This window comes from Halobacillus sp. ABH2_015, from assembly GCF_056158945.1.
This window is the reverse complement of the sequence record NZ_JBSWUG010000002.1, coordinates 471,028-700,099: the sequence shown is the minus strand read 5'-3', so window position 1 is coordinate 700,099 and position 229,072 is coordinate 471,028. Positions and strand designations below refer to the sequence as shown.

The 229,072-nt window shown below is 47.6% G+C and carries 236 protein-coding genes, 1 tRNA gene, 3 pseudogenes, 3 riboswitches and 2 other annotated features (2 of these 245 running past the window's edge); of the genes and pseudogenes, 92 read left to right on the top strand and 148 right to left on the bottom strand.

Annotation, left to right across the window (positions count from 1 at the left end; translation table 11 throughout):
- A protein-coding gene (glcT, locus tag ACXAD6_RS03515) for a glucose PTS transporter transcription antiterminator GlcT (protein WP_474967671.1) crosses the window boundary here: on the bottom strand, positions 1-552 show its 5' portion. The gene continues 291 nt to the left of window position 1, outside the view; 552 of the gene's 843 nt are visible here — the first part of the coding sequence; the start codon lies at positions 550-552; the stop codon falls past the left edge of the window.
- 184 nt (positions 553-736) lie between these two features.
- Here glcT and ACXAD6_RS03510 point away from each other — a divergent pair, with 184 nt between their 5' ends.
- Positions 737-1,555 carry an HAD family hydrolase gene (locus ACXAD6_RS03510; RefSeq protein WP_474967670.1) on the top strand — a complete coding sequence of 273 codons (819 nt, stop codon included), beginning with the start codon at positions 737-739 and terminating at the stop codon, positions 1,553-1,555.
- Positions 1,556-1,580: 25 nt separating this feature from the next.
- On the opposite strand, the gene recX is transcribed toward ACXAD6_RS03510, so the two are convergent.
- Positions 1,581-2,396: a recombination regulator RecX gene (gene recX, locus ACXAD6_RS03505; RefSeq protein ID WP_474967669.1), complete on the bottom strand. Its 816-nt coding sequence runs from the start codon at positions 2,394-2,396 to the stop codon at positions 1,581-1,583.
- A 96-nt stretch (positions 2,397-2,492) separates the two neighbouring features.
- Between recX and ACXAD6_RS03500 the strand changes: the two genes are divergently transcribed.
- Positions 2,493-3,398, top strand: coding sequence for a TIGR01777 family oxidoreductase (locus ACXAD6_RS03500; protein WP_474967668.1), 906 nt, complete (start codon positions 2,493-2,495; stop codon positions 3,396-3,398).
- A gap of 102 nt (positions 3,399-3,500) precedes the next feature.
- Positions 3,501-4,622 carry an amidohydrolase gene (locus ACXAD6_RS03495; RefSeq protein ID WP_474967667.1) on the top strand — a complete coding sequence of 374 codons (1,122 nt, stop codon included), beginning with the start codon at positions 3,501-3,503 and terminating at the stop codon, positions 4,620-4,622.
- A 43-nt stretch (positions 4,623-4,665) separates the two neighbouring features.
- Here ACXAD6_RS03495 and hxlB read toward each other — a convergent pair whose 3' ends face one another.
- On the bottom strand, positions 4,666-5,223 hold the full coding sequence (hxlB, locus tag ACXAD6_RS03490) for a 6-phospho-3-hexuloisomerase (RefSeq protein WP_474967666.1): 558 nt from the start codon (positions 5,221-5,223) through the stop codon (positions 4,666-4,668).
- A gap of 8 nt (positions 5,224-5,231) precedes the next feature.
- Positions 5,232-5,864 carry a 3-hexulose-6-phosphate synthase gene (gene hxlA, locus ACXAD6_RS03485; protein WP_474967665.1) on the bottom strand — a complete coding sequence of 211 codons (633 nt, stop codon included), beginning with the start codon at positions 5,862-5,864 and terminating at the stop codon, positions 5,232-5,234.
- Between the two features lie 176 nt (positions 5,865-6,040).
- Here hxlA and ACXAD6_RS03480 point away from each other — a divergent pair, with 176 nt between their 5' ends.
- The 4 genes from ACXAD6_RS03480 (at position 6,041) to ACXAD6_RS03465 (ending at position 9,006) form a co-directional block, all read left to right on the top strand.
- On the top strand, positions 6,041-6,415 hold the full coding sequence (locus ACXAD6_RS03480) for a winged helix-turn-helix transcriptional regulator (RefSeq protein WP_027956076.1): 375 nt from the start codon (positions 6,041-6,043) through the stop codon (positions 6,413-6,415).
- Positions 6,416-6,631: 216 nt separating this feature from the next.
- Positions 6,632-7,426, top strand: coding sequence for a DUF4397 domain-containing protein (locus ACXAD6_RS03475; protein ID WP_474967664.1), 795 nt, complete (start codon positions 6,632-6,634; stop codon positions 7,424-7,426).
- A 7-nt stretch (positions 7,427-7,433) separates the two neighbouring features.
- Positions 7,434-8,120, top strand: coding sequence for a class F sortase (locus ACXAD6_RS03470; RefSeq protein WP_474967663.1), 687 nt, complete (start codon positions 7,434-7,436; stop codon positions 8,118-8,120).
- 337 nt (positions 8,121-8,457) lie between these two features.
- The gene (locus ACXAD6_RS03465; protein WP_206934279.1) at positions 8,458-9,006 is read left to right on the top strand and encodes a GNAT family N-acetyltransferase; all 549 of its coding nucleotides are present in this window, start codon (positions 8,458-8,460) and stop codon (positions 9,004-9,006) included.
- A gap of 153 nt (positions 9,007-9,159) precedes the next feature.
- On the opposite strand, the gene ACXAD6_RS03460 is transcribed toward ACXAD6_RS03465, so the two are convergent.
- On the bottom strand, positions 9,160-9,825 hold the full coding sequence (locus ACXAD6_RS03460; RefSeq protein ID WP_474967662.1) for an RsiV family protein: 666 nt from the start codon (positions 9,823-9,825) through the stop codon (positions 9,160-9,162).
- 148 nt (positions 9,826-9,973) lie between these two features.
- Here ACXAD6_RS03460 and ACXAD6_RS03455 point away from each other — a divergent pair, with 148 nt between their 5' ends.
- Positions 9,974-10,333 (top strand): Lin0512 family protein, encoded by a 360-nt coding sequence (locus ACXAD6_RS03455; protein ID WP_474967661.1) that lies wholly within the window; start codon positions 9,974-9,976, stop codon positions 10,331-10,333.
- A 433-nt stretch (positions 10,334-10,766) separates the two neighbouring features.
- Here ACXAD6_RS03455 and ACXAD6_RS03450 read toward each other — a convergent pair whose 3' ends face one another.
- The 6 genes from ACXAD6_RS03450 to ACXAD6_RS03425 form a co-directional block, all read right to left on the bottom strand.
- Positions 10,767-11,441 carry a TraR/DksA C4-type zinc finger protein gene (locus ACXAD6_RS03450; RefSeq protein WP_474967660.1) on the bottom strand — a complete coding sequence of 225 codons (675 nt, stop codon included), beginning with the start codon at positions 11,439-11,441 and terminating at the stop codon, positions 10,767-10,769.
- Positions 11,442-11,844: 403 nt separating this feature from the next.
- Entirely contained in the window at positions 11,845-12,981 is a 1,137-nt protein-coding gene (locus ACXAD6_RS03445) for a bifunctional cystathionine gamma-lyase/homocysteine desulfhydrase (protein WP_474967659.1), read from the bottom strand.
- A 4-nt stretch (positions 12,982-12,985) separates the two neighbouring features.
- Positions 12,986-13,903, bottom strand: a complete 918-nt coding sequence (locus ACXAD6_RS03440; RefSeq protein ID WP_474967658.1) for a PLP-dependent cysteine synthase family protein — start codon at positions 13,901-13,903, stop codon at positions 12,986-12,988.
- A gap of 21 nt (positions 13,904-13,924) precedes the next feature.
- Positions 13,925-14,380: an S-ribosylhomocysteine lyase gene (locus ACXAD6_RS03435; protein ID WP_474967657.1), complete on the bottom strand. Its 456-nt coding sequence runs from the start codon at positions 14,378-14,380 to the stop codon at positions 13,925-13,927.
- Positions 14,381-14,384: 4 nt separating this feature from the next.
- Positions 14,385-15,044, bottom strand: coding sequence for a class I SAM-dependent DNA methyltransferase (locus ACXAD6_RS03430; protein WP_474967656.1), 660 nt, complete (start codon positions 15,042-15,044; stop codon positions 14,385-14,387).
- Positions 15,045-15,255: 211 nt separating this feature from the next.
- The gene (locus tag ACXAD6_RS03425) at positions 15,256-16,368 is read right to left on the bottom strand and encodes a DEAD/DEAH box helicase (protein ID WP_474970357.1); all 1,113 of its coding nucleotides are present in this window, start codon (positions 16,366-16,368) and stop codon (positions 15,256-15,258) included.
- A 250-nt stretch (positions 16,369-16,618) separates the two neighbouring features.
- Between ACXAD6_RS03425 and ACXAD6_RS03420 the strand changes: the two genes are divergently transcribed.
- Positions 16,619-17,281, top strand: a complete 663-nt coding sequence (locus ACXAD6_RS03420; protein ID WP_474967655.1) for a peroxiredoxin — start codon at positions 16,619-16,621, stop codon at positions 17,279-17,281.
- 112 nt (positions 17,282-17,393) lie between these two features.
- On the top strand, positions 17,394-18,581 hold the full coding sequence (locus ACXAD6_RS03415; RefSeq protein ID WP_474967654.1) for a M14 family metallopeptidase: 1,188 nt from the start codon (positions 17,394-17,396) through the stop codon (positions 18,579-18,581).
- Positions 18,582-18,613: 32 nt separating this feature from the next.
- Here the strand turns inward: ACXAD6_RS03415 and ACXAD6_RS03410 are convergent, their stop codons facing one another.
- From ACXAD6_RS03410 to ACXAD6_RS03395, 4 genes are all read right to left on the bottom strand, one after another.
- Complete coding sequence (locus ACXAD6_RS03410) at positions 18,614-18,961, bottom strand: hypothetical protein (protein ID WP_474967653.1); 348 nt, start codon at positions 18,959-18,961, stop codon at positions 18,614-18,616.
- Positions 18,962-19,403: 442 nt separating this feature from the next.
- Positions 19,404-20,780, bottom strand: a complete 1,377-nt coding sequence (gene argH / locus ACXAD6_RS03405) for an argininosuccinate lyase (protein ID WP_474967652.1) — start codon at positions 20,778-20,780, stop codon at positions 19,404-19,406.
- A complete protein-coding gene (locus tag ACXAD6_RS03400; RefSeq protein WP_474967651.1) occupies positions 20,773-22,005 on the bottom strand; it encodes an argininosuccinate synthase in 1,233 nt (410 codons plus the stop codon). The genes argH and ACXAD6_RS03400 overlap by 8 nt, the downstream gene beginning before the upstream one ends.
- A 55-nt stretch (positions 22,006-22,060) precedes the next feature.
- Positions 22,061-22,281: a binding site (T-box leader), on the bottom strand.
- Between the two features lie 130 nt (positions 22,282-22,411).
- Positions 22,412-24,064: an L-lactate permease gene (locus ACXAD6_RS03395; RefSeq protein WP_474970356.1), complete on the bottom strand. Its 1,653-nt coding sequence runs from the start codon at positions 24,062-24,064 to the stop codon at positions 22,412-22,414.
- A 173-nt stretch (positions 24,065-24,237) separates the two neighbouring features.
- Positions 24,238-24,282: riboswitch (PreQ1 riboswitch) on the top strand.
- An 85-nt stretch (positions 24,283-24,367) separates the two neighbouring features.
- Here ACXAD6_RS03395 and queC point away from each other — a divergent pair.
- The 3 genes from queC to queE are packed head-to-tail and all read left to right on the top strand — an operon-like array spanning position 24,368 to position 26,221.
- Positions 24,368-25,030: a 7-cyano-7-deazaguanine synthase QueC gene (gene queC, locus ACXAD6_RS03390; protein ID WP_474967650.1), complete on the top strand. Its 663-nt coding sequence runs from the start codon at positions 24,368-24,370 to the stop codon at positions 25,028-25,030.
- 2 nt (positions 25,031-25,032) lie between these two features.
- Positions 25,033-25,500, top strand: a complete 468-nt coding sequence (gene queD / locus ACXAD6_RS03385) for a 6-carboxytetrahydropterin synthase QueD (RefSeq protein WP_474967649.1) — start codon at positions 25,033-25,035, stop codon at positions 25,498-25,500.
- Positions 25,493-26,221, top strand: a complete 729-nt coding sequence (queE, locus tag ACXAD6_RS03380; protein WP_474967648.1) for a 7-carboxy-7-deazaguanine synthase QueE — start codon at positions 25,493-25,495, stop codon at positions 26,219-26,221. The genes queD and queE overlap by 8 nt, the downstream gene beginning before the upstream one ends.
- A 513-nt stretch (positions 26,222-26,734) precedes the next feature.
- Here the strand turns inward: queE and ACXAD6_RS03375 are convergent.
- The 11 genes from ACXAD6_RS03375 to trpE all read right to left on the bottom strand — a co-directional run bounded on the left by ACXAD6_RS03375 (position 26,735) and on the right by trpE (position 37,865).
- On the bottom strand, positions 26,735-27,688 hold the full coding sequence (locus ACXAD6_RS03375) for a bile acid:sodium symporter family protein (RefSeq protein ID WP_474967647.1): 954 nt from the start codon (positions 27,686-27,688) through the stop codon (positions 26,735-26,737).
- A gap of 98 nt (positions 27,689-27,786) precedes the next feature.
- Positions 27,787-29,031, bottom strand: coding sequence for an L-lactate MFS transporter (locus tag ACXAD6_RS03370; protein WP_474967646.1), 1,245 nt, complete (start codon positions 29,029-29,031; stop codon positions 27,787-27,789).
- Between the two features lie 124 nt (positions 29,032-29,155).
- Positions 29,156-29,228: transfer RNA gene (locus ACXAD6_RS03365), tRNA-Ala, on the bottom strand.
- Positions 29,229-29,569: 341 nt separating this feature from the next.
- A complete protein-coding gene (locus tag ACXAD6_RS03360; protein WP_474967645.1) occupies positions 29,570-30,982 on the bottom strand; it encodes a sodium:solute symporter family protein in 1,413 nt (470 codons plus the stop codon).
- A gap of 360 nt (positions 30,983-31,342) precedes the next feature.
- A complete protein-coding gene (locus ACXAD6_RS03355) occupies positions 31,343-31,924 on the bottom strand; it encodes an anthranilate synthase component II (protein ID WP_474967644.1) in 582 nt (193 codons plus the stop codon).
- 30 nt (positions 31,925-31,954) lie between these two features.
- Positions 31,955-32,758, bottom strand: a complete 804-nt coding sequence (trpA, locus tag ACXAD6_RS03350) for a tryptophan synthase subunit alpha (RefSeq protein WP_474967643.1) — start codon at positions 32,756-32,758, stop codon at positions 31,955-31,957.
- 1 nt (position 32,759) lies between these two features.
- The gene (gene trpB, locus ACXAD6_RS03345; protein WP_474967642.1) at positions 32,760-33,953 is read right to left on the bottom strand and encodes a tryptophan synthase subunit beta; all 1,194 of its coding nucleotides are present in this window, start codon (positions 33,951-33,953) and stop codon (positions 32,760-32,762) included.
- Entirely contained in the window at positions 33,934-34,590 is a 657-nt protein-coding gene (locus tag ACXAD6_RS03340; RefSeq protein ID WP_474967641.1) for a phosphoribosylanthranilate isomerase, read from the bottom strand. Before ACXAD6_RS03340 ends, trpB begins: the two co-directional genes overlap by 20 nt.
- Positions 34,587-35,348 carry an indole-3-glycerol phosphate synthase TrpC gene (trpC, locus tag ACXAD6_RS03335; protein WP_474967640.1) on the bottom strand — a complete coding sequence of 254 codons (762 nt, stop codon included), beginning with the start codon at positions 35,346-35,348 and terminating at the stop codon, positions 34,587-34,589. The genes ACXAD6_RS03340 and trpC overlap by 4 nt, the downstream gene beginning before the upstream one ends.
- Complete coding sequence (gene trpD, locus ACXAD6_RS03330; protein ID WP_474967639.1) at positions 35,341-36,363, bottom strand: anthranilate phosphoribosyltransferase; 1,023 nt, start codon at positions 36,361-36,363, stop codon at positions 35,341-35,343. Before trpD ends, trpC begins: the two co-directional genes overlap by 8 nt.
- The gene (trpE, locus tag ACXAD6_RS03325) at positions 36,360-37,865 is read right to left on the bottom strand and encodes an anthranilate synthase component I (protein WP_474967638.1); all 1,506 of its coding nucleotides are present in this window, start codon (positions 37,863-37,865) and stop codon (positions 36,360-36,362) included. The genes trpD and trpE overlap by 4 nt, the downstream gene beginning before the upstream one ends.
- 432 nt (positions 37,866-38,297) lie before the next feature.
- Here trpE and sigY point away from each other — a divergent pair, with 432 nt between their 5' ends.
- From sigY to ACXAD6_RS03275, 10 genes are all read left to right on the top strand, one after another.
- Positions 38,298-38,816: an RNA polymerase sigma factor SigY gene (sigY, locus tag ACXAD6_RS03320; RefSeq protein ID WP_474967637.1), complete on the top strand. Its 519-nt coding sequence runs from the start codon at positions 38,298-38,300 to the stop codon at positions 38,814-38,816.
- Positions 38,809-39,126 (top strand): YxlC family protein, encoded by a 318-nt coding sequence (locus tag ACXAD6_RS03315; protein ID WP_474967636.1) that lies wholly within the window; start codon positions 38,809-38,811, stop codon positions 39,124-39,126. The genes sigY and ACXAD6_RS03315 overlap by 8 nt, the downstream gene beginning before the upstream one ends.
- Positions 39,123-39,335 (top strand): sigma-Y antisigma factor component, encoded by a 213-nt coding sequence (locus ACXAD6_RS03310; protein ID WP_474967635.1) that lies wholly within the window; start codon positions 39,123-39,125, stop codon positions 39,333-39,335. The genes ACXAD6_RS03315 and ACXAD6_RS03310 overlap by 4 nt, the downstream gene beginning before the upstream one ends.
- Positions 39,332-39,529 (top strand): hypothetical protein, encoded by a 198-nt coding sequence (locus tag ACXAD6_RS03305; protein WP_474967634.1) that lies wholly within the window; start codon positions 39,332-39,334, stop codon positions 39,527-39,529. The genes ACXAD6_RS03310 and ACXAD6_RS03305 overlap by 4 nt, the downstream gene beginning before the upstream one ends.
- Positions 39,510-39,839 (top strand): YbjQ family protein, encoded by a 330-nt coding sequence (locus ACXAD6_RS03300; protein ID WP_474967633.1) that lies wholly within the window; start codon positions 39,510-39,512, stop codon positions 39,837-39,839. Before ACXAD6_RS03305 ends, ACXAD6_RS03300 begins: the two co-directional genes overlap by 20 nt.
- Positions 39,836-40,051, top strand: coding sequence for a PLD nuclease N-terminal domain-containing protein (locus ACXAD6_RS03295; RefSeq protein WP_474967632.1), 216 nt, complete (start codon positions 39,836-39,838; stop codon positions 40,049-40,051). Before ACXAD6_RS03300 ends, ACXAD6_RS03295 begins: the two co-directional genes overlap by 4 nt.
- Positions 40,048-40,965, top strand: coding sequence for an ABC transporter ATP-binding protein (locus ACXAD6_RS03290; protein WP_474967631.1), 918 nt, complete (start codon positions 40,048-40,050; stop codon positions 40,963-40,965). Before ACXAD6_RS03295 ends, ACXAD6_RS03290 begins: the two co-directional genes overlap by 4 nt.
- On the top strand, positions 40,943-41,719 hold the full coding sequence (locus tag ACXAD6_RS03285) for an ABC transporter permease (RefSeq protein ID WP_474967630.1): 777 nt from the start codon (positions 40,943-40,945) through the stop codon (positions 41,717-41,719). The genes ACXAD6_RS03290 and ACXAD6_RS03285 overlap by 23 nt, the downstream gene beginning before the upstream one ends.
- A gap of 104 nt (positions 41,720-41,823) precedes the next feature.
- Positions 41,824-42,594, top strand: a complete 771-nt coding sequence (locus tag ACXAD6_RS03280) for an SDR family NAD(P)-dependent oxidoreductase (protein WP_474967629.1) — start codon at positions 41,824-41,826, stop codon at positions 42,592-42,594.
- 86 nt (positions 42,595-42,680) lie between these two features.
- Entirely contained in the window at positions 42,681-43,199 is a 519-nt protein-coding gene (locus ACXAD6_RS03275; protein ID WP_474967628.1) for a DUF6241 domain-containing protein, read from the top strand.
- Positions 43,200-43,222: 23 nt separating this feature from the next.
- Here ACXAD6_RS03275 and ACXAD6_RS03270 read toward each other — a convergent pair whose 3' ends face one another.
- On the bottom strand, positions 43,223-43,624 hold the full coding sequence (locus ACXAD6_RS03270; protein WP_474967627.1) for a GNAT family N-acetyltransferase: 402 nt from the start codon (positions 43,622-43,624) through the stop codon (positions 43,223-43,225).
- Between the two features lie 201 nt (positions 43,625-43,825).
- Between ACXAD6_RS03270 and ACXAD6_RS03265 the strand changes: the two genes are divergently transcribed.
- Positions 43,826-44,290 carry a hypothetical protein gene (locus ACXAD6_RS03265; RefSeq protein ID WP_474967626.1) on the top strand — a complete coding sequence of 155 codons (465 nt, stop codon included), beginning with the start codon at positions 43,826-43,828 and terminating at the stop codon, positions 44,288-44,290.
- Between the two features lie 55 nt (positions 44,291-44,345).
- On the opposite strand, the gene ACXAD6_RS03260 is transcribed toward ACXAD6_RS03265, so the two are convergent.
- Complete coding sequence (locus tag ACXAD6_RS03260) at positions 44,346-46,502, bottom strand: ATP-dependent helicase (RefSeq protein ID WP_474967625.1); 2,157 nt, start codon at positions 46,500-46,502, stop codon at positions 44,346-44,348.
- Positions 46,503-46,554: 52 nt separating this feature from the next.
- Between ACXAD6_RS03260 and ACXAD6_RS03255 the strand changes: the two genes are divergently transcribed.
- Complete coding sequence (locus ACXAD6_RS03255; protein ID WP_474967624.1) at positions 46,555-47,718, top strand: NADH:flavin oxidoreductase; 1,164 nt, start codon at positions 46,555-46,557, stop codon at positions 47,716-47,718.
- Positions 47,719-47,865: 147 nt separating this feature from the next.
- Here the strand turns inward: ACXAD6_RS03255 and ACXAD6_RS03250 are convergent, their stop codons facing one another.
- Both ACXAD6_RS03250 and ACXAD6_RS03245 read right to left on the bottom strand, forming a co-directional pair.
- A complete protein-coding gene (locus ACXAD6_RS03250) occupies positions 47,866-48,594 on the bottom strand; it encodes a PAS domain-containing protein (protein ID WP_474967623.1) in 729 nt (242 codons plus the stop codon).
- Between the two features lie 98 nt (positions 48,595-48,692).
- Positions 48,693-48,899 (bottom strand): hypothetical protein, encoded by a 207-nt coding sequence (locus tag ACXAD6_RS03245; protein WP_027956119.1) that lies wholly within the window; start codon positions 48,897-48,899, stop codon positions 48,693-48,695.
- Positions 48,900-49,091: 192 nt separating this feature from the next.
- Here ACXAD6_RS03245 and ACXAD6_RS03240 point away from each other — a divergent pair, with 192 nt between their 5' ends.
- The 4 genes from ACXAD6_RS03240 to ACXAD6_RS03225 all read left to right on the top strand — a co-directional run bounded on the left by ACXAD6_RS03240 (position 49,092) and on the right by ACXAD6_RS03225 (position 50,575).
- Positions 49,092-49,685: a TetR/AcrR family transcriptional regulator gene (locus tag ACXAD6_RS03240; RefSeq protein WP_474967622.1), complete on the top strand. Its 594-nt coding sequence runs from the start codon at positions 49,092-49,094 to the stop codon at positions 49,683-49,685.
- 1 nt (position 49,686) lies between these two features.
- A complete protein-coding gene (locus tag ACXAD6_RS03235) occupies positions 49,687-50,031 on the top strand; it encodes a DMT family transporter (protein ID WP_027956121.1) in 345 nt (114 codons plus the stop codon).
- 1 nt (position 50,032) lies between these two features.
- Positions 50,033-50,347 (top strand): DMT family transporter, encoded by a 315-nt coding sequence (locus tag ACXAD6_RS03230; RefSeq protein WP_474967621.1) that lies wholly within the window; start codon positions 50,033-50,035, stop codon positions 50,345-50,347.
- A 102-nt stretch (positions 50,348-50,449) separates the two neighbouring features.
- Complete coding sequence (locus ACXAD6_RS03225) at positions 50,450-50,575, top strand: hypothetical protein (RefSeq protein WP_474967620.1); 126 nt, start codon at positions 50,450-50,452, stop codon at positions 50,573-50,575.
- A 37-nt stretch (positions 50,576-50,612) separates the two neighbouring features.
- On the opposite strand, the gene msrA (ACXAD6_RS03220) is transcribed toward ACXAD6_RS03225, so the two are convergent.
- The 4 genes from msrA (ACXAD6_RS03220) to nadE form a co-directional block, all read right to left on the bottom strand.
- Positions 50,613-51,299 carry a peptide-methionine (S)-S-oxide reductase MsrA gene (gene msrA, locus ACXAD6_RS03220; protein ID WP_474967619.1) on the bottom strand — a complete coding sequence of 229 codons (687 nt, stop codon included), beginning with the start codon at positions 51,297-51,299 and terminating at the stop codon, positions 50,613-50,615.
- 77 nt (positions 51,300-51,376) lie between these two features.
- Complete coding sequence (locus tag ACXAD6_RS03215; RefSeq protein WP_474967618.1) at positions 51,377-53,287, bottom strand: endonuclease MutS2; 1,911 nt, start codon at positions 53,285-53,287, stop codon at positions 51,377-51,379.
- A gap of 360 nt (positions 53,288-53,647) precedes the next feature.
- Complete coding sequence (locus ACXAD6_RS03210) at positions 53,648-54,211, bottom strand: cysteine hydrolase family protein (RefSeq protein ID WP_474967617.1); 564 nt, start codon at positions 54,209-54,211, stop codon at positions 53,648-53,650.
- Positions 54,212-54,213: 2 nt separating this feature from the next.
- A complete protein-coding gene (gene nadE / locus ACXAD6_RS03205) occupies positions 54,214-54,963 on the bottom strand; it encodes an NAD(+) synthase (protein WP_474967616.1) in 750 nt (249 codons plus the stop codon).
- A gap of 146 nt (positions 54,964-55,109) precedes the next feature.
- On the opposite strand from nadE, the gene bshB2 reads away from it, so the two are divergent.
- Positions 55,110-55,796, top strand: coding sequence for a bacillithiol biosynthesis deacetylase BshB2 (gene bshB2 / locus ACXAD6_RS03200; protein WP_211225375.1), 687 nt, complete (start codon positions 55,110-55,112; stop codon positions 55,794-55,796).
- Positions 55,797-55,960: 164 nt separating this feature from the next.
- Positions 55,961-56,695, top strand: coding sequence for a FixH family protein (locus tag ACXAD6_RS03195; RefSeq protein ID WP_474967615.1), 735 nt, complete (start codon positions 55,961-55,963; stop codon positions 56,693-56,695).
- Positions 56,696-56,733: 38 nt separating this feature from the next.
- Here the strand turns inward: ACXAD6_RS03195 and typA are convergent, their stop codons facing one another.
- Positions 56,734-58,575: a translational GTPase TypA gene (typA, locus tag ACXAD6_RS03190; RefSeq protein WP_027956129.1), complete on the bottom strand. Its 1,842-nt coding sequence runs from the start codon at positions 58,573-58,575 to the stop codon at positions 56,734-56,736.
- A 248-nt stretch (positions 58,576-58,823) separates the two neighbouring features.
- Here typA and ACXAD6_RS03185 point away from each other — a divergent pair, with 248 nt between their 5' ends.
- The gene (locus ACXAD6_RS03185; RefSeq protein WP_474967614.1) at positions 58,824-59,768 is read left to right on the top strand and encodes an RluA family pseudouridine synthase; all 945 of its coding nucleotides are present in this window, start codon (positions 58,824-58,826) and stop codon (positions 59,766-59,768) included.
- Positions 59,769-60,583: 815 nt separating this feature from the next.
- On the opposite strand, the gene ACXAD6_RS03180 is transcribed toward ACXAD6_RS03185, so the two are convergent.
- Together ACXAD6_RS03180 and ACXAD6_RS03175 are read right to left on the bottom strand one after the other, a co-directional pair.
- Positions 60,584-60,889: a 4a-hydroxytetrahydrobiopterin dehydratase gene (locus tag ACXAD6_RS03180; protein WP_474967613.1), complete on the bottom strand. Its 306-nt coding sequence runs from the start codon at positions 60,887-60,889 to the stop codon at positions 60,584-60,586.
- 2 nt (positions 60,890-60,891) lie between these two features.
- The gene (locus ACXAD6_RS03175; protein ID WP_474967612.1) at positions 60,892-62,682 is read right to left on the bottom strand and encodes a M3 family oligoendopeptidase; all 1,791 of its coding nucleotides are present in this window, start codon (positions 62,680-62,682) and stop codon (positions 60,892-60,894) included.
- Between the two features lie 461 nt (positions 62,683-63,143).
- Between ACXAD6_RS03175 and ACXAD6_RS03170 the strand changes: the two genes are divergently transcribed.
- Together ACXAD6_RS03170 and ACXAD6_RS03165 are read left to right on the top strand one after the other, a co-directional pair.
- A complete protein-coding gene (locus tag ACXAD6_RS03170; protein ID WP_474970355.1) occupies positions 63,144-64,055 on the top strand; it encodes a TIGR03571 family LLM class oxidoreductase in 912 nt (303 codons plus the stop codon).
- 19 nt (positions 64,056-64,074) lie between these two features.
- Positions 64,075-64,785 carry a DUF5694 domain-containing protein gene (locus ACXAD6_RS03165; protein ID WP_474967611.1) on the top strand — a complete coding sequence of 237 codons (711 nt, stop codon included), beginning with the start codon at positions 64,075-64,077 and terminating at the stop codon, positions 64,783-64,785.
- 64 nt (positions 64,786-64,849) lie between these two features.
- On the opposite strand, the gene ACXAD6_RS03160 is transcribed toward ACXAD6_RS03165, so the two are convergent.
- The gene (locus tag ACXAD6_RS03160; RefSeq protein WP_474967610.1) at positions 64,850-66,472 is read right to left on the bottom strand and encodes a BCCT family transporter; all 1,623 of its coding nucleotides are present in this window, start codon (positions 66,470-66,472) and stop codon (positions 64,850-64,852) included.
- Between the two features lie 249 nt (positions 66,473-66,721).
- Here ACXAD6_RS03160 and ACXAD6_RS03155 point away from each other — a divergent pair, with 249 nt between their 5' ends.
- Complete coding sequence (locus ACXAD6_RS03155) at positions 66,722-66,994, top strand: hypothetical protein (protein ID WP_474967609.1); 273 nt, start codon at positions 66,722-66,724, stop codon at positions 66,992-66,994.
- Between the two features lies 1 nt (position 66,995).
- Here the strand turns inward: ACXAD6_RS03155 and ACXAD6_RS03150 are convergent, their stop codons facing one another.
- The gene (locus tag ACXAD6_RS03150; protein WP_474967608.1) at positions 66,996-67,250 is read right to left on the bottom strand and encodes a hypothetical protein; all 255 of its coding nucleotides are present in this window, start codon (positions 67,248-67,250) and stop codon (positions 66,996-66,998) included.
- A gap of 112 nt (positions 67,251-67,362) precedes the next feature.
- A complete protein-coding gene (locus ACXAD6_RS03145; RefSeq protein WP_474967607.1) occupies positions 67,363-67,785 on the bottom strand; it encodes a hypothetical protein in 423 nt (140 codons plus the stop codon).
- A 242-nt stretch (positions 67,786-68,027) separates the two neighbouring features.
- On the opposite strand from ACXAD6_RS03145, the gene purU reads away from it, so the two are divergent.
- Complete coding sequence (gene purU / locus ACXAD6_RS03140; RefSeq protein WP_474967606.1) at positions 68,028-68,924, top strand: formyltetrahydrofolate deformylase; 897 nt, start codon at positions 68,028-68,030, stop codon at positions 68,922-68,924.
- A 100-nt stretch (positions 68,925-69,024) separates the two neighbouring features.
- The gene (locus ACXAD6_RS03135; protein WP_474967605.1) at positions 69,025-69,519 is read left to right on the top strand and encodes a L,D-transpeptidase family protein; all 495 of its coding nucleotides are present in this window, start codon (positions 69,025-69,027) and stop codon (positions 69,517-69,519) included.
- Between the two features lies 1 nt (position 69,520).
- Here ACXAD6_RS03135 and ACXAD6_RS03130 read toward each other — a convergent pair whose 3' ends face one another.
- Both ACXAD6_RS03130 and mbcS read right to left on the bottom strand, forming a co-directional pair.
- Positions 69,521-70,180, bottom strand: coding sequence for a reverse transcriptase-like protein (locus ACXAD6_RS03130; RefSeq protein ID WP_474967604.1), 660 nt, complete (start codon positions 70,178-70,180; stop codon positions 69,521-69,523).
- Positions 70,181-70,306: 126 nt separating this feature from the next.
- Entirely contained in the window at positions 70,307-71,884 is a 1,578-nt protein-coding gene (gene mbcS / locus ACXAD6_RS03125; protein WP_474967603.1) for an acyl-CoA synthetase MbcS, read from the bottom strand.
- A 157-nt stretch (positions 71,885-72,041) separates the two neighbouring features.
- Between mbcS and ACXAD6_RS03120 the strand changes: the two genes are divergently transcribed.
- Positions 72,042-72,251: a hypothetical protein gene (locus tag ACXAD6_RS03120; protein WP_474967602.1), complete on the top strand. Its 210-nt coding sequence runs from the start codon at positions 72,042-72,044 to the stop codon at positions 72,249-72,251.
- 149 nt (positions 72,252-72,400) lie between these two features.
- Here the strand turns inward: ACXAD6_RS03120 and ACXAD6_RS03115 are convergent, their stop codons facing one another.
- From ACXAD6_RS03115 to ACXAD6_RS03075, 9 genes are all read right to left on the bottom strand, one after another.
- Positions 72,401-73,249 carry a YitT family protein gene (locus ACXAD6_RS03115; RefSeq protein WP_474967601.1) on the bottom strand — a complete coding sequence of 283 codons (849 nt, stop codon included), beginning with the start codon at positions 73,247-73,249 and terminating at the stop codon, positions 72,401-72,403.
- Between the two features lie 224 nt (positions 73,250-73,473).
- Positions 73,474-75,270 carry an ATP-binding protein gene (locus tag ACXAD6_RS03110; RefSeq protein ID WP_474967600.1) on the bottom strand — a complete coding sequence of 599 codons (1,797 nt, stop codon included), beginning with the start codon at positions 75,268-75,270 and terminating at the stop codon, positions 73,474-73,476.
- Positions 75,271-75,490: 220 nt separating this feature from the next.
- Positions 75,491-76,360 carry a DNA-3-methyladenine glycosylase family protein gene (locus ACXAD6_RS03105; protein WP_474967599.1) on the bottom strand — a complete coding sequence of 290 codons (870 nt, stop codon included), beginning with the start codon at positions 76,358-76,360 and terminating at the stop codon, positions 75,491-75,493.
- A 198-nt stretch (positions 76,361-76,558) separates the two neighbouring features.
- A complete protein-coding gene (pdaA, locus tag ACXAD6_RS03100; protein WP_474967598.1) occupies positions 76,559-77,338 on the bottom strand; it encodes a delta-lactam-biosynthetic de-N-acetylase in 780 nt (259 codons plus the stop codon).
- Positions 77,339-77,424: 86 nt separating this feature from the next.
- Positions 77,425-78,732 carry a Na+/H+ antiporter family protein gene (locus ACXAD6_RS03095; protein ID WP_474967597.1) on the bottom strand — a complete coding sequence of 436 codons (1,308 nt, stop codon included), beginning with the start codon at positions 78,730-78,732 and terminating at the stop codon, positions 77,425-77,427.
- Positions 78,733-78,841: 109 nt separating this feature from the next.
- Complete coding sequence (locus ACXAD6_RS03090) at positions 78,842-78,994, bottom strand: SE1561 family protein (protein WP_474970354.1); 153 nt, start codon at positions 78,992-78,994, stop codon at positions 78,842-78,844.
- Positions 78,995-79,142: 148 nt separating this feature from the next.
- Complete coding sequence (locus ACXAD6_RS03085; protein WP_027956150.1) at positions 79,143-79,940, bottom strand: YfkD famly protein; 798 nt, start codon at positions 79,938-79,940, stop codon at positions 79,143-79,145.
- Between the two features lie 57 nt (positions 79,941-79,997).
- Complete coding sequence (locus ACXAD6_RS03080) at positions 79,998-80,615, bottom strand: YczE/YyaS/YitT family protein (RefSeq protein WP_027956151.1); 618 nt, start codon at positions 80,613-80,615, stop codon at positions 79,998-80,000.
- 109 nt (positions 80,616-80,724) lie between these two features.
- Positions 80,725-81,114 (bottom strand): OsmC family protein, encoded by a 390-nt coding sequence (locus tag ACXAD6_RS03075; protein WP_474967596.1) that lies wholly within the window; start codon positions 81,112-81,114, stop codon positions 80,725-80,727.
- Positions 81,115-81,261: 147 nt separating this feature from the next.
- Here ACXAD6_RS03075 and ACXAD6_RS03070 point away from each other — a divergent pair, with 147 nt between their 5' ends.
- A complete protein-coding gene (locus tag ACXAD6_RS03070) occupies positions 81,262-82,440 on the top strand; it encodes an MFS transporter (RefSeq protein ID WP_474967595.1) in 1,179 nt (392 codons plus the stop codon).
- 15 nt (positions 82,441-82,455) lie between these two features.
- On the opposite strand, the gene ACXAD6_RS03065 is transcribed toward ACXAD6_RS03070, so the two are convergent.
- The 6 genes from ACXAD6_RS03065 to ACXAD6_RS03040 form a co-directional block, all read right to left on the bottom strand.
- Positions 82,456-83,547: a metal ABC transporter solute-binding protein, Zn/Mn family gene (locus ACXAD6_RS03065; protein WP_474967594.1), complete on the bottom strand. Its 1,092-nt coding sequence runs from the start codon at positions 83,545-83,547 to the stop codon at positions 82,456-82,458.
- Between the two features lie 127 nt (positions 83,548-83,674).
- Positions 83,675-84,085: a Fur family transcriptional regulator gene (locus ACXAD6_RS03060; protein ID WP_474967593.1), complete on the bottom strand. Its 411-nt coding sequence runs from the start codon at positions 84,083-84,085 to the stop codon at positions 83,675-83,677.
- Positions 84,082-84,939, bottom strand: a complete 858-nt coding sequence (locus ACXAD6_RS03055; protein ID WP_027956156.1) for a metal ABC transporter permease — start codon at positions 84,937-84,939, stop codon at positions 84,082-84,084. Before ACXAD6_RS03055 ends, ACXAD6_RS03060 begins: the two co-directional genes overlap by 4 nt.
- A gap of 14 nt (positions 84,940-84,953) precedes the next feature.
- On the bottom strand, positions 84,954-85,718 hold the full coding sequence (locus tag ACXAD6_RS03050) for a metal ABC transporter ATP-binding protein (RefSeq protein WP_027956157.1): 765 nt from the start codon (positions 85,716-85,718) through the stop codon (positions 84,954-84,956).
- 152 nt (positions 85,719-85,870) lie between these two features.
- The gene (locus tag ACXAD6_RS03045) at positions 85,871-86,563 is read right to left on the bottom strand and encodes an amino acid ABC transporter permease (RefSeq protein WP_474967592.1); all 693 of its coding nucleotides are present in this window, start codon (positions 86,561-86,563) and stop codon (positions 85,871-85,873) included.
- Positions 86,564-86,573: 10 nt separating this feature from the next.
- A complete protein-coding gene (locus ACXAD6_RS03040) occupies positions 86,574-87,455 on the bottom strand; it encodes a transporter substrate-binding domain-containing protein (RefSeq protein WP_474967591.1) in 882 nt (293 codons plus the stop codon).
- 297 nt (positions 87,456-87,752) lie between these two features.
- Between ACXAD6_RS03040 and ACXAD6_RS03035 the strand changes: the two genes are divergently transcribed.
- The gene (locus ACXAD6_RS03035) at positions 87,753-89,606 is read left to right on the top strand and encodes a heavy metal translocating P-type ATPase (RefSeq protein ID WP_474970353.1); all 1,854 of its coding nucleotides are present in this window, start codon (positions 87,753-87,755) and stop codon (positions 89,604-89,606) included.
- A 202-nt stretch (positions 89,607-89,808) separates the two neighbouring features.
- Here ACXAD6_RS03035 and ACXAD6_RS03030 read toward each other — a convergent pair whose 3' ends face one another.
- The 3 genes from ACXAD6_RS03030 to ACXAD6_RS03020 are packed head-to-tail and all read right to left on the bottom strand — an operon-like array spanning position 89,809 to position 91,467.
- A complete protein-coding gene (locus ACXAD6_RS03030) occupies positions 89,809-90,639 on the bottom strand; it encodes a YihY/virulence factor BrkB family protein (RefSeq protein WP_474967590.1) in 831 nt (276 codons plus the stop codon).
- Between the two features lie 21 nt (positions 90,640-90,660).
- Positions 90,661-90,987: a hypothetical protein gene (locus ACXAD6_RS03025; protein WP_027956162.1), complete on the bottom strand. Its 327-nt coding sequence runs from the start codon at positions 90,985-90,987 to the stop codon at positions 90,661-90,663.
- Positions 90,988-90,999: 12 nt separating this feature from the next.
- Entirely contained in the window at positions 91,000-91,467 is a 468-nt protein-coding gene (locus ACXAD6_RS03020) for a low molecular weight protein-tyrosine-phosphatase (protein WP_474967589.1), read from the bottom strand.
- Positions 91,468-91,687: 220 nt separating this feature from the next.
- On the opposite strand from ACXAD6_RS03020, the gene ACXAD6_RS03015 reads away from it, so the two are divergent.
- A complete protein-coding gene (locus ACXAD6_RS03015; protein WP_474967588.1) occupies positions 91,688-93,079 on the top strand; it encodes an alanine/glycine:cation symporter family protein in 1,392 nt (463 codons plus the stop codon).
- 68 nt (positions 93,080-93,147) lie between these two features.
- Here ACXAD6_RS03015 and ACXAD6_RS03010 read toward each other — a convergent pair whose 3' ends face one another.
- The 5 genes from ACXAD6_RS03010 to ACXAD6_RS02990 all read right to left on the bottom strand — a co-directional run bounded on the left by ACXAD6_RS03010 (position 93,148) and on the right by ACXAD6_RS02990 (position 96,120).
- Entirely contained in the window at positions 93,148-93,813 is a 666-nt protein-coding gene (locus ACXAD6_RS03010; protein WP_474967587.1) for an SOS response-associated peptidase, read from the bottom strand.
- Positions 93,814-93,899: 86 nt separating this feature from the next.
- Positions 93,900-94,271 (bottom strand): DnaJ family domain-containing protein, encoded by a 372-nt coding sequence (locus ACXAD6_RS03005; protein WP_474967586.1) that lies wholly within the window; start codon positions 94,269-94,271, stop codon positions 93,900-93,902.
- Positions 94,272-94,273: 2 nt separating this feature from the next.
- Positions 94,274-94,741: a nucleoside deaminase gene (locus ACXAD6_RS03000; RefSeq protein WP_474967585.1), complete on the bottom strand. Its 468-nt coding sequence runs from the start codon at positions 94,739-94,741 to the stop codon at positions 94,274-94,276.
- Between the two features lie 10 nt (positions 94,742-94,751).
- On the bottom strand, positions 94,752-95,387 hold the full coding sequence (locus tag ACXAD6_RS02995) for an MOSC domain-containing protein (protein ID WP_474967584.1): 636 nt from the start codon (positions 95,385-95,387) through the stop codon (positions 94,752-94,754).
- The gene (locus ACXAD6_RS02990; protein WP_474967583.1) at positions 95,377-96,120 is read right to left on the bottom strand and encodes a YkgJ family cysteine cluster protein; all 744 of its coding nucleotides are present in this window, start codon (positions 96,118-96,120) and stop codon (positions 95,377-95,379) included. The genes ACXAD6_RS02995 and ACXAD6_RS02990 overlap by 11 nt, the downstream gene beginning before the upstream one ends.
- Before the next feature lie 160 nt (positions 96,121-96,280).
- On the opposite strand from ACXAD6_RS02990, the gene mreBH reads away from it, so the two are divergent.
- The 4 genes from mreBH (at position 96,281) to ACXAD6_RS02970 (ending at position 99,411) form a co-directional block, all read left to right on the top strand.
- Entirely contained in the window at positions 96,281-97,288 is a 1,008-nt protein-coding gene (gene mreBH, locus ACXAD6_RS02985; RefSeq protein WP_027956173.1) for a rod-share determining protein MreBH, read from the top strand.
- A gap of 493 nt (positions 97,289-97,781) precedes the next feature.
- Complete coding sequence (locus tag ACXAD6_RS02980) at positions 97,782-98,087, top strand: hypothetical protein (protein ID WP_474967582.1); 306 nt, start codon at positions 97,782-97,784, stop codon at positions 98,085-98,087.
- 16 nt (positions 98,088-98,103) lie between these two features.
- On the top strand, positions 98,104-98,472 hold the full coding sequence (locus ACXAD6_RS02975; RefSeq protein ID WP_206934166.1) for a DUF1428 family protein: 369 nt from the start codon (positions 98,104-98,106) through the stop codon (positions 98,470-98,472).
- A gap of 18 nt (positions 98,473-98,490) precedes the next feature.
- Positions 98,491-99,411 (top strand): ketopantoate reductase family protein, encoded by a 921-nt coding sequence (locus ACXAD6_RS02970; protein WP_474967581.1) that lies wholly within the window; start codon positions 98,491-98,493, stop codon positions 99,409-99,411.
- Positions 99,412-99,454: 43 nt separating this feature from the next.
- On the opposite strand, the gene ACXAD6_RS02965 is transcribed toward ACXAD6_RS02970, so the two are convergent.
- Positions 99,455-100,030: a M15 family metallopeptidase gene (locus ACXAD6_RS02965; RefSeq protein WP_474967580.1), complete on the bottom strand. Its 576-nt coding sequence runs from the start codon at positions 100,028-100,030 to the stop codon at positions 99,455-99,457.
- A gap of 184 nt (positions 100,031-100,214) precedes the next feature.
- Between ACXAD6_RS02965 and ACXAD6_RS02960 the strand changes: the two genes are divergently transcribed.
- The 3 genes from ACXAD6_RS02960 (at position 100,215) to ACXAD6_RS02950 (ending at position 102,231) form a co-directional block, all read left to right on the top strand.
- Positions 100,215-100,850, top strand: coding sequence for a hypothetical protein (locus ACXAD6_RS02960; protein ID WP_474967579.1), 636 nt, complete (start codon positions 100,215-100,217; stop codon positions 100,848-100,850).
- 266 nt (positions 100,851-101,116) lie between these two features.
- Positions 101,117-101,332, top strand: a complete 216-nt coding sequence (locus ACXAD6_RS02955) for a hypothetical protein (RefSeq protein WP_474967578.1) — start codon at positions 101,117-101,119, stop codon at positions 101,330-101,332.
- 503 nt (positions 101,333-101,835) lie between these two features.
- A complete protein-coding gene (locus ACXAD6_RS02950; RefSeq protein ID WP_474967577.1) occupies positions 101,836-102,231 on the top strand; it encodes a hypothetical protein in 396 nt (131 codons plus the stop codon).
- A gap of 216 nt (positions 102,232-102,447) precedes the next feature.
- On the opposite strand, the gene ACXAD6_RS02945 is transcribed toward ACXAD6_RS02950, so the two are convergent.
- Positions 102,448-102,618 (bottom strand): hypothetical protein, encoded by a 171-nt coding sequence (locus ACXAD6_RS02945; RefSeq protein ID WP_474967576.1) that lies wholly within the window; start codon positions 102,616-102,618, stop codon positions 102,448-102,450.
- Between the two features lie 22 nt (positions 102,619-102,640).
- On the opposite strand from ACXAD6_RS02945, the gene ACXAD6_RS02940 reads away from it, so the two are divergent.
- Positions 102,641-102,766 carry a hypothetical protein gene (locus ACXAD6_RS02940; protein WP_474967575.1) on the top strand — a complete coding sequence of 42 codons (126 nt, stop codon included), beginning with the start codon at positions 102,641-102,643 and terminating at the stop codon, positions 102,764-102,766.
- Between the two features lie 112 nt (positions 102,767-102,878).
- On the opposite strand, the gene ACXAD6_RS02935 is transcribed toward ACXAD6_RS02940, so the two are convergent.
- The 3 genes from ACXAD6_RS02935 to ACXAD6_RS02925 form a co-directional block, all read right to left on the bottom strand.
- Positions 102,879-103,073 carry a YwbE family protein gene (locus ACXAD6_RS02935; RefSeq protein WP_474967574.1) on the bottom strand — a complete coding sequence of 65 codons (195 nt, stop codon included), beginning with the start codon at positions 103,071-103,073 and terminating at the stop codon, positions 102,879-102,881.
- Between the two features lie 100 nt (positions 103,074-103,173).
- Positions 103,174-103,386: a DUF2188 domain-containing protein gene (locus tag ACXAD6_RS02930; RefSeq protein ID WP_474967573.1), complete on the bottom strand. Its 213-nt coding sequence runs from the start codon at positions 103,384-103,386 to the stop codon at positions 103,174-103,176.
- Positions 103,387-103,459: 73 nt separating this feature from the next.
- Positions 103,460-103,918, bottom strand: a complete 459-nt coding sequence (locus ACXAD6_RS02925) for a DUF2188 domain-containing protein (protein WP_474967572.1) — start codon at positions 103,916-103,918, stop codon at positions 103,460-103,462.
- Positions 103,919-104,089: 171 nt separating this feature from the next.
- On the opposite strand from ACXAD6_RS02925, the gene pxpB reads away from it, so the two are divergent.
- The 5 genes from pxpB to ACXAD6_RS02900 all read left to right on the top strand — a co-directional run bounded on the left by pxpB (position 104,090) and on the right by ACXAD6_RS02900 (position 108,561).
- On the top strand, positions 104,090-104,809 hold the full coding sequence (gene pxpB / locus ACXAD6_RS02920; protein WP_474967571.1) for a 5-oxoprolinase subunit PxpB: 720 nt from the start codon (positions 104,090-104,092) through the stop codon (positions 104,807-104,809).
- Positions 104,806-105,807, top strand: a complete 1,002-nt coding sequence (locus ACXAD6_RS02915; protein ID WP_474967570.1) for a 5-oxoprolinase subunit C family protein — start codon at positions 104,806-104,808, stop codon at positions 105,805-105,807. Before pxpB ends, ACXAD6_RS02915 begins: the two co-directional genes overlap by 4 nt.
- A 12-nt stretch (positions 105,808-105,819) precedes the next feature.
- Positions 105,820-106,593, top strand: a complete 774-nt coding sequence (locus ACXAD6_RS02910) for a LamB/YcsF family protein (protein ID WP_474967569.1) — start codon at positions 105,820-105,822, stop codon at positions 106,591-106,593.
- Positions 106,594-106,610: 17 nt separating this feature from the next.
- On the top strand, positions 106,611-107,801 hold the full coding sequence (locus ACXAD6_RS02905) for an NRAMP family divalent metal transporter (RefSeq protein WP_474967568.1): 1,191 nt from the start codon (positions 106,611-106,613) through the stop codon (positions 107,799-107,801).
- 94 nt (positions 107,802-107,895) lie between these two features.
- Entirely contained in the window at positions 107,896-108,561 is a 666-nt protein-coding gene (locus ACXAD6_RS02900; protein ID WP_474967567.1) for an O-methyltransferase, read from the top strand.
- Positions 108,562-108,648: 87 nt separating this feature from the next.
- Here ACXAD6_RS02900 and ACXAD6_RS02895 read toward each other — a convergent pair whose 3' ends face one another.
- The 10 genes from ACXAD6_RS02895 to ACXAD6_RS02850 form a co-directional block, all read right to left on the bottom strand.
- Positions 108,649-109,461 (bottom strand): protein phosphatase 2C domain-containing protein, encoded by an 813-nt coding sequence (locus tag ACXAD6_RS02895; RefSeq protein ID WP_474967566.1) that lies wholly within the window; start codon positions 109,459-109,461, stop codon positions 108,649-108,651.
- A complete protein-coding gene (locus tag ACXAD6_RS02890; protein ID WP_474967565.1) occupies positions 109,458-110,015 on the bottom strand; it encodes a GNAT family N-acetyltransferase in 558 nt (185 codons plus the stop codon). The genes ACXAD6_RS02895 and ACXAD6_RS02890 overlap by 4 nt, the downstream gene beginning before the upstream one ends.
- A gap of 170 nt (positions 110,016-110,185) precedes the next feature.
- Positions 110,186-111,160 (bottom strand): quinone oxidoreductase family protein, encoded by a 975-nt coding sequence (locus ACXAD6_RS02885; RefSeq protein ID WP_474967564.1) that lies wholly within the window; start codon positions 111,158-111,160, stop codon positions 110,186-110,188.
- A 10-nt stretch (positions 111,161-111,170) separates the two neighbouring features.
- Positions 111,171-111,956, bottom strand: a complete 786-nt coding sequence (locus ACXAD6_RS02880; RefSeq protein WP_474967563.1) for an enoyl-CoA hydratase/isomerase family protein — start codon at positions 111,954-111,956, stop codon at positions 111,171-111,173.
- Between the two features lie 14 nt (positions 111,957-111,970).
- On the bottom strand, positions 111,971-113,731 hold the full coding sequence (locus tag ACXAD6_RS02875) for an acyl-CoA dehydrogenase family protein (protein ID WP_474967562.1): 1,761 nt from the start codon (positions 113,729-113,731) through the stop codon (positions 111,971-111,973).
- Positions 113,718-114,455 carry a 2-phosphosulfolactate phosphatase gene (locus tag ACXAD6_RS02870; protein ID WP_474967561.1) on the bottom strand — a complete coding sequence of 246 codons (738 nt, stop codon included), beginning with the start codon at positions 114,453-114,455 and terminating at the stop codon, positions 113,718-113,720. Before ACXAD6_RS02870 ends, ACXAD6_RS02875 begins: the two co-directional genes overlap by 14 nt.
- A gap of 2 nt (positions 114,456-114,457) precedes the next feature.
- Positions 114,458-115,519 carry a phosphotransferase family protein gene (locus ACXAD6_RS02865; RefSeq protein WP_474967560.1) on the bottom strand — a complete coding sequence of 354 codons (1,062 nt, stop codon included), beginning with the start codon at positions 115,517-115,519 and terminating at the stop codon, positions 114,458-114,460.
- A 10-nt stretch (positions 115,520-115,529) separates the two neighbouring features.
- On the bottom strand, positions 115,530-115,928 hold the full coding sequence (locus tag ACXAD6_RS02860) for an acyl-CoA thioesterase (RefSeq protein ID WP_474967559.1): 399 nt from the start codon (positions 115,926-115,928) through the stop codon (positions 115,530-115,532).
- A 12-nt stretch (positions 115,929-115,940) separates the two neighbouring features.
- Positions 115,941-116,813, bottom strand: coding sequence for a 3-hydroxyacyl-CoA dehydrogenase family protein (locus tag ACXAD6_RS02855; protein WP_474967558.1), 873 nt, complete (start codon positions 116,811-116,813; stop codon positions 115,941-115,943).
- 75 nt (positions 116,814-116,888) lie between these two features.
- Complete coding sequence (locus tag ACXAD6_RS02850) at positions 116,889-117,668, bottom strand: SDR family oxidoreductase (protein ID WP_474967557.1); 780 nt, start codon at positions 117,666-117,668, stop codon at positions 116,889-116,891.
- A gap of 416 nt (positions 117,669-118,084) precedes the next feature.
- Between ACXAD6_RS02850 and ACXAD6_RS02845 the strand changes: the two genes are divergently transcribed.
- Entirely contained in the window at positions 118,085-118,498 is a 414-nt protein-coding gene (locus tag ACXAD6_RS02845; protein ID WP_474970352.1) for a CotY/CotZ family spore coat protein, read from the top strand.
- Positions 118,499-118,656: 158 nt separating this feature from the next.
- Positions 118,657-119,493: an STAS domain-containing protein gene (locus ACXAD6_RS02840; RefSeq protein WP_474967556.1), complete on the top strand. Its 837-nt coding sequence runs from the start codon at positions 118,657-118,659 to the stop codon at positions 119,491-119,493.
- 16 nt (positions 119,494-119,509) lie between these two features.
- Here ACXAD6_RS02840 and ACXAD6_RS02835 read toward each other — a convergent pair whose 3' ends face one another.
- The 15 genes from ACXAD6_RS02835 to ACXAD6_RS02765 form a co-directional block, all read right to left on the bottom strand.
- Entirely contained in the window at positions 119,510-120,289 is a 780-nt protein-coding gene (locus ACXAD6_RS02835) for a nucleotidyltransferase domain-containing protein (RefSeq protein ID WP_474967555.1), read from the bottom strand.
- A 281-nt stretch (positions 120,290-120,570) separates the two neighbouring features.
- The gene (locus tag ACXAD6_RS02830) at positions 120,571-121,830 is read right to left on the bottom strand and encodes a glutamate-5-semialdehyde dehydrogenase (protein WP_474967554.1); all 1,260 of its coding nucleotides are present in this window, start codon (positions 121,828-121,830) and stop codon (positions 120,571-120,573) included.
- Positions 121,831-121,850: 20 nt separating this feature from the next.
- Positions 121,851-122,981, bottom strand: a complete 1,131-nt coding sequence (proB, locus tag ACXAD6_RS02825) for a glutamate 5-kinase (protein WP_027956205.1) — start codon at positions 122,979-122,981, stop codon at positions 121,851-121,853.
- A gap of 39 nt (positions 122,982-123,020) precedes the next feature.
- Positions 123,021-123,863, bottom strand: a complete 843-nt coding sequence (gene proC, locus ACXAD6_RS02820; protein ID WP_474967553.1) for a pyrroline-5-carboxylate reductase — start codon at positions 123,861-123,863, stop codon at positions 123,021-123,023.
- Between the two features lie 349 nt (positions 123,864-124,212).
- Positions 124,213-124,542, bottom strand: a complete 330-nt coding sequence (locus tag ACXAD6_RS02815) for a thioredoxin family protein (RefSeq protein WP_474967552.1) — start codon at positions 124,540-124,542, stop codon at positions 124,213-124,215.
- 62 nt (positions 124,543-124,604) lie between these two features.
- Positions 124,605-125,219 (bottom strand): DUF421 domain-containing protein, encoded by a 615-nt coding sequence (locus tag ACXAD6_RS02810; RefSeq protein ID WP_474967551.1) that lies wholly within the window; start codon positions 125,217-125,219, stop codon positions 124,605-124,607.
- Positions 125,220-125,431: 212 nt separating this feature from the next.
- Complete coding sequence (locus ACXAD6_RS02805; protein WP_474967550.1) at positions 125,432-126,253, bottom strand: hypothetical protein; 822 nt, start codon at positions 126,251-126,253, stop codon at positions 125,432-125,434.
- Between the two features lie 121 nt (positions 126,254-126,374).
- On the bottom strand, positions 126,375-127,355 hold the full coding sequence (glmU, locus tag ACXAD6_RS02800) for a bifunctional UDP-N-acetylglucosamine diphosphorylase/glucosamine-1-phosphate N-acetyltransferase GlmU (protein ID WP_474967549.1): 981 nt from the start codon (positions 127,353-127,355) through the stop codon (positions 126,375-126,377).
- Between the two features lie 20 nt (positions 127,356-127,375).
- On the bottom strand, positions 127,376-127,546 hold the full coding sequence (locus ACXAD6_RS02795; RefSeq protein WP_474967548.1) for a hypothetical protein: 171 nt from the start codon (positions 127,544-127,546) through the stop codon (positions 127,376-127,378).
- A gap of 8 nt (positions 127,547-127,554) precedes the next feature.
- Positions 127,555-129,387 (bottom strand): glutamine--fructose-6-phosphate transaminase (isomerizing), encoded by a 1,833-nt coding sequence (gene glmS, locus ACXAD6_RS02790; RefSeq protein WP_474967547.1) that lies wholly within the window; start codon positions 129,385-129,387, stop codon positions 127,555-127,557.
- Positions 129,388-129,437: 50 nt separating this feature from the next.
- The gene (locus ACXAD6_RS02785) at positions 129,438-130,796 is read right to left on the bottom strand and encodes a nucleotide sugar dehydrogenase (protein WP_474967546.1); all 1,359 of its coding nucleotides are present in this window, start codon (positions 130,794-130,796) and stop codon (positions 129,438-129,440) included.
- A gap of 25 nt (positions 130,797-130,821) precedes the next feature.
- Entirely contained in the window at positions 130,822-131,640 is an 819-nt protein-coding gene (locus tag ACXAD6_RS02780) for a response regulator transcription factor (protein WP_474967545.1), read from the bottom strand.
- Positions 131,641-131,665: 25 nt separating this feature from the next.
- Complete coding sequence (locus ACXAD6_RS02775) at positions 131,666-133,099, bottom strand: glycosyltransferase family 2 protein (RefSeq protein WP_474967544.1); 1,434 nt, start codon at positions 133,097-133,099, stop codon at positions 131,666-131,668.
- Positions 133,100-133,115: 16 nt separating this feature from the next.
- The gene (locus ACXAD6_RS02770) at positions 133,116-134,282 is read right to left on the bottom strand and encodes a HEAT repeat domain-containing protein (protein WP_474967543.1); all 1,167 of its coding nucleotides are present in this window, start codon (positions 134,280-134,282) and stop codon (positions 133,116-133,118) included.
- A gap of 15 nt (positions 134,283-134,297) precedes the next feature.
- Positions 134,298-136,439, bottom strand: a complete 2,142-nt coding sequence (locus ACXAD6_RS02765; RefSeq protein ID WP_474967542.1) for a hypothetical protein — start codon at positions 136,437-136,439, stop codon at positions 134,298-134,300.
- A gap of 374 nt (positions 136,440-136,813) precedes the next feature.
- On the opposite strand from ACXAD6_RS02765, the gene ACXAD6_RS02760 reads away from it, so the two are divergent.
- Complete coding sequence (locus tag ACXAD6_RS02760; protein ID WP_474967541.1) at positions 136,814-138,496, top strand: hypothetical protein; 1,683 nt, start codon at positions 136,814-136,816, stop codon at positions 138,494-138,496.
- A 301-nt stretch (positions 138,497-138,797) separates the two neighbouring features.
- Here the strand turns inward: ACXAD6_RS02760 and ACXAD6_RS02755 are convergent.
- From ACXAD6_RS02755 to ACXAD6_RS02735, 5 genes and pseudogenes are all read right to left on the bottom strand, one after another.
- Positions 138,798-138,934: pseudogene (locus tag ACXAD6_RS02755) on the bottom strand (transposase); the annotation flags it as partial.
- 307 nt (positions 138,935-139,241) lie between these two features.
- Positions 139,242-139,901 carry a response regulator transcription factor gene (locus ACXAD6_RS02750; RefSeq protein ID WP_474967540.1) on the bottom strand — a complete coding sequence of 220 codons (660 nt, stop codon included), beginning with the start codon at positions 139,899-139,901 and terminating at the stop codon, positions 139,242-139,244.
- Between the two features lie 41 nt (positions 139,902-139,942).
- Positions 139,943-142,168: a sensor histidine kinase gene (locus tag ACXAD6_RS02745; protein ID WP_474967539.1), complete on the bottom strand. Its 2,226-nt coding sequence runs from the start codon at positions 142,166-142,168 to the stop codon at positions 139,943-139,945.
- Positions 142,169-142,319: 151 nt separating this feature from the next.
- A complete protein-coding gene (comX, locus tag ACXAD6_RS02740; RefSeq protein WP_474967538.1) occupies positions 142,320-142,493 on the bottom strand; it encodes a competence pheromone ComX in 174 nt (57 codons plus the stop codon).
- 31 nt (positions 142,494-142,524) lie between these two features.
- Positions 142,525-143,463 carry a polyprenyl synthetase family protein gene (locus ACXAD6_RS02735; RefSeq protein WP_474967537.1) on the bottom strand — a complete coding sequence of 313 codons (939 nt, stop codon included), beginning with the start codon at positions 143,461-143,463 and terminating at the stop codon, positions 142,525-142,527.
- Between the two features lie 699 nt (positions 143,464-144,162).
- Positions 144,163-144,377: a binding site (T-box leader), on the top strand.
- Positions 144,378-144,418: 41 nt separating this feature from the next.
- On the opposite strand from ACXAD6_RS02735, the gene argS reads away from it, so the two are divergent.
- The 4 genes from argS to ACXAD6_RS02715 all read left to right on the top strand — a co-directional run bounded on the left by argS (position 144,419) and on the right by ACXAD6_RS02715 (position 147,553).
- Entirely contained in the window at positions 144,419-146,098 is a 1,680-nt protein-coding gene (gene argS, locus ACXAD6_RS02730) for an arginine--tRNA ligase (RefSeq protein WP_474967536.1), read from the top strand.
- Between the two features lie 76 nt (positions 146,099-146,174).
- Positions 146,175-146,405, top strand: a complete 231-nt coding sequence (locus tag ACXAD6_RS02725; protein WP_474967535.1) for a hypothetical protein — start codon at positions 146,175-146,177, stop codon at positions 146,403-146,405.
- Positions 146,406-146,780: 375 nt separating this feature from the next.
- The gene (locus ACXAD6_RS02720; protein ID WP_474970351.1) at positions 146,781-147,263 is read left to right on the top strand and encodes a ribonuclease H-like YkuK family protein; all 483 of its coding nucleotides are present in this window, start codon (positions 146,781-146,783) and stop codon (positions 147,261-147,263) included.
- Positions 147,264-147,298: 35 nt separating this feature from the next.
- Positions 147,299-147,553 carry a DUF4190 domain-containing protein gene (locus ACXAD6_RS02715; RefSeq protein ID WP_474967534.1) on the top strand — a complete coding sequence of 85 codons (255 nt, stop codon included), beginning with the start codon at positions 147,299-147,301 and terminating at the stop codon, positions 147,551-147,553.
- Positions 147,554-147,593: 40 nt separating this feature from the next.
- On the opposite strand, the gene ACXAD6_RS02710 is transcribed toward ACXAD6_RS02715, so the two are convergent.
- From ACXAD6_RS02710 to ACXAD6_RS02695, 4 genes are all read right to left on the bottom strand, one after another.
- A complete protein-coding gene (locus tag ACXAD6_RS02710; protein WP_474967533.1) occupies positions 147,594-148,247 on the bottom strand; it encodes a peroxiredoxin-like family protein in 654 nt (217 codons plus the stop codon).
- Positions 148,248-148,272: 25 nt separating this feature from the next.
- Positions 148,273-149,388 carry an ethanolamine utilization protein EutH gene (gene eutH, locus ACXAD6_RS02705; protein WP_474967532.1) on the bottom strand — a complete coding sequence of 372 codons (1,116 nt, stop codon included), beginning with the start codon at positions 149,386-149,388 and terminating at the stop codon, positions 148,273-148,275.
- Positions 149,389-149,933: 545 nt separating this feature from the next.
- Entirely contained in the window at positions 149,934-150,407 is a 474-nt protein-coding gene (msrA, locus tag ACXAD6_RS02700) for a peptide-methionine (S)-S-oxide reductase MsrA (RefSeq protein ID WP_474967531.1), read from the bottom strand.
- 122 nt (positions 150,408-150,529) lie between these two features.
- A riboswitch (SAM riboswitch) is annotated at positions 150,530-150,650 on the bottom strand.
- A gap of 139 nt (positions 150,651-150,789) precedes the next feature.
- On the bottom strand, positions 150,790-151,482 hold the full coding sequence (locus tag ACXAD6_RS02695) for an AIM24 family protein (protein WP_474967530.1): 693 nt from the start codon (positions 151,480-151,482) through the stop codon (positions 150,790-150,792).
- A 132-nt stretch (positions 151,483-151,614) separates the two neighbouring features.
- On the opposite strand from ACXAD6_RS02695, the gene ACXAD6_RS02690 reads away from it, so the two are divergent.
- On the top strand, positions 151,615-152,151 hold the full coding sequence (locus ACXAD6_RS02690) for a DinB family protein (protein WP_474967529.1): 537 nt from the start codon (positions 151,615-151,617) through the stop codon (positions 152,149-152,151).
- A gap of 136 nt (positions 152,152-152,287) precedes the next feature.
- Here the strand turns inward: ACXAD6_RS02690 and ACXAD6_RS02685 are convergent, their stop codons facing one another.
- On the bottom strand, positions 152,288-153,769 hold the full coding sequence (locus ACXAD6_RS02685) for a Na+/H+ antiporter NhaC family protein (protein ID WP_474967528.1): 1,482 nt from the start codon (positions 153,767-153,769) through the stop codon (positions 152,288-152,290).
- A 176-nt stretch (positions 153,770-153,945) separates the two neighbouring features.
- On the opposite strand from ACXAD6_RS02685, the gene ACXAD6_RS02680 reads away from it, so the two are divergent.
- The 3 genes from ACXAD6_RS02680 (at position 153,946) to ACXAD6_RS02670 (ending at position 158,853) form a co-directional block, all read left to right on the top strand.
- Positions 153,946-154,461: a GNAT family N-acetyltransferase gene (locus ACXAD6_RS02680; RefSeq protein WP_474967527.1), complete on the top strand. Its 516-nt coding sequence runs from the start codon at positions 153,946-153,948 to the stop codon at positions 154,459-154,461.
- A 236-nt stretch (positions 154,462-154,697) separates the two neighbouring features.
- Positions 154,698-157,457, top strand: a complete 2,760-nt coding sequence (gene ppc, locus ACXAD6_RS02675) for a phosphoenolpyruvate carboxylase (protein WP_474967526.1) — start codon at positions 154,698-154,700, stop codon at positions 157,455-157,457.
- Positions 157,458-157,566: 109 nt separating this feature from the next.
- On the top strand, positions 157,567-158,853 hold the full coding sequence (locus ACXAD6_RS02670; protein ID WP_474967525.1) for a GntP family permease: 1,287 nt from the start codon (positions 157,567-157,569) through the stop codon (positions 158,851-158,853).
- A 137-nt stretch (positions 158,854-158,990) separates the two neighbouring features.
- Here ACXAD6_RS02670 and ACXAD6_RS02665 read toward each other — a convergent pair whose 3' ends face one another.
- From ACXAD6_RS02665 to ACXAD6_RS02655, 3 genes are all read right to left on the bottom strand, one after another.
- The gene (locus tag ACXAD6_RS02665) at positions 158,991-159,791 is read right to left on the bottom strand and encodes a 3-hydroxybutyrate dehydrogenase (protein ID WP_474970350.1); all 801 of its coding nucleotides are present in this window, start codon (positions 159,789-159,791) and stop codon (positions 158,991-158,993) included.
- Between the two features lie 189 nt (positions 159,792-159,980).
- Positions 159,981-160,172 (bottom strand): hypothetical protein, encoded by a 192-nt coding sequence (locus ACXAD6_RS02660; RefSeq protein WP_474967524.1) that lies wholly within the window; start codon positions 160,170-160,172, stop codon positions 159,981-159,983.
- Positions 160,173-160,213: 41 nt separating this feature from the next.
- On the bottom strand, positions 160,214-161,590 hold the full coding sequence (locus ACXAD6_RS02655) for a Glu/Leu/Phe/Val family dehydrogenase (protein ID WP_474967523.1): 1,377 nt from the start codon (positions 161,588-161,590) through the stop codon (positions 160,214-160,216).
- A 175-nt stretch (positions 161,591-161,765) separates the two neighbouring features.
- Between ACXAD6_RS02655 and ACXAD6_RS02650 the strand changes: the two genes are divergently transcribed.
- Positions 161,766-161,999, top strand: a complete 234-nt coding sequence (locus tag ACXAD6_RS02650; RefSeq protein WP_474967522.1) for a hypothetical protein — start codon at positions 161,766-161,768, stop codon at positions 161,997-161,999.
- Positions 162,000-162,206: 207 nt separating this feature from the next.
- Here the strand turns inward: ACXAD6_RS02650 and fabI are convergent, their stop codons facing one another.
- From fabI to ACXAD6_RS02635, 3 genes are read right to left on the bottom strand one after another with little or no spacing between them, the layout of a single operon-like run.
- Positions 162,207-162,986 (bottom strand): enoyl-ACP reductase FabI, encoded by a 780-nt coding sequence (gene fabI / locus ACXAD6_RS02645; protein ID WP_474967521.1) that lies wholly within the window; start codon positions 162,984-162,986, stop codon positions 162,207-162,209.
- A 45-nt stretch (positions 162,987-163,031) separates the two neighbouring features.
- Positions 163,032-163,709 (bottom strand): Dph6-related ATP pyrophosphatase, encoded by a 678-nt coding sequence (locus ACXAD6_RS02640; RefSeq protein WP_474967520.1) that lies wholly within the window; start codon positions 163,707-163,709, stop codon positions 163,032-163,034.
- A 31-nt stretch (positions 163,710-163,740) separates the two neighbouring features.
- On the bottom strand, positions 163,741-164,793 hold the full coding sequence (locus ACXAD6_RS02635; RefSeq protein ID WP_474970349.1) for a C45 family autoproteolytic acyltransferase/hydolase: 1,053 nt from the start codon (positions 164,791-164,793) through the stop codon (positions 163,741-163,743).
- A gap of 215 nt (positions 164,794-165,008) precedes the next feature.
- Here ACXAD6_RS02635 and ACXAD6_RS02630 point away from each other — a divergent pair, with 215 nt between their 5' ends.
- Complete coding sequence (locus tag ACXAD6_RS02630) at positions 165,009-166,067, top strand: NAD(P)/FAD-dependent oxidoreductase (RefSeq protein ID WP_474967519.1); 1,059 nt, start codon at positions 165,009-165,011, stop codon at positions 166,065-166,067.
- A gap of 37 nt (positions 166,068-166,104) precedes the next feature.
- Here the strand turns inward: ACXAD6_RS02630 and ACXAD6_RS02625 are convergent, their stop codons facing one another.
- The 3 genes from ACXAD6_RS02625 to ACXAD6_RS02615 all read right to left on the bottom strand — a co-directional run bounded on the left by ACXAD6_RS02625 (position 166,105) and on the right by ACXAD6_RS02615 (position 169,132).
- Positions 166,105-167,049 (bottom strand): ATP-grasp domain-containing protein, encoded by a 945-nt coding sequence (locus ACXAD6_RS02625; protein ID WP_474967518.1) that lies wholly within the window; start codon positions 167,047-167,049, stop codon positions 166,105-166,107.
- Between the two features lie 156 nt (positions 167,050-167,205).
- On the bottom strand, positions 167,206-168,651 hold the full coding sequence (locus ACXAD6_RS02620; RefSeq protein WP_474967517.1) for a carbon starvation CstA family protein: 1,446 nt from the start codon (positions 168,649-168,651) through the stop codon (positions 167,206-167,208).
- A 310-nt stretch (positions 168,652-168,961) separates the two neighbouring features.
- Complete coding sequence (locus ACXAD6_RS02615) at positions 168,962-169,132, bottom strand: Spo0E family sporulation regulatory protein-aspartic acid phosphatase (RefSeq protein WP_474967516.1); 171 nt, start codon at positions 169,130-169,132, stop codon at positions 168,962-168,964.
- Positions 169,133-169,307: 175 nt separating this feature from the next.
- On the opposite strand from ACXAD6_RS02615, the gene ACXAD6_RS02610 reads away from it, so the two are divergent.
- Positions 169,308-169,688 (top strand): RidA family protein, encoded by a 381-nt coding sequence (locus tag ACXAD6_RS02610; RefSeq protein WP_474967515.1) that lies wholly within the window; start codon positions 169,308-169,310, stop codon positions 169,686-169,688.
- Positions 169,689-169,720: 32 nt separating this feature from the next.
- Here ACXAD6_RS02610 and ACXAD6_RS02605 read toward each other — a convergent pair whose 3' ends face one another.
- The gene (locus tag ACXAD6_RS02605; RefSeq protein ID WP_474967514.1) at positions 169,721-169,951 is read right to left on the bottom strand and encodes an excisionase family DNA-binding protein; all 231 of its coding nucleotides are present in this window, start codon (positions 169,949-169,951) and stop codon (positions 169,721-169,723) included.
- Between the two features lie 125 nt (positions 169,952-170,076).
- Between ACXAD6_RS02605 and ACXAD6_RS02600 the strand changes: the two genes are divergently transcribed.
- The 4 genes from ACXAD6_RS02600 (at position 170,077) to ACXAD6_RS02585 (ending at position 173,196) form a co-directional block, all read left to right on the top strand.
- On the top strand, positions 170,077-170,931 hold the full coding sequence (locus ACXAD6_RS02600; RefSeq protein ID WP_474967513.1) for a DUF1206 domain-containing protein: 855 nt from the start codon (positions 170,077-170,079) through the stop codon (positions 170,929-170,931).
- Positions 170,932-171,003: 72 nt separating this feature from the next.
- Positions 171,004-171,459: a hypothetical protein gene (locus ACXAD6_RS02595; RefSeq protein WP_474967512.1), complete on the top strand. Its 456-nt coding sequence runs from the start codon at positions 171,004-171,006 to the stop codon at positions 171,457-171,459.
- An 81-nt stretch (positions 171,460-171,540) separates the two neighbouring features.
- A complete protein-coding gene (locus tag ACXAD6_RS02590; protein ID WP_474967511.1) occupies positions 171,541-172,272 on the top strand; it encodes a VCBS repeat-containing protein in 732 nt (243 codons plus the stop codon).
- Positions 172,273-172,374: 102 nt separating this feature from the next.
- Entirely contained in the window at positions 172,375-173,196 is an 822-nt protein-coding gene (locus ACXAD6_RS02585) for an STAS domain-containing protein (RefSeq protein ID WP_474967510.1), read from the top strand.
- A 114-nt stretch (positions 173,197-173,310) separates the two neighbouring features.
- Here the strand turns inward: ACXAD6_RS02585 and ACXAD6_RS02580 are convergent, their stop codons facing one another.
- The 3 genes from ACXAD6_RS02580 to ACXAD6_RS02570 all read right to left on the bottom strand — a co-directional run bounded on the left by ACXAD6_RS02580 (position 173,311) and on the right by ACXAD6_RS02570 (position 177,474).
- On the bottom strand, positions 173,311-174,615 hold the full coding sequence (locus ACXAD6_RS02580) for a Na+/H+ antiporter NhaC family protein (RefSeq protein ID WP_474967509.1): 1,305 nt from the start codon (positions 174,613-174,615) through the stop codon (positions 173,311-173,313).
- Positions 174,616-174,867: 252 nt separating this feature from the next.
- Positions 174,868-176,253, bottom strand: coding sequence for a YjiH family protein (locus ACXAD6_RS02575; protein WP_474967508.1), 1,386 nt, complete (start codon positions 176,251-176,253; stop codon positions 174,868-174,870).
- 186 nt (positions 176,254-176,439) lie between these two features.
- The gene (locus ACXAD6_RS02570) at positions 176,440-177,474 is read right to left on the bottom strand and encodes an AI-2E family transporter (RefSeq protein WP_474967507.1); all 1,035 of its coding nucleotides are present in this window, start codon (positions 177,472-177,474) and stop codon (positions 176,440-176,442) included.
- Between the two features lie 367 nt (positions 177,475-177,841).
- Between ACXAD6_RS02570 and fbpA the strand changes: the two genes are divergently transcribed.
- Together fbpA and ACXAD6_RS02560 are read left to right on the top strand one after the other, a co-directional pair.
- Entirely contained in the window at positions 177,842-177,997 is a 156-nt protein-coding gene (fbpA, locus tag ACXAD6_RS02565; RefSeq protein WP_474967506.1) for a Fur-regulated basic protein FbpA, read from the top strand.
- A gap of 19 nt (positions 177,998-178,016) precedes the next feature.
- The gene (locus ACXAD6_RS02560) at positions 178,017-178,316 is read left to right on the top strand and encodes a MerR family transcriptional regulator (RefSeq protein ID WP_027956249.1); all 300 of its coding nucleotides are present in this window, start codon (positions 178,017-178,019) and stop codon (positions 178,314-178,316) included.
- Positions 178,317-178,384: 68 nt separating this feature from the next.
- Here ACXAD6_RS02560 and ACXAD6_RS02555 read toward each other — a convergent pair whose 3' ends face one another.
- The 8 genes from ACXAD6_RS02555 to ACXAD6_RS02520 form a co-directional block, all read right to left on the bottom strand.
- Positions 178,385-178,711, bottom strand: a complete 327-nt coding sequence (locus ACXAD6_RS02555) for a CHY zinc finger protein (RefSeq protein WP_474967505.1) — start codon at positions 178,709-178,711, stop codon at positions 178,385-178,387.
- Between the two features lie 44 nt (positions 178,712-178,755).
- A complete protein-coding gene (locus ACXAD6_RS02550; RefSeq protein ID WP_474967504.1) occupies positions 178,756-179,949 on the bottom strand; it encodes an MFS transporter in 1,194 nt (397 codons plus the stop codon).
- Positions 179,950-179,964: 15 nt separating this feature from the next.
- A complete protein-coding gene (locus tag ACXAD6_RS02545; RefSeq protein WP_474967503.1) occupies positions 179,965-181,605 on the bottom strand; it encodes an SLC13 family permease in 1,641 nt (546 codons plus the stop codon).
- Between the two features lie 147 nt (positions 181,606-181,752).
- Positions 181,753-183,030, bottom strand: coding sequence for an exo-beta-N-acetylmuramidase NamZ family protein (locus ACXAD6_RS02540; protein WP_474967502.1), 1,278 nt, complete (start codon positions 183,028-183,030; stop codon positions 181,753-181,755).
- 26 nt (positions 183,031-183,056) lie between these two features.
- The gene (locus ACXAD6_RS02535) at positions 183,057-185,135 is read right to left on the bottom strand and encodes a glycoside hydrolase family 3 protein (RefSeq protein WP_474967501.1); all 2,079 of its coding nucleotides are present in this window, start codon (positions 185,133-185,135) and stop codon (positions 183,057-183,059) included.
- 317 nt (positions 185,136-185,452) lie between these two features.
- On the bottom strand, positions 185,453-186,526 hold the full coding sequence (locus ACXAD6_RS02530; protein ID WP_474970348.1) for an ABC transporter substrate-binding protein: 1,074 nt from the start codon (positions 186,524-186,526) through the stop codon (positions 185,453-185,455).
- 16 nt (positions 186,527-186,542) lie between these two features.
- Positions 186,543-187,322: an ABC transporter ATP-binding protein gene (locus ACXAD6_RS02525; protein ID WP_474967500.1), complete on the bottom strand. Its 780-nt coding sequence runs from the start codon at positions 187,320-187,322 to the stop codon at positions 186,543-186,545.
- Between the two features lie 4 nt (positions 187,323-187,326).
- The gene (locus tag ACXAD6_RS02520; RefSeq protein WP_474967499.1) at positions 187,327-188,148 is read right to left on the bottom strand and encodes an ABC transporter permease; all 822 of its coding nucleotides are present in this window, start codon (positions 188,146-188,148) and stop codon (positions 187,327-187,329) included.
- Positions 188,149-188,276: 128 nt separating this feature from the next.
- On the opposite strand from ACXAD6_RS02520, the gene ACXAD6_RS02515 reads away from it, so the two are divergent.
- Genes ACXAD6_RS02515 through ACXAD6_RS02500 form a run of 4 tightly spaced genes read left to right on the top strand, consistent with a single transcriptional unit; the run spans position 188,277 to position 190,740 of the window.
- Positions 188,277-188,600, top strand: coding sequence for a PadR family transcriptional regulator (locus ACXAD6_RS02515; RefSeq protein WP_474967498.1), 324 nt, complete (start codon positions 188,277-188,279; stop codon positions 188,598-188,600).
- On the top strand, positions 188,597-189,460 hold the full coding sequence (locus ACXAD6_RS02510) for a permease prefix domain 1-containing protein (RefSeq protein WP_474967497.1): 864 nt from the start codon (positions 188,597-188,599) through the stop codon (positions 189,458-189,460). The genes ACXAD6_RS02515 and ACXAD6_RS02510 overlap by 4 nt, the downstream gene beginning before the upstream one ends.
- A 12-nt stretch (positions 189,461-189,472) precedes the next feature.
- Positions 189,473-189,721 (top strand): hypothetical protein, encoded by a 249-nt coding sequence (locus tag ACXAD6_RS02505; protein ID WP_474967496.1) that lies wholly within the window; start codon positions 189,473-189,475, stop codon positions 189,719-189,721.
- Between the two features lie 5 nt (positions 189,722-189,726).
- The gene (locus tag ACXAD6_RS02500; RefSeq protein WP_474967495.1) at positions 189,727-190,740 is read left to right on the top strand and encodes a hypothetical protein; all 1,014 of its coding nucleotides are present in this window, start codon (positions 189,727-189,729) and stop codon (positions 190,738-190,740) included.
- 399 nt (positions 190,741-191,139) lie between these two features.
- On the opposite strand, the gene ACXAD6_RS02495 is transcribed toward ACXAD6_RS02500, so the two are convergent.
- From ACXAD6_RS02495 to ACXAD6_RS02470, 6 genes are all read right to left on the bottom strand, one after another.
- Positions 191,140-192,063, bottom strand: a complete 924-nt coding sequence (locus ACXAD6_RS02495; RefSeq protein ID WP_474967494.1) for a hypothetical protein — start codon at positions 192,061-192,063, stop codon at positions 191,140-191,142.
- Between the two features lie 341 nt (positions 192,064-192,404).
- Positions 192,405-193,100, bottom strand: a complete 696-nt coding sequence (locus ACXAD6_RS02490; protein WP_474967493.1) for a hypothetical protein — start codon at positions 193,098-193,100, stop codon at positions 192,405-192,407.
- Positions 193,097-193,843 (bottom strand): hypothetical protein, encoded by a 747-nt coding sequence (locus tag ACXAD6_RS02485; RefSeq protein ID WP_474967492.1) that lies wholly within the window; start codon positions 193,841-193,843, stop codon positions 193,097-193,099. Before ACXAD6_RS02485 ends, ACXAD6_RS02490 begins: the two co-directional genes overlap by 4 nt.
- Positions 193,785-194,729, bottom strand: coding sequence for an ATP-binding cassette domain-containing protein (locus tag ACXAD6_RS02480; RefSeq protein ID WP_474967491.1), 945 nt, complete (start codon positions 194,727-194,729; stop codon positions 193,785-193,787). Before ACXAD6_RS02480 ends, ACXAD6_RS02485 begins: the two co-directional genes overlap by 59 nt.
- Positions 194,726-195,133: a GntR family transcriptional regulator gene (locus ACXAD6_RS02475; protein WP_474967490.1), complete on the bottom strand. Its 408-nt coding sequence runs from the start codon at positions 195,131-195,133 to the stop codon at positions 194,726-194,728. Before ACXAD6_RS02475 ends, ACXAD6_RS02480 begins: the two co-directional genes overlap by 4 nt.
- 109 nt (positions 195,134-195,242) lie before the next feature.
- Positions 195,243-196,592, bottom strand: coding sequence for a hypothetical protein (locus ACXAD6_RS02470; protein WP_474967489.1), 1,350 nt, complete (start codon positions 196,590-196,592; stop codon positions 195,243-195,245).
- A 438-nt stretch (positions 196,593-197,030) separates the two neighbouring features.
- Between ACXAD6_RS02470 and ACXAD6_RS02465 the strand changes: the two genes are divergently transcribed.
- Positions 197,031-197,813, top strand: coding sequence for a CAP domain-containing protein (locus ACXAD6_RS02465; protein WP_474967488.1), 783 nt, complete (start codon positions 197,031-197,033; stop codon positions 197,811-197,813).
- A 402-nt stretch (positions 197,814-198,215) separates the two neighbouring features.
- Positions 198,216-198,551 carry a hypothetical protein gene (locus ACXAD6_RS02460; RefSeq protein ID WP_474967487.1) on the top strand — a complete coding sequence of 112 codons (336 nt, stop codon included), beginning with the start codon at positions 198,216-198,218 and terminating at the stop codon, positions 198,549-198,551.
- A 37-nt stretch (positions 198,552-198,588) separates the two neighbouring features.
- Here the strand turns inward: ACXAD6_RS02460 and ACXAD6_RS02455 are convergent, their stop codons facing one another.
- Together ACXAD6_RS02455 and ACXAD6_RS02450 are read right to left on the bottom strand one after the other, a co-directional pair.
- Positions 198,589-200,067, bottom strand: coding sequence for a methyl-accepting chemotaxis protein (locus tag ACXAD6_RS02455; protein ID WP_474967486.1), 1,479 nt, complete (start codon positions 200,065-200,067; stop codon positions 198,589-198,591).
- Positions 200,068-200,079: 12 nt separating this feature from the next.
- A complete protein-coding gene (locus ACXAD6_RS02450) occupies positions 200,080-200,847 on the bottom strand; it encodes an SDR family NAD(P)-dependent oxidoreductase (RefSeq protein ID WP_474967485.1) in 768 nt (255 codons plus the stop codon).
- Between the two features lie 191 nt (positions 200,848-201,038).
- On the opposite strand from ACXAD6_RS02450, the gene ACXAD6_RS02445 reads away from it, so the two are divergent.
- Positions 201,039-202,142, top strand: a complete 1,104-nt coding sequence (locus ACXAD6_RS02445; protein ID WP_474967484.1) for an oxidoreductase — start codon at positions 201,039-201,041, stop codon at positions 202,140-202,142.
- A 118-nt stretch (positions 202,143-202,260) separates the two neighbouring features.
- Here ACXAD6_RS02445 and ACXAD6_RS02440 read toward each other — a convergent pair.
- Positions 202,261-202,431, bottom strand: a pseudogene (locus ACXAD6_RS02440) (IS5/IS1182 family transposase); the annotation flags it as partial.
- A gap of 251 nt (positions 202,432-202,682) precedes the next feature.
- A complete protein-coding gene (locus tag ACXAD6_RS02435) occupies positions 202,683-203,420 on the bottom strand; it encodes a DUF3784 domain-containing protein (RefSeq protein ID WP_474967483.1) in 738 nt (245 codons plus the stop codon).
- A gap of 120 nt (positions 203,421-203,540) precedes the next feature.
- Between ACXAD6_RS02435 and ACXAD6_RS02430 the strand changes: the two genes are divergently transcribed.
- Entirely contained in the window at positions 203,541-205,181 is a 1,641-nt protein-coding gene (locus tag ACXAD6_RS02430; protein WP_474967482.1) for a DUF2207 domain-containing protein, read from the top strand.
- On the opposite strand, the gene ACXAD6_RS02425 is transcribed toward ACXAD6_RS02430, so the two are convergent.
- Positions 205,119-206,090, bottom strand: a complete 972-nt coding sequence (locus tag ACXAD6_RS02425) for a LysR family transcriptional regulator (protein WP_474967481.1) — start codon at positions 206,088-206,090, stop codon at positions 205,119-205,121. The two genes, ACXAD6_RS02430 and ACXAD6_RS02425, sit on opposite strands and share 63 nt — an antisense overlap.
- A 112-nt stretch (positions 206,091-206,202) precedes the next feature.
- On the opposite strand from ACXAD6_RS02425, the gene ACXAD6_RS02420 reads away from it, so the two are divergent.
- Complete coding sequence (locus tag ACXAD6_RS02420; RefSeq protein WP_474967480.1) at positions 206,203-206,757, top strand: flavodoxin family protein; 555 nt, start codon at positions 206,203-206,205, stop codon at positions 206,755-206,757.
- Positions 206,758-206,796: 39 nt separating this feature from the next.
- Here the strand turns inward: ACXAD6_RS02420 and ACXAD6_RS02415 are convergent, their stop codons facing one another.
- Positions 206,797-208,089 (bottom strand): NCS2 family permease, encoded by a 1,293-nt coding sequence (locus tag ACXAD6_RS02415; protein WP_474967479.1) that lies wholly within the window; start codon positions 208,087-208,089, stop codon positions 206,797-206,799.
- A 59-nt stretch (positions 208,090-208,148) separates the two neighbouring features.
- Positions 208,149-208,249: riboswitch (purine riboswitch) on the bottom strand.
- Positions 208,250-208,473: 224 nt separating this feature from the next.
- Between ACXAD6_RS02415 and ACXAD6_RS02410 the strand changes: the two genes are divergently transcribed.
- Complete coding sequence (locus ACXAD6_RS02410) at positions 208,474-209,268, top strand: helix-turn-helix domain-containing protein (protein ID WP_474967478.1); 795 nt, start codon at positions 208,474-208,476, stop codon at positions 209,266-209,268.
- Between the two features lie 38 nt (positions 209,269-209,306).
- On the opposite strand, the gene ACXAD6_RS02405 is transcribed toward ACXAD6_RS02410, so the two are convergent.
- A complete protein-coding gene (locus tag ACXAD6_RS02405; protein WP_474970347.1) occupies positions 209,307-210,074 on the bottom strand; it encodes a SurA N-terminal domain-containing protein in 768 nt (255 codons plus the stop codon).
- A gap of 397 nt (positions 210,075-210,471) precedes the next feature.
- Here ACXAD6_RS02405 and ACXAD6_RS02400 point away from each other — a divergent pair, with 397 nt between their 5' ends.
- Entirely contained in the window at positions 210,472-210,729 is a 258-nt protein-coding gene (locus ACXAD6_RS02400; protein ID WP_027955811.1) for a hypothetical protein, read from the top strand.
- Between the two features lie 39 nt (positions 210,730-210,768).
- On the opposite strand, the gene ACXAD6_RS02395 is transcribed toward ACXAD6_RS02400, so the two are convergent.
- Together ACXAD6_RS02395 and ACXAD6_RS02390 are read right to left on the bottom strand one after the other, a co-directional pair.
- Complete coding sequence (locus ACXAD6_RS02395; protein ID WP_474967477.1) at positions 210,769-212,970, bottom strand: Z1 domain-containing protein; 2,202 nt, start codon at positions 212,968-212,970, stop codon at positions 210,769-210,771.
- Positions 212,971-213,041: 71 nt separating this feature from the next.
- Positions 213,042-213,476, bottom strand: coding sequence for a YkvA family protein (locus tag ACXAD6_RS02390; RefSeq protein WP_474967476.1), 435 nt, complete (start codon positions 213,474-213,476; stop codon positions 213,042-213,044).
- Positions 213,477-213,701: 225 nt separating this feature from the next.
- On the opposite strand from ACXAD6_RS02390, the gene ACXAD6_RS02385 reads away from it, so the two are divergent.
- Positions 213,702-214,961 carry an ATP-grasp domain-containing protein gene (locus tag ACXAD6_RS02385; RefSeq protein WP_474967475.1) on the top strand — a complete coding sequence of 420 codons (1,260 nt, stop codon included), beginning with the start codon at positions 213,702-213,704 and terminating at the stop codon, positions 214,959-214,961.
- Between the two features lie 30 nt (positions 214,962-214,991).
- Complete coding sequence (locus tag ACXAD6_RS02380; RefSeq protein WP_474967474.1) at positions 214,992-216,953, top strand: hypothetical protein; 1,962 nt, start codon at positions 214,992-214,994, stop codon at positions 216,951-216,953.
- A gap of 44 nt (positions 216,954-216,997) precedes the next feature.
- On the opposite strand, the gene ACXAD6_RS02375 is transcribed toward ACXAD6_RS02380, so the two are convergent.
- A complete protein-coding gene (locus tag ACXAD6_RS02375) occupies positions 216,998-217,309 on the bottom strand; it encodes a hypothetical protein (RefSeq protein ID WP_474967473.1) in 312 nt (103 codons plus the stop codon).
- Between the two features lie 85 nt (positions 217,310-217,394).
- Entirely contained in the window at positions 217,395-218,603 is a 1,209-nt protein-coding gene (locus ACXAD6_RS02370) for a GNAT family N-acetyltransferase (RefSeq protein ID WP_474967472.1), read from the bottom strand.
- A gap of 119 nt (positions 218,604-218,722) precedes the next feature.
- Between ACXAD6_RS02370 and ACXAD6_RS02365 the strand changes: the two genes are divergently transcribed.
- Together ACXAD6_RS02365 and ACXAD6_RS02360 are read left to right on the top strand one after the other, a co-directional pair.
- Positions 218,723-219,592 carry a dimethylarginine dimethylaminohydrolase family protein gene (locus ACXAD6_RS02365; RefSeq protein WP_474967471.1) on the top strand — a complete coding sequence of 290 codons (870 nt, stop codon included), beginning with the start codon at positions 218,723-218,725 and terminating at the stop codon, positions 219,590-219,592.
- A 26-nt stretch (positions 219,593-219,618) separates the two neighbouring features.
- The gene (locus ACXAD6_RS02360) at positions 219,619-220,773 is read left to right on the top strand and encodes a M14 family metallopeptidase (RefSeq protein WP_474967470.1); all 1,155 of its coding nucleotides are present in this window, start codon (positions 219,619-219,621) and stop codon (positions 220,771-220,773) included.
- 33 nt (positions 220,774-220,806) lie between these two features.
- Here the strand turns inward: ACXAD6_RS02360 and ACXAD6_RS02355 are convergent, their stop codons facing one another.
- Entirely contained in the window at positions 220,807-221,658 is an 852-nt protein-coding gene (locus ACXAD6_RS02355; protein ID WP_474967469.1) for a pirin family protein, read from the bottom strand.
- 61 nt (positions 221,659-221,719) lie between these two features.
- Positions 221,720-222,148, bottom strand: coding sequence for a MarR family winged helix-turn-helix transcriptional regulator (locus ACXAD6_RS02350; RefSeq protein WP_474967468.1), 429 nt, complete (start codon positions 222,146-222,148; stop codon positions 221,720-221,722).
- Between the two features lie 240 nt (positions 222,149-222,388).
- On the opposite strand from ACXAD6_RS02350, the gene ACXAD6_RS02345 reads away from it, so the two are divergent.
- From ACXAD6_RS02345 to ACXAD6_RS02335, 3 genes are read left to right on the top strand one after another with little or no spacing between them, the layout of a single operon-like run.
- A complete protein-coding gene (locus ACXAD6_RS02345; RefSeq protein WP_474967467.1) occupies positions 222,389-222,934 on the top strand; it encodes a DUF4247 domain-containing protein in 546 nt (181 codons plus the stop codon).
- A 23-nt stretch (positions 222,935-222,957) separates the two neighbouring features.
- Complete coding sequence (locus ACXAD6_RS02340; protein WP_474967466.1) at positions 222,958-223,380, top strand: DUF350 domain-containing protein; 423 nt, start codon at positions 222,958-222,960, stop codon at positions 223,378-223,380.
- 18 nt (positions 223,381-223,398) lie between these two features.
- On the top strand, positions 223,399-224,934 hold the full coding sequence (locus tag ACXAD6_RS02335; RefSeq protein ID WP_474967465.1) for a polyamine aminopropyltransferase: 1,536 nt from the start codon (positions 223,399-223,401) through the stop codon (positions 224,932-224,934).
- Positions 224,935-225,035: 101 nt separating this feature from the next.
- Here the strand turns inward: ACXAD6_RS02335 and ACXAD6_RS02330 are convergent, their stop codons facing one another.
- From ACXAD6_RS02330 to ACXAD6_RS02320, 3 genes and pseudogenes are all read right to left on the bottom strand, one after another.
- Positions 225,036-225,443 carry a nuclear transport factor 2 family protein gene (locus ACXAD6_RS02330; protein ID WP_474967464.1) on the bottom strand — a complete coding sequence of 136 codons (408 nt, stop codon included), beginning with the start codon at positions 225,441-225,443 and terminating at the stop codon, positions 225,036-225,038.
- Positions 225,444-225,580: 137 nt separating this feature from the next.
- A pseudogene (locus tag ACXAD6_RS02325) lies at positions 225,581-226,450 on the bottom strand (amidohydrolase family protein).
- Positions 226,447-229,072, bottom strand: the 3' portion of a protein-coding gene (locus tag ACXAD6_RS02320; RefSeq protein WP_474967463.1) for an N-acetyltransferase family protein. Its footprint extends 470 nt past the window's final position; only the last 2,626 of its 3,096 coding nucleotides appear in the window; the start codon falls outside the window, past its right edge; it ends in the stop codon at positions 226,447-226,449. The pseudogene ACXAD6_RS02325 and the gene ACXAD6_RS02320 overlap by 4 nt, the downstream one beginning before the upstream one ends.

The window sequence follows — 229,072 nt, the reverse complement described above, 5'->3', positions numbered from 1 at the left end:
GGTGATCAACTGGTTATGCCGGTTGATTTCCCGGAGCGTCTTATCCGTGACTGCACTATGAATATGCAGCGCAATAAAACCGGTTTCCCCTTCCGGAAAATGAATGCCCATCTGGTCGTAGATCATTGTCACCACTTCTGTCGCCACCTGGTATTCCTTCGGGTAAAGCGATTCGATTTCGAACAGGAAAGGATTGGTGAACTGCATTTCCTTTTTCGCCCTGTTGATGGCGAAAGCGATGTGGTCAGTCAGAGCCACGTGGATATGCTGGTTCAGCTCCTGCCCCATCCTCGCTTCAATATGATGCAGAATATCATTCATAAAATCGATCAGCGCTTCATCAATGTAAGGCAGCAGATTGACATACTGTTCCTTTTCCTGTTCATTGCTCAATAGAAAGGTTTTGTCGGCTTTATCGAAGGAGACGTCCTCCCCTGTGGACTTGTTAAAACCGATCCCTTTTCCGATCAGCACCACTTCCTCGTAGGACGGGTGGGCAGCAATGATGACGTTATTATTCAATACTTTTTTTATTGTTAATTGCTGTTCCATAACGGTCCCCCACTAACATCACACTAAAAGCGTTTTCAGTCATCTCATAACTTCTATCCTATAGTTGATTTGTATTTTTTACAAGAGGTTAAACTACGGGCAGGTATTCTCCTTTGTGTGTAAGCGATTACGTCGTGTACAATCATGAAGGTACTTGATAAATGCCAAAGGAAGGAGCATTTCCATGATCAAATTGTTTGTGACAGACCTTGATGGCACCCTGCTCGGTCAGGACCATTATATAAAGAATGAAGATGTAGATGCCTTAAAAAAAATGATCGACTACGGGACTCCGCTTGCCGTAGCATCCGGACGGATGGACCATGAAATCAGCGAGGTGCTGAAACGTGTAGGCGTCAACGGCCACCGCGTCAGCCAGAACGGCGCTTTCGTGTTTGACGATCAGAACAAGCCGGTCCTCGCAAAGACGTTCGACCCTGAGCTTGCCCGCCGGATTGTCAGTGAAATTGACGCCGAACCGATGGTTAAAACCGTATCGACAGCTGATGAAACCTTTACGAAGGAGCACAGCCACTGGATCGACCTCATTTCCGAGCAGATGTTCCATGACATCATCGTTAAGCCGGAGCTGAATGAGCTGATCGGTACAAAAGTGACCCCGTCCAAGATTACCCTGCACGGACAGGAAGCCGATGTCATCAAGGCTGCTGATAAAGTCGCAGGCGCCTTCGGCGAAGAAATCGACAGCTTCATCTCCCATGAAACCTGCGTGGATATGATGCCTAAAAACATCAATAAGCAGAGTGGTTTGAAAAAGTTGATCGAAGGACTCGGGCTCGCGCCTGAAGAAATCGCCTGTGTCGGGGATTCCTTTAATGATGTAAGCATGTTTGAAATGACACCACACAGCTACGTCATGTCGACAGCACGTGATGAAGTGAAAGCGAAAGCCGGTACGGTTGTCGATCATGTTCACGAAGCCATTGAAGACCTTGATAAAAAAGGCCTGCTCAGAAAACAAGAACAAGTAGTTGACGTTTAAGTCACCTGCTTGTTCTTTTTTCATGCTAGCTTTCTTCGATATATTCCTCCATGAACCTGTCAATGGAATCGAATGCAAACCCTTTTCGGTACAGGCCTGCTTTCACCTTCTGCTTCAGTTCATAGCCTTCTGCCTTGGAAGAATACTTCCGGAGCAGTTTCTCCCCCTGGTGAACGACCGCCTGCCACTCGGCATCCTCATTTTCCTCATCAGGGAGCTGTGTAAGCACCTCTTTTATGACATCTCCTGTAAAGCCTTTCTGCATCAGCGTCTGCTGCACCTGTTGAACCTGCTGTTTATGAGACTTCCTGCCATCGTTCCTCATTTTCTTTTCCGCAAATTTCAAGGCTTTTTCAATCTGCTCGTCGAAAGAATAATGATGAAGCGCATCCGCTGCGGTCTGCGCATGGACCCCTTTTTCAATCAGTTCCTTTTTCACCATGAGCGGCCCTTTACTGGAAGTCGTCACCCTCGTCCGGACAAGGGAACGGGCGAATTCCTGATCATTCAGCAGCCGCTCGTTTTGTAACCGCTGGATGATTTCATCAATCTGCTCCTGATCGGTTTCCTTGTCCGTCAAATAATCACGGATTTCCTTTTCCGACCGCATTCGATAGCTTAAATAATTGATGGCAAGGGTATAGGATTTATGCAGGTTATCACTCTGAATCAGTGCCTGGACCGCGGCATCATCAAGCTCCATATTTTTCTGGAGGTTGTGCTTGATGAGGACATCTTCATCAACACTGAATCCGTATTCTTCTCCCTGGCCTTTATCCAGAAAAATATTGTACCGTGCCTTATTTTTTTTCTGCGTTGTAATTTTTGTCAGTTTAGCCATTCGCTTCACCCCAATGCGTTTATTTTACCACGACTCCACCTTATATACATGATAAAGGACCGGGGACAGCCTATCCATAGAACAGGAGGAATAGAAATGAAAATTGCCGTAACTGGTGGAACAGGATTTGTAGGACAGAAACTCGTACAATCGTTACAAGAGGAAGGTCATGACATCTACATACTGACCCGGAGTCCCGAAAAGCACCAAAACACAGATCAGGTCACTTATGTTGGATGGTTGAAGGAATCCTTCAACCCGGAAAAGAAACTGCCTGTGCTGGACGCCATTGTAAACCTGGCCGGTGAATCGTTGAACAGCGGACGGTGGACAGAGGAAAAGAAACAGTCCATCCTTAAGAGCCGGATCGAAGCCACTGAGGGCGTGCTTGACTTGATTGATGCCCTTCCTGAAAAGCCGGATGTACTCGTCAACGCATCAGCTGTCGGATTTTATGGACAATCCAAAACGAAAACGTTTACGGAAGAAACGACAAAAGCAGGGAACGATTTTCTTGCGAGTGTCGTCGTGGAATGGGAGGAAAGAGCGGCTAAAGCCAGGGAAAAAGGGGTGCGGACCGTTTATGTGCGCTTCGGAATTATCTTAGGTGAGGAAGGCGCCCTTCCTAAAATGGTCCTGCCTTACAAAATGATGGTCGGTGGAAACCTTGGCTCCGGCGAGCAGTGGATGTCCTGGATCCACGTCCAGGACGTTGTCGGCCTCATTCAATTTGCCCTCATTCACCCTGACCTGGAGGGGCCGTTGAATGGAACAGCTCCCAATCCGAAGCGAAACAAAGATTTCGGACAGACATTGGGGGATGTTCTCAACCGGCCGCACTGGCTCCCGGCTCCGGCCTTCGCATTGAAGGCGGCGCTTGGAGATATGAGCACCCTCTTGCTCGATGGTCAGGCCGTCATTCCGAAAAAAGCGCTCCGCGAAGGGTACAGATTCAAGTATCCCGAACTAGAGCCGGCTCTTGCCTCTATTCTGGAAAACTAGCAAAAAAAGGAACAAAGTCCCGGACTTTGTTCCTTTTTTTAGAGCCAACAGGACAGAATAACCGTATAATAAAAGTATAACTATTGGAAAGGCTGTATGTTTATGATGACTGTCATTAAGAATGTCCATATTCACCCGATCACCTCCCCTTCTATTCCGAATGGCTCTGTCCACGTTGTCGACGGAAAAATTCAGGATTATGGAGCGGACCTTCAAATTCCTGAACAAGCGGAATGCATTGATGGAAAAGGCATGGACTTGTATCCCGGCTTTATTGACGTCCACACCCACCTCGGATTATATGATGAAGGTACAGGCTGGGCAGGCAGTGATGCCAACGAAACGATCGAAGCCATTACTCCACACTTAAGAGCTATCGACGGCGCTCATCCGCTGGATCCTGCCTTCTTCAATGCGCGCAAAGCGGGTGTCACGACTGCCCACATTATGCCGGGGAGCGCCAACATGATCGGCGGAATGACGTCGGTTATCAAGACCGTTGGCCATACGATCAACCAAATGATTCTACGGCAGACGGCCGGACTGAAGCTGGCTCTCGGTGAAAACCCGAAACGCATTCACTCCCAGTCCAAAAATGCGTCCATTACGCGTCTTGGAATTATGGGGACGCTTCGGGAAACGTTCTATGCTGCCATGAAAGATCCCGACCCCGGCCTCCGTGTCCAGCCGATACTCAAAGCGCTCAATAAGGAAATCCCTGTCCGGATCCACGCACACAGAGCGGATGACATTGTTACAGCGCTCCGGTTTGCAGATGAGTTCGATCTCGATTTAAGAATCGAACACTGTACAGAAGGGCACCTGATTGCAGACGAGCTGGCCGGCCGTGATCTTCAGGTATCTGTCGGCCCCACCTTTACAAGGGCGTCTAAAATTGAACTGCGCAATAAAACGTGGCAGACGTATAAAATTCTGCATGACTACGGCATTAAAGTATCGATTACGACCGATCATCCCTACACCCCTATCCAATACTTAAACATCTGTGCAGCCCTGGCGGCCAGAGAAGGAATGGAAATTGAGGATGCCCTCCGCGGCATTACCATTACTCCAGCGAAAAACCTTGGCGTGGATGACCGTGTCGGATCTATCGAAAAAGGCAAAGATGCCGACCTTGTCCTATGGAGCGGCCACCCTTTCGAGTATCTCTCCAAACCGATATGGACAATGATTGATGGGAAAATGGTTTACTATCAGGAATAACAAAACAAGCCTCCACCATAAGCGGGTGGAGGCTTGTTTTCATTCATTCAAGATTGGCATGCTTTCCGTACATCGTCTCTGAATCCAGTCCTTTTTTCTCCATCAGACCTAAAATCAAAGCATCATATAAGACAAGCATGGTTTGTTCAAATAAAGATCCCATCGGCTGTATCGTGCGGAACTCTTCCTGACCACGGTCTTTGGGTGCCCCCGGCATTTGAACCGTTAGATCCGCTGTTTTTCCGATTGTAGAATCAGGCTTGATCGTAACAGCCGCCACTTTTCCACCTAAACGCTTTGCCTTTTCTGCAACAGCCGCAAGCGAAACGGTTTCTCCAGAGCCTGTCCCGATAATCAAAAGGTCCCCTTCTTCCAATCCAGCTGTGACGGTCTCACCTACCGCATAAGCGTCCAGTCCTATATGCATGAGACGCATGACAAAAGATTTTCCCATTAACCCGGACCGGCCGGCGCCCGCAACGAAAATTCTCCTGGACTGAAGCATCTGGGTAATCAGTGCTTCTGTTTCTTCTTTAGAAATGTAAGAAACACTTTCTTCGAGTTCAGCGACAATCTTTTTCATATACGCTTGTGCATTCATAAGATGACTCAGCCCTGGGTGATCAGCTCTTTGATTTGCTTGGCAGCTGATGCTTGATCTTCCTGACCAGTAATTCCTCCGCCGACAATGATTAAATCAGGCTTGTGGCTGATCACTTCTGGAAGGGTTTCGAGCTTGATGCCGCCCGCAATAGCCGTCTTCGCGTTCTTGACTACTTTCTTAATTGCGGCAAGGTCTGCAAAAGAATCTTTTCCAACGGCTTGGAGATCATAACCCGTGTGCACACAAATGTAATCCACACCGAGCTGGTCCAGTTCTCCGGCACGTGTTTCAATATCCTGAACAGCGATCATGTCGGCAAGAATCTCTTTGCCCTGATTCTTCGCTTCCTCGACGGCACCTTTGATGGATTCATCTTCAGCAGCTCCCAGAATGGTAACGATGTCTGCTCCTGAAGCAGACGCTTGGCTGACTTCGTAACCGGCAGCATCCATAATTTTAAGATCAGCAAGAACCGTCATATCCGGGAAGGCTTTCTTCACTTCTCTAACCGCCTTCAATCCTTCATTGATGACGACCGGCGTTCCGATTTCCACCACATCGACATGGTTCTCCACTTCCTTCACCACTTCAATGGCACCGTTAATATCTACAAGGTCTAAAGCAAGTTGTAATTTCATTTATCTTCGACTCCTTCTTCTTTGAGTTTGGATAAGCCCCAGGTTAAAAACTTTACGCTGTGGCACAGGGATTAGTATACTCAGCCTAGTGAAATAAAAAAAGTACGCATTTTTTTCTCACGTAGTGAAAAAAAGTATACTGCCCCCTCGACTTTTATATAGAAAGGAAGAGCACGATGCCGAATTTGGGAGAACGATCATTCAACTGTGAAAAAGAATTAACTTTAGCCATTATAGGTGGAAAGTGGAAAATGCTGATTCTCTGGCATTTAGGAAAAGAAGGAACGAAACGCTTCGGAGAACTGAAGACCCTTATGCCGGGGATTACCCAGCGGATGCTCGTGAACCAGCTGCGTGAACTTGAAGCCCACGATATCATTCACCGGGAAGTGTACCCGGTTGTTCCCCCCAAAGTGGAATATTCGCTGACCAAACACGGGGAAAGCCTGCTTCCGATCTTAGAAGCGATGTACGCCTGGGGAAGAAATTATGTCGATGAGGTGCTCGATGGTAAAGATGACTTCACTATCGCCGGGGATCACAGCGGATAACGCATAACATCCATCCATAGCAAGGCAGTAAAAATGGCACCGATTCATCCCGGTGCTTTTTTTGCACATTCATTACAAATATAATGTTTCGAATTCAAACTTTACGGCAATAGGTAGACTGTAACAAAACTTGTACAAGTGTTACACAACGTTGTATGAATTCGATATTTTTTGCCTCTCCGGCAATCAATATAAAAAATCAAGGGAGTGGAATGAATGAAAAAGTTGTTATCAAGTCTTGCTGCTGTTGTTTTGATTTTTGGAATGTTCGCCCCGGCTGTTTTCGCAGATCATCACGAGGAAGCTATGCTCCGTGTCGTCCATGCTTCACCTGATGCGCCTGCGGTTGACGTATACTTAAATGATGAAGCCGCTGTGGAAGGTGCTGAGTTCAAAGCAGCTACCGACTATATGAAAGTTCCTGCAGGAGAACATACCGTTGAAATTTATGCAGCCGGTACAAAAGGTGAACAGGATCCTGTCATTTCTACAAATGTTACGGTAGAAGCTGGTAAAGCTTATACCGCAGCAGCTGTTGATAACCTGGAGAATCTGCAGTTGAAAGCTCTTGAAGATTCCATGGAAGCAAGCGAAGATATGGCTAAAATCCGTGTTGGACACTTCATTCCAGAAGCACCAGCTGTTGATGTAGGACCTATTGATGGAGACGCTGTCTTCTCTGGTGCCGAATTCCCGATGGTAACCGATTATAAGGAACTTGAAGCAGGAACGTATGATCTTGAAGTACGCACAACAGATGGGACACAGCTGATTGACCTTTCCGGAACAGCTCTGGAAGCAGGGAACGTCTATAGTGCATTCGCTGTAGGGACCGCTGATAATCCTGAAGTAATCCTTCTTCAAGATTCATCCGCGATGCCTTCTGATATGCCTGAAACTGGTTTTGGTGGAACAAGTCAAACTTCCAATGCCCTTCTATATGCCGGTATCCTGGGTCTGGCAGCAGCAGGTGCTGGTGTATTCCTTACACGCAGAAAATCTGAAGCGTAAGTAAAATATGAAAAGAATCTTCACCCCTGTGATCCTCGGTCTCTTCGTTTTCTTCGCAAGCTATTCCCTGCTTAGCGAAGAACCATTGAAAGAGGCCGGGGTTCTTTTTACCTCCAGCCAGGATGAGTTTATGAAAGAAACACATGCAGGAGAAAAAGAAACCAGAGACGCCCTTGAAAACGAGCCGATCCAGCAGAATTACACACCTGCCGCCACCGTATCTCCTGACAAACAGGAGGGCATCGTACCGAATCGGTTGGAAATCCCCGCCATCGACGTCGACGCCCCTATCCAGTCTCTCGGGTATACCGATGAAGGTGGAATGGCGGTCCCTGCTAACTTGACGGACACCGGATGGTTTGAGCCTGGGACAAAACCAGGGAATCAGGGGAATTCCGTCATTGCCGGTCATGTAGACGGGAGAAGCGGCCCCGCGGTATTTTATGATTTAAAAGAACTGTCAGAGGGCGATGAGATTTATCTTTACGATGATGAAGGAACCCGCCTAACGTTCACAGTGGAAAAAACAGCGTCCTATCCTTTTCAAGATTCACCCATCCGTGAACTTTTCGGTCCTTCCAGCGAACAGAGGTTAAACTTAATTACCTGTACAGGATCGTACAACCAGGAAGCCTCTACCTACTCCGAGCGTCTCGTTGTCTTTACTGTACTGACAGAAGTAGAGGACGTTTAAAAGGCACCCAGCCTTCACGATAAGGGTGCCTTTTTTATGTTTTACATAACGGCGGGAAGGTGACGGAACAAGGAAAAAATTTCATCGCAACTTTACAATTATTTTATTCACTTTTTTACGGTTTTGGATTATTATAAGTTTAGATGATTCTTTATAAGTTTCTGTTTTAGGGAAGGCAAATGGTGCGCCACCAGTAGCTGTACTGGTTCTAGTGGGTTCGATTCCCACCCCGGATTTTTGTGAGCAATTGATAAAAATTCGAGGGGGGTTCGAACCAGCCAGGAATGGTTCTTTCCTATGCATACGAACCCCCCCCTCATCCAAGGAGGGATTTTTTATGCTGAAAAAGCGTGAGCTGCATGACGCCCCGGTTTTGTTTGATTTGATGAGTCACCCTGAAGTTTTTCCATATGTCCGCCATAAAGCTTCATCAAGTGATGAGTTTTACTTTTTGACAAAGCAGACCATAGAAGCAGAAGATCGGGGTGAATTGGTTTCACGTACGATCCTGGATGAGTGGGCCCAGCCAATCGGAACGATCAATCTTTTTGATATACAAGAAGGAAGAGGATTTTTGGCCACTTGGATCGGCCGCCCGTATTTCGGTATGGGATACAACAAGCCTGCCAAGGAAGCGTTTTTTGAAGAGTTGTTCTTCCAGCTGGATGTTCAGGCGGTCTTTATGAAAATCCGCCGTACCAATGTCCGTTCCATGAAAGCCGCACTCAAAATTCCGTATGTATCCTCTGCCAACGAGGATTACCCGGACGTCTACGAATGGATCAACCGTAACGAGGACGTGTATGACCTGTACGTCATTACGAAAGACCAGTATTTATTCCACTATTATGGTGAGCAGAATAATGAGGAAATGATGGAAGCATAAGCAGAGCGCTTATGCTTCTTTTTTGTGGAGAAAACAATCCACAGTGTTGTGCACAATGTGAATAACTTTCTGAATAATCAGCGAAAACGCAACTTTCTCACAGTAATTCCTGTGTACAAAAACCACATCACCGCTGTGGATGATGTGCACAAATCATGTAACCGATGGGATGGGAACCTGCGGGGCATTGATTTCTGTTTTCAGAAGACCTTTCATTGGAACGGGCACTTCTGGTGTGCCGTGAACCCCCGCCGCTACTTCAAATTTATTGAATACAAGCACCAGGTGATCATCCTTCATGTAAAAAGCTGTGTTCTCGCGGACACCCGCAAATGGCTGTTCAGCACGAAGATCCGGATCAGCATCCAATATTTTTTTCACTTCCTTATTCAATTTGGCCATATCAAAGAGATCCTGCAGCTTCTTCACTTCCCCGCCTGTCCTGTCTTCAAAATTCACCGATGTGACCGTTGAATTGTAACGGTCCCCCCTTGATATGTGGGAAATCATGACAACAGAATAGAAATGCTTTTCCTGGTAAACGGCGGACTCCTCATAATACAAATAGGGAACTCCGCTGAAATCGGCTGCCCCCTTCTGCACCCGCCCGGCCGTATGCTCCAGCTTTTGAACAATCCTGTGATTGACGATGTTCTGCAGTTCTTCATTTTCCAAATTCGTAAACAAAGGATAGTCGGCATGTACCTCCCAATCCTCCGCCACTTTATCTTTGTGCATGATTTTATATATACTTTCCGCTGAAACAGCTTCTGATGTGATCAGGGTCATCATCAAAGCCATTACCCATAATCGCTTCACTGTCCATCCCTCCTGTACCATTAGTTTGACCTAAATAGGCGAAACTAATGGACAGGACAGAAATTTTTATCCGCTGGTCTTTATCCATATCCTTTCCAGAGCGTCTGGAACCTGTGATACCATACAAGAAGAAAGGTGGGAAATAAGAATGGATCAACTTATGTTTATACAAACTGGAATGGGAACAGATGTACATGGACAGAACGTGACAAAGGCAGCCGTCCGAGCAATCAAGAATGCCATCCACACCAATTCCATGCCCGGCATACGGACCGTTCTTCCAGAACAATCTCTGGACAATATGAAAATCAACGTCAAACTGGCCGTTCCCTGCGATTTCGATCAGCTGGATCATGAGGAAGTAAAAAAAGCCATTCCTTTCGGCGAAGTGACCATCACCGTCATGGAAGGTGGAATGCTTACAACCAGCGGCATTTTCCTTGAAGAAAAAGAAGACAAAAATGATTTGATGTACATCGTAAACGCAGCCGTTGAAGTCGGTTATTAATCAACAGAAGGCCCGGGATACTCCCGGGCCTAAGCTTGTAGAGAAACCTTTTTTCTAATAACTGCAAAGGGCGGGCATCAATTCTTGGTCACGGGTAGAATTTTTCCAACGCAGGCGGCCGTAACGCAGCCTGTACTGTTCTTTTGAAACGGCGAAGGAGCTATGCTCAACGTTCTCTTTTATCATAGGGTAAAACTGTTTCCACACAGGCATCGGCACGAGGAGCGTTCGGTGGTGACGCCTGCGGGAACAGTGCGTGCCGAAGATCCACTTGGTCCAATGGTTTTCTTGACCAAGTTAGCTGAGGCCGTGCCCGCGGCAAGCATCCACCAATAAGCGGAACGTGCCCCCTCATCACGACAGGACAACTCTAACTGGATAACACGGATTTTTCTACAGCCTTAGGCCCGGGATACTCCCGGGCCTTTAGAGTTTACTGCTCCTCTTCTCTTTCATCCATTTCATCCATATATTTATCATAATGCTCATTTCTTTGGAAGGAGACACCCTCCGCTCCTGTATAGCCATTCATATCCGTGGAAACAAACGACTCGAATTCTTCTGCATAGCCGACACCGTCCTGATTGTCCATAAGGGATGAATCATCATAGGTCATGCTGCTTTGATTGAAGGAAGCCACCTGCTCATAAGCATTCTGTTCATTATATTCAGGATCATCCGAGTCTCTTCCATAGGCATTCTCAAGATGAGTCAACACATCCTGTTCGACCGGAGGGTCAGAGGGAACCTCCTCATTCGGTGATGCATTTGCAATCGTCCGCGCTGTCGGGAGAGCTTCCAATCGCTCCGCAGGAATCTGCCGGCCCGTCACTTCACAAATGCCGTACGTGCCGTCTTTTATCTGCTGAAGCGAATATTCAATGTCCTGTAATTCTTCTTTAACATGAGCAAGCAGGGCCATATCCTTTTCCCTTTCATACAGCTCTGTCCCTGAATCCGCGGGATGATTGTCGTACTGCGACAATTCACCCGAGGCCATATCACTCGCAAATCCCCGCTTCAGGCCATACTGGTCATCGTCCATCGTCTGTTGTTCCAATTCCCTCTTTCGATCTTCCAACTGCTTTTTATATTGAATATAATCCATGTCATTCCACTCCTGATTGGTAGTCCCTGTTAGTTTGACACTCCCTTCTTTTCCTATACAAAAAGGGAGTGCTCTAACAAGAGCACTCCCTCAGCTTTGAGTAAAACCTTCTGTCCAGCGACTCTAAAGGAGCGGACATCCATCCTAGCGTAAAGCTGTTTTCCCACAGGCATCGACTCGTGGAGCGTTCGGTGGGGACGCCTGCGGGAACAGCGCGAGCCGAAGATCCACTTGGTCCAATGTTTTCTTGACCAAGTTAGCTGAGGCCGTGCCCGCGGCAAGCATCCGCCGATAAGCGGAACGTACCCTCTCAACACGACATGCGGACAACTCTAACTGGATAGGACGAACTTTTTCTACAGACTGAGGGAGTGCTCTAACAAGAGCACTCCCCTTTTTCTGGTTATTTTCTTAAGGCTTGGAGGAAATCTTCCTTCAAATCTTCAATATCTTCCAACCCGATGGACACGCGGACAAGCCCCTCCGTAATGCCAAGCTCTGTCCGTCGGTCTTCAGGGATGGACGCGTGAGTCATTTGGGCAGGTACAGAAATGAGACTTTCCACAGCTCCTAGACTTTCCGCCAGCGTAAAATAGTTCACATGGCGGAGCACCTTGTCGGCTTTTTCAGCGGTGCCGACGTCAAAACTGATCATACCACCGTTTCCGCCTGCCTGTTTCGTGTGTACATCATGACCATTATGCGAAGAAAGGCCTGGGTAGTAAATGTCCGTGACTTCCGGAAGTTCCTGAAGAAACTCGACGAACTGCCGGGTGTTCTCTTCAATTTCTTCCATGCGGATACCGAGCGTCTTGATTCCTCTCATTAACAGCCACGAATCTTGAGGTCCGAGGATTCCACCTGAAGAATTCAACACAAAATGAACATCTTCCGCGAGCTGTTCTGAATTCACAACGACAAGCCCGGCGACAACATCACTATGTCCGCCTAAATATTTCGTCGCACTGTGCAGGACGATGTCCGCACCGTGCTCCAGTGGATTCTGCCAGTATGGTGTACTGAAGGTGTTATCCACGATAAACGTTAAGTCATGCTTTTTCGCCAGCTCTGCCGTTTGATCAAGGTCGGTAATTTTCAGCAGTGGATTGGTCGGCGTTTCGACGTAGACCGCTTTCGTACGATCCGTGACTGCCGCTTCGATATTCGCCGTATCACTCGTGTCTACAAAACTCGCTTCCAGGCCGAAACGGTTGATCACTTTGGACACGAGACGGTACGTACCGCCGTACACATCGTCGGTAAAAATGATGTGATCTCCGTGGTTGAAAGTCATCAGGACCGCCGTAATGGCGGCCATCCCAGAACCGAAGGCAAACCCGCGGTGCCCGCCTTCCAGATCTTTAATCAGTTCTTCCAGGGCAAAACGGGTCGGGTTGCCTGTCCGCGAATATTCATATCCGCGGTGCTGACCCACGCCATCCTGAGCATACGTGCTGACCTGATAAATCGGCACACTGACCGCTCCTGTTTTTTCATCTCCTGTAATACCACCGTGAATCAACTGCGTTTTTTTCCTCATGCTTTCACTCCTCGTATATTCCTTGGCTTAAATACCGTTCACTGCTGTCGGGAAAAATAGTTACAATCCGGGCCCCGGGTTCTGCCTGCTCCGCTTCCCGGAGGGCGGCTTCAAACACTGCTCCGGAAGAACTCGCCACAAGCAGCCCCTCCTTGAGTGCCAGTTCTCTCACACGGGCAAAGGCATCTTCATCGGCAATCGTGTGAATGGCATCAAAATAATCTGTATCCATATAAAAAGGTAGAAATTCCATACCGATGCCTTCCGTACGATGCGATCCGGCTTCTCCACCATTCAGAATCGATCCCTCCGGTTCAACGATGACCGTCTTGACAGCAGGATTCTGTTCTTTCAAGTACCGTGCTGTCCCCATAAAGGTCCCTCCTGTACCAGCTCCTGCTACGAAAACATCGATGTCTCCCTCAAGATCAGCATAAATTTCCGGACCAATGGATTCATAATAAGTATCCGGGTTAGCCTGATTGTTAAACTGTTGAGGGCTGAAGGCGTCCGGAATCTGTTTACACAGCTCCTCCGCTTTATCAATCGCGCCTCTCATTCCCTGGTCCGTCGGCGTGTTGATCACTTCTGCTCCAAGGGCTCTCATCAGCGTCTGTTTTTCAACACTGAATTTCTCAGGTGTCACAAAAATCACCCGGAACCCTTTTCCAATAGCAGCAAGAGCGACGCCGATCCCTGTATTGCCCGCGGTCGGTTCCACAATTGTCCCGCCAGGCTTCAGCAGGTCACGTGCTAAAGCATCCTCAATCAGTTTTAAACCCAGGCGGTCTTTGATACTACCGCCTGGGTTCATGAATTCAAGCTTGGCAAATATACGGGCTTGATTCGGGATCGCTGAATGAGTGAGTTCAATCATAGGTGTCTGCCCAATCAAAGATTGGATATTCTTCACGTACCCCATCGCATTCTCATCTCCCGTTTTTTAAAAAACTTCCGTCCATTCGTCACGCTTATTCAGAAGCTCGCGGGCAAGCTCCTGTGCACCTTCCAGGCTGTGGCTGGCTGCAAAACCGCACTGCACTTCGTTGCAGGCCGGCACTTCTTCCGCTTCCAATACATCCTGAAGCGTTTTTTCGATCACATTCAGGATATTTTCGTAGCTGTCATCATTCAGTACTGCAATATAAAAACCTGTCTGGCATCCCATCGGTCCGATATCGACGATACGGTCATGGTGGTTCCGGCTGTTCTCTGCCATCAGATGTTCAAGAGAATGAAGTGCAGGCATATTCATGTGTTCCTGGTTCGGCTGCTTGATACGCAGATCATATTTATAGATCTTATCTCCCTTTTCCCCTTCGGTCACACCAACAAGGCGTACATAAGGCGCTTTGACTTTCGTATGGTCAAGGTTAAAGCTCTCTACGTTCATAGGCATAAGATCATACTCCTTTTCCCGCCTGGATAAGCCAGGCATATTTGTTAATTTGTTCAAACGATACCTCAAATCCAGCTTCTACAAACATCTCTTTTATCTCTTCTAGATAAGGGTAGTATTCTTCCTGCAAATCCTGTGCTAAATTCAAGAATCCCGCCTGCTCGGCTTCCTTGATCAACGTGTTCTTATGACCTTTATCCTTAAACAGGGTATCAATAAAAATCACCTGGCCATCTTCTTCGAGACGCTGATGAAAGTCGACAATGGCTGCTTTCTTCTCTGAACTAGTCAGGTGATGAAAAGCAAACGAGCTGACAATGGAACGGATTGGTGACTGAAGCATAGGGTATTCAAGGAAATTCCCTTCGTATATTGCTGCTTCAGGACATTTCACTTTGGCAATTCTCCGCATTTCCGAAGAAGGCTCAACGCCCAGCACCACTTTGTTCTGATCGACCATTTTTCTTGTAAGGTTGGCCGTTCCTACTCCGAACTCCAATACGGGAGATAATGAGAGCTTGGCTAAGCGCTCCAGCATTTCCTCATAACCGTCGAAGACTTCTCTATATTCTGGATCTTTTCCTGCTACTGTATCATCATATGAACTCGCCCATTGGTTGAATAGGTCGACGAATTCCATTCCCATCGCTTCATCTCTCCCCATAATTTATAATCCCAATGCGTTTACTCGGAATTACATTATTAATGTATCATATTTCTGAAGATTCTACAACGGTATAGGTCTATGACCCATTTTTCAGCATCTGCTTATCCATCCACCGGTTTACTTCATTCACTGCCGTGCCAACCTTCCTGAAAAAATGGGGTGGCACGGTATGAAAAAAAGCGAAGGATGCCTTTCAGCATCCTTCGCTTTATTCTTTCTCTCTTTTGCCCGGGGATAGTGTATCGAGTGTACGACGTTCGAGTTTTTGTTTGGTTTGTTTTTCTATAATATTCAGCATCTGCTTATCCTTCGGCGAAGCGAAGGTGATGGCGAGGCCTTTGCCGCCCGCTCTTCCTGTACGGCCGATGCGGTGGATGTAGCTGTCCGCATCCTGGGGAATGTCGTAGTTGAAGACATGAGTGACTCCTTCTACATCCAATCCCCGGGCTGCTACATCGGTAGCCACTAAATATTGGATATCCGCTTCACGGAACCTTTTCATGACTTTCTGCCGTTTGGCCTGGGTAAGATCACCATGAAGTTCATCGCTGAGGAATCCTTTGGCAAGCAGCGCATCATTCAACTTCTTCGCCCGGCGTTTGGTCCGGCAGAAAATGACAGCAAGAAATGGCCGGTGCTCGTGCATAATTGTCATCAGGGCATCCTGTTTGGCTCTGTCTGTCGTTTGATACAGCAGCTGTTTAATGTGGCCGATCGTCTCTTTCTCGGGCTTTACGTGAATGGTTCTAGGCTCCCGGAGCATTTCCCGTCCGAGTTTCTTCACCGAGGACGGCAGGGTGGCAGAAAACAGCATGGACTGTCTATCCGGATTCGTTTGATCGAGGATGTCCATCACATCTGGATAAAACCCGGCTTCCAGCATTTGATCCGCTTCATCAATGACAAGGTACTCCACCTGGGTAAGATCGACGGTTTCCCGGCGCAGATGATCAAGCAGCCGGCCGGGAGTCGCTACAATTATATGAACCGTCCCTTCCAGCTTATGCAGCTGTTTGATCGTATCCTGCCCGCCATAAACCGGCAGAACATGGATCCCCTCCGGGGCAAGGCGCTTCGTCTCCTCCGTAATCTGCAGCGCCAATTCCCTTGTCGGTGATATGATCAGCGCCTGCACGTGAGGCTTGGAAGGATCAATCCTTTCTAATATCGGAACAGTAAAAGCAAACGTTTTTCCCGTGCCTGTCTGCGCCTGTCCCATGACATCCTGTCCGTCCATGATTACAGGGACCGCCTGCTCCTGAATAGGAGTGGGTACGGTAATTCCCTGTTTCTTCAATCGATCAATCATTTCCCGGGACATACCCAGTTGTTCAAAAGTTTTTTTCACTACTTATCCTTCTTCCTTCAATAAAATCTTCCTGTATACATACCTTCCCGTAGTATACCTGAAAAAACACCGTTCCACCTCCTTCTCTCAAGAAAAACTATAAAAATTCTGTGCTCCTTCGACAGGGCGGACTTTTGATTCATTCTTTCCACAGAAAGATTAAGCGCTCTCATTTGTGGAATGAGACATACAGAAAAGAAATTCCTACCAAGGAGGAAAAATAATGGCTCAGTTTGATACAGAAGTTTCTCAAGTCACGATGCCGAGAATCGGGGACCGTGCTCCTTATTTTGAAGCACCCACCAACCACGGAAATATCAGTTTGAAGGATTACAAAGGAAAATGGCTCGTGCTGTTTTCCCACCCTTCCGATTTCACGCCGGTCTGTACGACAGAGTTTGTCGGCTTTCAAGAGATTTATCCTGAACTGCATCAGCTTAACACCGAGCTGCTTGGCTTAAGCGTCGATTCTGTAAACTCCCACATCGCCTGGATCCGCAGCATCGAAGAAAATTTCAACACGTCCATCGAGTTCCCTGTCATTGCCGATCTGGATAAGGAAGTCTCAATGAAGTACGGCATGATTATGCCTGGGGAGAGTCAGGTAGAGACGAGCCGGGCTGTCTTTGTTATTGATGACCAGCAGAAGATCCGCTCGATCATCTATTATCCACTTACGACAGGACGGAATATGCAGGAAATTCTACGCCTTGTTAAAGCTCTGAAGACGACCGATGAATACGGCGTTTCTACGCCCGCGAACTGGCAGGAAGGAGACAAGGCCGTCGTTTCTCCACCAAAATCCCAGGAGGAAGCCGCCAAACGTTCTGAACAGGAGGATATTGATTATATCGATTGGTACATTTCCAAAAAAGACATTACGTAAGAAAAAAGCTGCCCACGCCGGGCAGCTTTTTTCTTGAGAGCGTCCTTGTTCATGCCGGACGGGGACAATCCATATACATAGAATAAAGATATATCGGTAAGGGGGAATTGTATTGGACGTACAAGTAAGAAAAGGGGATTCGCTCTGGTACTATGCCGGACTTTTCAATATTCCTCTCCCACTGCTCATGGATTCCAATCCCGGGCTCACGCCTGAAGCTCTTCAAATTGGTCAGACCATTAAAATCCCCGGCTGGCGTACTACTGCGTATACCATTGCGCAGGGGGACACGTTATGGAAGCTGGCCGGTGAAAATCGTCTCTCATTAGATGCGCTGTTTCTATTAAACCCGGACGCCGATCCCGACGCGCTTCCGCTCGGCGGATTCCTTCTCCTCCCGGAACGTGTATCGACCCGGATTGTTAACGGAAACCGCCCCTACACGTCTGCTGTATTATCAGAGGACCTTCGTGCCCTGTTTGACCTTTATCCGTTCATCCGGCGGTCCAGCATCGGACAGTCGGTCATGGGAAAAGAGCTTCAGGAACTGCGGATCGGCCGAGGGAACGAGTACGTGCACTGGAATGGATCCTTTCATGCCAATGAGTGGATTACAACCGGAGTCATCATGCAGTTTCTGAATGATTATTTACTTGCACTCACCAACAAAGAATCGATCCGCGGCATGGATGTCCAGCCATTGTACAACCGGATTACCTTGTCGATTGTACCGATGGTGGACCCGGATGGCGTAGATCTTGTCCTGAACGGTCCGCCTGAAGGTGAGGTCGGAGAAGCCGCGCTTGCTATTAATGAAGGAAGCCGGGACTTTTCCGGATGGAAAGCGAATATCCGCGGTGTGGATCTCAATAATCAATTCCCTGCCAAATGGGAAGTCGAAGCAGAGCGTAAACCTGAAGAACCTGCGTTCAGGGATTTTCCCGGCTATGAACCTTTGAGTGAACCGGAAGCTGTGGCAATGGCGGAGCTTGCCAGGAAGAGAAAGTTTTCGAAGATGCTCGCTTTTCATACGCAGGGAGAGGTCATTTACTGGGGATATGAAGGGCTTGAACCTCCCCGGGCCATGACCATAGTAAAAGAATTCAGCCGGGTGAGCGGCTATGAACCGATTCGTTTCGTGGACAGTTATGCCGGCTACAAAGACTGGTTCATCCAGGATTTCCGCCAGCCGGGATTCACCGTGGAGCTCGGGCAGGGCGTCAATCCTCTTCCACTTGAACAGTTTGATGAAATTTATCAGGAATCCATCGGCATCTTCCTTGCCAGTCTCTATATGTGAAAATCCCGGCGGGGAACGTCCCCGCACGGGATTTACTCATCATCAAAATCGTTTCGATTCATATGTCCATTATGATCTTTAATGACCACAACGGCCCGTTCATATTCTTCTTCCTTCACGGAGAAGTGGAGCACATGGGTCAAATGCCTTTTGTCGGATAAGGCTTCCTCACGATCGTGCTTTGGAGTGATGACCTCTGTGAAATTGAATGTCCCGCCGCCTGTATTGGCAGAGCCTGCTACAGGGACAACCGGGGTCAGGTCCGCATCTTCCGGGATGGCCTCCACCATTTCCTGTTGAACGGACAACGACTGCAGATCGGCTTTAGCGCTTTCGGCATCATTTTCTGTCTGGAAATAAGCTTGAACGGTTTTAGACATCGTTTTCTTCCTCTCTTAATATAGTTAGTATGGATATAGTATCCTTAAGCAAACCCTTTCAAACCTCCATACAAAAAGAGCACCTGTCATCTCGACAAGCGGCCCTATGTCGTTGTGAATGGTCACGAGCCGTTTATCGGTGGATGCTTGCCGCGGGCACGGCTTCAGCTAACTTGGTCAAAAAGATCACTTGACCAAGTGGATCTTCAGCCCGTGCTGTTCCCGCAGGCGTCACCACCGAACACTCTTCGTAACCTGATCGAATGATGAACAGAAAACCCTCTATGCATCATGCATCATCACAGGAGAAAAAACTGGAGCCCTGAAGTCCATCAAAAAAGGCTGCCGAAAAAGTCTTCGACAGCTTTTTTCAATAGGATTCAAAATGTGCACAAGTACAACACTTTGAAAACAAAAATGTTCTCTACAGGCTGAGCACCTCTTATTCGTAGAGGTGCTCTTTTGCCGTTTTAATTTGAACGTGAACCTGTTCAAAGCCGGTGCCGCCTTCACTGTTCCTTGCAGCAACCACGTGTTCCGGAGCGAGCTTGTCATAAATATCCGCTTCGAACAACTCAGAAAACTGCTGGTACTCCTCCATGGAAAGATCCAGGAGATAGCGTCCTTCCTGAATGGCGTACAACACAATCTTTCCAATCACTTCATGAGCCTGACGGAAAGGCAGGCCTTTCACAGCCAGATAATCGGCAATGTCAGTGGCGTTGGAGTAATCCTCTTTCACTGCTTTTTTCATTTCGCCTGCCTTCACTTCCATGGAATCAAGCATCGGAGCAAGCAGCGCCAGTGCCCCTTCCAAAGTGTCGACCGTGTCGAACATGCCTTCCTTATCTTCCTGCATATCCTTGTTGTAGGCGAGCGGCAGCCCTTTCAAAAGGGTCAGCAGCCCCATCAGGTTTCCATAAATACGTCCCGTTTTTCCACGGAGAAGCTCGGGCACGTCCGGGTTTTTCTTCTGAGGCATAATGCTTGAACCGGTACAGAATTCATCATCAAGCTCAACAAAGTTGAACTCTTCGCTGCTCCATAAAATCAATTCCTCAGAAAGGCGGGAAATGTGCGTAATCATAATTGATGAAATCGACAGAAATTCGAGAATAAAGTCACGATCGCTCACCGCATCCAGAGAGTTTGGATATACCTTTTCAAACCCGAGGAGATCCGCACTCATCTGCCGGTCGATCGGGTAAGGCGTTCCGGCAAGTGCTGCAGCCCCAAGCGGAGACCAATTGATCCGCTTCAAGCTGTCCTGCAGCCGGTCTTTGTCACGTTCAAACATCCAAAAGTAGGCGAGCACATGGTGGGCAAACGAAATGGGCTGCGCCCGCTGCAGATGGGTATACCCTGGAAGAATCGTTTCCACGTTTCCCTCGGCCTGCTTCAGCAGCGCTGTCTGGACATTTTCCACAAGCTCAATGATGGCCTCCGTTTTCTCACGGAGGTACAGGTGCATATCCGTGGCGACCTGATCATTCCGGCTTCTTCCGGTGTGGAGCTTGCCCCCGACAGGACCGATTTCTTCTATTAATAGCTTTTCGATGTTCATATGAATGTCTTCATCCGCTACGGAATATTCCACATCCTCGTTTTCGATTTTCCCCTGGATCGTGTGAAGCCCGCGGATGATCTGGTTTTTCTCTTCATTGGAAATGATGTCACAGTGGGCGATCATCTCCACGTGAGCGAGGCTTCCTTTGATATCCTGGAGGGCCAGCTTTTGATCAAAGCCGATCGAAGAGGTATACTCTTCGACCAGCTGATTGGTTGGTTTTGTAAAGCGTCCGCCCCACAGTTTACTCATTGACCTTCACCGCTGCCTGATCGATCAGCTTCTTTTTATGCACATCCGCGTGGACTTTTGTCGGCAGTCCCCACAGCTTGATGAAACCGACGGCTGCGTTGTGATCAAAAGCATCTTCCTTGGAATACGTGGACAACTCTTCATTGTAAAGGCTGACCGGTGACTTCTTCCCGATGACAATCGCATGGCCTTTAAACAATTTCACCTTCACCGTTCCTGTGACAACCTGCTGGGTTGTTTCCACAAAGGCGGACAAGGCCGGCTGAAGCGGAGAATACCAGAGACCATCATAAATCATTTTGGACAGCTGCTGATCCACATTCGTTTTATACTGGGATACTTCACGGGTCAGGGTAAGGAATTCCAGTTCTTTATGGGCATTGATCAAAATCATGGCGGCCGGGTTTTCATACACTTCTCTTGATTTGATCCCGACTAAGCGGTTTTCGGTATGATCGATTCTTCCGACCCCATGCAGACCTCCGAGCTCATTCAGCTTTTCAATCAATGGCACAATGTCCATCGCTTCCCCGTTCAAAGCGACCGGCTTACCTTCTTTGAAATCGATATCAAGGATTTCCGGTGTATCCGGTGTTTTTTCAAGCGGGTTGGTCCAGGCGTAAGCCGCTTCCGGCGCTTCCTGCCATGGATCCTCCAGGACGCCGGCTTCGCAGGCACGGCCCCAGATGTTGGCATCGATGGAAAACGGATTTTCCAGATTCACAGGAATCGGAATCCCTTTTTCCTCTGCGTAAACGATCTGCTCATCACGAGTCATTCCCCACTCTCTGACAGGAGCAATGACTTCAAGCTCCGGATTCAGCGCCTGGATGGAAACTTCAAAACGAACCTGGTCGTTCCCTTTTCCTGTACAACCGTGAGCGACTGCCACTGCTCCTTCCTGTTCTGCAACCTCTACAAGAAGTTTGGAAATAAGTGGACGGGACAAGGCAGAAGATAACGGATATTTACCTTCATACAAGGCGTTGGCTTTCAAGGCAGGCATCAAATATTCCTCAGCAAGGATTTCTTTGGCATTGACCATGATGGCCTTGATTGCTCCGACATCCAGCGCTTTCTGACGGATGGCCTCAAGGTCCTTCCCTTCTCCAACATCAAGCCCGAGTGCAATCACATCATAGCCGTACTTCTCCTGGATCCATTTCACAGAAATCGAAGTATCCAATCCACCAGAATATGCTAATACAACCTTTGGTTTTGTCATTATAACGTCCTCCTTCATATTTTTGTCCATTAAAAAAACCCGTCTCCTACTAATCGTAAGAGACGGATTTTATCGTTCACATCCGCGGTGCCACTCTCATTGTCTATGAAACATAGACCAGCTCAATACTGATAACGGGGGATCCCGGTTCCGGCTACTCGCGTTCACCAAACTTCTCGGAAGTGCGTTTCCCTATGAATGGCCATCAGGCTTCCACCAACCCCGACTCGCTGTAAGACCAGCATCCATACGTACTTTCTTCGTCTTCGAATGTATTTTTATTATTTATTGTTTATAATTATACAAAATATACAGAGGAAGTCAACAAGCAAATCTGAAAAACTTTACTTTTATTCTTTGAAAACGGCCCGCCTTCTGGTGGACCGTTTTCAAATCCAAATGAGGATTAAAGTAGATAGACAGCCGCCATACCGATTACACCCGCCATGACTACATAGAGGAGCATCGGAATCATCGTCAAACGGATGATTGTTCCTTCTTCACCGACGAGGTTTACGACAGAGGCAGCGGCCACAACATTGAGGATGCACACCATGTTACCCGCATTGGAACCGAGCACTTGCAGAGCCGTTACCTGCTGCGGAGCGACCTGGATCTGATCCGCTACGCTGAATTGGAATAAAGAAAACATCATATTGCTGAATGTCGCACTGCCGGATATGAAAGAACCGAGCGCACCGATTACAGGAGCGGCCAGCGGCCAGGCTTCTCCAACAGAAGCAGAAACAATCTCGGCAAGCTCCATCGGCATACTGGCAAGGCCTGCGTCGTTCACGCCGGAATTGATGAAGATCCGCACCATCGGAACCGCTGTGCCCAGGGCTACAGCACTCCCCACCATGGTATGCGCGGACGTTTTCAATGTTTCCAGCACTTCTTTCCTTCTCATCCTGTGATAAAAAATAGTGAACAAGACAGCAACGGCAAAAATCGTTCCAGGAAGATAGAAGGGCTGAAAAGAAGTTGTGATGCCTGTTCCTAAAATATCGTTCCATGTTACAGACACAGAGGTCAGCCAGCTTTTCAGAGGAAGAACATTCACCCGGGTCAGAACGAGCAGGACAGCAACAACGATATAAGGAACCCATGCTTTGTATAAAGGCATGGTGACAGCGTTGGCGCTGATTTCCTCCACCGCTTCATCTTCCTCCCTTTTTCCGAAATCCCAGGGTTCATCCGGAAGAAGGAACCCTTTTTTAGCTGCCGGAACGACGAGTGCCAAGCCGACAAGGCCGCCGATGATGGACGGAAATTCCGGTCCAAGCAGATGAACGACAAGTAAAGCGGGAAGCGTAAAGCTTACCCCGGCAAAAAGGGCAAATTTCCAGATTTCAAGACCTTCTCTTAAGGAGCGGTTTTCACCGAAGAGCTTCGTAAGAATCAATACGAGCACAAGGGGGATAAAACTGCCGATAAACAAGTCCATCAGAACGGCAGATTGAGCGACCTCATATACAAATTGTGTTAATGTCTGACTGCCAAGGGCCTGCCGGACGGGTTCGGCCACCGCTTCCCCCTGTCTCAATCCCTGGTCCACTCCTACAATTAACGGTGTCCCCACAGCTCCAAAGGATACTGCACTGCTGTCCGCGATCAAAGCAAGAGAGACGGCAGCGAGCGCCGGAAATCCGAGTGTCAGGAGCAAAGGCGCAGCAATCGCGGCAGGCGTTCCAAATCCGGCCGCCCCTTCAATGAAGGACCCGAACAGCCAGGCGATGATAATCAGCTGGACCCTGCGGTCACTCGTAATCCCGGAAAAACCGGTACGAATCACTCCGAGTGCGCCACTGTTTTTCAAAGTATTCAAAAGAAGCACCGCGCCAAATACAATCCATAATATAGACACGGCAATCATGATGCCTTCAAGGGAGGCCGCAGCCGCCCTGATCAAAGGCACCTTCCAAATGAAGACGGCGGATAAAGCAACGACAAGGAGACTGACCGGCATGGCACGTACCGCCGGAAAACGGCATAAGACCAATAGAATAAAGACGGCAGCCACCGGCATCAGTGCCGTGATTAATTGAAGAAATGTCATCCTACCCACACCCTTACCTCTTGATACTTTCATTATATCGGAAAAGAATGGAAAAGAGAGTGACCACTTTGTGAAATATTTCACAATATCTCATTAGGAATCTCAGAAATTTCTGTTTCCCTTCGTAGAGATGTGATACAATGGCAGATAGTTTCATAAAATCTGCTGAATAAGCAGGAGAGGTTCTAGCGACACCCTCTATAAAAAACTAAGGATGGAACTGTACCTTGCCTTAGGTGCGGTTTTTTTATGGTTTTGGGTGTGTAGAATTCTCTTTTTCATGATTGAAAGGAGAATTTTTTTATGGAAAAAAACAAGAAAGCCGTCGTCGTGTTCAGCGGCGGACAAGACAGCACGACCTGCCTTTTCTGGGCTTTAGAACAGTTTGATCACGTGGAAGTGGTCACTTTTGACTATAATCAGCGTCATAAACAGGAAATCGAAGTGGCAGAGGAGATCGCCGGAGACCTGGGTGTCCGTCAGCACGTCCTCGACATGTCGCTGTTGAATCAGCTTGCCCCAAACGCGCTGACCCGGGACGATATCGACGTTAAAGACGGAGAAGACGGAGAGCTTCCTTCCACATTCGTCCCAGGAAGAAACCTTCTATTCCTATCTTTCGCTACGATTCTCGCCCGTCAGATTGGTGCCAAGCACATTATTACTGGTGTATGCGAAACGGACTTCAGCGGGTATCCCGACTGCCGCGATGTGTTCGTTAAATCACTGAACGTTTCCCTGAACCTGTCGATGGACGATGAATTCGTCATCCATACCCCGCTCATGTGGCTGGATAAAGCGCAGACGTGGAAAATGGCCGATGACCTGAACGCCTTTTCCTACGTACGCGAAAAAACCCTCACCTGCTATAACGGTGTACGCGGAGACGGTTGTGGAGAATGTCCCGCCTGCGACCTGCGCAGACAGGGTTTGGAAAACTATTTATCTGAGCGGAAGGAGGCGTAACGATGTACGGATTTACGATCGTGGAAAACCTGCAGAAAATCGATGAAGATATTAAGCGTCATGAGTTGAAATACCACCAGAAACGGGTGATGGTGAGCAAGGAATTCACCTTTGACGCCGCCCACCACCTCCACTGTTATGAAGGCAAGTGCAAAAACCTGCATGGACATACGTACAAAGTTATCTTCGGCATCAGTGGCTATACCGATGAGATCGGCCTTGTGATCGACTTCGGTGATATCAAGAAAATCTGGAAGGACGAAATTGAAGTCCACCTCGATCACAGGTACTTGAACGATACGCTTCCGCAGATGAATACAACGGCAGAGAACATGGTCGTCTGGATTTATGAACAAATGCAGGAGTCGCTTCGTTCCTACCCCAATGATTACCGCGTTGAATTTGTAAAGCTGTATGAAACACCGACAAGCTACGCGGAAGCCCGACGGGAGTGGATGAACGATGCATAAGTTCCCTGTACTCGAAATATTCGGACCGACCATACAAGGCGAAGGAATGGTCGTCGGCCGGAAAACGATGTTCGTCCGGACAGCCGGCTGTGATTACAGCTGCGCCTGGTGCGACTCCGCCTTCACGTGGGATGGCAGTGCCAAAGAGGATATCGAACGCCTGACAGCCGATAACATCATCGACCGACTGGTAGAAGAAGGCGGCGACCGATTCGATCACGTCACCATCTCCGGTGGAAACCCCGCCCTTTTGAAAAACCTGCATGAGCTTATTCAGCCGCTGCATGAACGCGGCATTGAAGTGGCCCTAGAAACGCAGGGAAGCCGGTGGCAGGACTGGTTTGTGGACATTGATGATTTAACGATTTCACCAAAACCGCCGAGCTCGCTGATGACGACAAACTGGGACGTGCTCGATGACATCATCCAGAGGCTTCAGGAGCAGGGGCGCTCCTCGCATGTTAGTCTGAAGGTCGTTATTTTTAACGATGAGGATCTGACGTATGCGGAAACCGTGCATCAGCGTTACCCGGACGTTCCTTTCTTTTTACAAGTCGGCAATGATGACCTTGTAGAAGAGAAACCAGGCAGCCTTGCCTCTCACCTGCTTGACCAGTATGAATGGCTGATTGACAAGGTGACGGCCTCGAAAAACTTGAATCATGTACGCGTGCTGCCACAGGTGCACGCCCTCGTCTGGGGAAACAAACGTGGTGTATAAAACAAGCGTCCGCTAACGAAGAAGGCCACTGAAAAACTGAGGATTTGTGAAAGGTATGGATGATTGACGATCTAACATGGAATCCCTCACTTTCATGTATTCTTTTCATCGTATAAGAAAAAAGAGTGATTTTCTTTGATTTATAAATTAAAGAAAATCACTCTTTTTAGGTGGGACACCGTTGATTCCACGATGAGCGTTCGATGGTGACGCCTGCGGAAACAGCGCGAGCCGAAGATCCACTTGGTCCAATGATCTTCTTGACCAAGTCAGCTGAGGCCGTGCCCGCGGCAAACATCCATCGACAAGCGATTCGTGAGAAGCAATAACCACCTTTACCCCCTTCTCTTGATAGGAAGGAGTTTTTCAGTAGTCTCCTGACGAAGCGGTAGCTTTTTTCGTGTTCCCAGGTCAATCAGATCGATATATCGGTCGTTTCTTGAATAGATCGATCCATATTGGTGAGATATCAACATTTTTCCGGATATATCAGCCAAATCTGCATGATATCGATTAACCGGCCTCTTTCACCCGTACCGCCCGCTTTTCGAAAAATTTCCCGGCAAACGAAGCGAGCACCTGCTGAAACAGCATTCCGACGATGACTGGCACAGCGGCCGCTGCGGGAAAATAGGTAATCGCGATAACGGCTCCTCCACTTATGTTGCGCATACCGCTGTTGAACGTGAGCGATAGGATACTCTCGTTCTCAAGCTTCGCAAGCTTTGCTGACCAGAAGCCGAGCGTGTAAGCCAGGACAGCCAGAAGGAACACCGTCAGCGCTGTCGCTGCCAGCTTCCCGTTCATTTCCTTCAAGTAAGGAGCGACCGCTGAACTGTTGATCATCACGACAGAAGCAATGCCAAGTTTGGTTGTGGGAGCCAGGCTCCTCTCCAAACGCTCCGTCCATTCCCTTTTTCCCCACTGGTTCACACACATCCCGAGGAGCGATGGAATCACAATCATCCAGAGCAGACCCATCATAATCGACAGCGCATCCATTTCCACCGCATTTCCGACGAGGAGCTTCATAACGACCGGAACGATAAACGGAGCAAGCATCGTGTCCACCAGAATAATTGACAGCGTCAGCACGACGTTTCCTTTATAGATCGATACCCAGATCAGCGACGTTATCCCGGTTGGAATGACAAAGGATAAAACAAGCCCGATGGTTGTGTTCACATCCCCGCTGAAAAATAGCGCTCCTGTTCCAAGGGCGATGACCGGCATGAGTATATGTAAAACGAGAAGACAGATGATTAACCCGAACGGATGACGCAGCACGTTTTTCAAATCAGTAAAATTGGAACCAAGGCTGCCGGCAAAGGTCATAACAGCAAAGATCCATGGTACAAGAAAAACAAGCGGTTCAAGCCACCTGGCGAAGATCACACCGAAAACGACAGCTGCAGGTGTGATGTAGGGCATCAGCTTCTGCAGCAGCCGGTTCAACCTTTGAATCATCCCGCTCTCCTCCCCTTATCTATCTATATATGAATCCCATTCTACGCCTCCCACTAAAAAAAGGAAACCCAGAGAATGAGACCCGGGTTTCCTCTCTATTACGCTGTGCGCGATTCTTCCTTCAGCGCTTGGCGTTTCTGTTTTTCGTCACGCTTCGTTAGGATGGAAACGACGAGGGCGATCACAAACAACCCGGCAAAGTAGATCAAGCTGTTCTCATAACTGCCTGTCGTATCTTTCATCCATGCTGCAAACACAGGACCGGCAAGTCCCGCAGCTGCCCATGCGGTCAAAATGTACCCGTGAATGGCACCAAGCTCCTTCGTTCCGAACAAGTCGCCGATAAAGGCCGGCATCGCTGCAAATCCTCCACCGTAGCAAGTGTAAATGACCGAAAACGCCACGACGAACACCCATGTAATGGATGTATAAGGCACAATCAGGAAAAGACCAATCTGCAGAACGAAAAATGCTAAATACGTATTTCCACGGCCGATATAGTCCGACGCACTCGCCCACCCAATCCGGCCGAGACCGTTAAAGATCCCCATCACGCCCACAAGTGTCGCCGCTGTCCCAGCTGCTACACCGACACTTTCCTCAAGCAGCGGCTTGGCGGCGGAGATGACGGCGATCCCGCACGTCACATTGATGAAGAGCATTACCCATAAGTAATAAAAACGCTTCGTCTTGACCGCTTCCTTCGCCCGCATATTAGCGAGGTCCTGTTTATCCGAAGACTCCTGTTCCTTGGGGTCGTAGCCCTCCGGAACCCAGTCCTCCGGCGGACGGGACAGATACAGGGAAGAACCAATCATAACGACAAAATAAGAGATACCGAGAATGTAGAAGGTTGCGGCAATGCCTGTCTGATTGATAAAAAAGTTCATCAGCGGACTGGCAATTGCAGCGGCGAAGCCAAAGCCCATAATCGCCATGCCGGTCGCCAGTCCACGACGGTCCGGGAACCATTTAACAAGCGTGGATACCGGTGCGATATAGCCCACTCCAAGACCGATCCCACCAAGAACCCCATAAAAAAAGTACAGCAGCCAGAGCGATCCGGCCTGTACCGCAATCCCTGATCCCGCGACACCGATTCCGAAGAAAATCGCTGCCGTTATACCGGCCACCCGCGGACCGTATTTTTCTACAAACCAGCCAAGAAAAGCAGCAGATAAACCTAAAAATAAAATTGCGACACTGAACGTAAACTGCACCTGGCTGGCCGACCAGCCGAATTCCTCACTCAACGGCCCCGTAAAGTTACTCCACGCATACACCGATCCGATGGAAATATGGATGCCGACGGCACATAAAGCGATGAGCCATCTGTTTTTCACTTTCCTTTTCCCCATGCTGTCACCCCAATTTGTTAGATTAAAGGTCTTTTTCCTAAATTCTACATATTCAAACAAAAAACCCCTCTTACTTTGAGTAAGAAGGGTTTTAATCGTACCTTATAAGTGGAGCATAGCGGGCTCGAACCGCTGACCTCTACACTGCCAGTGTAGCGCTCTCCCAGCTGAGCTAATGCCCCGTATTTATTGAAGACAAGTATGATAATAGCATGTCCGTATTTCTTTATCAATACTTTTTGACAAAAAAATTCAAAAAAGACCTTCTGATTAAGATCAGAAGGTCTTTCCGTTCGCATATGGCCTATAGTTGGTTTGAGGAGCGTTCGGTGGTGACGCCTGCGGGAACAGCGCGAGCCGAAGATCCACTTGGGCAGGTGATCTTCCTGCCCACGTTAGCTGAGGCCGTGCCCGCGGCAGGCATCCACCGATAAGCGGAACGTGACGACGTGACCTACGAAAAGCTATACTTTTTTTCTACAACAAGAAGACCTTCTGATTACAATCAGAAGGTCTTCTTGAATTAGGATGCACGCACGTCTGCGGCAGCCTCTCCTTTTTTCGATGTTAAAAGGGTAACGATAATGAGGACGAGAACGGCTACAGGGACCGCGATGACGACACTATTGACGTCAAACGGCTTCTGCAGGACGATCTCCCATACAAGCGTTGTGACAACACCAGCAACCATGGAAGATACACCACCTGCTGCGTTTACGCGTTTCCAGAAGAAAACGGCGAGAACGGCCGGCGTCAATCCGGCACCGTAGACGGTATAAGCGTACATCTGCACACTCAACACGGTTGGGAAATAGCTGATAATGATAAAAGCAAACAATCCAAGGGCTACGATAAAGATCCGCGTCATCGTGAGCAGCTTCTTATCGGAAGCGTCTTTATTCACATACTTGCCGTACAAGTCGTAGGTTAAGTTGGTCGCTGCCGACAAAAGATACGAGTTTCCGGTCGTAATGATAAAGGACGCGGCAGCTGCCAGAAGAACGCCACCAATGGCCATAGGCATAGCTACGGTTGTAGCCATAAGGGCCATTCCGGGATCAATGTCCGGGAATAAGGAACGGGAGGCAAAGGCGATGATAGAAATAGATGGTGAAATGATCAGCATCGCGATCAACCAGCCGATTTGAGCTCGTTTGGCTGACTTGTCCCCTTTGGATGAGGCCAGTCGCTGGTACATGTTCTGGTCACCAAGCAGAAGGAACAAGGAAGGCAGCAGATAACCGATCATCTGTACGGTTGTCAGTCCGCCTGTAGAGGTCATATGACTTTCCGGCACATTGGCGACGATCTCACTCCATCCGCCTGCGACCATGATAATCGTAGGAACTGTGACGATTAAACCACCTACCATCAAAAAGCCGCTGATGGCGTCTGTCTGGGAAACCGAACGAAGTCCGCCGATCATCGCAAGGAAAATGATCATTCCTGCACCGATGATTGTTCCTGCCTGAACGGTCATCCCTGTCGTCAAATTCAAGATAAAGCCGAAGCCTTTCATCTGATAGGATACAATCCCTACATAGGCCAGGATGATAATAACACTCGCAAGGTTTCGGGACGTTCGTCCATATTTCGCTTCCAAAATTCCTGAGACGGTAAATTTCCCGTAGGCCCGGATTTTAGGAGCGACGACATAAAGAATAATAATTCCGACCAACGTTGGGAGCATCATCATCAAGGAAGGCAGAATACCGTAAGAGAACGCCATCGACGTCTCCCCACCGGAAATACTTCCACTTCCTGTCCACGTAGCAAGCAGGGTCCCCATAAGCACAAAAGGTCCGAGACTTTTACCGGCAAGGACAAAGTCCTCACTTCCAGATACTTTCTTCGACATGACTACACCGATGCCGATCATTACAATCCCGTAGATAGCAATAAACCATAGTAAAGTTGGATCTTGTTGCAATTCCATACTGACTGAATCATCTCCTGATGTTTTTTTACTGCTGGATTTCCTAGAGCACATGAATATCTATCCACCGGCCGGTGACTGCCCGTCTAACACAACACTTTATAACCTAACACAGTTTCAGCATTTGTGAAAACGCATTACACCTTGGGAAAAAAGCGTTAGTTCCAGGCGTTTTGGGGCTTGTTTCATCTTTCACAATCTTCGATAAGCAGGTTAAGGGCACCATCTCAAAAAGTTGTCTTTTTGTTATGAAAGTTCAGTTAAAAAAGGAAAAGAGCGACAGAATTTTGTAGTAAAATTAGTTCTATAGTCCTAAAAAAAGAAGACCGGTATGAATGGGCATACCGGTCTTCTTCTTTATTATAATAAAGCTTTCATCCGTTGTTCGATGACATTTTTAAGAAGCTGCATACCATCATTTGTACCGATGGATTCGGGATGGAACTGCACGCCTTCCACAGGATATTCCAGATGGCGTATCCCCATGATTTCTCCTTCAACGGTGGTGGAGCTGATTTCGAAACAATCAGGAAGGGAATCCAGTTCGACAATCAGGGAGTGATAACGCATCGCTTCCATTGGATTATTCAAGCCCTCATAAATACCGCGGCCATCATGAAAGACGCGGGAGGACTTGCCGTGCATCAGGCGTTCCGCCCGGATGACGTTGCCACCAAATACCTGGGCAATCGACTGATGGCCCAGGCAGACGCCGAAAATCGGTGTCTTCGTTTTAAAATGATCGATGACTTCAAGCGTGACCCCCGTCTCATCCGGAGAGCACGGTCCGGGTGACAGGAATATCAGCTCCGGATCCAGCTGTTCAATTTCTTCAACTGATGCTTCGTCGTTTCTGCGGACGACGACCTCTTTACCTAGCTCGCCCAGGTACTGGACGAGGTTATACGTGAATGAATCATAGTGGTCAATCATATAAATCACTCTGCTCATCTCCTCTCTGCTCAATCTATCTCAATCTCTGACGAGTTCCTGAATGCCTTTCGTAAAGCTGTCCAGGGCTTCTTCCTTCTGCCCTTTTTCTATAACTTCAAGCTCCGCTTCGATAAGCCGGATGATCTTACTGCCGATAATGACACCGTCGGCATGTTCACGAACAAGCTTCACATCCTCATTCGTAGAAATTCCAAATCCGACTGCCACAGGGACCTGGCTGTGCTCCTTCACTTTTTTAATGAAGGTTAACGCTTCTGCGGACATTCCGCTGCTTCCGCCGGTCACACCAAGGGAGGATACACAATACAGGAACCCGCGGGCATGTTCTGCGATCTGCTGGATACGTGTATCTGAATTCGGCGCGACGAGGGAGATGAATTCGACATCCTTCTCAACAGCCATGCTCCGCACTTCTTCACTCTCTTCAAAAGGAAGGTCTGGAATCAAAACGCCTTCCACGCCGTTTTCTTCAAGCAGGTTGAAGAAGTCCTGATGGCCGATCTGCAGCACAGGGTTGTAGTAAGTGAAGATCACAACAGGAATCTCCACTCCGTGCCTGCGGAGTTCCGGAACAAGCTGGATCGCTTTTCTCAGAGACATGCCGGCGTTCAACGCCCGTTTGGCCGCGCGCTGGATCGTCGGTCCATCAGCAAGCGGGTCGGAGTAGGGAACACCGAGTTCCAGAACGTCCGCTCCCTGCTCCTGCAGCCTCAGCGCAAATTCAATTGTATATTCCGGAGAAGGATCTCCTGCTACGACGAACGGGATGAACAGATTCTCGGTTTTGTTAAGCTTCCCTTGAAACGATGTTTTCGTCAGCATGTTAAACCTCCTCCTGGAAATGTTCCATCAGTGTTGCCATATCCTTATCCCCGCGTCCGGACAGGTTGATGAGAATCGTCTCATCCGCTTCCATGCTTCCGGCTTCCTTGAAAGCCTGAGCAAGAGCGTGGGCACTTTCAATGGCCGGGATAATGCCTTCTGTCTGCGTAAGAAGCTTCAGCGCGTCCAGGGCCTCCTGATCCGTCACAGCTTCATAGCGGACCTGCTTTGTCTGGAAAAGGTGTGCATGTTCAGGGCCGATGCCCGGATAATCAAGGCCTGCCGAGATGGAATACGGCTCGGTAATTTGTCCGTTATCATCCTGCATCAAGTATGTCAGCGATCCGTGAATGACACCCGGCGTTCCTTTAGACAGCGTGGCGGCATGTTCCGGTGTATCAATGCCTTTTCCTGCTGCCTCCACCCCGACAAGGGCACTGTCGTCCTGTAGGAATGGGTAGAACATACCCATTGCATTACTTCCGCCGCCGACACAGGCATATATGCGGTCCGGAAGAGTTTCTTCAACCGCAAGGAACTGACGTCTTGATTCGTCTCCGATGATACGTTGGAAATCGCGGACCATCCGAGGGTACGGGTGCGGTCCGACGACAGAACCGATCAGGTAGAAGTGATCTTCACAATTCGCGACCCAGTAGCGGATCGCTTCGTTCGTTGCATCCTTCAATGTGCCGTTCCCACTGGAAACAGATACGACTTCAGCACCGAGCAGCTTCATACGGAAAACGTTCAGCTCCTGCCTGCGGATATCCTCCTCACCCATAAATACGATACATTCCAGACCGAATTTGGCAGCGACCGTGGCAGAAGCGACACCGTGCTGACCGGCTCCGGTTTCAGCGATGATCTTTTCCTTGCCCATCCGCTTAGCCAGAAGAGCCTGTCCAATCGCATTGTTCAGTTTGTGGGCGCCGGTATGGTTCAAATCCTCACGCTTCAAATAGATTTTCGCTCCGCCGAGGTGCTCGGAGATTTTATCGGCATACGTCAAAGAAGTCGGACGCCCCGCGTATTCTTTGAGCACATGATGGTATTCATTTTGGAATTCAGGATCCGCCATAGCTTCATCCAGAGCTTCTTCAAGCTCTTGAAGCGGGCCCATCAACGTTTCCGGTACGTATTTGCCCCCGAAGTCACCGAATCGGCCTTTAATATCAGGAAATGCTTGCAACATTTGCTTCCACCTCTTTCATAATCGCTTGTATTTTACCAATATCTTTTTTATTTTCTCGTTCAATCCCGCTGGAAATATCGATACCCTCCGGCTGGTAACTCAACAGTTTACCAACGTTTTCAGGCTTGATTCCACCAGCGATCAGGCAGGGCACTCCTTGATCAAAAGCGGCATCCCTGTAGGCAGGGACCGCTTCCCAGTCAAACCGGACCCCTGTACCTCCGGATGCCCCCTCGACTTTGCTGTCCACGATAAAACCGTCCGCGACGCCTTTAAATACGTCCATCTGGTCGAGACCACCATCCTGATGATGAACAACCTTCCAGACCGGAAGACCAAAAGCTTCTTTGATCTGCAGCAGCTGGGAAACGGTCTCGTTCCCGTGCAGCTGAATGACATCCAACGGCACGAAATGGAGAATTTCCTCCAGTTCATCTATTGTAGGGTCAATGAACACCCCGACAAGCTTCTGTCGCGGACGGATTTTCTTAATCCAGCGACCTACACGCTCAGGGCGCACATAGCGCTTCGTCCGCTTCACAAAAATGAAGCCGAGATGAGAGGCTTTGGAGGAGGCCGTTTTCGCTGTGTCAGAAAGCGACTGGTTGCCGCACAATTTCACAATAGGCTCCCTCACTGGACCTCCACTCCTTCAAGCAGGGTACGTACTGCTTTTTTGATATCATCCTGCCTCATCAGCGATTCTCCAACAAGAACCCCCTTCGCCCCATACCCGGCGGCTTGTTGAACATCTTCATTTGTGAAAATGCCGCTTTCCGAAACGAGCAGCGATTCCTCCGGTGCAAGAACCGCCATCCGTTCGGTCTGCTTCAAGGATGTCTCGAACGTATGCAGGTTGCGGTTGTTGATGCCCAGGATTTTCGGTGTGAACTGGTCCAGCACTTTTTCAAGGGTCTCTTCACTGTGCACTTCCACAAGCACTTCCATTCCCAGCTCATAGGCCTGGTTGTAAAGCTCGTGAAGCTTCTCCGCTTCCAGCGCCTCACCGATCAGAAGAATCGCATCGGCACCGATATACGCACTTTCAACGACCTGGGCGGAATCGATGATAAAATCTTTTCTCATGACAGGAATGTCCACGACCTGCTTGATCTGTGTCAAATAATCGCGATGCCCCTGGAAAAAGTGCTGATCGGTCAAAACAGATATGGCATGGGCGCCTGCTTCGGCGTAATCATGCGCAATGCGGACAGGGTTGAAGTCTTCACGGATGATACCCTTGGAAGGGGAAGCCTTCTTCACTTCGGCGATCAGTCCGGATGGATCTGCCCCGTTCAACGCTTCATATAAGGAATGCCTCGGGAAGGACTGTTCCTCAGGCAGGTACATTTTTTCAATTTCCTGATGTTTCACAGCTAAGATGGTTTCAAGCATACTGGCGATTCTCCCTTTCTGACGCGATAGATTCATAGTACTCTTTGGTCCTGCCGGATTGAATGGCCTCGCGGACCTGCATGACACCGTCTTCCAGCGTTTCTGCTCTACCAGCCACATACAGCCCGGCTGCTGCATTCAAGGTAACGATCGATGCCGCTGTTTCCCCTGCCCGGTTATAAAGGACGGCTTTAATGATGGCGGCACTTTCCTCAGTTTCTGTTATTTGAATGTCTTCAATGTTTCCTCTGGCCATCCCGAAGTCTTCCGGTTTGACTGTAAAGCGGCGGATGTTCCCGTCCTTCATTTCCACAAGATCGGTTTCCCCGGTAATCGTAATTTCGTCCAGACCGTCACGGCCGGTGGCGAGCAGGACGTGTTCGGAACCCAGCTTATAAAGGGTTTCAGCCATTTTCTCGGCATAAGCTGTGTCATAAATCCCGATCAGCTGACGTCTTGCATTGGCCGGATTGGACATCGGTCCAAGCAGATTGAACACCGTACGGAACCCAAGCTCCTGACGTGCTGGACCGGCATGCTTCATAGCCTGATGATAAAGAGGAGCAAACATGAAGGTCATTCCCTTTTCCTCCAAGGCTTTCGCTCCCTGCTCCGGTGTCGTATCAATTGGAACACCGAGAGATTCCAGAACATCGGCGCTTCCACTTTTCGAGGAAACTTTCCGATTGCCATGCTTGGCGACCTTCACGCCCATACTGGCTAGAACGAGTGATACCGCCGTCGAAATATTGAAAGTGGATGCACCATCGCCGCCGGTCCCGCACGTATCTACGAGGGAAGCATCGTCCACATCCATCCTTGTCATGTTCTCACGCATGGCGCGGACGAACCCGGTCATCTCCTCGACGGTTTCCCCGCGGTAGCTCATGACACTCAGCATACTCATCAACTGTCCGGTTGTGGCTCCTCCATTCATGATCGTGTTCATCGTTTCAAAGGCTTCCTGCTCGCTCATGGACTCTCCGGCTACAACCCGGCTCAACGTTTGTTTCATCTCATCTCCACTCCTTCTCGGCTCGAAAATACCTGCTCTGCTAACTCGATCGTTCTCTTCAAGGCGCTGGCTTTGTTCAGTGTTTCCTGATATTCAGCCTCAGGATCGGAATCGGCAACCACACCGGCTCCGGCCTGAATATATAAATTTTTATTCGTTAAAGTCATTGTACGGATGGTAATGCAGGAATCGATATTCCCATCAAACCCAAGGTAAAGGATGCCGCCGCCGTAAAGATTACGCGGTGTAGGCTCCAGTTCACGAAGGATCTGCATGGCCCTGACCTTCGGTGCTCCGGATAACGTTCCGGCCGGGAAGGAGGAAATAAGGGCATCGATCGGTGAAACCCCTTCCTTCAACTGCCCCGTCACCTTACTGATGATATGCATCACCTTCGAGAAACGCCCGATCGTCATATACTCACGAACGTCCACACTTCCGAATTCAGCGACACGGCCGATATCGTTTCTGGCAAGATCGACGAGCATTCTGTGCTCGGCCAGTTCTTTTTCATCTGCAAGGAGTTCCTCTACCAGCTGGTCATCTTCCTCCTGAGTCTGCCCGCGCTTCCTTGTTCCGGCAATGGGATGGATTTCAAGCTGCCCGTTCTGTACTTCAAGCAGCCGCTCCGGCGAACTTCCGATCACTTCGACATCCTCCATATTCAAGTAGAACATATAAGGAGATGGGTTCACTTTCCGCAGCACCCGGTAAAGCTCGAAGCCTGTACGGTCTGTAATGGTGTGGAAGCGCTGGGATAAAACAGCCTGGAAAACATCCCCGGCCCGGATGTACTCTTTAATCGTTTCCACATCCTGCCTGAATTTTTCCGGCTCATAGTTGCTGGAAAGGACGAGTTCCTGCTCTTCTCCCGATTCCTCCCCAAGCATCAAATCTTCCAAATCGCTGCCTTTTCTCAAACGGCTTGTAATCTCTTTGATGCGTGCCTTCGTCGTATCATAAACTTCACGGGAAGTCTCTGGCTCGTCGACTCTTCCGAAGGAAAGAATCGTCGTTTCTTTCGTTTTATGATGGTAGGCGATCAAGGTCTGGCAGAACAGCAGGTGGTAGCGGGCAAGATTCAGGTCATCCTGTTCCGCCGGTTCCACCGGTTCGAAATCTGAGATGGCATCGTAGCTGATGTAACCGACCCCGCCTCCTTTAAATGGAAGATCGATTTCCGGCTGCTTCACCTCCAGATCGCGCACCACTTTTTCATAAGCGGCCTTGAAGGTCTCTTCGTATGCTGTTGTCTGCAGACGGTAATCTTCAATAAGAAACCGGCCGCTTTTCTCTTTCACCTGGACCATGGGATCGAGTCCAATGAATGAAAAATTCGACCACGGGGATTCCGGGTCCTGGCTTTCAAGCATAAAGACAGCTTCATCTTTCAATGCATGAAACATATGAATGGGTGTAATCGTATCTGTAAAAAAGGATTGACTGATGGGAATGGTGCGGTACGCTTCCGCATCGGTTTGAAATGTTTCGTAAGTGGTCATTCGCTCACCTCTCCATAAAGGGTTTATGGAGAACGAGACGTTGAGGAATGAAAAAATGAGTGGATGAAATAAAGGGGTTCGGCCAGGCAACCAACCAGCTCCGTACGTCCAGCGGTTCCTCGCTCTTACTCGGCTCTGCTCTGCTCATCCTATTCCTCAACTCAACTCATTCTCTTCTCAACTAACTTTGTATTCATTTATAAAATACTTTCTCACAGTCTATAAAATTCAGATAATAAAGTCAACCGGAGAATTTCCAGCAACTCTATTTCCACCTTAACAAACCGCTGCGGTTCTTCAAAGCTATCTGTTTATAATATAAGAAACGCTGAACGGCTCCAGGAAAAGCACACCACAAAAAAACCGGGATTTCTTTTGAACGCATCCACAGCCAGTGACGTCTTATATACAGGCGGGAAGAGAGGAATGATTATGGAAGCCAACGATTTGACACGTGCCAGGAATGGAGACGAAGAAAGTCTTGCCCGGCTCCTGAAAGAACACTACTCCTTTGTGATGAAATATGTATGGAAAATGTGCGGCGATGAACAGCTGGCCTATGACGTCACCCAGGACACGCTCATGAAAGCCATCCAGAAGATTGACCAGTACCGGGGAACGTCCAAATTCTCCACGTGGCTGATCCGCATCGCTACCCATACGTATATCGATACACGACGAAAACAACAGAGAAACGAAAAACTGGACCAGCAGGAAAAGGAACGACTAAAACTGCAGACCCCGCAGCAGCTTCCAGAAGAATGGTTGGACGTTCAGGAGGCTCTCTGGAACCTTGATGAAAAATACCGGATCCCCGTCCTCTTGAAACATTACTATGGGTGTGAATACAAGGAAATCGCTGACATGACGAAATCCAGAACCGGAACGGTGAAATCACGGGTGCATTATGGTATGGAGAAGCTGCGAAAGGAGTTGAATGAACATGGATGACAAGAAGAACCTTTCTCTTGAGGAAAAGCTGAAGCAGGGGTTCCAGCAGATGGATCAGCAGCTGGACACGGACGAACCCCCCCTCCTGTATTTCGAAACGCTTGTGAGAGAGGAAAGGAAAGCATGGCATGAGAGGCTGTGGAAGGAATTGATGCTGTTATGGACGGCCGCTCTTATGATGATCACTGGGCTCGCACTCAGTTTTTATTTCGTACCGGCCCTGTTCATCATCATTCAAGGAACAGCCGCTGCCGTGCTGCTTGGGTATGTTTGGAAGGAGAAAAGAGAAATGGTGATGATCGATAAATGAAGCATTATGGACCTGAAGAAATCCCTGTCTGGGGGTGGGGAATCATTGCCGCCATCCTGATCACCCAGAGCACCCTGTTGTTCATCCAGGCAAAAAAACGCGGACGGACCCCCTGGCTGTGGGGCCTTGTCGGACTGATTCAATTCCCTTTCCCAACCATCGTATTCATCATCCTGTGCAAAACAATCTGGAAGGATCCAACAGAATGAAGATGATCCTCATTGCGGCAGGTACAGCCGCACAACTGGCAGCTTACGCTCTTATCCTGTTTGTGTCCATCTGGACGGGAATCGCTCTTCTACTCATCTCTTATGCAGCTTTCACACTCGTAATCATAAAGCTGTGGAAGGAAGCCAAGGAAGAAAAAAAGGAGGAACACTGGAATGATTATCGTGACTACTGAATTTGTTCCTGGATATGACGTTCAGGAAGTGAAAGGATTTGTGCGTGGCAGTACAGTCCAGTCGAAAAACGTGGGAAAAGATATTCTGGCGGGATTAAAGAATCTTGTCGGGGGAGAAATTAAAGATTATACAAGTATGATGGACAGCGCCCGTCAGCAGGCCATCGGACGATTGATTCAACATGCAGAGGAGAAAGGGGCTGATGCTGTCATTGCCGTCCGCCTGGAAACGTCCTCTATTACGAGTGCCGCTTCTGAAATCATCGCCTACGGAACAGCGGTCACCCTTGCAGAAAGGAGTCCACAATGACAGCGGGGGTTCTCCACATGCTCACGGACAACCTCCCTGTTCTCCTCCCGCTGATGGCTGTCCAGTTGATTTTAATGGTAACCGCGCTCATCAGCCTGGCAGGAACAAAAGAAACACGCGGCCCGAAGTGGATGTGGGTGCTGCTGATTATTTTTGTCAATACGCTCGGGCCTGTCGCCTACTTTATTTTCGGAAGGAGTGAGGAAGGATGATGCAGGTGAACAACCTCACGAAATCGTTCGGCCGGCACCCTGTTGTGGACGACGTATCCTTTCAGTTGGAAAAAGGCAGATGCATGGCTCTTCTCGGTCCGAACGGCGCAGGGAAAACGACCACCCTGCGTCTCATAGCCGGACTGCTCATTCCTGATTCCGGAACGATACACCTTGAAGGAACACCCGGGGATATCCGCGCTCACATCGGCTACCTGCCTCAGCATCCTCAATTTCATGGATGGATGACAGGACGGGAATTCCTGTTATATGCCGCCCGTCTTGCCGGCCTCTCCAAGCAGGAGGCAGGGCAACAGGCGGATAAGACGCTGGACCGGTTGGGGATGAAAGAGTTTCAGAACAAAAGAATCGCCCGGTACTCCGGAGGGATGAAGCAGCGCCTCGGCATCGCACAGGCGGTCATACACACCCCCGGCGTTCTCCTGCTTGATGAACCGGTATCTGCCTTGGATCCAATCGGGCGCCGGGAAGTTCTGGAACTGATGGAAGAGCTGAAACAGGAAACCCTCCTGCTCTACTCCACCCATATCCTGAACGACGCTGAAGAAGTGAGTGATGAAATTCTACTGATGCATCAAGGAAAGATGATTGAATCTGGGTCGATTGATGATGTGAAATCCCGCCATCCTATGGAAAAACTAACCCTCCAGTTTTCGATGGACACCGAAAATTGGAAGGATTATGTGAGCGCATGGCCCGAGGTCAATCGTGTGGAATGGCATAAACAGACCCTTCACCTCTATGTGTCGGACAGTGGAATGGTCAGGAAGAAAGTCCTGGAGGAAGCCTCACGAAACGAATGGCCGCTTGTCCACTTCGAAGTCGGACGGCCGACATTGGAAGATTTATTTATAAAGGCGGTGAAAAACCATGCAGTGGATCACCATCTATAAGAAGGAATGGCTTGAAATGATCAGGAATTACAAATGGATTTGGGTACCTCTTGTCTTTATTCTCTTCTGTATCCTTGACCCCTTGTCCACCTATTATCTTCCGGTGATTATTGAAGCTGCCGGAGGTCTTCCGGAAGGGGCGGTCTTTGACCTGCCCACCCCTCCCCCTTCCGAGGTGTTCATGATGAGCATTTCCCAGCTGAACACGCTGGGTATCCTCGTCCTTGCACTCATCACGATGGGCACAATCTCCGGAGAGAAAAAATCAGGGGTGGCGGAGCTGATCCTCGTGAAACCGGTCTCTTACTTTTCTTACCTGACGGCGAAGTGGGCGGCTGCTTCCACACTGTTGATCCTCTCTGCTGCCATCGGCCTGACAGCGAGCTGGTATTACGTCCAGCTCCTTTTTGGAGATGTGTCCTTTACGGCCGCAGCCGGAGTGATCTTTTTCTACAGCTTGTGGATTTTATTTCTTACGAGCATCAGTCTTTTTATGAATGCCTGGTCACGTATCCCCGGCCTCGTCCTGTTTTTCACACTGGCAGCCCTCATGACCATGAGCCTGGTCACCAGTCTGTTTTCCAAGTACCTCGCCTGGAGTCCCGCACGGCTGTCCTCCTACCTTCGTTCTCTTCTCATTACGGGAGAAGTGCCTGAGGATTTATGGTACACCAGTCTCGTCACAGCCGCGCTTACCATCCTTCTCCTTTATGCAGGAACGAAACGTTTGAAGAAAAGCACCAGACTCTCCTGAATGTCAAAATTTACGGATCAAAAGGAAGAAGAGTTGTACTCCCACCCAATAGGGTATAGACTATTGTCAATAAAACTATTGGATTGTCTAAAGGAGAGATTTGCATGAAGCCGACTGCACTGATTACCGGAGCTTCCGGGGGAATCGGGTATGAACTTTCCCTGCTTTTCGCGAAGGCTGGTTATAACTTGATCGTTGTAGCAAGATCTGAAGATAAACTCGAGGAGCTGCGAAATGAATTGGATGGCCACCCCGTTACCATTCTTCCGCAGGATCTGTCAGAACCCGGGGCCGCCCAAATTGTTTACGACAAAGTCAAAGAACTCGGCTTGAACGTCACCGTGCTCGTGAACAATGCAGGGTTCGGCCTGAACGGCCTGTTTGAGGAGCTTCCGCTGTTAGACCAGCAGAAAATGCTGCAAGTCAACGTCAATGCACTCACAGAGCTCACCCACCTGTTTCTGCCGGAAATCAAAGCGGCACGATTCCGCTCCATTCCAAAAGGCATCCTGAATATCGCCAGCACTGCGGCGTTTCAGCCCGGGCCGAAAATGGCCGTATATTATGCATCCAAAGCCTACGTCCTTTCCTTCTCCGAAGCTCTTGTGGAGGAATTGAGGGACACGAACGTCACAATCTCGACGCTGTGCCCGGGCGCAACAGAAACCAACTTCTTCAAGACAGCTCAGGCAGAGCATACGAAGCTGGTCAAGCAGACGATGACACCGGAAGCTGTTGCTAAATCAGGGTTTGTCGGCTTTGTTAAAGGCCGCCGTGTCATCATTCCCGGGCCGGCCAACCAGACGATGGCTTATGCGGCGAAACTGCTTCCTCGTTCCTGGGCTGCAAAAGCCGCTCATTATATGGATCAATAATTCTTATGTCCCAGACCTTTCCTCCTGCCGCCATCTCCTTTATACTTGATATATTGGAAGAAAATTCTTAAACAGGGGGCAGAGGTATGAAGAAATGGATCTTATCCACCGTCCTTCTTCTGCTCGCAGCTGCCGGCACAGGCTGGTATTTGATGAGCACACAGGCTGAAGCAATGACAGAACAAGAAGTCAAGGAAGCCGTAGAAGAATCCGCTGAGGAAGCAGATGAAAAGCTTCAGACCTATGAGGAAGAAGGTAAAAATCCATTCGGTCATGAAAAAAGCCAAAGCGAACTGACAGATTCCGATTATCAAAGCTACATCCACTCCATGTCCCACCAGAAAGTGAAAGCCGATAAAAAGTGGGGATTTACAACTATCCACCCGGAACGTATTGAGTGGCTGCTTGAGGGATTGGATCAGACCACGCTTACTCATAGACAGACATATGAAGAGATCCTGACGAAATGGCACGCAGGTGATTTCTCAACGGCTGATGAGGACCATAACCGGATCTGGACGCTTCAGAACGGGAACGTCGGCAAAGCCACAGGTGTGCTCTCTCCTCAGGAAGAAGCCCAATTCATGCAGAAACGAAAAAACTGACCCCGTCTCCGGGGTCAGTTTTTTTACATTTCTTCGGCTGCTTTACGAAAACCATAGAACGAGCGGTAGCCTGAATGAGAATAGTAGCCTTCCGAGCTTTCTGTAGCCAGCATGTCCACGCGGGCGTTCGGATAGCATTCATGGGCGGTTCTTACAAGCTGTTCGGCAATTCCCTGCTTGCGGCAGGATTCCTTAACGAGGAGTTCACAGATGTACAAAGTGGTCGTCCCGTCGGTCAATCCTCTCAAATAACCGACGAGTTCTCCAGATTCATCCACGGCCACGAGGGCAGGTTCCGAATTGATCCAGGCGCACAGCGTTTCTTCATTATACTGCACAAGCCCCTCCCATCCTTCTTGTTGATTCAACTGATGAACACTATCAAAGTCTTGTTCGCGAAACGAGCGGATTTGAATGGATTCCATCGTTTCCTCCCTTTCTTTTCCAAGTTTTCTCCTGTTAAGTTTCCCAGTCTGTCTATGATGAAGCCTGATCTCTTTACTCTATTATACGATACAATTCCCTATTCGTTTCATTCTATGTGTCTTTTTTCCGTCAATGATGAGAGAAAAGTATGATAAAATAAGAGCGATTGTTTTCTTATCGACACAAGGAGTGGAATGACTATGAAACGTTGGTTGATGCTGACAGGATTATTTTTTCTGGCTGCCTGTTCCTCACAAAATTTATCCTATGAAGATTTAACCGCTGCTTATCCCGAGGACTTCGCAGATCCTATCCAGAACCTTTCTGAAACACAGCAGGAAAACCTTGGCCTGCCTTCTGATATGCCTTTTGAAGTGACCATGGTGGAATCCTCTGTTGGAGAAAATGAAGCCGAGGTAACCTATACATCCGATACCGAGCAGAAAGCTGTCGTTACGACCTTATACAGTCCCGGAAACATCCTGCAGGAATCCGAACTGCAGGTACCATTGGATTCCGGAGCGCTGGCAGGCGTACTGGAAAAAGAGACACATGTGTTTGTGGAATGGTATGAAGGAGAAGAAGATATCATCTATCAGGTTGAATATTACGGCCCTGCTGAAGAGCGTTCGGAAAAAGCTGTGGAAATCGCCAATCATCTATAAAAGCTGCCGGGAAACCTTCCCCGCAGCTTTTTTATGTGGTCACAGACTGCCGTATTCATTGAACTTTTTCCAGTTTCTTAAACATCCGGCTGATCGGCCTTGGTGCCTTCAGGTTATCGAAGAAAACAAGGTACGTGTTCTTCTTTTCATCAATGGATTGAATAGTCCCGATGCCGAACACGGGATGATGGACACGTGTTCCTTTTTCAAACCCTTTTTGAGGAGCCTCTTGTTTTAAATGGTGAGAGGCCCGGATGTAATCCTCCGCTTCTTCTATAAGGGCTGGATCCAGGTCCCCGACACGCTCATATAAATCTTCGTTCACCTCAAAGATGAAGCGGGACGGATATTTTTTCTGCCCTCCATTTTGAAAGCCCTCCGACTCCGTCATATACAACGCCTTTTCGGCACGGGTAACGGCGACATAGGCAAGTCTCCGCTCTTCTTCAAGCCCACGCTCCTTCCGCTGACGGATGGTCCGCACACTTGGCATGACCCCTTCTGTCATGCCGATCACAAAAACATAGGGGAATTCCAGACCTTTGGCAGTATGGATCGTCATTAGTTTGATCGTATCCGTACGCTCTTCTCTGTCGTGATCGGTATACAAAGAAATCATCTGCAGGTACTCATCCAAATCGATATCTTCTCCGAGCGTCTGTTCATACTGGACGATGGAGTGAAGCAGTTCGGCCAGATTATCCAGGCGTTCCTGGTCCCCGTCTTCGCGGCGGCAGGCTTCATACCCCGTCTTCTGCATCGCTTCCTGCAGCAGTTCCGACACGTTCAATTCTTTCTTCCTCTCCTTGAGTTCCTCCATGGCACCAATGAATGCTTTGGCCCCTGTCCGCTGAAGCTGCTCATGATCCGCGTATTTTTTCAAGGTCTCATAATAAGAAAGCCTCTCTGCCTCTGCCCTCTGACGGATAAAGGCCATCCGTTTTTTACCGATCTGCCTTTTCGGCACATTGATCAGTCTTGAAAACGATAAGTCATCTCCTGCAGCGATCATTTTCAGATGAGCGAGCGCATCCTTGATCTCCATCCGGTCAAAAAATTTAAAACCTCCGAAAATAGTATACTCCAGGTTTTCCGCCATAAGTTCCTGCTCCACATAACGCGATAAATAACCTGCTCTGTATAAAACAGCCACATCACTGAGCCGCGCCTGCTTTTCCTCAACAAGACTTTGAATCTGCTGAACAATCCATTTCGCTTCCTGTATGTCGTTTTTTCCGTGGTAATGGACCGCTTTGACTCCAGGCGGGTGGACAGGAAGCATATCCTTATCCACACGGAAGTAGTTATTTTTAATCAGCGCATTGCCAAGGGAGAGGATTTCAGGGGTGGAACGGTAATTTTCCTTCAGAAAGACTGTCTGTGCCCCCGGGAAAAATTCGTCGAACTCGACCATATACTTCGGATCCGCCCCCCGCCATTCATAGATCGTCTGATCGGGGTCACCAACAACGAACAGGTTCTCATGTTCCTGTGCGAGCATGCGTACAAGTTCGAACTGCTTCAGACTGCTGTCCTGGAATTCATCGACCTGGATGTAATACAGACGGTCCTGCCATTTGGACAGTACATCCGGATATTGTTCAAAAAGGACAAAGACGAAATTCAGCAGGTCATCGAAATCCAGGCCGTACACGCGTTTTTGTTTTTTCAAATAGTGTTGTAGAATCTGCCCGTCCAGGTCACCGGATTCATCAGCCGCAGGCATGCCGCCGCGCATGATCATCTGTTGGACATAATGGGTATTTCCTTTCAATATTCCGATCTTGTCCAGAAGGCGCTTGAAGGTTTTCTCATTCATCTTCAACCCCATATCTTCAAATATCTCCCGCAGCAGTGTTTTCTGGTCTTCGACGTCTAAAATGGAGAAATTTTTCGGATAGAAGAGACGATGGATATCCTCTCGGAGCACACGGACGCAGAAGCCGTGATAAGTCGTAATGAATCCTGTATCCTGTTCGCCGCCGATCAGGCGCTTCACCCTTCTCCTCATTTCATGAGCTGCCTTATTCGTAAAGGTTACAGATAATACATGGGCCGGATCCACGCCCAGTTCATTGACGATAAACGCATACCGGTGCGTCAGTGCTCTCGTTTTCCCCGAACCTGCACCGGCCACGACGCGGATGTATCCTTCCGTAGAAACGACAGCCTCCTGCTGAGCTTCGTTCAATCCTTCCATCAGTTTTTCCATAGTGATTCACCTTCCAAGAACATTTGTTTGTATTATAGCACACTGAATCGGTTTGAAGCCTCAGTGGAACGGATATGGACCTGTGGAAGGAGAGGAAATTATGACCAGCGATATCACCCCTTTATTTGAAGAAAAGATCGTTCAGGACAACCACTTTAAAAACCGCTATGTGGTCGCACCGATGACAAGAGTCAGCGCGGCCAATAACGGGACAGCCAATGAGCGGATGAAGCAGTATTATGAGCGCTATGCTAAAGGTGGATTCGGAGCAGTCATCAGCGAGGGCATCTACCCGGACCGTACCTACTCCCAGGGATACTCAAACCAGCCGGGGCTTGCCGACGAACAGCACCGGGACGCCTGGAAGCCAATCGTCCGGGGCGTTCATCAGCATGGATCCCTGTTCATTGCTCAAATCATGCACGCAGGTGCCCAGTCGCAGGGAAACGCCTACACGGACCAAACCATCGCCCCTTCAGCTGTGGCCCCTAAAAATGATCAGCTGCCTTTTTACGGTGGGAAAGGCCCGTTCCCTACCCCGAAAGCAGCCACTCATGCGGAACTGGAAGAAATCAAGCAGTCCTTCGCACACTCTGCACGACTGGCTAAGGAAGCAGGGTTTGACGGCGTAGAGCTCCACGGAGCCAATGGTTACCTGCTGGATCAGTTCATGACCGATTATTTCAACCAGAGAGAAGATCAGTACGGAGGAACAACGACCAACCGGATGCGGTATATTCTTGAAGTCATCAAGGAAGTCAGGCGGGAAGTCGGCCATGATTACCTTCTCGGCATTCGGATTTCGCAGGGGAAAGCCTCCGATGGCGAACATCGCTGGGCTCTTGGTGAAACAGATGCCAAAACCATCTTCGGTAAACTCGGTGAATCTCCGATCGATTTCATCCATGTAACAGATAAAGACGGAACAGCCTCCAGCTTCGGAGAGGGTTCCCTTTCCATGGCTGCCGCTGCGAAGATGTTCAGTGGTCTTCCTGTCATTGCCAACGGCGGTCTTCATGAGACATACAAAGCCCTGCAGCTGTTGAGCAGCGAAGAGGCTGATTTCATCAGTCTCGGTACAACAGCGCTCCAAAATCCGGATGCACCGAACCGCATCCGGAACGGTCAGCATCTGGACCCCTTCGATTTTCCATCCATCATGCTGCCACAGGCGGAAATTAAGGATCACGAATTGAAAAAAGAAGTACGGAGATGAAAAAGAGGCGCATGTCTCATGCGCCTTAGCTTGTAGAGAAACCTAGTTTCTCTACAAGCTTTTTTTCTTTCCGCTGAATGTCCACATCAAACAGGAACAGTTCCGGCAGGGTACAAATACTTCCAGAACCCGAAGAAGACCACTTCCTTACTTCCGCTTATTTAAAAAGTAGTCTGCGGCTTGAGGAAGGTTTTTGAACGTCCGCACACCGGACAGACTGATCCGGTTCTGTGTGAACTGCATCACCACCTGTGGACGCATTCCAGCAAGAACCACTTCAATACCAAGCAGCTGGAGGCTGACAATCAAGTCTCTAAGCAGGTGCACCCATTCATCTTCTACGGACACGATTCCAGAAAATTGAACAGCCAGACGATTGATCCGCTGGTTTTGACAAAGCTCCGGCACACGGGTCAGGAGGACCTCCTTCTGCTCTTCCCTGAGGATCGGCTGCAGGGGAAGCAGGGCAAAGCCATCAGCCACTTTTACGATGTTCGCCGTCATTTCCTCAATGATGTGGATCAGCTGTTTCTCCCTGTAATAGGATTGGGTCCTGTCAAAAATCCTGGTTAGATTGTAGCCCTTCCCTTCATATGTAAATGGTCGGGTATGAACCTTGAATACATACTCCTCCCCCTGCCAATGCATCGGATAATCATCTACAATCAAAGGCCTTTGTTCTTTCGTTGAATTTGTCACCACCCGCCTCTCCGGATCGATATCCGGAAAGAGTGTGTGAAGGGACTCCCCCGCTGCTTGATTTCCCTGAAGACCAAACAATTCAATAAATGCCGGATTGACATAGGTAATGATATACTGATCATCAGAAATCAATACCCCTTCATCCAGAAGATCCATGGCCGCCTGTAAAATCATACATAAGCCTCCTCATTATATTTGGCTGGAATGAACGGTCTTAAAACAAAAAAAGTGCGCCATCAGGTTCTGTTTGAACAATGATGACGCACTCTTTTTTATGCTTTTTCCATTTTGTCAGGCGTAGATATGATAGCAACGTGCTTTAAGTTTCCTATAGTATCAAATTCAATTTCCAGGCAGTCTCCCGGTTTCACAAAACCGATCAGTCGTTCTTTCAACACGTACAATTCATTCTGAAACTCTGAATCCTCTACAAGGATTGCGTATGAACCTTCGTATCGATCGAGTCTGTACTGATTCACCTACTCAAACCCTTTCTACTTGGAATTCTCTATAGAGACATTCCTTCCCTGTCTTCTGTCTCTTTTGAAGTATCATTCCCTTTGCACCCTATGACTAAACATGTCGAATTTACGGTGAACTGGACTGAAGAATTCAAACGTGGTAAACTAAAGACTAACGACCGTTAGTTTGTAGTCAGGAAGGATGATTGGATGACAAAAGAAACAATCAGGCAGGAAAGTTTACGCCTTTTCGCCAGACATGGCTATGAGAACACGTCGTTGACGATGATCGCCGATGCTGTCGGGATTAAAAAACCGTCTCTTTATAATCACTTTGACAATAAGGATGCCATCTTCCTCGATGTGCTTTATCACGTCGGAGATTTGGAAAAGGAACGGATCATGCAGCAAGCTCCACAACTGAAGGGAATGACGGTGAAAGCGCAGCTTCACCAGTTCTACCGGTTTTATTTAGAACGCATGGCCCATTCCACAGAAGGGCTTTTTTTTAAGCGTGTCACCTTCTTCCCACCTGAAAAGTTTACGGCTGAAATCAAAGAGGTATTCCTTATGGTGGAAGATCAAATGACCGCTGTCATTCAGCCGATCATGGAAAAAGGAATAGCGGAGAAGAAAATCCGCCCTCTTTCTACAGATACGCTGACTTCTGCTTTTTATACGTTAATTGACGGTCTGTTCTTGGAAGAAAACTACTATGATCAGGATGTGTTCGAACAGCGCCAGCTCAGCAGCTGGGAAATTTTCTGGCTCGGCATCCAGACACAACATCAGGAGGGATCGTAAAATGCCATGGGTCTATTTGTTTGTCGGCGCCTTGTTTGAGATCGCCTGGGCGGTCGGCTTGAAACTGTCCGAGGGCTTTACCGAGCCTCTATACTCCACCATCACCGTCGTCTGCATCATCATCAGCTTCGCTTTGTTTACAATGGCATTAAAAAGCCTGGATGTAGGCACAGGCTACGCCATATTCACCGGGGTGGGGGCTGTAGGAACAGCGCTGGTCGGTATGATTTTTCTCGGCGATGCCGGTGGTATCGGGAAGATATTCTTCATCGTTCTGTTGATTACGGGAATTATCGGATTGAAAATGACAGATTCTGCTTCATCAAGTCAGGCACAGGAGGGATAACATGGCTTGGATTTTCTTAATTCTCGCAGGAACAGGGGAAATGACTTCCATGTTCTTTTTAAAATTGTCGGATGGGTTTAAAAAGAAGCTGCCGACACTGGGTGCCGCCATTGCGATGAGCGGCAGTCTTTATTTCCTCTCCTTGTCTTTGAATGACCTTCCGATCGGCACGGCTTATGCGATCTGGACAGGAATCGGATCGGCAGGAACCGTTCTGCTGGGCATCCTCTTTTTTAATGAGAAAGCAACACCGAAACGGCTGTTGTTTATTGCCTGTATCCTTACCGGTATCATCGGTTTGAAATTGGTTTCATAATATCCATCAGAACCTTGTGTTCTTTTCAAAGAATGCTTACAATAAAAGAAGCAGGCTGCTGCAGTATACCGACATTTTCTGCAGTGATGGAGGAATAGAAAGATGCGTAGAGTGTTAATGGCTGTCATGGTAATCATTGTGCTTGGTTTCAGTTATGTAGGATACACCAATATAGATCCTGAAGTAGATGCCAATCCTGAAATATCACAGGAAACGAAACAATATTAAAAAGCCTTTCCGCTTTGAAGCGGAAAGGCTTTTATTTTTATTTTCGGGGAAGATCCACGTTCAGATCTTCTGCCCACGTTTCTTCAAGGTATTGGTCACGCCCGGAATTTCCTCGGTAGTAGTCATAGCGGAGCTTGTTTTTCTTGTAATAATCCTGATGATATTCTTCCGCCCGGTAAAATGTCTCTGCTTCCACAATGCGTGTTACGATGTCCTCATCGAACCGTCCGGACTGTTCGAGTTCTCTGCGGGACTGTTCAGCCGTCTGTCTCTGCTCGTCATTAAGATAAAACACCGCTGATGTATATTGATACCCGCGGTCTACAAACTGACCTTCATCATCCGTCGGATTGATCTGCCTCCAGAAAACATCAAGGATCTGCGCATAGGAAATCACATCAGGGTCGAAATAAACTTGCACCGCTTCAATGTGGCCGGTCCCCCCGGCAGACACTTCTTCATAAGTCGGATTTTCCACATCTCCACCGGTATAGCCGGAGACGACACTATGGACGCCCTTCAATTTTTCAAACGGTGGCTCCATACACCAGAAACACCCTCCAGCCAGCACAGCTGTTTCGTACCCTTCCGGAATTTCTGATGCGCCCACTTCCTCACTCTCATAATTCCGCTCTGTTACATAGGAGTAAATCTCAGGGACAGCAAATGCTGCGCCTATAAGCAGAACGATGATGCCGGCCGTCCATATCCTTTTTTTCTTCACACAGAGGCCTCCCTTGTCGTGTTGAATTTCTTTAAGCATACCACGGAATAAAAATTCCAGACAGAATTCTGCTGTCTTTACTCTTCGTCCTCCAAGGTGAGCCCCTCCACATACTTGCGGTTCATCATCCGGTCGATTTTCCTGTATTCCTTCGACTTGAAAATGATATCAAAATCGTAATCTTCCGGGTAAAGCTCTTCGGCCGGGATATGCAGTTTCAACCGTTTATGATTGTACGTCTGCTTCTCCCCCTTCACTTGAACTACATAATTACCTCTTGCATCCGGGCCTGTGTAGACGATACCGGCCGCATCTGAATCAGGGACCTGCACATTATCGCCCATTTTGAAAGAAGGCGGCTGTTTGCTGTCGTTACGCTTCCGGTTCTTCTTATACCGGTTGCCGGCCACCTGACTGGCATAAGAGGAATGTTTGCGCTGTTCTTCCTCCAGCTTATAGGATGCCTCTTCCTTGTAGGTGATCTGATGAGCGTGGTTAAGAATATCCGGATGCAGTCCGAGCTTATAAGCGATGTCGAACGCCTGGCTCTCGCCGGCTGTACCCGTCTGCAGCTGATACGTCGGCTTCAACGTTTCCAGATCAAATGCCATCGCACCGTTGATGAACCCATCCTTTTCCTTCGCATAAGCTTTCATTTCACTATAATGAGTCGTAGCCAGAATATCCGATCCTTTGGCAGCCAGCTGATCCAGGATGGCTGTTGCAAGCCCCATCCCCTCTCCAGGTTCTGTACCGGATCCTATTTCGTCTAATAACAACAGCGAATGGTCGTTCGCTTTTTGTAAAATGTCAATCAAGTTCGTCAAACGTGAGCTGAACGTACTCAAATTCTCCTCAATGCTCTGACCGTCCCCAATGTCCACATAAATCGACTGGTATAACGGAAGAAGACTTCCCGGCTCTGCGGGAATGTGAAGTCCTGTCTGGGCCATCAGGCAGAACAAGCCGACGGTTTTCAATGTAACCGTCTTTCCGCCGGTATTGGGACCTGTAATAAGCAGCGCCTGTTCCCCTTCATTCATGTGAAGGGTCAGGGGCACCGCCTTCTCTCCGAGCATCGGATGCCGGCCCTGATTGATTTTCAACTCGTGATCGGTAAATACCGGTGTATGAGCCCCCGTCAGACGACTGTATTTGGCCTTCGCGAATAAAACATCATACTGATGCATCGTCTCGACAGCTATGGAGAGATCCTGTTCATGCTCCAGCACCGCTCCAGTCAACGTATATAAAATCTGTTCGACTTCCTGCTCCTCACTGAACGTCAATAGCTGCCGTTCTTCCTGAAGGCGGGTCACTTCTTCCGGTTCAACAAAGAGAGTGGCTCCAGACGCCGATTGATCCAGCACGGTTCCTTTCATTTTTGAGCGCTGCTCCCTTTTCACCGGCAGTGTCCACCGGCCGCCTTTATCCATGGGACGTGCCTCCTGCATGATGGACGCATACTTTTTAGCCAGGCTGTTCATTCGTTCCTTGATTTCCTCTGTTTTCTTCTCTCTTTTTCTCCTGATCTTTGCGAGCTCCTTTGAAGCATGGTCGTCGACCTGCGCATGGCGGATTGCTGAGGCGATATTTTCTTCAAGACTGGTCAGCTCCGTCATGGATTCTGCATAGAAAGCAATCCTCGGAGCGATCAGCTGCTGCCCCTTCATAAACCGCTTCAGTTTCGTACAATGATCCAGGAAAGAAAGCAGAACCATCAGCTGTCTCGGTTGAAGGTAGAGGCCTTTCTGCGCCTGCTCCAACATTCCCTGAATGTCAGCGAGCGTATGGAGCGGGACACGGCTCTGGGTGGCGAGGATGGCTTTGGCTTCTTCTACTTCCTCGTGCATCAGTTCCAGTCGTTTTCGATCTTGAATCGGTCTTGATTCAATAATGGTCTGCTTTCCCAGTTCTGTATGGGCATGCTCAGCTGTACGGTTCAAAATTTCATGATATTCCAATACTTGAAAAGTTTGGTCGTTCAATGTGAATCCTCCTATATTTATCCATATAAAAAAGCCCGCGGCAAGCTGAAATAAGCTCATCGCGGACTTTTGTGTGAACGTCGTCTGTTCCACGGGATACAAAAAAGCTGTGACTGAAAAGCAGCCACAGCTTCAAAGACGTATCTGTCCAGGCTATGCTTATGCTTGTTCTTAACTGTTCCTAAAAAGGCGGCACTTAAACAAGCATGCAACCGTGCACACTTTTTACACCTGATTAGAAACGTATCCAGTTCATGGATTAGTTAAGAACAACCACACTCATACATCATTCTCCTTTGTTATAAGGATCGTTCTGCGTGGAACAGACGATTCATCTTCTTTAATATAGGAGATTCGCGTTCATTTGTCAACGGAAAAGACATCCTGCAGTTTCCGTTCGGATGTCGGGGCGGTTTCTGCTCCGAGCGATCTACGGATGATTTTCATCGCATTATCGTTCCCTTCACGCGATTCCGAGGCCGAGAGATTCGAAGGAACCCACAGCTCATAATCCCTCATATACGCATCGTTCGCTGTAAACAGAACACAAATGTCTCCGGCGACTCCTGATAAAATCAACCGGCTCACTTCAAGCTGATTCAAAAGAATCTCCAACTGCGTCCCGAAAAAACCGGAATGCTTCGGCTTAATGATGAAGAAGTCATCCTCTTCCGGTTGCGTAAGCTCCACCAGCGGCTCTCCCCTGGACTGGCGGCATGTATCTATGATGTCGGAGGCGTTGTCCTGCCACAGACCGAAGTTGTCATTCACATAAATGACAGGAATCCCCTGCTCCTTCATTTCTTGCTTGAAGCTCTGCAGATCTTCAGCCGCAGGAAGAGCATACTCCAACAGGTCCTTTCCCCCGTCAAAATCCAATGTATTCATCATATCAATAATAAGAAGGGCCGTGGACGATTTCATGTTTAATCTCCCCGGTATTCTTCCGGCCCTGCAGGAATCTGGCGCTTATGGGCCGTCTGTTTATGTCTGTCTTTCAGCTGTTTCTCATCTTCGGGATCGATTTTCTCCCCGCGCAGATAAGCGTCAATCGTATCATAGGACATGCCGAGCTCATCTTCGTCCGTCTGCCCTTCCCACAACTCTGCACTCGGTTTTTTCTCAATAACGGAGGAAGGCACATCCAGCGCTCCCGCCATTTCCCGGACTTCTTCTTTTCTCAAGTTAATCAACGGTACGAGGTCAACGCCACCATCCCCGTACTTGGTAAAGTAGCCTGTATAATCCTCTGCGGCATTATCCGTTCCAACAACAAGATAATTGTAGTTGTTTCCAACGGCATACAGTGTACTCATGCGGAGGCGCGCCTTCAGGTTCGCTCCACCCAGCTGCGATTTATCCTCCTTCCAGTCCCCTTTCTCCTCAATCTGTCCTTTTACTGCCTGATACGTCGTTTCATAGGCGTCCGTCAGATTGATACCGATGTAATCAAGGTCCGCCCCTTCTACAACGGCCAGCGCATCCGTCTGTTCCTCCATCTCTTTGTTGATCGGCAGCAGGACACCAAGCGACTGTTCAGGGAATGCCTTTTTAACAAGGTAGGAGACGACAGCTGAATCAATTCCGCCGCTGATCCCGACAAGGGCTCCATCTGCCCCTGCTTCTTCGACTTTATCCTGCAGCCACCGGACTAAATAGTCAATACGTTCTTCCATCGTAAAAACTCCCTTCCAAATATCATCTAAACCTCTTCTTCCTTTTACTTCCTTTTTATAAACCTGCTCTATAAACAAATGACTTTTCATTTTTAAGAAAGTAGGCAATAATGGAGACTAGTGATCCTCTTCAAGGAGTGAAAGATATGATACAAAATGAACAACACGTACTCGTGATCTTCCCCCACCCGGATGATGAAGCATTCGGCGTGTCCGGAACGATCTCCACTTATATAAATCAGGGCACACCGTTAACCTACGCCTGCCTCACACTTGGGGAAATGGGAAGAAACCTCGGCCGTCCCACGTTCGCCACGAGGGAATCACTGCCTGACATCCGGCGCAGAGAGCTTGTCAAAGCGGCTGAAGCTATGGGCATCGAAGATCTCCGTATGATGGGGCTCCGGGATAAAACACTGGAATTCGAAGACGATACAGAGATGAAAAACATGGTCAGCCAGCTCATCGACGAGTTGAACCCATCCCTTGTCATCAGTTTTTATCCAGGCTATGCCGTCCATCCCGATCATGAAGCGACAGCGCGCGCCGTTGTCCGGGCGCTGCGCGACATCGATGAAGACAAACGGCCGAAGTTCCACGCTGTTGCCTTCGCCAATGATACAGAGGAAAACCTGGGGAGTCCGGACGTGATTAACGACATCCGCGGTGTCCAGGAACAGAAAATGAATGCCATGCGCGCCCATATCTCCCAGACAGCTGCTATGCTGGAAATGCTTGAAGAAGGCATCAAGGTCAACGATCCGGAAGCTCTTAAATGGGTGACCGAAGAGAAATTTTATACGTATGACTGGTCCAGCGATCAGGTCACCTAAAACATAAAAGTTCTGCTCCATGGAGCAGGACTTTTTTTGTAGTTCGAACGATCCAAATCATTCTTACACTGGCAGATTTTCACCGATCTGTCTAAATTCAGGACTCCATGACCATGATGGAAATGATATTCTATAAAAAGGGTCAACATAAAGGAGATGATTTTTTGAAGAACGCAGCCATTTTAGTGACAGCCCTTATACTTACGATTTTTTTAACGGCCTGTGCTGATTCGGAGAACAGCGGAAGTGAAGACCAGGCCGCTCCCATACCTGAAGTTGAAGTGCTGCTCGAACAGCAGCCCTATCCAGTCAATGAACCCGTCGATATCCGCGCAGAAGTGACACAGGGAGAGGAGCCTGTCACTGATGCCTCTTATGTTAAGTTTGAAATCTGGAATACAGAGGAAGGGCAGGAAGACTCGGTAACGAAAGAAGCCGAACATACAGAAGACGGCATTTACGAGCTGTCCTATACGTTTGAACAGGAAGGCTCCTACCAGGTGATTGCTCATACGCAAGTCGATGATCTGCATACGATGCCCCAAAAAGAAGTACAGGTCGGCCATGGACAAGAGGGACAGGCCATGGATATGGAATCCAGCAAGTTCATGGTTCATTTGATGACAGAAGAAACATTCGCTGTCGGAAGTGAATCCATGCTTACGGCCCATATCAATCATATGGAGGAACCGTTCACAGAAGGTAAGGTGAAATACCTCATTACACCAGAAGCAGGTGGTGAGGAAACCGAAGTCACGGCTGAAGAAAAACAGCCGGGGGAATACCAAGGATCCTACACGTTCGAGGAAGCAGGAAACTATACAGTCACCGTCGTTTATGAACAGGAAGAGAAAGACCTTCAAGGTGAAAAACAGCAGACCATAGAAGTAATCGAATAAAAAAAGGACCACCGGGCTGCCCGGTGGTCCTTTCATTATTATACGTCCGTATTTTGAAGCTTTTTCTTCTTCGCCATTTTTTCGCGCTCGTTTTTGTTCAAGAATTTCTTACGAAGACGAACGTTCTCTGGAGTAACCTCACAGTATTCGTCATCATCAAGATACTCAATCGCTTCTTCGAGCGTCATTTGACGGGTTTTCTTGATTGTATTCGTCGTGTCTTTGTTCGCAGAACGAATGTTGGTCAAGTGTTTTTCTTTCGTGATGTTGACCGTCAAGTCGTTCTCACGGTTGTGCTCTCCGACAATCATACCTTCGTACACTTCTGTACCCGGTTCCACGAAGATGGTACCGCGGTCCTCAAGGTTCATGATGCCGTACGTGGAAGCTTTCCCTTTATCAAGAGACACAAGGACACCTTCACGACGTCCGCCGACCTGGCCTTTTACAAGGGGCGCATAGCCATCAAAAGTATGGTTCAAAATTCCATATCCGCGTGTCTGCGTCATGAATTCTGTCGCATAGCCAATAAGACCACGAGATGGTACAAGGAATTCAAGACGCACTTGTCCATTACCATCATTGACCATGTCCTGCATTTCACCTTTACGGTAACCGATGGATTCCATAACGGCACCCTGGTACTCTTCCGGTGTATCGATTTGAACACGCTCGACAGGCTCACAAGTCTGACCGTCGATTTCCTTCAGAATAACCTTAGGCTTGGAAAGCTGAAGTTCATAACCTTCCCGACGCATATTTTCCACAAGGATGGAAAGGTGAAGTTCACCACGTCCTGATACTGTGAAGGCATCAGGGGAATCTGTAGGGTCGACGCGCAGACTGACATCTGTTTCCAGCTGTGTCATCAAACGCTCTTCAATTTGACGGGAAGTTACATATTTACCTTCACGACCGGCAAAAGGACTATTGTTGACAAGGAATGTCATCTGCAGGGTCGGTTCATCAATACGAGGGATTTCCATCGCATCCTGGTGTTCAGGCAGACAGACCGTTTCCCCGACGTTAATATCCTCAAGACCGGACAGGGCAATGATGTCACCCGCTTTGGCTTCTTCGATTTCGACACGCTTCAAGCCTATGAAACCGAATAGTTTGGAAATACGGAAGTTCTTCACTGAACCGTCCTTCTTCATCAAGGAAACCTGCTGACCGACTTTAATTTGACCATTAAAGACACGTCCGACACCAATACGGCCGAGGTAGTCGTTATAGTCAAGCAGAGTCACCTGGAATTGAAGCGGATCATCTTTCGTATCGTGCGGAGCAGGGATGTTGTTCATGATCAGCTTAAAGATCGGATCCATCGTTTCCTGCTGGTCTTCAGGCTCATCGCCGGATGTACCGTTAAGAGCAGACGCATAAACGACTGGGAATTCAAGCTGTTCGTCATCCGCTCCAAGCTCGATGAACAGATCCAGTACTTCATCGACGACTTCGTCAGGGCGGGCGTTCGGACGGTCGATTTTGTTAAGAACAACGACTGGTGTCAGTTTCTGTTCCAGCGCTTTTTTCAAAACAAATCGAGTTTGTGGCATACACCCTTCGTACGCATCGACAACGAGAAGAACGCCGTCTACCATTTTAAGGATACGTTCTACTTCTCCACCAAAGTCGGCGTGACCTGGTGTATCTAAAATATTAATACGGGCATCGTTATAATTGATCGCGGTATTCTTAGCAAGAATCGTAATGCCGCGTTCTTTTTCCAAATCGTTAGAGTCCATAGCGCGCTCATCGACATGCTCGTTATCGCGGAAAGTTCCGGAATAGTGAAGCATCTGGTCAACCAGCGTTGTTTTACCGTGGTCAACGTGTGCGATGATGGCTATATTACGAATATCATCTCTGTGTTGCATGAAGCACACACCTCTTTCGTATCGCAAATATTATTCAACCGTTCTATTATAACACAACTGCTTTAGGATCGATACCAGATTTACTTAGAGTTAACGATAGACAGCTGGCTGGTTTTGCACCTTCCCGGCAGAATCACTTCTATTCCCCATTGCACCACAGATATGGAAACAAGTAAAATAAAATCAATTGGTCCAGGTTCCTTCGAAAAAGAACCGGATACACAGCAGCCAGAAATTAGGTGTCCATCATGAAAACAAGCCGGGACGGGGAATGGCTCAACGTCATCATCCCCTTTAAATGGGACGGTTTAACAATCGAAAAGATCCTGACAAAACAATGGCATGTGCCGAGGAAACTGATGCATCGTTTCCGTTCCCAGAATGAGGTGATGCTGAACAACACCTTTCCTCATTACAAAACGACGAATGTCCACTCCGGGGATCACCTCCGCCTCCGGCTTTTCGGACCGGAGCCCTTAGAGGTAACTCCATCGTCCATGTCGATCGACCCCGTTTTTGAAGATGATCATCTGCTTGTCATCAATAAACCGGCCGGTGTGTTCACACACCCGAACCGGCCGGATGAACACGATACCCTTGTCAACGGAGCCGCCGGATATTTCCAAAGACAAGGTATACCCTCTACTCCGAAGTATGTCCACCGGCTCGACCGGGATACATCCGGAGCCATATTATTTGCCAAGCATGCACTGGCTACAGCGATGCTCGGAAAAGAAATCCAGGAAAGGAAGATCAAACGCTCCTACCTGGCCTGGGTTCACGGCAGACTTCTCCCGGAGCAGGGGACGATCATTAAACCGATCGGCAAAGATCCAGAACATACCGTAAAACGAATGGTCTCCGGGGACGGCCGGTATGCAGAGACACATTATACCGTGTTAAGCTATGATGCCGGTCAGGACTGCTCCCTCGTTATGCTGCAGTTGGAGACAGGAAGGACACATCAAATCCGTGTGCACTTGAGCTCGATCGGATATCCATTGATCGGGGATACGCTGTACGGGGGAAAAGGGAATATCCACTATAAACAGGCTCTTCATGCAGCCAGGCTGACATTCGTCCATCCTTTTACTGAGGAAACGATTCATTGTTATGCACCGCCCGCCCCATCGTCCACGTTATTTACCAATGCTCATATTGATTTGCTGAAACAGATAAAAAACCGCTCCTGATTCCAGGAGCGGTTTCAGCTTGTAGAGAAACCCCTGTTTCTTTACAAGCTTTTTTCTTTCTTACCGCCAGGAGCGAAAGCCCCCTTCCCTTTCCGCGGACGAGCGCCCGAGCTTCCTCGCAACACCCACGCTCGGCGATCTCGGCCCACTCGTTCTTCCGCAGGATTGGAAGGGGCACCGCTCCTTGGGAGTTCTCTAACATCGAACAAGACTCTCCTTCACCCAGATCGCCCTTGTTGGATGGAGAACAGTCTTTTCCGTATTCCGGCAGGCAGCCATCATCAGCGCTTGTTCTTCCCCTTCTTTTCCAGGCAAGCGGCCATAGCGCAGCTCATGCCGTTCTTTGGAATCTGCGAACCTGCATAGGGTCCAGTCTTTCTCCTCTATATTTTAACGTCGACACGTGGAGCGTTCGGTGGTGATGCCTGCGGGAAAAGCACGGGCCGAAGTTCCACTTGGGCAGGCGACCTTCCTGTCCGAGTCAGCTGAGGGCGTGCCCGCGGCATTCATCCACCGATAAGCGGAATGTGTCACTTTACATGACAAATGGACAACTCTAACTGGTTGACACAGGCTTTTTCTTCAGCCAAAACCCGCTCCTGATTCCAGGAGCGGGTTTTGGCTCAACAAAGTTCCCGATGATTCCCTCTTCCGTCGATGGCCAACAGTATTTCATTCTTGCCTCCACCCCGGATGAGCTGATCGCTGGTAACGTCTGCGTCAGCTATCCAACGGTAGGCGGAACGTGGCTCTCTGTGAAAGTAAGGGGGTCTTGTTATAACCGTTTGTTTGGCACAAGGTGCGTTCAGCGTCTTTTATTTCTGTTCAATAGACTGATAAATGCTGTCGTACTTCCGGGCGCACTCCAGATCGAGTTCTGTCAGGCCCCCGGCATTCCAGGAGGTCAGTTTCAACGTCACCATCTTATAATCGATGCTGATGAACGGATGGTGCTGGATTTCCTCAGCATACTCCGCAATCAAATTGACAAAACGGACGCCTGTTAAAAAATCCTGGAATCGATAGCGTTTCGTAATGAATTTCTCATCGGTCAGCTTCCATCCATCCAGCTCAGCCACTCTCTCCAGCTTGGCTTCTTCCGGAATACGCGTTTCATCCATCCTTATCCCTCCATTGATGATTCACTGTATTTCATAAATGCATCCAGATCGGCTGTGCATAGTTCCACGGCATGTTCCCAGAACTCTCTTTCCTCGAGATTGACACCGAGATGTTTCCAGGCCAGTTCCTCTACCGGCATCTTCCCTGTATCCCTCAGCAGCGCTGTGTAACGCTCTTCAAATTCAGGTCCGGTCTCCAATGCCTTCGCATAGATTCCCGCGCTGAACAGATAGCCGAAGGTGTATGGGAAGTTGTAAAACGGAACATCAGTGATGTGGAAATGAAGCTTGGATGCCCAGAACGTCGGATCATACTCTTCCAGCGTTTCCATATAGGCTTCCTTCTGTGCTTCCACCATCAATTCATTGAGACGTTCCTGAGGTACGATTCCCTTTCTACGTTCTTCGTAAAACCGTGTTTCAAACAGGAAGCGGGCGTGGATGTTCATAAAGAAAGCCACACTGCTCTGTACTTTTCCCTCGAGAAGCGTCATCTTCTCTTCCTTCGTGAACGCTTCTTTCACGGCGGCATCGGCTACGATCATTTCCGCAAACGTAGAGGCTGTTTCAGCTACGTTCATCGCATAGCCCTGATTCAATACAGGAAGGTCATTCATGACATGCTGATGATAGGCATGACCAAGTTCATGTGCCAGTGTGGCGACATTGGAGGGGCTGCCGGAGTAGGTCATGAAAATTCTTGTTTCTTCACTATCCGGAAAGCTGGTGCAGAATCCACCCGGCTGCTTCCCAGGACGGTCCTCAGCCTCTATCCAGCCTTTCTCAAATGCCATCTCAGCAAAATCGGCCATTTTAGGGCTGAACTTCCTGAACTGCTCGATAATAAAGGAGGCCCCTTCCTGAAAGCTTTTTGTACTATCCGTCTTTCCGACAGGAGCTTCCACATCATAAAAACGAAGCTGGTCCACACCCAGAAGTTCTGCTTTTCTTCTCATATATGGAATGTAGGCCTGCTTATAATCGGTGATGACGTTCCACATGGTCTCAAGCGTCGCGGCACTCATCCGGTTGTAGTCGAGTGGCTCCTTAAGGACATTCTCCCACCCTCTATGCTTATAAGTTTGAAGGCGGAACCCAGATAAATGATTCAATGTTTCACTGAATACGTCCGCTTCGTTCTGCCACGCCTTCTGCAATTGATCAAAAGCTTCCTTGCGGACAGAACGGTCGGGGGAATCCAATTTATTGGAGGCCTGCCCAACCGATAAGGACCTGCCTTCCACTTTGACAGACAATTTAGCAACAAGCCGGTCATACATGAGCTCCCATGCGTCGTAGCCATCAACACTAAGGTCATTGATTAACGATTCCCGTGACGCATCCAGCTTATCTGCAGCCTTCTGTCTCCGCTCATCAAGCACGAAGGACAGTTCCTTCAGCGATGGCTGCTGTAGAAGTGAAGTCCAGATTTCATCATCAATGGTGATGAACGTCTCATCGAGCTGAACCAGCACATTATTCAGACGGGCTCCCAGTTCACTCCTCTTCGCCAGCCATTGACCAGCTCCAGTATCGTTCACATCCTGAGCCTGCAGACAGCTCGTAAAGGCACTGAATTCTTCAAGCTCTTTCACAGCCACCTGAAGAGCCTCTATCATGTGATGTAATGGTTCCGTTTCATCTGTACTGGACGGCGGCACAAAGGATGGAATAAGCGATTCAAGCTCCTCCAGATGAACCTCCAGCTGCTGGACATAGTTTTTTAATTCACTGGAATGGCTGCCGCCTTGAAAAAGACTGTCCAGATTCCACGTCATTGCATAGGTAGACATAAGCGTTTCCTCTCCCATCTATTATGGATTGCTTCTCCCATTATATCAGAGGTGCAAACTCCCTTTACGTGATGACACATAAAAATCACCGACATGAAAAAGTTACATTTTTGTAATATAAATGAAACCTTTCTGACTATTCAATCGTCATATAGAGTAGAACAAAAAAATACATAGGAAGATGCATTTATATCTTTAAGGAGCGATGACATTGAAAAAACGTATGGAATACGACCGAACAGAAATCGTGAGTGTAGCCGGAGGTTCCGTTTTTCTCACTCTTGTCCTTTATCTGGCCATCTATGTCATGTGATTTGCAACGAGCGCCTCTCTCCCCTCAGGAGAAGGTGCTTTTTAGTTCCTTTAATTAGAAGTCCAGCCTCCACCTCATTATAATAAGAAGAAGAAAGAAACATGGAGGAGGAAATATTTTGTTTGAAAACCATCGCGGATGGCAGAACATGCTCCAAAAAGATCAGATATCTTTTGGACTTACGATACCGATTGAAAATTACGATAAAGAGACACCGCTCATGGACGATCAAGTCCAGAAGGCGCAGATGGCAGAAGAACTCGGTTTTCACTGTCTATGGCTGCAGGACGTCCTTCTTGAAGATCCAACGTTTGAAGACCCGGCAACCGGGCAGATCTTTGACAGCCTGATCTACTTAACCTACCTGGCCTCCCACACCCAGTCCATCAATCTCGGGACAGCCGCATTGGTCATGCCGCTCCGCCACCCTTTACGGACAGCAAAGGAGCTGGCAAGCATTGAACGCTTGTTTCCCGGACGTCTCATGGCCGGCCTATCCTCTGGAGACCGGCGGAAGGACTTTGAAGGATTGAACATCCCTATCATGGAGCGCGGGGCATGGTTCAGAGAAGCCTACGATTTCTTTGCGAAGGCCTTATATGAAGAGTACCCGGAAGCCTTCTCCTCTTTCGGCAAGCTTGATAAAGCCAACCTCGTTCCTAAGCCGCCGAACCGGATTCCTGTTTTTATGACAGGCTATTGTCAGCAGACGCTCGACTGGATTGCTGAACACGGAGATGGGTGGATGTTTTATCCTCAGCGTCCAGAACAGCAGAAACAGACGATTGACATGTACAGGGAAAAAGTGAGAGGCTTCCACGGCGATGTTTTCCGTCCTTTTTTCATGCCTCTTCCTGTCATTCTTTCTGAAAACCCTGAAGCCCCTGTCGAAAAAATTCCGGCCGGTTATCAAACCGGACGCGAAGGATTAAAAGATATTATCGAACAGTACCGTTCCGCTGGTGTGAACCATATGATGTTCGGCCTTTCCAAAAACAAACGACCGACAACTGAGGTAATGCAGGAAATTGGCGAAGATATCCTGCCCTATTTCAAATGACACGGAAAGGAATGATGATATGAAACCGGAGATTATGCTTCTCGGCACTTTTCATATGGCTGTGGAGCCGGAAATGATCCATAAGCATAGAGATGAACTTTCTTCCCTGACCGCTTCCTTGAAAGAATGGAAACCGACAAAGATCGCGGTGGAAAAGTCTTTTTTCCTTGAAGAAGAACTCAACAAAAGGCTGGGGCAGTTCCTAACGGGAGAGCAGGCACCTGCGTACGATGAAGTGGAACAGATCGCTTTCCCACTTGCTGCCTCCCTTGGACAGAATCACCTCTATCCTGTTGACGAGATTGTGGATATGTCCACCCCTTCCCTTGAGCAGGTATTCTCCTGGGCGGGAGAGCATCAACCGGAGCTTCTCAAGGATATTCTTTCCATACAGCAGGATGTAAAGCAGATGGAGGATAAACAAACACTGGCCGGCTATTTCCGTTACATTAATCACGAGGGTTACAAAGAACAACTGCAGCGCGTCTATATGAAGTTGACCCGTGTCGGGGAGCGCCAGCACCAAATTGGTGTCCACTGGCTCAAACAGTGGCACCACCGCGACTTAGCCATGGCCGCCAACATCCTCCGCACAGCTGCACCCGGGGACCGTGTCCTTGTTCTCGTCGGTGCCGATCACCTTCATCTGGTGGAACAGTTTCTCCAGGAAAGCGGCGATGTGATCATCCAGGACGTCGTCCCCTACCTTCCAGAAAAAAAGAACGTTTGACCCCCTTTGTTCTGCGGGAAAGAAAAAACCCTGAACTCCAATGGAGTTCAGGGTTTCCTTATTTTTAATCCGTATCTTTATCTTCAAGAGCCTCGAGGGCGGAACGCTTTTTCTTTTTCTTACGGTTTTTCCAGCGCTTAATGTGAATGGTGGATGGCTCATAGTCGTCAGACTCACGAATATCCGTATTGGACGCCTTCATAAACGACCAGGCGAGCAGGAACATGATGATAATGAGCGGGAAACCACCGACGATACTTGCTGTCTGCAGCGTATCCAGTCCACCGAGGAACATGAGAGCGAGCGGCATGATACATAACGCGAACGCCCAGAATAAACGGTTCCAGCGGAGCGGTTCACCTTCTACACTTCTCTGTGTCACAGACGCAAGAATGTAGGAGGAAGAATCAAAGGTCGTGGCAAGGAAAATGATAGCCAGGACCGTAAAGATCAAGACAATGAAATCAGCCAGCGGCAGCTGGTTCATAATTTCAATAATGGTTGCCGGTGCCCCGTTATCGTTCATAAAGGCAATGGCATCAAATTGACCTGAAATCTGCAGGTAAAGTCCGAAATTCCCCATAATTCCGAAGAAAAGGACACATCCGATTGTTCCGTAAACCATCGTCCCGAGGATCATTTGACGGATGGTACGTCCTCTGGAAATACGGGCAACAAATAAACCGACAAACGGAGCGTACACGAGCCACCATGCCCAGTAGAACACGGTCCAGTATTCAGGGAAGCTCGTCTTCTCAAACTGGCCGAGGTTCCCGAACGGCTCCATCCATGTAGCCATGCGGAAGAAGTTATCTGCAAGAAGTCCGAGAGATGTGAACGTCGTTTCACTCATAAAACGGGTCGGACCGAAGATGAAAATAAACGCAAGCAGGAAGATGGACAACCATAAGTTCACATCACTAAGGATTTTAATCCCGCGTTTCAAGCCGGAATAGGCACTGATTGCGAAAATCAACGTACAAAGCAGCATAATCCCACTTTTCAGACCGAGCGTTACTGGGATGCCTGTTAAATCATTGACCCCCTGTGCAATCATCGGTGTTCCGAGCGCAAGCGTCGTTCCCGCCCCGCCTAGAAGTCCGAACATAAACAGGACATCAATAATTGTACCGACCGGGCCGTCCACCGTATCACCAAGGACCGGACGTACGGCTTCAGATACTTTCAACACCGGCTTTTTGCGTACATAATAGAAATAGGCAATCGGCAGTGCCGGCAGCGTGTAAATCGCCCAGGCGATAGGTCCCCAGTGGAACATGCCGTAAGTAGAAGCCCACTTGATGGCTTCCTTCGACTCCGGCTCTACGCCGAAAGGAGGTCCCTGATAATAATACGCCCATTCAATGACTGCCCAGTAAAGAATACTGGAACCGATCCCGGCAGCGAAAAGCATCGCAGCCCAGGAGAATGTACTGAATTCAGGTTTTTCTCCTTCATCTCCGAGTTTGATGGCTCCATTTTTACTGAAAGCGACATAGATTAAAAAAGCAAAAATGACAAATCCAAGAACCATATAAAGAACGCCGAAATTCTCTGTCATAAATGTATTGGCTTGAGACACCACTTCTTTCCCTGCCTCAGGGAAAACAATTAACGGAATGGTAACTCCGAGCAGTAATATTAAGGCCCCAATAAACGTAGGCCAGTCAATAAGCTTCATTTTCAAGTGACATACATCCTTTCCTATACCTTCGTTAAGTAGTTTGAACTGCAAGGGTTAAAACATGCAATGCGGGGGATAAATCAGAGGATTAAGTACTTCGTACAGAATGAATTGTACCAATTGTATAGACAGAAGGCAAATCTAGATGTAAATCTAATACCCCATCCCGGGTAGAATATTCCTATTTAACAGATTTTCCGCCGGCATTCGACCAGAATGGACACTTGACTGGATGAGGAAAGGAGGAAGAAAATGGACGGATTGAAGAAGGGCGTGGAAAAATGGTTCGGTCCCTTGCTTTCACCCCTGTGGACAGCCATTCCTATTGAAGTATGGCTGCTATTAAAAAAACCCCCGTTTTCGGGGGTTGAAGTGACGATGGTGATCATGGGCATTCTTTTTTTGGTGTTCGCAGGGGCTGTAGAAACAGCCGCTGAAGAACCCAGATCCCGCGTCTTCGGCTTTCTATACCTGCTGGCAGCCGTCTTCTTTGCTGCGGCAGGTCTTTACCGCTGGCTCTTCTAAATTATATAAAGAACAACCACGGGAGAATCATCGGGATCATAATGATGATCGTTACAATCAGCCACGCACTGGGATTATCGCTTGTCACCTGTTTGCGGTAGGACATGGCCCAAGCTGTGAGGAGCAGGACCGTCATCATCATACTGCGCAGATGAAGGTCTCCGTCTTTATTATTCATAAATATGTACACGCCGCCTTCGACAATGATCAATATTCCGACTAAGATGTTAAAAATATGGGTGAACCAGCTATTCATCCGTCTGACTCCTTCCACTTATGGTTGCCTGTATCCTTTCCAAGTATAGTACAACCTTATTCTTTTAGGAAGAATACCATGGAAGGCGGACGAAGAAACGCCGCCTCAGTGTTTACAATTGATTGATCAGTCCCTCCAGCTGCGGAGTGATTTCAAGCCGCTCATGATCATTCTGCAGCACGTGCCAGAAATCTTTGTAAAAATAGGCTTCCAGCACGACCTCACGGGCACTGGATATGCGGAGTGCCCCCAGCACCTGTGCCCCTTTTTTCTCTCCTGCACTTGACGGACACTTCTTCATTGCTTTGAAAAACGACCGTATGTCTTCATCCGTGTCCATTTGGTAGGATGACCGTTCTCCATCCAAGTCATAATAAGTAAGCGTCATCGGACGTTGGTAATCGCTCCATGAGTGGTGGGTAATATCATCCTGTTCAAAAGATAAAGGGCTGAAAAAAAACGTGTGGTGTATGTACCAGGTCGACAACACAAGAAAGGCAGCCAGTACTGCTGACGTCAATAATTTTTTCTTCACACATGCCATCCTTCCTGATTATTTCTTTGTATAGACAGGACCTGTTATTTTTTCCGCCAGGATTTCTTTCTCTACCTCTCTATACGACATGGAAGGGAAAAACGTTTCATAAATCTCAACGTTCCCTTCCTTATCTGATGATTGTCAAATCAAAAAGGTATCGAGCGAATTTTGCAAAAACATGGTTTGCTTCGGGATTTATTTCCTCTACAATATAAAGAAACAACGAAAGGGGACCAGGCATGACGTCTACCAACCAGCACATCCAGCACCACACAGAAAAAAACCAAAACAAAGCGCGGCTTCTCATCAGTTGTACAGATCAACCGGGTATAGTGGCTGCCATTTCCACATTCCTTCATGAACACGGAGCGAATATCGTGGAGTCCAATCAATACACAACACACCCGGATGAGGGGACATTTTTCATACGCATCGAATTTGCCGCTTCGGATATGAAAGAAAAGGAAGAAACGTTCCAGGAAGGGTTCAAGGAAATTGCTGCCCAATTCCATATGAAATGGCGGCTGACATTTTTATATAAACTCAAGAACATGGCCATCTTCGTTTCCAAAGAACTCCATTGTCTTCGAGAGCTCCTTTACGAATGGGAAAGTGGTGGTCTTATGGCGGATATCCCTCTCGTCATCAGCAACCACAGGGAAGGAAAGGAGCTCGTCGAATCCTTCGGCATCCCTTTCTACCATATTCCCGCAAGTAAAGAGATCCGGCACGAAGTGGAAGAGGAACAACTGAAGCTTTTGAAGGAATACGACATCGATGTCATTGTACTTGCACGATATATGCAGATTCTTACTCCACATTTCGTGTCGACCCACCCATCGAAGATCATTAACATCCACCATTCGTTCCTACCCGCCTTTATCGGAGCGAATCCACATAAACGGGCGCATAAACGGGGCGTTAAGCTGATAGGAGCCACCTGCCACTATGTAACAGATGACCTTGATGAAGGCCCCATCATTGAACAGGATGTCATCCGTGTCGATCACCGTAACCACATCGACGATTTAAAAAAGAAAGGCCGGTTGATTGAACGTACTGTTCTAAACCGAGGGGTCAAATGGGACCTTGAGGACCGCGTCATCGTACACGAAAACAAAACCATCGTATTATAAATCGAAAAAAACCAGACCTCCTTCTGACAAAGACAGGAGGTCTGGTTTTTTTGTCTCATCCATGCATACAATGGTGTAAAACTTCTGGGGAGATGATGGAATGCTCCATACGGTAAAACCGGGAGAAACCCTCTATCAAATATCAAGAGATTACCGGATGCCGCTGACAACCATTTTAGCCGTCAATTCCATTCCTAATCCGGATGTGATCAGGGTCGGACAGAGAATTACAATCCCAGGGTACCCACCTGTAGAAACCCAGCCGTACCAGCTGGATGTTTCCATCAATGAACGCCTGCTGAGGCTCTACAAAAACGGGCAGTTCGTAAAAGAATATCCAGTGGCTGTCGGGCGGATGCTTTATGAAACACCGATAGGGGATTTTATTATCCTGAATAAAGCCCCCGATCCCGGCGGACCATTCGGAACGATGTGGATGAGCTTATCAAAAGAACATTACGGCATCCACGGAACGAACAATCCGTCCTCCATTGGAAAAGCTGTATCACGCGGATGTGTACGGATGTACAATGAAGACGTGGAAGAACTGGCGCTCACGATTCCGAACGGCACCCCCGTCACCATCCATTTATAACCTATCCCTGCACTTCAGACGTACTCTCCACTTCTGTTCCCTGCAGGGCCTGAGTGGCAAGCCGGTCGCATTCACGGTTGTCCTTCCTTGAGATCAGATGGTAGGACGCCTCTATGGACATGGCCCTAAGCTTCCCATCGATCCGATCCGCCCATTCATGAAGGGATTGTTCCATCGTCGGCCATTCCTCCTTCATTTGATTGATGACAACCTGGGAATCACCGATAAAGCTTACAGGGATATGCTGAACCCCCATCGCCTCCAGTTCCTGTACAGCAAAATAAAGAGCAGCGTATTCCGCCTCATTATTCGTTTCCATTTCCTCGACCGCGGCATTTTTCCTTAGACGCATAAACCGGCCGTCCTGCTCATAATAAATCGCGCATCCCAGACCACCCTTCCTGTCATTCCTGTCGAACCCTCCGTCAAAATACACTCGTATATGATGGGGCTCGGCGTCCACCTTGGCCATATACTTCTTCAGATCCTTCAATTTCCATGAAGTATCATAATCATCAATAAATGCGATATCCTTCAACCGTCCTGTTTTTTCAAGGTCTTCCGCTATAAGAAGCGCTTCTCCAGGAGAAACAGGTTCAGATTTGAAAAAGACTTCAGTTTTGTTTTTCGCACGGTATGTAATTTCTACGTGTATGTTCATAAGACTCCACCTTTCCACTTCGATGTAAGTTCCTGTTCTTATAATCTGCCTATTTCCCGTCTATCTTATCACTTCAAACGGAAGAGAACGAAAAAACCGGAGACTGATTGCCTCCGGTTTTCCCGCTTAATTATGGAAGGATTTTTCCTTTTCCCTCAGTTCGATCCTTCGTATTTTACCCGAGGTTGTTTTGGGAAGTTCTTCGATAAACTCAATTTTCCTCGGATATTTATAAGGGGCCGTATGCTCCTTCACATGAGTCTGCAGCTCCTGAACGATTTGACTGTCTTTTTCATACCCGGACTGCAGCACAACGAATGCTTTTACAATATTGCCCCGGACTTCATCCGGACTTGCAACTACGGCACATTCCCGGACAGCCGGATGTTTGACGAGCGCATCCTCTACTTCAAATGGTCCGATCGTATACCCCGAGCTGATAATGATGTCATCACTGCGCCCTTCAAACCAGAAGTATCCATCCTCATCTTTTTTGGCTTGATCTCCAGTAATATAGTAATTGCCTCTCCTTGACATTTTCGTCCTCTCTGGATCTTTATAATACTCTTTAAAGAGCGCCGGGGTATCCAAGTGTACAGCAATATCTCCCACTTCATCCGTCCCTACAGGTACCCCCATTTCATCCACGATTTCGACTTGGTTGCCTGGTGTCGGGCGTCCCATCGATCCCGGCCGGACTTCCATATCCTTCATAATCCCAACGAGAAGTGTATTTTCCGTCTGGCCGTATCCGTCCCTGACAGTCACTTGAAAATGCCTCTGGAAGGTGTCGATAACTTCTCTGTTCAAAGGTTCCCCTGCTGACACGGCACTGTGAAGATGGTTCAGACTGTACTCACTCAAGTTATCCACTTTCGCCATCAGACGATATTCCGTCGGCGTACAGCAGAGCACATTCACATCGTGTTTGTCCATGATATCCAGGTAGACATTCGGATCGAATTTCCCTTGATAAACGAGTCCCCTTGCACCCGTCCCCAGCACAGATAAAAACGGACTCCAAATCCACTTCTGCCACCCTGGACCAGCTGTTGCCCACACGGTATCTCCATCTTCAATGGCCAGCCATTGATAAGCCGCTGTTTTCAGATGGGCATATCCCCATCCATGCGTGTGAACGACCCCTTTTGGATTTCCGGTGGTTCCTGAAGTATAGGAGAGGAATGCCATATCTTCACGACCCGTGTCAGCAGGCGTCATCGTTCCGCTGTAATCTTCCATCAGACTGTCCAGGTGATGCCACCCTTCCTTCTGTTCACCGACGGAAAACCTCACAAGCTCATCGTATTCGCGGATCCCTTGAAACTGATCTGTATAAGGAGAATAACTGACAACGCCCCGGACTTCTCCGTGACTGATCCGGTACTGAAGATCTTTCGTCCTCAGCATTTCAGAACTTGGAATAACGACAAGTCCGGCCTTCAAAGCCGCCGTGTAAACCTGATATGCTTCAATAAGGCGTGGGATCATAACCAGGATCTTATCTCCCTGCTTTAATCCACAGTCAAGGAAAGCGTTTCCAATTTTATTCGCACGTTCCATCAGGCTTTGATATGTAACTTCTTTCGTTTCCCCCTGATCGTTCAACCATAATAAAGCTTTCCGTTCGGCATCGTCTGCATACTTTTCCATTTCAGAAACGACGTTGTACCGTTCCGGGGCAATCAATTCTTCTCGATTCATGTGCCATCCTCCTCCATAATAACGTACTGCATTTTCAACACTCCCATTATACCAATTTATCTAAATCTTTCAAATATTGTTCCTTTTATTCAGAACAATTGACAGATAATTAAAACTTTTCATATACTGGTACTAACTGTAGAGAGGAGTGCGGCAGATGGAGTTTCGTCCAATGAAAAAGCAGCGTGTCATTCCAGGTTTCCCTCTCCTGTTCATTTCAGGAGTGATGTTGGCTTTATTTCTGTCCCTCTCCATCGTAACAAACAATTACAATTACACCGCAGCTTCCGTTGCAAGTGTGGTCATTATGAATGTAGCTCTCGCTTCCCCTTCCATCCGAAAAGACAGAAAAAAGAGCCTCCGGTGATGCCTTCCGGAGACTCTTTTTTGATGTTTATCTCTATATCCGTATCATGTTGATCTTTCATCCAAGTATGATCAGACACGACTGATCCCCGCTGCCATTCGACCGTTCGTGAATGAAGGGATGAGAAGCGCCGTCGGTTTCTCCAGGAGTCAAGCCAGTCGTTTGAAATTCTCCCCAAGAATTTCATTCATGGAGTGAACCGTTATAAACGCCTGCTCATCTACAGCCGTCATATATTTCTTGAGACGGGTATAATCTTTCCGGCTGAGAATTGTAGTGATGACTTCCTTCTGCTCCTGGTTAAACGCACCCTTTGCTTCATGAATGGTAGCACCGCGGCCGAGCTTATTGATGATAAAGTTACGGACAAGCTCACTCTCACGACTGATAATAACAATCTCCTTGTTATCCTCGAACTGCTGAAGCATATAATCGATCACAAGACCATTGAGGATGACACCAAAGAACGCATACATACCGACCGTAGGGCCGAACAGGAAGATGGAAGATGTGGCAATGGCAATATCAGAGAAAAGCACACCTTTTCCAACTTCAATGGAGAAGAATTTATTTAGAATCATAGCCAGGATATCGGTCCCACCTGTGGAAGCTCCCTGATGAAAAACGAGGGCCATGCCTGAAGCGGCAATAATCTGTCCGATAATCAGCTGAATCAGCAGATCATCACTCAGAGCTTCCTGCATAGGGAAAAAGGCTTCGAGGCCCCAAACCATAAATGAAAGTGCAAAACTTGCATAAATAGTTTTCACACCAAATTGGAACCCTAGGAAAATAAAACCGACGATAAATAAGACAATATTCAAGAGAATCATAATCATTCCAAGGGACAAATCAGGAAAAACCTTATTCAAAACGATGGATAAACCACTCACTCCCCCTGTAGCCAGGTCGTTCGGGGACAGGAAGAAGTGGACGTTGGTTGCTACAGCAAGCGCACCAAGATTCATCATTAGAAATGACCACACTTTTTTAAACATCTGAGAGCCTCCTTTATTGTAATTAATGATAGGATTTTGTCGAACGAAATTTGCAATACAATCGGGATTATAGAGCCCTTTCTGCCTTTTGTAAACAGCTGTTGATGTAAAAAAAGGATTTATTTTAAGTAAGCGGTTTAAGCGTAAATATTCAGCAAATTGAAATGGTTTTCCCTGATAAGGAAACATAAAAAAACGCCACGTTTTAAGTGGCGTTTTTTCGTTCATGCACGAGGCAGTTTGACAATGACCGTCGTTCCTTTTCCTTTTTCACTTTCATAATTTATCGTCCCGTTCAAATCCGATACGATCTTTTTCGTGACCATAACTCCTAGTCCTGTTCCTTTTTCTTTTGTAGTAAAGAACGGTTCACCGATTTTCGAGAGTTCCTGAGCACTTAAACCCGGCCCATTATCTCTAACGAAAAGCGTTAGATGAGAGCTCGACATCTGAATTTCAATCCGTACTTCACCACCAAGATCGACCGCGTCCACTGCATTTTTCACCAAATTGATTAAAATCTGGTTCATACGTTTCGGTTCCGTCCTGAACTTATCCTGTACAGGATCACAATCAAACAGCAGTAGGATCTGCTTTTCGTTCGCTTCCGGTTCAAGAAGGCGGAGTACATACGATACCAGCTGTTCCGGGTCCACTTCCTCAAGCTGGATGGAAGATTTAGGCTTTGATAACATCATGAAGTCCTGGACGATTGCTTCGATCCGATTGACTTCATCTAAAATGATTTCCTGATAATTATCCCTGAGCTCCGGATTAGCCGCTCCGATCTGAAGAAAACCTTTGATGGCGGTCAGGGGATTCTTGATTTCATGAGCAATACCTGCAGACATCTGCGTAATTGTAGACAGCTGCTGGGACTTTTCCTTCAGCTCAATCATTTCCTTGTATTCCGTTACGTCCTGATGAATACCGAGAATGAGCGACTTTCCGTTATAATCCACAGGGAAGCCTTTCGTACGGATCCATTTTTCTTCTTTTCCCTGGACACACACCCGATAGTCAACGACGAATTCCTCGTCCTTCATTTTCGAAAGGCCGTCTACAAAATGAGAACGGTCCGCTTCATGTACGTGCTCCAAAAGTGACTTGGGGTCTGAAAATGCCTGGCGCCTCGGAATACCGAACAAGGTTTGGAAGGCAGGACTGATATAGTGGACTTCCTCAAAGTGTGGATCACTGATCCAGAAGACATCCGTAATGTTATCAGCGAGTAGAGCAAAACGTTCTTCTGAATCTTTAAGCGCTTGCAAATGTTTGTTGTATTGAGTAATATCCTGCAGAAAAACAGTAAGGCCCAGTTCTGTTGGATGGACCGTCACTTTCACATCGAGCTGGGTTTCCTCAATAAAACCTTCGAATTCCACCGTTTCGTACGTTTCCATAGATCGCAGGAAATGCTGAAAAAATGGATAGTGCTCATCTATGGAGAAGATATCCCATAATTTTTTATAATAATTTTTGAAAAAAGGACGTTTGGTCAGCTCTTCCATTTTAGGATTGGCATAAACAACTTCCCAGTTATGATTAATGACGGCAAGGCCGTGTGGGAATTTATCGACAATGTGTGTCATGCGGTGCTGGATTTGAGAAGAGGAAAAGCTTGACAGCGGAACGCCTTCATAATTCGTAATGGATAAGGACGGCTTATCATTCTTTGAAGGCACATCAGCGGCCACCGGACCCGATGCAGAAAAATGATGGTCTTGTTCCGTTTTGGCAAGTGTAAAGGTGATTTGTCCGTTGGTCAGATGCACCATACGGCATTGAAACCTAAGATTAAAATTCTTATCTGTCAACTGGACAGAGGTTTCCCTCAGCCCTTCGGTCAGAAGCTGATGAAGAGATTGTTGAAGACGGTGCTGGCCTGTGTGGCGGAAACACCGGATCCACTGAGAGAAAGACAGGTCTGTTTCCTTCAAATGCAGCATATGAATCATTTCCTGATTCAATGTAACGGCTTGAAGACGCAGATCGAGTAAACATGCGGGTGTTCCATTCATACTGAGAACATCCAAAATCTCACCGCTATGAACTTGGTCTGAATACCTCTCTCTTATAACCAATAGTAAGACCTCTTTCCTTTTTGCCGCTCGTTTATTTCCAATACGGTTTTCATTATAACGCAAAATTAACAAATTTTGAATATTTTCTAACGATTTAGCCTTTATTTTTGCTTTTTAAACATTGTACGCTGAAAAGAACAACGATATGACAGAAATTTCACCCTTCAATACTGCGCCACAATGTTAACGAGGCGTAGCTCAAATAAGGCGACCACGGCCGGCTCCATGCTCCCATTTCTTCTATTGTCGGTTTACGTTCCATTTGAAAGTAGTGCTTCAACGCGTTTTGGATGCCGATGTCCGCTTTCGGGAATAAGTTTTCCCTTCCGAGCCCGAACATCATCCAGTTTTCTGCTGTCCATGGCCCGATTCCTCTGACTTTCACCAGACGTTTCATAATGTCATCGTTCTCCATAGCAGACAGCGCCGGCAGGTCCAGCTCCCCTTCTGCTATGCGTTTGGACGTATCGATCACATACTCGGCTTTCCTCTGACTGAACTGCAGTTCCCTCAGTGTTTCGTATGGCGTCTGAGCGACCGTTTCCGGATCAGGATAAAACCATACCCCGTCTTTCTGTCTGCCCAGTGTCTCTACGAACCTGGTACTCAGAGTATAAGCGAACTTCATATTCAACTGCTGGTGGATGATGACTTTCATCAAACAGTCGTAAAGGTGAAAATCCTTCACAATCGGTGTGCCCGGATGATTTCTGAATAATTGTTCCAAGTCGGTGTCCAAAAAATGCTGATGAATTCCCTCCAAATCAACATCCCATTGAAAAAGATGCTTGATGTAGTTCAGGAGCTGTGGTCTGGCTTCATCGCTGTCACTCTGCACAGAGAAAACAGGATCAAGGGTCGTCCCAAGGGCCTGCACTCTGACTATATGATGGTCCTCATTCAGCTTGACAGGGATGTCCACCCATCGTTCCTCTCTGTCCAGATGAATTAAAGGGTCCAGCTGCCAGCGGAGTAGCGTATAATCAAAATCGTAAAAGTTAACTGCCTTTAATTTTTCTTTCCACACGTGAGTTTCTCCTCCTTCAATTCCTTTAGTTTTTCTATTTTGTCAAGAATAGGAAAGAAGACCTGAGGCTTATCCGACCAATTCTCCCTTTATCATAGAAGCTTTGATGAAACTTAGCAAAACATTACAATCACAGACACCTGCTCTGATTTCATAAAACGAAAAGCCGCTGTACAACGTGTACGGCGGCATTCTATTTTATAATCCCCACACCGGGGCGGGGACAAGCTTTTTCATCAAGATTTCATTTAAATTCCCAAACCGATAGCCTCTTTTCCTGAGCTCATCAATCATTTGGGAAAGAGCTTCTGCATTATCACTGGAAACGGTGTGCAGGAGAATGACGGCTCCGGGGTGAATCTGATCCATAACGCTGCGGTAGGCGTACTCCCACCCTTTCTGCCTGTCAGTATGCCAGTCAACAAAAGCGACGGACCAGAACGCATGGGTGTACCCCAATTCTTCTGCCCATTTCAATGTCTGCGCATTGAACATACCTCGAGGCGGACGAAGAAAGGTCATAATATCCTGGTCTGTCTTTTCCTTGACAGCTTCCTCCACCCGCTGTAATTCCTTTTCCATTTCCGCTTTGGAACTCTGCGTAAAATCAGGATGGCTCCAGGAATGGTTTCCAATGATATGTCCTTCGTCAGCCATTCTCTTCAAAAGATCCGGCGCACTCTCTATATAATGCCCGGTCACGAAGAAGGCAGCCGGAACATCCTTTTCCTTAAGAACATCCAGGACCTGACCGGTATGTCCTTGTTCATACCCATTATCAAACGTTAAATAAACCACACGTTCTTCAGAAGGATCCATAAAAAAACCATGATGCTGTTCAATCATCGGCCCATATCTGCCTGGATCCGGTGTCATACCATTTTTGCTTTTATTATATCCCCAGCCTTCCGCATAGGTGGTTAAAGGAAAAAAACAGACCATTAGGACGGCTGTGATCAACTTCACTATCCTGCTCATGTGTATCCCTCGCTTTTTATTTAGTATGTGTGAAGGAAAAAGGAATATAAAAAAAGACAGGTGGGAAAATTCCCCACGCTGCCTTTTTACAAAAATAAAGATGCGGCCCATCCGAAGATGAACAATGGAATATTGTAGTGCAGAAATGTCGGTACACAAGTATCCCAGATGTGATTGTGCCGGCCGTCCGCATTCAACCCTGAAGTCGGACCGAGTGTACTGTCTGAAGCCGGAGAACCTGCATCACCGAGAGCTCCTGCTGTACCAATCAGTGCAGCCGTTGCCATCGGTGAAAAACCGGCAGCCACACAGATCGGAACGAACAGAGCCGCAAGAATCGGTATCGTTGCAAAGGAAGACCCGATTCCCATTGTGACAATCAGTCCGACCAGGAGCAGGATAAAGGCGATGAAAGCCTGGTTATCCCCCAGATAGTCGGAGCTGAGCTCTACAAGCGCCGATACAGATTCTGTCGCGGTCAATACATTGGCATAACCTGATGAGACAAGCATCACAAAAGCGATAAAACCCATCATTCCGATGCCGTCGTTGATGACCTTGTCGCCTTTATTGAACGGAACGACACGGAAGATAAACATCAGGATGATACCGGCCAGAGCAGCCAGAATCAGATTCGACCAGACCGCCTGAATGATAAGGGTCACAAGCATGGCTGCAAGCGTCAGAAGGTGTTTCAATTGGAAACGTGAATCAAGGACAACCTCTTCATCCGGCGTTTCTTTATCTTCTGGTACGACAGAAGGATCCCTCGGTTTCCGGTAAGTAATGAAGATGGCGATGAAAAGTCCGACGATCATTCCCGAACCGGGAATAATAAGGGATGAAGCAATACTCCCAATCCCAAGGTCAATGCCGTTCGTTTCCATGGATGTCTTGATCGTATCGTGGAAAATATAGCCGAAGCCAACCGGAATCATGACATACGGCGCCTTCAAACCAAAGGTTAAGGCGGCAGCTACAGCTCTCCGGTCCAGCTTCATTTCATCAAATAATTTCAAAAGCGGTGGAATAAGAATCGGTATAAAAGCAATGTGTACAGGAATGACGTTCTGAGAAAGACTGGCTACGAACGCAATGACAAAAACAATCATCGTCCGTTTATCCTTTAAAACACGCAGTAAAAATCCGACTAGTATGGATGTGATGCCTGAGTAGCTGATCGCAACCGCGAAAGCTCCCAGCAATATATAACTTAATGCCACATTCGCCTGTTCTCCCATCCCGTCAACAAGAAGGGTTAACGCATCTGTCAAGCTCTCCCCGTTCATGAGACCTGCGGTTAAACCCGCGGCGATAATGGCAACGATGACGTTCACGCGTAATAAACTTAACACGGTCATCACCAGGACAGAAACGACAACTGCCCATGCCATAAGACATTCTCCTCTCCAGTAGTTTCATGCATTAGCGATTTATCATGATAAAGTATGATGGTGAAAAAATCAACCCTCAGGAAAATAGAGAGTCAATTCTGAAAGCTGCTTATTCGTCCATGCTGCGCTCAAGGGATTCAAGCATAGAGATCAGGCGGTCAATGTCTTCCACTGACGTCTGCTCAGGATCCAGGTTATCTAAACGTCCCATAAAATCTTCCAGGCGCTGCTTCAAGTTGGACATCTTCTCCTGCTGCGTCATGTAACGATTCAGCTCCTTTATCTGTTTTACGTCCAGTCCATCATAGTACAAGTATCTGCCTCTGTCCAGAACCGGCTTCACCCAGCTGTAAAAAAGCGCCGTCTGTACGAAAACAAATGTGTTGTTCTCGTACAGACGGCGCGTCTTCTCATTTTAATTCGAAGGAAAAGCTGACGTGATCCTGAATGGGGATCCAGGCTCCGATGCCCTGCCGGGTCACGTTTTTAACGGAGAGTGTCTTCTTCGACCCCTTCAGCTGGATGTAAACATCACCGAAAGCTACTTCTCCTTTTTCATTCACGGCCGGTGCAAACGCATGAAGGACCCCTACTTTGTTGGTCGGGATGCCGTACGTATTATTCTGCTTTGTTCCTTTACCAATCACGGTGTTAAAGGATAACGGAAGTTTTGTGTTTTTCTGAGCTTCCAGAAGAATCAGCTTCATCATCTGGTCGCTGTGGCTGATCCGTGAGGTCAGACCACCCTTGACTGCTTTTTCTTCTTTTTGAAGATAACTCAGTTTCTCCTGCTTTTCTCCTCCGTGGTTGTTCAGTTCATTTGTATTGATCTCCTGATACTCCCAATTGATATTGGTTTCTTTCGAATCATAGGAAAGCGGCCACCTTCCAAGAAATATGTCTCCTCTGTACCCAATCGCCAGTGGAGAAGGCTTCAAGGACGTTTCATTCAGCATTTCAATCAACTGGGGATTGGTAATGCGGACCTCCGTATTCTCCATCAGCTCTTTCGTAATTTCCTCCGCTTCCAGCAATTCCTGATCATCGGTAGAGTTCGGATACGTGTTGTCTTTGGATATGTTTAAGACGTGATTCGGAATGGAGCCTTCTTCTTTTTCATTCTTCTTAGGTTCAGCCGAGGCAGAACCGGCAGCAAACCAAGTAAGAATACAAATAAACAGCAGTAGTCCCAGCCATTTTCTATTCACATCAAGGGCCACCTTTCACTTTTTTTATAGCTTGTGAAAGATGGCCCGTAGTATACATTATTCTGCTGCAATTAGCTTGTTCATCATATAGCTCGCTTTGCTGTCGAAAAACTGGATGCATGGCCCGATCCCCAGAAGAATTACAATGGTACCGATACCAATAGGGCCACCAAGCACAAGAGCCAGCACGAGAGCAAAAGACTCGGTCATGGTTTTAGCTTTGGTAATGCTGTAGCCGAAACGCTTCTGGAGAGCGACCATAAACCCGTCAACAGGATTCAAGGAGAATTTCGGCTGCAGATAAAGCGATACGCCGATGGCAATAATTACAATTCCGAGGATTAAAGTGATCAATTTCATGAAGAATGCTTGAAGCACCAAGGTGTCAAACACCTGCAGCATCCAGAAATCGATGAATTTCCCAAGTACTAATATAGTAATCACCGCAGGCAGGTCCGGCTTCTCTTTTGCAATCAGTGCATTGGTTACAATCAGAAAACCACCAATGACCATAACCCACGTTCCAATTGTAAGTCCGATCTGTTCCGTCAGCCCGACATTTACGGCATCCCACGCTCCAGCTCCCAGATTCGATTTAATCGTTAGTGTGACGCCCATCGCAATGACAATCAACCCTGCAAGATAAAAGAATCCTTTAATGACTAATGTTCTCATGGTCTCCCTCATTTCTTTATTTCAAAGTTGCTTTGAACCGAAAACCTGTACATAAGACACAAAAAAAGAGCGTGAATCCGGCTGTCGGACTCATGCTCTTTATATTTTACTAGCTTAACTGGATACACTCAAGCGTTTCTTCCACATTTATACTATTTTCTACTGATTGAACCATCGAGCAGTTGTTCCGGGAAATTTCCAGGTTTTTCAACAGCTTGTCCTGATTCAAGTGATACCCTTTGACAACGAAGTGCAGGTGGATCTTTTCGATACGGTTCGCCTCATCGGGATTTCTCGTTACTTCCGCAGATACCTGTATATCTTCGTAATTCATCCGCTGTTTATCGAGGATTTTCCTGAACACCCCAAGGCTGCACCCTGCAATCGAAGACACCATCAATTGAAACGGGCGGAAACCATTGGCTTCATCGCCGGAAATGTCCAGCTGTCCATATTCCAAAGAAGTACGGATGCCGTTCTCTCTTAAATGAAACTCCATCAGTTTATTCACTCCTTTCGCTTAACGGCTTTGCGTTCATTATATAATAGATCGTTCTGTAAAAGAAACCACACCGTCTTTCCGCCCCGACCTTGCCTGTTTGACACCTTTTCCGATACGATAAGCGTGTAGAACAGGAGGATGACTATGGTTTCTAATCGCACCAGGTTTTGGATTTTAATCGGTCTTGTCACCATATCGGGCTTTTCCCAAGGCATGCTTCTCCCCCTCATCGCGGTCATCCTTGAGCAGAACGGGATTTCGTCTTCTGTGAACGGGATACATGCAACGGGGCTTTACATAGGAATTTTATTATCGTCCCCTTTTATGGAAAAACCACTCCGTCGGTTCGGCTACAAAGCCATCATACTGTTCGGGGGAGCGCTCGTATTCGTTTCACTCGCGCTCTTTCCTTTCTGGCAGGCGCTGTGGTTCTGGTTTATGCTCCGGGTAGCTGTCGGAATCGGTGACCAGATTCTCCACTTCGGTACCCAGACATGGATCACCGCTTCCTCGGACCCGCAGAACCGAGGGCGCAGCATTGCCTATTATGGTTTGTTTTTCAGTGTCGGATTCACCCTTGGTCCATTAATGACCAACCTGTTGGAATTCGGGATTTTCGTTCCGTTTCTCCTGTCTTCCTTCTTAAGTTTCATGGTGTGGCTGCTGCTCCTGCGCGTTCGCAGCGAAAAGCCGCCAACCGAGCAGGCCACTGCTTATGGGACAAGTTCATGGAAACGTTTCGGCCGGAGTATCCGTCTGGCATGGCCGGCCTTTTTGCCGCCTCTTGCCTATGGCTTTCTGGAAGCCACCCTGCATGGGATTTTCCCCGTGTACGGCATGCGGATCGGACACGATGTGAACATGTTATCGTTCATCATCCCTTCCTTTGCTGCGGCCAGTTTATTTTCGCAGATTCCTCTAGGCATATTAAGTGACCATATTGGGAGAAAGAAAGTGATAATAACGGTCGTGACGGGAGGCATTGCCGCCTTTCTGCTCGCTGCAGCTTTTGAAGGATCGATCCCTTGGCTTTTTGCCTCCTTCGCCTTAGGCGGGCTTTTTGTGGGCTCTCTCTTTTCCTTGGGGATTTCCTATATGACCGACCTTCTACCTAAGGAACTCCTTCCCGCGGGAAACATTCTCTGCGGGATGTCTTTCAGTATCGGAAGTATTCTAGGTCCATTCTTATCAGGATTCGTTCTGGACCTGTGGCCGGACCTTTCATTCTTTTATGTCATCGTATCCCTGTTGGTTGTCGTTCTGACAGCGATATTCTTGTACAAACCTCTTCCGTTAGAGAAAAAACAGGCAGCCCCATCCTAAGAGCTGCCTGTTTGTTTATTCTGCGAGTGCTTTATAAAGCACTTCCAGATTTTGTTCCATCAAGGAGAAGTAATCTTCTCCATTCTCTACATCTTCTTCCGTCAACACAGCAAGATTATGGAACTGTAGAGGCTCTGCACCGATTTCATCCTGAATGACTTTTGATACTTTAGGAGTGACATTTTGTTCAAAAATCACGTAGCGGAGCTCCTCTTCCTCTGCCAGTTCAATGATTTCCTCCAAGTCTTTCTGGGAAGGTTCATTCGTCGGACTCAGTCCGGACACTGCAATCTGGTCGATGCCGTAAGCTTCCTCCCAGTAGCCGTAGGCCGCATGAGAAACGATGATTTTGTCTTTCGGCTGTGATTCCACTTGTTTATGAAACTGCTCGTCCAACGCTGTAAGTTTTCCTTTTAAGGCCTCGAAGTTTTCTTCATACAGGTCTTCCTTTTCAGGATTCAACTCAATAAGCTGCTCTTTAATACCTTCAGCGAGTTCAATGGATCGAACCGGGTCGAGCCAGACGTGCGGATCATTCTCCCCATGATCATGTCCTTCGTGGCTGTCTTCATGCTCCGCGTGCTCTTCCTCTGTTTCGCCCTCATGACTGTGTTCATGCCCGGCATGCTCTTCTTCTGTTTCTCCCTCATGGTTGTGGTCATGCTCAGCATGTTCTTCCGCTGTCTCACCTTCATGGCTGTCTTCCGCTCCATGATCATGAACACGCTCTTGCAGGTCCATATCGCCGGCCGCTTCCAACACGGTTGTCCCCTCAGGTTTCAAAGCTTCAGAGATTTTCTGGGCGTACCCTTCAAGGCCTGCTCCGTTGTAAACGAACAAATCGGCCCCGGCCATATCCACCATTTCTTTTGTTGTAGGTTCGTACGTGTGCGCGTCAGACCCTGGCGGAAGGATCGTTTCCACATCTACCGTGTCTCCCCCGATTTCACTGGTGAAAAATTGAAGCGGGTAAACTGTTGTATACACCTTGAGAGTGTCCCCGCTCTCTTCTCCTTCCTTCCCATCCCCTGAAGTTTCTTCACTTCCACAGGCACTGAGAAGAAAAATTGCTGTTAATAAAAACGATAATATACCAAATTTCTTCATATGATTTCGTCCTCTCCAAATGGTTCTGCCCAAATCTTAGCGTAATCATTACGGTTTGTAAACAGTAACCATTACCTTTTAATCAATAAAGGAAAGGATGCCTGTGAAGACACCCTTTCCCATCTGTTTAATGACACCGCGGACATTTGCCATAAATTTCAAACTTATGGTTTTCAATATCATAGCCTTTCAAATTCTCATGCACGTTTTCCATCGGACAAAAGGCGATGGATTTAGTTTTTCCACAGTCTGTGCAGATGAAATGATGATGGTGGCCGTCCGTATCACAGCTGAGGCGGAAATGCTTTTCGCCCCCCAGTTCTGTCGACTCCAGAATATCAACCTCCGTCAGCATATAAAGGTTCCGATAGATCGTATCATAACTGACGCTCGGGAAATATCCCTGAAATTCCTTAAGAATTTCCTTAGCCGCAATATACTGGTCCTGACCAGAAAAAATCTTCAGCATACGTTCGCGCTGCTTGGTTCGCTTATATCCCTTTTCCTTCAATCTCTGCAATGCTGTTTCCACATTCATGAAGCCTCACCCTTTATCCATTGCTGGTTTCTAACATTTTTATAAATAATAGACATTACCAGAATCAAGATGGCCATGACGACAATCGTTCCACCCGGAGGTACGCTCAGGTGGTAGGAGGAGTACAGCCCGACCATGACAGAGACTTCCCCAAACGCGATGGAAAGCCCGATCGTCTGCTTAAAGCTTGTGGCAATCCGGAGTGCGGAAGCCACAGGCAGCGTCATCAGCGCTGATACGAGCAGAATGCCGACGACCTGCATGGCGGAAGCAATCACAAGCGCCACCATAACAATAAATAATAAATGAATCCAACGGCCGTTCACCCCTGATACCGACGCATGTTCCTCATCAAACGATAGAACGAACAATTCCTTATAAAAGAAAATAACGATAAAAATAACGATCACGGTTACCAATAATACCGTCCACATACTGTCGCGGCTTACAGCTGTAACACTTCCGAACAAGTAACTGAACAAGTCCGTATTAAATCCGTCCGCCAGGGAAATCAAAATGACACCAAGTCCAATCCCTCCGGATAAAATAATAGGGATCGCCAGTTCTTCGTAGTGTTTATATACTTTTCTCAACCGTTCAATCAAAATGGCACCGGCTACAGAAAACGCCATGCCCATATAAACCGGGTTCCAGTCATCGATGGATGATACTCTCTTTTCCAATAGAAGACTGGCCGCAATCCCTGTCAGTGTGATGTGGGACAAGGCGTCAGCAATCAACGATAAGCGTCGTACGACTATGAACACTCCAAGGAGAGGAGCGACAATGCCAATCAAAAGACCTGTAATCGCTGCATTCTGTAAAAACTCAAATTGCATAAAACTTTCAAGCACGCTCTTTTTCCTCCTTAGTGACTGTGATTGTGAGTCAGCTGCTGAACGGCGTATCCATAAAGCTGATTCAAATCCTCTTCACTGAATTCCTTGTATTCCTCCGACTGTCCATGGAAATGGACCGTCTTGTTCATGCACACCACATGGGTGGCATGGTCTGTAATCGTTCCAATATCATGGCTGATCATCAGCAGCGTAATGCCCCGCTCCTTGTTCAATCTGCCGAGCAGGTCATAAAATTCGGTGACATGCTTAGCATCGACTCCGACGGTGGGCTCGTCCAGAATCATCAATGATGGATCACTGACAAGAGCTCTTGCTATGAACACACGCTGCTGCTGACCGCCGGAAAGATCACCAATGCCGGCATGCGCGTATTCTTCCATCTCCACTGTGCGCAGAGCATCCATCGCTTTCTCTTTATGTTTTTTATTGAAAAATTTAAACGTGCCTATCCTCGATACGAGACCGGTCTTTACAACCTCCAGAACTGTTGCGGGGAATCCGGAATTGAAACTGTTCGCCTTTTGGGAGACAAAACCGATTTCCTGCCAGTCTTTATACTGTTTCAGTGGTCTGCCGAACAACTGGATCGTTCCTTTATCAGGCTTCTCGAGTCCGAGCATCAATTTAATGAGTGTCGACTTCCCTGATCCGTTAGGCCCCACCAGTCCAAGGAACTGACCTGATTTAATCTCAAGATCTACATCCTGAACGACCGTTTCTCTCTCATATTTAAAGGAGACATTGTCCAACTTTACAATGGTTTGTTCACTCATGGTCCATCCCTCTCAAGATAATAATCATTACGATTTAAAATTCTTTCCCTATCATATAGGAGGTTGCCTGAGGAATCAAGAGAGAAGTACCCTATTTTTCTTTATGTAAAGCAAAAGACCAGGACAGGGAACCCTGCACTGGTCTTTGAATATTATAAATACCGATTGTTTCTTCTTTCCAGATAATCCTGCAGTGCTGAGAAAATCATCGTCAGCGGCCAGTAGATCAATGCTGCTGTAATATACATGGTCATGGAATCCACTGTCCGTCCTGCTGCAATCTGTGCTTTATTCAAAATTTCCGGAACGGAGATCATGGCTGCAAGTGAGGTGGCCTTCAACAAATCAAGAAACACATTTCCTAATGGTGGAATGGCGATCCTCGTCGCCTGCGGCATAATAATCCTGCGTATCGTCTGCCAGTACGTAAATCCAAGAGCACGGGCGGACTCCCACTGCCCGTTGGACACACTGTTTAAGGAAGCCCGGTTGATTTCAGCAATATAAGCAGCACTGTTGGTTCCGAATCCGATAATGGCAGCCGTCGTTGCCGGCAGTTTCAATCCTACAACCGGCAGTCCGAAATAAAGGACAAATAAATAAACGAGGATAGGCGTTCCTCTCATGAAGGAAATATAAAACCTCGCCGGCCATCGGAGCCAGATACGACTGGACCCACGTGCCAATGCCAGGAAAAAACCAAGAATGAGACCGATGGCCATTCCAATGACTGCTACTAATAAAGTAAGAGGCACACCTTCCAGGATAAAAGGAAGGTTGGACCAGGCCCGCTCTGCATTAAAGAGCTTCTCGACTTGTATTTCGTTTACTTCAATGCCAAACATTTCCTAACCCTTATAAATCCAGGCCTTCGATTTCGCGGATATCCTCTTCCGGTTCCTTCGAAGCATCCTGGCCGCCGAAGAACTCTTCGGACAATTCTGTTAATGTTCCATCTTCCTTCATTTCAGCCAGTACGGCATCCATTTCCTCTTTCATTGTTTCTGCTTCTTTCGGCATCACAATAGCTGAGTTCGTCGGATGGAATTTCAAATCTGGATGAAGCTGAACTTCAATATCTGTTAAAGCCTGCAGGGCCAGGGACTGTAAATAGTAGTCATTGATAATGAAGTCTGTGTTTCCATTCTCCACATCACGAAGGTAGACATCATTGGTGACATTTCCGTATGTTTTCGTATCCGCACCGAAATGTTCCGCAATCTGGGAGAATACCGTTGTCGCTCCACCACCATGGGTCTTGCCTTCAAGGTCCTCCAGTTTTTCAATGCCGGACAAATCAGACTCCCGCACAATCATCGTGGAATAGGAGTATTTGTAAGGTTCACTGAACGTAAATTGTTTTTGGCGCTCCTTCGTAACTTCCATATCATTAATAACGGCATCAATCCGGCCGCTGTTAATCGCAGAAAGCAGTCCATCGACACCATATTCCTCAAATTTCAATTCAAGACCAAGGCGGTCGGCGACTTCGCGCATGATCTCCACATCATACCCGGTCATTTCATCGGAGCCTTCCGGGTAGTAGGAAGCCGGGAAAAGTGTGCCGGATGTCCCGACGACGATTTCTCCTTCTTCCTGAATTTCACTCCACTTACTGTCAGAAGCTTCTTCGCTTCCATTATTTGAACCACTGTCCCCTGTGTCTTCACTTGATCCACAAGCAGCCACAATCACAGCCAGCAGTAACATGCTCATAAGTATAAAAGCTTTGCGCATCGTTCTTTCCACCCTCCATTTTTATTCGTGTCACCTGTTTAATATAGCAACTTGACACCTGTCAAATCAACTGTGCTGTCCATTTTTATCGGCTGGGAAATTTTTTGTGGACTTTTCCGTCCAGTGTGCTATGATAATACCATACTCAGATTATAATGATTATAAAATAATAAATCTTATAATTAATTGTGAATGAATTTCATTTTCAATTATGTAAAAGGAGCTGAGAATCAAGTGAATGAAACCCGCACGTTTCCTTACCCGAAACATTGGAAGGAACTGAAATTCCCAGGACATATGAAAGAGCACGCCGAACTGATTGCCGCTCTTGTCAGTGGTATGCTTCTGCTTTCTGCCTGGATAGGAGAAAACTACTGGTCTCCCCCTGTGTACATCACTTTGTACCTTTCCGCCTTTATCATTGGTGGATTTGCCAAGGCGAAAGAGGGATTAGAAGAAACGCTGGAAGACCGGTCATTGAATGTAGAGCTGCTGATGATCCTGGCCGCTGTTGGATCGGCCTCCATCGGTTACTGGACTGAAGGAGCCATCCTGATTTTCATTTTTTCTTTAAGCGGAGCTATGGAAACCTATACGATGAATAAGAGCCATAAGGAAATCTCCTCCCTCATGAACCTGCAGCCGGAGCAGGCGCTGCTTGTTACAAATGGACATCAACAATGGGTGCCTGTAGAACGATTAACCGTCGGAGATGTCATTCGTGTGAAGCCAGGGGAACGTGTTCCGGCTGACGGAGTCATTTCTGAAGGAACATCCACTTTGGATGAAAGCACGATCACAGGAGAGTCCATGCCTGCTTCCAAGGGAATGGATCACGAGGTCTTTGCAGGTACGATGAATATCGATGGAAGCCTGCTTGTAGAAGTGACAAAAGAGTCAAAGGAAACCTTATTCCAGAAAATCATTACCATGGTTCAAAACGCACAAAGCGAAAAATCGCCTTCCCAGCTGTTTATCGAACGGTTTGAAAGCACGTATGTCAAAGCTGTGCTTGGAGCAGTAGCTGTCATGATGTTTCTGCCGCACTTCTTATTTGGATGGACCTGGATGGAAACTTTGTACAGGGCGATGATTCTGCTTGTGGTCGCCTCCCCATGCGCACTGGTCGCCTCTATTATGCCGGCCACCCTTTCAGCTATTACCAATGGGGCACGTCAGGGGATACTATTCAAAGGCGGCGTCCACCTTGAACACTTGTCTTCCATCAAAGCTTTCGCCTTTGATAAAACCGGGACCCTCACAAAAGGGCAGCCGGTCGTAACGGATTTCGTCACCACGGACAAAGAGGCCGCTGATGACCTGTTATCTGTGGCAGCATCCATTGAGCAGCAATCCAACCATCCTCTCGCAAAAGCCGTCGTGACCTTTGCCGCCGGGCAGAAAGTTCCTTTTGTAAACGTTGAGGACGTAAAAAATCACAGCGGTAACGGTGTAAGCGGCTGGTACAAAGGTGAGGAATGGGCGATTGGAAAAGCCGATTTCATTGGACGGGACGACTGCTCCAGTTTTGAGGGAGGATTGTTTTCCACATTAGCTGCTGAAGGGAAGACCGTCATCTTCGTAAAACGGAACGGGCTCGTTTCGGCCCTTCTTGCCTTGAAGGATACGGTAAGAGAGGATACGAAACGGGCGGTACAGATACTGAAGGATCAGGGGATTTATACAATTATGCTGACTGGAGATAATGCTGCCACAGCGGAGGCCATTGCTCGAGAAGCAGGACTGGACCAATACATTTCCGAATGTCTTCCTGATCAAAAGCTGGAGGAAATCAAGCGGTTGAAACAGCACTTCCCTCACGTCGCTATGGTCGGAGACGGCATTAATGATGCTCCGGCACTGGCAGAGGCTGATGTAGGAGTTGCTATGGGAGAAGGTACAGATGTCGCCTTAGAGACAGCTGATGTTGTCCTTATGAAAAATGATCTTCCGAAAATCGCGCGTGCCATGGAACTTTCCAAACGCATGAACCGGATTATTAAACAGAACGTCATTTTTTCTATCACCGTCATTATGCTGCTGATCATGAGTAACTTTCTCCAGTGGCTGGATCTTCCGCTTGGCGTCATCGGCCATGAAGGAAGCACGATTCTTGTCATCCTGAACGGACTCCGCCTCTTGAAAAATTAAAAATGTAAACAGCCAGCGCTGTTCCTGGAGGCATTACAGCCGAACGCTCCTCTTCATATCCATGCTCCTTTTCTGACTGGATCATTTACAAAAGATAAGAGCTGCGAGCGTTTTATACGGCCCTGAAACGAAACGATGATAAGACAAATTCAGCAGAATGCCTGTAAAAAAAGCTGTCGGGTGTAACCCCGACAGCTTCTTTTCATCCCCATGTATCTTCTGTCCTGCGGTGGTAGGCCATGGCATTGATCTCACCACCGAGAATAATGACGATCCCGGAAAGATAAAGCCAGATCATCAGGACGATCACCCCTCCAAGACTTCCATACATCGCTGAGAAGTTTCCCAGATTGCTCACATAAAAGGAGAACAACAGCGATACAAGCTGCCAGCTGATGGTAGCAAAAACGGCTCCTCCTACGGTATCCCTGTATTTCAACCGCTTATTCGGGGCCGTTACATAAAGGAAGGAAAGAACGACATAGAAAATGACCGAGGAAATGACCCAGCGCAGTCCATTCCATAAGCCGATAAAGCTTTCGGATAAACCGAAATAAGAAAACAAATGAACTCCGATGGCCTGCCCCGCTACCGGAAGCAGAAAAGCGATCCCGATGACAACGACCATAGCGATGGTCAAGACGATGGCGATCATTCTTGAAACGATAAAGGACCGGCTCTCCTTCACGCTGTGGGCTCTGTTAAAGGCACGCATAATCGCATTGACTCCGTTCGATGCAGCCCAAAGTGTTCCTATCAGCCCAATGGATAACAGGCTTCCGTTTTCATCTGAAAACAGGGAGGTGACGTTTTCCGTAATGATCTCGAACGTATCTGCAGGAGCATACGCACTTACGAATGTGAGAACGCGCTGTTCATCAATATGTAGATACCCTAGAAGCGTGAGCAGGAATATCATAAATGGAAATAATGATAACAGAAAGAAGTAGGCAAGCTGGGCAGCCATGCCGCCTACATCATCCTCCCCGAACCGGGTGAAAAGTTCCCGGAAGAAATTCTTGATGACTTTCATGATATTCCATCACTCCTGAAATCAGGAAGCGTTGTCGGAATTGTCCGCAGCTCTCAACTGGTCGTTGACCTCCTGATTGATTTCCCCTACTTTATTTAGCATACTCTCTGCCTTGTCTAATAATTCAAGAAGATCTTCGACTCCTTTGTTCAACTGCTTGGAAAACGATTCATAGCTTACCCGCAGAGAGTGAACAGCTTCTGACGGACTTGCAGCAATCTGACGGCACTTGGATCCGGCGGCTTTCGATTTCCGGCCAACCATTGTGCGTGTATCTTTATCAATCAAGGCAGCTGCAGCACCTGCCGCAGCACCGATCAGAATTCCCTTCCATAATGTCTGTCCCATGTTTCTTCCTCCTCAAAGTTTATATTCTTTTTTTATCGAGGCCAGCAGTTCGGCACATCCCTGCTGGACAAGGTCATAAACGTAATCGAAATTCCCTGTGTAGTACGGGTCGGGCACTTCATCCACATCCAACTGCGGAAGATAGTCCATCAGCTTGGTCACAGTGACTCCATCTTTCTGCCGGATGCTGTGAAGATCCTGAAGATTTTTCTGGTCCATGGCAACAAGGTAGTCGAACTCATCCCAGTCCGTTTCCCTGACCTGACGAGCGGTCATGCCTTCATAGGAGACATTATTCCTATCTAAAATGTCCTGTGTTCCCTCATGAGGCTGTGACCCCGTATGCCAATGACCGGTCCCTGCGGAATCTACAGATATCCGATCGCTGAGGTTTTCTTTTTCCACCAGGTTCCTGAAGACCGCTTCAGCCATCGGCGACCTGCAGATGTTGCCGAGACAAACAAATAAAACTCGTATCATGTTGGTTCCTCCATCATAGTATTTCTAACTGTACTAATTCTATAAGGTGACACATAATCCTGCCTGGTGCAACTATTCTTCCATTTAATTCCCTTTACGTCTCTCCCTGAACCGCTTTTCGACACCATTTTATAAAAAGAGGTTGACAGACGCTCTGAATTTTCGGAATATTTTATACATGGAATGTTTTTATCTTTTTTTATCTTTAAGGGGGATGACAATGGGAGAACAGAGTGCACTTCATAGTTTTTTAAGTGAACTGAGTGGTCTGGTCTGGGGCCCCGTCCTGCTGATTCTGCTGGTAGGTACAGGGGTTTATTTGACTTTACGACTCGGTTTTCTCCAGTTTAAAACACTGCCTTATGCACTGAGGCTCGCTTTTAAACCGGACAAAAAGAAAAAGCCGGGTGAAAAAGGGGATATTTCCCACTATCAGGCTTTGACGACCGCGCTTGCGGCAACCATCGGTACCGGGAACATCGCCGGGGTGGCGACAGCAGTCGTGCTTGGCGGACCGGGAGCCGTTTTCTGGATGTGGATTACAGCGGTCTTCGGAATGGCGACGAAATACGCGGAAGCCGTCCTTGCCGTTAAATATCGAATTGAAGGAAAAGACGGACAGATGTCCGGCGGCCCCATGTACTATCTGTCCCGCGGCTTAAAAACCAAATGGCTCGGAAAACCGCTCGGCATTTTATTTGCCCTCTTCGGGGCCGTCGCTGCATTTGGAATCGGAAATATGGTGCAGTCCAACTCCGTTTCAGACGTTGTTGAGGGGACCTTCAACATCTCTCCATGGGTGACGGGAATTGTACTGACGCTTCTCGCGGGACTGGTTCTCCTCGGGGGAATCAAGAGTATTGGTCGTGTCACAGCCTTGTTCGTCCCAGTTATGGCCGTTTTTTATGTAATTGGGGCCTTAATTATTCTTGTGCTTAATGCCGATTTGATCCTGCCGGCCTTTGGGACCATCTTCTCGGATGCCTTCACAGCTAACGCCGTGGGCGGCGGTATTCTCGGAAGCGTGATCCGTTACGGGGTTGCCCGGGGCGTATTCTCCAATGAAGCCGGACTTGGATCCGCACCCATTGCAGCCGCTGCAGCAAGAACCGACTATGCCGGACGTCAGGCGCTCGTATCAATGACCCAGGTCTTTATTGACACCATTATCGTTTGTACAATGACTGGGCTGACCATCGTCATGGCCGGTCAGTACCAGGGCGGACTTGACGGCGCGGATCTGACCTCTGCATCCTTTGAGCTTTTCCTGGGTGAATTCGGGGCTTATGTTGTTACCATCGGTTTGATTTTCTTTGCTTTCTCCACGATCGTGGGCTGGTCCTATTACGGAGAAAAATGCTTCGGTTATTTAACAAACCAGCGCTTCATCGGTTTGTACAAAATTGTATTTGTAGCGTTTGTTCTCGTGGGATCCGTTTCTCAGCTGAGCACCGTATGGGTCTTCGCTGATGTAATGAACGGATTAATGGCCTTCCCGAACTTGATCGGCCTGCTCCTGTTATCCGGGGTCGTAGCGGCCGAGACGAACAAGTTCCTGAAAGTAGCGAAACAGGAAAAACAGCAGGAGAAAGAACAACGCCAGGTCGGATAATGCCGTCTGCGTACAGTCACCCTTTCTCAACAACTTGAAGCCCGAAGCAGATCCTGCTTCGGGCTGTTTTATGTCAGCGGCCGTATGCACGCCTCGTCTTCATTTTTGGCTGAATTCACATGTGTACTGACTTCATACATCGATAAATCATCCATCGTAAGCTGATCCAGGTATTCTTTCGCCTGATGTGCCTCCCACTGCACAGGTGTAATCCACCCGTCCTGCTGGTCCTGTGGAAGAATGACCGGCATGCGGTCGTGCACAGGAGCCACGTCCTCATTTGCTTCCTGAGTCAGTATGGTACACGTATAGAGGGGGTCACCGCCGCCTTTCCATTGATCCCATAAGCCGGCAAAAGCAAACAGCGTCCTGTCTTCTGGTTGAATCCGAAGCGGCTGCTTCCCACTCCCGGTTTTTTTCCATTCATAAAAGCTGTCCGCTATAATCAAGCATCGCTTCCTGCTCATCAGCTTCCGGTAACTCGGCTTCTCATGAGCGGTTTCGCTTCTGGCATTGATCATCTTATAGCCGATTTTCGGGTCTTTCGACCAGGATGGAACAAGCCCCCACTTCATGAAACCGGCCCGCTTTTCTCTGCCGTCATGAATCACAGCCAGTACCTGCTGTCCTGGGGCGATATTGTATCTTGGCTCATAACCATGAATCGGTTGGGAAATGCCGAACTCTCTAAGGACCTCCGCTTCTTCAGCTAAAAGTGTATACCTTCCACACATCGGGCATCCTCCTTTTTTCCAGTATAAAGGTTTCCCGATCCTTCAATACCCAGCCTGTTCGTGCTGCATCATGGAAAACTATTGAATTAAAATCCGAATTTATTGTCGATTTTCCGTTGATACTTCTGAAAAGCGGAGGATTCACTCCATTTTCGCTTTTCCATGAGAATGTCGAACCGGATCTGCTTTTCAGTGATCTTCTTTTTGTAGTGCGCCGATAACTGAGGGTCTTTGATTTCCGCGAGAATATCCTCAAGCTCACTGATTTCCTTTTTGAGCACCATTTCCTCCGGCAGCATGTTGGCATTTTTCAAGATCCGATAGCTGTTCCTTACTTCCTCCGGGAGGTGTGCGAATTCGTCTTTGGGAAGGGGTTTCCCGTGACCGGGCAGATGATCGAAATCCCCATCTTTCAAGGCCTGCTTGATTTTCTCTTCAACAAGATGTGCATAATCCACCGTCAACGCCCCTGTTCCACTGATTTTTCCGCATACAGCCGCATCGCATTCATCTCCTGGTCTTCTACCGGCTCGTATGCATAGGTGATCCTCCTCGATTCCTTCGGCTGGGCGATCTGGGCATAGACTTCACCAGAAAGAGAAAGACCAGCCTCTGCCGCTTCTTCCACAGATTGAGAATAGACGACCGTCTGAATACCGGAAAAATAAATGGCCGTCAGACACATCGAACAAGGTTCACCACTGGCATAAAGGACACAATCACTTAAATCGACCGAACCTCTTTGCTGCTGGGCCCGTCTTATCGCCAGCATTTCAGCATGGCCGCTCACATCAGGATGTTTGTGTAGTTCATTGCCCCCTTCGGCTATTACCTCCCCGGCAGAAACCAGAACAGCTCCAAAGGGATGACCGCCCGCTTCTACATTTTCACAGGCGAGTTCCAGTGCACGTTTGGAAAATGAATTCATAGCGTTCCTCCTAAAGACGTTTTTTCACAGACTCTTTCAACCCTTCTGCAAGAGGTTCAAGATGGATGACCTTTTCTAGAAGCTCTTTATTATCCCTGTCGTGGTAGCGAAGCTGATTCACATCATCCACCGTCACCCCGGCAGGATGAGCTTCAACAAGGCTGAGGTAATCCCCGGCCTGCACGGTTCCTTCTTTTAACACCCTCAAGTAAAAGCCGGTAAACCCTTCTTTCATGACCTGGGCGGGGAAATCATCAATTCCATGGGTACGGGCGATGATATAACAAGGTTTGCGCGGCTCAGAGATTTGAAGAAGAGCTTCCCCCATCTGGAAGATGTCTCCAATATGAACCTCTTCCTCCGACACGCCTTCCACGGTTATATTTTCACCAAAAGAAGGGAAAGCAAACGACTGACCATAGTGCTCTTCCCAATGTCTGTAATGCTGGGCGGGATAAAGACAGACCGCCTTATCTCTCCCTCCATGGTTCTTTTTATCAGCCTGCTCGTCCCCTTCAAAGTTCCAATACGATAAAAAAGCTGGTGTGGATACCGGCTTTTTTCGATACGCACTCTCTAATTCACCTTTATTCGTCTCATACGTTTCCGGCCGGCCGACATTTAAAGATAAGAGCTTATACTTCATAAAACTCCCCTTCCCTGTACTTTTGGATCCACGCCGGCAGGTAATCGTACTGCCACGCATCCATCGGGTAATCAACAAACACATCCTCACCGTTTTCATAGAGCGCCTGAATCAGTTCATTCATACTGGTGAAATAAAAGGAATACAAAAACTCATAACTGAACGGCTCCTTCGGCATATCATGATCAGCGCACACCTGGGGGTCGCTGTAATTCAAGTACGTACGGCACGGAATCGGACGTACTTCATAAGCCATACAAAGCTGGGTTTCCGGATCAAGCATCGGACAAGGCAGATTCAAACGCTTGTAGGCCAGTTTCGTATCCGGGTCTTCATAATCCATAGCGAGGGCTTCCTGAAGCTTTTTCTCCTGGGCAGGGAAGTAACTCTCCCAATGGTCAAATATCCTTTGTCTGCGCTCAGCAGAAAACTGCTCAATGGACCGGAAAAGCAGCTTCGCTTCCAATTTCGTCAGGACAATTGGAAAATAACAGCAGAACGCACACCCCATAAAACAATTCGGTTTCATCGAAGCGAAATCCTCCATACGCTCAATTTCATGGTCCACTTCAGATAAAAGCCGTTCAAATCCTTCGATAATCACAGCCTCTGTCTCTTTTTCACTATCAAGCAGATCATCTACAATCTGGTCAAAAAATCCCGGGTCCACTTCGTACGATTGGTTGATACGCTCTGACTTTTTAATAATATCTTCATGTTTCAAAAATCTCATTTTCAAACTCCTCTATCTATCCATAGTCTTATTATACATGTCACAGAGACTTTCCTACTATAAGCAGAGTCCACGAATTTCCTGTTGTTCAACCCCCATAAAACTCCTATGATATGAGAAGACATATAAGAGAATCTGTCATCTTTGGAGGTACGTCTAAATGTTATCAAATGCTGAAATCGGTATCGACCTCGGTACTGCAAACATACTTATCTATTCCAAGTCTAAAGGAATTCTGCTGAACGAGCCATCTGTCGTTGCTTACAATACTGAAACCAAGAACGTTGTTGCTGTCGGAAAAGAAGCGAAAGAAATGGTAGGAAAGACCCCTCGGAACATCATTCCTGTCCGCCCGCTTCGCGACGGTGTTATTGCCGACTATGACATGACGGCACAAATGTTGAAAGAGCTGTTGAAAAAAGTTTCCAAAAAATCAGGAATATCTATGCGCAAACCAACAGTCGTTATCTGTACGCCATCCGGATCCACGTCTGTGGAACGCCGTGCCATTCACAATGCTGTCAAAAGCTACGGCGCCAAGCATGTGCACCTGATCGAAGAGCCGATTGCCGCAGCGATTGGCGCGGACCTGCCCGTAGATGAACCGATTGCAAACGTTGTCGTCGACATTGGCGGTGGAACGAGTGAGGTTGCGATTATTTCCTTCGGCGGCGTCGTTTCCTGCAAATCCATCCGTACAGGTGGAGATGTGATGGATGAGGAAATCATCCAATACGTACGCAAAGCCTACAATGTCCTGATCGGTGAACGGACCGCAGAACAGATTAAAATGGAAATCGGCTATGCCTTGATCGATCATCCGGAAGAAACGATGGAAGTCCGCGGCCGCGACATGGTCACAGGGCTGCCGAAAACCATCGAATTGAAATCAACGGAAATCCAGCAGGCTCTGAAAGAATCGCTCGATCAGCTTCTGGAAACCATCCGCGCCACCCTCGAAGAATGTCCGCCGGAATTGAGCGGCGACATTGTCGATCACGGTGTCATCCTTACAGGAGGCGGATCGCTCCTGAACGGCATGCAGGAATGGCTGTCCAACGAAATTTCCGTTCCCGTACACATGGCCCCAAGCCCGCTCGAATCCGTAGCCATCGGAACCGGCCGCTCCCTCAAAATGATCCAGAAACTACAAAAAGCCAGTAAGTAATTCAGAAATGCGGAAGTGCCCTGGTAGTCCCGACAAGCATAAGACAAGCAGCGCAGTGGAGTGATCTTCCTCCACGGAGGTGATTGACTTATGACCTCGAGGGACTGGGCACTGCAGCTGGACATCGCAGAAATGCGGAGCCACCCCGATAGACTCGACATGGATAAGACAAGCCCTGCAGTGAAGTGATCTTTCTTCACGTAAGGGATTGACTTATGTCACGAGAGTCTGGGTGGCAAAGCTGGACATCGCAGAAATGCGGAGCCATCCCATTCAAAACCCTATATCCCGAGAGCGGGAACCTGCCAAGCCTTCCGATCAAACCCCGGGAGGCTTGGTTTTTATCCGCGTAATTAAAGGACTCTCCCCCGTTCATGTCGAAATAAGGCAGTAAGGAATATCCGTTACTTTTCACTTTCCATGAATTGAAAGGTTTTAAAATTTCCTATAAGGTTAAAAAAGTGGATAGAACATGTGAAAAGGAGACTAACGAATGAAACTATCAACAATATTAAAATGGGTGACCGGAGGATGTGAGGCACTTCTTGCTATTCCATTCATCGGGGGATTATTTGTAGTCGGAAGCGGATGGAACGCCCTTCTCTTTATGTTTGTGGCGCACTTGATTACTCTGATCTTTGCCGTACGGGACAATCGGACTTATGCAGGCAGTGTACTCGGGTTAATCACAAGTGCCCTTGCGTGGATTCCTGTTCTCGGCTGGATCCTGCACTCCGTTACCGCCATTTTCCTATTAATAGACGCCGGACGAGCGACCAGTTTAGATAAAAAAGCATAACTAAAGGGGGCATTCAATGTTTACTATTATTTGTTTTTTCAGAGTCGAACAGCGAAATATAGACAAGTTTTTGAAAATCACCAAAAAGTCTGGAGAAATCCTTGAAAATCACGGGACCCTTGAGCACAACATTTATTTTGCCCGCGAGTTAACAGGACGACAAGGTTCCATGGGGCTGCTGAACCTGGTGGAAATGGAAGAGAATGAGGAACTATTCCTCGGCCAATCGGTTTTTGAAAGTGAAGAGCACTATCATAATGTTATGAAAGAAGTCGGTTTTGATGATATGATCCACTATCTGGATGGGAACATCAAGGATATTGTAGAAATGAACCGTGTCGTTACATCAAGCTTTACAACAGAACGCGTTGCAGAAACCAATTAATCACGGAGGTGCAGATCGATGAGAATCGTTGTATTAGGTGCAGGTGCTCTCGGCGCCTATTTTGGGGCGCGCTGGGAGGAAGCTGGTCATGAAGTGATCAACCTCGTCCGGGAAGGCCGTGCAGAACAGCTGGAGAAGAATGGTTTGCAAATACATAGCGAAATGGGCAGCTATGAGTCGGACACTCCCATCATCGCCAGAAGTCCAGAGGAAATCCACGAGCCTGATTTGGTGTTTCTTGCGGTTAAAGGATATCACCTCCACGGGACGATGGACTGGCTGAAGGCCCTTGTCCAAAAAGGAGCCAAAGTATTTCCAGTCCTCAATGGTATGGAACACATCAGCATCCTCCAGAAAGAGCTGGGGGAAGAAGCAGTCCTCGGCGGGCTTTCTTATATCATAGCCACCCTGGATGATGCCGGACATGTCGTCCATACAAGTGAATTCCATGATTTAGTATTCGGTCCTCTTCATCCATCCCAGCAGGCCGTCTGTGAAGAGCTGGCTCTTGCCTGCAATCAGGCAAATATGACCGGGACATTAAGTCCGAACATCCTTGAGGATATGTGGAAAAAGTACATGTTCATTACAGCTTTTTCAGGAATTACAACGGCTGTCAATCAACCCATCGGTGTTGTCCGCAGCTTTCCACAAACCCTGCGTATTGCCGAGCGTATGCTTTCAGAGATGAAAGAACTGGCAAATGCCCATAAAATTAACCTGACAGAGGAACACGTTCAAAATGGCTTCGAAAAACTGCGCAGCCTTGGAGAAGATATGACGTCTTCCATGCACCAGGACCGCAGGAAAGGCCTGCCTTTGGAAGTAGAGCACCTGCACGGAGGCGCACTGCGTCTCGGCAGTGAAGTCAATCTGTCCCTCCCCTGCATCGAAACGGTTTTCGGAATGATCAAACCCTATGAAACGTTCCAGCAATAACAAATACCGCAGCGGACACCTGCCAGGTGCCTGCTGCGGTATTTTATTTCGCATAATCTTGGACTTCCGGACGCTTGCCGTACTGAAGCTCCCGGATGGACAACCCAAAATCCATCTGCAGGTGAGGATAATCCTTGAAGTTTTCCCAGTCCCCTCCCCACGTGAATCCAAGATCCTTAGCTATATCTACAACTTCCATCCAATCCGATTCCCCGTTGTCATTTCCGTCATAATTCATATCCCAGACGACACGCCCGTCTTTCGTTTCAATGGCAAAGTCGATGGCAAGACCGTAATTATGATAAGATTCCCCGCCTTCTGCATAGGTTACAATTCTGCCATCTTCGGACCTTCCCTGCTCATAGAGAGCATCCTGCTCCCCGACTGAGCGGTGACCATCTGTAATGACGACAGCAATCCCTTTCTCTTCGGCATGGTTGACAAGTTTCCCTTTATTCTCCTGAACAGCAGGATGAAGGGTGTCAGGAATTGGCACATCCTCTTTCTTCAAAAAGGAAGGCCCCGCTTCATTTTCAATATATGGAATCACATAAAAGAACAATAGACCGATTCCGATGATCCCAATAAGGAACTTCAGAAAGTTTACTAGAATCCGCACACATGTCTCTCCTCTTTCTCTTTAACTAGAGAATACCACAAACCCTTCCCCACCGAAACGAATCACACTCTGCCAATGTTTTGCATAAACAAAGCAGACGAAGACAGGAAAAACTCTTTTCGAATTTATGAGGAGCAATGATATAATAACAGGAGATTCGACACAGGCCGGGAGAAGGATGTACATGAAACGACTACTAAGAAAACCAAAGCGCACACTCTATGAATTGTTGATGGTCGGCCTTGCCGCTCTGTCCATTGCCACCATATGGCAGCAGACAGGCTACAACAGTGTCATAGTCTGGTCCACGTGGTCGATTTTTTTCCTCGACTTTCTTTATCGTTTGATAACCAGTGAAAAGAAGTGGGAGTTCATCAAGAAAAACCCCTTCATCGTTATAGCGGCTGTTCCTCTGGATGCAGTCTTCCAAGTGGCGCGGGTCGCCCGGATTCTCCACCTGCTCCGCCTGAAATCCATGACAAAGTACTATACCATGCCTTTTATCCGCTTTCTAAAGCGCCAGCATCTTTCAGGAGTCCTTGGAATCACCTTCCTTCTTATCTTCCTGCTGATTATCCCTCTAAACTTGTACGAACAGGAGCTGGAAACCTACGCAGATGCGATGCAGAGCGCTGTCCTCTCCCTCACTTTTTTCGGAAAATCCGGATTTGAACCAGAGACAGCTGCCGGTCATATCATCATTGTCATCTTCACCATCCTCGGCGTCATCATTCACGGATTAATCATCAGCACCGCTGTCGATTACATCATGCAGATTCCATTTATCCAAAACATCAAACAGAAGTTCACCAGCAAATAAACCGTGGGCACCCGCTCGTTCCTGTCCGCGGGCATTTGCCGTCTATGGCACGATCCACATAAACAGCTTGCGTCGGACAGGCACAACTTCATTAAACCTCTATCTAAAAAGGGAAGGTCTTCTATTTCACAGGAGAGCTTCCCTTTTTGTCCTTCAAAGCGGAAAATCTACAAGTTGAAGAGTCCAGTGTGTCATAGGCGTTTAAGGAATGGTAGAAAAAGGAATAGATAAGCAGAATACAATCATCGATGGAGGTGGACAGCTGTATGGCTGAAAAGAACAAAAAACAGAACAACCGTCTGGCAGAGGATGATCAAAGCTTCAAGGAAAAGCTGGAGAAAGAAAAATTGCTGGATAATGTCCCCGACGAAGAAATGCGTCAAAAACTCGCTCACGACGAAAAGAAACACAAAAAAACCAAGAACGATTCACTTACGGAAGAAGAATTTGATGAGGACATGAAGCCTGATCAGAAGGACTAGGTTTATTTTTCAATAAGCTGGGGAAAGCTTATCTATGTACCGACGCCGCCGTTCAATCGTAAATCAATTAAACATCATGGTAGACGATACTCAAAACGATATTTGACATACATTAACTTCTAATCTATACTAGGTATTGATGCTCGTTAAAGAGCAATTCGGAAAAAGAAAGAGTGATTTGTATGAGACTGGCATTCTGCTACGTTTTGATACGACTTAATCACACTGGATCAGCTTCGGAGCTGTAAGGATGCAATAGAGGTAGGGATTGCGTCGTTTAAGTTGCTTAAAAACTACCATGTAGAATTAAACAACCGCGGCAATACCGTGGATCAATCTATCCACGAAGACTTGTTTATCTAACACAAGGTGAAAAACTTCAGATATTTTCCGAAAGTACAAAAGCGCACCGAGGGTATTCCCCGGTGCGCTTTTTCCATAGGAGTGACGTTTAACCCTTTTCTCTCATGGTAATATAGCCATAGAGGGAAGGAGTTTTGATGATGACCGACTACTTAAGCCGTATAGAGCCTGAAGAAGTACGCTTCTTTATGGATGTTACAGAATTCAAATCGATCGTTTTGGAAATGCTCGGTGAAGCACGGCACGTCGTGCAGGTGGAAGTGAGCTATGAGATTGTAGAAAATCCCGGCGCATATTCTTTGATTCGTCCCATGATCCAATTGACGGAAATCAGCCGCTTTACAGAAGAAGACCGGCATAAAGTCTTACAATCCGGTTTCTCCATTGATCGTGAGCCTTTTGTTAACGGGGACTATGCGATGGAACAAATTTTCGGAACCGAATATACAATCGCTCATGCCGAAGAAGATGATGACGGGGCTTTTTTCACCATAGAAATGCCTTATCGATATTATTCTGCATTGGCAAATCCATAAAAAAAGGTGCCGTCTATAGACGGCACCTTCAGCTTGTATAGAAACCCCCGTTTCTTTACAAGCTTTTTTCTTTCTTACCGCCAGGAGCGAAAGCCCCTTCCCTTTCCGCGGACGAGCGGACGAGCGCCCGAGCTTCCTCGCAACACCCACGCTCGGCGATCTCGGACCACTCGTTCATCCGAAGGAGTGGAAAGGGCACCGCTCCTTGGGAGTTCTTTAACATCGAAAAAGACTGTTCTCCACCCAGCTCGCCCTTGCTGGATGGAGAACAGTCTTTTCCGTATTCCGGCAGGCAGCCATCATCAGCGCCTTTTCTTTCCCATTTTCTTTTCCACGCAACCGGCAATAGCGCAGCCCCTGCCGTTCTTTTGAATCTGCTTCGGGCACACTCTCTCTCCTCTATAACCTAATGTCGGCACGAGGAGCGTTCGGTGGTGATGCCTGCGGGAACAGCACGGACCGAAGATCCACTTGGGCAGGCGATCTTCCTGACCAAGTAAGAGGAGGGCGTGCCCGCGGCTTCATCCACCAATAAGCGGAATGTGACCCTTTACACGACAAATGGACAACTCGAACTGGTTAACACAGGCTTTTTCTACAGCCAAAAGGTGCCGTCTTTAGACGGCACCTTTTGGCTTGTCAGCCTTTTATTCGTGAATATGCTTGACTCTTCCAACCTGTCCATCCTGCAGACGCACTTTAATGCCGTGCGGATGAAACGGAGATTTAGTAAGAATGTCCTTCACTTTCCCTCTTGTCAGCTTTCCTGTCCGCTGATCCTGTTTCAAAACGATATCCACTTCTGCTCCAGTCTGGATATCACTGCGTTTTTCTCCACTCATCGAAATCCTTCCTTCCATCTGACCATTATCCATTTATCTTACCACAGGCCTTGGAAAGAAAACATAGCAAAAGCACCCGGATCCGGGTGCTTTTCACTGATCAGCTGGAATAATTGAATTGATTCTGAATGGTCCCTTTTTCCGTATGAATGATGGCCGACGTCCCTTTGTTCTGGGCAATCTCCTTCGCACGATCGATCGCATCCTGCTTGTTCTCGTAGATTTTCGTCGGTTGTTCGGCTCCTTCTGCTTTGACAGCCCAGCCGTCCTCATGAGGAACAACGTGTTCTGCCTGGTTCTTAGATTCAGCCACAATGAATTCCTCCTTTAACTAATGTATAAAAACAATATCCTGTTTCCACCCATTTTAAACATAAAATTCCATTTTAAAAAGATTGTTTCCTCTGAATGGTCCCGTCCTTCTTATGAATAATCACCTGCGTCCCTTTATTTTCAGCGATTTCTTCTGCCCGGTTGACTGCTTCTTGTTTGGTTTCATAAACATTGGACGGCTTTTCTGCATCCTCCACTTTGACAGCCCAGCCCTGCTTGTGAGAAAGGACATGTTCGCCTTTGTCCATCAATTCCGGACGCGCTTGCGACTCTCCATCCTCTCCCTTTTCTCTGCTCCTCAGTGCCTTGTCACTCATCTGCTTTACTTCTTTCCGTTCTTCCTCGTCCGCATGACTGCTCCATTCCTTCGCCTGTTCAATGGCAATCGGAAGGGCTCTTCCTTCCTCATACCCTTCGTCCAGCATAGCATTGGCGATATCTATGGCCTTTTTCCGGACCGTTGTATCCAAATTCTTCAATGAACTTGGATAATCGTTGTTATCCCACGGCATCCTTGATCCCTCCATTTCCTTGTTTATTCCTTTATTCCCTTCCACCCCTATCCTTTAACCCTTTGCTGTAATGGATTCTTAAATTGAAAGCGGCCTTAAAATAGGCTACGATAAGAGGTAAGGATTTTTTCAGCCTTACGACAAAACTCAAGGAATAAAGGAGGTTATTGTATGGATTGGTCCCTGCATCCCTTAGGTGATCAGGCGGTTTTGATTGAATTCGGAAACGAAATCAGTGAAGAAATCAATCAGACTGTGCAGGCGGCAGCAAGCAGCCTCGACGAATGGCAGCCGGAATGGATGATCGAGTACATTCCCGCTTTTACGACGGTGACACTTTTTTATGATCCTCTTTACATAGCCAATCATAAAACCTCACAGAACCAGCTCCCCTATGATTGGGTTCACCATCAGGTGTCTCAATTTTTGTCCACTTTAACAATCAAGGCATCCGGGGCGGCCCGGACGGTTGAAATCCCTGTCTGTTACGGTGGCGAGCTCGGTCCGGATCTGGCTTATGTGGCTGAGAAGAATGGGTTGACAGAAGAAGAAGTCATTGAAAGACATATGAACGGAGACTACTTGGTTTATATGATCGGTTTTGCACCCGGTTTCCCCTATATCGGCGGTATGGACCCAGCCATTGCAACACCCAGGAGGAAGGATCCTCGTTTGAAGATCCCATCCGGTACGGTCGGGATTGCCGGCGCCCAGACAGGCGTCTACCCTTTGGAAACACCCGGAGGATGGCAGTTGATCGGTCGAACACCATCGAAGATGTTTGATCCATCAAACGAAGAATCTCCCACTCTTCTACAGGCTGGAGACCGGATCCAATTTAAAAGGATTACCCAAAAAGAGTATGAAAACCTGAAGGAGGGCGGAGAATGATACATGTATTGAAACCCGGACTCCTTACGACTATTCAGGACTTTGGCAGGTACGGACATCAAAAGCACGGCGTCATTGCCAGTGGAGTGATGGATCAGGAAGCTTACCGGATTGCCAATCTTCTGGTCGGCAATGAACAGCACGCCCCTGTTCTTGAAGTTACGTTAATGGGTCCTGTACTGGAATTCCAGCAGGACGTCTGCCTGTCCATCTGCGGCGGCGATCTGACTCCAATGGTTAACGGAGAACGTGTAGGGACATGGAAACCTCTTTACATAAAACAAGGCAGTGAACTTCGTTTTGGAAAACCAAAGACCGGATTTCGTGCCTATTTGGCTGTGGCAGGCGGATTTGATATCCCTATTACAATGAACAGCGCGTCGACTTACATCCGCGCCGGCATCGGCGGACATCAAGGACGACCGCTCGAGAAAGGGGATGTTCTTGAACCTTCTCCTTTTTCTCCCTTCTCCAAGCGTGTGATGGAGCAGCTGAAATCAGACGCCGGCGACTCCAGCTTCCACGAGGCTTCCTGGTACGTCGGACATGACTTCAACCACAATGGATATACAAAGGATCCTATCCGGATTATGCCGGGGCGGGAATATGATTGGTTTGATGAAGAAAGCCAGGGCCGCTTGACGAGTGAGACATTCAACATTGACTCCAAATCGGACCGGATGGGCTATCGGTTGACCGGATGCCGGTTATCAGCCGTGGAAGAACGTGACCTTCTCTCAGAGGCTGTAACCTTCGGGACGATCCAGGTTCCGGCCGAGGGAAACCCGATTATTCTTCTCGCAGACCGTCAGACGACCGGCGGCTACCCAAAAATCGCTCAAGTCGCTTCTGTCGACCTTCCAAGGCTGGCGCAGATGCGTCCTGGAGAATCTTTTTCGTTTACGATGATCACCCATGAGGAAGCTCAGCGCTTGTATCTGCAGCAGGAGAAGGATATTAAGCTGTTAGCGCGGGGCATTGAAATGAAATTAAAATAAGGGGGAATACGCATGTACGTTGTTGATTTGAACTGTGATATGGGAGAAAGCTTCGGGTCCTACACAATCGGACGGGACGAAGAAATGATGAACTATGTGACTTCCGTGAATATCGCCTGCGGCTATCACGCTGGTGATCCATCCATTATGAAGAAAACCGTACGCATGGCCATCCAGTATGGTGTAGGAATCGGTGCACACCCGGGCCTTCCGGATCTGGCTGGTTTCGGCCGCCGACCAATGGAGATTTCACCAGAGGAAGCGTATGATATGGTCGTTTACCAGGTCGGTGCGCTTCAAGGGTTTGTCCAGGCGGAAGGCGGGCAGCTCCAGCATGTCAAACCACACGGCGCCCTTTTCAACATGGCCGCTAAAAACCGCCCGCTGGCTGACGCTGTTGCCAAAGCAGTTCATGACGTGGATGCTTCACTCATCCTGTTTGGGCTGGCTGGCAGTGAATTAATCCACGCAGGTAAAGCTGCCGGGTTGAAAACAGCAAGTGAAGTCTTTTCCGACCGTACCTATCAGGAGGATGGCTCTCTCACTTCACGCCGGGAACCGAATGCCTTGATTACCGATCATGAAGAAGCGGTTAATCAGGTGATTCGTATGGTCAAAGAAAGAAAAGTCTCAACGCTTCAAGATATCGATATCGATATCGATGCCGAAACGATTTGTATCCACGGGGACGGCGCAAGCGCTGTTGACTTCGCAAAATACATACGGGAGGCTTTCCAGGAATCAGGCATCCAGCTTGAAGCTATCGGATCGGTCTTATCACGATAAGTAGAAAGGAGAACAACATGAAACAACAATCGACCAGAAGTCTCCTCTTAGGGGCCGCTTTCCTTATGGCGACCTCCGCCATCGGTCCGGGATTTCTAACACAAACGACACACTTTACCGAACAGCTTGCTGCGAGTTTCGGTTTTGTCATCCTCATATCCATCATCATTGATATTGGTGCGCAGTTGAACATCTGGCGGATCATCGCCGTTTCGGAAAAACCGGCACAGGATATAGCGAACAGCCTCCTGCCGGGTCTCGGCGTTTTCTTATCCATTCTCATTGTAGCCGGAGGTCTCGCTTTTAATATCGGTAACATTGCCGGTGCCGGACTGGGGACCAATGTCCTCTTCGGCATCTCCCCTGAGATGGGTGCTCTGTTCAGCGGTATTGTAGCCGTCGCCGTCTTCCTCGTTCGGGAAGCTGGAAAGGTGATGGACCGGTTCGCTCAAATTGCCGGTTTTATCATGATCGCTCTTACCATCTTTGTTATGTTCTCAGCCAACCCGCCTATCGGGGAGGCGGCTGCCAAAACATTCGCCCCGGATACGATTGATTTCCTGGCGATTATCACGCTTGTCGGTGGAACCGTCGGTGGATATATCACGTTCGCAGGGGGCCACCGCCTTCTTGACGCCGGTGTAAAGGGACAGGAATCTCTGGGGCAGGTAACGAAAAGCTCCGTATCGGCGATCGGAATCGCTTCCGTTATGAGGATTTTCCTTTTCCTCGCTTCTCTTGGAGTGGTCGCTTCCGGTGTCACCCTCGATCCATCCAACCCGCCGGCCTCTGTATTCCAGGCCGCAGCAGGAAATGTCGGATATAAGATTTTCGGAATTATCATGTGGGCGGCCGCTGTTACATCAGTAGTCGGTGCCGCTTATACGTCCGTATCCTTCATCCGTACATTCAGTAAAACCATCGAGAAGTACCACAAGTGGTTCATCGTCGGGTTTATTGTCATTTCCACCACGGTCTTTGTTTCCATCGGGAAACCTGTCAAAGTTCTGATTCTTGTCGGGTCTTTGAATGGTCTGATCCTTCCGATTGCTCTCGGGGTCATGCTTGTGGCCGCCTATAAAACAAAAATCGTCGGCGATTACAAACATCCGCTCTGGCTTACGATCTTCGGAGCCCTCATTGTCATTGCAATGGCTTATATGGGCGGTGTATCCTTGATTCAAGGTATTCCACAGCTTTTTGAATAAATAGAAAAACGGGCGGTCCACTGGGTTCCGCCCGTTCTTTGTAACCAGCTGCCGGTTGGGAAGCGGCATCAAAAAAAGAAAAGGAGAGGATGTTATGAGCGAACGTGAAACGTGGGCAAACGTAGATGAATACGTCATCGACCGGCTGATTCCTGAGGATGAGGCAATGGCTTCCATTACAGACTTGAATGAAAAAGAAGGCCTGCCTTCCATCGGTGTCTCCGCTGCGCAGGGAAAAATGCTCTACCTTTATGTCAAAATGAAAGCAGCCCGCAGAGTGTTGGAAATTGGAACGCTTGGCGGATACAGCTCAATCTGGATGGCCAAAGCACTGCCGGAAAATGGAGTGCTCACCACTCTTGAGTTTAACCCAAAGCATGCCGAAACGGCTTCCATCAATATGGAAAACGCTGGTGTGAAGGATAAAATCTCCATTCACGTCGGGCCTGCTCTCGAGACGCTCCCTATGCTCGAGAATGACGAACCCTTCGACTTTATTTTCATCGATGCCGATAAGGAGAACAATCCCCACTATATCGAACACGTATTGAAACTGTCCAAACCAGGAACAACCATCCTGGTCGACAACGTCATTCGGAACGGTAAAATCCTCGAGGAAAACAGCGAGTCCCAAAGTATCCAAGGAATCCGGCAGATGTTCGACCTTCTCCACAATCATCCGCGTCTGGAGAGCACCGTCTTCCAGACAGTTGGAAACAAAGGGTATGACGGTTTCCTACTTGCGGTGGTCGAATCATAACGGACTTTCTCCTAACTATAAAACCTGAAAGATGATCGATTGACAGCGGTCATCCTTCAGGTTTTTTTCGTTTCACCAGCAAACAGTTTAGGAAAAGCGCAGGTGGATCACTGTCCGGTCGTCAATCGGAAGCTGGTGCTTCTCTAAATAGGAAGTAAGATCGCTGATATAGGAGCGGATCCCCTCCTGCTTCATTCGTCTGCATGTCTCTTCCAAAGAAAGTTCAGGATGGAATAAACCGTCACTTACAAGCCATAGATCCTCGAGCCCTTCAACTGGATAGGAGCCTGAATCCAGATGGGTCATCACCTCCGGCATACCGTTGGCTACCGTATAACCTCCTGGTGTGTTAGCCAGGCCCCGGTTATACTGAAGCTTATGTAGAAGCACGTCATAATACGGCTCTTCCTTGACCTGCAGTCCATTTCCTCTGTCTTTCTCTCTTTTCGATTTTGCACGGGCGCTGATTCCTGCGACGGTATCTGTCGTGAGGACATGAACAGCCCCCTTTTTATCACCGGCCATAATCATGCAATCTCCCAGATGAGCATAGTGGAAATGCCTGTGTTCCAATTTAATCGCAGCGACACACGTCGACCACCGCTCCTCTCCTCTGGACGTATCCACTCCGGCAGAAACCATCTCTTCAAACAAACGGGTGTTGGCTTCCTCCACTGTTCTTTTCAAGGAAGCATCACCGTCCATGTTCTGCATGTGTTCCCTGAAACGATGGGCTGCAAGATAGGCGCCGTTATGACCATCCTCATCTTCAAACGAAACAAGTGGCGTAGCTCCATCAAACACGCCGAAAACACCGGCGGCCTCATGAAGAACATAGGCATCTTCGCTTTCTTTTTTGGCGGGACTTTTCAACTGGACAGCTTCTACCTGATACTTCATAGGTCCACCGTTTGTTTGACCCAGTCTTTTTTAAGCATGCCGTAGACCACATGATCTGTATACTCATCATAGAGGAGGGCGGCGCTGCGGATGAGTCCTTCCTCTACAAAACCGAGACGCTCAGGGACAGCCCTGCTTTTTTCATTCTGCTCCGCCGCACGGATCTCGATCCGGTTCATCCCAAGCGTATAAAAGGCATAATCGAATAATACCCGGCAGGCGCGTGTCAACAGACCTTTCCCTTTAAATTCCTCTCCCATCCAGTAACCGATGCTGGTCCTTTTGTTGTTGTAATCCAGTTCGTGGAAATCAACGATACCGGCGATCCGCCCTTCCCAAAGGATACAGACCGTCCAGCCGTTATGTTCCGCATATCTCTTTAGGCTGCTTTGGATAAACCCCCGGGTATCCTCCACCGTCTTCGTGAAATCAATCCACGGAAGCCACGTTCGAAGGTGATCCCTGGATTGGTCCGATAATTGAAAGAGTTCTTCAGCGTCTTCGTGTCCAATTAATTTCAATGACAACTGATCATCAACTGTATAGGTAAACAAGATAAAAGCCCCCTTTATTTCTGCGTGTCCTGTGTATTCGACAAGTTTCCAATTGATTCCTCCCTGTCCTTGGATCAGCTTCAAAAAAGGGACCGATTCTCAGAGGCACCTTTGAAGATCGGGGAAAATAGAAAAGCTGCCGGGGATTTCCCGACAGGCTTAAACCGGCATTATGGCTTAAGTACAAGCTTTCCTTTCGTTTTTCTCCCCTGCATCAGTTCATGGACTTTGGCTGCTTCCTCCAATGAATACACACCGCCTACCGTCAAATTTACATCGCCGGTATTCACTAGTTCCAATAAATGGTGAAGGCTTCGTTTGAACATTTCCGGTTTCTTCATAATCTGCGGAAGGAAGAAACCGATGACGGATAAGTTTCGGTTCATCAAGCCGGAAGGATACATTTTTGCCGGATCTCCACTGGCTACCCCATACACGACTACACGACCGAACGACCGCATACACTTCACCGTTTCGTGGAAAATGTCTCCTCCTGCCATTTCCAAAGCAACATCGACCCCGCGTCCGCCCGTCATTTCAAGAACATCGTCCCGCCAGTTTTCCTTCGTATAGTCCACCGCTTCATCGGCTCCAAGTTCAAGAGCCAGCTGCCGCTTCTCCTCTGTACTTGCCGTTGCAATGACTTTCCCTGCACCAAACTGTTTCGCCAGCTGCACCGCAAGCGATCCTACCCCTCCTGCTGCTGCATGAACAAGCACCGTTTCTCCGTGCTCCATCCGTCCCATCGTCGTTAAAATGTGATAAGCAGTCAGTCCCTGTAGAGGAATGGCCACAGCCGTTTCATCGTCCACCTCTTCAGGAATCGGAATGAGGGAGACAGCCTTCGCTTTCGCATACTCCGCATACCCACCGGATTCAATCAAAGTCACGACACGGTCCCCTTCGTGCACATCCTGGACGTCAGATCCAACAGCCTCCACAACCCCGGCCACTTCAGCACCAGGGATAAATGGGAGAGGTGTCGGAACCACATAGGCCCCCTCTCTACGGGCCGTATCGGCATAGTTGACACCAACAGCCGATACTTTGACCAGCACTTCATCCTCAGCCAGGGACGGCTTTTCAATGTCCACTTTTTCAAGGACGGATGGACTTCCATATTCTTTAAATTGAATAGCTTTCATCATTCTTCCCTCACTTCCCTGTAAACTGTGGTTTCCGCTTTTCCTTAAATGCAGCCACACCTTCTTTATGATCCATTGTTTCCACCATCATCGTTTGAGAAATCCGTTCCTGCTCCAGGATAGCGGCAAGGTCGGATTGATCGGCTTGATCCACAATTTTCTTCATCATACCGATGGCCCTCCCCGGCCCTTTAGCCAGACGAAGCGCATAATCCATCGCTGTCTCTTCCAGCTCACCAGCTGGAATCACCCTGTTGACGAGGCCCCACTCTGATGCTGTCTCGACTGGAATCGGTTCGGCAGTAAACAGCAGCTCTTTCGTCCGGTAGGGACCGATGAGACGGGAAAGGAAATAGTGACCGCCGCCATCGGATATCAAGCCGACCTGCGCAAAGCTCAAAACAAACCGACTTTCTTCAGCTGCCAGAATCTGATCACAGGCAAGAGCGAGGTTGAACCCTGCTCCGGCCGCATACCCATGGACGACCGCTACGACCGGCTTCGGTACATCTTTGATCTTCAGAATCAGTTTATTCAACTCACCGACATGATCATACAAATGCTGGGCCGAAGCTTCGCCCATGCTTTTCACATCGCCTCCTGCCGAAAAAGACCGCCCTGCTCCGGAAAGCGTAATCACTTTCACTTCCTCATTCCTGGAGGCCTCTTCCAAAGCTTCCATCAAACCACCGATCATTTGGTCAGAAAAAGCGTTCAGACTTTCCGGACGGTTCAGTACACAGGACATGACGGGTCCATTGATATCCACAGCTACATGCTCATTTCCTAATTTCATCTTCATCTCTCCTTTTAAACTTTATAGTGACCGGATTCTACCATTTGTTCAGCAAGGCGGCGGTTCCGATCCAGGCTTCCTTCAAAGGAATACACACTCAACAGGGCTGCAGCACTCCTCAATGCCTTCGTCCGTTCTTCTCCTTTAAGGAGAGAAGAAAACAAGCGGCTCACAGACAGGCGGACATTTTCAATGGACCTCTCAATGACGGTCTCAGCCAGCTGCAGGTGAAGACTTGAGGTTCCACTGCCTTTTTTGGCACGAAGAACGGTAGATTCGGAGCGGTAGATTTCAATGGCTATGTCTGCCAGTTCCATCAATATTTCCTGTTCCTCTTTCATAGCGGATCCATGAATTTTATAGGCAGCTCCAGCGGAAACGAGATATAAATCTTTACACAAAGCGACCGCCTCTTCGAGCTTCGGCACAGGACCCTGCTCCCGTTTGTAACCACCTGTTTTCAGGGATTCATCGGCTTGTTTCACTAAGGTATGTGTATCTATTTCCGCTTTTCCGGCTGTTTGGAAAAAGGCACCCGGGATGAGGAGACGATTAATTTCGTTGGTTCCTTCAAAAATGCGGTTGATGCGCGCATCACGATAAGCCTGTTCAACCGGATATTCCTTGATGAACCCTGCCCCTCCGTGAAGCTGAACCGCTTCATCGACGACACGATCCAGTGTTTCAGATCCGACAATCTTGCAGATGGCTGCTTCCATACGATGCTCGTTCATCGCTTTGGACACAGCTTGTTTGTCTTCTGTATCATAGTGGTCCGCGAGTGCTGATTCAATATGCCCCGCTGTCCGGTACATGACCGATTCAGCCGCATATAAGTCCGCGGCCATCCAAGCCAGTTTCTGCTTACTTGCCCTGAAATCTGTGATCGCTTTTCCAAACTGCCGACGCTCGGAAGCATGACCAAGAGCGAGCTGAAAGCTGTACTTTGCCGCACCAAGTGTAGCAAACCCTAAATTAAACCGACCGAGATTCAACACATTCAACGCAATCAAATGCCCCCGGCCGACGTCCCCCAGAAGATTCTCCACCGGGACCTGACAGTCTTCCATTACAACTGAGCAGGTGGAGGATCCTTTGATTCCCATTTTGTCTTCTTCCGGGCCGATCGACAGCCCTGGAAAATCCTTTTCTACGATAAAAGCTGTAAAATGCTCTCCATCCACTTTCGCGTACACGATGAACGTATCGGAAAACGCAGCATTCGTTATATAGATTTTCGTTCCATTAAGCACATAATGCGATCCGGTGTCATTCATGACAGCTGTCGTTTTTGCGGATAAAGCGTCCGATCCTGCTTCCGGTTCTGTCAGGCAGTAGGCACCTATAAAAGCTCCAGAGGCAAGTTTCGGCAGGTATTTCTTCTTCTGTTCCTCCGAACCGAAGTAAGTAATGGGCAGAGTGGCGATACACGTATGATTGGAATGGGCCACACTGTAGCCGCCGGCGCTCCCCAGCGCTTCTCCCACGATGCCTTTGCTGATTTTATCAAGCCCGAGACCACCGTACGTTTCCGGAATGCTGTGAGCCAGGAGCCCCAGCTCCCCTGCTTTTTTCATCTTCCGGTCAACGAAGTCATAATCGCCCCGTTCGATGCGTTCCCTATATGGACGCACCTCTCCTTCAATAAACTGCCGGGCGGTCCGGCCGATCATCCGGTGCTCTTCCGTCTGATCTTCCGGGGTGAAAACCGCCTCCGGATCAATATCGGAAGTGAGGAATCGACCACCTTTCCATTCATCTTTAACTGGATGCATAATACCTCTCCTTCACTTGTCCTGTTATTTTGTCGTAAGCAAGAACCGCTTCAACCACTCCTTCCTGTGCAGCGAAGTCGATTTCCACAGGATCGAGACCATGTTTCATTAACCAGTTTCCAATCCGGCAGGAACGAAGCAATTCCCGGCCCTCACCACCGCCCTTATAAAAATGCAGGGATGTTAACGCCCCATCTGAAAGCTCCCAATGTCCATCCTGCTGCATATGATGGACAAGACTTCCAGCTCCATAAAAATCCTCCATTGTAAACAAACCGCTTGATCCAGAGCAGATGATCACAATCGTTTCCCCGCCGTGAGATTCGTTCAGATGCTTGGCTGTTGCCGGGTTGTTGAGCAGCGATGAGGCATAAAGATCTGCCGCTTGTTGAGCCTTGTGAAGCGCGACCGTACCATTCGTAGTTGTCAAAATCAGATGTTTACCCGCAACAAATGGTTTCAGCTGATTTCGTAAAGGCGGATAAAACCCCTCAATCGTCCGCCCTTGATCCTCGCCGGCAAGAAGAAAGGGCTGGTCAAATGCCTCGGCTGTTTTCCGAGCTTGCTCAGGACTGTAAACAGGGAGCACAGACAACGCCCCATCAGCAATCGCGGCCGTCATTGTCGACGTTGCAAAAAGCACGTCAAAAACCACAGCTGTTTTCCCGGCCAGCTTTTCAGGCTGGATGTCTTCCTTTTTGAAAATGACTTCGATTTTCCCCATACCTACAACCCTGCCGTTTCTTCCGCATGATGAATCAAGTTATTGACAAAATGATTCATTTGAGCAAATCTTGGATCCTCTGTCTGACCATTTTTATACCGGAAGTAAATCTGCTGGATAATTCCAGCCAGCTTAAAGTAAGCAAATGTCAAATAAACATGGATGTCGTCGACATTCCGGCCGCTTCTTAAAGAGTAAGCGTTTACAAACTCATCCCTTGTAAAAAAGCCATCCTTTACTGTGACCGGCGGTCTGCCCAGCCCTTCCTGCAGCATCGGTGGATCATCGGATTGGATCCAATAGCTGAGCGCTGCTCCCAGGTCTGCAAGCGGATCTCCGACCGTTGTCATTTCCCAGTCAAACAGCCCGACCATTTCAGCATGGTTCTGCCTGCTGAACATGGCATTGTTCAACTTGTAATCATAATGAATGACAGAAGCTCCCCCGGATAAAGGGATATGATCCAAGAGCCACTTCTTCAACCGTTCACCTGAAACAACATCGTCCGTCCGCGAACGGTCGTACCGTTTGATCCATCCGTGTACTTGACGCTCCATAAATCCATCAGGCTTCACCATATGGACGAGTTCTGTTTTCGAATAATCCACAGCATGAAGTTCGGCAAGCTTGTCCACCATCGTCTGTGAAACCCGCCGTCCGAGCTCCGCATTTCCTTCTACTCCTTCTGGAAACTGTTTATCATAGACGATTCCTTCTCTGCGTTCCATTATGAAAAAAGGGGCTCCGAGCAGATCACCAGATTCAAAGAGAAAAGGTCTCGGAGCCAGTGGATAAACTGGATGCAGCGCCTGGAGCACGTTGTATTCCCGCTCCATATCGTGGGCCTTTGGAGCAACCGGCCCAAGCGGCGGACGCCTCAGCACAACCTTCCAGTCTTCTCCCGCAGAAAGCTCATACGTTAAGTTGGAGTGTCCGGCGCCGAACTGTCTGATGGTAAGCTCCTCGCCCGGCATGTTCAAACGTTCTTTCAAAAAGGGAATCAATATCTTATAATCCAGCTCTTCACCTTTACGCACTGCCTGCGTATCTTTCGTTTCGGCCATCCGACCCCTCCTATTTCACAACAGGCTTATGCTCCTCCAGACGCTGTCTCATTTCGTCTGTAAATGGCAGACTTCTCTGTTTTTCAAAATCGAACTGCACGATGACTGAACTTCCCTCAGCCACGACTTCCTGTGAATCTTTCTCCACCATCTCCTGTATCAGATGAAAACTGGAGTTTCCGATTTTCGCTACGCTGCTCTTTATGATCAGTGTCTGATTGAAGTACACCTGCTTAAGAAAGTCACATTTAGCAGAAGCCAGAATAAAATTCCACTCCTCCCCGACAAGCTTCAGTTCTTTGAAAAATCGAATGCGGGAATCTTCCATGTAAACAAAAAAATTGCTGTTGTTCACATGACCGAGCATATCCGTCTCACAAAATCGTACCGTTACTTCTATCTCGTGCATGCCCTACTCCTCCTACTGATTCACCTTCGTTTCATACGTATAAAAGCCCTTCCCTGTCTTCCGGCCCAGTTCACCCGCTTCCACTTTCTCCGTCATCGTTCTTGGTGGAAGGTTTGCAGGATCGCCGGTTTCGTTGTACTGCTGCTGCATCACATAACAACCGACGTCGATGCCTGACAAGTCCATGAGCTCGAAAGGACCAATCGGATGACTCAATGCCTTGCGGGTGATTTTATCAATATCCTTGAAGTCCGCGTATCCACCTTCATACAGGCTCACCGCCTCTTTCTGGATCGCAAAAAGAATGCGGTTGGCGATAAATCCTGATATCTCTTTTTCCAGTAAAACAGCCGTACGGTTCAACGCCCGGCAGACGTCCATAGCCGATCCTGCCGTCTCCTGTGATGTATGCTCCCCTTTGACCACTTCCACACAGTCCATAACGAGGGGAGGGTAAAAGAAGTGCATGTTGCAGACCTTATCCGGACGTGAAACCACATCAGCGATTAATGAACTGACCATTGTAGAAGAGTTGGTAGCCAGCACGGTATGAGAAGGGACAATCTCATCAAGCTGGGCAAATACTTCCCGCTTCACATCCAGCTTTTCCACAACGGCTTCGATAACAAGGTCAGCCTCCCCCGCCGCTTCCCGCAAGTCGGTCGTAAAGGAAAGACGCTCAAAGGCTTCCGCTTTTTCCTGTTGAGAAATTTTGTCCTTGTTCACCCATTTCGCCATGATCTGCTCCAGCTTGTCCTTCGCTTGTCCTAAAGCATCGGGACGGACATCCTGCACGTACGTATCGAAACCGGCAAGGGCTGACAGCATAGCGATCTGATGTCCCATACTCCCCGCTCCAATTACTGTGATCTGTTTCATCTCCATGCGATTCCTCCTCTATAAACTTGACACGCATCCCTTTTATCGGATGGGCGTCTGTCCTTTACAAAACAGCTCTTCTCAGCACGAAGCATGCATTCCGCCATCAACGACGAGCACATCCCCTGTCACATAATCAGACGCACGGGAAGCCAGGAAAAGAGCCGCTCCTTTCAAATCCTCTTCGGACCCGAAACGGTTGAGAGGGGTGCGGTCCAGAATGAATTCTCCTCCCTGTTCCAGTAGTCCTTTCGACATTTTGGTAGGGAAAAATCCAGGAGCCAGGGCATTCACTTGAATATTGTGGGCTCCCCACTTTACAGCAAGGTCTTTCGTGAAGGTGATCACAGCCCCTTTACTCGCGTTATATCCGATCGTATCCATGAATCTGGGATCTGCCCCGCCAAGTCCCGCTACAGAAGCGATATTAATAATCTTGCCTGACTTTTGATTCACCATGACCTCTCCGACCTTCTGAGACATTAAGAACGTCCCTGTCACGTTGACATTCATTACTTTTTGGAAGGCTTCCAGCGGCATTTCCAACGTTGGCGCCCCCCAGCTTGCCCCGCTGTTATTGACGAGAATATCGATGGTGCCGAACTTTTCCACCGTTTTTTGAACGACGTGCTCGATGTCTTCGACGTTTGTTACATCACAACCATAAGCGGCAGTCCTGACTCCGTATTCTGCTTCAAGCTGCCTGGCGGTTTCCTCACATGCCTCTCGTTTCCGGGAGCAAAGGACAAGATCCGCCCCTGCCTCTGCAAATCCTTCGGCCATCTGTTTTCCAAGCCCTCGTCCCCCACCGGTTACGAGCGCCGTCTTCCCCGATAGATCGAACAACTCCTTCACATGCATCAGCTCACTCCTTAATAGTTCAGTTATGTAACATACCAAACGGTTAGTATGTTTCCATTCTACTCCCATTATTCTGAAAATTCAACCAGAAAATGAATGAACATTCACCTTTCATACGTGTCCATGAGAAGGGGGCTGTCTCTTTTATATAGAAGAAAAAACAAAAAGAATGCCAGTGTACGCTGGCATTCTTTAAACGGAAGGTCTTCCTTGTATATGCAGGCTGCAGCTGCCGTTTTCCTTCCGCTGTCCTATACCTTATGCATCCGCCTCTTCCCACGGATTGGCCATTGTCCTATATCAGGCTCTAACAGGACGGAAGCACAGCCCTTTTTTCCAGTCCGGAATAGACTATAAGAGATCGAATAGAAAGGAGGATACTGCCTTTGAAACACGATTCTTGCAGTTGCTGCTCCGTGACAAGGACGGTGGCAGCCATCATAAAAGCCCAGAAAATAGTAGCCGGTCGTCACTCTGAAACCAGCTGCCGCACATCCATCGCAGCTCTGCGCGGTGATCATCAGCATCGACAAGGAAATACGACCATTCCGTTTATGTTGTACTGCAGAGATGGACAACGCTTCTGTGGTAATGGGATCAAAGAAAAGGAGGGCAGCTATATATGCTTTACATCTTGCATATTCAAAGCGGTCAGACTCTCCCCCGACCACTCCTGTGCTGTTCTGGAGCTGCTGATTCCACACGAAAATCCTTCCTGTCACAGCTCTTCCCACTCCTATACAGCATCCGGAACATGTATGACAGTCGACCTTTCATGCTTCAGCTCGATCCGATGTTTAGGAACCACTACTCCAAGGAAAACATGGTAGACGTGGATGAATAGATCGGCACCAGTCCGGAAAGTTGTTTTATTTCCTTATTCAGCCGCCTAAAGATGGAAAATATAAGGGATACCTTATATAATAAAAGTATCTATGATGCTCTCCGGATTTTATGAGAGGCTCAAGTAGAGAGAGGAGCTTCCCCATTGAAAGCCAACCTAGCATTTCGAGAATTTCTATTGAAAAAAGCATCGATTCTAACAGAAGAATGGTATAATTCCCTCGATCAAAGTTCGGTTTCGGGCGTCTATGCCTCCCGTGATCAGGCAACCATTGAAAATTTAAAATCCCAAAACTTTGCATTTCACAAACATCTGGCCGAGATCTTCACTCTGGATAAAGAGGCCTTTCTTGCTCACATGAATGACTGGATCGTGGAAATTGGACGGGACCCCCACCATCTCGAGACTCCTACACATGAAATCATGCGGGAATTCATGCGTGTTCGTATCCAATACTTGGATTTCCTCAAGGAATTCATTGAAACCCAGGATGTCGACGTAGACAGGGATAGAGAAACACGCTGGACCCGTCTCCTGGTGGATGCCTTCGATCAGATCATGTATCAGGTCGTCGAGGAAAAATCCAATTACTTGAACCGTACGATTGAAAAACAGCAGTCGACCATCAATGAATTGAGCTCTCCATTGATTCAACTGTCGAATGAGCAGGCGCTCCTGCCTCTTGTCGGGAACATTGATACCGACCGGGCCGCTGCGATCCAGGAGAATATACTGAGAAAATGCACCGAGCAGGATGTAGACTTGCTGTACATAGACTTGTCAGGAGTCTATCTCGTGGATACGATGGTTGCCCAGCAGATTTTCCAGCTGATTGACAGCCTCCGCTTGATCGGAGTATCTTCAACGGTCGTCGGCATCCGTCCGGAAATTGCACAGACCGCCGTTTCCCTCGGCCTCGACTTCAGTCACGTCACGACGACCGCGACGTTATCGCAGGCGATGGCCGGTCAAACCTTTTAAAAAACCAGCTTCCTGTTCAGACAGGAAGCTGGTTTTTTAGTTCGAAGATCATGCGCTCCAAAAACGGAAGGGTATCTTTCTTCCCTTTCCACACCTTTTGAAGCCAGGCAGACTCCTCTTCTAATAGGTGAATAAGAACGTTTACAGCTGTAGGATGCTCCCTCAGAGACAAGTGCTGGTAAACCTTTTGAAGTTTCTTTTTAACCCCGGCAGGCAGGGACTGATCTGCCGTTTTCAATCCAAGCTGCGCACGATCGGGAGCATAATGCTGGAGAAGAACCTTCGCTGTATTCAAAGCCAGGTCATTCAACACTTTACATGCCCACATATCATTTCCACGATCGGAAGCTTTCTTATACTGCAGCAAAAAGAAGGTGACATCATCAACCGCATCCTGAAAATCACGTTCATCTAAATAAAGCTGCTGTTCCTGTTGATGCCTTTCCATTCGCCCTTCAGGATCGTACAGTACACGGACGTAATCCTTATGGATCAGTGTTTCTTCTGTAACTGTAAATAAATCCACGTGGAGGAGATTATCATAAACCGCAATCACCTGAGGAGCAATGATGAAGATTTCATCATAAAACAAAAGAGGTTGATAGCATAAAAGGTGCGTTTTTCTCTTCTTTAAAAATGCATGCTCCTCCTCTTCATCCACAAGGACGTAAAGATCCACATCGGAATGGACATCTTCTTCCCCTCTGCCCATGGACCCTTTTAAAAAGACAGCCTTTACGAGTGCATCTACTTTCAAGCTTTCCAACAATACCTCTACAGCCTCTCCCTGTCTCATCGCCAGCCCTCCTGTAAAATGCGTTTCCAACATCATACAGTTGTTGAAGTTTAAAGTAAATGACCACAGGAAATGGGAGGAATAACAGGCCAGTCCTATATCCTATGCGCCTCCTTGATCAGAAGGGCTCTTCCTTATTCAGTCATCCGAGCCACCATGTGTTCCATCTTTAACTGGAACGTTTTTTCCTTATCCCTGACTGTTCCAACACATTTTTCAGTTACATAAAAAAACAGGCTGCCGAGAGAATATCCTCGACAGCCTGAAAAATTGATCTCTGTTTATCGGGTTTGACCGTTTCCTTTCATAAGGAACTTGATCGTCGTCAATGCCGGCAGCCCCATTGGTCCGCGGGCATGAAGTTTTTGCGTGGAAATACCGATTTCCGCCCCAAATCCAAGGGCCCCGCCATCTGTAAAGCGTGTGGATGCATTGTGATAGAGAGCCGCTGCATCAACAAGCGCAAAGAAGTGATCGGCAGCTTTTTGGTCTTCTGTGACAATGGCTTCCGAGTGCTTCGTTCCATACGTTTCAATATGCGCGATTGCATCTGTCAGATTGTCTACAGCTTTCACCGCTAGATCTGTGCTCAAATATTCTTCAGCCCAGTCTTCTTCTCCAGCTGGAACAGCGCCTGGAATCGTATCAACGATGTGCTCATCGCCATGAACAGCAATATTGTTCTTTTTCAATGCAGCGATTAAGGCATCTTTATGCTCTTTCAACCAGTTTTTGTGAACAACCAGCGTTTCTGCTGCGTTACAAACAGCCGGACGATCGGTTTTTGAGTTGATCAAAATGTTCAGCGCTTTTTCCACATCCGCCTGCTCATCAATATAGATATGGCAGTTGCCGACACCTGTTTCAAGAACAGGGACCGTGGCGTTTTCTACCACAGCCTGAATCAATCGTCCGCCTCCACGTGGAATCAATACGTCGATGTGCTCTTTCATTGTAAACAGCTCGTTTGTAGCTGCACGATCTGTAGAAGCGATGAACTGTACAGCTTCCTTAGGCATTTTCGTCTCTTCGAGTCCTTTGTGAATGACATCTACAATAGCCTCGTTGGAGTGGATGGCAGACGAGCCACCTTTCAGGACAATCGCATTGCCTGATTTCAAAGCGAGTCCGGTAGCATCGACGGTCACGTTCGGACGTGCTTCATAAATCATACCGATCACACCGAGGGGAACGGTCACTTTTTCTACCTGCAGTCCATTTTCCAGCGTCCAGTCTGTCAGGACCTGCCCTGTTGGATCTTCCAGTTCTGCAACGTCACGAAGTCCCTGGGCAAAATCCTCCACGCGTTCTTTGGACAAGGAAAGACGGTCCATAAACGCATCAGTGAAGCCTTGCTCACGTCCATTGGCCAAATCTTTTTCATTGGCCTGCAGAATGCTTTCGTATTCACGTTCAAGTACATCAGCCAGATGAAGCAGCGCTTCATTCTTTTCTTCTTTTGAAAGGATCATCAGCTGTTTGGATGCTTTTTTCGCTTCCATTGCCTGAGCTTCCACATTTACATTCATAGTTACAGTCATCAAAGACCTCCTTGAGTATTTTAAACGCCTACGGGCATGGATACTTCGAGATGGCACACAAAATCTTTCTGTTCAACGGCAGCCTTATCATAAGACTCGAGTTCAGGTTGTGTCAGATTGATCATGTTCTTCATTTGTTCAGAAGAATAGTTGACTACGCCTAAGCCGATTTCTTCACCATCCAAATCATGGATTCGTACGACAGCACCTTTTTCAAAGCGCCCTGTGACATGGTGAACATTGGCCGGCATCAAGCTCTGTTTCATGTCGACAACCGTTTCTTTTGCACGGTGGTCAATAATTACTGTGCCCTCCGGTCCGGAGTTAAAAGCAATCCACTGTTTCTTCTGATCGAGGTTCTCAGCATCAGTCGTAATTTCAAAGTACGTACCTACAGCATCCCCGTAAACCGCATCATAGACGATGTTCGGTGTATTAGCCTTTCCTAGGAAAGAAGCGATACCGGAAGCCATGGAAATTTTGAAGGCATCAATTTTCGATTTCATGCCGCCTGTTCCGACCGCACTTCCCGGATCACCTGCTGCAGCTTCGATTTCAGGGGTAATCTCGTGGACTTTATCAAGCAGTTTTGCATCGGAGTTTTTTCTAGGATCAGCATCATAAAGGCCATCAATATCTGAAAGGATAATCAGCTGATCAGCATCGACAAGGCCGGCGACCTTCGCTGAAAGGGTGTCGTTATCTCCGAACTTCAGTCTGTCGATCGTAATCGTGTCATTTTCGTTTACAATAGGGATAATTCCGCGTTCTAGTAGGACATTGATGGTGTTACGTGCGTTGTTGTAGCGGTTTTCATCAGAGAAATCACTGCGCGTGATGAGGATTTGGGATCCCATATACCCATGGGATAGGAATAGATCAGAGTACGATTCCATGAGCAGACCCTGACCGATGGATGCGGCTGCCTGTTTTTCCGGCAGGGTGCTCGGACGCTCCAGGCATCCCAGTTTCCGGTAACCCGCGGCTACCGCGCCTGAGGAGACAAGGAGGACTTCATGGCCGTCGTCCTTCAAACGGACAACTTCATCGACAAGTTTTTCGAGTTTACGACGGCTGATTTCACCGTGCGCACTGGTTAATGAACTGCTTCCAATTTTAATAACGATTCGTTTCTTAGTTTGACTCAACATATCACTCCTGTTTAACAATTTTGCGTCTGTCAGCTGTATTTATCTACTGCCTACGAGAAGTCCTTCAAGTTCTGCACTCAATTCTTTGGATCGGGAAGCAGCACCGCGTACGGCTTCTGAAATCGCCTGACCTCCGCCGCTGGCTGCAAGCGCATCGAGTCCTGCTGCCGTTGTACCATTCGGTGAAGTTACGTTCTCCCGCAGTTCTGCCGGGGATTCATCACGTTCCAACATCATTTTGGCGGCACCAAGCAGTGTCTGTGCTCCAATTTCACGAAGCGTTTCCGGATCCATCCCTTCTGAACGGCCCGTTTCTTCGATATGCTCCATCAAATAATAAAAGTACGCAGGTCCGCTTCCAGCGATTCCAGTGAAGACGTCCATTTTCTCTTCTTCTATGACGAAGACTTCACCGATTGAACGAAGCAGAGCTTTCGTAACTTCGACCTTCTCCATGTCTGCGAACTGCCCGGGGCACACGGCCGTGGCTGATTCACGAAGCATGCTGGAAGTATTCGGCATCACACGGACCACCTGCTGGCGGTCATTCAGACGATCTTCCATATAAGAAGTAGAAATACCGGCAAGAACAGATACAAGAACTTGGTCCGGGGTCAATTTATTTTTCAAGTCTTCCAAAACAGCGTCAATATCTTTCGGCTTCATTGCCAGAATGAACTGATCCACTTCAGCGAAATTCAATTCATCTTTTAATACTGTACGGACGCCGTATTTATATTGAATGTGGTTTAAACGTTCCTGATTACTTCGGTTGGTTACAATGATCTGTTCAGCTGGAATATTACCCGACTCCACCATTCCTGAAATCATCGCCTCTGCCATAGATCCTGCACCTAGAAAAGCAATCGTTTGTTTAATCATTTGGGTTAATCTCTCCCGTTCGCATTTTTGTTCGCTTTTTCTCTAAGACGTTTTTCATCATAACACTGGCAAAAACAGATTCAAGGGCTTTTCTACAAGTCGGGTCTATATTCGTCAATTAGTCCGTGTAAACGGTTTCAAAGAGAGATATTTCGCAGTCATCGCTTCTCATCGGAAATAATCTCGTCTCATGGATGTATTTGCGGCTTGAATTTTTAAGAAATGCTCGACAAAACCGAATTGTTGGAATAATCATTCATTTTTTCATTCCCCACTCATCTGAAAAACCGCCCTCCCTTTTTCATGCATAAAAAAAGCTGCTTCTGGTCAAAGGACCAGAAGCAGGCATTCAGCTTTCGTTTATAAAATGATTTAATTTAGCGAGCTGCTGATTGAGTTCACCGATCGGCACGAAGCGGGCTTTCCGGAAGAGCTCTTTTCCTTCCGAATAGACAAGAACGGCCGGTACAGTCATCACAGAGTAATGACCGGCAACCTGGGGTACTTCATCTGCATTCACATGGCGGGCTTGTATGCTTGGATAATCAGCCAGCAGATCCTCCACTTGAGGTAGAAGACCATGACAAACGGAGCAGCCCGGTCTGGATACATAAACAATCGAGAGCATTTCCTCATTTACAAAAGCATCTAAATCTTCAATGGAGTGTATAGAATCCATTTGTCTCACCTCGAGTTCATTATATCAGCTTCTAAACCAAAATTCCTTCCACGCGCCTCTTCCTACTGAAGACGGCGAGGGAAAGGCTGCTCATGATGTTTGTTTTCGACTTCCTTAAACAAATCCTCACCGGACGGGCTTTCTGAGGAAGGCTGGACCGCTTGATCCGGATGCAGCTTGGAAGCCAGCAGATGCAGCTGCTGCTTTAAGTCTTCCACGTCCTGCTTGGTCGCAGGCTGCTTCCTTTCTTTCAGCTCAAAGCCGAGCTGGCCGTTGGGTTCAAGAGTGGCCGATTTCAAATCCTGAATACAGGACACATTCGACTGCCGGAGCTTCATTTCCAATTGGTCCACAGTGAAACGCAGCTTCTTTAAGTTTTTTTCATTCAGCTGGCCATTTTCAATAATCGAGACAGACCTCCCCGTTAAAAACTTCTCCATAAAATCAAGTTTCACCTGGGAATATTCCATCGCCATCAAAGTTAAGACAAGCACACCGCCAACACCAAATGTAACCCAGATGTTCTCTCCTGCGACAGGCTGGATCAGCAGCGACCCAATGGCAATCATGATGACGGTCTGGGACAAGGTCATCTGCGAGATTGACTTCCGACCGGCGATACGAAGAATAATCGTACCTGCGAGGATGATTAAAACAGCTTTCCATATCCAATCCATAAAAGACACCTCGTTTCCATACGAAGGCAGAAGAACCGATGTATAACCCGAACCAGCTCCTCAAAACCGTCCGTTTATGTACCTCATCGTTTCCTATATCCTTCATACGTTGTCCTGAACGGATGAAAATATCCCCCCTCCACGGCAGGATTGCGGAGATAAAAAAAGCTTGTAGAAAAACAAGGTTTCTCTACAAGCAGAACATCGTTCCCCTATTCTTTGTTCCGATAAAGCTTCCAATAGCTGTAGTCGTGGACAGCGGTCCCTGCATAGCCGGGATGGCCGGAAAAGCTTTGGTTCAACCCGTTCAACTCCTGTTCCATCTGACCGGGTGAGCTGTCGTAGAAAGTCGTATAACTGCCTTCATCCGTCTTGATGACATTCACAGCAATAACCACCGATTTATCTTGATTCGCTGCCTGTTCGATGAGGGGGGAAGCAATATGTTTAATCCCGTTACGTCCTTCCGTATAATCCCTGTAAGCCATAATCGTCATAGAATCCAGTTGAGACAGCATCCACGAGCTGAGCGATCCACTTTCCTCCGGCACTTGTAAATCATTCACCCAAAACGGAAAATCTCCACTCAATTGAAGATCCTGGCCTGTTTTTTCCACTTCTTGTCTTAAGAATGTGACATTATCCATCCATTGAGTTATGACTACATCCCTGTCCGCATCCCACTCGGGCAGAAGGTAAGGCTCAATATCCATATGGATTCCTTTGAATCCTGCTTCACTTGGAACGTCTTGATTATAATCCTTGACCGAGGATATAAAGGCAGCAAGACTATCCTGATGTTTGTCCAGCGCCCAGTTGGGATCACCACCAAGGGCATACACTTGGATATTATGAGCGGAAGCTTCTTCTATAAACGCCTCTACACGCTCCCTGTCGAATCCTTTAATACTGATGTGCAGATAGATTAAATTCACTTCCTGCTCTTCAGCGAAAGCGATATTTTCCTCTATGCTTCCTTCCATCTCGTCCAAATCCCAGATCCAGGTAGCCTTCACTTTTGATGGTTGACTCATGTATATGCCCACCCCAATGATGAGAAGAAACAGCATCACTGATCCGATGATGCTGTTTCTTCGGGAGAATTTTCGTTTAAAGAAAGACCTTTCACCATTGAAAGGTCTTTCCTTCTGTAATTTAGTTAACATAGGGCAGAGAACTGATATCATTTGTTCTTGAGAAATTTTTCACTTTTGTACGATCCGCTGCTTGATAATTCTCCAGATCCACATCCGGACCAATGATGCAGTTCGTTCCTATTTTCGTTTTCCCTCTTAAATGCGTCCTCGGTTCAATCACCGTATCGATGCCGATGGTCACGTCAGCACCTATGTAAGTAGAGAAGGGATCAATAATCGTTACCCCATTTTCCATATGAAATTCAATGATGCGTTTCTGTAAAATTTTCTCCGCCTTCGCAAGCTGGGTTCGATCATTAATGCCGAGTCCTTCGTCAACGTCCGGCATACGGGCTGCTGAGATTCGCTCCCCTTTTTGCTGCAGGACCTCAATGACATCCGGCAGATAATATTCCCCCTGCTCATTGTCCGTTGACACAAGATCCAAAGCTTCAAATAACAGCCCGTTATCGAAACAGAAAATACCCGAATTCACCTCGTTGACGGAACGCTCCTGCTCGGAAGCATCCTTTTCTTCAACAATCCGTTCCACCTGTCCCTGCTCATTACGAATAATCCTTCCATAGCCCGCGGGGTCATCCGGCTGCATCGTCAGAATCGTAGCAGCTGCGTTTGTCTCCTGATGGAGTTCCAGACAATCGGCTAACGTTCCGCTGGATATGAGCGGCGTATCTCCTGTAATGATCAGCGTGCTGCCTTCACGATGACCCAGCTGTTCATGAGACATTTTCACGGCATGAGCTGTGCCGAGCTGTTCCGCTTGATAAGCATACTCTACGGTCGAACCCAGCTGTTCCTGTATTCGTTCACTCTGATGACCCACAACGGTAACGATCTCATCGATGGAAAGCTGCTTCAGCTGATCAATGACATGTTCCACCATAGGTTTTCCACAAACCTTATGAAGAACTTTCGGAAGATCGGATTTCATCCTTGTTCCTTTGCCAGCAGCTAATACTACAGCAAACGTTTCACTCATTTTTCTTCCCCCATTCGTAGTTATTCCTCGATCGGCTGGATGATTGGTCTTAACTGCTCCATCACCTCATCAATAATCTGACGGTCCGTTTGGATGCTTTCGTTCTCCACCTTTTCATAAACCCCAAGCATCAGCCCTTTTAAATTACTTTTATTCAGTTTTGTCTGCTGCCGTTCCATGACCTCCATCATTTGGATACCTACTCGACCGTAACGCTCTTCGCAAGGTTTCTTGGTTTGTCGACGTCGTTACCAAGAGCGAGCGATGTATAATAAGCGATCAATTGTAAAGGAACGACTGTCAGCAGCGGTGTCAGAATGGATGGAGTGTTCGGAATATAGCACGTTTCATCTACATACTCCCATATATCCAGATTCCCTTCTTCTGCGACCCCCAGCACCTGCGCTCCACGGGCTTTTACTTCCTTGACATTCCCGAGCATTTTCTCACTCACTTCATCTTGTGTAATGAGAGCAACGACTGGTGTCCCTTCTTCGATCAAGGCCAGCGTTCCGTGCTTCAATTCCCCTGCTGCATAAGCTTCCGAATGAATATAGGAGATTTCCTTCAGTTTCAACGATCCTTCCAACGCAACCGCATGATCCAGTCCCCGGCCGAGGAAAAAGACACTTTTGGCATCTTTGATGGAATCACTGTACCAGCGGATTCCCTGAGAGTGCTCCAGCATGCCCTCGATTTTCTCCGGCAGTTCGATGATGGACTCAATCAGCTGCTTGTAGTTTTGTTCGGTGATGGTTTGTTTGCTTTCAGCAAGATACAGACCTAATAGGTAGAATGACAGCACTTGTGTGGTGTACGCTTTTGTAGAAGCTACAGCAATCTCCGGACCGGCCATTGTCAAAATCACTTCATCTGCTTCACGGGCGATGGAGCTTCCGACAACGTTCGTTATGGCCAGAACATTCGCTCCAAGGTGTTGACTTTGACGCAGCGCGGCCAGAGTATCTGCTGTTTCTCCAGATTGACTGACAACAATGACCAATGTCTTCTCGTCTACGATCGGGCGTCGATAGCGGAATTCCGAAGCCACTTCAACATCGACTGGAATACGTGTCAGTTCCTCGATTACATGCTTACCGATCAACCCTGCATGATAAGCTGTCCCACAGGCTACAATCGTAATTTTGTTCCATTGCTGAATGGTTTCAGGTGACCACTGCAGTTCCTCGAAGTCCACACGTTTCGCTTCCTGATCAAGACGACCGGTCATCGTTTTCCGAAGTGCCGTCGGCTGTTCGAAGATCTCTTTCAGCATAAAGTGATCATACCCATTTTTCTCAGCCTGTTCCATATCCCAGTCCACACGGAAAATATCGCGTGTCAACTCCTTTCCTCTCTCCGTTTCCATCAACGTGACACCTTCTTTTGAAAGGATTGCCATCTTGCCGTCTTCCAAAATATAAACATCACGTGTATGTTCCAGCAGAGCGGGGATGTCGGAGCTGATCAGGGATTCTCCATCGCCGGATCCGATGATGAGGGGACTGGCTTCACGCACAGCATACAACCGCTCTGGATCATGCTCAGAAACTATTCCAAGCGCATAGGCTCCTTCAAGTCTATCCACCACTTTCTGGATGGTCGATACTATTTCTCCATCATATAAATGAGAGAATAAGTGGGAAATCACTTCGGAATCCGTTTCAGAAGTAAAGGAATAGCCTTCCTCCTTCATTTCCCGCTTAATTTCCATATAGTTCTCAATAATGCCGTTATGGACGACAGCAAATTTGGATTGCTCATCCAGATGCGGGTGGGAATTCTCATCGGAAGGGCGTCCGTGTGTAGCCCATCGGGTATGACCGATTCCGATCGACCCAGAAAGCGGAGCCCCCTCCAATTTTTCTTCCAACACTTCGAGTCTTCCTTTAGACTTCTCATGCTGAAGGGTTTCCCCGTTGTTCAATGCGATACCAACAGAGTCATAGCCGCGATATTCCAGCTTACGCAGTCCTTCTGTTAATACACGCTGTGTTTCTTTATCTCCAACATATCCCATGATTCCGCACATTGTCGTTCATCCCCTTTATAATAAGTAGTTTTTAAGCTTTCTTTGATTGATTACAGAGCAATGGATTCGTGCTGTTTCTTGTTCACTTTCGAAGCCGTCCCAAGTTTATGAATGTGTGGTTGATCGAAGGCTTGGAAAGCGTTCCTTGTATCTACAATCGGAACTCCTAATTCCGCCAGTTCATGATAATCAAAGTCACTGTGATTCGTGACCATGACAAGGCAGTCGTACTCTTTCAGCTGTTCTTTATCATAAGGAACCGAGTGGACGACGTCACCATCATCATCCAGGAAGCTGTGGGCATGGGGGTCGTGATACTCCACCTTTGCTCCGTTTTCTTTATATAGTTCATAGAGATACAGCCCCGGCGATTCACGAAGATCACTGATATTCGGTTTATAGGCCATACCGAGAATAAGGATTTTAGAATCATTGATGGACTTCCCATGAATGTTCAATACCTGTGACGTCTTTCCAACGACAACGTCCGGCATGTTGCTGTTGATCGACTGGGCCAGATCGATGAACTTACTATAGAAGCGGAATCCTTTGGCTTTCCAGGACAAGTACATCGGATCCAGAGGGATACAGTGACCGCCGATTCCAGGTCCCGGTTGGAACTTCATAAAGCCGAATGGTTTCGTTGCCGCTGCATCAATCACTTCCCACACATCGATATCCATACGTTCACACATCATTGCAATCTCATTGACAAAAGCAATATTGACGCTTCGGAACGTATTTTCTAGAAGCTTGGACATCTCTGCAACTTTTGGTGACGTAACAGGAACAACGTTTGGAATGTAATTTCTGTAGAGAAGCCCTCCGACTGTATTACATTTTTCTGTCATGCCGCCCATAACTTTCGGCATGTTATGCGTGTTGAAGGACTGATTCCCTGGATCCACGCGCTCAGGTGAATAACAAAGGAAGATATCTTCGCCTTCGACGTATCCCATACGATTGAATTCTTTCAAAATCAGTTCTTCGGTCGTCCCCGGATATGTGGTGCTTTCCAGCGTCACGAGCATTCCTTTTTTCATAAAGGGCTTCATGCTGTTGATCACGCCTGTAATATAGGAAGTATCCGGATCCTGGTTCTCACTTAATGGGGTAGGGACACAAATGCTGACCGCATCAAGGTCTTTGACAACTTCATAGTCACTTGTTGGAAAGAACCGATCTGTGGCAAGCGCCTGCTGCAAATCCTCATCCGCAATATCGTTGATGTAGGAATGCCCTTCACGCAGCGACTGAATCTTCTTCTGATCCAAATCGATGCCACATACGTTGAATCCTGACTTCACCATTTCGACAGCCAGTGGCAGCCCGACATACCCCATACCGACAACTCCGATATTTGCTTTCTTCATTTCAATCTTCTGAGACAGCTGTTCAAAATATCCCATTCCTGATCCCTCTCTTTTATAAGATTTATTTAGAAACGCTCACGAGTCTTTTCATCCGTGCTTCAAGCTCTACAAGTGAAAAGGGCTTGGTCATATAATCGGAGACACCATAATCAAACGTGCGCCTCACATCTTCTTCCAATTGTTTATTTGTAAGAACTATGATCGCTGTCGACTTTTTGGAGGCTTCGTCGATGTTCTTGATTTGATTGATGAACTGATAGCCTCCCAGAGCGGACAGATTGATTTCCGTAATGACGAGATCCGGCAGGACATTTTGATAGACATCCACGCCCGTTTTCCCGTCTTCTGCTGTATGGACGACATAACCTTTTCCCTGCAGGTAGTTTGTCAATAACTGAACTAAGCTTTGATCACTATCAACAAGCAGCACGGATTTCGTTGATGGACCCTTTTCCTTCTGTCCTTGATAAACATGGATATCGTTCGTTTCGTGGTTTCCATCAATGATTCTCCAAAGCATGTCAAACATCATTTGTTCTGCGTGGTCGCTGTTTTCAGGAAAGCTCCCCACCCATAAATCTCCGGTGAGCTGGCGGTTCCGGCTTAACACATCTTTCACGTGCAGCGATAGAAAATGGGTATACGCCAAGGCACAGCCATCAAGCAGGATGCCAAGAATCTTCTCCTGTGGATCGTAACTGACTTGAAAGGCGGTACCCGGCTCTTCCTTTTCCAAATACGCTTCCATTTCCCCGACCTCTGCTTCATTCATATCTGCACGGGCCAGAATGATCCCGCACTTTAATTGGCTGCTCTGATAATAGTGAAGAAAATGATTGAACGATTGAATGATCCGGGAACCAATATGAGTCGCTGCCATTTTCCACCCTCCTTTTTTCGTTCGGTTATGCGGCCTTTTCCTTGTCTTCGTCTTCGTCTTCATTCCAACTGGTTCGTACCATCGTTCCCCAGGAGTTGTTTTTCCGCATAAAGTCGATGTGACCGAGGAACCTCCATAAAATCCCCAGCTGACGGTATCCGAAGAACATCAAAACCGTGTACAAAATCATCTTGAAATAATCGCGGACTCTCGGGTAGCGCTGAAAGGCCATTTCCTCCAAAAGCAGCGAACCTAAGCCAAGCAGTGTTCCGTACAGAACATTAATCAGCATGAAGATTCCCATGAGCTTCCATCCGGTCATGTCCATGAAGCTGTAACCGAGAATGGCGAGAAAACCAGTAATTCGGAAATAAGGGCTCAAAGTTTCAAAAATAATGTTATATGGGATCGTTAACATACCCATGATCTTGTATTTCGGACGCAGGAACATGAAGCGCCCTTCTTCAATCATATTTTTCAAATTTCCACGGCCCCAGCGTTTACGCTGACTGCCGAGAATCTTGAACGTGTCGGGAGCCTGCGTCCAACAGACTGCATCCGGACAAAAATCGATTTTGTAGGGAAGCTTGTGATCCAGCATGTAGCGGTGAAGCTTAATGATAATGTTCATATCCTCCCCAGGGTAACCCCCGCGGTAGCCTCCGACTTTTACAACGTATTCTTTCTTAAAGACACCGAAAGCACCGGAAACGATAATCAGTCCATTGACGTCACTCCAGCCGATCCGTCCGCCTAGAAACGCTTTTAAGTACTCTACGGTCTGGAACATCGGCAGTAATTTTTTCGGAAGATTGACCTGCTTCACCATCCCGTTTTGGATACGGCAGCCGTTGGCAATCCGCACGTTCCCACCAATCGCCACATTCTCCTCAGGATTTTCCATATACTTTCTGGCAATCCGGATCAGCGCATCTTCTTCGAGTAAAGAATCCGCATCGATCGATGAGATCAGTGAGTAATTCGATAAGTTAATGCCGGCATTCAGGGAATCTGCTTTTCCACCATTCTCTTTATCTACAAGATAGAGAGTTGGATAATCCGGATTGTAGTAAACCCCTTTGACCTCAGCTGTAGCAATCGTATCTTTGATCATATTCGGGGGATGATATTTTAATTGGAACTCCTCGATTAAGGTATCGAGGGTTTTGTCTCCCGATCCGTCATTCACCACAATCACTTCAAACTCCGGGTAATGGAGGGCCAGCAGGGATCTGACATTTTCCTTGATAGTCAGCTCTTCATTGAAAGCTGGAACAAGGATGGATATGGGCGGGACATGTTTGGATCCGGACAGGGCCTCATACTTTGAGTAGAAGGTTTCCTTCATAATTCCTAGTATTCTCCGGAAGGAAAATAAGATAATTCCGAAGTAAATGGTGTTGATCGTAACTACGTAATACATGGCAAAAATTCCATAGAACAGCAGGATCTCTCTCATTCTTCATCCTCCTTCCTTACATGACGTTTGTTAATGTCTGGTGATTTTCAAAATACTTCTTGTACAGAAACTCTTTATGGTTGTGACTCATGATGTCCTCGACATGGGAAGATGGGGAGGTTGACTGCTTCAAATTTTCTTCGATGAATTCCATGGCCACGGCCCTTCCATGCTCACTTCCATCTCCAACAGCCAATTGGCACAGGGCTTCAAACCCTTCGTCTCCCATACGGACTAGACTCGCTGCACTCGCACGAGCGACCATCCAGTTTACATCTTCCAGCCGGGTGGATAACAAGGGAATGTATTGAATGAGACCAGATCTCCCAATCCATTCAGCAAAAAGTCTGCGGACCTCCCAGTCCGGGAAAGCAAGATAAAATTGAACATCCTCTTCAGATAAGTCAACCGAGGAAATCAGCAGTTTAGCTGCGTTCATACGAATGTCACGATCATCCGATTTCGTCAGTTCCTGAATACGGTCAGGCAGATCAGCCTTCACGCTGTTCTGAAGACCAATAAGCCCGAGCTTCACATATTTGGGATTCTTTTCATGCAGGAATGTGATAAATAACTGTGTTAAATCAAGTTCAGATTCCTTTGTGATGTCTGCTGTCAAATGAACATCCTGCTTCCCATTCTCAATAAGGAAACGGAGCAGATCGCCCATCTCACTTAACTGTGTGGCCGTTTGAGCAGCCGCCCGTGCATAGATGAAGGAGGAAGAATCCACACGCTTCTTATACAGCAGGGAAAGCAGAGAGGATGTGGCTTCAGGTGCCCTCAATGCTCCAAGGTGATACGCGGCATCCAACCGGACAAGCGGCCGATGACTGCCCAACCGCTTTAAATTGTGTTCGACCAGCCCGAGATCCCCGCACAGCCTTAACAGCCGCTGCCGGTAAATCCCATCCAGCTGATTGATCCATTGGACAAGCTCGCTCTGCAGCACTCGTCGTTCAAAGGTTGTCAGAGAGCCGCCGGGGGGTCTTAACCGGTCTTCTTCTCCTAAGTGCATTTGTACATATTCCAGATAATCTTTATGTTGAACCAGACATTGCGCTCTCCGCTTTTCTACACGTTTTTTATTCCATTTCAAACTTAACGTCGCCATAATGAATGCGGTCATGAGAATGAGTAAAACCCCAATCATGTAGTAAGCGATTTGAACGTTGATATACATGGAGAACCTCCTTCCTTATTGTTCCAATCCCTGTAAGGCTTCTTTCATCATGTAATAGCTTGCCTTTCTTTTTTCTTCATACGCTGTTTCCTGCCATTCCTTCCATTCGTAGATCGGGTACGGCTCTGTAGAAACTGAGCTGCTTAACCCACGGATTTCCTCTGATTCTTTATCATAGATCCAGGGGAGGAGGCGGATGCCATCCACCGTCTCTTTAGGAAGATCCCCTTCCATCTGCTCAGAAGAAGGATAACCGACCGCCTGTTTTGTACTCGGATCTGAGAACCCTAACAGTCCCCAGGGGATTTTCATCTCCAGCACACGGCCTTTGATTTCCCAGTCGGCCTCTGCCTGATTCACAAGGGAAGCGCGGTCCATCTGTCCCACCTCTACGGCTTCAAATGGAATTTCCTCTTTTGTCAAAGGATGCCTCAATGGTAGACTGACAGCCATTTTCCAAGGTTGGAAGGTTCCCTCCTGACCGCTGCCGGAAGCTTCTTCATAGAGACGCGTATGGAAATCATAGGTGGATTCGATCAACACTTCACTTTTTTCCCATGCACTGAGACGTATCATTGTCTCCAGTCCTTCTTCCAGTTGGATGCCGTGGAGGTGTTGAGGAGGATCTGTTCCTCCATCCACACTATCGACACCGACATAAACAGACTGCTTCTCCAAATCGATGTCCTCTGGTAATCGCGCGGAAATGTACACATACCCTTCGTCATGGGTCACATTCAAATCAGTGAGCGGTGCAGGGATTTTCTCCACGTCTTCCTTCTCCAGTTCCTGCCAATCCTTGAGATCACCATCAATCTCCACATCATCAGCTTTTTCCGGGTACATGCCTAAAACACCGTAGGATTGTTCAGCAGATAACGTGTTATACCAGAACGCCTCCCTGTGATCTGTACTCAAAGGCATGGCATTCCACGTTTTCTTAAACCACTCATCCTGCCAGGTGAAAAGCAGAGCCCCCGAGAATTCTTCGTTGTATATATGGTGAAGCTGATCGACAGCATGTTTTCCCTGCTCTTGTTCACTATGTCCGCCCTGATCCCGGCCTAAAGGACCATTGTGAGCACTTCCTCTGGATGAAGGAACTCCGAATTCACTGATCATGACAGGCAGTCCTTCATGATAATCTTTCAAATCTTTCAAGTATCCGAGGTATGTATCTACCTTTCCATCTTCATTTTTTACGTCATCGTACTCATCGGTGAACCTTAAAAAGTCCGGATAGTACGGGTAAGCGTGATACGAAGCAAAATAGCCGGCAGCCCAGTTCGTTTCCTCAATATGTGTGGGATCGACACTCACCATATCCTCTCTTTTCTGGGGTTCCTGCGGATGCTCCAGAGGATCGGTTGTCATCCAATTGGTAAAGGTCATCGGATGCTGCCACCCTCTTTCACTTTCCTGCTCTGCTGTGTAATCCAAAAGTTCAGCTAACCAGCTTTCAAAGGGGGAGGCATCTTCGGTGGTTCCAAAATATGTGCCACTGAAAGCTGGATCATCGCTGTGTTTATCATTAGTCTGTTGAACAAGATCAGGATTCCATTCCGTTCCAATATGCCAGGCAGCCAAATAAGGGCCGGCATCCGCCGTATAGTTCCCGCTTGCTTTCCCATCCTGCTCAGGTATCCGGATGTCTCCATAAACCGCTCCTGCAGCATGATCAATCTCTTGCTTAAAAGCCTGCAGCACACGGTTGGATAAAGCATCTCCCGTGTCATCCATGATATTCACCGGAGACCAGACCCCCTGCATGAAATAAAGAGGATCCCCTTGGGTATCTTCGTTGTATTCCACCAGCGCTTCGTAGAAAACAGGAGGATGGATCGTATAAATCCGAATCGTGTTCACTCCCATTTCATCAATCATTTCAAACCAGCGGAGGTAGTCGTCTTTAGAAATGGGAAGTTCTCCCGGGAAATGGCCGGGCAAAGTGGCTCCCATATTTATCCCTTTAATAAAAAGCGGTGACCAGCTTTCATCCTGATAGACTTCGAATTGCTCGCCCTGCGTACGAAATGTCAGCTGGCTCCCATTTTGGAGCTGTTCGCTTTCCGTCATCTTTGTTGATCCCACTAAAAACCAACTGCCAGCTACTGTTATAAAAAAGAGAACAGCGAGCCCCTTCCCCTTCCATCTCATTTATCCCCCTCCTTCAAATTTTGCTTTAGGGAAAATTTTTTTAGTGTTGCAAACTTAATGTAGAGCGTTTAGATTGTTAGTGTATTGCCTCGCTACGTTTATAACGCTAACACGGGGGTCCGGACACTTCATCGAAAACCCAGTTTCGGAACAGCGAATTTCTATTTCGGAACCCTCCGCAAAAATCCGACAAAATCCGCGCCCTTTTTATCAGGGGGTCGGGCTTCGGATTCAGAAGCGGGGATAGATGAACCGCTTTCAAAAATACCTGGTTCATCAGTTGCGGGCCCCCCGGATAAAGAGAAAGAAACAGAAGGGTACGTTTGGCAGAAATCCGGTTAAAAACTCATCACTTACACACTTGGAGGTAAACAATGAATCGAATCCTATGTCTATCTTTAATGCTCACCGCTCTCTCGCTCCCTCTCTTTGGCTTTTCAGAGTCAGAAGAATACAAAAGGGCCATGTGGGTGGAAAAAACGGAACTCGGCGAAGAACAAGAATCCATTCTGGAGACCGCCGGGCAGAACAGCATCAATGTTTTATATCTGAAAGGAATAGAAGAGGATCCACAGGTAACGGCAGACTTCATTCAGGAAGCAGACAGCAAAGGGATCGAGGTCCATGCCCTTGGCGGAGAACCTTCATGGGCCCTTGGGGAAAATCAGGGGAGATATGATGCTTTTGTGGATGAGGTAATGGAATACAACCAATCCGTCTCACCGGACCAGCAGTTTGCTGGTATTCATTTCAAAGTCCAGCCCCAATACTTGGAGGAATGGTATGACGACCAGCCCCGGGTCCTTCGTGAATGGAAAGCGAATATCACAGCAGGGATTCAATCGGTCCCGGAAGACAGGGCACTTGAAATCAGTCATTCCATCCCTTTTTGGTTGGATGAAATGGAAACACCCGGACAGTCTGACGTTCCTTTTCATGAATGGGTGATTCAACAATTTGACCATACGACCATTCTTGCCTTCCGGGATACGCTGGAAACGACCAATGGAATCGCAGCCTTGACCGAGAATGAATTAGAGGCCGCAGACCAGGCAGGAAGACAGATCCTCATCGGCATAACGACAGCAGAAACAGGGAGGAATTGGACGACCTTTTATGAAGAGGGACCGGAGAGTATGCATATGCACCTCGATCTGATAGATAAACACCTTGGGGAGCACAGTTCCTATGCGGGTTATGCCATCGATGATTATGCGAATCTAAAACAGCAGGAGGAAACACCTTCCGAAGAGGACATGGAAAAAGAACAGAAGCGAGGAACATACGTATGGGAAGCGGAAACCCTTATCAATGAAAAAGATAAAATCCTGGATTTCGCAAAAGAAAACAATATTAATCTGCTCTATACACGTCTGGATCTATCCCAGCCCTACAGCGCCTATTCCCACTTCGTGGAAGCCGCAGATGCAGCCGGAATCGAAGTACATGCCATGGGTGGACACCCTTCCTGGGCCTTGAAGGAAGAAGAACACCGGATTTTAAAACTTGTGGATTATGTGAAATCCTACAATCAGGAGGTAAACGAAAACCAGTCCTTTGATGGCATCCACCTGGATATCGAGCCTTATGTAGAACCATCATGGTCCACCGATCAGGCATCTGTATTGAAACAATGGATGGGCAACTTGGAACGCTTTGTACAAGAAACAAAAGAAGACTCGGACTTGGAGGCCAGTATGGACATGGCCATGTGGTTTGATGATATAGAAACCCCGGGATCCCCGGAAACGCCTTTTAATGAATGGGTAATCGGATTGATGGATCACACCTCAGTTATGGCCTTCCGTGATCAAGCAGAGGGCATCATTCAAGCTGCTGAGAATGAAGTCAATTTTTCTGAAGAGCTTGGAAAAGATCTTCTTATTTCCGTAGAAATCAAAGAAAATCCTTCCCACCCACATATTTCGTTCTATGAGGAAGGAAAAGAGGTCATGGAGAATCAGCTTTCCCTCGTTGATGAGGCATTCCGTTCCTATTCCTCCTACCAGGGCTATACTGTCCATGCCTATCGATATTGGGACGATGCCAAAGAATAAGTGAAGGATGCAGTTGAAGATTCGTCCGAGCATCTAAGCGACCTCGGGAAAAAAGACAGGCTGTGAAAAATAAAAGGGGGATCTTCTATGTAATAGAAGATCCCCCAGCTTGTAGAGAACCCCCGTGTTCTTCTGCAAGCTTTTTTTGTGCAGTTCGTGCGGGCGAATACCACTCGCTTTCCGCGGACGAACGCCCGAGCCTCCTCGTGAAAACCCACACTGCGGGGTCTCGGGTCGCCCGTTTTTCCGCAGGAGTCTCCTGGTATTCGCCCGCCCTTCACCGAAAAAGACTCTCCTTCACCTATCTCACCCTGGATAGGTGAAGGGCAGTCTTTTTCATGTTTTGGCAGGCCGCCGTCAGTAACGCTTGTTCGCGTACATTCTTTTTCCGCGCAAGCGACAATAACGCAGCCCGTGCCGTTCTTTTGAATCTGCAAACCTGCTTAGGGCACACCCTCTCTCCAATCTATTCTAACCCGGCACGAGGAGCTTTCATTGGTGAAGGATGCGGGAACAGCAGGGGCTGAAGAACCACTTGGGCAGGCGGCCTTCCTGACCAAGTCAGCGGAGGGCGTACCCGCGGCATTCATTTACCGATAAGCGGAAAGTGACCCTTCATACAACAAATGGACAACTCTAACTGGTAAACACAGGCTTTTTCTACAGCCAAAGGGGGATCTTCTATATATAGAAGATCCCCCTAAACTACGCCCATAGGTTTATAGATGACGCTTCTTGAGCTGGTTCAATCCATATCATCCGTGATAATCCCCCACTGCTTGGATTTCAACACAGCTTCCGCTCTTGTCTTTACCTGCAGTTTTTTGAAGATTTCCGTTAAGTTGTATTCAATCGTTCGTGGACTCTTAAAATAAATCTGAGCGATTTCCCTGTTGCTTTTCCCCTTGGCAACCTCTTTGAGGATTTCCTGTTCTTTGGACGTAACGGAAACGTCACGATCCGGCAGCTCATGTTCAGGCATTTCTTCAACACGGACCTCATTTTTTCTTAGTTGTTCGAGAAGGGAGACGGGAACGATTGCTTTCCCCTTCACCCCGTAACGGATCGCTTCAATCAATTCTTCCCGCGGAGCCGTCTTGCTGATGAACCCCGAAGCTCCAGACTCCACTAATGTATTGAAATAAGGACCTACATCGTGACCTGTATAGATGAGTACCGGCGAAGTATGTCCTTCAGCCCGTACATGTTTGGTCAGCTCAATGCCATTCATCCCTTTCATACGCAGATCGAACAGCAGAATTGAAAAGCTCTGCTCCCTTAAGATTTCCAAAGCTTTCCCAGGACTGTCTGCAATGGTTACAACCATATCACTCTCTCTTTCAATGATTAATTTGGACCCTTCACCAATAGCCGGATGATCATCCACCAATAATATCGAAACCATCAAACCTCTCCTCTTCTCCAACCTTTTTCCAATCGTTTCCTTCATCCCTCCGCCTGAATTAAGATGGCGGCTTCAACGCCTGATCCTTCCTGTGAAAAGAATTCCATACTCCCTCCGAGGCTGTTGACTCTCTGTCTGATTCCCGTTAAGCCCATGCTTTTTGTTGACGGCTTCTGTTGATTATTCTGAACGCCCACTCCATCATCCTTATAGGATAGCATTACCATATCTCCATCATTCTTCAGTTCAAATTCAATTAATTCCGCCTTCGAATGCTTGGACGCATTATTCAACAGTTCCTGCGCAATGCGATAAAGCGTGAGAGCTTGTTCATCCCCAAGATCAGCTGTGAAATGATTATATCGATAGTCAATATGAAAGTCCTCCCGCTGACGATAATGGTCAATCAAGTAGGATAATGCTTCCACAAAACCCGTTTCCTTAAGAAAAGGAGGACGGAGAAAGGTGCACGTTTCCCTAATCTGACTGACAACCCCCAGCAAACCTTCCTGTACGTCAGAGAGTTCATCTTTTACATGACGATCCAAATGATCCAAGGCGGCTATTTCTTCTACTTTCCGATACCACACCAGCTGTTCCTGAAGAGCAGAATCATGCAGGTCGGCGGAAAGTCTTGCTCTTTCCTCTTCTGAAAGCTTAAACATGAACCGAAGCATCCACGAAGGTACACGTCGTTCATCCTGGATCGAACTTTTTAAATCTTCGGTCACTCCTTCAATCAATTGAAAATTTTCATATACGATGCTTGTATATTGGACGATGGTTTTCAGCCAACGCTGCTCATCCTGGTTGAACGGTGTCCGGTTGACTTTTTGTTCAATCCATAATATATCGACCGTATCATGCTTTTCACTAAGCACATACCCTAATCCATCTTCTAATAGAAACGGCATTCCTATGGACAACGACGTTCCTTTATAGGAGATATACGTCTGAATCAATGGGTAGGGGATGGATTCATCTCCCGCAATGAGGTTCATCTCATTTTCTATTTTGTCATAGGAGAACAGGCAGGCATGCTCTACTGGAAGCACCTCTTTGATTTCACGGAGCAGCCGGTCATCCAGCTCTTCTTTTTTTAATATTTTTGCTACATCATAGGAAAACCGATCAAGACTCAGCTGATAGTTAAACTTATCTCCAAACCATTTGGAACGAAGAGAAAACTTTTCTTCAAAATAGAAAAACAAAATCAAGAGTCCGTAGGTTAGAATCCCCAGTCTGATCCACTGCAGGTCATCCAGATTCGTAAAGAAAACGAGCAGAATCATAACCACAGCCGTCAACAGGAAAGAAATGACCGCATAGTACCGCAAACGGCTGTTAATAAAGTCAATATCAAATATCCGATCCGTCAGCACGAGATAAAGAAAAAAGATCGGCAGAAAGATGAGGAATACCGCGGTTACAGGCGCAGGAATCAGTTCAACGCCGACAACTGCATTAGGCAGCGCCGTCAAGAAGATAAAAGGAAAAAACGAGACGATGATTCCGAAAATCGCATTTTGAAAAATCGACTTATGTATGGTTTTCCGAAAGGTCAGATAAGAATACAGGAGAACACTCAAACCGATAAGAATCTCCATGGAAAAAAGAATCAGCTGCGTATTGCGGATCACTTCATAATGCCCCAGAGACATCCAGAAAATAGATATGATATCCATAAGAACGACAACCAGATTAATGGAATAGACCGCAGCCAATAGGCGCTTTTTAATCAGATGAATCTCGTATTTCAAGAAATATTGATAATGAAAATGCAGAAACAGCACAGGAACCATCATCAAGCTGAAACTGTTGATGATCCTCGCAAGAGTATCCGTTCTCGCAGAAGCGCCTGCACTTAAATACCCAATACCAACAGCCAGAAGAAAGGCGATCAGATAAAACGCAACCGGGTCCCCCCGTTTTTTTACATAGACTTGTAATGAAAACGAAAATAAAACGAAAAATACAACCGTCGGCAGTATGGTATGATAAAGCAGCGTATTATAGTTCATCGGGTTTTGGACCTTATATTCCAACTCGGTTCCTGCTCTCATGACCTTCATCTGGTTAAGGTTACCGATCACCCCGTAATTTTGAATGGAGTGATACCTGGCTGCCTCCTGGTGATTGACTTCAATAACACGATCTCCCTCTTTTATTTTCCGGTGAGCAGCCCAGCCAATCGAATCCACTTTCGTCACGATCAAGGATCTTTCTTTATTCTCACTGACATCGATACCTACATATGTTTTTGTCATCGTTACGAAAATTAAATAAAGAGCAACAACAAAGATAAAACTAAAATAAAAGATAAATCTCTTACTTTTTATTCGAGCCATTTCCATTCCCTTTCTTTTATAACGTCAAAAAAGCCAGAGTATCTCTGGCTTTCAGGATCTCTATCATGGATTACTTCCAGTAACACATTCTCCACTCTATGCCCTGGAGGTCTTCGGATGCGAACACATCAATAAGGGCTTCCTTTTCCACTTCAGAAACACCCGGAAGGTCGGCTTTTCCCTCTTTCACAGCATTCATAAGCGCTGGATTTTGTACAATCTTCTGAACCAATTCAAATAGCATGATTGTTTCCTCCTTATGCAAGATCCATCTTTTATAAATCTTCAATCCTCTTCCTCATTTGTTCCTTCCAAGCCTGTCCTGCCTGAAACACGTCCAGCTCCCGTAGCGCCTGCCGTTGATATTTCCTGATCAGCACCTGGATATATGGTTTGACAGGGGACCGGGATACCCACTCAAATAACGGCTGCTTTCTATCTGTGATAAACGATTGATCGACACGGCCTGCATAGTAATCACGTATCCAGCCGGCTTCCTCACTGCTTTCCCGCAGGAGCAGAAATACAGGGAGGGTCCACTTCTTGTTAATGAGATCATTTTTAGCATCGAAACGCACAATGTCCTGCAGGTCATTCACTAACTGAGCCGCAATTCCAAAACTCTCCGCATACAAACGAACGCCTGAAAGGTCTTCATTCTGTTGAAAAGCTGCTCCGGCCATACAGGCACATGCCATCAGCGAACCGGATTTCCGCCTGATCATCCTTAGAAACTCTTCTTCCGTAGAAGCGGATTCATTCAGGTCGGCGTGCTGACCATTCACCGCCTGCAGGACCTGCTGGTGCATGGCCTGAAGAGCATCCGAAGATGTTTCTTTTTGAAAAGGGGATTCATGCATCAGCTGCATGCTCAGCATCAAAAACCCCGTCGAAATATTCATGGACGAGGCAGAAGACACCTGACTCCAAGGTTTATCGCCAGCATCTTCATCCTGAAGATCATCCAGGATATCGAGAGCCAGTATTAAAAACTCGATAGCTGCCGATAGAACATACACCCCTTCATGCTTTTTCCTGCTATGGATGTGAAAGTGCAGCTGCGTCAACGGCGAAAAGGAAAACCCTTCTGCTTTCTTATAGGAGATAAACCGCTCAGCCATCCGGGCAAGGACGGCTTCGTTCAAATGAGTCTTCACCGCTTGAACCATCATGCTGTATAAACGGTCGGGTGAATAACTCGGAATCATTCCCATACGTCACCTCCCTTTCCAAAAAATGTGTCGAAATCTGATTGCAAAACAACACTATCACATCAAGAATAAACGTCAAAAGGTAGTAAAGTATTATGTAATTAGATAGAAAATTCCTCCCCCATCTTCCTATGCGTACATCCTCCGCTCGTTGGTGATGGATTTACTTTCTCACAGGCTTATATGGAAGTGTTATCTATTTGTCATACAAATGTTATCTATTTGTCATAATCAAAGTTTCCTATTCCTGCTTGAAAGATGTTTTTCAAATACTCCTTAAACAGCACAACAGACGTACATCGCTGTCCCATACGTTCGAGCATTCATGAATGTTTTGTATAAACAAATGATAAGCCGGCTTTACTTATCAGGCAGTCTTGCCTGAACACCATCGAATGGTTCATTTTCTGACAGGATAAAAGAAACCGCTCTCATTCATATGCGCCTTTTTACACACGTTATTTTCCATGAACGGGATCATTATAAATTTATGGGAATTAAAAGGGTTTATATACCCAGTTTAAAATGTGAAAATTTATGAAATTTATTCCAGAACCGATCGTTATGGAGGCCTATTTACTGTATTTTTACAAAACGCGGCTTCTTACGTTGGCGCGTATCACGCCCCGCATTACCACATGGACCCTTTTTACATGAAACATTGCATCGTCGCTGGAAATCCGATATAATCTTTTCAACTATTCAAAATCAATGACAAAGAGAGTAGCCGGCGGGAAGGTCACAGCGAACCGGGGGTGGTGGAAGCCCGGATGTCCTTCTGTCGGTGAACCGGACTTTGGAGATGGTCTTCTGAAACACACGTAGGAAGATCCGGGGACACCCCGTTATCAAATTCAAGCGGCTGATTTACATTCAGCTATAAGAGTGGCACCGCGAGTCCAGGCCTCGTCTCTTTTTTAGAGACGGGGCCTTTTTATATGGAAAAGGAGGAGCATAGATGGAAAAGCAAATGACAGCACTTCAAATATCTCACATACTCGGAGAGGATTATCCACGCGAATGGGTGGAGTCCATGTTGGAGGTACCGAAAAAGGCATCCTTTGGGGATGTCTCCTTCCCCTGCTTCGCTCTAGCCAAGTCGATGCGTAAAAAACCAGTCATCATTGCAGGAGAAATCGCCTCCAGACTGAACCACCCTGTTTTTGATCAGGTAGAGGTCCAGGGTGGTTATATCAACATCTTCTTTGACCGCTCGTTCATTACCGAACATACGTTGAATCAAGTTCTTGAGGACCCTGAAGCTTATGGCAGCCATACCTTTGGGGAGGGGAAAAACGTAGTCTTAGATATGTCCTCTCCGAACATCGCCAAACCCTTCTCCATGGGTCACCTCCGCTCTACCGTCATTGGAAACGCCCTGGCCAATCTCATGGACAAGTGCGGCTATACTCCCGTAAAGGTCAACTACATCGGAGATTACGGGACACAGTTCGGGAAACTTCTGGCCGCCTACACCCGCTGGGGTGATCCAGATGTCGTCGAAGCTGATCCAATCAAGGAACTGACTAAGCTATATGTGACATTCCACGAAGCTGCCGAGGAAGAACCTTCCCTCATTGAAGAAGGCAGAGAATGGTTCAAGAAGCTGGAATCCCAGGACCCGGAGGCGCTCACCCTTTGGAACTGGTTCCGCGAAGCCTCCCTGAACGAATTCAACACGTTATATGAAATGCTTGGAGTGGATTTTGATTGGACTCGTGGTGAGGCTTATTATACGGACAAAATGGAGCCTGTCATCAAACTTTTGGATGAAAAGGGTCTGTTGGAAACATCAGAAGGAGCGGATGTGGTTCAACTGGGCGATACAATGCCCCCTTGTCTGATCCGTAAAAGCAACGGCACCACTACGTATGCCACCCGTGATCTCGCTGCAGCCATTGACCGCTATCAGTCTTATCCTTTCGAAAAAAGTTTGTATGTTGTTGGCAGTGAACAGTCCCTTCATTTTCAGCAGATGAAGCTTGTATTGAAAAAGGCCGGGTTTGAGTGGGCAGACCGATTGGAGCATGTCTCGTTCGGGATGATTCTGCAGCATGGAAAAAAGATGTCTACGAGAAAAGGGAAGACGGTTTTGTTGGAAGAAGCTCTGAAGGAAGCCGTAGCGCAGGCACTCTTGAATATGAAAGAGAAAAATCCCAACCTCACGAATCCTGAAGAAACAGCGCGCCAAGTCGGAGTTGGAGCCGTGATTTTTCACGATTTAAAGCAGGATCGACGTCATGATATTGAATTTTCTCTCGAGGATATGCTTACTTTTGAAGGAAATACCGGTCCATATCTGCAGTACACTCATGCCCGCGCATGCTCGCTTTTACGTAAAGGCGGATTTTCGGCAGACACTCCGCAGCCGGCGGTTGACGACCCTGAAGCCTGGCCATTAGTAAAGGCGGTCCGTGCATTTCCAGAAATGACTCAAATGGCATGTACGACCAATGATCCCTCTAAAATCGCCCGTTACCTGCTGGACCTTGCCCGAACATTCAATCACTTTTATGCCAAATCAAAAATTATCGGCTCCCCTTCCCAACAGGAACGCCTGACGCTCGTTTACGCATTTGCCGTCGTGCTGAAGGAAGGGCTGCGTCTGCTTGGAATGGCTGCGCCGGAACATATGTAAATCAGGAACATTTCCAACATCCGCCCGCTTTCTATTATAATGAAGGTAAGACTTTAATCAGGGGGGCGGATGTTCAATGTATCCTTTGTACTATGCCATCATCATTGTTTTGTCGATTACCGCTTTGGTCAGTACGGTTGTCATTGCCAAAAACATGGACAAGTCGGAAAACCAGCTGACCCCGGAAGAGGATCTGCAGCACTTGAAATCCGATAAAAAAGATCAAGGAAGCATTCCTTTACTCTCCACGATCTACGCGATCACTTTTGTGATCACTATTATTCTTTGCTGGATTTTTATTTTCTAGGGCCTGTTTCACTCACCACCAGGTCCCTTTTTCCAGTGCCATGCATTTTCTCCAACGGGCAGGATATGGATCCAGGTTTTCCAGTCCTTTCACTCCTCTTCCTCTGCACATTGACTATTTTTTACATAAATTGCGCAGAATGCACACATACTCTATTTAAAAACATGTTATCTTTCAAGCAGGTCTATGAATATCCTAATAACAGAATGGTCACAGCTGCTTGGATGGAGACAGTTTCACGGCAGGACAATCAAGGATTGCCCAAGGAGAAAAAAGGGAATACACTTATCCCCCACACTCCACTGCCTAGAAATAAAAAAGGAGATGGCACATGTGCACCAGCTCGATTTGTTTCAAAACCTCACGCATAAAAAAATGGGATTTGCAGAAGTATTCTCACATATTTTAACATTTATGAAACGGGAGCCTGTCGGGAATTACCGTTTAATGGTAGGAACAGATTCACAAGTCCACCCTTCCCGCACGCTGTTTATTACCGGAGTCGTCATTCAGCGGGTAGGAAAAGGGGCCTGGGCCTGTTACCGCAAAGAAGTCATCCCCAGGGAAATGACTACCCTGCATGAGCGGATTTCCTATGAAACATCTTTAACAGAGCGGGTTGCCTCCCTTTTTACAGAAGAACGGAAAAATGAGTTAATTGATATTGTCCTCCCTCACATCTACAAAGGTGCGACATTTACAATGGAAGGACACATTGATATAGGTTCCGGTGACCGGAACCGGACAAGAGTGTATGTAAATGAAATGGTGGCCAGGATTGAATCCCTTGGGATGGAACCAAAAATCAAGCCCGACTCAATCGCCGCCAGCAGCTATGCGAACCGATATACCAAATAACCTCCCTAAGGTTGTTTGGAGGAGAGGAGCATTCTATGTATCAAAAGGCTGTGACATCCCTCGTACTGGGCATCATGTCCATCTTCCTCCCTCTCGCCGGATTAATAACAGGCATCATCGGCATCGTGATGGCCAATGCCTTCTTACGCAGCGAAGAGGAGGAAAAAGAAAACGGCCGGCACTTTGCGACGGCAGGAAAAATCTGTTCCATCATTGGCATCTGCATCCAGGTCAGTGTCCTGCTGATGCTGGCAGCCGGCTTCTACCTTTTCGGATTTTTCCACTCATAAAAAAACGCCCTCCACATCCATGGAGGGCATCTTTTTGGACTTATGCGTTTACTTTTTTCAGCTCTTGGAGAACTTCAGAAGGTTCTGCACGGTCTTTATAGTCAGATTTTGTATATTCGTATACAACCGTACCATCTGTATCAATGATGTAGGTAGCGGATACTGGAAGCGTCCAGGAATCGTCTCCATTATGCTTGTCTACATTCAATCCTTTATCCTTATACACATCTACAAGATAATCCGGGAGCTCATAAACAAGGTTGAACTGCTGAGCAACTTTGTTTCCAACATCACTCAAAACGTGATACTCCAGGTCGTTTTTCTCCTGAGTAGTCATGGATTGATCCGGCGTCTGCGGGCTGATAGCAATCAGCTGAGCTCCTTCATTATGAATATCATCCATGATTTCCTGATAGGCACGCAGCTCCATGTTGCAGTAAGGGCACCAGCCGCCGCGGTAGAAAGTTACGATAGCAGGACCCTGCTTCAGCTGTTCGGAAAGCTGAACCTGACCACCTTTGGCATCTGGAAGGATGAAGTCCGGGGCTTTTTCTCCTTTGGAAAGACCGTTCCCCTCTTCAGAGGCTTCCAATTCATTAATGGCGTCGCTCATTTTGTCCTGAACTTCCTGGGAGGCATTCTGTTTGAATTTCTCGATGTATTGGTCAAATTGTCTGCGCATATCTGTCGTCATTTGAAAAACTCCTTTATGATCAATTTCAATCTTCATTATACGAAGAATCTTCTTCTTCATAAAATGAAACGTCTTGTCTCGTTAGAATCAGGGCTAAACTCACAGCAAGAATACCTGCACTTAATTTGCCCACGATCACCGGAAGTATCATGTCCGGCTGGACGCCGGCCACAAATGCGAAGTGGCTTCCGAATACGAATGCTCCGCTGACTGCAAAGGCCGCATTGATGGTCTTCCCTCTATCGTCCATGTCCTTCATGACGGCAAGCATCGGCAAATGATGAGCAAGCGATGCGATGAATCCTGTCATCGATACCGCGTTCATCCCGAGACGTCTTCCCGCACGGGTGAGCACTTTTTCGCCGTGCCTGCTGATAAACGCCACCAGCGGATAAGCCCCTGCAAGTGTGACAGTGATTTTACCCACGATGAGCATCCCTTCTGATAACGGAGCCATACCGGGGAGAACCGTTATACCTGTTAACGTTTCAATAATGATGAGAGCAAGCCCTGAAATAATAATGATTTCGACCGCTTTGCCGAAATAGGAAAACAGACGAATGGTCAAGGCTGTGAAGAGCCAGAGACCGGCGGCGATGAAAAGGGATAGAATCATGGCCGGAAGCAGATTTCTAAGCATCCACCCCGGTTCATAGCCGGCTGTCCACCCGCCGATGAAACAACCGATTGGAATCGTCACCATTCCTGCAAGAATTCCCTTTGCGAAAAAAGGATGATCTTTTTTTGCTACAACGGTCAAGGCAACTGGAATGGTAAACACAAGCGTAGGGCCCATCATCGTCCCAAGCAGAGCCCACGAAAAAACAGCCGCTCCTTTGTCTGCCGCGAGCGATTCCGCCAGAGGATAAGCCCCCATATCAATGGCAAGCAGCATAGAAGCAAACATCGAAGGATCAGCTCCTGCAGCCTGGAACAATGGAGTGACGACCGGCGCGAGCCATCTGGACAGCACCGGGGCCAGAGAGATGATCCCCACCATGGACAAGGCCAGAGGACCCATCATCATAAAGGCTTCATAAAAACGCCATCCTAAGGCAAGGCGGTGATTCAATATGTAGTAATCAAGAGCTCCAAGAACCATAAAGGCGCACATGACCATAAGGATGATATCATTCAACACAGCCTCTCCCTCCTCTCTTCATCTCCTCCATTCTAGTGAACTTTCCCCCATAAAAAAAGCCCCCTCACTGAGGGGCTCTGGCTATAGAAAAATCCTGTGTTAACCAGTTAGAGTTGTCCATGAGTCGTGGGAAGGGCCACTTTCCGCTTATCGGTATATGAATGCCGCGGGCACGCCCTACGCAGGTTCTCAGATTCAAAAGAACGGCACGGGCTGCGCTGTTGCGCACTTGCGTGGAAAAAAAGGAAAAGAACAGACGCTGATAACGGCTGGCTGCCGGAATATGAACAAGCCTCTCCTCCATCCAGCAAGGATGAGCGGGGTGAAGGAGAGTCTTGTTCGATGTTAGAGAACTCCCAAGGAGCGGTGCCCTTTCCACTCCTGCGGAAGAACGAGTGGTCCGAGACCGCCGAGCGTGGGTGTTGCGAGGAAGCTCGTTCGCTCGTCCGCGGAAAGGGCACCGCTCCTTTCGGGAAGAAAGAAAAAAGCTTGTAAAGAAACAGGGGTTTCTCTACAAGCTGAACCCCTCAGTGTGGGGCTTTTCATCAGCCGATGGAACAGGCTGCGGAGCCATGTTTTTGAATGTACTTCTGGTGATGCTCTTCTGCTTCAAAGAAAGAAGAAGCCTCTTCCACCTGTGTAGCGATTGAACGCTTGAAGATGCCTTTGGCACTCCATTCTTTGATTTTTTCTTCTGCAATGTACTTCTGGCTTGCATCTGTATAGAAGATCACTGAACGGTATTGATGTCCTACATCAATGCCCTGACGATTTACCTGTGTCGGGTCGTGAGCTTCAAAAAAGATATTGACCAGTTTGGCATACGTAATGACAGCAGGATTATATTCGATACGGACAGCTTCCGCATGACCGGTATTTCCCTGTTTCACTTCTTCATAGGAAGGGTTTTCGAGATGTCCCCCGATGTAACCGACGGTTGTTGCCGTTACCCCTTCGAATTTCTCAAAAAATGCTTCTACTCCCCAAAAACATCCTGCGCCGAAAATTGCTGTTGCCATATCTACATCTTCCCTTTCCTTTAACGCAACTTCTATCGAGAGCCATGACGGGTATGCTGATATGCAAAAAACCCCTTTTCTTATCCACATAAGAAAAGGGGTTCGTATCAATCCGTACGATCCTCTCATCTTTTAGGATGGTGTTCATCCTACAGGAATTGGCACCGTTCTCGTCAATCCGTGGATTGATTCGATGGTTGCCGGGCATCAAAGGGCCAGTCCCTCCGCCTCTCTGGATAAGAAGTTTCCGTTATTTATTTAATGTTGATTATCAATATACTACGTTTCAGTAACGAAGTAAAGGATAAATGATGATTCTTTTTGTATCATCATTGTATTCACACTTTAGCATGACTATGCCAGTCCACGCAAAAGAAAAGTCTTACTGACTGCCTGTTGTTTCAATTTCTTCATACGGCTGGACGATGACAAAACCTTCTCCTTCGAACTGCATTTGAATAGATTCCCCGCTTCCCCGTCCGATAAACGTTTTAAAGCTTACATCCGTCTTGAAATTCGGCTCCAAATGCCCGGACCAGGCTACGGTCGCATGAGGATCCGTAATAACCGGTTCTCCCGGGCGTACGAGCAATGTCAGTGGTTCGTAATGGGAGGTGACAGCCACACGTCCGCTGCCATTCAAGGTCACGTTAAACAGACCGCCGGAAACCATCCCGGCCACTTTTTTCATCAGCTTGATATCCCAGTCGATGCTCGGCTCAAAGGCGAGAAGATCGTTACCGTTGACTGTAATGGTTTCATTATCCAAGTCAAAAATCGTAATCTTTTTCCCCTGATCAGCGAGATACAAACGTCCGCGCCCTGTCGCTTTCATCAGCGAACTGCCTTCTCCCGTCAACGCCTTCTTGAACATTTTTCCTACACCGTGCTCCAGAATCCCTTCTCTCTCAAACTTGATATTCCCATTATAGGAAATCATGGCCCCGGATTTCGCCCAGACCTGATCCATCAGGTTCACCTCGAGAATACGCGGGGTTTCCAGCTCAAAATAATCATTTTCTGAATCATCCTGTTTCGTCGCCCTGATAAACTCCTCAATCGAATAGTCTGCCATGACAGATTCCTCCTTTTATGTAGGTTATAGTTCTATACCACACCCCGGGGTGGGTTAGACCATTTATGAAACCTTTGTCTATCGTTTTACGTTTACAATGGAGGAAAGGTTTCATCACCACCTGGCAGGGGAATGATGATTCTATTTGATCTATTCAAACAACCTAAGGACGAGGAGGACCTGTTTATGTATGGTCTTGATGAGAAAAGAAAACAGCTGTTGGAGTATGCCCATTCCGTCTCTGACGAAATGGCAGCACAGAAGCCCGGGGAAGGAAAATGGTCGGTCCTTGAAATTCTGGAGCACCTGTACCTGATGGAACAACTTGTCGTCTACCAGATCAAGCAGGCAGTAAAGCAGGGAGATATCCAGCAGACTTCCGAAAAACCGATCCACCGGACGACGGAAAGGGACTACAAGGTGGAAGCCCCTGAGTCCGTCCGGCCTGAAGGTACGTGCCAAACGATTGCAGAAGCCGAGGATGGATTGAAAAAAACAAGGGAAGCTACGTTATTCCTCATTCATAACAAAGATGAAGAAACATTGAAGAACCGTGTGTTTCCCCACCCCGCTTTCGGAGACATGGACTTGGTGCAGTGGATTGAATTCATCGGCTGGCACGAACTCCGCCACCTTGATCAAATGAAAGAAACTGTGGAAGCTTTATAAACGCGTAGAAAAACACGCAGAGGTAAATCTCTCCACACCACCTACAGATCCACTGGATGACAAGTCCAGTCTCTTGTCTACAGTTGAAAAGCGCAGAGACGAATCTCTGCGCTTTTTCTATCTTTGACGATCCTGTTTACTTTTCAGGCTTCACTTCTTCGCCGTTCTTCCCGGTGTAACGGAGCCCCCATCCTGTCCATGCTGCGATCAGCATAACAAGCAGAAGGAGCCATCCTTGGAACACATACGGGAATACTTCACCAGGCGAAACGACGGGGAGGAAGTCATACTTGTCTGCCGCTCCCTGAACCGTGGCCCAGGCAAGCAGGACACCACCACTCCAAGGGAAAATATACCCCAGGGAAGAGGTCACTGTATCCAGGAAGTTGGCCCGCCGGTATGGATGGATATTCAATTCCTTCCCGATTTTCCTCACAAACGGAGCCGCTGCAATTTCCGCCGCTGTGTTGATTGTGATGAAGGCATTCAAGAAAGCTACAATACCAAAGATGGCGAGTTCAGCTCTGCGGACTACACCATTGATGATGCGGAGGAAGAAGTTCTTAATCACTTCCATCGTCCCTCCTACTTCAAGCATGTAAGCCGCCGCAAGAATGAACAGGATCAAAACAGCCATATTGAAATATCCGCTGATTCCATCAATAAGGGCCCCTTCAATCACAGGGTCTCCTGCTTCATTGAAATGAATATACAGCACTTCCTTTAAGGATATGCCACTCAAATATATGAAAGCCACGGATGCAAGAATCCCCCATGATAAGGACGTCAGAAGATGCTGGCCTCTCAGCGCCAGGATAAGAACGAGTACAAATGGCACCAGCATCAACAGACCGTTGGGTGACACCTGGCTCTGCAGGTCATTGATCACCTGCTGGCTTCCTTGTTCCCCACCGCCGCCGAAAACAATGAAAAGAATCATTGCCGGAACAGCAGCCGCCATGGAGTATTTAAAACGGGAACGGACAACTCCAGGGACATCCGCTTCCTGTGTCGTTGCAGAGACGATCGTTGTGTCAGAAACAGGCGCCAGGTTATCCCCGAATACAGCTCCACTTAAAATCGCTGCAACAAGCAGCACCGGATCCGCTCCTAATATGACACCAGCTGGATACATAAGCACACCGAACGTGGCTACCGTACCGTATCCAGTTCCTACGGCTGTGGAAAATAAGCCGGCGAGCAGAAACGTAATACCGACGAAAGCTCCACCTTCCAGCCCTGTTTGGAAGCCGAACCAGATCAGACCATCCACCAGTCCTCCGGCAGACAGCATATTTGCAAACATGCCGGCCCAGAACCAGGCAATGATCGAAACGATCCCTACCGGCTGAGCCATCCCTGTAATCAGACTCTGCGCATAATCTGACCATTTCGATTTAGTAAAGAACAGACCGAGGCCGATTCCAATCACAATTCCTAAGACAAGCCCCTGCTCTGTAACAAGACCTGCCACACTTAAGACAATGGCCCAAATGATAAAGAAAACCAAAGGAATCGTTGCAGCAAATACCCCGCCATGGAACTCCAGGCGTTTGATTTCTTTTTCTCCTAAGGCTTCATCGATGACTTCTTCATTTCTTCCCTCTTGATCAGCCATCTGATTCCCTCCTCAACAATTACTTAACCTTGTATAGTTTACCACCTGATATGATGGAATATAAACAGCTGAATTGTTACCACTTTAAAGCAAATCAGGATATCATCTGGAAAGCACAGAAACCTCTGATCAGTAATAGTATCTGAACAGACCATTGGTTATAAAGGAGTTATATTATGAAATTAAGGCAGGCAAAAATGGAAGATTTTGAAACGATCAGTCAATGGATCAGGTCAAAGGACGAGCTGAAACAATGGAGCGGCTCCGGTTTTGAGCACCCCCTCTCCCTGAGCCAGTGGGAGAAATACTTGAATGAGGAGGACCGTCAATCGTTCACAGCTCTGTTGGAAGACAGCCCGGCCGGACACATTTCCATCGGCCGGATCGAACCTCTTAAGACAGGAAGAATCGGTCGTGTGATAACGAATCCCGAACACAGAGGAAAAAAGGTTGCTGCACGGATGCTGCGTGAAATCACAACCTACGCCTTCGACCGACTTCATCTGGAGAGCGTCACCTTAGGCGTTTTCGCCTTCAACACCCCGGCTCTCCGGGTATATGAAAAAGCGGGGTTCTCATTCAAAGAACAAGATAAAAATAAGGAAATGACGGAGACCCAGCCTTGGCACACACTGGAAATGTTCCTCACCAAAAATGAATGGAAAAATCAGCGGATGTTTCCATATCATTGATATCTTTGTTTTCTGCTTCAAAAAAAATTAAAATAGAAAAGAAGGTTCTTTACTCAGATTATAAGGTAGCGCTTACATGTCTATGGCCAGCACACTTTACGGAAGCATTCCTTCCCCCTCGCTGCTTCCATATAAAAGCACAGGGTACTGCTGAACATTTGACTATACAAATAATTCTGATAATATTATGAAGCACAATACTATCCATTTTACAGATCTGACAGGAAGGTGAAATTGTGACAACGCTTAACAGTACAAACGACCACACGACTCCCTTGAGGAGAGATATCCGTTCCCTTGGACAAATGCTTGGAAACATTCTTGTCCATCACGGCGGTGAAGAGTTATTAAATAAAGTAGAAACCATCCGCCAGCTGACCAAAGACTTACGCCAAAACCCTGAACAGCATACTTATAAACAGCTGAAACAAGAAATCCAGAGCCTCGAGCCTCCTATGCGCTCGCAGGTCATCCGCGCATTCTCCATCTATTTCCATCTTGTGAATATCGCTGAGCAGAACCACAGAATCCGCAGAAGAAGAGAATATCAGCTCCGTGAAGATCATGGGGCACAGCCTTTTTCATTGGAAAGTGCCGTGGTTAATTTGAAAAACAACAACTTTTCCAAAGAGTTGATTCAAGATGTGCTCCACGACCTTTCCCTTGAATTGATCATTACCGCACACCCGACGGAAGCAACCAAGAGAACTGTGCTCGAAATCCAGAAACGGATTGCTGCAATCCTTCAAAAGCTGGATCACCCGCAGCTCACAAAAGGAGAACGCCAAAATCTTCAGGACAGCCTCCAGAACGAAGTGACAGTTCTATGGCAGACGGATGAACTCCGTGAGCGCAAACCGACCGTCATGGATGAAGTACGGAATGGATTGTACTACTTCGACCAGACGTTGTTTGATGTTCTTCCTGATATTCATCAGGAGCTTGAAAATCGTCTGGAAGATCATTTCCCAGGAGAAGACTGGGACGTACCGAATTTCCTTAAATTCGGATCCTGGATTGGTGGAGATCGTGACGGAAACCCGAACGTGACTCCGGAAATCACTTGGGAAACGCTTGAGAAGCAGCGCCGTCTTGCTTTGAAAAAATATGACCAGGTCCTTGTGGAGCTGATGAAACGATTCAGTCACTCTTCGACACAAGTGACCGTGACCGACGCTCTGAAACGATCGATCGAGGAGCAGGAACCTCTTCTTTCTGAAGAAAAGAGATGGCGGGATGACCGGGAAATCTACCGCAGGAAGTTTGCCATCATCCTTGAACGCCTGCGTCAAGTAGGCCGGTCTGAGATTGGTTATAAAGATGCAGACGAACTGCACGAAGACCTTCTCCTTATACAGGAAAGCGCCCAGACCCACCAGCCGAACCGAGGCGAACTCAAAAAATTGAGAAAGTTGATCCGACAGGTGGAAATGTTCGGCTTCCATCTCGCTACTCTGGACATCCGTAATCACAGCGGGGAGCATGAAGCTGCGGTTACCGAACTGCTCCGTAAGGTTGGAATTGAAGAGGACTATTCAGCTCTCTCTGAAGAGCGGAAGCTGGCCGTCCTTCAGGATGTATTGAAAGACCCGCGTCCGATTTCCCTGCTGAACGAGGATTATTCAGAGTCCACCCAGCAGATGCTGACCGTTTTCCAAATGATCCGTAAAGCTCACCTGGAGTTCGGTAAACGCTCCATTGAAGTTTACTTGATCAGTCATACAGAAGCCGCAAGTGATCTTCTGGAAGTTCTTGTCCTTGCTAAAGAGGCGGGTATTTACAGACTTCACGCCGATGGCACAGTGGAAAGCAACATCAATGTTGCCCCGCTGCTGGAAACCGTGGACGATCTCGTTGCCGGACCTGAGATTCTTAAAACTGTGTTTGATATGGACATATACAGCCGTCACTTGAAAAAGCGCGGCAGTTCACAGGAAATTATGCTTGGATATTCCGACGGCAGTAAAGATGGTGGAACACTCACGGCCAACTGGCGTTTGTACAAGGCTCAGCAGGAAATCCGTGAAATGGCCGAGGATTATGGTATCGGTCTCAAGTTCTTCCATGGCCGCGGAGGCTCATTAGGCCGCGGGGGCGGACCATTGAACCGCAGCCTGCTGTCACAACCTGCTGAAACCCTGGGTGAAGGAGTGAAGATCACCGAACAAGGAGAAGTGCTTTCTTCCCGTTATCTGCTACGTGACATTGCTTACCGAAGCCTGGAACAGGCAGCCTCCACCCTTGTGGAAGGCGCAGCCAATGTCTCGAAGGAATCGGAGCAGGGCCACCACCGTGAAGACACATGGGAACAGGCCATCGAAGAAATTTCCGAAGTGTCTCTTAAAAAATACCAGGACCTTGTCTTCGGCGACCCTGAATTTCTTACGTACTTCAATGAAGCCACGCCGCTTCAGGAAATCAGCGGCCTGAATATAGGGTCACGGCCAATGAAGCGTAAGGACAGCTCCAAGTTTGAAAATCTGCGCGCCATTCCATGGGTCTTTGCCTGGACACAGAACCGCCAGCTCCTCCCTGCCTGGTACGCCGCAGGAACGGGTCTCGCTTATTATGCCGATCAAGGCAGCGAGCAACTTGACCAATTGCAGCAGATGTATGAAAACTGGCCGTTCTTCCGTTCTACCATCAATAACCTGCAGATGGCCCTGACGAAAGCCGACATTCAAACGGCCCGTGAGTATACCGAGCTTGTCCAGGATGAAAAGATCGGAAAGCGGATCTTCAATGAAGTGGTTGAAGAATATGAGCGTACGAAAGAAATCCTCCTCCGGATTACAGGAGATGATGAACTGTTGAATCATCAGCCGACGATCAAGGAATCCGTCCGTCTGAGGAACCCTTACGTCGACCCATTGAACTTCCTGCAGGTGGAGTTGATTAAAGAGCTCCGCAAGGAAGAAGATCCAAACGATGAAATTCTAACAGAAGTACTGCTGACGATCAGCGGAATCGCTGCAGGACTTCGTAATACAGGTTGATCAACAAAACTGCCGGCCAAGCGCCGGCAGTTTTTTTATGTGGTTCATCAAATCCGCTGAATTGGACATAGTAAAACAGACATCAACCACATAAAGTGAGGGAATCATCATGATTAGTATCCTTTTAGGACTTGTTTTACTCATGCTTCTCGCCTACCTGGGCTGGTCCATCATCTGGATTGCGCCGCTCGTATCAGGCTTTGTCGCAATTCTAAGCGGAATGGACATCCTTCCTGCCTATACGGACACGTACATGCAGGGATTCGTAGATTTTGCAAAAGACTACTTCCCCATCTTCCTATTCGGTGCGATTTTCGGAAAGCTGATGGAGGATACAGGAGCTGCCCAGTCCGTCGCTCACAAAATCTCCAGTGTCATTGGAAAAAAACGGGCCATCCTTGGTATGCTGCTGTCGGCTGCTATTCTAACCTACGGCGGTGTCAGTCTGTTCGTCGTCGTTTTCGCTGTTTATCCTCTCGCTGTAGCGATGTTCAGAGAAGCGAATGTTTCAAGAAAACTGATCCCGTCCACCTTTGTTCTCGGCGCTTTCACATTTACGATGACCGCTGTTCCGGGTACACCACAGATTCAGAACATCATTCCGATCAATACATTCGAGACCAATACGATGGCGGCACCGATTCTGGGCATCGCCGCCGCTTTAATCATGGCTGTCGGCGGATACTTTTATTTGAAATTCCGCGAAGGCCGGCTGACTAAAAATGATGAGACCTTTACAGAACCTGAAGGGGATAACCAGGTGAAAAGTGTCAACGAGGAAGAACTTCCAAACTGGATTTTATCCACCATCCCCCTCATTGCAGTAGTAGCGACGTTGAATATATTTGACTTGAATATCCTGACCGCCCTGCTCATCGGAATTCTGCTGATTATGGCATTTAACTGGAGAGATTATAAAGACTTTATCAAAGCCATAAACGGCGGTGCCTCCGGATCGGTTATGGCGACCATTAATACAAGTGCGGCTGTTGGTTTCGGGACAGTGGTTACCGCTTCCCCCGGATTTGATACAGTGAAAGAGCTTATTTTCAGTATTCCACTCAGCCCTTATTTTTCAGAAGCTTTCGCTGTCCAGCTGTTAGCGATGATCACCGGCTCTGCTTCTGGTGGTATGGGAATCGCTTTGGAAGCGCTCGGTCAGGAGTATTATGATATAGCAGTGAATCAAGGACTCAGTCTGGAAGCCTTCCACAGAATTACCTCTGTAGCTTCAGGTGCTTCCATCCTTCCTCATAACGGGGCACTGCTGACTTTATTCACGGTTACCGGCCTGACCCATAAGGATTCCTACAAGGACGTATTCGTAGTGGGCTTGGTCATTCCAATGATTGCAACCATAGCCATCATCCTGCTGGCTATGATGGGAATCAATTAACCCGGCTGCCTCAGACGTCTCCAAATGATCATATAGAAAAAAGGGAGGAACTTCTCATGATGAGAAGTTCCTCCCTTTTTTGTCTAAGTCATAAAAAAACCCTGCACCAAGGACAGGGTTTTCCTTTATTTATGGTTTTATTGAACGGTATACCCACCGTCAATGACTGCAGCTTGACCGGTGATGCTTTTCGCTTTATCACTGACAAGGAAAATGGCGTAGTCAGCGACCTCCTGGACCTGAAGGAGACGTTTCTGAGGGACAAGTGGATAGATGACTTCTTCCAAGGCTTTTTCTTTCTTAATGTTCCGCGTGTTCGCCAGGTCCTCCAGCTGGTTCTGAACAAGCGGCGTATCCACATAGCCTGGGCAGATCGCATTAACGGTAATGCCATCATCAGCTCCCTCCAGAGCCGTCACTTTCGTCAGCCCGATAACCCCGTGCTTGGCACTGTTGTACCCTGCTTTACCGGCAAACCCAATTAAACCGTTGATGGAAGCCATATTCAAGACACGTCCATACCCTTGCTTTTTCATATGGGGAAAGGCGTGCTTGATTCCGAAAAATGGGCCTTTGAGCATAATATCAAGAATCAATGCAAACTTCTCAGATGGAAATTCCTCCACCGGAGCCACGTGCTGAATCCCGGCATTATTGACGAGAATATCGATACGGCCGAATTTACTGACTGTTTCTTCAATCGCATGCTTCACATCTTCTTCTTTCGCTACGTTGGCGACAACACCTTCGACCGTAAAGCCTTGAGATCGAAGCTCCTCGACCGATTTGTCCAATGTTTCCTGGTTGATGTCATTTAACATAACTTTGGCACCGGCTTTTGCAAATTCCGTAGCAATTTCCAAACCGATGCCTTGGCCTGATCCTGTAATTAAGGCAGATTTTCCTTCTAACACGATAATTCCTCCTTCTAGGTTCATCACTCCTTACCTTTCCCACTTTTCCGGAAAAATGCACAAAAAACTCAGCCTTTGAAAGGCTGAGTTTTTTCAGCTTGTAGAGAAACCTTTTTTCCAGTGACTCAAAGGAGCGGTCACCAATATAGGATTTTCTCAAAGCGGCAGTAACGCAGCTTGTCCTGTGCTTTTGAAACAGCGAAGAAGCGATGCTCAACGTTCTTTTTTATCATAGGATAAAGCAGTCTTCCCACAGGCATCGGCACGAGAAGCGTTCGGTGGTGACGTCTCCGGGAACAGTGCGAGCGGAAGATCCACTTGGTCCAATGGTTTTCTTGACCAAGTCAGCGGAGGACGTGCCCGCGGCAGGCATCCACCGATAAGCGGAACGTGCCCTCTCAACATGACATACGGACAACTCTAACTAGGTAGGACGAACTTTTTCTTTAGTATAGTTTTCCCTGGCGGTACATAATGTTGGACAATTTCATAACGGAGTGGATATAGCAGTTTTGACGGAGCGGGAACGGATCTCCGAAAAACTGCGGAAGAATCGTATCCATCGTATGTTTCATTTTATCGAACAGCCGTTCAAATACTTCGTCTTCGTTCATGAAACGCGCCTCTCTTCCCTGCACCCATTCATAGAAGGAAACGATCACACCACCGGCATTGGCGAGGATATCCGGAATGATCAAGACCCCTTTATCCGCCAGATGCTTATCTGCTTCCTCTGTAATAGGTCCGTTAGCGCCTTCAACAATAATTTCTGCCTGGATATCCTTCATGTTGCCTTCGTGAATCTGATCTTCCAGCGCTGCAAGGAACAGGACGTCGACATCCATGGTAAGCAGTTCATCCCGGTCTCTGATTTCTGCTTGGAGTTCGTGCTCTTCCAGCTGCTGATCTTCGGTGGGAAGGTCTCCATCATTCTGTTTCGTGAATTCCACAAGTGCTTCAATATCCAGCCCATCACGGTTGTACAACATGACGTTTGCATCGCTGACAGCGACCACTTTGTTGTTCAAGTAATCACATTTCCTGGATTCAAGCGCGGCTACTGATCCAAGGTTTCCAAAGCCCTGAACAGCCATTTTCAATTCTTTATCGGCATGATTCAGCGCCGTTTTGGCAAATATATTATCGGTTCCTTCCAGCCAGTCCTTATTGTTCTTCAAGAAGTCATGCAGCATATAGCGGAACGTAAAGTAGACACCTTTCCCTGTTGATTCGCGGCGTCCAAGTGACCCACCGTTCACAATGCTTTTGCCTGTAAAACTGTTGCGGTAGGGTTCTCCCGGATGGAGCGCCTTGTACTCTCCCATCATCCAGTCCATTTCCCGTTCTCCCGTTCCTACGTCAGGAGCTGGTATGTCTTTATCAGGCCCCAGAATATCGTTAAAATACTGGACATATTTTTTGCAGATCAGATTCAGTTCCTTCACACTGTAATCTTTGGGATTGATTCCGACGCCGCCTTTTCCTCCGCCGAACGGCAGCTCATGAAGGGCATTTTTCAACGTCATCAGCTTAGCGAGGTTGGCCACTTCGTCTTCATGGACCGATTCATGGAAGCGGATCCCGCCTTTATATGGGCCTACCGTATCACTGTGTTGGATACGAAAGGCTGGAATACGAACGATCTGACCGTCCTCCATGGGAACTCTTAAGTATGATTTGTGCACGTGATTCGGTGTGGATAGAAGGGCCACCAGTGATTTATACGCCTGCTCTCTGGACTGGTACTTCAGATCCGGTAGAAAATCTTCATCTTCCATAACTGCTTTCAGTGACTCTTCGATGATTGATTGTTGTCTCTGCATACATAAAGCCTCCGATCTAATGATAAGGTCCTGTGCTGATTTTCACTCACTAAATTACCCATACCCTAATTTTTCCACGTGAAACGTTTCCTAACCATTAAAAAAGCTCCCTGAATAAGGGAGCTTTTGGCTGTAGAAAAAGTCTGTGTTAACCAGTTAGAGTTGTCCATTTGTCGTGCCAAGGGTCACATTCCGCTTTTTGGTGGATGAATGCCGCGGGCATCACCACCAAACGCTCCTCGTGTATGCAGATTCAAAAGAACGGCATGGGCTGCGTTATGGCCGCCTGCGTGGAAAAGAAAAAGGGAAAGAACAGGCGCTGATCACGGATGCCTGCCGGAATATGAACAAGACTCTCCTCCATCCAGCAAGGATGAGCTGGGTGGAGGAGAGTCATTTTCGATGTTAAAGAACTCCCAAGGAGCGGTGCCCCTTCCACTCCTGCGGAAGAACGAGTGGTCCGAGATCGCCGAGCGTGGGTGTTGCGAGGAAGCTCGGGCGCTCGTCCGCGGAAAGGGAAGGGGCTTTCGCTCCTGGCGGCAAGAAAGAAAAAAGCTTGTAAAGAAACAGAGGTTTCTCTACAAGCTGAAGCTCCCTGAATAAGGGAGCTTTTTGTTCAACCTAAAATATTATATCCAGAATCCACATACACGATTTCGCCGGTTACCCCCCGGGATAGGTGACTCATCATAGCCAGCGTCATATCGCCGACCTCTTCCTGTGTCACATTTTTTCTAAGCGGAGACGTTTCTTCGATCTTGCTGAGAATTTCATTGAAGCTTGGTACACCCTTTGCAGCGAGCGTACGGACAGCTCCCGCAGAAATCGCATTCACACGGACCTGCTGCTGTCCCATATCTTCAGCGAGGTAACGGACAGCCGCTTCAAGGGAGGCTTTTGCTACCCCCATGACGTTGTATCCTTTCACCAGGCGCTCCGCACCGAGATAGCTCATAGCCATCAATGAACCGCCTTCTGTCATATACGGCCGCGCCGCTTTGGCTACCGCTATGAGGGAGTAAGCACTCGTATCATGAGCGAAGGCAAAGCCGTCCCGGGACGTTTCAATAAAGTCGCCTTTCAAGTCTTCCGCATGGGCAAAGGCAATGGAGTGACAGACCCCGTGGATCACACCTGCCTGCTCTCCGATTGTCGTAAAGGCCTCCTGGATGCTTTCGTCATTGTTTACATCACACTGAACAACAGCTCCCGCCTCGACGCCTTCTTCTTCAAGAAGCTTCTGCAGTTTCGTATAGCTGCGGTCTTTTCTATATGTAAAAATGACATTCGCTCCTGCCTTGTAGAGGGACCTCGCTACGCCCCAGGCAAGGCTCCGCTTATTGGCTACACCCATCACGACGATGTTCTTATCTTTCAACTGTAAAATGTCTTCCATAATTACCTCCAGTGAATCTTTTCTCGACTACTTATCTTACCATACTTATTTGCCGGGCTCCTCTAATTCTACATGAGCAAATCTTCCACCTAAAGAGGTAAAACGAAGTCCAGAGGTGACGGGCAGCGGGTGGATGAAACAGGGGCCATCATAGACAAAGGTATGGAATTCCCCATGTTCCCCGCACAGATCCACCCCTTCAGGAAGAGCATTCAGAAAATCCATGTTGAACGTCCTTCCTGCATACTCTTCAGGCAGCACGTCGGTATCCACGGTCGTGACGATGCTTTTAAAGCCAAGCTGGATCAACGTCTCTGCTGTTTCTTTTGCCGGCTGTTTCCACAAAGGAAATATTCCTTCCATCCCTATCCTATCCAAGAGCTGCAGGCGGTAATCTTTGATATCCTCAAGCAAAAGATCGGCGTAGACGACAGCGGAGACATCTTCCTTCCTCAGCTGCTCCGCTTGTCGTCCCAACGCCTGCTCGTACTGCTCATTGGAGGCCTCTTCCGGAAGTTCCACCTCGTATAAGGGCAGCTGCAGAGCCTCAGCCTGGCTCCTTATCCATTCCGTTTTCACTTCGTGGACCGGAAGCCTCTTCCTTTCTGCAGACACGGTTGAGATCAACCCTTTTACAGTATAGGCAGGATCATTCAGCATCAGGTATAAAGCAAAAGCAGAATCTTTCCCGCCACTCCACGATACAACCACACGTTCCGTCATTGCGCTCCCCCTATCTCCGTTTTCTTCCATTCTAGTAAGCCCCGTCTTCCATGTGGACAAAAGGCAGTTCTGTGTCCACTTCTCCATAAATCATCGTCCGTGCTTCATCCTTCCCTGCAAGCCACTGATGAAAGTCCAATTCCACCGGCTCCTGATCTCCGCCTAAAGCAAACCATGCCTTTCCTTCTTTCGGGAGGTAGCCAGCTGTATGAATCGTACCAGCCCATTGGTCATAGAGATCCGAAAATACACCGCCGTCTGTATCATTCATCAGACGGAAAGCTTCGTAAGCCCCGGAAAGCTGTTCACGTCCGGCCTGAACAGCCTCCATCCGCCGTTTGGAATCCACCAGATGGTTCCGGTTTTCCTCTACCATGATTTCAAAATGGTTGGTACACACATCCGCTTCTCTTACAGCCGTTCCACGCGGAGAAGCTTCCACAACATACGTACGTCCGCTCGGATCAAATACCGTGTAGCTGAACGAATGACGATGGGGGATTTCTTTCAGCATCGCCACAGCTTCCTCTACATCCGCACAGGATTCGAGGATGATTCTTCCAATCATACAGCAGATAAACCCATCTCCCGGCCTCTTCCGGTGCATAAAGTTATAGCCGAGAACGAGTCCCTTTTCATTCATCCCATCCATACGACCGGTAATTCTCTGCGTCGGTCCGATTGTGCTGTATCCCTGATCTTCCGGTTGAAACAAGGCGTAACGCCCTTCATACGTTTTCGGCATATAATCATAATTACGGATAAAATACCCGTTACCCGTCATGATGGAGCAACCGCTTCGTTTATAGTCGACCCGGTAGCCGCCGAATTCCATCATCACCCGTTCCATCGGCCACCCCAGGGCATCCCTGAGGCCCAGCAGTTCATCCCAAATGCCCGGAGCAAAGCGGGTAATCGCCTCCTTCACTTCTGATTCTTCTACTGTAAAACGCGGGATACGTACCTTCCACTGTTTTTCCCGGTTTTTTATCGTCATCGAATTTTTCAGCTGTTTCCCCTGAAAATATCCATAATCGTAATGGGAGCCTCGAAATTGTACCACCCTGCTGTATACCTGCTTCATCATCTGACCCTCTCTTTTTCTGAATTAGCTTCATTCTACTATGTCTTCCTTCATCAGAAAAGACATCCATATTCTGCCACACCCAGGAATAAATGCGCCATTCATATAGTTTTTCGACGATTTTTTTGATACGCTAATGATTGTAACAAATGATAGAAAACGTTTACGAGAAGGGAACGCAGGGGACTTGAATTTGTGAAGGTGGTGGAACAAAAGTGAAAAAAGTTGTCATTTTAGGTGGGGGATACGGCGGCATGAACGCTCTTCACGGGCTGCTTGACGGCGTAAGGGATGATGTACACATCACCGTGATCGACCGGAACCCATACCATTCATTGAAGACAGAATTTTATACCATTGCTGCAGGCACGGAATCCGACCGTCATGCCCGTGTAGACTTTCCTGAGCATGAGCAGGTGGATTACGTTTTTGATGAAATTGAAAACATTGATGTTGAATCCGGGCACGTCCGGGTGAAAGGCGGCCTTGAGCCTGTTCCTTATGATTATCTCCTTATCGGACTGGGTTGTGAGGATAACTATCACGGCATCGAAGGGGCGCAGCAATTTACAGAAAGTGTCCAGACGTTCTCCAAAGCCCGTAGTGCCGGCTATTCCATCAATAACCTCGGAGCATACGGCAAAATTACCGTTGTAGGTGCCGGGCTGAGTGGCATTGAAGTCGCTTCTGAGGTACGTGAAAGCCGGCCGGATTTGAACATCCGCCTGCTTGACCGGGGCTCTTCTGTATTGAAAGCTTTTGATTCAAAGATTCAGGAATATGTAGAAAAGTGGTTCAATGACAATGGTGTCGAGGTTATCCATCATGCCAATGTGGAGTACGTCGAGAAGGATGGGGTCTGCAACAACGGCCTTTGTTATATCAATGATGTCACAGTATGGACCGCTGGTGTACGTCCGAATTTCCTCGTACGAGAGCTTCCTTTTGAAAAAGATGATCAGGAAAAAGTCATCATTAATGATTTCTACCAGGTACCCTCTCATCAAAATGTCTATGTTGTAGGAGACTGTGCGTCTTCCGAGTACTCTCCAAGTGCACAGCTGGCCGGCCAGCAAGGCGAAAAAGTTGCAGATGTCCTTCGTGCCGTTCTCCAGGACCGCGTACCGGAACGTCCCGGCGACGTCAAACTGAAGGGATCCCTCGGCTCGCTTGGAAAAAACGACGGATTCGGCAATATGCTCCAAAAGCCTATGACCGGTGTCCTCCCTCGTCTTGCCAAGTCAGGAGTCTTGTGGCTGAGCAAACGACATTAAAAAGAGATCGATCACAAGGTGTGATCGATCTCTTTGTTTATACATACGATTTCTCAAGCAGGCCGCCAAGATAACGGGCAAGCTCAAGCATGCCGTAAATGCCGGACGCAGCCTCGGCATCCGAGTTGTAATTCGTGTTTGTGTTAACGTCGTAAGTGAAAAGATTCCCTTCCGCATCCTGGATCGCTTCGATTCCTGCAACCTGAACGTTGTTCTCCTTTAAAAATGCCTCATAATGATCGACAATTTCCGGACGATAATTTTCCAGAATTTCAAACTTTGCTTTCGGTGCTTCCGCTTGTTGATCTGTCGGGCAGTAAATGTCTTCGATTGTGCAGGCATCAGCCGGACATAACTCAAATCCTTCTGATGTATCCACTTTCACCCCGTAGACAAACTTCCCACCGACAAATTCATGGCGGACGATGTAAGGTTCGGGAGCCTTGATATACTGTTGAATCAGCGTTATTCCATCGACCGGTTCCTCAAAGGACGGGCCGTCGATATATTCTCTCAGAGCTTCAGTCGAATGAAACAATTGAACCCCCTGACCTTTTCCGGCACGGTTATGCTTTGTGATGAAAGAGGATTGATCAAGCTTGCGGGCCGCTTCAAGAATGTTGTATCTGCCCACGGCTGTGATGGTTTTCGGTGTTTGAATACCTGCCTGATTCAAGGCCATGTACTGATTCACTTTACTTACCTCAAGACGAAGCGCGCGGCTGCCATTGATTACCGTCCGGCCGTGGCGTTCCAGCCAAGCAAGGACAGCCTCTGTATATTCCGGTGCAAAACGGTGATTTCTCGTATGAGACGATGCGCTGATCCTGTTATAAAAAATGCCTTCCGGAGGCTCGCTTGTCAGATCAAGCGTCCCTTGATCCAGATGCCATAACTCGTAGGGAAGATCCAATTCTTCCAGCCGTTCCGTCAAGTGGCCGGTCCATTCGTCGTTTTCATGAAGTACATAGATTTTACTCATGCCAGGACTCCTTTCATTTCGATACTTTCTTTATTTTATCATAAAATCCCGATAAAGTTACTAGGATATGATCCATCCACCGCCCTTTTTATCGACCCTTCAAAGGCACAGCATCCCTGGACGAAAAAACACCCTCCACGATGGAGGGTGTTGAGGTCAGCTTGCTTTCGTTGTAAGGACACGCTGCTGTTTCTGCACTTTGTGTTTGATCACCTGCCACACGAACCATGTGAAGACGGCTGTCCAGATGACGGCGCCTAATATCATGGATGTGGAGTAAGCAAGGCCGAATCCTTCCGGCGCATAAAAGATGTAGGTACTGACCACCGCAGTCATAAACAGCGCGGGCACACTGCAGATCCAGTGGAACTTAGCCTGCTTCATCAAATACATGGCTCCCGTCCAAAGCATGACGGTGGCCACTACCTGGTTCGACCAGCCGACATAACGCCAAAGGAAACTGTAGTCCATCTGTGTGAGCATGAAGGTTGGGATAGCGACAGGTACAGCAAGGAAAATCGTCGCCCATTTCCCATTCCATTCTTTATTCGTAAACCCTTTGAGCAGATCCACCAGCATCATTCGGGACGACCGAAGCGCTGTATCCCCTGTCGTAATGGGGAGGATGATGACACCGAGAACAGCAAGAATACCCCCGAGAGTCCCGAGCGTAGATGTACTGATTTCGTTGACCACGCCGGCCGGACCGCCTGCGTCAAGCGCCGTTTGAAGCTCTCCTGTGCCCCCGAAGAAGGCCATTCCAGCTGCGGCCCAGATCAAGGCAATGATACCCTCGGCAATCATTGCGCCATAAAATACTTTTCTTCCTTCGCTTTCTTTTTTCAACGTCCGGGCAAGGATCGGGCTTTGAGTACTATGAAACCCTGAAATGGCACCACAGGAAACGGTAACCATCAGCAGCGGCCAGATGGGAAGTTCCTGAGGATGGAGGTTCTCCACAGTCAGGTTTGGAACCGGGTGATCAAAGAAGAACAATCCAATTCCGATACTGACGGCCATAAAGATAAGAATCGCCCCGAAAACCGGGTACACTTTTCCGATAATTTTATTGATAGGAAGAACAGTCGCCACCAGAAAGTAAGCAAAAATAAGCAGGATACATGTAAAGAAACCAAGCGGTGTAACCTCTGCCATCAGCTGAGCCGGCCCTGCAGTAAATGCAGCGGCAACCAGCACCATCAAACCAATCGATAGAATATTAATGACGACACGGGCTGGGTTTCCAAGATATTTCCCTACAAGGCCGGGGAACTGCTCGCCTTTATGCCGAAGAGACATCATTCCAGAGAAGTAATCGTGGACCGCTCCTCCGAAAATTGATCCAATGACAATCCATATAAATGCAACGGGCCCGTAAAGAGCACCCATAACAGCACCAAAAATCGGTCCAAGCCCAGCGATATTGAGAAGCTGGATCAAGCTCGCTTTCCACCAGCTCATAGGCATGTAGTCAAATCCGTCATTTTGTTCATAGGCCGGTGTCGTCTTTTCGTCATTGATGACAAAAATGCGTTCGACCACCTTTCCATAAACCAAATAACCGAGAATAAGTAAAACAACAGATGCGATAAATGTGACCATCGCTGAGCCTCCTTCCAAATGAGAATATAAAAAGTATTCTAGCCGCTTCTTTGTCGAATAACAACCCATTATCTGAATATTTATTTTTTTATTCTTTTTTTTCTTGAAGTAAAGCGTTTGCACCTTAAAAGTACATAAAAAAGAGCCTTCTGCTCGATGCAGAAGGCTCTTTTTTATGTATGGAACCTGCCACCCTGTAGGAATGGTTAAGTTTCCCGCAGTCGTAATGATCGCAGGGCGGCATTACAGATAATTTAACACAACACGCCGAAAGCATCAAACCATGCATCCCTTCCTCTGTAAAAAAGGTTCACTGGTTTGAGCAGTGATAGCTGTCCTCATTTCCGAAACGATTCAAAAGGTCGTCCAGATCCTGGGAAATGCGCAGCAGCTCCGGATCCTCCGGGTTCTTATTATATATGTCATACATGTGTTTTCTTAATTCCTCAATCTGCTTTTCAAGTCTTTCTTTATAAGGCATGCCCTCAACTCCTTCCTCAATCATTTTCCCCGTTTCCTGAAGCCTAAACCGAAAAAAAACGGGAGACGTTCCTTTTAAAGAACGAAGGCCGCGGGTTAACCGCCGGCGGATAACGCTATGTCCAAAGAAAAAAACGTGGTAAACTTTAGCCACATACATAAAAGGAGGCAGAACCATGTTCCAAACGATTTCCACCACCCAGGCACCCGGTGCCATCGGACCTTACTCCCAGGCGGTTGACCTTGGCAGCCTTGTTTTTCTTTCCGGCCAGATCCCTCTGGATCCTGCTACGATGGAATTTGTATCCGATGACGTCACTGAACAGACCCATCAGGTTATGAAAAACTTGAAAGCTGTTCTGAAGGAAGCCGGTCTCGACTTTTCCCATGTAGCTAAAATGAATATCTACCTTGCTTCCATGGATGACTTTGCCGCTGTGAACGACGTATATGCCGGCTATTTGAAAGAACCTTATCCAGCACGCGCCGCCGTTGAGGTCAGCAGACTGCCTAAAGGAGCCAGAGTAGAAATCGAAGCCGTGGCTGTTCGAAAATAGCCAAAAACAGAGCCCTTACCGGCTCTGTTTTTTTAGTCTTCATCCTTAATATCAGGATCTTCCGGAATCGGGCTGTTCAAATACTCCTGAATCAATTCCCTGTAGTGTTCCATCTGCTCCAAATGCTTGGAGAATTGATGTTTATTGATCAGCCACTGCTCCCCATCATGGACCGTTTTAATTTTATTATGATGAATCAGATACTCGATATAGTCATCAGGAAGCTCCAGGTATGCAGCAGTTTCCTTTACAGTCATATACATAAGGACGCCCCCTTTCTCTCCCCTATTTTAACATGATTTCCACCACGAGCCGGTTTCTTTTTGTCTCACATCGGGAAATACTTCTTTAAGCAATCATAAGTTAAAGAAGGAGTGAACAAAGAGAGATGGCTTCTACATTTACATCCTCAAGCAATTCAGATGCTCAACAAACCAAGGAGGATATAAAACCATGGGTCCGCCGGCTGGCCCGGTTCGGTTTTATGGCCAAGGGAACGGTATACATGCTGATCGGCCTCCTCACTTTCATGGCAGTGATCGGTGTCGGGGGCGGAAAAACGACCGGAACATCCGGTATGTTCCGTACCGTGGCTCAAGTAGCTTTTGGTGAAATCCTGTTATGGGGTGTGGCCATCGGCCTGCTCGGCTACATTATCTGGCGGCTGATCGAAGCCGTTCTTGACCCGGCAAATAAAGGCAGTGACGCAAAAGGGATCATTACCCGGATTGGGTATGTCGTAGCTGCTGTCATTTATGGTGGTATTGCCTACAATGCAGTGAAAATCGCTATGAACTCAGGCTCAAGCGGCGGAAGTACGGAAAAAACCATGTCCGCGCAATTGTTATCCCAGCCTTTCGGTCAATGGCTCGTCGGAGCTGTCGGGCTCATTACGATCGGGTATGCCGTCTATGAATTTTACCAAGGATCCACAGGACGGTTTATGAAATCTTTCAATCATGGTGATATGGATAAACATCACCGAAAAGTAGCTGAAACGAGTGGACGCTTCGGTTTATCTGCCCGTGGCGTTGTGCTTGGTTTAATTGGGTTCTTCTTCATCAGGACCGCTTTGACGTCCAACCCTGATCAGGCTAAAGGCATGGACGGTGCTCTTTCTGAAATATCTCAGCAGCCCTTTGGGCAGGTCCTTCTCGGTATTGCTGGATTGGGATTGATGCTGTACGGCATTTATCAAATCGTCCGCGGGCGTTACACACGCATGAACTTCGGCGCAAAATGATTGCTGCAGACTTGATGTATGACGTTCGTGGTTGTGCTATACTAAGCCTACGAATGACATCAGGAGGACGTTATGCTTACATTTGAAGAAAAAGTTGCAATTATTGAAGAGTTTTCGGAATTAGACCGGAAAGATGTCTCGCTTGGACGAGTGAATTTCCACTATGAGGACAGCCTTTATGATAAGAAAATCATCGTATACCGCCTTCATCCAAATGGCAACGGCTTTGTCTATGCCGGTGAAATCGAAGGCGCAGACACGGATGAGCGCGGCATGATCAATATTAAAGACTACAGCGCCGATGCTTTGAGACATTTAATCAAAGAGGCGGTTGACTCGCTTTCCTTATCCCCGGCTGAAAAAAATCCGGTTATGGAAGAATGGCTGAACGATCGCGATCAGGCTTTGATTTTATTAAGAGAAGAAGACGGCTACAACGTCTATGCTGATGAAACATTGGAAGGCGCGTTCAACTCCTATCAGGAGGCAGCGTCTTTCCTTGAGCAGGAAGGATTCAGCCGTCTTTAAAAAAGAGCCCCTCGGGCTCTTTTTTTTTGGTTCCACCGACCCACCCAGCCTGCATAAGCTGTAATAAAGGAGGTCTGCGTCATGCAGCATTACTTCAGGCGGCAGGCAGAAACGGCAGTTGTTACAGCTTTTGCTCACGGAGACGTCAACGGAGACTCCATCACCGACTTTGTGTACTTGACCGGGTACCAGTCTTCCGACAGTCCGTACGTAACCGGCATTACGCTCATTATCCAGGACGGGCGTACCCAGCAGTTTTACAGTATTCCCCTCATTACAAACACTGGATATCAACCACGGCTGTTCTTAGGTGATTTCACGGGGGATGGCACCGATAATATTTTAATCAGTATGGACTCAGGCGGAAGCGGCGGTTTTGGTTATTACTATGTCTATGCATTCTTAAACAATCAGCCTTCTCTTCTATTTAATTATGAGACCTTCGATTCTTTATTTACGTATTCCGTCACTTACCAGAATGATTATAAAGTGGACGTGACGAATGAGACACTCGCCCTGTCTTTTATCATTGACCTGAGTAACCGCGGTGAGGACTATCTTTCTGAAATCTATGCTGATGACGGGACACTGCTCATCCCGATCGAAGGATCAGTATCCGGACTCAATCAGTTATATCCCATCGACTTCAACGGTGATGGTGTATATGAATTATTCGCATTCCAACGCGTCATCGGACGGTATAATGCCGATGGCCTCGGCCTCATCCAAACGCCCCTTTCCTGGAACGGGCAGCAGTTCATCCCTTTTTCCAATCAACAGTACCTCGCCGTTTCCGGACAATCATCCGAGTAAATAAATAAGTGTAGAATCAAATGCTCCGACTGGGAAATTTTAAGTTATAGAACGGTGAAATAGGGTATAGGTACAATAATGCTTATCGGAAGGAGACCAAAGATGGACAGTTTAAACCAAAGACTCGCGCAATACTTTGAAGATAACCAGACGAAACTTGTCAGTGAACTGCTTCCCGCAACATTGGACCAATTAGAAATCGACTATACCGATCAGGAATTGACTTATCACTTCGATATGCTGTCCCTGCTTCTTGATCGTGTGGCGAGAAGTCTTCTGCAGCATCCAGAGGAAACCAACGCCGCCGAAATCGGTTATGATACGAATAATTACCTCTACTCCCGTGGGGTGCTTCTCAAACAGACCGTAGATGTCCTCTGCGTTTTCCGCCTCTCCTTGATGAAGCACATGAGAAAATCAGACATGATCAAGGAAGCGAAGGTGGAAGAGGGCTTTCTCGTTACGGAAGAAGTGGTGACTGCCTTTGATGCAGCGATTCGTGCAACCACAGATAACTATAATAAATTGAAAGAACAAGAACATGAGAAAATCGAGAAGGACTTAAATGAAGTATCAACCCCAGTGGTGCTCATTGATGAATTTCAGGCTGTGCTGCCCCTGGTAGGAGAATTCTCACCGGACCGTTTTGAAGTCGTTAAAGATCATACCCTTCATAAAGTGAAAGAATACGGCCTGCGTCTGTTGTTCATTGATTTCTCCGGCATTGCCACGTTTGATGATGTATTCATTCATGACTTATTCAATCTAACGAAAACCATCAAACTGCTCGGTACGAGGACCGTCCTGACCGGCATCCGGACAGAAATGGCTATGGCTGCCATCGATTCAGAAATCAGCTTCAAAGAGCTGGAAACCTACAATGATTTGAAACAGGCACTGCTGTCCGTCAATCAAGACGGCTAACAAACTTCATTTGAACAGGAGAATGCATTGACCTATCCCCACTTTTCTACATAACCAATGGTCAATCCCAATAAAAAAAGCATCAAGCCAGGGCTTGATGCTTTTTCAAATGCTTTACTTTTGATTTGCATGAGAACGTGGAAACCTGAACAGAATCGCAAGAATTCCTGATAACGCCAGGAGAATGGGATAAAAGGCAAACGGTACAATGCTGACGGGTGATATACTCGCTACACTGGCGGCAGATAAGATCTGCGCCCCATACGGAATCAGCCCCTGCACCGAGCTTGAGAAGATATCAAGCACACTCGCCGATCGTTTAGGGTCAATCCCGAATCGTGAAGAGATTTGTTTAGCAAGCGGACCTGCCGTAATAATAGAAATGGTATTGTTCGCTGTTGACACGTTCACAGCGGCAACAAGGCCGGCGATGCTGAATTCACCGCCACGGCTGGAGCGGGCACGACTGCTGATTTTTTCTAATAGGAAATCGATTCCACCATTTCTGCGGATCAGCTCCACCAGACCTCCAAGAAGGATAACAAGCAGAGAAAGCTCCTGCATCCCGGCAAAACCATCTCCAATGAGAGTGATGAGTTCCATTCCTGAGAAATCCCCCATCAGAAGTCCAATCAGCCCGGCAGAGATCACGCCTCCCATTAAGACGAAGATGACATTAATCCCCATCACAGCAAACACGAGCACTCCAAGATAAGGAAGAACTTTGATGATTTCAAAACTTTGATCTCCCTGCGCGCTCCCCGATGCACCAGCGGTCAATACGCCATATATAACAGCTGTTACAATGGCTGCCGGAAGGACGATGAGAAAGTTGGCGCGGAATTTGTCCTTCATCTTCGTTCCCTGGGTACGGACAGCCGCAATGGTCGTATCAGAGATAATCGATAAGTTATCCCCAAACATCGCCCCACTAATGAGCGCTCCCAGAGTTAATGGAAGGGCCGATCCTGTCTGATCTGCAATACCGACTCCGATCGGCGCCAGCGCGACAATCGTTCCTACAGATGTCCCCATGGAAATGGAGATAAAACACGCAATAAGAAACAGGCCGACAATAAGCAGCTGTCCCGGCAGAACGGCCAGCCCGAGGTTAACTGTCGAATCTACCGCTCCCATCCCTTCAGCGACAGTGGAAAAGGCTCCGGCAAGCAGAAAAATGACGACCATCAGAATGATATTGGAATGCCCGCCTCCCTCCGTAAACTGCTGCAGCTTTGTCTGGAAATCCGTTTTTCTATTCATAAACAGGGCTGTTAAAATCGCTGCAAATATAGCGACCAGCACCGGCATTTGGTAGAAATCTCCGGTCCATATCCCAGAACCGATAAAAAGGACAATAAAGACGAGAAAAGGAATTAAGGCCAAGCCATTTCCCTTGATATTATTTTCTTTTTCCATACATGCTCCTTCTTTCTTCAAGATTAGAATCCTTTCATACTCTACCCTAATTCCCGCGTGGATATCAAGCATGAGAAACATTCCATTCATCACAGCGCCGACTTTTTTTAACGTTGAAGGATAAAAGTCGTAAAGGCCCCCTGAAAATGACAAAAAGAGCCGAAACCTATGAATGTAATGACCTCCCCTATTGAAATAAAATGAAAGGCGCCGCTGAATATCAGCGGCGCCTCTTTTTTATGAACAGCGTGTTTAGAAGAAGAAGAGATGAGCGATCAACGCGGCCACAGGCAGCGTGATTACGGTCCGCTGCAGGAAAATGATGAACAGTTCAAAGAAGTTGATCGGAATTTTAGATTTGATTAACAGAATGCCTATTTCCGACATGTAAATCAACTGCGTAAGAGACATGACTCCGATTATGAAACGGGTCAGCTCTGATTCAATCCCGCTCCCCACAACAGCCGGAAGAAACATGTCAGCAAACCCGACGATCATCGCAGGAGCTGCGGCTGATGCTTCCGGAATCTGGAGCAGCTGCAGCAGAGGCAGAAATGGGTACGATAAATACGTGAAGACGGGCGTGAATTCTGCAGCTACCAGCGCAACCGTTCCAAGAGCCATAACCAACGGAATCAATCCAAGCCAGATATCCAGTACATTATAAACCCCTTTTTTCACAACCGTTCCAGCACTTTTCACTTGATCGGCTTTTTCCACCGCTTTTTCCAATCCCCATCTGAATGAAGAGACTCCCTCCGGAACGACTTCATCAATCTGTTTGCCGACCGGTCCGTAATACGTTTCTTTTTTTCTCGACAGTGGAGGAATACGCGGGCAAATGACCGCAGCTACAATCCCGCAGACGACGACTGTAAAGTAGAAGGCAACGAACCGGTGATCGATATTCAGGAACTTGGCGATCACTAAACTGAAGGCAATGGAAGCAATGGAAAAGTTCGTAGCCACCACGGATGCTTCACGTTTAGAATAATAGCCTCCCTCATACTGCTGGGTCGTCAATAAAACCCCGACCGTCCCGCTCCCCATCCAGGAAGCCATTGCATCGACCGAAGACCGCCCCGGAAGCTTGAACAGGGGATGCATGACCTTCCGCACCACGGTACCGATAAAGTCCATCAGTCCGAATTCCAAAAGCAGCGGCATAAACAAGCTGGCGAACAAAAACCAGACCATCAATACAGGGATCAGATCGTTCAATACGACACCGCCGGTCAAATCCGACTGAATCACCGCCGGGCCCGTCTGGGTGAGAGTCAGAACCGCAAAAACAGCCCCAAAGAAACGGAAAGCCATCCAAAGCGGCCCTACATCAAATAATTGAAACAGGAAGGCCTCCGGTTTTCTCTTTTCCACGGGAACGAATTTCACGATGAACGTTCCGAGTGTCGAGAAGACGATGACCCCTGTCATAAAAGCTGGAATATAAGCAGCCATGGCCCCTTGAAGTCCATCCGCTAGAATTCCGAGCCCGATCGTTACTCTGCCATTGATAGAAATAGGTACGAGAAATAGTAGAATTCCGATGATAGAAGGAAGGATGAATTTCATCCACTGCTTCGTTGTATAAGCAGATGCTCCTGCTGTCTCTTTCATTTTTTCCTGTTGTAGTTCCATGCTTCTTCCTCCTCCGACATTTTTATAAGTATGAGTGCATAAATAAACATTTCTGATATTAAGTAACTATACAATCTATCGAATAAAAATTCAACAGGCTGTTCCGGTAATCCCTGAAACTTCCTTCTTTTTTTCAGAGAACAGCATAAAGAAAGGCCCGGAAGTCATTCTTCCGGGCCTTTCTCTTTATTTAGAATAATAGATTTGATAGGTTTGATAACTGTGTTTCAAAATGACTTTCAGCACTGTATACGTGGGTACAGCTATGATCATACCCACCACTCCGTACAAAGGAGCAGCGACGACAAGCAGCAGAATGACGGTGAGGGGATGAATATTCAGCTTCTCTCCAAAAACATAAGGTGCCACCAGATTCCCCTCCAGCTGCTGCACGACAACAAATATAATGACGACGTAAAACGCCATGGACGGCTCCTGCATGAGAGCCACACCGATCGCAGGCACAGCACCGATGACAGGACCTACAAAGGGAACGATGCAGGCAAACGCTGTAAAGAGTCCGAGAATAAGTGCAAAATCAAGACCGATGATCACGTATCCGATATAGGTAAGCACCCCATCGATTGCTGCCACGGTCACCTGTCCGACAATATAGGACGAAACGGTTTTATCTACATCCCGCAGCAGCTTTTCTCCCCGCGGTTTCAACTTCCCGGGAAGTCCCTTTTTTAAGAAAGGAAGAAGGCGGTCCCCATCCTTCAGTAAAAAGAATAAGACGAAAGGGACAATCACCAGAACCGAAGCGGCTCCGGCAACGGTTGTGAAGATATCGGACATATGGCTGCCGATCTGCTGGGTCAGTCCACCAAAATACTCCGTCACCCTTTGCTGGATATTCGCTGTGGAGACCATGCCCATATCATTCTTTTCCAAAGTGTCCGAGGCTTCTTCCGCAGTCTTTTTCACCTTGTCAGGAAGCTGGGATATATTGTTGATCTGTTTTTGAATGGTTGCATACAAAGCCCAGCCGGCCGCCGTTAACGCACCGCCAATCACAGCAAATACAAGGAGAATCGCCGCCGGTTTAGGAAGATAACGCGTCCTGCTTAAAACCTCCACAACAGGCCGGAGTATGTAAAAAAGAAAACCGGCGATTAAAATCGGATAAAAAAGCGTACCGAAAATGGTCTTTACTGGATAGAGAAATTCCAGCTTTTCAAGAAAATAAATGAGAATCAGGAAAAGTACAGCTCCTGTCACATATTTAAAATATGGATGCTTGATCCACATAAGTATCACATTCCTTTTTTTCTTGTCCTATTCACCTTTTCCCCCTGTGATAAACAGGGATTATTATACTCTTATAAAAAAAAAGCAAGACATACCGGTGCCTGCAGCATTTCATGAATCCAGCAGTTACGACAGACATCTTCCCCGCCGACTTTATCCATTTTAACGGAAGAAGCAGATAAAAGATTCATGAAGGCGACACGGATAATGGAACATCTTCTCACACTCCGAAAAAATATGTTAGATTTTCTAACATAAAGAGTGACAATTAAGACAATTCCCATTAGACTGATTATAACTTAAACAAAAAATGGAATCCGAACGGGAGTGATGTATAATGTCCAACCACTTGCGAGCGGCCGTTGACCAAATGAAAGAATACTATATTCAAAAGTTGATTGAAGCCGGCATCTATCAGGCTGCTGATGAAATACTCTACACCCTCACCTTGACTGAACTGGAAACGCTTGTATCACGATTGAACCGTCCTTAGCCGCCAAGGAGGAGAATGTATGTCGTATAAACATAAAAAGGTTATTTCCATCGGGACAGTCAATGAACTGACCGGGCTTTCCCTGAGACAAATCCGTTATTATGAAGAACGAGGACTTATTTATCCGGAGCGTACCAAACGCGGAACGCGCAAATATTCATTTTCCGATGTAGAAATACTTCTACAGATTGCAGATAAACGCGAGGAAGGTGTGCAGACCTATGAAATCAGGAAGGATCTGCAGAAAACGAAAAAGGGCAAAGTGATGGAACGAATGCTGCGCGGTCAATTAAATGCGCACTTCAAGATGAACAAATAACACGGCAGGCAGTCCCGGCCCCCCCAGGTCCCGGGGCTTTTTTTCTGCACAAAAAAACCGCCCTCCTTTTATGGGCGGCTTTCCATATCAAAATATAATGGATAATGAAGGCTGCAGCGTTCATTGAACCTGTGGCTGCAGGAAGGACAGCTGGATGTATTCATATATGCTTGAATGGTCATCTCATATCCGCAGTTTCCACAGAGAACCGCCCGCTTATTCCATTGTTCCCGGGGCCACCGGGACGGCTTGTGACCGGCATGTTCTTCATGGCAGGACCAGCAGGCATAGTACGTTCCACAGCAGTGGAATTTTAAAGCAATGATATCGATATCGCTGTGGTAATGGACGCAGCGTGTCTGAGCGTCCACTTGAGTTCCTTTAACATCATGCATCGTATCCTCTCCCTCCCTTTATTTTATCACATGAAGAAATCAGATCAGGCCTCTTTATAAAAAGGATAAAGCACGAACAGAACAAGGAGAAGAAAGCCTACACTCAACACCCCATACCATTGAAAATTCTCCCATAAAGTACCCACGGCCGTACTTCCGATGGCCACTCCGAGATAGTAGCTGATCAAATAAAACCCTGACGCTCCGCTCCGGTGGTGGGTCGCTGTTTTGCTGACAAGCGCGGAAGCCATGGAGTGAGCCACAAAAAACCCCATACACAAAAGCGACAGTCCGATCAGGATGCTCCAACCTTCTCTTACAGCAGTAAGAACTGTCCCTATCAGGAAAATCACGACACCGCAGAACATAACCTTCTTCAACCCTGCCTGATCCGAGATCCTGCCTGCAGCTGGAGGGGCCAGCACACCGAAAAGATAGGCGAAGTACGTGAAGGCAATCCACTTCAAAGGCCAGTGGAACGGGTCGCCCTCAAGATAAAAGGGCAGATACGTCCAAACCGCCGTAAAAACAATCTGCATCAAGATGCCAAGAAGAAACAACACAAGCAGCGGGACACTTTTTAAATGGATCAGCATGCCCTTTAAATCCACTACAAGATTTTGTTCGGCTTTTTCAAAGAAACGCTCCTTAGGAAAAAGCCAGAGAAACAAGACGGCAGCCAGTACTCCAAAGGCCGAAAACGACCAGAGGGTCATCTGCCAGTCAAATAAGTCGGTCAAGTAACCTCCGATGACACGTCCTCCCATGCCTCCAAGAGCATTACTGGAAATATACAAGGTCATCGCAAGACCGATATGCCTGTACGACACTTCCTCGCCCAGATACCCCATGGCAGCCGCTGGGATACCAGCCAGGAAGAACCCTTGGATAAAACGGAGCGTCACCATCCATTCAAATTCCGGCATGATCGGGATGAGGATTAAACTGAGAGCTGTGAAAAGGAGAGATCCCCGCATCACAAGCGCCCGTCCGTATCGATCCGCAGCAAAACCAAGAACGAACAGACCGAAAACCATAGCCGTAACACAGGCCGACATCAGCAAACTGGATTGTGTGGCTGTAATATCCAGTTCCGATGTAAAAACCGGAAGCAGCGGCTGAAAGACATAAAGGGTTGAAAATATAGACAAGGAAGCGAGCATCAGCGCGATGGTCACGCGCCAGAAACCCGCTTCTGATGGTGTATAGGGTTGATGCTGTGCAGCAGTCGCTTCCATGACATCCACTTCTTTCTATGAGTTAAAACGTTCCGGAAAAGAGGCCAGGTCCAGATCCCATACCATTGGGAGATAGAAATAGATAGCCAGAGTAATGAGGACAACCGCCACGACATTCAGCAGAAATCCTGCTTTTGCCATATCTGGAATACGAAGATATCCTGAACCAAAAACAACAGCGTTGGGCGGTGTAGCAACGGGCAGCATAAACGCACAGCTCGCAGCCATGCCTGCAGCAATCATTAAACTGTACGGATGAACAGAAATCGCACCGGCCAGAGAAGCCATAATCGGAAACATCATCGTTGCCGTTGCTGTGTTGGACGTAATCTCTGTCAAGAAAATCACCATGGCTGTGACAATGACGATAATCACCAGTAGATTGACCCCGTCAAGCACGGTCAGCTGGGTCCCGATCCACTCCGCCAGACCAGTTTCCTGAAATCCGGACGCAATGGCAAGGCCCGCCCCGAACAAAAGGAGAATTCCCCATGGCAGCCCTTTTGCTGTATCCCAGTCAAGCAGATAGTCCCCTTTTCTATTCGACGAAGGAATGAGGAACAACAGCACAGCCGCTGTCATGGCAATCATCGTATCATTGATATTTTCGTTGATTTGAGCGAGAAAAAAGGAACGGGATATCCAGGCAGCCGCTGTAAGCGTAAAAACAGCCATGACGATTTTCTCCTCGGATGACATCGCCCCCAGCTCTTTCCTTTCCTTGTTGATCACCTTGCGTCCGCCCGGCAGCTCTTTGATTTTCATCGGGTAAGCGATCTTTACTAAGTAAAACCACGCCAAAGCGATAAAGATAACCGAAACAGGGACACCAAAGGCCATCCAGCCGGCAAAACTGATCTCAATATTGTACGTCTGCTCCACGATTCCTTTGAAAATCGTATTCGGGGGCGTTCCGATCAGCGTTGCCAGCCCACCGATGGAAGCACTATAAGCGACACCAAGCATGACGGCTTTCCCGAAGTTGAAATTACTGTGATCCACGGTTTCTCCCTGTTTTTTCAGTTGTTCAGAAGCCTGATAGATAACAGCCATACCGATCGGCACCATCATCATCGCTGTGGCAGTGTTGGAAATCCAGGCGGACAACAGACCGGTCGCAACCATAAACCCGAGTACAATCTGTTCTGTACTGGTCCCGACCGCATTAATAATGAACAAAGCTATCCGTTTATGAAGGTTCCATTTCTGCATGGATAATGCAATAAGGAAACCGCCCATAAAAAGAAAAATCGTATTATCGCCATAAGAGGAAGCTGTCGTTCCCCCATCAAGCCCTCCTGTAATCGGGAAAAGGACGAGGGGAAGCAGCGATGTCGCCGGAATGGGTACAGCCTCGGTAATCCACCATGTCGCAATCCAAAGGGTGCTGGCAAGGACTGCCACCGCACTGGCGGACAATCCATCCGCCTCCAGAAATAACAGCGTGAGCAGAAACAAAAGCGGCCCGAGTACAAGTCCGATTCTCTGTCTCCTATCAAAAGCTGGTCCAGGTTCTTCCTCGCTCGAGGCCGACGGTGCACCTGCACTTCCTGTGGAACCTGATCCCCCTGAGGCGAATGTCAGCAGCTCCTTCGCTTCTCGATGAAGCACCCACATCCGATTCCATACGTTTTTAAGTAAAGCCGTTTGACTCATGACCTTCCCCTCTCTCCCGCACATTTTTTGTCAAATATGTATGAATATTTACAAATTTTATCACAAGGTACCCTTGAATGTAAAAATAACGCTTACAAAGAAAAGAACTCCTGCCCCCATTAACTACTTCTGAGGCAGGAGCTTCCATTATTTATAAAGGAGGTAATCTTCTCTCAAATCATTGAAGTCTTCCAGGTCTTCTTCCCACTCTTCCTGGATATCTTCCACCGATCTGCCGTTTTCGACCGCTTCACGCACCCAGCCATTTCCAATCAAATAATCAAAGAAGGAAATACCTGAACTGTTCTCTGCACGGAAAGCGAAATCATCCGGATACAGATCATGAATGGTCTTTACGAGGGTCAGACCTGTTTCCACTGCTTTGTATTCATCCCGGTCGGTCACATGAATCTGCACGCCATGAGATAATTCTCCTGCATGCTTGGAAAAGGACGGGGTAAAGGAAGCGGCACGGAACATTACCCCCGGCAGATGATTGGCGTTCATGGCCTCAGCCAGCTCCGTACTGTTTATGAATGGCGCACCGATCAGCTCGAACGGCCGGGTCGTTCCCCGCCCTTCCGATACATTCGTCCCTTCGATCAACGCCGCTCCCGGATACACGTAGGCGGTGTCCACCGTCGGCATATTCGGTGATGGAGCGACAAAGGAAAGGCCTGTATCGTCATAGTCCATCTTGCGCTTCCATCCTTTCATTTCAATCACTTCCAAGTCAGCACCGATGTCATATTCTTCGTTGAAAAGCATCGCCAGCTCCCCGACTGTCATGCCGTGACGAAGCGGGATAGGGTAATTCCCTACAAACGATTGATAATCCATATCCAGCACCGGCCCCTCGACCGTGTCTCCGCTGATCGGGTTGGGACGATCCAGGACAATGAAAGGAATGTCATTTTCCTGTGCCGCTTCCATTGCATAGGCCATCGTATAAATGTACGTATAGAAGCGTGTACCTGCATCCTGGATATCAAACATCAGTACATCAATATCTTCAAGCATCTCAGGAGTCGGCTTCCGCGTCTCCCCATATAAGCTGTACACCGGAAGACCGGTCTGTTCATCGGTATAGAATTCCACATATTCCCCGGCCTGAGCACTCCCTCTGACTCCATGCTCCGGGCCATAGAGAGCCGTCAAGTCGATATCCTCGTCCTTATGGAGCCGGTCGACAATGCTGTTCAAGTCCTTATCCACACCTGTCGGATTCGTAATCAGGCCGACTTTTTTCCCTTCAATCAGCTCTTTCTTATCATCAAGCAGGACTTCCACCCCAAGCTTCAAGGCTTTTCCATTTTTATAATGTCCTTTATGCTTCCCATTGCTTCCATTGTGATCCGCCGTTACAACAGAAAATGTCGTCCAAGTCATGATCAGCACAAGTGCCGCAGCCAGCCATTTTTTCAAATGAACCTCTCCCCTTTTTTTAAAATTCAGTAACTCATTCCTGTTCCATAGTCATACAGCACACCGTTTTCCCCTGGAATGGTCACCGGAAGTGTTCCTGAAGGATGATTATCCCCGAAAATAGTCGACGCAGTGGCTGAGAAACTCGCATCCCTGAACCCGTACTGAGCGATATAAGCGTCCACTTCCGGATAAGCCATCACATCATAAGGATTTCTGATCCCGACGCCGATGACCGGTCCTTCGGCGATCTCCAGAATTTCCTGCATCCGCTGCATCTGCGGGTGATTCTGTGATCTCGTCCAGACATTATACGTATAGGTGCCCGCAATGACATAATCCGCTTCTTGAAGAGCCGTCCGCTCTTCGGACGTAAAGGCCTCAGAATTGTGATCAATCAACGTGGTCCGGTCATGGATCTTCTTCACAGCCTCTGCTAAGGAGGAGCTGAATGAATCACCGACAACGACGATGTTATCGTCTGTCTCTGCCTGAAGCGGCAGGACTTCCTCGTTCTTCACAAGAGTGATGGATTTCTCTGCGGCTTCCTTTTCCACCTGCCTATGTTCTTCTGAACCGACGACTTCTTCGGCATGCGCTACTTGTTCCTCAAGCGCAGGCGGCTGTTCAGATTTGATGATGCCCCGTTTGATTTTCAGAGTGAGAATCCGCTCTACAGAATTCTCAATGGTTTTCATTTCGATCTCCCCTGTGTCAACAGCCTCATAAATTCCACCCGCCACTTCTTCGAGTCCTACCGGCATAAGGACGATGTCTGTTCCGGCATTAATGGCGCGGATCACCGCATCCACAGGCCCAAAATGTTCCTGAATCGCATTCATATTCAACGCATCTGTAATCACAAGGCCTTCATAGCCCATCTCCTCACGCATCAGACCCGTCAGCACTTTTTCTGACAAAGTGGCCGGCAGAGCGATTTCTTCGCCGTCCTTTTTGGAAACGACTTTCGTATCATCGATTTCCGCGAAAGTGACATGAGCCGTCATGACAGCATCAATCCCGGCATCCATCACCTGTTGGAAGGGATACAATTCCACTTCCTTCAACCGTTCCTTGTCATACGGTACTTCCGGGAGACCGATATGGGAATCGACAGCCGTGTCCCCGTGCCCCGGAAAGTGCTTCGCTGTGGCGGCAACACCTGTTTCCTGAAGGCCTGACATATAAGCCTGTCCCATATCTGCCACAAGCTCGGGATTTCCGCCGAAGGACCTTACCCCGATGACCGGGTTATCCGGGTTGTTATTGACATCCATATCAGGTGCCAGGTTCATATTGATACCAAGAGCAGACAGCTCTTCCCCGATCGCCCGGCCTACATCCTGACTGATGTTTTCCGAACGTGTGGCTCCTAAAGCCATATTCCCCGGGAAATCCGTCCCGGACTGCAGACGGGTCACAATTCCGCCTTCCTGATCAATTGTGACAAGCAGTCCATATTTCTCAGCCGCCGCCTGATAGTCCGCCACAAGCTCTGTCGTCTGAGCGGTTGTTACGACATTCTCCCTGAATAAGATGACTCCGCCAAGATGATACTCCTTTACGAGATCTTCAATTTCAGGAAGCATTTTGGTAACATTCTCCCCGTTCCAATTCCGGAAGTCAGGCATCAGCATCTGACCGACTTTTTCTTTCATCGACATGTTCTCCATCGCATGGTGAACCAGGTCGTATTTCTGCCCTCTATTTTTTTGAATTTGGATTTCCGACTGTTTTTTACCACCTTTAACGTAGACGAAAATCCAATCTTTATCCCGTCCATTCGATACAGCAACCCAGGATCTACCAGGCTTCCCTGTGAAGGTCAGCTGCCCCTTGTCATCCACCTGGACCACCTTCTTATTCGAAGCTGCCCATGACAGCCCCTCTTCAACCTTTTTAAACGATCCATCCCCGTACACATGTAAGGCCGTTAAGTCGAACTGTCCATCTTTCACAGTCACATCCGCCTGTGGAACATTTTCGAGGAGCATGAGTTCCGGTCTCTCCGTTTCCTCTTCTGCCTTTACAGCCCCTTGTCCCGGGGGAAGTGCAAGACCGAGCACCAGCACAAACAAGGCACTCCACTTTCCAATTGTCTTCATCTGCCATTCCTCCTTATCCTTATTTATTTGTAAAAGGGCCACGGGTATCCGGAGCCGCTTCTGCAAAACGTTGAGATCGGAAAAAGACGGTCTATGTACAAACTTTTTGAAAGCGTTTGCAAATTGTGATAAAAGCGTAACGAATTATGATATAGTCGTCTATACCACTTTAGGCCCTGATCAGTCGCAAACTCCTGTTTTTCCCATCCCTTCCTAATGCGTCCAATGAATCATTTTGAAATGTTATGTCAAAAATGATGAAATATTTTGTAAATAAAGTACAAAGGGCACCCCTGGTGTCAGGAATGCCTTTTTCTTTACCGGCCGTACATACCGATTTCCTCTAATGCGCGATCCGTCAGCGATGTATCAACAGCTTGATCAAAATCCACATCACCACTTATGGCACCGTTCTCCTTGTACATCGCAAACTGCTTTTGAATATCTTCAACAAACATCCGGCCGTCGGGATCAAGACCCGTGACACCGACCTTCTTCCATATAGCCGGGTCTTTGAGAGCCGTATGTTTCGTCATCATTCCAATCACTTCATCCAATCCCTCCCCGTATAGGAAGGCGTCGTTATAATCACGGATCCCTTTTAAATACGCTGCCATGAACCGGACAGAAACTTCTTCTTCTTTTTCAACGAAGTCCGGTGACCCGAGAACCATAGCAATTTGAGCGTCGGGGGCATAATCGGTCGCATCTTTAAAGCGGACGTGAAGACCCTGCGCCTCGCCCTGGGTGATTAAAGGTTCGATCTGCAAGGCTGCATCGATCGACTTGCTGCCCATTGCTGCCAGCATATTCCCAAAATCGGACATCAGGACGAGCTCGACATCATCCTCTGTCAGACCGGCATGCTCAAGCATTCTTTGAAAAATGTAATCATCGACAGCATTCCTTGAAGAGACCGCAATCCGCTTCCCTTTCAAATCGGCATACTCCTGAATCTCCTCCTGCAGATCTTCGCGGATAACGAAGCTGAAATAAGAATTCCCTTCAAAGTAATGCCCTTTGTCGGCAATGATCTTTACATCAATGCCTTGGGCGATCGCGTTAAAGAAGGACGCTGTCGAGACACCACCGGCGATATCCACTTCTCCGGCGGCAAGAGCCGGAAGCATATCATCACTATTGGCAAAACTTGTAAACCGGATATCAATATTGTAATCTTCAAAATATCCTTTTTCCTTCGCAATGTAAAAGCCGGCCCCGGAAGCCGCACCATCCTCTGCAATGACGACCGTCGTTTTCTTCTCAAGCGGCTCCATATCTCCTGAAGGCGGGGGGCCTTCCCTCTGTTTCTCTTCCTCTACGGCGCCACAGCCGAACAGAAGAAAAAGGAATAATAAAAACGAAAGCAGGTGACAGACTTTTTTCACCATCATATTCCGACTCCTTTCAAATAGGGGAACGCGACTGCTGCACTTCGTTCTGCAGATGGTTCCAGACGCTGACAAAATGAGCGGCCATTTCCGGGTCAGAGCGGATCTGCTCCATCGTCCGTGGTCTTGGTGACTGGATATGGATTTCCTTAATGATCCTTCCCGGCTGCGCACTCATTAAAAGGATCCGGTCACTGAGAAGGAGGGCTTCATCAATGCTGTGGGTAATAAACAAGACCGTCTTTTTGGTTTCAGCCCAGATTGACAGCAGCTCTTCCTGCAGAATGAATTTGTTCTGCTCATCCAAGGCAGCAAAGGGTTCATCCATCAGAAGGATTTCCGGGTCATTGGCAAATGCTCTTGCAATGCTGACTCTCTGCTTCATCCCACCCGACAGTTCACGGGGATACAACTCGGAAAACTTTTCCAAGCCCGTTTTTTTGAGGTAATACGCTGTGCGCTCCTTTGTCACTTCATCAGGCGTGCGTCTCATCTTCAGACCGAAGCTCACATTCCCTTCCACTGTCAGCCATGGAATAACCCCCCGTTCCTGAAAAACCATGGACTGAAGTGGGCGCCCGTCTTTCTCCCTTGTGATGGCAAACGAGCCGGCACTCGGCTTTTCCAGCTCTGCCAATATTCGGAGAAGGGTCGTTTTTCCACAGCCGCTCGGACCGAGCAGGCAGATGAATTCACCGTCCTCGATGTTCATCGATATGTTTTCCAGCGCTGTTACTTTCGCATCTTTTTTATAAAATACTTTCGTTAAATCGTTCATGACGATTTTCGTACTCATTGGATCACCTCCATGGAAGAAGCTTCACCTGCAGGCCGCGCAGCAGAACTGAGAATAGGTAACCGAAGAACGAAATCACGATCAGCCCGACATACATCTCCTTCAACAGAAATGCTTTATAGGACGTCCAAATAAGATAACCGATTCCTGAATTTGCTCCCATCATTTCAGCAGCCACAATCGTCAACAGGGCAATCGCCTGCCCCATCTGGATACCTTCGAGCATGACAGGCAGAGACCCCGGGAGGGCGATTTTGAAGAAAAACTGTCTGGACCCCGCCCCGTAATTCTTTGCTACATCCAGATAAATCCGGTCGATGTTCGTCACCCCGGCCACGGTGTTGATGACAACTGGAAAAAAGACACTGCCGGCAATCGTTACAATCTTCGAAACTTCGCCGACCCCAAACATAATAATGATGATCGGCAGCAGCGCAAGCGTAGGGATGGGCATAACAGCCATAATCAACGGAGAGAGAAAATGGCGTGCCGGTGAATACAACCCCATAAATAAACCGATCGCCACCGCCGGGATAACCCCGAGTAAAAATCCTGAAGCAATCCGAAACAGGGAAATTCCAATATGATGAAACAGCTCACCGCTCTGCCCCAGCTCCCAAAATGTGAAGAGAATGGCACTCGGGGGTGGAAAGAAACGGGCATCGATCCATCCCATCCGCGAAAAACATTCCCAGACCAGAAGCAGGAAAACCGGTGATGACACCGTCAGAGCCTGCTTCAAGCGCTGCTGACGCTGTCTCTGCTTCCATTCCTGCTGTTCCATTTGAACCGGATCATCGCGGATCTCCTTAGCGCGATGTATCATCTTTCACCACCTCAATGGATACTGTATGTGCGAAGGCCCAGATGTGTGAGTTTTCCATTTATCCCCTTGTTAAACGAGGTGCCTCGTTATACAATGGTTTTAGAATAATTTGGAAAAGGTGTGAATCTATGGACCGGGAAATCATGAAAGGCAGCATCGATATTCTCATGTTGAACTTAGTCAACCGCAGAGACATGTATGGCTATGAGATTGTCAAACACCTGAAGGAGCAGAGTGACCAGCTTTACAATATGAGCGAAGGCACCCTCTATCCCGCTCTGAAACGACTGGAACGCAAAGAATGGCTGACGTCTTATTGGTCCGAAACAACCGGAGGACGGAGGAAATACTACCGCATCACCGATGAAGGCCGCACCATCCTGCAGCAGAAGCTTCAGGAATGGAAAAGTGTCAGCGACCTTATTTCTAAGACGTCGGAGGACCTGGCATGAAAAGAATTGAAAAGCATGTCGATCACATATTGAAGGAAATGCAGAGCACGAAAGAAGAACGGGAGGAAATCCGTGAAGAATTGACCACTCACCTTACGAGCGCCAAACAAAAGTATATCGATGAGGGTGAAAATGAAAAAAGAGCGGAGAAACTGGCCATCAAGGATTTTGGGGATGCCGGCATGATCGGGGGCGGTATCCAGGAAAGTCTGTACCCTTTCCAACGGGGACTGCTTTACTTGATCGGGTCCGGTACCATCCTGCTTGGTATCTTCATTCACCTTACAGCGACGTTCTCGTTCGGGGACCCCTGGCCTGGATGGCTTGCCATCCAGCTGTCACTCGGAATGCTCGTCGTTTTGACTGCCATCAACATAGCCTGGACCGGCCGGCATTATTGGTCCGTCAATGTGATTGTGTTCCTGACAATGTTATGGAATGCGTTCAACTATATGGTCGTACCCCCGTTTTATCAGCTGCAGGTCATCTTCATGAGCTTTTTCATAACCCTTCTTGTCCTCTTCTGCCTTGTTTTTATCGTACGGAATTCGTATAACGCTACTACGAGTCCTTCTGCTGATAAAAAAGAGCGGACAGTGACAACAATCAGCCACACCGTCAACCTTATCTATGGAGTGATGATCTCCGGGGCCGGTTTGTTCACCACATGGGGAGCGCTTGTTTTCGGCGGCATGAATGCCAGGGTCTTCCTCCCTTTGACAGCTGTAGCGGCCTGGCTGGCTTTCTACAAATATCAAATGAACATGATTGGAAGAAAGCCTGTCACAGCCATTTTTACCGGTCTATTGTTCTGCGCTCTGCTTGCAGGCCTGCCACTTACAATATTGAGTTGGATATAAAGGAGGATCTTTATGATTGATCTGCTTATTACGCTGGCCTGGTCGGTCTTTTTCTTATTCCTTATCATTGCAGGGTCGTTGGTGTGGATGAAAAAAAGAAAGGCTCTGCTTCTAACCACACAAGCCTTGACCGGGTACGGAGCTTTCATCCTTCTGGTTGGTTTACTGTTTCATTTAATCATAGGCATTTACGGAGTGATCTTCCTTCTATCCGGAGCCGTTTCGCACGTTTTATCGAAAGACTATGCTAAAGGAAGGTGAAGCTGTTGTCGCTGGTAAAGAAAAACATCCTGTTCATTAGCAGTATGGCCGTGCTGTTCGGCTTGTTGTACTGGACCGGGACATTCGCTGATTCTTCCGGCGGTCCGACCGGTCTCGGAGAAGCCCCTGATCTTTCCCATGATGATGAATCCATCGTCTTCACCTACCATCAGGACGGACACGGGAGTCTGTATACCGTTTCTTCCAGCGGTGGTGAAGCCGAGCGGTTGACGGAACCAGAGAAGGGAAAAGACGATACGCGTCCCGTTTTCGCTTCAGACGGGAAAGTCGCCTTTATCCGTCAATGGGAAGGCGATGTCCACCACCATCAACAGTTGATGCTGTGGGAGGAAGGGAAAACCACTCCTCTGCTTGATGAGGAAACGTACGTATCAGATATGAGTTTCTCTCCGGACGGCACCCGGTTATACCTTTTGAAAAATGAAGAATATAAGGACGTCTATGATGATGGCCGCACCCAGCCGACGGAATTCGATGTCTATAAACTGGCCATCGAATCCGGAGAAATGGAAGAGGTCACCGACTTGAATTCGGTCTCCATCAATTCTCTGCAGGTCATCAGCGAAGAGGAGCTGCTTTATAAACTGGATTATGAAAAGCATGCCATCGAGCGCCTTCAATTACCATCCGGAGAAACGACGACGATGTGGCCGGAATCCCTGTCCTATTCGAAAGCCCAGGAGCCGGTCGTCAGCGGCCCGCGCTTATCCCCTGATGGAAACACGGTCGCCTTTTCCGATGTGGCCTCCACAAATGAAAAAGGCACCTTCGAATATGAAATCTTCACGATGACTCCCAATGGGGAAAACATCAAGCAGATTACAAAAAGCTCCGTTCAGGCAGGGCATCCCCTGTTTTTCCGTTCGTCTGACCAGATTCTCTACACGATCGACCGGAACTTCGCAGGACGCGAACCCCAACGGGAATACTGGACCGTCGACACAGATGGAACAGACCGGAGACAGCTGAACATCACCATTCCATCTTCCGAGCAATAAAAAAAGCCCCGGAACCGGGGATCTATTAATCAGAAATGCCGATTACCAGGTGAAACCAACTCTATTCAAAATAGATGTACACCAAGCAGCCTACGAATGTCACGAGGAGCGTTCGGTTGTGACGCCTGCGGGAACAGCGCGAGCCGAAGATCCACTTGGGCAGGTGATTTTCCTGTCCAAGTCAGCTGAGGCCGTGCCCGCGGCAAGCATCCACCGATAAGCGGAACGTGACATCACTAAATGACGAGACAAAAAGAAGTCCAGTCTTCTATTTTACAGAACGCCGGACTTCTTTGTACTACGAAACAAAGACTTGGATTTCACAGTCGAAATACAGTCAAAGAGGATATCAGCCAAAAACAGGGATCCTTCAAACTTGAAAGTTCAAGGTTGAGGGCTTTATTTATCTTTATGCTGCTCGCTGGCTTCGATTTCTGAAGTAAGTTCTTCTATCTTCGTTTCCAACACTTTCATGAAAGTACTTTTATTCCCGGCCATATGTTTAGGCCGGATGGCTTCACCAAAAAAGGAAGCCATCTGGTCCTCCATTTGGTGAAGAAGCTTTTCCTCTTCCTTCTTCCGTTGATCGGCAGCCGTCTGCCATTTTTGGAGTTCTCCTTTTAACTGACGGACCTGCTCCTGCTCGACTTCGTACTGCTTTTGCAACTCTTCCAGTTCCTTTTTCCGCAGGGAGGCATCTTTTTGGAGAGAAGCTTTCTCCTGCTTTTCTTTTTGAAGCAGGCGCCGGCTTTCCAAGTAATTGTTCATTAAGAAGGCTTGGTCCTGCAGCATACGGCGGGTCCGTCTTCCTTCTTCCACAAACAACTTTTCTAATTCTTCCGCTTTCTTATGCCATTCCCTTTGTTTATCCTGCTCTCTTTGAATCTCGACTTTCAGTTCCGCATAACTTCTCTGCAGCATGGACGTATCCCGCTGAGACTGAAAAAAGCGCTGCTGATATTCCCCAAGCTCGGCCTCGAGCTGTTTCCTTCTAGCTTCTTCCTGTTTTTCAGATTCTTTCAGATCAACGACATGGGCCTGCCACTTCTTGATTTCTGCTTTATAGTGCTCTTCCTCCGTCCGGGCTTTTTCCAGCTGGAGTTCGTACGTCTGGTTTCTTTTAGCCAGTTCACCTTTCAGCACCGCTTCTTCTTCCGACCAGCGCCCGCTTTCCTGCTTCAATTGTTCATTTTCTTTTTTTAAACTTTCCAGCATGGAGTAGTGATAGTTTTCCTGATAATCCTGTACCTTTTTCTTATATTTATCCAGCTCTGAGCGGTAATAAATCACTTTCTGCTGCAGTTGTACAGCGTCTTTATTCATCACTTCCGCCTCCTCCATCCATACGTTTCACCCCATAGGCAAACGTTGTCCATCTATCCTTCTTTTCTATCCTATGAACCTTCAAGTCTGAATATCACCACCGCGCACAGGTGTGAGCTGACCTGTTTAGGCCAAAACGCCGTTTCGCTTTCATCATAGATGCTTATGATAGTAAAGAAGGGAGGGGAAAGGATGAGTCACAACGATCAACCTAAAAAATCGGACGCCGCGCCTTTACAGAGACCTCCTCGCCGAAAGCCGCGTAAAGGCGGCTGCTGCGGGAAACGCCGCTGAATAAAAAAACGTCTAGGAGTCTGACACCTAGACGTTTTGCATGTTCTTTATGCAGCCGGATCAATAAGGGTATAATTTCCGTTAATCTCCGTCCCTGCAGGAACCTGAATATAGACAGCCTCCTCGCCCCAATCGATATGAGTTCCTCTTCCCCGGTCCCCGCGTTCCCCGGAAAACTGGGTGAAAGGAAATTCAGAGGTGAACATTTGGTAATGAATATCTACCGGTTTTTCCACGCTCACCGTCAAGGTTTGCTGATTCATGGCCAAAGTCGGTTTGAATTCTTCCTGGACTTTTAAACCATCCACGTAGATCGGCGAGCGGTAATAAGAGGCTTGAACCCTCCCGGTTAGATCAGAAGTTTTTTCTATGAAAATACCCGGCCCACCTTCGTTTTCCACATAGGTTTCAAGTGTCAATGAGTGATCCTGAAGCTCAAAAGACCACTCTTTGACAAGGGTATCCTTGTTCACCTCATCCACTTTTCCCTCGGCAATCAACATAGGGATGGATATTTCTGATCGATTTTTTGAATGTGTGCTTTCCTCATTCATTGAAGCTGTTGTTTCAAAAGAAAGGAAAGCAGAGACAATCATCGATACCAGCAGAAGGACGAAATACCCTCCAAGCATCCATAACCCTGTTTTCCCCTGACCCAGGCGCATTTTCATCGTTCCTATAGAAGAAAACGCAGTGACGGCGACGACCAGAGCAAGAATAAGTATAGGCAGCAGAACCATCATCTTTTCACTTCCAATCGGTTTGAGATGAGAAAGGCGGTAACATAAGCAGCTGTACTGATGGCCAGACTCTTCATGATAAACAGCCAGAAATTCTGTTCAGAAAAAAGGAATTGGAAAAAGAAGCGATCCATGGAATACCCTGCGCTTTCCAAAGAAATCAAGAGGCCGATAAATAAGACGGGAAGCAGGATAACGAACATTTTGTTCCACTGGACTATCATCCCCGCAGCATAACCGAAGCCTGCAAACATAAAGATGGTCAGGATGAGCGATACAAGGCCCATGACATAGATTCCTGCTCCTTCTGCCCCGTTATTGCTCAAAAGCTCCTGTGAGGTAAAAAGAAAGACAACCACTTTTAAGAGATATCCAGAAAGTGACGCCGTGAACCCCGCAATCGAGCAGATGATCCACAAATAGATGATCGTAGACAACGTGCCGCTCGTGCGGTTGGTAACAAACGCAAAGTCATCTTCTCTGTAGGCTTTGGTCGTCAGAAGCAGCGCCGTCATAAATCCCCAGAAAATCGTAAAAATCATAATCATATCTGCATTGTAATAATCCACCTGAATATTGTAATTCATTCCTCCTGAACTGCTCATTCCCGTACCATTCAACGAAAAAAGAACGGCCAGAAGCTGAATGACCACCAACGACGTAAACACGCTGATATAGGCGCGCCATTTATAGCTGATTTGTTTTTTGACCACTTCCGCTGTTGATATGTCCGCTGAATACATCATCCAAGCCTCCTTTCCCATTTGCTTCTCCTGTCATATAAATGAAGGCATCGCTCGCTGAAACGGCTGACAGCTGGACACCATTCCGCTTCAACTCTTCTTTTTCCACCGTTGTGAGATCATTCTCAAGGATGATGGTCTTTTCGTGAGGTCCCTGCTTTTCTTCATATAAGAAAACCTTATGCTTCATCCACTCCGGCATGGATTCTTTCCGTCCGGATACCGCGACCGCATAGGACTTCATGTCTTCCATAGAGGTATGCAGCAGAAGATTTCCTTTATCCAGAAGGATGATCTCCTCCAGCATATCCTCCACCTCTTCCAGATGATGTGTGGATAGTAAGATCGTCCGCGGGTATGCCAGATAGTCTTTTAATAAGGCTCTGTAGAAATCCTTCCGAACCGCGGCATCCATCCCTGTAGTGGGTTCGTCAAAAATCGTAAGCGCTGAACGGGAAGCCAGGCCGATAATCATATTGAAGGTGCTCTCTTTTCCTTTGGACAGCTGGTTGTGACGACCTTTTGGGTGAAAACCGAAATAGTCAAACAAGTTCATCGCAAGTGTATGATCCCAATTATGATAAAAGCGGCGTCCCTCCTCTAAAATTTCCTTTAGCGTTAAGGACGTTGGAAAATTCATCTGATCATCAATGTAGATGCTGTTGGCTGATACCAAAAGATTGTTGAACGGGCGGTTCCCATAGACCTCAACTTCTCCATCACTTTCTTTCAAAAGACCTGCGAGAATCTTTAACAAGGTCGTTTTCCCTGCTCCGTTCCGGCCGGCAAGACCTGTGATTTTATTCTCCTCCACGGAGAAGGATACCCCATGGAGTGCTGTTCTTCTGCCGTACTTTTTCGTTACTTCTTCGCATTGAACGGCTTTCATTCTGATCCCCCCTTCCATGAGTTCCGGATAAGTTCAATAATCTCATTCTCTGACAGTTGAAGATAGCCGGCTTCTGTCACCACATCGTCAATCAACTGCTTTAATGTCTGGTTCTTCCGTTTCTCGATAATCATCTGCCTTGCCCCTTCGGCCACAAATTTACCGATTCCCCGCTTATCATAAAGAATCCCTTCCTCTGCCAATTTTGTAAGCCCTTTGGCCGCTGTTGCGGGATTGATATTGTATATGTCCGCCAGCTTATACTGCGAATAAACCTTCTCATCCACGTTCAAACCGCCATTCATGATTTCACTTTCGATCCATTCTGCGATTTGTATATAAATCGGTTTCATGCCATCTGTATCCAGGATCACTTTGATCACCTTCTCTCCGAATGGGTGCATTAGTGTTGTAATGTAGTATATTACACACCGGTTCTTTTGACAATAATATCCACACAAAAAAAGCTGATCTTATGAAAGATCAGCTTCCCGGCGCCGGATGATTTGAAAATCAGCTTCGTTTTTGCAGGTCCACACAGAGCTTCTGGTAAGCTTTAGACTCCTCCATCATCTGTTTATCCTGGTAGACTTTAGCAAGCCATTGGAGGGGCTCAGGGCGATCAGGCTGAAGCTCCATCTCCATTTGGAAACATTCCAGAGCCTGGTCCAGCTGGTGGAAACTATAGTACCCTTCCCCAAGTTCAAGGAGGTGATCGAGATCACCCGAAATCTCTTTCATCCGCACGATTTTCTCAAACGACGGGGATTGTTCAGACAAAGGTCGTATTCTTTCAATGATTTCTTCCATCTCCATCTTCTCAAACAAGGCTTCAATATATTTCTCTACCAGGTGTCCCGTCGATTCCGGTAGAACTGGAAGGATTTTCTCCAAAAGGATATGCACCGCATCAAGGGACTGCCGCATATCGATTTCATCAAGCATAGCCGCGGCCGATGCCATTTGGTCTGAGTGCGGCTGGATATCAAAGCGTTGAACGATGCCGGCCGATGGTTCTACTAAACGTTGATCAAGATAGCGGTCAAACAGGAAATCCGTGACTTGATCATAGGCAGGACGGCTGGATATGAGTGGTTCCAACAGAGACATTTGGTCCCGGGTCTCAAAGGTGTCCCTTACCAAATGAAGGAACGCTGCTGATTCTTCAGCAGATAAGGATGAGGGCAGGGAGTTGATTCTGTGGACAAGGTGTTCCACTTCCCTGTTTTCGTTAAGTAGGAGGCGCGACTTCTCTTCCATCGATGCATGGTCTTCGGCGTACAAACGATCGCGTTTGAATAAGGAAGCGTCCTGCGTTTCGTAAGCTTCTGATGCGGAAGCAAAAGCGAGGTCATGGCTGATTTCCTGTACGAACCGGCTCTCAGGCGCCAGACGCACCATTTCCCGTACGATTGTGTAGGATTCAAACATTTTACCTTCCCGTCTACACGTATAAAAGACAGCTTTCATATCAGCAAGCAGTTGTTTTTTAGGAATAAAAGATTCAAAGAGAGTGAGGATCCGGCTTTGTTCCTGCCTTGTAAAATGCCGGGCAGCTTTCTTTTTCAACTGGGGATAGTTGATTTTCTGAAGGGGTTTTTCTGCGTCTAACAATCTCGTAAGGAGGGGATGCGGCTGGTCATAAACCAAGCCTTCTTTCCATACACGGGAAGCGTAGGAGGTCCGCTTCATCTTTTTCGTCTTAACAGCCGTCAGGAAGGTCTGCTTGAAAAAGAACAGCAGCCAGCAGTTTTCATCATCATATCCTTCTATCAGCTGTGTCTGTTCATAAAAGGCAGCCCGCTCCGCTTTTATCCGTAAAGGCTGTTTCTGCTTCGGAATCGACAGGTCTATCATCGTCATACAATCAACCTCCTTTATTTCTACCTTCACTATACCATAACTTTTTCCAATCCCTCCAACTAAAAAATATAAGCCGATGTCGTGTACCAGGCCCATCCCGCCTCTTGCAGCACGGGTTCATAGAAGATTTACCTTGTAACACTGATGTTACATATGTAACAAATCTCCTCTCTTACAAAAGCTGTCAAGGCGCACTTTTATGAAATTTATAATCGAAATGGATAACTCTTCCTATGCTTCCTTCCGCCCTCTATTAAATTATGAGACTATTCTGTTCACGCCGCCGTTGGGTTCAGTCGTTCTTCCACAGGGGATGCTCCCATATGCTCTATCTCTCAGAATGGCAGTTTCCAGATTCAACCTCCTATATTACACGATCTTGATGGTACGATAGAGTTGTTCCAAACAACACAACTCATCAAGGAGGAATTTTAGATTATGAAAAAGCCACTTATTCTGACAGGCGCACTTGCGCTGTCTCTACTAGCATCACCAGCCACATCCCTTGCTTCTACAGGTGAGGTTCAGAAAGACTATCAGGTTCAAACGAAAACCATTCAAATAGATTCCAGTCAGGTGAACGACTGGGTAAAACAAAATGAAGAGGCATTGAACAATGGTCAGTATGATCAATTGGATGTACAGTCTCTGCTTAAACAATTCAATTGGAATGCCCAGCCTTCTGAGCAGGCACCCGTAGAAGAGCAGCCGGCCCAGCAAGAGGAGCCTGCGCAACCGGCAGAAGAAGAAGCTGCACCACAGCCGGCACCTGAAGAAACAACAGCATCAGAAGAAGAAGCTCAAGCGCAGGATTCCGCCCAGGAAGAGAATGTTTCTTCTGACGTATCCGCTTTTGAAAAAGAAGTGGTGGAACTTACGAACCAGGAACGTGAAAAACAGGGTCTTGAACCACTGGAACTGGATACAGAGCTCAGCGGAGTAGCGGAGGACAAGTCTCTCGATATGCAGAACAATGACTATTTCTCCCATAACAGCCCGACGTACGGTTCTCCATTTGATATGATGGATCAATATGGTATTGACTACCGCACAGCCGGTGAAAACATCGCTATGGGACAGACATCTCCAGAGCAGGTTGTTGAAGGCTGGATGAACAGCCAGGGGCACCGAGAAAACATTATGAACCCTGACTTCACCCACATCGGTGTAGGTCACGCCGAAGAAGGCAACTACTGGACACAAATGTTCATTGGTAAATAACAGACGATAGAAAAAAGCCACCGGATTTCCGGTGGCTTTTTAGCTTGTAGAGAAACCTTTTTTCTAGTGACTCCAAAAGAGTGGTCATCCATACTTGGTCATGGATAGGATTGTTCCCACGCAGGCGGCCGTAACGCAGCTTGTCCTGTTCTTTTGAAACAGCGGAGGAGCTGTACTCAACGTTCTCTTTTATCATAGGGTAAAGCAGTCTTCCCACAGGCATCGGCACGAGGAGCGTTCGGTGGTGACGCCTGCGGGAACCATCCACCCAAAAAGCGGAACGTGTCCCCCTCACCACGACATGCGGACAACTCTAACTGGATAACACAGATTTTTCTATCTCTATCGGGTAGGTCTTTCGTCCAAAATGACTTTTTTTCTTTTTTATGGGAAGAAAAAGTATTGCCTTTTGTCAGAATATTTCATAAAATCAATCATACTTTAACTATATCAAATACGAAGGAAGTGGTCGGTTTGAATAAACATACGGTGAGTCACCTCTATCATGTCTGCCCCTTATGTCAAGGAACAGGAGCCTACAAAGAATATGATGACAGCAAGGCTAATATGATTATGGACCATTACAGCCGCGTCAATCATGCCAGTGAGAAAGCGGCTTGGAAACTGGCCGTCGAGGAAACCAGTTATGAAACCAAGTGCAGCCGCTGCCACGGAAGCGGTCACGTATTAAATGATGAGGGAGAGGAAGTGTACAAGGCACTAAAGCAGTTCGCTTGAATCCTCCAAGGAAGACGGGCATGAAGCCCGTCTTTTTTTATACGTTCTCCTCCAGCAGGTGAACAGCTCGGTCTGTTGTTTCTTTCATGGTATCGGCGATTTTTCCATTATCATCCGTCAATGACTCTACTGTGGCACTCATCTGCTCCATTCCGGCGCTCGACTCCTCGATGACGGCTGCCAGATCTCCGCTCCAGCGATCAATTTCCGTACTGCTTTCTACAACCCGGCCCGCCGCTTCATTCGTTTGATCAAAGCTTTGATTGATGTCTATAAGCACGCGGCTCAGCTCCTGGAAGGTGCCGTGTATATCTGTAGAAGAAGATTGTATCGAAGACATCTTCTCTACACTTACCTCCATCTTGGACAAGGTTTCTGCATTATTCTGGCTGACTTCAAGAAGATTCTCAGTGATTTGATCAGCCGCCCGCTTGGTTACTTCGGCAAGCTTGCGGATTTCCTCAGCGACAACAGAAAAGCCTCTGCCGGCTTCCCCTGCTCTCGCAGCCTCAATGGACGCATTCAAAGCGAGAAGATTCGTCTGCTCTGAAATTTTCTTAATATCTTTAGAGAAGCTGTCGGTTTCCTTCACTTTTTCACTAAGTGTATAGAAGGTTTCTTTCAAATCATGGATAAACGCGTGAACCTCCTCCACACCCTTGGTAAACCTATGTACCTTTGTTTTTCCCTCTCCGGTCAATTCCCCTGCCCGGCCGGTCTCTTCCTTCAGTGTATCCATAAGACCGCTCAACTCTTCCATTTCGGTACGCGAAGAACTGGACTGGTCGGAAATGGCAGTAATCTGTCCGCTCTGATGATGGCTGCCAGCCGCTACTTCCTGAATGGCATGCCTCATTTCTGCCTGCGATACCCGATTCCGCTGTACATGCTCGTTCACCTTGGACAAATCATCAATGATCACACTTACATGCTCTTCCAATGTGCGGCGTTTTTCCTGTTCCACCTTGGAGCGTTGTTCGGCTTCCAGAAGGAGCTTTCTGATAAATGTATCCTGCCGGTTGCCAAGGTAGATCAAGACTCCGAGAAGCAGGCCCATGAGAATGTAGACCAACAGGATTGTCGGTGCCTCCTCAAGAATGGCGTCCTTATTGACCGTACTTAAAAAAGTGCCTGTCAGAATCGTGACCAATCCGAGTCCATACCCAAGCGCAAAGACAGCCGCCTTGTAATGAACGACGGAAAAGATGGCCAGGAAATAACTCACTAATATAATGGTCCATCCCCCGCCCGTCACCCATATCCCGGCCATTGTAAATACTTGGACGAGAACAACACTGATGTAAGGGAACCAGCTGTCTTTTCTCATAACAAATGTAAGGACCGTATACAAAAGCGTATATAAAAGCATTTCTGTGCCGAACATCGCCACAGCCGCCATGTCTTGTTCTACGAAAGACTTCAAAAAAGCAGCAGCAAGAGAGATCCCGAAACCAGCAAATAAAAGGCCGTTTTTCTTCTTCATGTCCTTCTGCTTCATTGCTTCTACGTTATTCATACTCTTCTCTCCTTATGGCCGGATGTCGGACTTGAACACAGTGAACCCATCATCCGCCATGACGGTTGTTCCATTGATGGAACGGGACACATCGGAAGCTAAAAAGGCCACCACACCAGCGACTTCCTCCGGCTCAATCAGCTTTCTCGTCAACTGCTGATGCTCCATATATTCCAGAAGGCCGGCTTTCCTGTAACCGTCTACAATTTTCGTATTCACACCACCCGGTCCGATTGCGACAACACGTATGCCGTGTGGAGCAAGCTCTAAAGCTCCATGCTTTGTAAGCGTGACGACCGCTCCTTTTGCTGCCTGGTAGCCGGTAATACCAAGCGTTCCTGTAAATCCGAAAACAGAAGCATTGTTGATAATCACCCCCTGCACATCAAGCTCTTTCATTTTCTTGGCTGCAGCCAGCATTCCATAATAGACCCCGTGCTGATTCACATCGACAACCGCGTGATAGTCTTCCGGGGTATGCTCAAGGAAGGGCTTATTGACGCCGATCCCTGCATTGTTGAACATAATATCGATCGTACCAAAGGCATCGACAGCGGTTTCCACCAACGCTTCCACCTCATTATAGGCAGTCACGTCCGTTTTACAGAAAACAGCTTCTCCGCCTTGCTTTCTTAATGCTTCAACGACCTGCTCTCCTTGGTGCTCATTGATATCCGCCAGCACCACCCGTGCTCCCTGGCGGATCATCTCCTCTGCAGCAGCTTTCCCGATTCCATCGGAACCACCGGTAATAACAGCCACTCTACCTTCTAAATTCATATGCTCATCTCCTAAAAAGTTCTATCTTCTACTATATCGGCAGGATGGAAGATTATTGAAGGATGACTGTCTCTAATGAAAAAAAGACGCAGGGGTATGCTAGCTTATAGCTGGCTGAGCATTTACTTTGAATTTGAGACAAAAAGAACGTACCCTGAAAGAGCTTACGATAAGGAAAGGTGGCAGAAGACATGCTTTTTGATTCATTCCATTTAGACAGCAGAACACTCCAAAACCGTTATGTTGTGGCACCAATGACCAGGATCAGCGCAGAGGCTGATGGCCGTGCCAACGATACAATGAAAGAATATTACCGCCGTTTTGCTAAAGGCGGCTTTGCAGCCATTATCAGCGAAGGCATCTACACAGATCAGAGCTTCAGCCAGGGCTACAACAATCAACCAGGCCTTGCGACAGATATTCAGGCGGATGCATGGAAACCCGTGATAGAAGCGGTTCACGATGAAGGCTCCATCATGATTGCCCAGCTGATGCACGCGGGAGGCCAAAGTCAGGGGAATGCTTATACAGATGAAACCATCGCTCCATCTGCCATCGCCCCTAAAGGCGAACAGCTTGGCTTCTACGGGGGATCAGGTCCGTTCCAGACGCCTAGAGCGATGGATGAACCAGACCTGACGGAGACGAAAATGAGTTTTGTCGACAGTGCCAAGCGCGCAAAAGCTGCTGGTTTTGACGGCGTGGAAATCCACGGTGCCAACGGCTATCTGCTGGATCAGTTCCTGACCGATTACTTAAACCACAGAGAAGACGCTTATGGGGGTTCTGTAGAAAACCGGCTGCGTTACGTCCTTGAAGTGGTAGATGAAGTCCTTGCAGCCGTAGGAGAAGACTTTATCGTCGGTATCCGGATTTCGCAAGGGAAAGTAGCCGATCAAGCCCATAAATGGGCCGGTGGTGAAAAAGAAGCGGAAGAAATCTTCGGAGTTCTCGGTAAAACCGGTCTCGACTATATCCACGTCACAGACGGTGATGCTGCTGCCGCTTCCTTCGGTGAGGGAACAAGAACACTGGCAGAAGCAGCAAAAGCGTTCAGCAAAATTACAGTGATCGCCAATGGTCAGCTCCAGGACCCGGAAAAAGCCGAAGCCCTTCTGACTTCCGGGCAAGCCCATCTCGTTTCCATTGGGACCGGTGCTCTTGCAAATCCGGATCTTCCGAACAAAGTGAAAGACAGCAAAGAGTTGAATGCCTTTGATTTCGAGAAAATCCTCCTGCCTCAGGCAGAAGTGAAAGAAGTAGAATTGAAACATGAGATATACACGAAAGAATAACAAGAAAGGCAGCGGATTTCCCGCTGCCTTCAGCTTGTAGAGAAACCTCAGTTTCTTTACAAGCTTTTTTTCTTTCTTACCGCCAGGAGTCGAAGGGGCACCGCTCCTTGGAACTTCTTTAACATCGAAAAAGACTCCCCTTGACCCAGCTCACCCTTGCTGGATGGAGGACAATCTTTTTCATATCCCGGCAGAAAGCCGTCATCAGCGCCTGTTCCTTCCCATTTTCTTTTCCACGCAAGCGGGAATAGCGCAGCCCATGCCGTTCTTTTAAATGTGCGAACCTGCGTATGGCACAATTTCTCTCCTATATTCTAACGTCCGCACGAGGAGCGTTCGGTGGTGATGCCTGCGGGAACAGCACGGGCCGAAGATCCACTTGGTCAAATGGTTTTCTTGACCAAGTTAGCTGAGGCCGTGCCCGCGGCAAGCATCCACCGGTAAGCGGAATGTGATCCTTCCCACGACAAATAGACAACTCTAACTGGTTAACACAGGCTTTTTCTACAGCCAAAAGGCAGCCGATTTCCCGCTGCCTTTTTACTTCCCTTTATTCAGCTGCTCATCAAGGAGTTCAATCTCTTCTCGCGTTTCACGGCTTAACCAAAGCTCCTCTTCCCCTTTTTGAACATGGAGAAACGGTCCTTCGCTTTGGTCATGGATGAAAAGACGTGCAGGTCCATAAGGTTCCTCCAGGCGGAACTGCCCCTTCAATTGTCCGGCTGCCGCAAAACCATTGGACTTTAAGATAACTTCTGGAAGTTCTTCTTCAATCGCAACCTCATCAATATCCTCAAGCTCCCATTCCAACCCGTACATCCCGGAAATCTCCAGGTGTGTATCCGTCACTGTGACTTCGTTTTCCATCACGCTGAAATACGTTAAAACACCGATGCCTGAAATGACCAGAATGCCCAGGATCGATGTGATCCAAAGACTCTTTTTTCTTTTTTCAGGGACTTCATACATCTGCACGCGGACCGCGCCTCCCAGCACAACGAGGAGGAAGACAGCCAGACTGATCTCCAAACCATATGGAACCGGAAGCAATCCGATTATAAAGACACCTGCAAACAGAAGGAATATAAGGAGTAGCAGCCGTTCGACCGCTTTCACATACCCATTTTCCATCAGGATACGCTTTTCCTCCTCAGGACGACTGGAAAACCCAGATATAAGACCGTACTCTTTCCGCTTCACTACAAGGAAAGTCAGGCCTCCCGTAATGATGAGCGCAGCCCCCATGGCTATGCTGAAAACTATTGTCCCTGCATCCATTGGTACACCTCCTTCTTATGTCTTTTCTTTTATACGAAGCCGCTGCTCCGAACGTTCCCATCCATTTTTTGAAACCCTTCTCTTTTCTTGTCCGTAACCATAAGAGAAAGCAGGTGACGAATGATGAAAAAGCTGATGGGATGGATGCTTGCTCTGGTTGTTTTTTTCATTCCGCTTCAAGCATCCGCAGTAGAGTTAACCATCGAGGATACGAAGATTAACGCAGACCTTAAGAAAAACGGGGATGTTCATGTAACCGAAGTCCATACCTACACCTTTGAAGGGGATTTCAACGGCATTACCCGGACACTGCTGCCTAAGGAGGGCACATCGATTACGAATGTCCAGGCAGAGGAAAAAGGACAGGAACTTCGTATCGAGCAGGAGGACCATACCTACAAAGTGTTCAGAGACGGTGAAGATGAAACCATCACGATTGATTTATCCTACACCATTCAGAATGGTGTCGAGGTCTTTACGGATGCAGCTCAGTTCTACTATGCATTTTTTGATAAGAGCAATGAAAGTGATTATGAGCAGATGTCCATTACCGTTACACCCCCGGAAAAAGCAGAAGTAAGCACAGCCTATGGAGAAGATTCCGCTTATCAAACCGAGACCATTCAAGAAGACGGGCGTGTCCTATTTGATATGGGCTATGTAAACAGTGGAACGAATGGAAATATCCGTGTCGCATACCCGGCAGACGTGTTTCCGGAAGCCGAGGCTTCTGACACTGCTATACTGAGCAGCATCCAGAACCAAAAACAAGAGTTGGATGAAACGATGGCGGCTCGTCAGGAAGCCGTCAACAATTGGAAAACGGCTGCCCCTTTCCTCCTGACTCTAACGGCTGCGGCTGCCATTCTTCTATTAGGAACAGGATTTGTCAATCGTTCTGCCGTAAGCCAGGAAGCTCAGCGGCAGAGAGTCGGAAACGGCTTTTTTCCGACAGAGGAAATGAGCCTGCCCGCGTTGATTTATTTCACCAATCATGGGCAGATCACCCATTCAGCCGTTACAGCATCCCTGCTGCATATGATTGACAAAGGCAGCATCAGACAGCATTCCGAAAAAGAATTTGAACTCGTCAGCCGGAAAACAGACAAAGACCACGAGAAGCAGCTGATCACCTGGCTGTTTGATGATATAGCAGAAGGAAATCTGCTTCACATCGACGATCTGGAAGCTTATGCAGAAGAAGAGAAGAACCAGGAACATTACCGGCTGGCCTTTCAGAAATGGAAGGAAATCGTACGCTGGGAATACCAAAGTCTCAAACTTCGGAAAGAAAACACTTGGCAGCGGTGGACAGCGTTAGGGATGTCGTTTGTCAGTTTGGCTCTCATCTTTATCTTTGGCTACTACACACTGATTCCATCTATGTCAGCAATGATTGGTTTTTCACTCTTTTTCATCATTTTCACGGTCGTGTACAGACCTTTAACCGCAAGAGGGCATCGTGTCCGCGAACAAGCAGAACCCTACAAGACTGGGCACCTGCAGAAAAATGGAGAAGACGAAGCCGGGATCCCTGCTCTGCTCTACCAGATCGGCTTTGGAAAACAGAAGTGGCGGGCAGGGCATCCTTCTTCCTCTTCAACCAATCAGGCTGCTCTATTTCTTATACTGGCAGCAATTTTGGACGCCGGTTTTGACAGAGCAGACACCCACACCGCTGTGTCCGCTGCCTCCTCATCAGGAACAAGCGGAGGGGGAGCTGGTGTCGGAGGCGGCGGTGGAGGATCCGGGGGTTTTTAAATCCCCCCCCTCCTCCCTGTCTTCCTGAAGAAATTCTCTGGATATATCGATGAAATCCTTTAATGGCGGAGAAAGCCATTTATCTTTATGCCACGCCAGCTGCGTAAATAAAGGAGGCTGGGGGCTTTTCCACCCCAAATCAACGATCCTCCCTTCAGAAAGTTCACGTTCAACGACCATTTGAGGAAGCGCAGCAATTCCAAGGCCGGCGATGACACACTGCTTAATCGCTTCGATACTCCCGAATTCCAGCTTATTAAGAGGGGAAATTTCCGAAGCGGCACATACTTGTTCCAAAAGGCTTCGATACGAGCAGCCTTCTTCTGTAAGAAGCAGAGGCTGCCGTTCAATATCACTCAGTTGAAAGGCTTCATTGTCCTTCAACCAGGCATCCGCACCTGCGACAAGCTTAATATCCTCCTGCAGCAAAGGCTCTATCGTCAAAGACTCTTCCGGCCTGGACGTATCCATGATAAAGGCCGCATCCAGTCGTCCATCCATCAGATCCCTGCGGGCGTGAGCATCGGAATGGGCAGGCTTAAAGATTAACTCCACGTGAGGATGACGGCTTTTGAAAGCCTTCAATACAGGCGGGAGCCGGTACGTACACTGACTTTCCTGGGCACCGATCGTAAGCCTCTCCCTCATCCCGTCTTCTCCGTTAAGTGCCAAACGAGCATCCGAGCTGAGTTTCACCATCTTCTCAGCATACCCTTTAAACTGGTGGCCGGCCTCTGTCAGCACCAGCTTCTTTCCGAGACGTTCAAATAATGGGCGTCCAAGTTGAGCTTCCAGCGATTTAATCTGAGCGGTGACACTGGATTGGGCAAAATTGAGCATAGAAGCGGTTTTCGTGAAATTCAAGGTTTCTGCTGCCGTTAAAAATGTGACAAGCTGCTTTTCATCCATTATTAATTCTCCCATCGTTTTTTTCGATGATAACCATTCAAATCATCCGTTTTTATGATTAATGGTTTTAGTATAAGCTAAACGAAGAAGAGAAACAAAAGGAGGTAAAAGAATGAAAATTGCTGTACTGAATGGCGGAAGCCGGCAAGGCGGAAACACAAACATACTTACGGAAAGGTTGGTAAAAGGGCTGGAAGTAACCACTTTTCATCTCGAAGCCTATACCATTAAACCGATCATGGACGGCCGGCATGACGAAGGCGGGTTTCAGCCGGTGGACGATGACTACGAATCCCTGATGGAACAAGTGATGAGTCATGATCTTCTTATTTTTGCTACACCTGTTTACTGGTATTCCATGTCTGCAGCAATGAAACTGTTTATCGACCGGTGGTCCCAGACAATGCGGGAGCCTGAATACGGAGATTTCCGTGAACGGATGTCCAAAAAGCAGGCTGTCGTCCTTGCAGTGGGTGGAGATTCTCCTTATATGAAAGCTCTCCCGCTTCTACAGCAGTTCCAGCATATTTTCCAGTTTGTACACCTGCCTTTTTCAGGTTACGTGCTTGGACAGGCGAACAAACCCGGGGAAATATGGAAGGATCAGCAAGCCTTATTCGCAGCAGATGAGATGAACAAAAAACTCCATACCTTGATAAAGGCATAAAAAAATCCTGGAGCACCAATGCTCCAGGATTTTTCATTTTTATAGGAAGACGAAATACATGATAAACAATCCGCCCAGTGTATACATAATCGGGTGAACCTGCTTCCATTCTCTGCGGGCAATCATCGCAAATGGATAAAGAATGAACCCAAGAGCGATTCCTGTGGCAACACTATACGTGAGCGGCATCATAATAATCGTAACAAACGCGGGTATTGTCACTTCCAGCCGGCTCCAGTCGATTTCTTTGACTTCTACGGCCATCAACGCCCCGACAATAATCAACGCCGGCGCTGTAACTTCAGGAGTAACGACACCGAGAAGCGGTGAAAAGAACAAAGCGATGAAGAAGCAGGCGGAAATGATGACACTGGTAAAACCTGTTCTTCCCCCGACAGCTACACCCGCGGATGACTCTACGAAAGATGCTGTCGTCGATGTTCCAAAGATGGCTCCAAGAACACCGGAAGATGAATCCGCAAGTAAAGCACGACCGGCATTCGGAATTTTATTATCCTTCATCATTCCGGCCTGGCTGGCTACCGCAATCAACGCCCCGGCTGTATCAAAGAAGGCTACGAATAGAAATGTGAAAATTACAGCGATGACTTCCGGCTGAAAAATATCCCCAAGGTGCTGGAAGACGACACCGAATGTCGGAGCCATGCTCGGCACCTCTCCGACAATAGAACCCGGCACATCCACAAGACCGAAAATCATACCGATGATACTTGTTACCACGATACCGTAAAAAATCCCACCGCGGATCCCACGGACAAGCATCATTAGTGTAAGGATAAAACCGAAACCTGCAAGAGCCGTCGTCGGTGATGTCAGGTTACCAATGGTAACGAACGTTTCCTCATTGGAGACGACCAGTCCGGCATTTTTCAGCCCTACAAAGGCAATGAAAAAACCGATTCCCCCCGCAATAGCATGCTTCAAATCTTTAGGAATGACATTGATAATCTTCTCCCGGATCTTAAACAAACTTAAAATCATAAAGATAATGCCGGCTATAAATACCCCGGTCAAGGCCACCTGCCATTCAATTCCCATACCAATGACGACAGAAAAGGTGAAAAATGAATTCAATCCCATACTTGGCGCGATACCTACTGGGAAGTTCGCCATGAGACCAATCAGCAGGGAACCAAAGATAGCAGATAAAGCCGTTGCTGTGAACAATGCTCCCTGATCCATCCCCGCCTGACTGAGGATGATTGGATTCACAACCAGAATATAAGCCATAGACAAAAACGTGGTCACACCGGCCATCGTTTCTTTTTTTATCGTTGTCCCTCTTTCCTCAAACTGAAAGAAGTTTTTCATGATGTTCCCTCCTAAAACAAAAAAACACCGGCAGCTGCCGATGCGTATACTAAGGGAAAGGTCCATCTATTTTCCCTTGTAGACGAGCTATTTCCGGTAGCTGGTAGAGACGCTCAGGCCGTATTCCTGAACTTATACAAGGTGTTTCGTCAATTAAATTATAGAGAGAATCATAACAACGGAAAAGTAACGGGTCAATCCTTTTGTATGATGTTCTATTATTCTCATTTTTCTTATAAATCCAGAGTTTCTAAGGTTATGAGCAGATGTAAACCTCTCGTTTCCCATTTGCAACCGTTCGTTGACAATCTTCCACTCTAACAGTATAGAAAATTCTTCCATTGTTTTCTATACTGGATGTAACAAAGATGAAGGGGGCTTTCCATGAACTTTGGAGAAAAGCTGTTTCAATTAAGAAAGGAAAAGGGATTGTCGCAGGAAGCACTCGCTGAGCAGCTGCAGACCTCCCGTCAGGCCGTTAGTAAATGGGAGAATGGTCAGGGATATCCAGAAACAGAGAAGCTGCTGACCATTGGCAGCATTTTCAATGTGTCGATGGACTACCTATTAAAAAAAGAGTCAGAACGAGAACCTGAGGAGGAACAGGGGTATTACGTCAGTCGTGAAATGGCCGAAGCTCATTTCACCTACGTAAACTCCATGGGACGTTCTCTGGCCGTAAGCCTCAGTCTGTTCCTGCTTGGTTTAGTACCCTACTTCCTTTTTAAAGGATCACCCGAATTTCTTGCAGTCATGATTGCAGGCCTCGCTGCTGCAGGGGTGATCTTCTTTATTAAAGCCATGACGACCAAAGGTGCAGAAAACTATGAAATCATAAGCAGCAGGGAATTGATCTTTGACCCCGGGTTCAAAACCGAAATCACGGACCGTTTTGAATCCGTCCGAACTCGACTCGTCTCTTTTCTCATGCTCGGGGTAGTCCTTGCCGGAACTGGATTTATCACCCTGCTTCTTGAAGAAAATGGAGTGACCAACGGGGCTCTGTCTGCGTACTACCCTGTGATTACCATAATATCAGCAGCCGGAGTGTATATCCTTGCCCGTGTCATTGCTGCGTTCACAGCATACGACCTGTTGATCAATCATGAAAAACATAGTCAGAAAAGAAAGGAAAAATCTGAAAAGAAACTGCGTAAGAAACGGAAAGAATGGATCTAACACACAAAAAAGCTGCCCCTGACGGACAGCTTTTTTTCTTATAAGTTTACGGTAACTTCGCCTTCTTCACGAAGCTTGTCTACAAGCTTTTGTGTTTCTTCGGACTGCTTCTGGGTTTGAAGGTTCTGTTTGATTGTATCTTTCACATCTTCATAAGCAGGAATTTCCTGTTCTGTTTCCGCACTTTCCTGCTGCTCGACAGCTTTGTCGTACTCCGCTTTTACTTCATCATCCGTCGGAGCTTCTACACTGACTTCTTCTTCAAGAAGCTGATCGACTTTCAGCTGGGAACGTACCTCGGAAAGGACTTCGTCTTCTTTCATTCCCTGGTTGGCAAGCTCTTCAAGGAATTTATCCTTGGATTCCATCTGGTTCTGCTCGGCAAGGTCTGTCAGCATTTGATCGACTTCTTCATCGGATACCTCGTAATCACGGCTCTCTGCTTCCTGAACAAGCAGTTCCTGGCCGACAAGGTTGTTGGCGACATCTTTCTTCAACTGATCCTGATCAAGCTCTGTACCTGTCATTTGAGACTGCATAGCCATCTGTTGGAATTGGCCTTGATACGTCGTTTCGAAATCCTCTTTCGTAATCTTTTCTCCATTGACTTCTGCGACTACATCCGGAATGTTTTCAAGATCCGGCTCAGGAGCTTCGGGCTGCTCGCCTTCCGTCTGCTCTTCCTGTGTCGTCTCAGTCTCTTCTTTATTATCATCAGAGGCTCCTTCATCTTCCCCGCACGCAGCAAGTAAAGCAATAAAGGCAGCCAGCATTAATCCCAATAACCATTTTTTATTCAATGTCATTTCTCCTTTTTCATCTGGTTGTGTAAGCCATTGTAACACGCAACCGGCTTCTGTAAATAGAACGCAGCTGCTCGACTATCCAGATTTCAGTTTGTTTGCACATCTGAAAACCGGGGTTGCAGCTTTTACAGGCAGAAGCGTGTGGATGGATAAACAAATGTGGAAAGTTTGTAAAAAAACGATGACAATATGTCACAGAACCCCTCATTCAGGAAGGGGAAGCCATTCGTTCTTCCATAGTTTAACAGGGATTCACATCTCTTAAAAGTACTCTCTCATAAATAGGTCCTTTTTCACGTTTGATTTTTTCGAATAGTTGAAATTATCGACGTCCTCTTATAGTATAATGTCTATAAATGGTTTTCTAGTTTTTTGATTTCCGTAGAGGAGTGAGCACATGTTAAAGGAATCTGACTTCCCGACTCAAGAACTGAAAGAGCAGTGGATCAAAGTACGAAATAAAAAACTGGAGGAAATGGCTCAATACATCCAGCGGTACTTCCACCTTACGAAGGTGAGGGAAAATCCAAGCAGTTATGAGGTTCAAGGCTACTTTTATCAGCCTGGATTCGGAGAAGTGAGAATGGCGTTTGAGTTCAGTTACGAGAACGTCGCCAAATTCACGGATCTATTCGACGAACCGATTGAAAAATAGCAGACAGTAAAAAAAGGACCTTCAAAGAAAGGTCCTTTTTTAATGCTTCCCTTTCACGGTGCGGCCCGCATAAACCGTCGGGGCCGTTTCTGACGGTACTAGGAGGACCGGCCACCAAAACGGAGACCCACGCCACCCCTGTTCTTTTTTTCCTTCCTGTCTCAGCATAATCAGCGCTGGGAAGTTACGGGCGAGACGGCGTGCTTCCGCAAGTTCTCCCTCCCCACGCCCGGGAGTATCCGGGGAATTCTCATAACTGCCATCCTTCTTCAGGCGCTGGATGTTCCTGTTTTTCCTCGCAAGGACCCAGACAAGCGCCTCTTTCCCTGATTCTGCGGTCAAATAGTCCAGAACCCCTTCATATTCATCCATGGAAAAGTCATGCCCCTCTTCCATTTCCAACGTCTCATGAACAAGACTGAGCAGACGTTTCGCTTCTCCGACAGGAACGAGATACGCTCCGTCCCGTTCTTTTAAGGCGGCCCTTTTCAATTGAGCCAACCGATCATCCAGCTCCCGAATCTGCTTTTGTATATGGGTCTTATAACCAGTCTGGAACCCGACAGGCAGCATCCGTTTGTGCGGCTTCATGGTGAGCACATTGGAAAGGAGGATTTTGTTCGGACTGCAGGGGATGATTTCTTCGGTACCATCCCTTTGGATAAAGACCACTCCCTGATCATGCCCTCCTCTTTCAAACGCCTGTCTGAGCGCTGAGTCAAACTCATGAATCCTCTTCATCACGGTATATATCCGTGCCGTCGTATAAAAACGGGTAACTGCTAGATCAGCTGCAGGACGGGCCCCGTACATCCGGGAATGCTGCAGTACCGTGTCCTGCTGGAACGACTTCGGGTTTCTTCCATAGAAAAATCCGATCAGATTATGGATGGTCACCCCACGGTCCAGAATCTGTCCTCCGATAAATATATTCATAGGAGCACGCAGCTTCAACTCTCCTTTATAATCCAGCAGATCCTGTACATCTTTTTCAGAATTGACGACACTGCTTACCACGTATTCTTCATTCAAAGAACGACGGACTTCCTCATAAACCTGACTGAAATCCGGTGTCGGCGATTTCTTCAATTTACTCACGGACCGGACCAAATCGTCATAAGCTGCACGGATCAACGTTTGAAATGTGACAGTTTCCTTGTCCGCTCCTTCCGTAAGCAGTTTTTCAAAGCCTTCGATCAGCTCAGCCTGCCAGGCGTGGGCACTCTTCCCACGCTCTGTATGAATGATAAAGGAATACTTCTCTTCGCGTTTTCCCTTCAACCGCTGCTGACAGCGCCGGATGGACGCACCAACGATAAAGTTCACAACGGCCATTCGAATGTTGGATATATTCTTCTGCTCCAGAAGCTGATCCATTTTCACCCGGCGGCCGTCCATCTTCTTCATTACTTCCAGTTCTTTTTCGTTCACTTCATGAAAAAGATAGGAAGCCAGATGATCTTCCTTTTCACTCATTTCAAAGTAGACATCCCCGCCGATATACCGGTTATGAACGGGTACCAGTTCCGTAAAGGACGGACGGATCGGTTCAAACACCTTGCCCTTATGGATCGTCATGTCCTCCGGTTGGAGATACAGCGAATATGGAGTGGCGGTTACCTGTAGAAACGCCGTGTCTTTGATTTTCTTACGGAGCTCATTGATCTTTGTCGCAATCACGCGCATCTGCTTCAGGTTTTGATCCCGCTTATATTCATAAGCGACACTGGCAAAATCCGCTTCATCATCAATGAAGAGAACTCGCTTCTCCTTTAATTGTGGATACTTTTCTTCAAGAGCACCCCGCAGGCGTTCCAAGTTATGTGTCTCTTTCTTCACAATCAGAGCGAGCTTTTGATTCCACTCATATTTTCTGAGATTGTCAGGCATGGACATAATGTCATAGACTCTCATCGCATCCTGGTCTACAGCATCTGAAAATTCTTCGTGAAGGCGGGCATACGTCTGGCGGACGAGAGCGTTCGTTCCTTTCGTTAAAAGGATGACAACATCAAACCCGTTATCATACATCAATCCCATAATCCCTATAAAGGTCCGGGTTTTTCCGGACTGCACTTTTCCAAGAAGCATCCCCGGACGCTGTTCGGAAGTCGCTGATGACGTAAGCTTGGCGGCGGTACGGACCATCGTCTCGCGTACCTGCTGCTTATATTCATTTTTTTTATTCAAATATTTAAAAAAGGCCCCATCTTTTTTGAGGTCCTGCAGGCTTTCAGTCATTATGAAATCTCCTTTTCGCAAAAACAACATTATTATACAGGAGACTTCCACATAAAAAAAGCGGGGATGCCTTAAACACCGGCTTCCCCATTTTCTTCGGGATCCTTCAGTTCATCCTTCGACACATCACGTCCGAAAATTGTACTGACTTTTTCTCCTGCCTGCTCTTTCACATCCTCATCGATATGGGAGAGGACCTGGTAGACCGCATACAAAATGACGGCACTGTCATCTGTAAAACCAACCGCTGGAAGAACATCAGGGATGGCATCCACCGGAAGAATCAAGTAACCAAGCGCACCGGCAATGGTCAACTTTGCCTTCTTCGGTGTATTCGGACTTTGAAAGGCATAGTATAACAACAGGCTGTAATAGACGAGCTGAGTCCCCAGACGGCTGCTGTAACCTTTTAATTTCTTCATCGTTTCGCTTTCTGAAAAATACCCGCGGCTTCGTGCAATCATCTGCTTCGGACGTAAATTCCTCCAAGAACGTGACTCCGACATGCGTTCTCCTCCTTTTTATTTAACATTCACCAATTTATCCTCTCTCAATCATTTCCCAGGAAATAGATCAATCTCCGACAGGAAATACGAGATTTGTAAAACCTTCACTAGTTTTGTCGAACCTCTATCTAACGCTTACAGTTTTCCCTCTACTTTGATACGTTTAACTTACGAATGTCAAAGTTTCCTAAATTTAGATTTTCAATGACAAAGGAGAGGGATCGAATGGAATTGGATCAACTGGAAATGAACACATCAATCGAAGAGGATGAAAAGACGAAGCCTTATTATACTGCACTGGTTGGATGGAGTGTCCAAGCCATTGAAGCGGCCGCACGGATGAACCGCCCGTTCATCGTCGTAGGTCCCGCGGAATTTCAACCGTATGCCGAGAAGCACGATATTCCTTTTGTAGGCTGGGACTTCAATAAACTGAATGAAGGATCGGATCAATTGTATAAGCAGCTCCGGGATATGGGAGCCGAGGTGGCTGTTCCATTATATGAAGAGTGTGTCGAATGGGCCGGGGCGCTGAACGCCAGATTCAGAGAGGATCCGAAAGTCTTCAACCGTTCCCTTCTGCTCCGTGATAAAGGGATGATGAAGCGGAAAGCACAGATTTCCGGTATTAAAGTCGGCGTGTTTGAGGAGGCAAGAGATAAAGAAGATGTGGAACGTTTCTTGAAAAGAGTGAATGAAGCGTTATTGAAGCTTGAAGGCGACCACTATGACCCGATTCACGTGAAACCTCTGGACAAAGCGGGATCTGTCGGTCACTTGGCGGTGTATACAAAAGAAGACATCAACCAGATTCAGGATACAGATTTTCCTCTTTTGATGGAAAGTCATCTGGATGGACAGGAATTCTCCTGTGAAGCGTTCATTCATAAAGGAAAAGTCCAGTTCCTGAATATTACGGAATATGTGCGCCTCGGGTATTCCAATTTCGTTCCTGCCTCTCCTTCTTTGGAAGAAAAACGTCCATTGATCGAAAAGGCTGTGCAGCAGCTTGTGGATGCCTTTGAAATCGAGTACGGCGTGATCCACCCCGAATATTTCATTACCCAGGATGGCACGCTCCACTTCGGTGAAGTGGCGGCGCGTGTACCGGGCGGCCATATTTTCGAACTGATTGAGCGGGCGTACGGTTTCAGTGCGTATGAAGCACAGATCTTATGCAGTGACCCAAGCACGACGGAGGAAGAACTTAAAGAATTCTTCCCTGATCCGTATGATTATCAAAACTATGCGGGGTGCCTGATGGTTCATCCGGGCATCGAATATGTCGAGGATTTAAAGATTCCGGAAGAGCTTGAGGATCATCCCTATTTTGAAAAGCATGATATGTTCACACCGCCACAAGGGAAAGTTGCGGAACGTGTCGGGTTTGGGAATCATTATGGAACCATCTTTTTCTTCGGACGTGACAGTGAAGAAATGCGTGACCTTCTGGAAACGTACGAAACGTATAATTTCTACATTTAAGTTCTCTCAAAAAGAGAAAGGAGTAGTCACATGCCTCAAACCACAGGTGCTCTTGCTGAACGATTCATTTACGCCCTGGACCAGCTGGCCCAGGCTCCTTCCTTTGTAAAATCAAAATATCAGACCGATGTCTATCAGGAAGCCAACCGTTTGATTGACGCAGACGATGGATTTGAAAACCTTTATCAGCATGCCGCACGTTTTGAAGAGGCCGGCGTTTTTCAGGACGGTCCGTGGGAATCCGCTGAGAAACTTCAGCCTCCCCTCGTAGGCGGATCCTTGAAAGCCAAAGGGCTGCCTATGATTATCGAAGTGCTGAGCGAGCTGCGGATGCTGGCTATAGCCGAAGGAAAGGCTTCTAATTCGAGTGTGACCCGTACAATGGCTGAAGAGTTCCTCAATGAAGTCATGGTATTGAACCTGAACCTTCTTTTTCCAGATGCCAGCGAAAGTGCGCGGATTGAAAAGCATGAAAATGACGAGAAAGCTGAAAAACTGTTTACGTTTCTTTCCACTCATTTATCGTCGACCGCCCTCATTCAGACCCTTATTCATGAGATTAAACGGCTGACTGCCCAACGCCCTATCATGATCAAGCGGATCGTATCAATGATCAGGATGGCCAAAGAAATGGTCAGCCAGGATACAGAGAAGAATGATACAACAGAATTGAAACAGTTCATAGCTGCCATTGAAGGCCCCTCACCACTGAGCGGGCAGTTCAAGGATGTCCATGCGTACCGCAGCCAGCTGAAGACGATCCCCAGGGCTGACTTGATTTCAGAAAGTGTCGCGCTTGCCACATCGATGCGGGACACCGGTTTAGTCGCTCCCCATCATGCGACACTGCTGAGATTTCTAAGCAAGCAGAATCCTGGTCTGTTAACGTATGCCCTGAGCCTTAACAGTAAGGGCAGTGCCAACCTTGAAGAAAACCGGGAGTTAGTGATCCAGTTGATCCGCTCGTCCATTTTCCCAGGCACGAGACAAGCCATTTACGGACTTGCGATGATGCTTGAACGCGGGGTCCTCTCCCACTCACCCGTAGCCCCGGGACTGCGTAGGCTCATAGAGCTTGATATCCGGCCGGATGTCAGGAATGCACTCTATTCCACAACCAATACCGGGGAAGGTGTGACAGCCAACAGTATTCTCGTCGCCGGCACCATCCAGGTCCTCGGTCAGCCGATGGGGGTCGGGCAAGGATTTAATCCGACCTGTCAGGCTGCGAGAGGAATCAGCTTATGGGCCCAGCATGCCCCTGGATTCCTGCTCGAGATCATTCCGAGAGCAGCCAGAGATGGGGACTTGGATTTCACATTTGAAGGTGCTCAGATCCATTCCAAAGACTTAAAAGGCGGGCTCGCCCCCGATCTTCATAAAGAGCTTGACCCTGTATCCCTCGTACTCGTCCCGCACTTAGATAAAATTTACAGCGAGATGATGACACGTGTTGCCCTCCGCGGAGAAGACGGCCACCGCTGGGTAAACCCGGCTTTTTACGGCAACTGGGTGCAGAAAGGGTTCAGTTCGGTCTTCGATCCCATCACAGGGTATGTTCTGGATTACAACGGATTTATCAAGCTCTTCTATGCGACCCATCATCCAGACTACAATGACGACTATGAATTGATTTATCCGAATCCTGTCGGCATATTCATTACAAATGTCCATGGAAAGCTGCTCGGTCTGCATGCCGTTTCCATTACAAGGATTGCAAAAGACCCGCAGGGCATTTACCGTATCTACTTCTACAACCCGAATAACGACGGCTCCCAGAACTGGGGACAGAATATTGAACCAAGCGTAAACGGGAGTGGAGAACAGGAAGGGGAAAGCTCACTTCCCTTTGATGCATTCACATCAAGGCTGTACGCTTTCCATTACAACCCTTATGAACAGGGAGATGCCTACGCTGTTGAAAACACGATCGTACAGAATATACGTACGCTTGCTCAGGAAAGCTGGGGCAGAGATTATACGTGGGTATAACAAAAACCCGGACTCATTTGATATGAGTCCGGGTTTTTAAAGTTTCACTCCTTATACCCCTCCGTCCCTGAGAAATATTCTTCAAGTAATTCTCCTAAGGTTATCCCCCAGCGATCCATGATCCTCCGCTCAAATCGGGCAATGGAAAATTTCCGCTTCAAATCCAGCGCATGTTCCGACATCCCCATGAAATCAGCCAGAGCTAATAATTCTTTGTAGGCAAGCTTTTCCGTCATCATCGTTCCACAAGCCTTACCGTAGGCTTCATACTTCACCCGGGCTGCTTCCAGCACATGAATCAAGGGGCGTGTTTTGAAGTAATGAACAGCTTCTGCCCGTCTGCTCTTTTTATTCACTCCCTCCACTCCGTTCCATCATTTTCCTTAATGTACTATATGTATGCAGAAGGCTTCCTGTTCAAAACTCCCCTTGCCGTCAGAATTAGAAGAATGTCCAGCATTGCGGTTTTTCGGGTTGGTTGAAAAGATCGACCGGCTTGGATACAGTGGCTCTGCCTGATTTTTCAAGTGCGTTTAATGACACACACCCCATCATTAAGGAGGAAAACGAGCCGATATCAAGTTCTATATGAACCTCCGCCTCCTCTTTGGCCGGGGATGGTCTCCCTGCCGCAAACTGCCAGACAGCTTCATAGGTTTCCCCAAGCAGACTGTCTTTCACTGTCCATCCTACCCGGATTGTATCTCTGCCGAAGGAATGATGGGTAACAGCATCCAGGAAAGCCGGGATATTTATAATGCGGTACATCAGTCCGCGTCCCTGCTCAGCGGTTTTATGGTATATAGAATGAATTAAATGATTCTCTACGTGGACAGGATTATGTAATGTGAAACTGAAATCTTCATCAAACGTCGGAAATCTGACCGATTGGACCTGGTCTTTCTGATTATGCAGCTGGGTTAAAAGAGTTTGATAAGCTTCCTTCGTCGTATAGAAAAAGTTTTTGATGTGCAGGTCGTTTTCAAGGAAGTGCCCTCCTGCCTTGAATTCGAACGTCATATACCCTTCCAGTCTTCCATTATTCCGAACCCCGATCGTATGCTGCTCCGGCTTCTCTAAAAAAGCAAAACCATAAGGAGGGATATCCGTGGCGCCATGGGTCCGGCCGGCCCAGGTCTGGTAGCAGGTATGAACCTCCTCTACGTGATCAGCGGTGAGCATCTGAACGTCCAGGCTCGGTTGAAAACCCGGGAGTTGAGCAGGATGAAACTGATAGACAGACAACGCCGGGCCGATCCCAAAGCCCATTTTTTGATAGAAGGACGGCTGAAAAGGATAAAGGTGCGTCACTATACGTCCATCTTTTCTGGCATCCAGTAAAAACTTCGTAATGATCCGCTTGGCGTGTCCCTGTTTTTTGTAAGGAAGATCTACGGCTACCGTGCCTATCCCTGCGCCTTCTACTTTCCGGTCATACACTTGAATCCTATGATCGTAAGCAAAATAACCTCCAATAAGGGAGGAGCCGTCGTACAATCCTACTGGATGGACATCTTCGTACCCGGAAATCTTCCTGCGGTGAGTGGTATAGCGCTCCTGGTCCTCCGCTGTCAAAAGGTTCATTCCGGGATAACACCGGCGGGAGAGGTCTGTAAATGCTTCAAAGTCCTTTAATTGTTTAAACTCCATGAAATGCCTCCTTTATTATTCCACTCTACCATTTTCTCTCATTACGATTTGGAAATCTATTGTTTCGGCTGTTCAGAGATGGGGAAACATAAATCAACGAAAGAATGGAGGTTTGTCCCGTGAAAGATACGGCTGCTAGAACAGCATTCAACTGTTCCACTGAATACGGTCAACTGCTGGACGTACTCGTCTCGGAGCCCCGTCATATGAGAATTGAAACTAAAATCAATGAAACACAGAAACATTATGAGGAAATACAGACGAATGCAGCGTTACAGCAGCACAGGGATTTTGTCCACCTTCTAAAAGCGGAGGGGATTACCGTCCACCTGCTCCCCTCTAAATCCAGCCTGCATGAACAAGTTTTCACAAGAGATATCGGCTTCGTCATCGGTTCTCATTTCTACACCAGTTCTATGAAAGAAGATGTCCGTAAAGGTGAAACGAGTGAATTAACGGCCTGGATGAACAGCCGTGACACGAATGACATCCGTACTTTTCACCATCCGATAGAAGGCGGCGACGTCCTCGTCGATGGAAACACAATCTGGATTGGTCACAGCGGGCGTACTTCGATGGAAGCTGTTCAAGAACTCAAACAGCAGGAACCGGATAGAGATGTGAACGTTCTTTCACTTGCGGATGGAATCCTTCATCTGGACTGTGTATTGAATATCCTGGATGCTCACACAGCCATCGCTTATCCAGAAGCGTTTACAGATGAGGGTTGGCAGATGATCCGGGATCGGTTCGAGGTCATCCCTGTCACAAAGGACGAAACGTTCCATATGGGTCCCAATGTGCTTTCGATTGGCAGAAACAAAGTGATCAGCCTCTCCCTTCACACCCGGTTGAATGAGATCTTGGAAGAGAAAGGGTTCGAAGTGCTCCCCATTGATTTTTCAGAAATTATTAAATCCGGCGGGGCTTTCCGCTGCTGCACCCTCCCTTTGTATCGGGAAGATCCAAGAGACGCATCTGTTCAATGATTATATAAAGAAAGGTGGTTGGTTTCATGGATACGCAACAATATTTCAGTAAAACATATCAAGAATCGCGCGATCGTTTTCGGAAGCTGCTTCCTCAGGTAAAAAAACAGTGGCCACAGGCTTCCCTTCATACCGAATACATCGGAAATGAAGAAGATTTAACCATCGACTTCATTTATGCCGATGCCACTGTAAACAATGATCAGGTCATGTTCATGACGACAGGTGAACACGGAATCGAAGGATACGCGGGAGCGGCCGTTATAAAGATGTTTGTCGAAAAGCACCTATCCGGCATGGATGCGGATCATACAGGATTATGCCTCGTCCACAGCATTAACCCTTGGGGGATGAAGCATTTCCGCAGGGTCACAGAAAATAATGTGGACTTAAACCGGAATTATATTTATAAGACTGAACATGTGCCTGAGGATTTGAACACAAACTATCGTGATGCAAGCCGTCTGTTCCAGCCGAATGGCAGCTTAAAGGAAATTCCAAGAGAAAAGACAGCTCTCTATGAATATTTGACCAAAGGAATGGCAGAACAGGGATACAAAGCCGTGAAGTCCGCCAAGGGCATGGGACAGTATGAATTTGAAAAGGGCGTTTATTATGGAGGAAAAGAAGAAGAATTGTCTGCTTCCATTATGAAAACGTGGCAGAGGAAAATGCTGAATGACTACAGCCGGGTGATCCATATGGACTGGCACACAGCGCTCGGGCCGACCAATGAAGTGACGATGGTGATTTCAGAACTTGAAGAAAGAGATGTAGATACACTGAAAGAAGATTATCATATGGAGAACATCGAAAAATTCAGTCCCTCAAAAGTCAAAGGTGATTCAACCAATCACTTTTATGAACTGCAGCAAAATGAGTTTCCTGAACGCAGTCTTTTATCGGCGCTGTTCGAGTTCGGTACATTCGGAACAAGCCGCGAGGGGGAGCTTAGAGAGTTCACAACGATTATTCTGGAAAATGAACTGTACTGGGAAGGTGCCGAACACGAAGAAGACCGGCGATGGATCCTGCAGGAACTTCGGAACATGTTCTACCCTGTAGAGCAGGAATGGCGTGAGGCGGTACTCACAGAAGCAGAAAAAGTGATTATATCCGTCATGAAACGCGAAAGTATGGTAAACGATCTGTCAGCAGTAACTTCGATAACTAAAGCCTGAGAGCCAGCTGCCTCTCAGGCTTTTCTGCGTCCTTTATACAGCTGGAGGTCCGAACTTACCCTTTCGGAAATCTTCAAAAGCCTGCTCGATCTCCTCCACGGAATTCATCACGAAAGGACCATGCGGGACAATTTCCTCGCGGATCGGTTTTCCAGAATAAACAAGCACTTTAGTGCGCCGTTTTTTGGAACGGATCGTCAGAGTACTATCCTCTTCTCCATTTTCACGGAAAGTAAGCAGGCCGGCTTCGTGTTTTCTCATCACCTGTTTTCCGGGCCCGGTTTCGGCTTCTCCTGCCAGCACGTAAACAAAAGCATTATGGTTTTCAGGCAGGGACATCGTATAAGAAGCCCCTTCTCCCATCGTCCATTCCGTCAACGTAATAGGAACGATGGAATCGAGAGGGCCGGTCACTCCTGCGGTATTTCCAGAGAACACTTTTACACTGCCTCCGTCAAAAGGAACGACAGGGGCTTCCTCCTGATAGACGTTCTGATACAACGTATCGGATTGCTTCTGATCCTTCGGAAGATTCAACCACAGCTGGAGCGTATGGGCAATATCATCTTCCACCCCATCTTCTGCGTGACGGGCCGACCACCCGGCATTCATATACTGAACGTCACCAGGTTCAAGAATTTCACGGCCTCCTGCGTTATCTATATGCTCGAGCCTGCCATCCACAACATAAGTCACCGTTTGAAAGCCTCTATGGGGATGATCGGGAAAGGTGCCCTTTTTGAACCAGTCTTCCGCCATCAGGATGAATGGATCAAAATCACGCCATCGTTCGACAGGAAGCACCCAGCCTTTCTGTACAGCCGGAAACCCCATCTCCGTGTATTCGACTCTCCACTTCTCCTTGAGTTCTCTTTGGAATGTCATCCAACCATCCTTTCTTCCATTTAGTTGCTACGCATACTATATTGGCAAAAAAAAGGGACCCTTACCCTTTTATATTGTTCAGGATTTTTGTCAGCACTTGGTCCAGATGTACCAAATCCTGCTCACTCAGTCCCTCTGTCACATCCGCGTTGAACGCTTCAGAAACAGGGACGACTTCTTCTTTCAATTTCCGCCCATCCTCGGTCAGATATACCTCCAGGGAACGACGGTCGCTCGGGCAGAATTTCCGTTCAATAAAGCCTTTCCCTTCGAGATTCCCTACCATTCTGGCAATATTCGTCTTATCTTTTCCAAGTTTTTCAGACAGCTGGTTTTGAGTCAGTCCGTCTTTTTCCCACAAGAGCATCATGACTAGATTTTGTTCAGGTGCAAGGTTGTAGGGCTGAAGGCGTGATTTGATTTCACTTGTCAGCTTCAAGTCTGTCTGGTGGAGCTTGATGCTGATGTAATCCTCGACACGTAAGTTCATGGCATCTCTTCTTTCTCTGTCTAAGCTGCAGTTCCTCCGTTCAGTATAAGGTCTGATACCTCTCGAAGTCAAAAGACCTGAATTATCATAAATGAAACGTTATTGAGTCCTCGTTCGTACACAAGTATAATGAAAGAGGATGATATGGGAAAATGTCCCTGGGTCCGCCTGCTTAAACGGCTTTGAAACACCCACGGCTTTTTCAACCGAATTTTACTACAGCTGTCAGGAGGTGAACCAATGAAGAGATGGATCAGCTACAGTTTTTTCCTTGTTTTGATCATCATGGGAGGTTGTTCCTCCGTGCAGGGAGCGGTTGACAACACGTATCCCATGGAGGACATCGTCTATGACGATAGGGAAAACAAATCTGAAATATACCGGGCTTCCAATCAAACGGTAACTACGGTCGCCAATCAGATCATGGATACAAACGAACCGATGTACGAAGCCTCGAAAAACGACCGTCACCTTATGATTTATGATGATCTGCTTGTGCAGGTTTTTGAAGACCCGAAAGACGCCAATGATTCTCTCGTCGAAATGTCTGGAGAAGAATTTGTACGAAACAACTACTCCACTGCCTTCTTTTCTGATTACGGCATTGCCCGTGAGGCTGAAGAGGAATTTGATATGGATTTTGAATCCAGGGGTGGAGGATTCCTATATACCGGGTACATCCTCGGCGGCGGTTATGTGAAGAACAGTGGAAAGCTTCCGACCTTGAAATATTCCTCGGATTCACCGGGTGGTATTCGCGGTGGAGGACCAGGAACAGGAAAATAATGAAAGACAGGAGTGTTTGATTTATGTTTGCCTTTGAATTTTCAGAGATCCTTGATGCCACAGAACTGATGCTCACCCTTGTGTACTGGGTGCTCATGCTCCTTATTGCCGGGATCTGCATGGCCGTTTTTGAAAAATTCACCCCCTACGATGACCGTCAGGAGCTGCTGAACGGAAATGTAGCTGTCGGTACACAGTTTGCCGGTAAATTGATCGGCCTCGGCATCATCACACAAGCGTCCATTGCCCACAACTTGAGCATCTGGGGCGCAGCTATCTGGATTTTGATCGGATTTGTATTAATGATTGCCGGTTATTACCTCTTTGAACTGGTCACCCCTTTCAAAGCAGAAGACGAAATCCGTAAAAACAACGTAGCGGTTGCAATCGTTGCGGCTGCCGTGAGCATTTTCATCGGCTTTGCCGTGGCAGGCAGCATTACGTAAACCTGCGGGAGGTACTTTATGAACGCCCAGAGATACTTATATTTATCATCAGGAATTGTCTCCATCTGCGGAATCGTCTTTCAAGTTCTCTACGGGGCGGCTGGAAGCTACTTGTTCGGGGACAGTGTCCTTTACTACTGCATTACCATCGGCCTTTTTTTAATGGCGATGGGGATTGGGGCGGCTGTTAGTGAACGTTTGAAAAACCGGCTTGTGACCCGGTTCGTGCAGGCCGAGTTTTTGATTGCCATCATCGGCGGTTTTTCTGTTTTTGGTCTGTTCTTTTTCTCTTCCTTCTTCGATCAGGGAACCGCCCAGGTTTATTTGTATATCGTGATTTCCCTGACGGGTTTCCTGACCGGATTAGAACTGCCGATTTTAATCAGGCGGGTGCAGGACATACGGGCGGATATCAGCAAAAGCACGGCCCGTGTTTTATTTTTTGACTATGCAGGAAGCTTGATCGGATCCATCGGGTTCGCTCTTCTCCTGAGGCCCGCACTGGGACTGATCAAAACGGCCTTCTTAGTCGCCGCGATCAACGCGGTCATTGCCTTATTCCTTACGTTCTATTTTCGTAAAGAAATCCACCGTCCGGCTCTTCATAAGCTGAGTGGTGTACTTATTCTGCTTCTGCTCGGTTGGGGCTTTCTTTTTGGTGAAAAATATGCCGCAGCCTTTGAGCAGAGGGTGTATGCCGATCCGGTGATTTATGCTGAGGATACCCAATATCAGCGGATCATCCTGACCAAGGAGCCGAACGATGTACGTCTTTATTTGAATGGACAGCTGCAGTTCTCAGAAAGTGATGAGTACCGCTACCATGAAGCCCTTGTCCATATTCCCATGGCCCTTGCCGAACAGAAAAGGAACGTCCTTATTCTTGGAGGCGGCGATGGTCTCGCTGTTCGGGAAGTGTTGAAACATGAACAGGTGGAAGACATCACACTCGTAGACCTCGATCCGGAAATGACGGATCTGGCCAACACCCATCATGAGCTGCTCCGCCTAAACGAAGGTGCCCTCAAAGATGACCGTGTTAAGGTCGTTCACGCTGATGCTTTTCAGTATCTGCAGGAAAATGAAGAGTTCTATGATGTCATCATCGGAGACCTTCCCGACCCGAACAATGAGGGATTGAATAAATTGTATACCACTCAATTTTATTCGCTCGTCCGTAACCATCTTGCCCCCGGCGGTAAAATCAGCATGCAGTCCACGAGCCCTGTTTTTGCACCTAAAGTATTCTGGACGATCCACGAAACGATGAAGGAAACTGGATTGTATACGGACAGCTACCATCTGGATGTACCAAGTTTCGGAAACTGGGGGTTCACACTGGCCTCACGGGAAGAAATCAATCTCGACAACCTGGAGGTCTCAGACAACCTGTCCTTCTTAAATGAGGAGACCGCACGTGCTTTGTTCGCGTTCGGCAATGATACAGATGCTTTGATTGAGGAAGAGAACGGAGAGACCTTTGATATCCCCGTTAATACGTTGAACCGCCCCGTCCTCATTCAGTTGTATCAAAAAGCATGGCAGGATTATTAAATTCCAAAAAAGAAGCACACAGCGGTGTGCTTCTTTTTTAATACATACAGTAATAAACGCGGAGGCGTTCCACCAAATGATGACGAATCCGTATTTCAAAATCAGCTGAAGCTCGAGGGGAGTGGAATCAGGTAGGAGTTAATCTCCTTCAGCCGCGCCTTTTTTCCAGCACTTGTAAACAGATAAACATCGCAGAATCCATACTGCCTGCCGCTCTGCATGAGGATCGTTCCGTTCGCAGATCCGGTTCTTCCATGCGTGATAATCTGATCAAAATGAAGCCCGCTGACTTTGTATTCCGTCATGGATTTCAGTTCCTCAGCAAACGCCGCTTTCCCTTGGATGACATAAGTTTCCCCAATGATCCTCCATATCACATCATCAGTCACTTGATCCAGAATATAGGCGGCATCTCCTGTTGCGAAAGCCTCGTTAAAAGCTTTCAGCCATTGCTTTTTCGGCGCATATCCACAGTCTTCCACACCCGTGACATCAACCGTATGTGTCATAGTCATCCTCCTTTTATAATCGTCACACCCACGACGACAGCCCGTATTTTTCTTCTCCTGTGCCAATCACCGATAATTTTCTACTATAATAGTAGCATAGAAATCCTAATTCCATCCGAAAAAAACGGACGGTGGATTCACCGTCCGCTTGTTCCATTTTCAATGAAAGCCCGAAGCTTCGGAAATAACCGCAGCGCATTACGGTAAAAGACATCTTCCATATGACGGGAGGGGATCAAATCCCCAATGCATGCCGCATAATCCCCGATCGGCACAAGCGGCCAATCAGACCCAAACAAAAGCTTTTCATAGTGTTCACAATAAGTGAGCGCATGACGGATTTGATCAAAATGCCTGCCCCGTCTTTTTTCTTCCACTTCCCCTCCGGCTCCGACGATCCACCCAGAAAGATCTGCGTACATATTCGGATTTTTATAGACCACTTCTGCTCCCGTCAACACCCATGGATCCCCAAGATGAGCCATCATAAACTGGACATCTCTTCACATGACTGCCGCTTCATCAAGGGTAAGCGGATGGGAATATTTCAACAATCCACGCTCGGAATACGTATCGCCGGTATGCAGGACAACAGGAACTCGGTAAGCTGCAGCCAGATCATACACCGGTTGATAAACCGCATCACAGGCATAAAAGGGGTAGTAGCCTAAATAGATTTTCACCCCCACCGATTCAGGTTTCTGCAGTTCTTTTTCAAGGGCATCAAGCCCTGATCCATCGAGTTTCCAAGGATTAACTCCAGGGCAGACCGCCACTTGACACGGGGGTTCTTCTAAATCCAGGAGCATCGGTGTCGATGCATGACGGTCAGGGAATTCCTCGTGCTCCGTTTCTGTCAATCCCATTCCGATACAGGCTTCAATGCGGTTGTCTTTCATCTCCTTTTCCAATCCACCTGCACAATAATGAACGTGTGAGAGCTTTTCAGCTGTTTCTTTAAAGCTTCCAATATTGGAAAAATGAATATGCGCATCAATGATTTTCACGAGGGAGAATCCTTTTCTGGAAACGCCAGTCCATAAAACAAGTGATGGGCCTGAGTATTTTCTTCACCCCCGCCGTACAGAAAAGCAGGAGAAGTCTGGAAACCCCTTCCATCTGCGGCACTCCAGTTCTGTACAGACTCCAGGTACATCACATCCTGATTCACGTAGCTGCCCGCTTCTTTACTCGCTTGTGGATGAAGAAACGTCATCTTCTTCTCGTGTTCATCAGAACCTATCCACACAGCTGATGTATTTTCCAATTCATATTCTTCTACACCGGCGTAATACGTATGGAAAACCCCGCTTCCCGGGAATTTCAAATAACAGCCGTCCAGTTCCTTTCCGGGCTTGAGGAAAGTCTCAAGATTCACCCTCTCTTCATAAAACGTGCGATGCACAGGTGGGACAATCTCAGCGAAGACCACCAGGACAGGCACACCTGGAAGGGTAAGGACATACTGACGGAGGGTCAGTCCTCTCATCCTTTCATGTTCCTGCAGGGTTGTAGATAATAACAGGCCGCTCCACGTATGGCCGAGTGAATCCGTCCGGTCTGTCCGTGATATGAGGGTATCTTCTTTCATCATGGAATAAGCACTCACTTCCGGGAGCGCAAAACGCAGCCCACCGCCCCATGGATTCCACCAGCTTTTCGGTCCCGCCTCCGGGTATTGATGGTGAAGCATTTCCTGACCCTCATACACCAACGAGTATATGCCGGGAAAATAGGAGGCGGAAGCATGGAAGGATAATCCATCATTTTCCACGGTCCACACACCGCTGCGGCTGGTGACTTCTACTGACTTTTCCCCTGTTACAAGCTGGCAGGTGTGGAGAGCAGCTGCTTGTCCTTTGGAGCGGAAGCGGCCATGGATCGAATGAATCCCTGGGGACGAATGCTCCATCATGATTTCCATTTTCGTACGCTTTTGTTCAACTGTGGTTTCCTCCCGATACGTTTCCCCATCCTGACGAATCGTTAATGAGCCGTGAAGATACGGAGTCAGCAGGGAGCGGAAGGTGTAGGGGACCCGTTCTCCTGCGCGGGATATAAAACGCTGCCCGGCTGCTTCCAGCGCGAACAGCGGGTATTCCTTCAAGTGTTTCCCGTCTTCACCTCTGACAAGGGAACGCCAGTCTTTCCAGCCGGCTGTAGCATTGAAGCCGACTTTTATCGGGCCCAGGATGCGTTTTTCCTGTTCCTCCAGTTCACCTGATTCAAACACGATGGCAAAACGCCAGTCGTCTCCTCTTCCTCTGGCTTCCTCCGGCCAAGCGAGGGCTTTCGTGTCTCCACAGGAATTTTTTGAAAACAGCCATGGTTCCGATATCTCTTCATCTCGCAGGTATTCGGTAAAAGGAATCGATGCTTCCCTATTCACAATGACTCCGTCTCTATAAGGAATGACCAGCTGCTTGTACATCGGGTAAACCGGAATCTGCAGGTGAACGCTTTCCTTCGCCGGTCCCTGGTTGATGATTTCGTGATGGACCTCCACCACACCATCGCCAAAAATTTTGATATACGTGTTGAGCAGAAGGCCTGTAAACGCTTCGGATTCAAGTGTCGTTTTCAAAACAAAAGCTTCCGGGAGTTCGATGAATTCCACCGTGGACGCTTCTTTTTTTGAAAATTCCTGACTGAAGGGTCTTCCCAGGTGAGGAGTCATCAGCTTCACAGGATCTTCGTTGGACCGAATCGATCCGACTTCGATAAACTGGTTCCGTTTCTCCATTTCTGCATAGTACGGACCGTTAAAACCAAACCACTTCGTTTCTGTTTCTCCTCCGAATTTAGCTCCATGGCCCGGAAAAGCGTAGGAAAGGCTGGCGGTGAATTCAAAGGAAGACCTGCCCTCTTCTTCGACGGCAACTGAAATCTCTTCTTTCAAAAATCCGTTTTTCCGAAGGGTGATGGGAACAGGGACGGAAACACGGGCACCGCCGTCTATATCCACCTGTATGCTGGGTGTGTGCCACTCCAGCACGTCCTGATCCGGAAGACGAACCGTCCATACTGAAGGCTTCTCCAGGTGACTTTCCATATCCAGATACAACGAACCTTCCTGTCCCGGTCTCCAGCTTGGCTGGACAGTTCGTACCGTGACGTCTCCTGCCTTGATTGGATACACGCCCATTTTCAATGGAACGGACCAGCCGTTTATGTGGACGGTTGTTTCAACTACAGGGTGGGTTTTCCAAGGACTCGGCTTCTGTTCCGGGACCGTCACCTCGACATCCCCGTTCACCGTTACTTCCTTCTCCACCGTAGTGATCATCGGGAGGCGATGGTCCACGAGTTCTGATGACACCCCTTCCAAATGGAACGTGGCTGGGGCTTCCTGTTTGTTGACGACATGAATGCAGGTAGCGTAGGTTTCATTTTCCCGTAGTTTAAAGTCAGGAAGATCCATCTGTATGGAGAAATCATCTGTTTCAATCAAATGAATGCCTCGGCCTGTCCGTTCAAACTGGATCCTGACAAAACGGCCGTCCGGTGCCTGCCATTTATATTCATAAACGGTATGCTTTCCAGCCTGTTGTCCATCCGGCTTTACTTCAATCGGGCGCTGGCTGGTGCTGTACCAGTCATGCTCCTGAAAGAATGGACGGAGGACCTCC

Bases quoted from the DNA above. Each gene is read 5' to 3' on its own strand.
- ACXAD6_RS03510 (WP_474967670.1), top strand. From the start codon at position 737: ATGATCAAATTGTTTGTGACAGACCTTGATGGCACCCTGCTCGGTCAG.
- recX (WP_474967669.1), bottom strand. From the start codon at position 2,396: ATGGCTAAACTGACAAAAATTACAACGCAGAAAAAAAATAAGGCACGG.
- ACXAD6_RS03500 (WP_474967668.1), top strand. From the start codon at position 2,493: ATGAAAATTGCCGTAACTGGTGGAACAGGATTTGTAGGACAGAAACTC.
- ACXAD6_RS03495 (WP_474967667.1), top strand. From the start codon at position 3,501: ATGATGACTGTCATTAAGAATGTCCATATTCACCCGATCACCTCCCCT.
- hxlB (WP_474967666.1), bottom strand. From the start codon at position 5,223: ATGAATGCACAAGCGTATATGAAAAAGATTGTCGCTGAACTCGAAGAA.
- hxlA (WP_474967665.1), bottom strand. From the start codon at position 5,864: ATGAAATTACAACTTGCTTTAGACCTTGTAGATATTAACGGTGCCATT.
- ACXAD6_RS03480 (WP_027956076.1), top strand. From the start codon at position 6,041: ATGCCGAATTTGGGAGAACGATCATTCAACTGTGAAAAAGAATTAACT.
- ACXAD6_RS03475 (WP_474967664.1), top strand. From the start codon at position 6,632: ATGAAAAAGTTGTTATCAAGTCTTGCTGCTGTTGTTTTGATTTTTGGA.
- ACXAD6_RS03470 (WP_474967663.1), top strand. From the start codon at position 7,434: ATGAAAAGAATCTTCACCCCTGTGATCCTCGGTCTCTTCGTTTTCTTC.
- ACXAD6_RS03465 (WP_206934279.1), top strand. From the start codon at position 8,458: ATGCTGAAAAAGCGTGAGCTGCATGACGCCCCGGTTTTGTTTGATTTG.
- ACXAD6_RS03455 (WP_474967661.1), top strand. From the start codon at position 9,974: ATGGATCAACTTATGTTTATACAAACTGGAATGGGAACAGATGTACAT.
- ACXAD6_RS03450 (WP_474967660.1), bottom strand. From the start codon at position 11,441: ATGGATTATATTCAATATAAAAAGCAGTTGGAAGATCGAAAGAGGGAA.
- ACXAD6_RS03445 (WP_474967659.1), bottom strand. From the start codon at position 12,981: ATGAGGAAAAAAACGCAGTTGATTCACGGTGGTATTACAGGAGATGAA.
- ACXAD6_RS03440 (WP_474967658.1), bottom strand. From the start codon at position 13,903: ATGGGGTACGTGAAGAATATCCAATCTTTGATTGGGCAGACACCTATG.
- ACXAD6_RS03435 (WP_474967657.1), bottom strand. From the start codon at position 14,380: ATGCCTATGAACGTAGAGAGCTTTAACCTTGACCATACGAAAGTCAAA.
- ACXAD6_RS03430 (WP_474967656.1), bottom strand. From the start codon at position 15,044: ATGGGGAGAGATGAAGCGATGGGAATGGAATTCGTCGACCTATTCAAC.
- ACXAD6_RS03425 (WP_474970357.1), bottom strand. From the start codon at position 16,368: ATGTCCCGGGAAATGATTGATCGATTGAAGAAACAGGGAATTACCGTA.
- ACXAD6_RS03420 (WP_474967655.1), top strand. From the start codon at position 16,619: ATGGCTCAGTTTGATACAGAAGTTTCTCAAGTCACGATGCCGAGAATC.
- ACXAD6_RS03410 (WP_474967653.1), bottom strand. From the start codon at position 18,961: ATGTCTAAAACCGTTCAAGCTTATTTCCAGACAGAAAATGATGCCGAA.
- argH (WP_474967652.1), bottom strand. From the start codon at position 20,780: ATGAGTAAACTGTGGGGCGGACGCTTTACAAAACCAACCAATCAGCTG.
- ACXAD6_RS03400 (WP_474967651.1), bottom strand. From the start codon at position 22,005: ATGACAAAACCAAAGGTTGTATTAGCATATTCTGGTGGATTGGATACT.
- ACXAD6_RS03395 (WP_474970356.1), bottom strand. From the start codon at position 24,064: ATGACATTTCTTCAATTAATCACGGCACTGATGCCGGTGGCTGCCGTC.
- queC (WP_474967650.1), top strand. From the start codon at position 24,368: ATGGAAAAAAACAAGAAAGCCGTCGTCGTGTTCAGCGGCGGACAAGAC.
- queD (WP_474967649.1), top strand. From the start codon at position 25,033: ATGTACGGATTTACGATCGTGGAAAACCTGCAGAAAATCGATGAAGAT.
- queE (WP_474967648.1), top strand. From the start codon at position 25,493: ATGCATAAGTTCCCTGTACTCGAAATATTCGGACCGACCATACAAGGC.
- ACXAD6_RS03375 (WP_474967647.1), bottom strand. From the start codon at position 27,688: ATGATTCAAAGGTTGAACCGGCTGCTGCAGAAGCTGATGCCCTACATC.
- ACXAD6_RS03360 (WP_474967645.1), bottom strand. From the start codon at position 30,982: ATGGAATTGCAACAAGATCCAACTTTACTATGGTTTATTGCTATCTAC.
- trpA (WP_474967643.1), bottom strand. From the start codon at position 32,758: ATGCTGACGAAAACATCGTTTCAAGGGAAGCTTAACAAAACCGAGAAT.
- trpB (WP_474967642.1), bottom strand. From the start codon at position 33,953: ATGTTGCAAGCATTTCCTGATATTAAAGGCCGATTCGGTGACTTCGGG.
- trpC (WP_474967640.1), bottom strand. From the start codon at position 35,348: ATGCTTGAAACCATCTTAGCTGTGAAACATCAGGAAATTGAAAAAATG.
- trpD (WP_474967639.1), bottom strand. From the start codon at position 36,363: ATGAAACAAACGTTGAGCCGGGTTGTAGCCGGAGAGTCCATGAGCGAG.
- trpE (WP_474967638.1), bottom strand. From the start codon at position 37,865: ATGACCACTTACGAAACATTTCAAACCGATGCGGAAGCGTACCGCACC.
- sigY (WP_474967637.1), top strand. From the start codon at position 38,298: ATGGAAGCCAACGATTTGACACGTGCCAGGAATGGAGACGAAGAAAGT.
- ACXAD6_RS03315 (WP_474967636.1), top strand. From the start codon at position 38,809: ATGGATGACAAGAAGAACCTTTCTCTTGAGGAAAAGCTGAAGCAGGGG.
- ACXAD6_RS03310 (WP_474967635.1), top strand. From the start codon at position 39,123: ATGAAGCATTATGGACCTGAAGAAATCCCTGTCTGGGGGTGGGGAATC.
- ACXAD6_RS03305 (WP_474967634.1), top strand. From the start codon at position 39,332: ATGAAGATGATCCTCATTGCGGCAGGTACAGCCGCACAACTGGCAGCT.
- ACXAD6_RS03300 (WP_474967633.1), top strand. From the start codon at position 39,510: ATGATTATCGTGACTACTGAATTTGTTCCTGGATATGACGTTCAGGAA.
- ACXAD6_RS03295 (WP_474967632.1), top strand. From the start codon at position 39,836: ATGACAGCGGGGGTTCTCCACATGCTCACGGACAACCTCCCTGTTCTC.
- ACXAD6_RS03290 (WP_474967631.1), top strand. From the start codon at position 40,048: ATGATGCAGGTGAACAACCTCACGAAATCGTTCGGCCGGCACCCTGTT.
- ACXAD6_RS03285 (WP_474967630.1), top strand. From the start codon at position 40,943: ATGCAGTGGATCACCATCTATAAGAAGGAATGGCTTGAAATGATCAGG.
- ACXAD6_RS03280 (WP_474967629.1), top strand. From the start codon at position 41,824: ATGAAGCCGACTGCACTGATTACCGGAGCTTCCGGGGGAATCGGGTAT.
- ACXAD6_RS03275 (WP_474967628.1), top strand. From the start codon at position 42,681: ATGAAGAAATGGATCTTATCCACCGTCCTTCTTCTGCTCGCAGCTGCC.
- ACXAD6_RS03270 (WP_474967627.1), bottom strand. From the start codon at position 43,624: ATGGAATCCATTCAAATCCGCTCGTTTCGCGAACAAGACTTTGATAGT.
- ACXAD6_RS03265 (WP_474967626.1), top strand. From the start codon at position 43,826: ATGAAACGTTGGTTGATGCTGACAGGATTATTTTTTCTGGCTGCCTGT.
- ACXAD6_RS03260 (WP_474967625.1), bottom strand. From the start codon at position 46,502: ATGGAAAAACTGATGGAAGGATTGAACGAAGCTCAGCAGGAGGCTGTC.
- ACXAD6_RS03250 (WP_474967623.1), bottom strand. From the start codon at position 48,594: ATGATTTTACAGGCGGCCATGGATCTTCTGGATGAAGGGGTATTGATT.
- ACXAD6_RS03240 (WP_474967622.1), top strand. From the start codon at position 49,092: ATGACAAAAGAAACAATCAGGCAGGAAAGTTTACGCCTTTTCGCCAGA.
- ACXAD6_RS03235 (WP_027956121.1), top strand. From the start codon at position 49,687: ATGCCATGGGTCTATTTGTTTGTCGGCGCCTTGTTTGAGATCGCCTGG.
- ACXAD6_RS03230 (WP_474967621.1), top strand. From the start codon at position 50,033: ATGGCTTGGATTTTCTTAATTCTCGCAGGAACAGGGGAAATGACTTCC.
- ACXAD6_RS03225 (WP_474967620.1), top strand. From the start codon at position 50,450: ATGCGTAGAGTGTTAATGGCTGTCATGGTAATCATTGTGCTTGGTTTC.
- ACXAD6_RS03210 (WP_474967617.1), bottom strand. From the start codon at position 54,211: ATGAAATCGTCCACGGCCCTTCTTATTATTGATATGATGAATACATTG.
- nadE (WP_474967616.1), bottom strand. From the start codon at position 54,963: ATGGAAGAACGTATTGACTATTTAGTCCGGTGGCTGCAGGATAAAGTC.
- bshB2 (WP_211225375.1), top strand. From the start codon at position 55,110: ATGATACAAAATGAACAACACGTACTCGTGATCTTCCCCCACCCGGAT.
- typA (WP_027956129.1), bottom strand. From the start codon at position 58,575: ATGCAACACAGAGATGATATTCGTAATATAGCCATCATCGCACACGTT.
- ACXAD6_RS03185 (WP_474967614.1), top strand. From the start codon at position 58,824: ATGAAAACAAGCCGGGACGGGGAATGGCTCAACGTCATCATCCCCTTT.
- ACXAD6_RS03180 (WP_474967613.1), bottom strand. From the start codon at position 60,889: ATGGATGAAACGCGTATTCCGGAAGAAGCCAAGCTGGAGAGAGTGGCT.
- ACXAD6_RS03175 (WP_474967612.1), bottom strand. From the start codon at position 62,682: ATGTCTACCTATGCAATGACGTGGAATCTGGACAGTCTTTTTCAAGGC.
- ACXAD6_RS03170 (WP_474970355.1), top strand. From the start codon at position 63,144: ATGCTCCAAAAAGATCAGATATCTTTTGGACTTACGATACCGATTGAA.
- ACXAD6_RS03165 (WP_474967611.1), top strand. From the start codon at position 64,075: ATGAAACCGGAGATTATGCTTCTCGGCACTTTTCATATGGCTGTGGAG.
- ACXAD6_RS03155 (WP_474967609.1), top strand. From the start codon at position 66,722: ATGGACGGATTGAAGAAGGGCGTGGAAAAATGGTTCGGTCCCTTGCTT.
- ACXAD6_RS03150 (WP_474967608.1), bottom strand. From the start codon at position 67,250: ATGAATAGCTGGTTCACCCATATTTTTAACATCTTAGTCGGAATATTG.
- purU (WP_474967606.1), top strand. From the start codon at position 68,028: ATGACGTCTACCAACCAGCACATCCAGCACCACACAGAAAAAAACCAA.
- ACXAD6_RS03135 (WP_474967605.1), top strand. From the start codon at position 69,025: ATGCTCCATACGGTAAAACCGGGAGAAACCCTCTATCAAATATCAAGA.
- ACXAD6_RS03130 (WP_474967604.1), bottom strand. From the start codon at position 70,180: ATGAACATACACGTAGAAATTACATACCGTGCGAAAAACAAAACTGAA.
- mbcS (WP_474967603.1), bottom strand. From the start codon at position 71,884: ATGAATCGAGAAGAATTGATTGCCCCGGAACGGTACAACGTCGTTTCT.
- ACXAD6_RS03120 (WP_474967602.1), top strand. From the start codon at position 72,042: ATGGAGTTTCGTCCAATGAAAAAGCAGCGTGTCATTCCAGGTTTCCCT.
- ACXAD6_RS03115 (WP_474967601.1), bottom strand. From the start codon at position 73,249: ATGTTTAAAAAAGTGTGGTCATTTCTAATGATGAATCTTGGTGCGCTT.
- ACXAD6_RS03110 (WP_474967600.1), bottom strand. From the start codon at position 75,270: ATGAATGGAACACCCGCATGTTTACTCGATCTGCGTCTTCAAGCCGTT.
- pdaA (WP_474967598.1), bottom strand. From the start codon at position 77,338: ATGAGCAGGATAGTGAAGTTGATCACAGCCGTCCTAATGGTCTGTTTT.
- ACXAD6_RS03095 (WP_474967597.1), bottom strand. From the start codon at position 78,732: ATGGCATGGGCAGTTGTCGTTTCTGTCCTGGTGATGACCGTGTTAAGT.
- ACXAD6_RS03090 (WP_474970354.1), bottom strand. From the start codon at position 78,994: ATGACGCAGCAGGAGAAGATGTCCAACTTGAAGCAGCGCCTGGAAGAT.
- ACXAD6_RS03080 (WP_027956151.1), bottom strand. From the start codon at position 80,615: ATGAGAACATTAGTCATTAAAGGATTCTTTTATCTTGCAGGGTTGATT.
- ACXAD6_RS03075 (WP_474967596.1), bottom strand. From the start codon at position 81,114: ATGGAGTTTCATTTAAGAGAGAACGGCATCCGTACTTCTTTGGAATAT.
- ACXAD6_RS03070 (WP_474967595.1), top strand. From the start codon at position 81,262: ATGGTTTCTAATCGCACCAGGTTTTGGATTTTAATCGGTCTTGTCACC.
- ACXAD6_RS03065 (WP_474967594.1), bottom strand. From the start codon at position 83,547: ATGAAGAAATTTGGTATATTATCGTTTTTATTAACAGCAATTTTTCTT.
- ACXAD6_RS03060 (WP_474967593.1), bottom strand. From the start codon at position 84,085: ATGAATGTGGAAACAGCATTGCAGAGATTGAAGGAAAAGGGATATAAG.
- ACXAD6_RS03050 (WP_027956157.1), bottom strand. From the start codon at position 85,718: ATGAGTGAACAAACCATTGTAAAGTTGGACAATGTCTCCTTTAAATAT.
- ACXAD6_RS03045 (WP_474967592.1), bottom strand. From the start codon at position 86,563: ATGTTTGGCATTGAAGTAAACGAAATACAAGTCGAGAAGCTCTTTAAT.
- ACXAD6_RS03040 (WP_474967591.1), bottom strand. From the start codon at position 87,455: ATGCGCAAAGCTTTTATACTTATGAGCATGTTACTGCTGGCTGTGATT.
- ACXAD6_RS03035 (WP_474970353.1), top strand. From the start codon at position 87,753: ATGAAAGAGCACGCCGAACTGATTGCCGCTCTTGTCAGTGGTATGCTT.
- ACXAD6_RS03030 (WP_474967590.1), bottom strand. From the start codon at position 90,639: ATGAAAGTCATCAAGAATTTCTTCCGGGAACTTTTCACCCGGTTCGGG.
- ACXAD6_RS03025 (WP_027956162.1), bottom strand. From the start codon at position 90,987: ATGGGACAGACATTATGGAAGGGAATTCTGATCGGTGCTGCGGCAGGT.
- ACXAD6_RS03020 (WP_474967589.1), bottom strand. From the start codon at position 91,467: ATGATACGAGTTTTATTTGTTTGTCTCGGCAACATCTGCAGGTCGCCG.
- ACXAD6_RS03015 (WP_474967588.1), top strand. From the start codon at position 91,688: ATGGGAGAACAGAGTGCACTTCATAGTTTTTTAAGTGAACTGAGTGGT.
- ACXAD6_RS03010 (WP_474967587.1), bottom strand. From the start codon at position 93,813: ATGTGTGGAAGGTATACACTTTTAGCTGAAGAAGCGGAGGTCCTTAGA.
- ACXAD6_RS03000 (WP_474967585.1), bottom strand. From the start codon at position 94,741: ATGAATTCATTTTCCAAACGTGCACTGGAACTCGCCTGTGAAAATGTA.
- ACXAD6_RS02995 (WP_474967584.1), bottom strand. From the start codon at position 95,387: ATGAAGTATAAGCTCTTATCTTTAAATGTCGGCCGGCCGGAAACGTAT.
- ACXAD6_RS02990 (WP_474967583.1), bottom strand. From the start codon at position 96,120: ATGAGATTTTTGAAACATGAAGATATTATTAAAAAGTCAGAGCGTATC.
- mreBH (WP_027956173.1), top strand. From the start codon at position 96,281: ATGTTATCAAATGCTGAAATCGGTATCGACCTCGGTACTGCAAACATA.
- ACXAD6_RS02980 (WP_474967582.1), top strand. From the start codon at position 97,782: ATGAAACTATCAACAATATTAAAATGGGTGACCGGAGGATGTGAGGCA.
- ACXAD6_RS02975 (WP_206934166.1), top strand. From the start codon at position 98,104: ATGTTTACTATTATTTGTTTTTTCAGAGTCGAACAGCGAAATATAGAC.
- ACXAD6_RS02970 (WP_474967581.1), top strand. From the start codon at position 98,491: ATGAGAATCGTTGTATTAGGTGCAGGTGCTCTCGGCGCCTATTTTGGG.
- ACXAD6_RS02960 (WP_474967579.1), top strand. From the start codon at position 100,215: ATGAAACGACTACTAAGAAAACCAAAGCGCACACTCTATGAATTGTTG.
- ACXAD6_RS02955 (WP_474967578.1), top strand. From the start codon at position 101,117: ATGGCTGAAAAGAACAAAAAACAGAACAACCGTCTGGCAGAGGATGAT.
- ACXAD6_RS02950 (WP_474967577.1), top strand. From the start codon at position 101,836: ATGACCGACTACTTAAGCCGTATAGAGCCTGAAGAAGTACGCTTCTTT.
- ACXAD6_RS02940 (WP_474967575.1), top strand. From the start codon at position 102,641: ATGTCGGCACGAGGAGCGTTCGGTGGTGATGCCTGCGGGAACAGCACG.
- ACXAD6_RS02935 (WP_474967574.1), bottom strand. From the start codon at position 103,073: ATGAGTGGAGAAAAACGCAGTGATATCCAGACTGGAGCAGAAGTGGAT.
- ACXAD6_RS02925 (WP_474967572.1), bottom strand. From the start codon at position 103,918: ATGCCGTGGGATAACAACGATTATCCAAGTTCATTGAAGAATTTGGAT.
- pxpB (WP_474967571.1), top strand. From the start codon at position 104,090: ATGGATTGGTCCCTGCATCCCTTAGGTGATCAGGCGGTTTTGATTGAA.
- ACXAD6_RS02915 (WP_474967570.1), top strand. From the start codon at position 104,806: ATGATACATGTATTGAAACCCGGACTCCTTACGACTATTCAGGACTTT.
- ACXAD6_RS02910 (WP_474967569.1), top strand. From the start codon at position 105,820: ATGTACGTTGTTGATTTGAACTGTGATATGGGAGAAAGCTTCGGGTCC.
- ACXAD6_RS02905 (WP_474967568.1), top strand. From the start codon at position 106,611: ATGAAACAACAATCGACCAGAAGTCTCCTCTTAGGGGCCGCTTTCCTT.
- ACXAD6_RS02900 (WP_474967567.1), top strand. From the start codon at position 107,896: ATGAGCGAACGTGAAACGTGGGCAAACGTAGATGAATACGTCATCGAC.
- ACXAD6_RS02895 (WP_474967566.1), bottom strand. From the start codon at position 109,461: ATGAAGTATCAGGTAGAAGCTGTCCAGTTGAAAAGTCCCGCCAAAAAA.
- ACXAD6_RS02885 (WP_474967564.1), bottom strand. From the start codon at position 111,160: ATGAAAGCTATTCAATTTAAAGAATATGGAAGTCCATCCGTCCTTGAA.
- ACXAD6_RS02880 (WP_474967563.1), bottom strand. From the start codon at position 111,956: ATGAAATTAGGAAATGAGCATGTAGCTGTGGATATCAATGGACCCGTC.
- ACXAD6_RS02875 (WP_474967562.1), bottom strand. From the start codon at position 113,731: ATGCATCCAGTTAAAGATGAATGGAAAGGTGGTCGATTCCTCACTTCC.
- ACXAD6_RS02870 (WP_474967561.1), bottom strand. From the start codon at position 114,455: ATGGGGAAAATCGAAGTCATTTTCAAAAAGGAAGACATCCAGCCTGAA.
- ACXAD6_RS02865 (WP_474967560.1), bottom strand. From the start codon at position 115,519: ATGGCCGAAACGAAAGATACGCAGGCAGTGCGTAAAGGTGAAGAGCTG.
- ACXAD6_RS02860 (WP_474967559.1), bottom strand. From the start codon at position 115,928: ATGCACGAGATAGAAGTAACGGTACGATTTTGTGAGACGGATATGCTC.
- ACXAD6_RS02855 (WP_474967558.1), bottom strand. From the start codon at position 116,813: ATGGAGATGAAACAGATCACAGTAATTGGAGCGGGGAGTATGGGACAT.
- ACXAD6_RS02850 (WP_474967557.1), bottom strand. From the start codon at position 117,668: ATGCATGTGAAGGAGTTGTTCGATCTATCGGGGAAGACGGCGCTCGTA.
- ACXAD6_RS02835 (WP_474967555.1), bottom strand. From the start codon at position 120,289: ATGAGACAGGGAGAGGCTGTAGAGGTATTGTTGGAAAGCTTGAAAGTA.
- ACXAD6_RS02830 (WP_474967554.1), bottom strand. From the start codon at position 121,830: ATGACTGTAACTATGAATGTAAATGTGGAAGCTCAGGCAATGGAAGCG.
- proB (WP_027956205.1), bottom strand. From the start codon at position 122,981: ATGTTGAGTCAAACTAAGAAACGAATCGTTATTAAAATTGGAAGCAGT.
- proC (WP_474967553.1), bottom strand. From the start codon at position 123,863: ATGATTAAACAAACGATTGCTTTTCTAGGTGCAGGATCTATGGCAGAG.
- ACXAD6_RS02815 (WP_474967552.1), bottom strand. From the start codon at position 124,542: ATGGATTCTATACACTCCATTGAAGATTTAGATGCTTTTGTAAATGAG.
- ACXAD6_RS02810 (WP_474967551.1), bottom strand. From the start codon at position 125,219: ATGGATTGGATATGGAAAGCTGTTTTAATCATCCTCGCAGGTACGATT.
- ACXAD6_RS02805 (WP_474967550.1), bottom strand. From the start codon at position 126,253: ATGAGTCAACCATCAAAAGTGAAGGCTACCTGGATCTGGGATTTGGAC.
- glmU (WP_474967549.1), bottom strand. From the start codon at position 127,355: ATGAGTGAAACGTTTGCTGTAGTATTAGCTGCTGGCAAAGGAACAAGG.
- ACXAD6_RS02795 (WP_474967548.1), bottom strand. From the start codon at position 127,546: ATGATGGAGGTCATGGAACGGCAGCAGACAAAACTGAATAAAAGTAAT.
- glmS (WP_474967547.1), bottom strand. From the start codon at position 129,387: ATGTGCGGAATCATGGGATATGTTGGAGATAAAGAAACACAGCGTGTA.
- ACXAD6_RS02785 (WP_474967546.1), bottom strand. From the start codon at position 130,796: ATGGGATATTTTGAACAGCTGTCTCAGAAGATTGAAATGAAGAAAGCA.
- ACXAD6_RS02780 (WP_474967545.1), bottom strand. From the start codon at position 131,640: ATGGCAGCGACTCATATTGGTTCCCGGATCATTCAATCGTTCAATCAT.
- ACXAD6_RS02775 (WP_474967544.1), bottom strand. From the start codon at position 133,099: ATGAGAGAGATCCTGCTGTTCTATGGAATTTTTGCCATGTATTACGTA.
- ACXAD6_RS02770 (WP_474967543.1), bottom strand. From the start codon at position 134,282: ATGTATATCAACGTTCAAATCGCTTACTACATGATTGGGGTTTTACTC.
- ACXAD6_RS02765 (WP_474967542.1), bottom strand. From the start codon at position 136,439: ATGAGATGGAAGGGGAAGGGGCTCGCTGTTCTCTTTTTTATAACAGTA.
- ACXAD6_RS02760 (WP_474967541.1), top strand. From the start codon at position 136,814: ATGAATCGAATCCTATGTCTATCTTTAATGCTCACCGCTCTCTCGCTC.
- ACXAD6_RS02750 (WP_474967540.1), bottom strand. From the start codon at position 139,901: ATGGTTTCGATATTATTGGTGGATGATCATCCGGCTATTGGTGAAGGG.
- ACXAD6_RS02745 (WP_474967539.1), bottom strand. From the start codon at position 142,168: ATGACAAAAACATATGTAGGTATCGATGTCAGTGAGAATAAAGAAAGA.
- comX (WP_474967538.1), bottom strand. From the start codon at position 142,493: ATGCTATTTGAATTGGTTCAGAAGATTGTACAAAATCCAGCGCTTATG.
- ACXAD6_RS02735 (WP_474967537.1), bottom strand. From the start codon at position 143,463: ATGGGAATGATTCCGAGTTATTCACCCGACCGTTTATACAGCATGATG.
- argS (WP_474967536.1), top strand. From the start codon at position 144,419: ATGGAAAAGCAAATGACAGCACTTCAAATATCTCACATACTCGGAGAG.
- ACXAD6_RS02725 (WP_474967535.1), top strand. From the start codon at position 146,175: ATGTATCCTTTGTACTATGCCATCATCATTGTTTTGTCGATTACCGCT.
- ACXAD6_RS02720 (WP_474970351.1), top strand. From the start codon at position 146,781: ATGGGATTTGCAGAAGTATTCTCACATATTTTAACATTTATGAAACGG.
- ACXAD6_RS02715 (WP_474967534.1), top strand. From the start codon at position 147,299: ATGTATCAAAAGGCTGTGACATCCCTCGTACTGGGCATCATGTCCATC.
- ACXAD6_RS02710 (WP_474967533.1), bottom strand. From the start codon at position 148,247: ATGACGACAGATATGCGCAGACAATTTGACCAATACATCGAGAAATTC.
- msrA (WP_474967531.1), bottom strand. From the start codon at position 150,407: ATGGCAACAGCAATTTTCGGCGCAGGATGTTTTTGGGGAGTAGAAGCA.
- ACXAD6_RS02695 (WP_474967530.1), bottom strand. From the start codon at position 151,482: ATGGCAGACTATTCGATTGAGGAGTTTATCAGGGCGACGAAACAGGAT.
- ACXAD6_RS02690 (WP_474967529.1), top strand. From the start codon at position 151,615: ATGATGATTCTATTTGATCTATTCAAACAACCTAAGGACGAGGAGGAC.
- ACXAD6_RS02685 (WP_474967528.1), bottom strand. From the start codon at position 153,769: ATGGCTGATCAAGAGGGAAGAAATGAAGAAGTCATCGATGAAGCCTTA.
- ACXAD6_RS02680 (WP_474967527.1), top strand. From the start codon at position 153,946: ATGAAATTAAGGCAGGCAAAAATGGAAGATTTTGAAACGATCAGTCAA.
- ACXAD6_RS02670 (WP_474967525.1), top strand. From the start codon at position 157,567: ATGATTAGTATCCTTTTAGGACTTGTTTTACTCATGCTTCTCGCCTAC.
- ACXAD6_RS02665 (WP_474970350.1), bottom strand. From the start codon at position 159,791: ATGAACCTAGAAGGAGGAATTATCGTGTTAGAAGGAAAATCTGCCTTA.
- ACXAD6_RS02660 (WP_474967524.1), bottom strand. From the start codon at position 160,172: ATGTTGAGAGGGCACGTTCCGCTTATCGGTGGATGCCTGCCGCGGGCA.
- ACXAD6_RS02655 (WP_474967523.1), bottom strand. From the start codon at position 161,590: ATGCAGAGACAACAATCAATCATCGAAGAGTCACTGAAAGCAGTTATG.
- fabI (WP_474967521.1), bottom strand. From the start codon at position 162,986: ATGGAAGACATTTTACAGTTGAAAGATAAGAACATCGTCGTGATGGGT.
- ACXAD6_RS02640 (WP_474967520.1), bottom strand. From the start codon at position 163,709: ATGACGGAACGTGTGGTTGTATCGTGGAGTGGCGGGAAAGATTCTGCT.
- ACXAD6_RS02635 (WP_474970349.1), bottom strand. From the start codon at position 164,793: ATGAAGCAGGTATACAGCAGGGTGGTACAATTTCGAGGCTCCCATTAC.
- ACXAD6_RS02625 (WP_474967518.1), bottom strand. From the start codon at position 167,049: ATGAGTAAAATCTATGTACTTCATGAAAACGACGAATGGACCGGCCAC.
- ACXAD6_RS02620 (WP_474967517.1), bottom strand. From the start codon at position 168,651: ATGGTCACATTTATCGCATCTGTTGTTTTACTTATTCTCGGTTATTTG.
- ACXAD6_RS02615 (WP_474967516.1), bottom strand. From the start codon at position 169,132: ATGCCTTATAAAGAAAGACTTGAAAAGCAGATTGAGGAATTAAGAAAA.
- ACXAD6_RS02610 (WP_474967515.1), top strand. From the start codon at position 169,308: ATGTTCCAAACGATTTCCACCACCCAGGCACCCGGTGCCATCGGACCT.
- ACXAD6_RS02605 (WP_474967514.1), bottom strand. From the start codon at position 169,951: ATGTATATGACTGTAAAGGAAACTGCTGCATACCTGGAGCTTCCTGAT.
- ACXAD6_RS02600 (WP_474967513.1), top strand. From the start codon at position 170,077: ATGGCTTCTACATTTACATCCTCAAGCAATTCAGATGCTCAACAAACC.
- ACXAD6_RS02595 (WP_474967512.1), top strand. From the start codon at position 171,004: ATGCTTACATTTGAAGAAAAAGTTGCAATTATTGAAGAGTTTTCGGAA.
- ACXAD6_RS02590 (WP_474967511.1), top strand. From the start codon at position 171,541: ATGCAGCATTACTTCAGGCGGCAGGCAGAAACGGCAGTTGTTACAGCT.
- ACXAD6_RS02585 (WP_474967510.1), top strand. From the start codon at position 172,375: ATGGACAGTTTAAACCAAAGACTCGCGCAATACTTTGAAGATAACCAG.
- ACXAD6_RS02580 (WP_474967509.1), bottom strand. From the start codon at position 174,615: ATGGAAAAAGAAAATAATATCAAGGGAAATGGCTTGGCCTTAATTCCT.
- ACXAD6_RS02575 (WP_474967508.1), bottom strand. From the start codon at position 176,253: ATGGAACTACAACAGGAAAAAATGAAAGAGACAGCAGGAGCATCTGCT.
- fbpA (WP_474967506.1), top strand. From the start codon at position 177,842: ATGTCCAACCACTTGCGAGCGGCCGTTGACCAAATGAAAGAATACTAT.
- ACXAD6_RS02560 (WP_027956249.1), top strand. From the start codon at position 178,017: ATGTCGTATAAACATAAAAAGGTTATTTCCATCGGGACAGTCAATGAA.
- ACXAD6_RS02555 (WP_474967505.1), bottom strand. From the start codon at position 178,711: ATGCATGATGTTAAAGGAACTCAAGTGGACGCTCAGACACGCTGCGTC.
- ACXAD6_RS02550 (WP_474967504.1), bottom strand. From the start codon at position 179,949: ATGGAAGCGACTGCTGCACAGCATCAACCCTATACACCATCAGAAGCG.
- ACXAD6_RS02545 (WP_474967503.1), bottom strand. From the start codon at position 181,605: ATGAGTCAAACGGCTTTACTTAAAAACGTATGGAATCGGATGTGGGTG.
- ACXAD6_RS02535 (WP_474967501.1), bottom strand. From the start codon at position 185,135: ATGAAGACAATTGGAAAGTGGAGTGCCTTGTTTGTGCTGGTGCTCGGT.
- ACXAD6_RS02530 (WP_474970348.1), bottom strand. From the start codon at position 186,526: ATGGTGAAAAAAGTCTGTCACCTGCTTTCGTTTTTATTATTCCTTTTT.
- ACXAD6_RS02525 (WP_474967500.1), bottom strand. From the start codon at position 187,322: ATGAGTACGAAAATCGTCATGAACGATTTAACGAAAGTATTTTATAAA.
- ACXAD6_RS02520 (WP_474967499.1), bottom strand. From the start codon at position 188,148: ATGATACATCGCGCTAAGGAGATCCGCGATGATCCGGTTCAAATGGAA.
- ACXAD6_RS02515 (WP_474967498.1), top strand. From the start codon at position 188,277: ATGGACCGGGAAATCATGAAAGGCAGCATCGATATTCTCATGTTGAAC.
- ACXAD6_RS02510 (WP_474967497.1), top strand. From the start codon at position 188,597: ATGAAAAGAATTGAAAAGCATGTCGATCACATATTGAAGGAAATGCAG.
- ACXAD6_RS02505 (WP_474967496.1), top strand. From the start codon at position 189,473: ATGATTGATCTGCTTATTACGCTGGCCTGGTCGGTCTTTTTCTTATTC.
- ACXAD6_RS02495 (WP_474967494.1), bottom strand. From the start codon at position 192,063: ATGAATAAAGACGCTGTACAACTGCAGCAGAAAGTGATTTATTACCGC.
- ACXAD6_RS02490 (WP_474967493.1), bottom strand. From the start codon at position 193,100: ATGATGGTTCTGCTGCCTATACTTATTCTTGCTCTGGTCGTCGCCGTC.
- ACXAD6_RS02485 (WP_474967492.1), bottom strand. From the start codon at position 193,843: ATGATGTATTCAGCGGACATATCAACAGCGGAAGTGGTCAAAAAACAA.
- ACXAD6_RS02480 (WP_474967491.1), bottom strand. From the start codon at position 194,729: ATGAAAGCCGTTCAATGCGAAGAAGTAACGAAAAAGTACGGCAGAAGA.
- ACXAD6_RS02475 (WP_474967490.1), bottom strand. From the start codon at position 195,133: ATGCACCCATTCGGAGAGAAGGTGATCAAAGTGATCCTGGATACAGAT.
- ACXAD6_RS02470 (WP_474967489.1), bottom strand. From the start codon at position 196,592: ATGACGATGATAGACCTGTCGATTCCGAAGCAGAAACAGCCTTTACGG.
- ACXAD6_RS02465 (WP_474967488.1), top strand. From the start codon at position 197,031: ATGAAAAAGCCACTTATTCTGACAGGCGCACTTGCGCTGTCTCTACTA.
- ACXAD6_RS02455 (WP_474967486.1), bottom strand. From the start codon at position 200,067: ATGAATAACGTAGAAGCAATGAAGCAGAAGGACATGAAGAAGAAAAAC.
- ACXAD6_RS02450 (WP_474967485.1), bottom strand. From the start codon at position 200,847: ATGAATTTAGAAGGTAGAGTGGCTGTTATTACCGGTGGTTCCGATGGA.
- ACXAD6_RS02445 (WP_474967484.1), top strand. From the start codon at position 201,039: ATGCTTTTTGATTCATTCCATTTAGACAGCAGAACACTCCAAAACCGT.
- ACXAD6_RS02435 (WP_474967483.1), bottom strand. From the start codon at position 203,420: ATGGATGCAGGGACAATAGTTTTCAGCATAGCCATGGGGGCTGCGCTC.
- ACXAD6_RS02430 (WP_474967482.1), top strand. From the start codon at position 203,541: ATGATGAAAAAGCTGATGGGATGGATGCTTGCTCTGGTTGTTTTTTTC.
- ACXAD6_RS02425 (WP_474967481.1), bottom strand. From the start codon at position 206,090: ATGGATGAAAAGCAGCTTGTCACATTTTTAACGGCAGCAGAAACCTTG.
- ACXAD6_RS02420 (WP_474967480.1), top strand. From the start codon at position 206,203: ATGAAAATTGCTGTACTGAATGGCGGAAGCCGGCAAGGCGGAAACACA.
- ACXAD6_RS02415 (WP_474967479.1), bottom strand. From the start codon at position 208,089: ATGAAAAACTTCTTTCAGTTTGAGGAAAGAGGGACAACGATAAAAAAA.
- ACXAD6_RS02410 (WP_474967478.1), top strand. From the start codon at position 208,474: ATGAACTTTGGAGAAAAGCTGTTTCAATTAAGAAAGGAAAAGGGATTG.
- ACXAD6_RS02405 (WP_474970347.1), bottom strand. From the start codon at position 210,074: ATGACATTGAATAAAAAATGGTTATTGGGATTAATGCTGGCTGCCTTT.
- ACXAD6_RS02400 (WP_027955811.1), top strand. From the start codon at position 210,472: ATGTTAAAGGAATCTGACTTCCCGACTCAAGAACTGAAAGAGCAGTGG.
- ACXAD6_RS02395 (WP_474967477.1), bottom strand. From the start codon at position 212,970: ATGACTGAAAGCCTGCAGGACCTCAAAAAAGATGGGGCCTTTTTTAAA.
- ACXAD6_RS02390 (WP_474967476.1), bottom strand. From the start codon at position 213,476: ATGTCGGAGTCACGTTCTTGGAGGAATTTACGTCCGAAGCAGATGATT.
- ACXAD6_RS02385 (WP_474967475.1), top strand. From the start codon at position 213,702: ATGGAATTGGATCAACTGGAAATGAACACATCAATCGAAGAGGATGAA.
- ACXAD6_RS02380 (WP_474967474.1), top strand. From the start codon at position 214,992: ATGCCTCAAACCACAGGTGCTCTTGCTGAACGATTCATTTACGCCCTG.
- ACXAD6_RS02370 (WP_474967472.1), bottom strand. From the start codon at position 218,603: ATGGAGTTTAAACAATTAAAGGACTTTGAAGCATTTACAGACCTCTCC.
- ACXAD6_RS02360 (WP_474967470.1), top strand. From the start codon at position 219,619: ATGGATACGCAACAATATTTCAGTAAAACATATCAAGAATCGCGCGAT.
- ACXAD6_RS02355 (WP_474967469.1), bottom strand. From the start codon at position 221,658: ATGACATTCCAAAGAGAACTCAAGGAGAAGTGGAGAGTCGAATACACG.
- ACXAD6_RS02350 (WP_474967468.1), bottom strand. From the start codon at position 222,148: ATGAACTTACGTGTCGAGGATTACATCAGCATCAAGCTCCACCAGACA.
- ACXAD6_RS02345 (WP_474967467.1), top strand. From the start codon at position 222,389: ATGAAGAGATGGATCAGCTACAGTTTTTTCCTTGTTTTGATCATCATG.
- ACXAD6_RS02340 (WP_474967466.1), top strand. From the start codon at position 222,958: ATGTTTGCCTTTGAATTTTCAGAGATCCTTGATGCCACAGAACTGATG.
- ACXAD6_RS02335 (WP_474967465.1), top strand. From the start codon at position 223,399: ATGAACGCCCAGAGATACTTATATTTATCATCAGGAATTGTCTCCATC.
- ACXAD6_RS02330 (WP_474967464.1), bottom strand. From the start codon at position 225,443: ATGACACATACGGTTGATGTCACGGGTGTGGAAGACTGTGGATATGCG.